General features: G+C 42.5%; 120 protein-coding genes, 1 other RNA gene and 2 pseudogenes. 71 read left to right on the forward strand and 52 right to left on the reverse strand.

The features are described from left to right. Positions 1-142: 142 nt before the first annotated feature. Together J2X69_RS15940 and J2X69_RS15945 are read left to right on the forward strand one after the other, a co-directional pair. Entirely contained in the window at positions 143-781 is a 639-nt protein-coding gene (locus J2X69_RS15940) for a CPBP family intramembrane glutamic endopeptidase (protein WP_310105360.1), read from the forward strand. Positions 782-1,130: 349 nt separating this feature from the next. Further along, positions 1,131-1,772: a CPBP family intramembrane glutamic endopeptidase gene (locus J2X69_RS15945; protein ID WP_310105362.1), complete on the forward strand. Its 642-nt coding sequence runs from the start codon at positions 1,131-1,133 to the stop codon at positions 1,770-1,772. Between the two features lie 612 nt (positions 1,773-2,384). Here J2X69_RS15945 and J2X69_RS15950 read toward each other — a convergent pair. From J2X69_RS15950 to J2X69_RS15975, 6 genes are all read right to left on the reverse strand, one after another. Then, positions 2,385-2,753 (reverse strand): hypothetical protein, encoded by a 369-nt coding sequence (locus tag J2X69_RS15950; RefSeq protein ID WP_310105363.1) that lies wholly within the window; start codon positions 2,751-2,753, stop codon positions 2,385-2,387. Beyond that, complete coding sequence (locus J2X69_RS15955) at positions 2,731-3,723, reverse strand: Fic family protein (RefSeq protein ID WP_310105365.1); 993 nt, start codon at positions 3,721-3,723, stop codon at positions 2,731-2,733. The genes J2X69_RS15950 and J2X69_RS15955 overlap by 23 nt, the downstream gene beginning before the upstream one ends. A 53-nt stretch (positions 3,724-3,776) precedes the next feature. Continuing rightward, positions 3,777-4,229: a hypothetical protein gene (locus J2X69_RS15960; RefSeq protein ID WP_310105368.1), complete on the reverse strand. Its 453-nt coding sequence runs from the start codon at positions 4,227-4,229 to the stop codon at positions 3,777-3,779. A 1-nt stretch (position 4,230) separates the two neighbouring features. Next, a complete protein-coding gene (locus tag J2X69_RS15965) occupies positions 4,231-4,746 on the reverse strand; it encodes a helix-turn-helix transcriptional regulator (RefSeq protein ID WP_310105369.1) in 516 nt (171 codons plus the stop codon). 145 nt (positions 4,747-4,891) lie between these two features. Further along, positions 4,892-5,488: a hypothetical protein gene (locus J2X69_RS15970; RefSeq protein ID WP_310105372.1), complete on the reverse strand. Its 597-nt coding sequence runs from the start codon at positions 5,486-5,488 to the stop codon at positions 4,892-4,894. 152 nt (positions 5,489-5,640) lie between these two features. Next, the gene (locus J2X69_RS15975) at positions 5,641-5,793 is read right to left on the reverse strand and encodes a hypothetical protein (protein ID WP_310105375.1); all 153 of its coding nucleotides are present in this window, start codon (positions 5,791-5,793) and stop codon (positions 5,641-5,643) included. Between the two features lie 236 nt (positions 5,794-6,029). Between J2X69_RS15975 and J2X69_RS15980 the strand changes: the two genes are divergently transcribed. Both J2X69_RS15980 and J2X69_RS15985 read left to right on the forward strand, forming a co-directional pair. Next, positions 6,030-6,290: a hypothetical protein gene (locus tag J2X69_RS15980; protein ID WP_310105377.1), complete on the forward strand. Its 261-nt coding sequence runs from the start codon at positions 6,030-6,032 to the stop codon at positions 6,288-6,290. A 189-nt stretch (positions 6,291-6,479) separates the two neighbouring features. Further along, positions 6,480-6,794: pseudogene (locus J2X69_RS15985) on the forward strand (DUF2335 domain-containing protein); the annotation flags it as partial. Positions 6,795-6,912: 118 nt separating this feature from the next. Here J2X69_RS15985 and J2X69_RS15990 read toward each other — a convergent pair. After that, a complete protein-coding gene (locus J2X69_RS15990) occupies positions 6,913-7,203 on the reverse strand; it encodes a helix-turn-helix domain-containing protein (RefSeq protein WP_310105383.1) in 291 nt (96 codons plus the stop codon). Between the two features lie 968 nt (positions 7,204-8,171). Here J2X69_RS15990 and J2X69_RS15995 point away from each other — a divergent pair. The 3 genes from J2X69_RS15995 (at position 8,172) to J2X69_RS16005 (ending at position 14,719) form a co-directional block, all read left to right on the forward strand. After that, the gene (locus J2X69_RS15995; RefSeq protein ID WP_310105386.1) at positions 8,172-9,947 is read left to right on the forward strand and encodes a hypothetical protein; all 1,776 of its coding nucleotides are present in this window, start codon (positions 8,172-8,174) and stop codon (positions 9,945-9,947) included. Continuing rightward, positions 9,944-13,129 (forward strand): SusC/RagA family TonB-linked outer membrane protein, encoded by a 3,186-nt coding sequence (locus J2X69_RS16000; RefSeq protein WP_310105388.1) that lies wholly within the window; start codon positions 9,944-9,946, stop codon positions 13,127-13,129. The genes J2X69_RS15995 and J2X69_RS16000 overlap by 4 nt, the downstream gene beginning before the upstream one ends. Positions 13,130-13,336: 207 nt before the next feature. Beyond that, the gene (locus tag J2X69_RS16005) at positions 13,337-14,719 is read left to right on the forward strand and encodes a RagB/SusD family nutrient uptake outer membrane protein (RefSeq protein ID WP_310105391.1); all 1,383 of its coding nucleotides are present in this window, start codon (positions 13,337-13,339) and stop codon (positions 14,717-14,719) included. A 59-nt stretch (positions 14,720-14,778) separates the two neighbouring features. On the opposite strand, the gene J2X69_RS16010 is transcribed toward J2X69_RS16005, so the two are convergent. The 3 genes from J2X69_RS16010 to J2X69_RS16020 form a co-directional block, all read right to left on the reverse strand. Beyond that, entirely contained in the window at positions 14,779-15,063 is a 285-nt protein-coding gene (locus tag J2X69_RS16010) for a DUF6520 family protein (RefSeq protein ID WP_310105394.1), read from the reverse strand. A 1,226-nt stretch (positions 15,064-16,289) separates the two neighbouring features. Next, positions 16,290-16,700, reverse strand: a complete 411-nt coding sequence (locus tag J2X69_RS16015; RefSeq protein ID WP_310105396.1) for a MauE/DoxX family redox-associated membrane protein — start codon at positions 16,698-16,700, stop codon at positions 16,290-16,292. A gap of 755 nt (positions 16,701-17,455) precedes the next feature. Further along, entirely contained in the window at positions 17,456-17,602 is a 147-nt protein-coding gene (locus J2X69_RS16020; RefSeq protein WP_310105399.1) for a hypothetical protein, read from the reverse strand. 20 nt (positions 17,603-17,622) lie between these two features. Between J2X69_RS16020 and J2X69_RS16025 the strand changes: the two genes are divergently transcribed. Together J2X69_RS16025 and J2X69_RS16030 are read left to right on the forward strand one after the other, a co-directional pair. Beyond that, entirely contained in the window at positions 17,623-18,732 is a 1,110-nt protein-coding gene (locus tag J2X69_RS16025) for a histidine kinase (RefSeq protein WP_310105402.1), read from the forward strand. Next, a complete protein-coding gene (locus tag J2X69_RS16030; protein ID WP_310105406.1) occupies positions 18,701-19,429 on the forward strand; it encodes a LytTR family DNA-binding domain-containing protein in 729 nt (242 codons plus the stop codon). Before J2X69_RS16025 ends, J2X69_RS16030 begins: the two co-directional genes overlap by 32 nt. Positions 19,430-19,438: 9 nt before the next feature. On the opposite strand, the gene J2X69_RS16035 is transcribed toward J2X69_RS16030, so the two are convergent. Then, a complete protein-coding gene (locus J2X69_RS16035) occupies positions 19,439-22,072 on the reverse strand; it encodes a lantibiotic dehydratase (protein ID WP_310105409.1) in 2,634 nt (877 codons plus the stop codon). 1,090 nt (positions 22,073-23,162) lie between these two features. Between J2X69_RS16035 and J2X69_RS16040 the strand changes: the two genes are divergently transcribed. The 17 genes from J2X69_RS16040 to J2X69_RS16120 all read left to right on the forward strand — a co-directional run bounded on the left by J2X69_RS16040 (position 23,163) and on the right by J2X69_RS16120 (position 49,232). Next, positions 23,163-23,450 carry a hypothetical protein gene (locus J2X69_RS16040; RefSeq protein ID WP_310105412.1) on the forward strand — a complete coding sequence of 96 codons (288 nt, stop codon included), beginning with the start codon at positions 23,163-23,165 and terminating at the stop codon, positions 23,448-23,450. Continuing rightward, positions 23,437-25,617: a hypothetical protein gene (locus J2X69_RS16045; RefSeq protein WP_310105415.1), complete on the forward strand. Its 2,181-nt coding sequence runs from the start codon at positions 23,437-23,439 to the stop codon at positions 25,615-25,617. The genes J2X69_RS16040 and J2X69_RS16045 overlap by 14 nt, the downstream gene beginning before the upstream one ends. Positions 25,618-25,813: 196 nt before the next feature. After that, positions 25,814-29,329 carry an RHS repeat domain-containing protein gene (locus J2X69_RS16050; RefSeq protein ID WP_310105417.1) on the forward strand — a complete coding sequence of 1,172 codons (3,516 nt, stop codon included), beginning with the start codon at positions 25,814-25,816 and terminating at the stop codon, positions 29,327-29,329. Between the two features lie 11 nt (positions 29,330-29,340). Next, positions 29,341-33,294, forward strand: a complete 3,954-nt coding sequence (locus tag J2X69_RS16055) for a DUF6443 domain-containing protein (RefSeq protein WP_310105419.1) — start codon at positions 29,341-29,343, stop codon at positions 33,292-33,294. Beyond that, complete coding sequence (locus tag J2X69_RS16060; protein ID WP_310105421.1) at positions 33,291-33,776, forward strand: hypothetical protein; 486 nt, start codon at positions 33,291-33,293, stop codon at positions 33,774-33,776. Before J2X69_RS16055 ends, J2X69_RS16060 begins: the two co-directional genes overlap by 4 nt. Positions 33,777-33,970: 194 nt before the next feature. Next, complete coding sequence (locus tag J2X69_RS16065) at positions 33,971-35,347, forward strand: hypothetical protein (RefSeq protein ID WP_310105423.1); 1,377 nt, start codon at positions 33,971-33,973, stop codon at positions 35,345-35,347. A 339-nt stretch (positions 35,348-35,686) separates the two neighbouring features. Further along, positions 35,687-35,959 (forward strand): hypothetical protein, encoded by a 273-nt coding sequence (locus tag J2X69_RS16070; RefSeq protein WP_310105425.1) that lies wholly within the window; start codon positions 35,687-35,689, stop codon positions 35,957-35,959. After that, positions 35,956-36,921 carry an RHS repeat-associated core domain-containing protein gene (locus J2X69_RS16075; RefSeq protein WP_310105427.1) on the forward strand — a complete coding sequence of 322 codons (966 nt, stop codon included), beginning with the start codon at positions 35,956-35,958 and terminating at the stop codon, positions 36,919-36,921. The genes J2X69_RS16070 and J2X69_RS16075 overlap by 4 nt, the downstream gene beginning before the upstream one ends. 1 nt (position 36,922) lies before the next feature. After that, complete coding sequence (locus J2X69_RS16080; protein WP_310105428.1) at positions 36,923-37,372, forward strand: hypothetical protein; 450 nt, start codon at positions 36,923-36,925, stop codon at positions 37,370-37,372. A gap of 67 nt (positions 37,373-37,439) precedes the next feature. Then, the gene (locus tag J2X69_RS16085) at positions 37,440-38,264 is read left to right on the forward strand and encodes an RHS repeat-associated core domain-containing protein (RefSeq protein WP_310105430.1); all 825 of its coding nucleotides are present in this window, start codon (positions 37,440-37,442) and stop codon (positions 38,262-38,264) included. Continuing rightward, entirely contained in the window at positions 38,261-38,620 is a 360-nt protein-coding gene (locus J2X69_RS16090; protein WP_310105432.1) for a hypothetical protein, read from the forward strand. Before J2X69_RS16085 ends, J2X69_RS16090 begins: the two co-directional genes overlap by 4 nt. 248 nt (positions 38,621-38,868) lie before the next feature. Next, a complete protein-coding gene (locus J2X69_RS16095; protein WP_310105434.1) occupies positions 38,869-40,260 on the forward strand; it encodes a hypothetical protein in 1,392 nt (463 codons plus the stop codon). Between the two features lie 969 nt (positions 40,261-41,229). Beyond that, positions 41,230-41,817: a sigma-70 family RNA polymerase sigma factor gene (locus tag J2X69_RS16100; RefSeq protein WP_310105437.1), complete on the forward strand. Its 588-nt coding sequence runs from the start codon at positions 41,230-41,232 to the stop codon at positions 41,815-41,817. Positions 41,818-41,926: 109 nt separating this feature from the next. Then, the gene (locus J2X69_RS16105) at positions 41,927-42,895 is read left to right on the forward strand and encodes a FecR domain-containing protein (RefSeq protein ID WP_310105439.1); all 969 of its coding nucleotides are present in this window, start codon (positions 41,927-41,929) and stop codon (positions 42,893-42,895) included. Positions 42,896-43,011: 116 nt separating this feature from the next. Further along, the gene (locus J2X69_RS16110) at positions 43,012-46,539 is read left to right on the forward strand and encodes a TonB-dependent receptor (RefSeq protein ID WP_310105441.1); all 3,528 of its coding nucleotides are present in this window, start codon (positions 43,012-43,014) and stop codon (positions 46,537-46,539) included. An 11-nt stretch (positions 46,540-46,550) separates the two neighbouring features. Beyond that, positions 46,551-48,314: a RagB/SusD family nutrient uptake outer membrane protein gene (locus J2X69_RS16115; RefSeq protein WP_310105444.1), complete on the forward strand. Its 1,764-nt coding sequence runs from the start codon at positions 46,551-46,553 to the stop codon at positions 48,312-48,314. A 78-nt stretch (positions 48,315-48,392) separates the two neighbouring features. Further along, positions 48,393-49,232, forward strand: coding sequence for an endonuclease/exonuclease/phosphatase family protein (locus tag J2X69_RS16120; protein WP_310105447.1), 840 nt, complete (start codon positions 48,393-48,395; stop codon positions 49,230-49,232). Positions 49,233-49,660: 428 nt separating this feature from the next. On the opposite strand, the gene ssrA is transcribed toward J2X69_RS16120, so the two are convergent. Then, positions 49,661-50,062, reverse strand: a transfer-messenger RNA (tmRNA) gene (gene ssrA, locus J2X69_RS16125). 183 nt (positions 50,063-50,245) lie between these two features. Between ssrA and J2X69_RS16130 the strand changes: the two genes are divergently transcribed. After that, positions 50,246-51,391: a DNA polymerase III subunit gamma/tau gene (locus tag J2X69_RS16130; protein WP_310105450.1), complete on the forward strand. Its 1,146-nt coding sequence runs from the start codon at positions 50,246-50,248 to the stop codon at positions 51,389-51,391. Positions 51,392-51,510: 119 nt separating this feature from the next. Continuing rightward, entirely contained in the window at positions 51,511-51,963 is a 453-nt protein-coding gene (locus J2X69_RS16135) for a hypothetical protein (protein ID WP_310105453.1), read from the forward strand. On the opposite strand, the gene J2X69_RS16140 is transcribed toward J2X69_RS16135, so the two are convergent. From J2X69_RS16140 to J2X69_RS16155, 4 genes are all read right to left on the reverse strand, one after another. Beyond that, positions 51,960-52,955: a DUF3078 domain-containing protein gene (locus J2X69_RS16140; RefSeq protein WP_310105456.1), complete on the reverse strand. Its 996-nt coding sequence runs from the start codon at positions 52,953-52,955 to the stop codon at positions 51,960-51,962. The genes J2X69_RS16135 and J2X69_RS16140 overlap by 4 nt on opposite strands. 23 nt (positions 52,956-52,978) lie before the next feature. Continuing rightward, a complete protein-coding gene (locus J2X69_RS16145; RefSeq protein WP_310105459.1) occupies positions 52,979-54,583 on the reverse strand; it encodes a LysM peptidoglycan-binding domain-containing protein in 1,605 nt (534 codons plus the stop codon). Positions 54,584-54,649: 66 nt separating this feature from the next. After that, positions 54,650-55,294, reverse strand: coding sequence for an O-methyltransferase (locus J2X69_RS16150; protein ID WP_310105461.1), 645 nt, complete (start codon positions 55,292-55,294; stop codon positions 54,650-54,652). A 2-nt stretch (positions 55,295-55,296) separates the two neighbouring features. Continuing rightward, positions 55,297-56,526, reverse strand: a complete 1,230-nt coding sequence (locus tag J2X69_RS16155; RefSeq protein ID WP_310105465.1) for a pitrilysin family protein — start codon at positions 56,524-56,526, stop codon at positions 55,297-55,299. A 265-nt stretch (positions 56,527-56,791) separates the two neighbouring features. Here J2X69_RS16155 and J2X69_RS16160 point away from each other — a divergent pair, with 265 nt between their 5' ends. Beyond that, positions 56,792-58,084, forward strand: a complete 1,293-nt coding sequence (locus J2X69_RS16160) for an aminopeptidase P family protein (RefSeq protein WP_310105470.1) — start codon at positions 56,792-56,794, stop codon at positions 58,082-58,084. Between the two features lie 229 nt (positions 58,085-58,313). Here J2X69_RS16160 and J2X69_RS16165 read toward each other — a convergent pair whose 3' ends face one another. Both J2X69_RS16165 and rlmD read right to left on the reverse strand, forming a co-directional pair. Beyond that, a complete protein-coding gene (locus tag J2X69_RS16165; RefSeq protein ID WP_310105474.1) occupies positions 58,314-58,691 on the reverse strand; it encodes a hypothetical protein in 378 nt (125 codons plus the stop codon). Further along, a complete protein-coding gene (gene rlmD / locus J2X69_RS16170) occupies positions 58,688-60,094 on the reverse strand; it encodes a 23S rRNA (uracil(1939)-C(5))-methyltransferase RlmD (protein ID WP_310105477.1) in 1,407 nt (468 codons plus the stop codon). The genes J2X69_RS16165 and rlmD overlap by 4 nt, the downstream gene beginning before the upstream one ends. 578 nt (positions 60,095-60,672) lie before the next feature. On the opposite strand from rlmD, the gene J2X69_RS16175 reads away from it, so the two are divergent. The 4 genes from J2X69_RS16175 to J2X69_RS16190 all read left to right on the forward strand — a co-directional run bounded on the left by J2X69_RS16175 (position 60,673) and on the right by J2X69_RS16190 (position 65,987). Further along, positions 60,673-61,494, forward strand: a complete 822-nt coding sequence (locus J2X69_RS16175; protein ID WP_192085314.1) for an SDR family oxidoreductase — start codon at positions 60,673-60,675, stop codon at positions 61,492-61,494. Beyond that, positions 61,495-65,376, forward strand: a complete 3,882-nt coding sequence (locus J2X69_RS16180) for an AAA domain-containing protein (RefSeq protein ID WP_310105483.1) — start codon at positions 61,495-61,497, stop codon at positions 65,374-65,376. It abuts the gene before it with no gap. 142 nt (positions 65,377-65,518) lie between these two features. Continuing rightward, entirely contained in the window at positions 65,519-65,854 is a 336-nt protein-coding gene (locus J2X69_RS16185; RefSeq protein ID WP_310105486.1) for a transcriptional regulator, read from the forward strand. A gap of 1 nt (position 65,855) precedes the next feature. Then, positions 65,856-65,987 (forward strand): hypothetical protein, encoded by a 132-nt coding sequence (locus tag J2X69_RS16190; protein ID WP_310105489.1) that lies wholly within the window; start codon positions 65,856-65,858, stop codon positions 65,985-65,987. Between the two features lie 8 nt (positions 65,988-65,995). Here the strand turns inward: J2X69_RS16190 and J2X69_RS16195 are convergent, their stop codons facing one another. The 4 genes from J2X69_RS16195 to J2X69_RS16210 form a co-directional block, all read right to left on the reverse strand. Beyond that, positions 65,996-67,117, reverse strand: a complete 1,122-nt coding sequence (locus J2X69_RS16195) for an ATP-binding protein (RefSeq protein WP_310105492.1) — start codon at positions 67,115-67,117, stop codon at positions 65,996-65,998. A 105-nt stretch (positions 67,118-67,222) separates the two neighbouring features. Next, a complete protein-coding gene (locus J2X69_RS16200; protein WP_310105495.1) occupies positions 67,223-68,107 on the reverse strand; it encodes a DUF72 domain-containing protein in 885 nt (294 codons plus the stop codon). Positions 68,108-68,132: 25 nt separating this feature from the next. Then, positions 68,133-68,471, reverse strand: coding sequence for a YdcF family protein (locus J2X69_RS16205; protein ID WP_310105499.1), 339 nt, complete (start codon positions 68,469-68,471; stop codon positions 68,133-68,135). Between the two features lie 9 nt (positions 68,472-68,480). After that, complete coding sequence (locus tag J2X69_RS16210) at positions 68,481-68,903, reverse strand: hypothetical protein (RefSeq protein WP_310105502.1); 423 nt, start codon at positions 68,901-68,903, stop codon at positions 68,481-68,483. A 186-nt stretch (positions 68,904-69,089) separates the two neighbouring features. Between J2X69_RS16210 and J2X69_RS16215 the strand changes: the two genes are divergently transcribed. After that, entirely contained in the window at positions 69,090-72,035 is a 2,946-nt protein-coding gene (locus tag J2X69_RS16215; RefSeq protein ID WP_310105504.1) for an FAD-linked oxidase C-terminal domain-containing protein, read from the forward strand. Positions 72,036-72,172: 137 nt separating this feature from the next. Here J2X69_RS16215 and hutG read toward each other — a convergent pair whose 3' ends face one another. Continuing rightward, positions 72,173-73,129 (reverse strand): formimidoylglutamase, encoded by a 957-nt coding sequence (gene hutG, locus J2X69_RS16220; protein ID WP_310105507.1) that lies wholly within the window; start codon positions 73,127-73,129, stop codon positions 72,173-72,175. A 340-nt stretch (positions 73,130-73,469) separates the two neighbouring features. On the opposite strand from hutG, the gene J2X69_RS16225 reads away from it, so the two are divergent. After that, positions 73,470-74,084 carry a Uma2 family endonuclease gene (locus J2X69_RS16225; RefSeq protein ID WP_310105511.1) on the forward strand — a complete coding sequence of 205 codons (615 nt, stop codon included), beginning with the start codon at positions 73,470-73,472 and terminating at the stop codon, positions 74,082-74,084. A gap of 215 nt (positions 74,085-74,299) precedes the next feature. Here the strand turns inward: J2X69_RS16225 and J2X69_RS16230 are convergent, their stop codons facing one another. From J2X69_RS16230 to hutH, 3 genes are all read right to left on the reverse strand, one after another. Then, complete coding sequence (locus J2X69_RS16230; protein ID WP_310105513.1) at positions 74,300-76,303, reverse strand: urocanate hydratase; 2,004 nt, start codon at positions 76,301-76,303, stop codon at positions 74,300-74,302. Positions 76,304-76,399: 96 nt separating this feature from the next. After that, complete coding sequence (gene hutI / locus J2X69_RS16235; RefSeq protein ID WP_310105515.1) at positions 76,400-77,638, reverse strand: imidazolonepropionase; 1,239 nt, start codon at positions 77,636-77,638, stop codon at positions 76,400-76,402. 327 nt (positions 77,639-77,965) lie between these two features. After that, positions 77,966-79,531: a histidine ammonia-lyase gene (hutH, locus tag J2X69_RS16240; RefSeq protein WP_310105517.1), complete on the reverse strand. Its 1,566-nt coding sequence runs from the start codon at positions 79,529-79,531 to the stop codon at positions 77,966-77,968. Positions 79,532-79,629: 98 nt separating this feature from the next. Between hutH and J2X69_RS16245 the strand changes: the two genes are divergently transcribed. Beyond that, complete coding sequence (locus J2X69_RS16245) at positions 79,630-80,496, forward strand: LysR family transcriptional regulator (protein WP_310105520.1); 867 nt, start codon at positions 79,630-79,632, stop codon at positions 80,494-80,496. 102 nt (positions 80,497-80,598) lie between these two features. After that, complete coding sequence (locus J2X69_RS16250) at positions 80,599-81,441, forward strand: helix-turn-helix transcriptional regulator (protein ID WP_310105524.1); 843 nt, start codon at positions 80,599-80,601, stop codon at positions 81,439-81,441. Here the strand turns inward: J2X69_RS16250 and menD are convergent. Genes menD through J2X69_RS16265 form a run of 3 tightly spaced genes read right to left on the reverse strand, consistent with a single transcriptional unit; the run spans position 81,419 to position 84,740 of the window. After that, on the reverse strand, positions 81,419-83,104 hold the full coding sequence (gene menD, locus J2X69_RS16255; protein ID WP_310105526.1) for a 2-succinyl-5-enolpyruvyl-6-hydroxy-3-cyclohexene-1-carboxylic-acid synthase: 1,686 nt from the start codon (positions 83,102-83,104) through the stop codon (positions 81,419-81,421). The two genes, J2X69_RS16250 and menD, sit on opposite strands and share 23 nt — an antisense overlap. Next, complete coding sequence (locus tag J2X69_RS16260; RefSeq protein WP_310105529.1) at positions 83,101-84,318, reverse strand: chorismate-binding protein; 1,218 nt, start codon at positions 84,316-84,318, stop codon at positions 83,101-83,103. Before J2X69_RS16260 ends, menD begins: the two co-directional genes overlap by 4 nt. Next, the gene (locus J2X69_RS16265; protein ID WP_310105531.1) at positions 84,318-84,740 is read right to left on the reverse strand and encodes a hotdog fold thioesterase; all 423 of its coding nucleotides are present in this window, start codon (positions 84,738-84,740) and stop codon (positions 84,318-84,320) included. Before J2X69_RS16265 ends, J2X69_RS16260 begins: the two co-directional genes overlap by 1 nt. A 52-nt stretch (positions 84,741-84,792) precedes the next feature. Between J2X69_RS16265 and J2X69_RS16270 the strand changes: the two genes are divergently transcribed. Next, positions 84,793-85,416 (forward strand): histidine phosphatase family protein, encoded by a 624-nt coding sequence (locus J2X69_RS16270; RefSeq protein WP_310105533.1) that lies wholly within the window; start codon positions 84,793-84,795, stop codon positions 85,414-85,416. Here the strand turns inward: J2X69_RS16270 and J2X69_RS16275 are convergent. The 3 genes from J2X69_RS16275 to J2X69_RS16285 all read right to left on the reverse strand — a co-directional run bounded on the left by J2X69_RS16275 (position 85,400) and on the right by J2X69_RS16285 (position 87,811). Further along, complete coding sequence (locus tag J2X69_RS16275; RefSeq protein WP_310105537.1) at positions 85,400-85,816, reverse strand: hypothetical protein; 417 nt, start codon at positions 85,814-85,816, stop codon at positions 85,400-85,402. The genes J2X69_RS16270 and J2X69_RS16275 overlap by 17 nt on opposite strands. A 111-nt stretch (positions 85,817-85,927) precedes the next feature. Then, positions 85,928-86,707 carry a C4-type zinc ribbon domain-containing protein gene (locus J2X69_RS16280; protein WP_310105540.1) on the reverse strand — a complete coding sequence of 260 codons (780 nt, stop codon included), beginning with the start codon at positions 86,705-86,707 and terminating at the stop codon, positions 85,928-85,930. A 3-nt stretch (positions 86,708-86,710) separates the two neighbouring features. Beyond that, positions 86,711-87,811 carry a Nif3-like dinuclear metal center hexameric protein gene (locus J2X69_RS16285; RefSeq protein ID WP_310105543.1) on the reverse strand — a complete coding sequence of 367 codons (1,101 nt, stop codon included), beginning with the start codon at positions 87,809-87,811 and terminating at the stop codon, positions 86,711-86,713. Between the two features lie 39 nt (positions 87,812-87,850). Between J2X69_RS16285 and lpxK the strand changes: the two genes are divergently transcribed. The 4 genes from lpxK (at position 87,851) to J2X69_RS16305 (ending at position 92,810) form a co-directional block, all read left to right on the forward strand. Next, a complete protein-coding gene (gene lpxK, locus J2X69_RS16290; protein ID WP_310105548.1) occupies positions 87,851-88,906 on the forward strand; it encodes a tetraacyldisaccharide 4'-kinase in 1,056 nt (351 codons plus the stop codon). Next, positions 88,907-90,847 carry a putative porin gene (locus J2X69_RS16295; RefSeq protein ID WP_310105551.1) on the forward strand — a complete coding sequence of 647 codons (1,941 nt, stop codon included), beginning with the start codon at positions 88,907-88,909 and terminating at the stop codon, positions 90,845-90,847. Between the two features lie 2 nt (positions 90,848-90,849). Further along, entirely contained in the window at positions 90,850-91,461 is a 612-nt protein-coding gene (locus tag J2X69_RS16300; protein ID WP_310105554.1) for a tRNA-(ms[2]io[6]A)-hydroxylase, read from the forward strand. A 104-nt stretch (positions 91,462-91,565) separates the two neighbouring features. Then, positions 91,566-92,810, forward strand: a complete 1,245-nt coding sequence (locus J2X69_RS16305) for an ABC transporter permease (protein ID WP_310105557.1) — start codon at positions 91,566-91,568, stop codon at positions 92,808-92,810. Positions 92,811-92,813: 3 nt separating this feature from the next. Here J2X69_RS16305 and mscL read toward each other — a convergent pair whose 3' ends face one another. Next, complete coding sequence (mscL, locus tag J2X69_RS16310) at positions 92,814-93,284, reverse strand: large conductance mechanosensitive channel protein MscL (protein ID WP_310105561.1); 471 nt, start codon at positions 93,282-93,284, stop codon at positions 92,814-92,816. 491 nt (positions 93,285-93,775) lie between these two features. Here mscL and J2X69_RS16315 point away from each other — a divergent pair, with 491 nt between their 5' ends. From J2X69_RS16315 to J2X69_RS16330, 4 genes and pseudogenes are all read left to right on the forward strand, one after another. Continuing rightward, positions 93,776-94,024, forward strand: coding sequence for a Rho termination factor N-terminal domain-containing protein (locus J2X69_RS16315; protein WP_310105565.1), 249 nt, complete (start codon positions 93,776-93,778; stop codon positions 94,022-94,024). A 28-nt stretch (positions 94,025-94,052) separates the two neighbouring features. After that, a pseudogene (locus J2X69_RS16320) lies at positions 94,053-94,907 on the forward strand (SDR family oxidoreductase); the annotation flags it as partial. A gap of 252 nt (positions 94,908-95,159) precedes the next feature. Continuing rightward, on the forward strand, positions 95,160-98,222 hold the full coding sequence (locus J2X69_RS16325; RefSeq protein ID WP_310105567.1) for a TonB-dependent receptor: 3,063 nt from the start codon (positions 95,160-95,162) through the stop codon (positions 98,220-98,222). A gap of 21 nt (positions 98,223-98,243) precedes the next feature. After that, positions 98,244-99,707, forward strand: coding sequence for a RagB/SusD family nutrient uptake outer membrane protein (locus tag J2X69_RS16330; RefSeq protein ID WP_310105571.1), 1,464 nt, complete (start codon positions 98,244-98,246; stop codon positions 99,705-99,707). 103 nt (positions 99,708-99,810) lie between these two features. On the opposite strand, the gene J2X69_RS16335 is transcribed toward J2X69_RS16330, so the two are convergent. The 5 genes from J2X69_RS16335 to surE form a co-directional block, all read right to left on the reverse strand. Continuing rightward, positions 99,811-100,575 (reverse strand): DUF3891 family protein, encoded by a 765-nt coding sequence (locus tag J2X69_RS16335; RefSeq protein ID WP_310105574.1) that lies wholly within the window; start codon positions 100,573-100,575, stop codon positions 99,811-99,813. 11 nt (positions 100,576-100,586) lie between these two features. Continuing rightward, positions 100,587-102,023, reverse strand: a complete 1,437-nt coding sequence (locus J2X69_RS16340) for a Y4yA family PLP-dependent enzyme (protein ID WP_310105577.1) — start codon at positions 102,021-102,023, stop codon at positions 100,587-100,589. A gap of 18 nt (positions 102,024-102,041) precedes the next feature. Continuing rightward, positions 102,042-103,835: an FAD/NAD(P)-binding protein gene (locus J2X69_RS16345; protein WP_310105580.1), complete on the reverse strand. Its 1,794-nt coding sequence runs from the start codon at positions 103,833-103,835 to the stop codon at positions 102,042-102,044. Positions 103,836-103,867: 32 nt separating this feature from the next. Then, a complete protein-coding gene (sbnA, locus tag J2X69_RS16350) occupies positions 103,868-104,851 on the reverse strand; it encodes a 2,3-diaminopropionate biosynthesis protein SbnA (RefSeq protein ID WP_310105585.1) in 984 nt (327 codons plus the stop codon). Between the two features lie 339 nt (positions 104,852-105,190). Continuing rightward, positions 105,191-105,928, reverse strand: coding sequence for a 5'/3'-nucleotidase SurE (surE, locus tag J2X69_RS16355; protein WP_310105588.1), 738 nt, complete (start codon positions 105,926-105,928; stop codon positions 105,191-105,193). A gap of 65 nt (positions 105,929-105,993) precedes the next feature. On the opposite strand from surE, the gene J2X69_RS16360 reads away from it, so the two are divergent. The 11 genes from J2X69_RS16360 (at position 105,994) to J2X69_RS16410 (ending at position 118,459) form a co-directional block, all read left to right on the forward strand. Then, the gene (locus J2X69_RS16360; RefSeq protein WP_310105591.1) at positions 105,994-106,881 is read left to right on the forward strand and encodes a diacylglycerol kinase family protein; all 888 of its coding nucleotides are present in this window, start codon (positions 105,994-105,996) and stop codon (positions 106,879-106,881) included. A gap of 107 nt (positions 106,882-106,988) precedes the next feature. Beyond that, entirely contained in the window at positions 106,989-107,117 is a 129-nt protein-coding gene (locus J2X69_RS16365; RefSeq protein WP_310105594.1) for a hypothetical protein, read from the forward strand. A gap of 110 nt (positions 107,118-107,227) precedes the next feature. Further along, positions 107,228-108,520: a sorbosone dehydrogenase family protein gene (locus tag J2X69_RS16370; RefSeq protein ID WP_310105597.1), complete on the forward strand. Its 1,293-nt coding sequence runs from the start codon at positions 107,228-107,230 to the stop codon at positions 108,518-108,520. A gap of 221 nt (positions 108,521-108,741) precedes the next feature. Beyond that, positions 108,742-109,941 carry an AI-2E family transporter gene (locus tag J2X69_RS16375; RefSeq protein ID WP_310105600.1) on the forward strand — a complete coding sequence of 400 codons (1,200 nt, stop codon included), beginning with the start codon at positions 108,742-108,744 and terminating at the stop codon, positions 109,939-109,941. Between the two features lie 192 nt (positions 109,942-110,133). Next, on the forward strand, positions 110,134-110,535 hold the full coding sequence (locus J2X69_RS16380) for a hypothetical protein (protein WP_310105603.1): 402 nt from the start codon (positions 110,134-110,136) through the stop codon (positions 110,533-110,535). A gap of 554 nt (positions 110,536-111,089) precedes the next feature. Continuing rightward, positions 111,090-113,231 carry a catalase gene (locus J2X69_RS16385; protein WP_310105604.1) on the forward strand — a complete coding sequence of 714 codons (2,142 nt, stop codon included), beginning with the start codon at positions 111,090-111,092 and terminating at the stop codon, positions 113,229-113,231. A gap of 54 nt (positions 113,232-113,285) precedes the next feature. Beyond that, positions 113,286-113,771, forward strand: a complete 486-nt coding sequence (locus tag J2X69_RS16390; protein ID WP_310105607.1) for a hypothetical protein — start codon at positions 113,286-113,288, stop codon at positions 113,769-113,771. 71 nt (positions 113,772-113,842) lie between these two features. Continuing rightward, the gene (locus J2X69_RS16395; protein WP_310105610.1) at positions 113,843-115,072 is read left to right on the forward strand and encodes a peptidoglycan DD-metalloendopeptidase family protein; all 1,230 of its coding nucleotides are present in this window, start codon (positions 113,843-113,845) and stop codon (positions 115,070-115,072) included. A gap of 202 nt (positions 115,073-115,274) precedes the next feature. Further along, positions 115,275-115,562 carry a hypothetical protein gene (locus J2X69_RS16400; RefSeq protein WP_310105612.1) on the forward strand — a complete coding sequence of 96 codons (288 nt, stop codon included), beginning with the start codon at positions 115,275-115,277 and terminating at the stop codon, positions 115,560-115,562. Continuing rightward, positions 115,562-117,397, forward strand: coding sequence for a tyrosine/phenylalanine carboxypeptidase domain-containing protein (locus tag J2X69_RS16405; RefSeq protein ID WP_310105616.1), 1,836 nt, complete (start codon positions 115,562-115,564; stop codon positions 117,395-117,397). The genes J2X69_RS16400 and J2X69_RS16405 overlap by 1 nt, the downstream gene beginning before the upstream one ends. Before the next feature lie 18 nt (positions 117,398-117,415). Then, a complete protein-coding gene (locus J2X69_RS16410) occupies positions 117,416-118,459 on the forward strand; it encodes an ATP-grasp domain-containing protein (RefSeq protein WP_310105618.1) in 1,044 nt (347 codons plus the stop codon). A 129-nt stretch (positions 118,460-118,588) separates the two neighbouring features. Here J2X69_RS16410 and J2X69_RS16415 read toward each other — a convergent pair whose 3' ends face one another. Both J2X69_RS16415 and J2X69_RS16420 read right to left on the reverse strand, forming a co-directional pair. Beyond that, the gene (locus tag J2X69_RS16415) at positions 118,589-119,533 is read right to left on the reverse strand and encodes a succinylglutamate desuccinylase/aspartoacylase family protein (RefSeq protein ID WP_310105620.1); all 945 of its coding nucleotides are present in this window, start codon (positions 119,531-119,533) and stop codon (positions 118,589-118,591) included. Positions 119,534-120,031: 498 nt separating this feature from the next. Beyond that, positions 120,032-120,274 carry a hypothetical protein gene (locus J2X69_RS16420; protein ID WP_310105622.1) on the reverse strand — a complete coding sequence of 81 codons (243 nt, stop codon included), beginning with the start codon at positions 120,272-120,274 and terminating at the stop codon, positions 120,032-120,034. Between the two features lie 182 nt (positions 120,275-120,456). Between J2X69_RS16420 and J2X69_RS16425 the strand changes: the two genes are divergently transcribed. Continuing rightward, positions 120,457-122,148 carry a GMC family oxidoreductase gene (locus J2X69_RS16425; RefSeq protein ID WP_310105625.1) on the forward strand — a complete coding sequence of 564 codons (1,692 nt, stop codon included), beginning with the start codon at positions 120,457-120,459 and terminating at the stop codon, positions 122,146-122,148. 83 nt (positions 122,149-122,231) lie between these two features. Here the strand turns inward: J2X69_RS16425 and J2X69_RS16430 are convergent, their stop codons facing one another. Next, a complete protein-coding gene (locus tag J2X69_RS16430) occupies positions 122,232-124,244 on the reverse strand; it encodes an alpha-amylase family glycosyl hydrolase (RefSeq protein WP_310105628.1) in 2,013 nt (670 codons plus the stop codon). A gap of 149 nt (positions 124,245-124,393) precedes the next feature. After that, positions 124,394-124,747: a DUF805 domain-containing protein gene (locus J2X69_RS16435; protein ID WP_310105629.1), complete on the reverse strand. Its 354-nt coding sequence runs from the start codon at positions 124,745-124,747 to the stop codon at positions 124,394-124,396. Positions 124,748-124,927: 180 nt separating this feature from the next. Between J2X69_RS16435 and J2X69_RS16440 the strand changes: the two genes are divergently transcribed. Then, the gene (locus J2X69_RS16440) at positions 124,928-128,092 is read left to right on the forward strand and encodes an AsmA-like C-terminal region-containing protein (RefSeq protein ID WP_310105632.1); all 3,165 of its coding nucleotides are present in this window, start codon (positions 124,928-124,930) and stop codon (positions 128,090-128,092) included. Positions 128,093-128,584: 492 nt separating this feature from the next. On the opposite strand, the gene mtaB is transcribed toward J2X69_RS16440, so the two are convergent. Further along, the gene (gene mtaB / locus J2X69_RS16445) at positions 128,585-129,904 is read right to left on the reverse strand and encodes a tRNA (N(6)-L-threonylcarbamoyladenosine(37)-C(2))-methylthiotransferase MtaB (protein WP_310105636.1); all 1,320 of its coding nucleotides are present in this window, start codon (positions 129,902-129,904) and stop codon (positions 128,585-128,587) included. Between the two features lie 232 nt (positions 129,905-130,136). Here mtaB and J2X69_RS16450 point away from each other — a divergent pair, with 232 nt between their 5' ends. The 9 genes from J2X69_RS16450 (at position 130,137) to J2X69_RS16490 (ending at position 151,799) form a co-directional block, all read left to right on the forward strand. Then, a complete protein-coding gene (locus J2X69_RS16450) occupies positions 130,137-132,299 on the forward strand; it encodes a glutamine synthetase III (RefSeq protein WP_310105639.1) in 2,163 nt (720 codons plus the stop codon). A gap of 570 nt (positions 132,300-132,869) precedes the next feature. Next, the gene (locus J2X69_RS16455) at positions 132,870-136,187 is read left to right on the forward strand and encodes a SusC/RagA family TonB-linked outer membrane protein (RefSeq protein ID WP_310105642.1); all 3,318 of its coding nucleotides are present in this window, start codon (positions 132,870-132,872) and stop codon (positions 136,185-136,187) included. A 30-nt stretch (positions 136,188-136,217) separates the two neighbouring features. Beyond that, the gene (locus tag J2X69_RS16460) at positions 136,218-137,804 is read left to right on the forward strand and encodes a SusD/RagB family nutrient-binding outer membrane lipoprotein (protein ID WP_310105645.1); all 1,587 of its coding nucleotides are present in this window, start codon (positions 136,218-136,220) and stop codon (positions 137,802-137,804) included. Between the two features lie 408 nt (positions 137,805-138,212). After that, the gene (locus tag J2X69_RS16465) at positions 138,213-141,278 is read left to right on the forward strand and encodes a SusC/RagA family TonB-linked outer membrane protein (protein WP_310105648.1); all 3,066 of its coding nucleotides are present in this window, start codon (positions 138,213-138,215) and stop codon (positions 141,276-141,278) included. A 1-nt stretch (position 141,279) separates the two neighbouring features. Continuing rightward, entirely contained in the window at positions 141,280-142,896 is a 1,617-nt protein-coding gene (locus J2X69_RS16470) for a SusD/RagB family nutrient-binding outer membrane lipoprotein (protein ID WP_310105653.1), read from the forward strand. 553 nt (positions 142,897-143,449) lie between these two features. Next, positions 143,450-146,575 (forward strand): SusC/RagA family TonB-linked outer membrane protein, encoded by a 3,126-nt coding sequence (locus J2X69_RS16475; RefSeq protein WP_310105656.1) that lies wholly within the window; start codon positions 143,450-143,452, stop codon positions 146,573-146,575. A gap of 28 nt (positions 146,576-146,603) precedes the next feature. After that, on the forward strand, positions 146,604-148,175 hold the full coding sequence (locus J2X69_RS16480) for a SusD/RagB family nutrient-binding outer membrane lipoprotein (protein ID WP_310105659.1): 1,572 nt from the start codon (positions 146,604-146,606) through the stop codon (positions 148,173-148,175). A 457-nt stretch (positions 148,176-148,632) separates the two neighbouring features. After that, positions 148,633-150,933, forward strand: coding sequence for a GH92 family glycosyl hydrolase (locus J2X69_RS16485; protein WP_310105663.1), 2,301 nt, complete (start codon positions 148,633-148,635; stop codon positions 150,931-150,933). Positions 150,934-150,935: 2 nt separating this feature from the next. Continuing rightward, positions 150,936-151,799: an ROK family protein gene (locus J2X69_RS16490; protein ID WP_310105664.1), complete on the forward strand. Its 864-nt coding sequence runs from the start codon at positions 150,936-150,938 to the stop codon at positions 151,797-151,799. A 147-nt stretch (positions 151,800-151,946) separates the two neighbouring features. On the opposite strand, the gene J2X69_RS16495 is transcribed toward J2X69_RS16490, so the two are convergent. The 4 genes from J2X69_RS16495 to J2X69_RS16510 are packed head-to-tail and all read right to left on the reverse strand — an operon-like array spanning position 151,947 to position 158,020. After that, positions 151,947-152,129 carry a hypothetical protein gene (locus tag J2X69_RS16495; RefSeq protein WP_310105666.1) on the reverse strand — a complete coding sequence of 61 codons (183 nt, stop codon included), beginning with the start codon at positions 152,127-152,129 and terminating at the stop codon, positions 151,947-151,949. Between the two features lie 9 nt (positions 152,130-152,138). After that, positions 152,139-153,464, reverse strand: a complete 1,326-nt coding sequence (locus J2X69_RS16500; RefSeq protein ID WP_310105669.1) for a vanadium-dependent haloperoxidase — start codon at positions 153,462-153,464, stop codon at positions 152,139-152,141. Then, entirely contained in the window at positions 153,461-156,751 is a 3,291-nt protein-coding gene (locus tag J2X69_RS16505) for a VCBS repeat-containing protein (RefSeq protein ID WP_310105672.1), read from the reverse strand. Before J2X69_RS16505 ends, J2X69_RS16500 begins: the two co-directional genes overlap by 4 nt. 21 nt (positions 156,752-156,772) lie before the next feature. Continuing rightward, positions 156,773-158,020, reverse strand: a complete 1,248-nt coding sequence (locus tag J2X69_RS16510) for an ROK family transcriptional regulator (protein ID WP_310105675.1) — start codon at positions 158,018-158,020, stop codon at positions 156,773-156,775. A gap of 215 nt (positions 158,021-158,235) precedes the next feature. Here J2X69_RS16510 and J2X69_RS16515 point away from each other — a divergent pair, with 215 nt between their 5' ends. After that, on the forward strand, positions 158,236-158,757 hold the full coding sequence (locus tag J2X69_RS16515; protein ID WP_310105678.1) for a phosphoheptose isomerase: 522 nt from the start codon (positions 158,236-158,238) through the stop codon (positions 158,755-158,757). Positions 158,758-158,966: 209 nt separating this feature from the next. Here the strand turns inward: J2X69_RS16515 and J2X69_RS16520 are convergent, their stop codons facing one another. The 5 genes from J2X69_RS16520 to J2X69_RS16540 form a co-directional block, all read right to left on the reverse strand. Continuing rightward, positions 158,967-160,646, reverse strand: a complete 1,680-nt coding sequence (locus tag J2X69_RS16520) for a hypothetical protein (RefSeq protein WP_310105681.1) — start codon at positions 160,644-160,646, stop codon at positions 158,967-158,969. Between the two features lie 123 nt (positions 160,647-160,769). Then, a complete protein-coding gene (locus J2X69_RS16525) occupies positions 160,770-161,324 on the reverse strand; it encodes a hypothetical protein (RefSeq protein ID WP_310105683.1) in 555 nt (184 codons plus the stop codon). Next, complete coding sequence (locus J2X69_RS16530; protein WP_310105687.1) at positions 161,325-162,323, reverse strand: beta-ketoacyl-ACP synthase III; 999 nt, start codon at positions 162,321-162,323, stop codon at positions 161,325-161,327. 245 nt (positions 162,324-162,568) lie between these two features. Further along, positions 162,569-163,267, reverse strand: coding sequence for an SOS response-associated peptidase (locus J2X69_RS16535; protein ID WP_310105690.1), 699 nt, complete (start codon positions 163,265-163,267; stop codon positions 162,569-162,571). Positions 163,268-163,294: 27 nt separating this feature from the next. Beyond that, positions 163,295-164,254, reverse strand: a complete 960-nt coding sequence (locus J2X69_RS16540) for an alpha/beta fold hydrolase (protein WP_310105692.1) — start codon at positions 164,252-164,254, stop codon at positions 163,295-163,297. Between the two features lie 122 nt (positions 164,255-164,376). Here J2X69_RS16540 and J2X69_RS16545 point away from each other — a divergent pair, with 122 nt between their 5' ends. Both J2X69_RS16545 and hslV read left to right on the forward strand, forming a co-directional pair. Further along, on the forward strand, positions 164,377-166,017 hold the full coding sequence (locus J2X69_RS16545; RefSeq protein WP_310105694.1) for a pyruvate dehydrogenase complex dihydrolipoamide acetyltransferase: 1,641 nt from the start codon (positions 164,377-164,379) through the stop codon (positions 166,015-166,017). Between the two features lie 93 nt (positions 166,018-166,110). Next, a complete protein-coding gene (hslV, locus tag J2X69_RS16550; RefSeq protein ID WP_310105695.1) occupies positions 166,111-166,653 on the forward strand; it encodes an ATP-dependent protease subunit HslV in 543 nt (180 codons plus the stop codon). The last annotated feature ends 687 nt before the right edge of the window (positions 166,654-167,340 follow it).

Raw genomic sequence — 167,340 nt, forward strand, 5'->3', positions numbered from 1 at the left:
TTGACCAAATAACTCCACTTCTTCCTGACAACCAACCTATTGTCACCAGCTGTCAGTATATAATTTCGCTACTGGCAGAATCCCGTATATTCATATTGTTTTATTCTTAACCTGGATATTTATAAAGTCGGAAAATAAAATATTGGCAAACTACAATCTGGTGTGGAGAAAAAACACACTGCTGAAATTTTTTAAAGGATTAGCTATTGGCGCAGCTGCTTGCGCAACAATCATTCTGATTTTAGCCTTATTTGGAGGACTTAAAATCCAGAAAAATCCCGAAGCACTAAGTCTTTGGACACCATTTCTATATTTAGCTATGGTACCTGCTGCATTTATGGAGGAAATCGCATTCCGATCATATCCGTTCATCAAGCTAATTAAAGCATTCGGAATAAGAATTACTCAGTTAATTGTTGTGATTGCTTTTGCTTTATACCATATACCGCTTGGATGGAGTATCCTGTCAGCTTTTTTGGGACCGGGAATATGGGCATTAGTGTTTGGAATAGCAGCAGTTCGATCTAAGGGAATTGCACTTCCAACTGGAATCCATGTAGGCCTAAACCTAATTCAATCAATATTTGGAATGAGTAAAGGTATTGAGTCTTTCTGGTTGACTTCACAGGATGAAAATACTTCTAGTTTCATAGATAATTTGGTTACCAGAATTCTTGTTTTACTAGCAGGAATACTTTTGACAGAGTATTACATTCGTCGGTCGTCCGACTATCAACAAGCATGGAATTTTAGAACGAAGAAATCAAGAATCAAAAGTTAGAAATGTAAAAACCACTGCTGGCAACAACTAGGTTTTAGTTACGTGCGTGGCACGAAAGATGAACCCTCTGCTGCAAGAAGCAGGGGAGATGCCTGTAGTGATTCGTCTCACCCAGCTTGTTTGAGCATTGGAAATTGGTTCAGCCTTAAGTACTTTTAGTACAAAGCGATTTATAAACATGAAGAGCTCCCGCCACTGCGGGAGTTCTGTGGGAAGGTGAGGGTGAAATTCCTTTGCCTGATCCGATTAGCAGTCAGGCTAAACCAAAACTCAGAAGGACAAGATGACACTGAATTTGACAATAATTATAGCGGGATTTGTCGGGATAATTTTTCCAACATTTATTCTAATGACTTATCAAAAAGTAAATTCGAAGATAAATCAAGACGAAAAATATCGCTTGACCGATTACAAACAAACCCTACTCATATTTTGGAGTTTGACATTATTGATTTTAATTAATTATTTCGTTTACAAACAACCGACACTTAATTTTTACCCAAAATTTTCCTTAGTAAGCATTGGGCTGACAATTTTAGTGATGGCTTTTGCCTTTTTTCAATATACGACAACAAAAGTTTCGGCAAACAGCGCAAACATGGTTAAAGAAAAGCTGAAAGACGTTTATCATTATTTGCCGAAAACCAACAAAGAACTAAACTGGTTTTTGTTTCTTTCTATTAGTGCAGGAATTTGTGAAGAAATGATGTTTCGTCTATTTCTTTTTGAGTTTCTAAAAGAAAACACAAACCTGATAACCGCTTTCGTGCTGACAAATATAATTTTTGCGATAACACATATTGGAAGTGGAAAAAATAACCTAATCAGTTCATTTATCTTAGGTTTGTTGTTTTCCGCTATTTACTATATCACTGATAACATTTGGATAGCAATTATTTTGCATAGTTCAATTGACATAAATACTGGAATTTTAGGTTATAGAATAAACAGGACGACAACCAATGAGAACTCATCAAGCCCGAACCACTAATACGGGTAACCGTTGCACAACCTCCTTTTAACTTCTTGATTTTTCGGATTCCGATTTAGGGAGTGTGCGATATTTGCTTAATGGGCTGTGGCTGTGGAAAAAATTTCACTCGGGTTTTTCTCCTGAAATCCAATAGAAGGAACCGATAAGCCGGATAAAGCCAGCGGTATTACTTCATAGCTAAGGAAAAAGGAACCAAACCCGTCGTCACCCGCATTACAGATCCGGAACAGGACCATGAACCGCACTATCTATTTTTATCTGAAAAAGGATGCAATGGGATGCTGATTATTCTGTGTACAGACCATAAAACACCGCATTTCCTTCACATTTTCCGTCATTTCCCCGAAAAATGTGGTTGTCTCATAAGTAGATTTTCTTGTCAGGCTGAGCGAAGTCGAAATGGGCTTAATTAGCGCATAAAAGGCTTCGACTTCCCGACAAGGCGAGGCAAGCTGCTCAATGTGACAATTATGAGTTATGAGAGAGCCTCATGTTTTCCTATCATTTTTTCCCCTTTCTTGCCACTGCTCTTTACCATCAGAAAGCGCACCCAACTTTTAGCACCCAACCGGGCATAAATCCGGAGAACCTTTTAATCTAGTGGAAGCACTAGCTTGAAAAATACAATCTCACAATCGCCTTCTCTTCAAGGGAGAGCCTGTCCCGAGAAGTGAAGCGATTCGGGAAGGATGGGAGGAGATCAAAAAGCATGGAGCCGTACGTTTTTTGCAAAACCGTCTTATGGCTCTTGTCCAGTTTGAAATTAATGGAATTATTTAGCTCTAGTTTGATATAATATCGGGATGTGAAATTAGACTCTTCATTACCTTCTTTTTTTAATCCGAATAACTGATAGGTAAGGATAAATTCTGAGGCGTCTTCATAAATGATTTTTCGAATAGTTTCAATTCGGTTTTTGTGATTATCTGCATCATCTGAAGATCCAAGCCATTTTTCATGTCTGAAGTAAAAAATCATCGAAAGCACTACAGGTAGTAATAAATTCCTTCCAGAGGGGCACGACTGAATTGTCATAGAACTCTAAAACCATTGATTTAGATCTTACGAATGGCTTTTTGCTCGTAGAATCACTGACCAACTTCGCCTTTAATAATGTAATCTCCTTATCTAGATCATCCTCCTCTTCGATTGGTTCTCCCTTGGCTCCTGAGATCATTATTTCCAGAGAGCGGATCAGGTTGGAAGAAATGTATTCAAAAAACGGTTCGATTATTCCTGCATGGGTTTGTCGCAATGCGGCAAAATAATTCGACTTATCTTCGGTTTTGATGATCAGCGGAGGATAGCCAAAATGAATTAAGATGAAATTCATTAGAATACGTGCAAGCCTGCCATTCCCATCATCAAAAGGATGGATCCGGATAAATTTATAATGGAATTCCGCAGCAAGCAGTATGGGATTGACATCCGGCTGTGCGCTTTCGGTACGGTACCATTCGAGTAGGTCATGCATTTGGTAGGGTGTCTCTTCTGGCGTTGCAAACCTGAATAATTCTCCCGTTTTAGTCAATACATGATTCGGAACAGATTTATACTGGCCTACTTTAATCAAGCGCTTTGTTGGATTCCCATCAGGAGTGATGGCATCTACTTCATAGGGTTCTTTGAGTAGGAGCGTATGTAGCTCTCTTATAAAAGTTTCTGTCAAAGGGTAATCTCCCTTCACCACATCCATAACCCATTTGACGGCTTTGTCATGATCGACGATCTCAATGTGATCCTTTAAGGGCTTTCTCTGAGCAGTAATTCCAAAAAGAATCAAGGCCTTAGTTTCGCCAAAGGTCAGCGAATTTCCTTCCAGATTATTGGAATGGTAATTCCAATCCAGTCTGAATTTCTGCATGATAAGCTCTTCCCACTCCTTGGGGATAGGAGGTAGCTGATTTAATTCATCTTTTAACACTGCGGCTTTGGTAAAGGTGTCCATGCAGATTCTTCTAAAGATAATCTTTGGTGGTTGCCAAAAGAATCATTCTAAAATTAATCTTCTTTTTCAGACTCAGAGAAGGAATGGATCACCTCTCCGTCTATTAGATCATTCAAATTGATGGTAGGAAGGATTAGACGGTTGAATGCCGTGTTTTTTGTTTCTGAATGAAGAATACCTCTGGCAGTTCCTATCAAAAGGGTCATCATATGAAGAGCTGTAGGTTTGGGTAGCTTTATCTGTTTTGTTTTAGCATCCAGCAATGAATTCCATGAATTTTCCTCAACCTCAAAGTAAACAGCTACTTCTAAGACAAGAAAAGGGGATACTTCACCTTTGTATTTAATTAGAGAAGAACAGCAAACAATTCTTTTTTTAAAGTCTGGGAATGTAAAATTGGCCCCAAATGAATATTGGAATTTTTCTGCCTTCGAGTCATAAGCTTCAGGAAGGAGTGCAAATTGCAATGTGTCGATTTCCTGAAGCCTGAATTTTATATTGTCCATATTAAATTTCTTCTGATATAAAACCTTCAGATTCTACCCATACTTTTTTAAGTTGACGGGATTTATTCCGTGCTGTGACAATTGGCATTAAGCACTCTTCACTTTCAAAATTAAATTCTCTTGGACTGCTAAGCATTTTATATCTTTCATGAGCTGTTTTAATGGCTTTTTGCTTCATTTCCTCATAGGAATCATTTACAAAAGCAGGGGTGAGTGGGTTACTCATTGAACCTCCATAAAATCTTGTTTTTTCTATAGTAACCCCGATCGAGCCGGTCCCCAAATGTAAGATCCTAGAAGAACTTTTTTGAGGTTGAAATGCAGTATCAGTATTGGAGTGGTTTTGCGCTGCTTCTAGATCTACTGCTTTAATTAATTCAATTTTAAGGGCAGATTCAATCTTCTCAATAGTCCCTAAAGTAAGATTTTCTCTTCCTTTCAGAATTTTACTGATATGCTGAGGGCTAACTCCTACCAGTTTCCCCAAGTCAGTCTGTGAAATCCCATTGGTCTTCATAAAATAAGCCAATTGAGTTGCTATCATCCCGGACTTCCGTGATTCTTGGCGAACTGATTTCCTTTCCTCCGCTTCCTTTTTCCACTCCGTATCTTTTTTGGAGTTGTTAAGAATGTTCTGAATATGTGGGTTAAGTTTCATAGAACTATATTTCACCTTCTAACTTATCTAAGAGATCCGAATCGATCTCAGGGTCGTTAAATAAATAATTGTAAACTTTTTGTAGCTTGACCAATTCAAGGTCAAGCCCTTCTGACTCTTGCATTTTCTTTGATAACTTTATTCCGCCGCCAGATATGAAATAAAGATTCTCACTATATCTTATGGCATAAAATCTAAGCCAACTATTATCGTAAATTCCATAGGCTTTGAATTCGGCATTGTCCGATTCTTTGCGGATTTCTTTATGGAGTGGTTTAAAAATATCATCTAAGGTTTTTCCCTTTTCGGTCCCGCTTGCCAATTTCAATATTTCCTCTTCGAATTCGCTAGCTTCTTCAATTGTCCAATTAATAGCCTTGGTAATTTCTACGTCAGCGCCTGGATCTCCGTTGATTAATTCGTTCCAAAAGCGGCTTTGAAGCTTTTCTCGGTTTCTGAAGAAGTAATCAGCCAGGTAATCTCTATCCGTCCATTGGTTCAGAAGTCTTCGAAATTCATTGACGCCCCCATAGCTAGTCTCATCATAGACTACAGAGTAAAGAACTCCTTCTAGAATTTCAAATGTATCTATTAACTTCACTATTACAACTTATAGGTTTAAAAAAATGTTCACAAAAGTAACTTTTTTTTAGACAATCTTCATATTTGAAGAAATATTGACATTAGAGAGACTAAAGTCTCGAAAATTCTATCTCTTCCATTATTTTGAAAATAAGGATATGGATTGGTAATTCATAATGCTTCTTTCCCACCGGGTTGCTCTTCCGTCAGTCCTTCCCACTTTACCTCAGGAGTATCCACTCCAATCAAACGGATCTTCTCAGACTTTCCAGCATCCATTTTACCCAGAACGTGTCTCCGTCCACAAACCTGTGTATTTTGCAAGGATCATGACGTTCTTGGTCGGGGAGTAAAGAGTTGAAAAATAGAGGATTAATACTGTGAATAGTTGATGACGTGTAGACCATAGCATGAAGTCTACTGATTCGGAGTTTTTTGGAATTTAAAGAATATTTCTTTTCTTTAATAGAGTTTGGTATAAACAAATCAATTAAGGTTTGTAAGCGTTATTTTGTAAGCGTTATATTTCCAAACCCATTTGAAAAGAACTCTAATCGGCTATGAAAACTTTTGATTTAAATCAATTCTCGTACAAGCAGAAAAGGTTTAAAACAGATTACCTGTTTGCTACCCCTACATTCCTTAAAGGAGTTGGATCAGTCATCAATATTTTTGGTGGGAGGATCGCTCACGTTTCATTCAAAAGTGATAAAGAAGCCGATCTAGAAGCTATCCGAAATGACTTTGGTATGATCGGTCAGGATGTTGCCGATTCATTTGATAAGTTAAAGGAAGAATCCGAGTTTTCTTTTGAAAAGTAAAATGTCCGAGAATCATCCACAAAAAAAGCAGAGCAATGAAATTCCTTCGAAAGCTGAAGAGGAAATCTTAGATAGGATTGATCCGGAGATTTTAAAAGGTGTGCCTAAGAATAAAGGAGCAGAGATTGCAAGCCTAATTTATAGTGTGCAGCGAACGCACTCTGGTCCTTTGCCTTCCCTGATTATCTAAAAGAATATTCAAGGCTAATTCCAAATGGTGCAGAAAGGATTATGCAAATGGCAGAAAAGCAATCAGCCCATAGGATGGCAATGGGAAGAAAAGCTCTTTCAAGTCATGTAAACCAAGGTTATATAGGCCAGGTTTTTGGATTGATTATCGGTCTCTCAACAATCGCAGCTGGGGTCTATCTCGGGCTTAATGATCAGCCGACATTAGGTGCTGTTATTGCGGGAGTTGGTATTACCGGTTTAGTAACGGCATTTATAAAAGGGAGGGATATTGAAAGAGAGGAAATGGATGCAAAACCTAAAAAATCAAAATAGATAATAAGCTCAGAGAGTGTTTTTGGGGTTATATTGACTGTTTTGTAAATGATTTTTTAATCAAACCACCCTCTTCCCCTCCTCAGTAATCACATACCTCTGCTTCGGACTGTTTCACCTACTCAGATTTAGTGATGCTTTTAATGAATTCATCAGGAATCTTTACTCCTTCAAAGAATTTTTCAATCGTCATTTCATTGTAGCTATGAATAATTCGAATTAGGGTAGAAATCCGAATGTCAGATTTTCCATTCTCATATTTGCCATATTGGGTTCTATTGATTCCTTTGTCATAAGAAAAGACATCGTGATTTGTATATCCTTCTAGTTTTCGCAGAAACTCCATTCTATCTCCTATGGATTTAAGTAATTCTGCTTTTGGCGTAAGTTTTTCATTTGGATTTTTCATGCTGGCAATCACATAATTGCCTTAAATAATTGTTACTCCTTATTAGGAGTATTCAATGAAATCCTCTATATTAGCAGTAGATATTTTAGAAAAATCTCGGATATTTTATTCAAAAGGATAACTTTGATCGATATTCGAAATAATTTCTAAGCGTTCGCACTTAGTGTCTCAGAACTGAAAACGGCCAATTTTCTTTATGGAACGAGACAAAAGTGGGAATGCTCACGCCATTGGCGTGGGCTACTCGCTTGCTTGTTCCAAGGTGCTTGGCCGTACCTCAGTTCCTGCAAGAAGGAGAGTCCACTCCATTGGCTTTTTTTCTTGGGGACTATCGTTATAACCCAAGTATCATGGAACAGATGGTGATTTTTTCTGGATTATGTAGCTTCCCGGGATCAGTATTCCGGAAGAAGGATTTGTCTGCGCTTTTTTGCATTGGGTCACATTGCTCATTACCTATTCCGATATCCATCGGAACCTATTACATCCTTCCAGAGGAGCAGGGCATCGCCGCGGTAGATCGCCTGTATCCCCTGAAGCCCAAGAATCCTATCTAAGGGTTCCGGCCATCGCCGATTAAGGAGGCTGCGCGCGCCTCTGAGCAGATCGGTTACTACACATTTATTATTGGTTAAAACTATTGCTGGTTCGACGGGCTCACCACAAGTGGTTGGTCGGTTGGGACGAGGTGGGATTACTATGTCTTGTGGGAAGTAGCAAGTATCTGGTATCAAGTAGCAAGAGGGTAGAGGTAGGAGCCTAGATGCTAGATTCAAGAAGCTAGAGACTGGAGTCGAGTGCTAGTGGGGGACTTCATCATTCTTCATTCATTATTAAAATGATGGAAGATTCCGATTGAGACTGCCCCGTCGCCCTCTGGGCTTCTCGTAATGACGGTACTCACATCGGACATCGGACATATGTCACCCTACTTCCGTCTCCCGTCTTCCAGCTTAAACACTAAAAGCATGAAAAAACACATACTCACATGCTTCCTGGCATCGCTGTGCCTATACGGAAGCACCTCCACAGCACAAGTTGCTGATTCACCCGGGGCGGATTTTCTTCATAGGTCGCAGCCCCAGGTCTCCCCTGATCCGGGAGACTCCCATCGGGGCGGAGCAATCCGTCCCGATACTTTGCCGGAGAAAAATGGTTTGGTTGATCACTCCGGCCAAGGGCAGGAGAGCGCAGGCTCTTCTGCTACGGTGGGGGAAAATAATCAAGTACTAATCTATGTGGAGCTAGCCAAAAAAGGAGAGTTGGATACGCTGACCTTTGAGACAATTCCTTTTCAGGTGTCAAAGCTCCATCCCAATTACAGACAGAAGGAAGAACATGTAGTTGGTAGAAGGGGAAATTTCTTTGAGGGCATAGATCCGCTGCTGGATCAGCTTTTCCTTTTTAGAACTGTGGATTACACTGCGCCGGGCTATTTCAGTATTAAAAGGGGAGAGCATGCCTTTCTGGATAATTATTTGGTGTTTCCAGGTGACTCCATCAAGATCCGTATCAATTCAACAGCCAGCCGGATCAGCTTTGCAGGGCCCGATGCGGCGTTGTTTTCCTGTCAGTATCAGATGGCACTGGCGGCAGAGGAGGCCAGATTTAATAGGCCTGCACGAATGACAACTGATAATCCCGAAGAATTATTGGCGAGAGGCAATTATAGATCACTCTATGAGACAGCCAGGAATAGTTTCGGTGGTCATATGGAGTTGGTTCAATATGGGTACGAAGAAAAGGAGCTCATACTACGTGAGTGGAGAACTGAACTGGAGGGTTTGGCGGAATGGGAGGTATTGGAATCTTACCGCTCTAGGATTTCTCCTGAGGCTTATGCAATTCTCAAGGCAGATCTGATAGGGAATTACCGTGCGGAAATTTTAAAAAGGTTCAGGGAAGAAATGTATGGGATGGCAGTCAGAAATCAGGATCAGCAGTTTGTGTCTGAGCTGAATGGCCTGTTTCTGGATGAATTTATCCTGCCCGATCCTGTGGGACTTTCTGACAGTGCAAAAAGTCAGTCCAGCGGATGGCTGTCCTATCACTATGAGCTGGCATACCTGAAATCACTGACCACCTCCACAGCATTCACCAAGCTGGTCAGGGAAGACTATGAGGGAGATCTCCGGGCTAAAATCAGTTTAAAGTTTTTGGTGGATAAGTTTCAACAGATTCCCAAAAAGACAGCTCTGATTAACCGTATCGCCCCACTGATGAGTACAGCGGACCAGCTGGGTCAATTGGAGGAATACAGTTCCAAATACATTTCCGGGGTGCCTATCCAGGACTTTAAGTTTGTGGATGAGTCTGGGGATAGCTATTCCAAGGAGGAATTTAGAGGGAAACTGGTGGTCTTTTACTTTTGGACCACCGGCTGTGGTGCCAGTGAGAATTTTTATAGGCAGAGCATTCAGCAATTGGCCGGGGAATACCAGGATTCTGATGCGGTGGAACTTGTTTCGGTGAACGGCTCATCCGATGCCGGGACTTGGCAAAAAGGGCTTTCCATGGGGCACTATACCTCAGATAACATGCTAAACCTATTTATCGGGGAGGAAGCGGAAGAGTGGAAGCGCAATTACAACATCCACCTCTTTCCCCAATTGATGATGATGGATGCGGAAGGCAGAAATCTGGAAATCCTATACCTGGGCCAAAGCGCCGGGGGTATCCAAAGCCAGATTGAACAGGCTGTGCATCGTTCCGATTTGTCCACTTTAAATCCAGGCACTCCATGAAGAATTTACTAACACTCTTATTGGGTATGTTAATCACCCTTGCCTGTTTTGCCCAAAATAATCATGCGGTGAAGGGAACGGTCATAGACCGGGAAACAGGGGAAACGCTGCTGGGAGTACTTATCAGAGTGACTCCGGTCGGGATAAGCCAGGTTTCAGGTGATCTGGGAGAATTCTCATTGCTACTGCCTTCAGGAAAGCACGTCATCACCTTTTCCCACTTCGGATACATACCCCAGACGCTGGAGCTGAGTGTGGAGGCCTCTCTGGAAGATGATCTGGAAATAAGCCTGGTAATGTCAGATCAGGAACTGGCGGGGGTAGAGGTAGTATCTACCGGCTACCAGCAACTCCCCAAGGAGCGCGTTACCGGTTCATTCGTGCAGGTTGACCAGGAGCTGGTCAACAGGAGCGTAACCCCAGATATCCTTCAGCGACTTGAAAGTGTCACACCCGGTCTGATCTTTAACAGGGATAGGACAGGTGACCAAAACAATATAAGTATCCGGGGTACAAGCACGATATTCTCTGAAAATCAGCCACTGATCGTAGTGGATAATTTTCCGTATGACGGGCCTATCGACCAGATCAATCCCAACGATGTGGAGTCTATGACCGTGCTGAAAGATGCGGCGGCAGCCTCCATCTGGGGTGCCAGGGCAGGGAACGGTGTAATAGTAATTACGACCAAATCTGCCAAATACGGACAGAGTTTGAAAGTATCCCTGAATGCGAATGTCACCCTGACTGAGCAGCCTGATTTGTTCCATGCTCCCCAGATGGATGTTTCGGATTTTGTGGATGTGGAGGAGATGCTATACAATCAGGGATTTTACAACAGCTTGTACAATTCCACCCGCAACAGACTGGTATCCCCTGTGGTGGAAACACTGTTTGCGTTACAAAACGGAGATATTACCGGACAGGAAGCCGAACGCCTGATGGCCGGTTTCCGTAGTACGGATTTTCGTGATGAAAAGGCCAGGCACCTGATGCGTTCTGCGGTCAACCAACAATATGCGCTGGATATAACTGGGGGAGGAACTAAGTCTAAGCATGTTTTCAGCCTTGGTTACGATAACAATCTGCCCGCAGAAAAGGGGAACAGCAGAAATAGGCTTACACTTAACAGCCGGAACAACTGGAAATTTATGGAGGATAGGCTGGGTGTCATGGCTGGGATTTATCTGAGCAGGCAGCAGGCGCAAAGCGGTGCTCCGGGGACAGGTGGGCTAGATCCGTATGCAAAACTTGCTGATAATGAAGGTAACCCCCTTCCTGTGTATTATGGTCTAAGCAACCGTTTTGTGCAGGCGGCACCTGAAAACGGATTCCTTGATTGGAGTTATGTACCGTTGAATGAAGTGGGATTGGATCCTTTGCGTTCAGCATCCCAGGATTTGCGACTGAATACCCAATTGTCCTACCGTATCCTGGATGGATTAAGTGCTGAACTGTCCTACCAGTTTTGGCAGAATCAGAACAGACAATCCCAACTATATCCCATGCAGAGCTACTTTGCCCGAAATCTCATCAATACCTATACCCAGACCGATCCCCTTGGTGTCAAGACTTTTCCCATTCCCCGCGCAGATATATTGGACAGAACCTTCAGTTTTGGGCGAAGTCATACCTACAGGGGAATGGTGTCTTTTGACAGGGTATATGAAGGCCGCCATGCTGTCAATGCAATTGCAGGATTTGAAGTGAGGGATTTCCAGAGTGAAACGGATCAAGCAAGGACCTATGGATACTCAGATGCTACGGGAATAATAGAACCGGTGGATTACCTGACAAGATGGACTAAGGCGTCAGACCGTTTTACAGCCACCATACCTTTTGCGAATGGTTTTACGGCCAATACAGACCGGTATCTGTCTGCTTATATCAACGCAGGCTACACCTTGGACAATAAGTTTTCGGTTACGGGAAGCATAAGAAGAGATGCATCCAATCTTTTCGGGGTGAATACAAACCAGAAATTTGTTCCTTTATGGTCAGCAGGCTTAGGCTATACCCTCAGTGAGGAGAATTTCCTTCAGAGTACGTTTGTTGATTTTATAAGATTAAGGGCGTCTTATGGATTTAATGGCAATACTGACAAGCGGGTCACTGCATATCCAAGCGGCAGATTGTTTCCGGGGTCTATAAACCATTTTACGTATCTGCCATTCACACGGATAGACCTTCCCGGCAATCCTGAACTGCGTTGGGAGAGAATTAAAATTATCAATCTAGGAACTGATTTTAATCTTTTTGGCGACAGGTTCTCAGGTACCCTTGAATGGTTTTTTAAAAACGGCCTGGATATTATCGGCGATTACTCACTTGCCAGTTCTACAGGATTCAGCAGTTTACGGGGGAATTACGCGAATACTTTAACAAAGGGATTTGACTTTTCTTCGAGGGTGGGTATCCTGAAGAGTGAGTTGCGATGGGATGCCAATTTCTTCCTGAGCCATCTCAATGAAAAGGTTTCTAAATACGAGGGGAAGAGTCTGGCATCAAACTATCTACAATATGGATCGGGAATAGGGGGTATTTTCCCCTATGAAGGAAGACCGTTGGCGGGAATTTACAGCTATGAATGGGCAATGTTGGATCCAGTTACAGGCGCGCCGAGAGGGGTTCTGGAAGGACAGCCCAGTACGGATTACAGTGCGATTATCGGGCAGACCACACCGGAGGAACTTGTCTTTCACGGTTCGGGGAGACCAACCTGGTTTGGTGCCTTAAGAAATGACCTGTATTACAAAGGCTTAAATCTATCTGTCAATATAAGTTATAGGTTGGGATACTATATAAGAAGGCCGAGTATTGACTACTATACGCTACTGGGTGGAGAAATCAGCCATAGTGATTATGCCAGACGCTGGTTGTCTCCGGGAGATGAACAGATTACCCAAATCCCTTCCATGCCCGAGGTGCGGGATTCCCAACAGTCAGCCTTCTATCTCAACTCAGCGGCATTGGTAGAGAAAGGTGACCACATCCGGCTGCAGGATATTCGTCTGTCCTACACAATTCCGGAAGGCAAGAGCATACTAAGTAATGCTGAAATATACTCCTATATCAATAATGTGGGGCTTCTGTGGAAATCAAGCGATGAGGTTGCTGATCCGGATTTCCAGTTTTCCAAACCTATGAGATCTTATGCCTTAGGTATCAGAATGTCCTTTTAATCCAAAACCATGGAAAGGGAAGAATAGGTGTTTGGAGCTTGCGGAAAAAATAAATGACATGCTTGACTCCCCCGCTTCTTCTTTTTTTATGGGATACCCAATAAATGACTACACTTATGAAATCGAGCATGACTAAAAAGTCACACACTGGCATGATTATAATCGCTGCGAGATTCCATGTGACCATTAAAATCAAATTGTAAACACATGAAACATACAACATTATCCAAAATTCCCGGTCTCTTGTTGCTGGTTTTGGCCGCAGTTTTTGGCGCTACGGCTTGCGAAGATTATCTGGATGAAAAGCCTTCAAAATCGCAGGTAATACCTACCACACTCAGTGAACTGGAAGGATTGTTAAACGATAACGCCTTAGGCATGAACAAGGATTTGAATCCCGGACATATGGCTGTGGATGATTTTGAGCTCACTCCAGGAGCATTCATGCAGCTGAGCCAGCTGGAGCGCAACAGTTATCTTTGGGAGCCAGATCCGTTTTTGGAGGATGTATCCTCTGTATGGGCATCTTATTACAGGCAGATTTATAATGCAAATCTGGCGCTGGAAGGGCTTGAAAAACTGAAAGATGGGCAATCGGGGAATGCTACTATCGGCCACCTGAGAGGGAAGTGCTTGTTTACAAAAGCACAGGCTTATTTCTTTCTGTTGCAAGCCTATTCAGATCCTTATGACCCGTTGTCTTCCGATGAGAAGTTGGGAGTTCCGATCCGGAATACCACAGATATTAACATAGGGTCAGTAAGACCTAGTCTGGAAGAGTCTTATAGGGAAGCGGAGCAGTTGCTGATACAGTCCCTGGAATATCTGCCGGAACGGGATGAATCCAGAAAAACCCCTTCAAGATGGGCAGCGTATGCGTTAATGTCCAGATTATATCTAATCATGGGGAGTTATGAAAATGCGCTTGAAAGTGCGGATAAGGCCTTGTCTATAGGAGATGAACTATTCAATTATAACGACCTGAACCCGGATGATATTTATCCTTTTCCCGAATTTGGTATGGAAAACATCTACAATGTAACACTGGGAGTTAGGGCTTTTTGGACTTCTACCGGAACCGCCGTAGCAGCTGATTTATATGCTAGCTATGACAGTACTGATCTTCGCAAGTACCTGTTTTTTGAAGAAAGCCCGGAAGAGGTTATGATCTTTAAAGGATCATATACAGGGAACTATGAAAAATTTTCCGGATACTCTGTAAATGAACTTTACCTTACTAAGGCAGAATGTTTGGCAAGATTGGGCAGGTTTCAGGCAGCCAGCGAGACAATAGACAGTTTACTTCGGGTGCGGTATGCTGAAGGGGAATATGAGAATGTCGGAGAGGTTTTGGATACTGATCTGTTGGGATTTATTCTGGCTGAGCGGCGAAAGGAGTTGGTTTTTAGAAATATCCGGTGGTTGGATTTAAGAAGACTGAACAATGACGAAAAATTTCAAAAAACACTGACCAGAACAATAGCTGGTCAATCGTATTCCTTGGAGCCTGAATCTTACAAATATGTATTTCCTATCCCTATGGACGAGATAAGGCTGAATGGATTGATTCAGAATCCTGGGTATAATTAAAAAACAGGAGTGACTGAAAAGTCACTCCTGTAGCTTTTGCAAATTCTATGGAGGATTTATTAATCTTCAAGAATTGGCAAATCGCCATTTTTCTGGAACACACCTGATTCTACCATTGGGCTGTTTATGTCCGGCTCGGAATAAGTACAGGCAATTGAAGAATCATTACACTGATAGGTGCTTGGGCCGGGTGTGACATTGGTTAAATCATACCAGTCTGTGGAAGATCCTCCAACAGGCCGGTATTGTTCAACGAATGTAGGTTCCGCAAAATTCATGGCCATGGCCAGGGTTGCTCCGAACACTAATCCCAGTGCAGGAAGCAGGTTTTTAAGTGATTTCATAATTGAGTGGTTTGTGGGAGTTGCCTCCCGGTTTAACTTAATAGGTACTCAGTTCCACTGATCCGGAGTCCCTTCCGTGGACTTCTTCCTTCATGAGGAATCCGCCCAAGGACTCCATATCAGCGGGTGAACCGTCCGGGTAGCCCCGGTTCGGGAGCCGGTTCCGCTCCCTGCACCGCCGAGTGTTGACAGCTTCCTCACTCGCTGTCATTGAGGAAGACGGTGCGGTAATTAGATTAAATGTCCAGAGACCGTTGTCTTTGGAATTTGTTAGTTGTGCTATTTTTTGCAGCCCGTGCTTTAAAACCTTGGGCTGTGGGCGGCGGCTCCACCTCCGCCGCCCTTTATTGTTTTGATTTGCTTGTGTTTAATGATAAATAATTAGAATTATAGTTTAAATTTGTGATATAGAAATGTTATGTTTCTATATCAATGAAAGCTTAACAACCTGTTAAAAGCCTGGGGCATCCGCCTTGGGCTTTTTTGGTGGGGTTTGATAAAGACCATAAATATCCGGCACTGCTGATCTCTTCCCCTAGGATTTCCAATCGGATAGTTTATATCATCAAAGAATCAGATACTCACAGACCATTATTCAACCAATTCACTTTTTCATCCTCCTGCATTAACTCCCGTTTCCCACCGGATCTGTAGGCAGGAGGCAATGGCCTTTGATCTTTTTTTACCATGGGTTACGCCTCCGGCTCACCCATGGCTATTCAAAGTTTTACCCCTTCAGGGTAATTCCTAAATTTTTAAATTCTCACCAATCTCTCCGGGCATCTCTGTGGTCATCCAATCTTCCAATTTTTCAATCACTTATCTAAATAACTCAGCTCGTGCAAGTCTCCTGACTGCCTCCTGTGACTCTCCCGATCCCTTCTTATTTATCAGCTCTGTGTCTGAAAACTTCAATTTTCCACTACTTCCGTCTCCGTCTTGCTGGCACAAAGCTCCCTTCTCCGAATAATGTCCCAAGGCCAGCGCTGACTGAATCCTGTATCTTTTGCCCAGGGTTGCTCCCTTCGTTTCTCAGGTCTCCACCCTAGGCTACCTACCAGACCTACCTACGGCCGGCTTCTTTTCTACAGGACTTGCGTATGAAATAAATCAATCCAAGTTCTCACCACGCTGTACAGGTTAACCTTTAACCCCTTAACCTTTTAACCCTTAACCTTTAATCTCCAGCTTTCAACCGCTTAACCTGTAAGGTCTCCGTGTATCTCTCATTTCCTCTGTGAATCTCTGTGTCTCAATCCCCACACCGCCAATCCAATAAAACCCAGATTCATCCAAAAGTGGGCCGCCCAGCCCAGGCTGTTCAGTATTCCCGCACAGTTGCACGGTACCCTGGGAAAAGCTCCCACCCAGATCAGTCCCACATAGGTGATAAATACCGTCAGCAATAAAATACTTCCCAAATATCCCCACCATCGGGTCACCGAAAAGAGTAGGAGCACGGCGAGCAGCAACTCTGCGATCGGTACCGCATAAGCCAGCACTTCGGCAAGTTCTCCGGGAAAGGTCTGGTTGTGAAATGAATCCCGGCTTGCCCCAAACCGTAGGAGTTTGTCCATCCCTGTATAAATCCAGAGCAGGATAAGGAGGGTTGTGGGTAGTTTTGAAAGTGCGTTCATATTTGTAGCGGTAATCCATACTTATTGTGATTCGGTTTCTGTCACTTTTTTGGCTTTAGTTTAGTTGGTTTACTGGTCCAACTGCCAGATTATCAGCAGTAGGGAGTTTTTCCTGAGCTTGGATAAATGTCACAAGAAAAGGAAATCTAAAGCAAGGAAATGGTGAACATTGCAGGGTTATCGGTGAAACTCGCAGTCAGATCTGTGTTTTTGCCTGAATCAGCTTATGATTTTTTGATATATCGGAATAGACGAAGCAAGGCTGCCCTCGAGATTTTTGTTCGATTGGTGTGGATAGTCGGAAGAGGGGCATATCAAGCTATAAAAGAAAAAATAGGTAAAGTTCTATTGTACAATAGGTTGTAGTGATTATATTAGTTTGTTTTATAGCATTAATACTTTTTTGGGCTAGTCTGAAAATAGAAGGTGGAACTCCAATTTTAGACTAAGTATACTGAATGGGCGTTTGGCTTAGCTGTCGGAATCCAGCTGTATAGGCAGATTCGGGTCGGATGAATGAAAATCTTCGAAATATTTATTTTTAGATTTTCCCATCAGGTTCCTTAAAAGTGTGCGGCGATATTATTCCTCTATAGTTAGGAATTAGAATTTTGCAAAAAAGAAGAACCTACACGTTGGCAGGTTCTTGAGAACCGGAAGAATTTATAAGGTAGTGGTTTACCTTAAAAATATCCGGTACAGTTGGCGGACTTCGGCAGAAGTCTTACTAAATCAGATCAGCCCGGTTTCACCGGTTAAGCACGTGTAATGGTGGTACGGCACTCCCTGAAGAAGCTTCCTGTTACCTTGCCATTTTTGCTGTTGCTTTTTTTCTGATAGCTGATTTTCCGGATGGATAAGAGTGCTTTTTGACATTCCTCCAAAGTTTGTTTGTTGGTCATAACGTATAATTTTTTGTACCATGGAAACTAGTGATTCCAAGGATGGCTTTGGCCATTCAGGTGTAAAAGGCAGGGTTTCGGGTGTAATTGACATGCTTTGCAAGCCTACCCAATACCCCCTCTACCTGCTCTTCCTGATTTTTCTTTTCTATGCAGTCGTTGATCTGGTCTCCACCTTCGTTGAATTCGGTAAAATCGACGGATGGTTAATGGCACAGTACCATTTTGTAGCGGGATATCTTATTTGTGCAGTATATTTTAAACTTGTACTCCCAGAGTATTTTAACCATAAAAGACGGATCAGGGCGGTATTATACTTCCTATTACTGCTTTTCTCATTGGTGGTGATCAAGCTTCTAATCCATAATTTCCTATCCGGTAGACTCCCTTTATCCAAGGGTTTTCTTATAGATGAATTTAACAGGGTATTCCATTTTTTGATTTTAACCTCGGCGGTCTGGGCTTATTATAACAACCTTGAACTGGGGAAAAGTAAGTATGAAGTGGAAATCAAGCATGAAAAGCTGAAGGTGATGCATCGGTCCATGCAGCTGAGTTCCCATTTTGTATTGAATTCTTTAAGTGTCTATATGGCCAGGATAATCAAGCTTTCACCGGACCTGGCAACAGAATTTTCCAACCTGATCTCTTTGCTCAGGTATAGTTTCAAGGAATTTGGTGAACCCAATTTTCTGAATGAAGAAGTAAAGGCAGTGGACAAATACCTCCAAATCCAGAGCATGCGGTTTCCAAAGCTTTCATTAATTGCAGCCATTGAGGTAGCCCCAATTGCAAAAATGCTTCCCATGCCCAAGTTATGTCTCCTTACGTTGGTGGAAAATGTATTTTTTCACGGGGATTATTCCGATGTGGACCATCCCTGTATTATTAAGTTTCTGCTCGCTCATGAAGAACCTACTATGGAGTGGGTGTTCAAGGTCAACATAGCCAACAGTGTACAGAACAGAGGGATAAAACTTCGTTCAGGCTTTGGAGCCTCGGCTGTTTTCCGTGTACTGGAACATGAGTTCGGCGATGGATTTCAATACAGGGTTGAATCAGACGAGTCAAATTATTCCTTACAGCTTACAATACATTATGGGAAAACGATACAAAATAGGTCTGATTGACGATGAGGAGCATATTCTGGATATCCTGATTCAAGAAATCTCCATGCTTCCGGATTATGAAATTGGGTTTGCTACTTCCGATCCCTTCTTGGGTTTGGAACATGCCCGGGATGGAATGGCTGATATCCTGATTACCGATATTTTGATGCCTGAACTGGGCGGACTCGAAATATCAAGGAAACTGATTGATTCAGGCATTCCGGTGATTATCTGTTCAGGTCACTCAAGGTATGCTATCCAGGGGTATAAAGTGGATGCCCTTCATTTTTTGGAGAAACCACCTGAATCCGTTGATCTGGCTGAGGCACTGGAAAAGGCAAAGAAGAAACTGGACACCCTGTACTGGGTCAGAAAGGAAATAGAGGGAGAAATTCGGGTGATAAGCGATAAACTCGGGTATAGGCAGCAGGTGTTTAATCCCTCCCAAATCTTATACATGGAACAGCAGAACAAAAAGTCCATCGTAAAACTGGATGATGGAAGTGAATTTTCTATGCCTTCTTCCTTCTTGGAAAGTCTGAAGAAGCTCCGGTCCAGATATATGGTCAGGGTGCATCAATCGTATGCAGTTAATATTCTAAAGGTGAGCAGACTTCATCCTGAGGAATGTGAGCTAGTCTCAGGGGATATGATAACTATGAGTAGAACCTACAAGGAAGAGGTGAGACGTATTTTTGAAAACAGAAGAATTAATTGAGTGGGTCACCTATGCACCTTGGACATGTTGGGATTTTGGCCAGGATGTGGTAGTTACACTTGGATTGGTATATAGCTGTTTTCCCAGTTCTCTATAGAGCCTGTATTTGATCCTGCGTTCATGGTGTAAGGTTTCTTGGGGGACAAAACGGTTGACCATCATGTGCAGGTGGTTGAGTAGGAGAGGAACCGCGGATTTTCTACCGGCATAGAAATACTCATGGGAGCGGATGGTGCTAAGGTATTTGTCAATGGCGAACTCCTGGTTGTCATTTTTTGAAAGATACTTAAACCCTGACTTGTAAGTTTTGATCAGATCGGATTGAATGCATTTAACATCTTCCTTTAGCTCCTCAAACAACTCATAGTAATATGGTGACTGGGTTAGGATGAGGAGCCAGATTCTGGCAATAAGGTCTTCTTTATATTTTGGGGAACAATTCAGAGGTAAAATTTCACCGGTTTTTGTGGCTAGGAATTTCGATTCCAGATGGAACAGGCGGTGGGATGTGTCCAGCCCTTTGATTCCATATTTGATGGTTTCCGGGAAATAGGGAGCTGTTTTCCAGTCCCAGTTTTCCTGTGAGAACTTATAGCCGAGCTGGCTTAACAATTCCTGTTGCGGTTCAGGGGCTATATCCAACAAACGAAGCCGGATTTCTGTTGCCCCGTTTTTGTCATAGATCAGAAAAAACCAACAAGGGACTTTGGTGTGAATCCCCTCTATCTCCATATAGTGGAATATCCGCTCCAATACTTCGGGAACTTCAGAATCGCATACGACAATGGTGAAACATAGGCAATTTTTCTGCATTTTGGTGATCGGATTGAAATACAAATCTGGCTTTGGGATATGCTGTGGTCTGGAATAGTGAAATACAAACTGGGGATAGGCTGATGTTCCTTCTGCTGATCGGAAAACCCCAGACGGAAACCATACCGGATTAGTAAGGTTAAGGGTTGTATTGCGTTTGAGCTCGTGCCACAGAATCTGCATATCATCTGGGTTATCCCTATCTAACAATAGCTCCCTATCCATATTTCCTGCAAGGATTTTCTTGGGGAGCCCCATCTCATTCAGTTTTTTGGTCAGTTCCTTTTGGTCTGAAAGACTTTCCCTGTCCAGCTTCCACCTGCTGCTCTGTATGCATAGTTTTCCCCAATTGAGTTGTGGACAGTAGAGGAGATTGGAAAGGGTATTGCTGTGGTAGGGCAAAAATCTATACCTGTCCTGATGGGCAGTTTCCCAGAGCAGCCGAATAATGGGGTGGGTGATCTGCGCTCCGTTTAGGGGATGCATGATTACAGGTATTACCTTTTTGCCGGTAGGTTTATGAATCAGTTGGATTTGGTTTTGGTAGATTCCAATGTACAGTTCATCGAATCCCAGCTGGTTTTTCCTTTGTGGAGCGAAGGGTGTGATTTCATAGTCAAAGATATTGGTGACGTTACAGATATGTTGTATTGCGGCTGATTCCTGAAGCCGGATATGGGCATAGATATGCTCCTTATTTTGGTAAATGTTGTTTTTTATTTTTCTGGAATAGGCTTGTATCCCAGAATCCCTGTTGAATCTTCCGGTATAGACAAAGGGACGGTTGCAGACCATATTTTCTATGACCGGATTACCGATGGCGTCAAGTCTGAACAGTATCTGGATATCGTGGATTCCATCATCCGGTTCTTTGTTAGGAAAGAGTTTCTTTAAGTCTATGAACTTTTGGTCCTGATTTCCCACTACTGAGGTAGCAAAATCTTTTTGGATTGTAGGTTTGCTTCGATGCCGGAACTGGCCGGAAAGAAATTCACTGTGGGTCAATAGCCCATTTAGATTAACATAGCGGTCATCAAAGGAATTCGTAAACCATTTTGTGAATTCCTGTAAATAGGTGCTTTCTTCTTTTGAAAAAAGACATCCTGCGGCATCAATAAACTGCAGCAGTTGCTTTTTGGTGCTTTCAGGGATTTCAGGGTTGTTTTCCAAAACCATGTCAGTCCCGCCCGTAGGCTGATCTTCATTTCCATGCTCAGGGACAAAGAAACCTGTATCCAGAATCTGTTTCCAAAGGTTTTCTACCTGTCCTGTTTCCATACCCGGCTCTTGGGGATGGAGCAGCTGTTGGAATCGCTTGAAATTTAAGGGTTGCTTGGTTGCGCTTTGGATCAGCGTTTCAAATAGGCTGTTTTGAAGGAGCTTGCACCCTGTCCAGTGTTGGCCAATGGTATCGTAGACCATGGCATGGTAATATCCGTGTTTTTTGTGGATGCCGGGAACCAGATGGTAATCGGATTCAAAGTGGTTGAGGTTTGATACTTTAGGGGTAAGAGATCTATCAGGCTTATTTTCTGTTATATGCGCTGCCTGAAGCGGGAATTTAAGATTCATTTCTTTTCCCCAATTTCCCAAGCCTACCCCGGCAAACCTCCCGAATGGAGTGGGGCGGAAGCGGCCCCGAAGCAGATATTTCCTGAGTTTGATTCTGAGTTTATTATCCAGCTCCTCAAACCGTTTTTTTTCCAGTTCCCTGTAAAAAACGGGGGAAGAGAGTTTGATGGCTTCGAGGATTGTCTTTCGGTTTTGCTCAAGTACTGCCGGGTCTTCTATGTCAAAATGGAACAGTGGAATGCGGTAAAGGAAATTCATGGCGGATTGTTTTTTCTTCAATCCTACCCAAATGAGCAATTGGGTTGATATTTATGGTGAAAGTAGGAGGGATATAGGTGTAACTTACAGGCGGCAGGTGCTTTTTGGGAAGTATTGGGTCTGTAAATCAGTTAAAAAGTACATTACATTCCTTTCTCCGGTGGTTTTTAGGCTGAGGGGCTTTGGTTTGGTTGGTTACTGGGGAATTAAATCCATTTTTTGAAGTGGTTTATAAGCGTTTTTTGGGTGGATTTTTTGGAAGTAATAATATTCAGGAAAGCAAGTTTCCGGTATAAACAGTAGGGATTTTGGTATAACTCGCATCCCGTTCAGTTTATTCTTTGAATAGGGATGCATTCAAGACTTTACTCAAAGATGATAATTAGCAAGAAACGGGTTTTTAACATACTATAAGCGGATGACCTTTGGATTAACAAACTTCTAACAGGTGCATCTATTAAGTGAGCCTTCTATCCTGTATTTTGGGATTTTCTGATGCATGGATAAAGACCTATTGTGGTCAATAAGCTTGAACTTGCTAAAAAACCGTTCGCATCAAAAATGGGTTAATCATTCAAAATGATAGCTTTTGATCTATTGCCGGCGTTTTTCAGCATGCCCTATTTATAGAAAATAGGGTGGGGATGGTACTGGCACTCTGTTGGTATCTGCCGTCAATAACTGGGGAATATCTCATCAATTGCGTCTGTTTTTTCTCCCGGCAGATGGACTCCGAGCTTGAGAAAAGGCGGGTGTAAAAGGTAAGGGAATAGGAAAATTTTAAGGATTTATCTTATATCAACAGGCCGTTGGGAGCTTGATTTTTTTCTCAAAATCGGATTCTGTGTTGAAATTTATTTTTTTTATCAAAAATTATGAAAAATTTTATCAGTGATAATCAGCGGTTTACAAATTTGATGGGATTTAGTTGAAATTTTAAGCACATCACTTTTTCTGCCGAATACATACTTAAATAATCCGTTTGAATACCGATGAAAAATTTTGGCAGATCTGAAATACCCTATATAGGGTAATTTTTATATGAAAATAAAAAGCGTAGCATTGCGGCCAATTCTTTAACTAACGCTGCATGGCAATTGGGTATTGTATTTTTGTTTTGATTTTTCCCCTGTTCTTCGAAAGCATAGCTCAGATCATACCGGAAAAGACAACAATCGGGCCAATGAAAACTGTCCCCGGATTGTCGGATGCCATTCAGCCCACACCTGAAAAAGCCGGCTCAACACAGTCTTTTCTCCGGGAAGGGCAGTCAACCGCTCCTGCCACACTGCAGTTTAATTTTATCCACTACCGACCGGGCCAAAAAACCTGTTATAGAAAAGTAATCCCTTATCCATCCACGTATGTTGTTATCTAAGCGAAGGAAAAGCATCCCGCTTTTTTTAGTGTTGACTTTTTTGATCCCGATGGGGTCAAGCCGGGTTTTTGCCCTGCCGGCAGAGGCTTCAACACCTGATTTTCACACTACTGTCCCAGCCTTCAGCACTGCCGAATCTTTTATTGCAGAGACGGTTGTCATGGAAGAAGAAGAGGTTGACCAACAGCACAATCCCCTGTCTGCGGCATCCAAGGAAACGCAGAATGTCGGTGGAGACGGAGATCAGGAGGAATTGGAGGAGCTGACGGGCAGACTGATCAAAGAACTGGAAGAGAGACTGGGAGTGGATGCAAAAATACGCCCTTCGGAACACAGCAAGAAGCAGAGTCCCGCAGCCAAGAGCACTACCGAATTTTCAACCAATTCCACTGCTTTACCCAGTCAGGCGGAATACAACGCATTGATCGCTATCTATCAGGCTACAGGCGGGGCAAACTGGACCAACAAGGCAGGCTGGAGCACCGCGAATCCCAATGTGGTCCAGTCGGTACATGGATGGACCGGGGTGACTGTGGATTTTGACGGCCATGTGACCGGTATAAATCTGAACGGGAATAACCTGAGCGGAACACTTCCCGCCAGTATCCGGGATCTGGATTATCTGAGAACATTGCTGCTGCCCCTAAACAACCTTACCGGACCGCTGCCGAACGTCTTTCACGAAATGGCAAGCCTGAAAGAAATGCACCTGGACAAAAACCAGCTTACAGGCAGTATTCCCCAGTCCATCGGCTATTCCACCACGCTTGAGGTAATCCAGCTGTCAGGCAATGCACTGACGGGAAATATCCCTTCCTATCTGAACAACCTTACCTCACTGAGACACCTGATTCTGAACGGCAATCAGCTGACAGGCCTGATACCCAATTCCATAGGCCTGCTTGGAGAGCTCAGGAATTTATATCTGTACGACAACGATTTATCGGGTTCCATCCCGACCTCCATCGGAAACCTCTCCAAACTTGAGTTTTTGCACCTTCAGCACAACAGAATAGGGGGAGAGATTCCTTTGACAGTCGGAAATCTTCTGCAGCTCAAATCATTCAGTGTACACGACAACAATATAGGAGGGCCTGTTCCCACGGGAATAGGCAATCTGGCCAACCTGGAACTGTTTTTTGCCTATAACAACAAATTGACGGGACAGCTTCCCACCACGCTGGGAAATCTGAAGAAGGTCACCAATTTTTTGCTGCTGTCCAATCAGCTGACAGGCCCCATTCCCACCCAGGTGGGGAGCATGACAAACCTCCAATACCTAAACCTGACAGAGAATAAAATCAGCGGGACCATCCCTTCCCAGCTGGGGAATCTGACCAAGATGCATACCCTGAGGCTGGATTACAATGAGTTGACGGGTCAGATACCCGCCACGCTCTGTTCAATTCCCACACTGGTCTTGTTCTATGCCCAGATGAACAAATTGACGGGAGACGTGCCCGTGTGTTTGTTGACCAAACTTCCCAACCTGTTCAGGATATCGCACAACTATTACAGTTTTACCGATCTGGGCAGCAAAACCCAGTACTGGCCCCAGCCGAATTACTATTCCCCCCAGCGTTCGGATCCCGCACTGACCACTTACAGTGTCTCCGGCACGGGAAGCATAACCCTGGCCACCACGGTAGGCAAGAACATGGGCAGTCCTTCCAACTACCAATGGTATAAGAACGGAAATGCATTGACAGGCGCCTCACCAGCCAATGAATCTATTACTGTCAACTGTCCCGCATCGGGCGGAGGTGGCTTTAACTGCTCCGGGAATTACATCGGTGATGTTACCAATCCGGGTTACCCGACGATTGTGATTCTGGCAGTAGGAGGAGAAATAGAGGGGATAGACGAGGACGATGAAGACGATCTGGATATCACGATCTGTACTTTAAATGAACTTGATTCGGAAGTCAGTCCTCTGATTGCTTCGGTGGGGTATAGGTTTGATTGGGAAGAAGCTGTAGAGTGCTGTTTGGAGGAGAGTTTCGGAATCAGTACCGCAATACTTGAAACAGTAGCTGAACAGCCTGAAAATAGAAGGGAAGAGTTGTATTGGGTATCGGTGAGTACCGCATGCTTGGAAGATGCTTCAGAGCCACTGACTAAGCTGGTTACCGATAAAGGCTTTCATTATACGCATTTGGTATTATGATCAGATCGAGAATTGCTAAAAACAATGGAGTTGCCTCCTATCTTAGGGTTTGTGTTATTGGAATAACTAGTGGTTTGGACCGCTCTTTATTTTGTAATGTTTTAATCGAAATTAGAAACATGTTTAAAAAGGTTAGTAAAAAGGGATTGTTTTATTCAGAAAAGTAAGATTGATGTTATCTAAAATATATCTATTTATGAAATTATTAGTATTTTTTATTTCCCTTATTGTTGGGCTTGATCTCTATGCTCAGGATATTATGCAGACGCATTTAGAGAACTATATGCCTCCATCTCCAACAGCGCAGGAGTTTATAAAGTATGGGGAATATCCTGTCAGTCATTATACAGGGGTGCCGGATATTTCAATTCCTTTGTATCAAATAAAATATAAGGATCTTAGTGTCCCACTTTCTATAAGTTATCATAGTTCTGGAATTCTGGTAGATCAACAGGCTACATGGATTGGGTTGGGATGGTCCTTGAATGCAGGAGGGACTATTTCCAGAGTCCCCAGAGGTAACCCTGATGGCAGTTCTGGAGGTTTCTTGGTGGCTAATGTTTCAGAACTCGATGATTTAGAGTATGATAGTAATTATTTTGAGCAGGCTGCAACTGGCCAGATAGACACAGAATCAGATATTTATTATTACAATTTTTCGGGGTATACAGGTCAATTCTTCTTTGGAAGAGATAAGAAAGTAAGACTTATTAATGAAGCTCCGATTGAAATTGAATATTCTAGCGGAGCTTTCATGATTACAGTTGAAAACGGTTCTGTCTATGAATTTAATACTAACAGTACTGAGAGTACCCGAAGCTCTACTTATAGTTTTGGTTCAGAGATTTCCAGTAATTATGTGTCAACTTGGCATCTTTCTAAAATCACATCTAAACATCATACAGGAAATATTTCTTTTTTGTATGAAAATGAAAATCCCATAACAAGCAATGAGTATGATTATACAGAGAGTACCGGTAATTACTTTCTGCCTACTTTTCCACCCACAGTTATCCCTGGTGTACATCATCCTGCTTCAATAGCATCACATACAAGGACTCAAAGTAATCCGAAAAGGTTAAAAGAAATAAATTTCCCTAACGGCAAAGTCATTTTTAACAGGGCGAATGATCGTTTAGATGGGATTCATGATCGTCTTGATGAAATTATAATATATCAGAACAATGGAAGTTCTGTTTACTCCAAATTAAAAAGTTATACATTTATTCCAGATCATTATTATTCCAGTCAAACAAATGCCGTATCTCAAGTTCCATTAGGCGGGTCAACAGATTATAGGAGATACAGGCTTAAGTTAAAGGAATTGGTTGAGTACGACCTTAATGGAAGTGATCCTAAAAAACACGTTTTTGACTATAATACGACAATGCTTCCTCCCTTGGAAACTAATGCAAAGGATTATTGGGGTTACTATAATGGTAAAAGCAATAATTCTTTAATCCCCAAGCAACCCTTCCATTATATGGAGCAACAAGTTGGAAGCGCAGACAGAAACCCTGATGCTCTTTATATGAAGGCGGGAGTACTTGAAAAGGTGACTTATCCGACTGGTGGTTATACGGAATTTTATTATGAACCAAATGAATACATTACATCTGAACCCGGGTTAACTACAAAGACAATAAATGTTTCAGCAAGAGGAGACAATGCTCCTTTCAATGGAGTTGTAACTTTTACTCCCACATACTCTGGCTATGCTACAGTGATTGTAGAATCGTCAGATATGATTGATGCACAAGGAGGAACATTTCCGCGGATTACATTGCAAAGGGAAGGCTATTCAAGTTATCTGATAGACCATCGAATAGATCCATATACTTATACTTTTCCGCTTAACCCACCTACAGTTGATAAAACATTTTCCCCTGTTTATCTGATTGAAGGACAAACTTATGTTTTAAAAGTAGAGGTGAAAGGTAGCTCCTCATCTACCAGATATGCCGGGGCTGCATTTATAAACGCACATATAAATTATCAGGAAGTTTCGTCAGAGCCAAATACCTCTACTAAGCTTGCTGGTGGCTTAAGGGTTACTGAAATAAAATCATTCACTAAAGAGAATATATTAGGCTATGCAAAAAAATATAAATATAAGAACCCTAGTTTAATTACTCCTGAGAAATTTATTAATGAACATTTTTTAGACAGTAATATTCAAGGATGGAAACGTCAGGGTGGTGTAACAAGTGTACACTGTACGGCTAATTCTACTACTCGGAGATTCTATTATGGAGGAACCGTTAGGTCTTTAACATTATATGGAGGTAGCGCTGTCGTATACGCAACTGTAGATGAAATCCAAATTGGTAAAACAGGCCAAGAACTTGGTAAAACTATCTACCATTTTTCAACCCATAAAGATGCTGTTTATCAGACTTTTTCATCGTATAAGGGAGGGTTGATGCTTCTCAAAAAGGATTGGACAGGTGGGCAGTTGACTTTGAAAGAAATATATAAAAATAAATTAGGTAGTCAGGACTCTTTAATTTATTCTGAGATGAATGATTACATAATAAAAAAAGATAAATTAACTGTTTATAATGATGCTTACAAAATGTATAAAATTGTTCATAAAGCTAGGATTTTCGGAGATTGCAGAATAGTAACAGCTGATCAATTTGAAATAATTGAATATCCTATATTCTCAGGAGTTAAATTGCTAAAGAAAACCGAAAGTATTTTAAGGGACGATTTAGGCCTTGAATTTCATAAAACAAGGGAATTGTTTTATGATAATGAATTGCATTTACAGCCAACTAGGGATGAGTTGAACTCCAGTGAAGGCGATACTTTTATAACAAAGACATATTTTCCGGATGATATTGTTTCTTCCACTTTTTTAGGAGAACCTGCATTAACACCAGCAGAATATAATGCTATAGTGAAACTTAAGAAATTAAATGAACATCGTGTAGGAGAGCCTATCCAAATAGAAAGATGGAAGGATAATAAAAAATTGTTTACACAACGTACTTCCTACAAGGAATGGGGGAATGGAATGGTATTGCCTGAACTAATCAAAAGTTCAAATGAAGATTCTCCTTTAATAACAAGGATGCGATATCATGAGTATGATAACTCAGGTAATCCATTATTGGTGTCCAATGATGAAGGGACAAAGATTAGTTATGTTTGGGATTACAATAGTAGTTTGCTTGTTGCAGAAGCCGTCAATGCCACTAATAGCCAAATAGCTTTCACCTCTTTTGAGACTTCAGACAAAGGCGGTTGGACTTACTCAGGCACCCCTGTCACCACCCACAAAACAGGCACAAAGGGCTATAGCTTAGGTTCCGGTCAGGTTACCAAGACTGGGATTGCAGCCTCTGTCTCCAATCCCTACCGGGTTGGGTTCTGGGCAAAAAGGACTTCGGGGACAGGCAATGTAAGTGTAAGCGGGCAGACCGAATCCCTTACCACCGCCTGGAAATGGGTGGAAAAGACAATTACCACCTCCAGCCTGACCATTACGGGAAGCAGTGTGGTTATAGATGAACTCAGGCTTCATCCTGCTGATGCGATGATGACCAGTTATACCTATGATCCTTTGGTGGGCATGACCAGCAAGACCGATCCCCGTGGCTTTACGGTCACCTACGAATACGATGCTTCAGGCCGCCTGAAGACCATAAAGAACGAGGATGGCCATATCCTAGAGCACTACGAATACAATTACGCCAGCGGTAACTAACCATTTTTGAGATGAGACACTATTTGATCCCGACCCTTTTTCTGTTTTTGGTTACTTCCTCGGCATCGTTATGCCAGACGACCGAGAATTTTGTCAAAACCTACCGGGCGCGGACGGGGACCACTTCCGTGGCCACGGTCACTACCGGTACAGCAAGCCAGTCCTATAAGACGTTTACCTATTTTGACGGACTGGGCAGGCCAAAACAAACAGTGGGCAGGCAGGCCACCATTAGTGGGAAGGACCTGATAACCCCGATAGTCTACGATGATTTTGGACGGCAGGAGAAGGAGTACCTGCCGTATTTTGAAACCACGGGTACGCAGAACGGGAGTTTTCGGTCCAACGGAGTTTCGATGCACACCATCCGTACTTTTCCTATTTACAAGGACAGCGTTGGCTATTCCCAAACACTGTTCGAACCCTCCCCCCTAAACCGTGTGGATAAGCAGGCGGCTCCGGGCAGACCCTGGCGTATGGGTTCGGGCAAGGAAGTGAAGTTTCAGAGAAGACCCAATACGCTTGCCGATGATGTCAGGATTTGGACGGTGAATGCCAGCGGACTTCCGGTGACAACTTCTGCCTATGCGGCAAATACCCTATGGGTGGAAATCACCCGGGACGAGGACAATATCCAAGCGCTTCAGTTCACGGACAAGTTGGGAAGGCTTATCCTAAGGAAAACAGAAAGCTGTGACACACCTCCGGGTAATGGGCACGCGGGATGGCTTAATACCTACTATGTATACGATGACCTGGGACAGTTGCGGGCAGTGATTCCTCCCCTTGCCATTGATATGTTTGAGTTAAACAACGCCTGGTCCAAATCAACCGATGCCGACCTTGCTGATGAGCAGTATTTTGTTTACAGGTATGACGGCAGGGGAAGGATGACGGAGAAAAAGCAACCCGGGCGGGAAGTAGAGTTTCTCCTGTACGACCTTCAGGACAGGATGATCGGCATGCAGGACGGTGTGCTTAGAAACAGCAAAAAATGGCTGTATACCCGATATGATGCCCTGGGCAGGGTGCTTGCCACCGGTATGACTTCCAAGGATCTGCTCTTTGCCGACCTTCAAGCCCAGATAAATACTGTGGGTGGTTCTAACAATGCAAAGCTAGTCAACGGGAATGCCGTGGAAGGCTGGCCTTCAGACCAGGGAGATGTGTTTACGGTGAATTATTACGATTCTTACCAGCACCTGTCAGGCTACATCTATCAGGCCAATCCGGATTTTGATCCGGAGGCAAGCAGCCGTGTGCACGGCCTTCAGACGGGCAAGAAGGTTAAAAACCTGGAAACTGGTGACTATTACCTATCGGCCATGTTTTATGACAAGAAAGGCAGGGTGATCCAAACCCTGTCCGACCATCAACGGGGAGGGAAAATCCGCACCTCTGTCAAGTACAACTTTGAAGATCTGCCCCTGCTTTCCCTGACTTCAAGTACAGAAACAGGAGTGGATGCTATTCTCAGGACGTACACTTACAATGCAATCGGTGAGTTGGCAACCGTTAAACACAAGGTCGGGTCTGATTCCAGCCGGACAATTGCACAATACACGTATAACGATCTGGGTCAGCTGACGGTAAAATCCTTTCCCGAAATAAGCACGGGCAACCAGACCTATAGTTACAATATCAGGGGCTGGTTAAAAAATCTGGGGAGTGCATTGAACGGAGGTTACACCCAGACCAATTATTACCAGGAAAGTACCGCCGTCACTCCCCAGTATAACGGGAATATCTCAAGAGTCGATTGGGGCGGTGTGTCAGATCCTGAAGAACCCTATAAAACCAGAACCTACAATTATACCTATGACAATGCCAACAGGCTTAAAGCCGCAAATTTCACGGCTAGCAGCGAGGTAAACCGATATACCGTTTCAGACATCACCTACGATGCCAACGGCAATATCCACGGCATGAAAAGGAGCAACCAGAAGACTGCATCAACTTATGGCCCCGTGGATGATCTGGAATATGAATACTACAAATACAGCAACAGGCTGTCGCAGGTAAAGGACAACATCACGGCACTGACTTATACGGCCAAGGATTTTAAAGATAGGGGAACCGCGGAGTACGGCTATGACGAAAACGGCAACATGACCGAAAACGCGGATAAGCAGATCAGTCTGATAGCCTATAATCACCTGAATCTTCCGCAGGAAATCAGCTTTTCAACGGGGGCAAGCATAAGGTTTTCCTATGATGCGGAGGGAAACAAACTGACCCAAAAGGTATATGATACTTCGGGAAACCCGACCAAAACCCAAGACTACATCGGGGAGATCGTACTTCTGGACGGGTCACCGGATTATCTGCTGCATGAGGAAGGAAGATTTGTCATTGAAGGCGATGTGCTGCACAGTGAATTCTATGTGAAGGACCATTTGGGGAATGTGCGTCAGGTACTCCGCAGTCCGAATGTCCAGACCTTTATAGCCACGATGGAGAATGGCCGTGCTGCTGCTGAGGAGATGGAGTTTTCCATGGTGTCGGAATCCAGACAGACAGAGCCTGAGCACAACGTGACGCAAGGCGGAAATAAGGTGGCCTGGCTGAACGCAAACCGTGGAAGAATGGTAGGTCCGGGAAGAACCCAGGAGATCTATGCGGGAGACAGCCTGAAACTTCAGGTTCACGGTAAATACCAAGAAGACAAAAAACAAAAAGCCAATGCTGCAAGCTTTATGGCAGCGGGGGGTAAGGAAAGACTGGTGGCAGACCTAAACGAACTGGCGCTAAGCACACAGCGTGCAGGCGGTGCAAATCCCATAGCCCTGCTGAATCTGGCGGATATCCTGGCCAAGGACCTTCAGAAGAAAGAAGCTCCGGAAGCTTATCTGATGTATGCCCTTTATGATCAGGACAGCAATAGATACGAAGTCGGCAAGAAAGTCCTCACTAAAAATGCTGCAAACCAACATGAAGTGTTGGAGGAGAATATGTATATTTCCAGGGACGGATATATGGAAACCTTTGTGGTAAACGAAACTTCGGAGGATGTCTGGTTTGACAATATGATGGTTATGAGTATCAGTTCGGTCATTGTGCAGGAGACCCACTACGATCCCTGGGGATTGGAACTGACAGGGCTGGGCTTCCAGCGTGGAGGGATGAAGGCAAACAAGTACCTCTACAACGGAAAGGAACTGATAGAGGACGAAGGTCTTCAGTATTATGACTATGGTCAACGAATGTATGATCCTGCAATAGGCCGTTTTAACCGAATCGACAGGTTTTCAGAGAAATATGGTTCTCTATCACCTTACCAATACGGAGCAAATAACCCTGTTCTTTATATTGACGTTAATGGTGATAGTATATTAATAAATACTCAAATTACATTACCAATTGGAATAGGTACAAACATTAACATTTCTTTACATTATAATGAAGGATCGTTCAACTTTCAGAATGGAGTTAGTTATACAGGGAATGATAGTTTTGTTAACACTGTTAGTTCTGCTTTAAATAATATTGAAGAAAGTAAAAGTGGATCTGAAATGGTGAGCTTTCTTTCTTCAAATCCAAGGAACGTGGAAATTGTAAGAGTAGATGGTGATAATGGATATAATCCATATAATAGGCAAGTTATGTGGAATCCCGAGAGCAAAAGCCTGATACCAACAGAAGCAGGTCTTATGAATCCTAAAGGTTTTATAAGCTTGTCACATGAGCTAGGTCATGGAGAAGATCACCTTAGAGGCACTTTGAATACAGATAGAACTTGGACATCTGTTGGTTATTCTCAGGCTGAGAAATATGCAACGCATCGAGAAAATCAAATAAGGGGAGAGCTAGGTATGCCTTTAAGAACGCATTATGGATTATACAGAAACAATCAAACAGGTGAGCTTTTTCCAAATAATGACTCAAGAATCATAAGAGGGGATTTTAGTATGTTTTATCAGGTGAAAGTAGGCAATATATACATACCTTATTTGTACAGAAAATGAATAAATTTATATTAATTATTATAGTATTTGTTTTTAGTGTTATATTAAGTTGTAATTCTTCAAAGATGTTTTCGGAAGGAGATATACTTGATAGGCTGTTTATTGAGCAAAAAAAAATAAGCCCTGTCATGGCAGATAATTTTGATTACTGTAGGCGAATTGCAATTTCAAAGAAGGAGTATAGATCTTTAACCCAGTCAAAATTTGACACCTTATGGCTAATTGAAAGAGCAAACGAGGTTGATTTAAGTTCCTCAATTGCTGCCTGGAATTCAAACAGAGATTTTGTTGTCATATTCGAATTAGATATTGATGGTTTTAATATCAAGGAAATTGATTATAACTCTTTTAAGGATCCATTGAAAACTATAACGGAAAGTTTTGACACTAAAGTGGTTGATTCAAATCATGATGTTTTAGGGTCTAAGAAAGTGTTTATTAGTTTTGTTTCTAAACAAAGTCTTGTGACTTTAGGTTTTTGATGTTTTATACATTATAGATACTTTACATAAAATATATTTATAGTGCTGGTCTCATTTCTATAAAAAAAATCTAGTTTGAATAACTTAGCTTATCATTATTTATGGTATAGGATAGTGTGAGTTTAGTGGATTATCAGGAAATAGATTTCATTTTTGAAACTAGGTTCCCTTATATTTGATTTTAGCTGATCGTTATGCACAAAGGAATCATTTTTATTATTTGCTTGCTGCTCTCTCCGACTTTTTTGAATGCGCAAAATTTGCCAAAAGCCACACCCGGTAAGCTTCCTGCTATGGCTAGTCTTGGTAATTTACCATCACTACCTACCAAACCCGAAATTCCTTACCTGGAAGAACTCAAGCAGATCCAGTCACTGAAAAAATCGTACGATTCCCTGCGGAAAGAACTCAAAGATCTGAAGGAAATTACCACTGACAGCACCCGGCGTGACAGTCTCTTTATGCAGGCCAAGGAAAGGAGTAAAGAAGTGCTGGACCGGGAAAGCAAAACACTGGAAAGCCTGATCCAAAGTGAGGACATCCCGGGAGAAGAAATAAAGAATGCCACAAAAAACACCCTGGATCGGGTGAATGAATCCAAGGCAAGAATAGAAGGCATCCAAGAAGTTGACGGGCTAGAATCTCTGGTGGATAGGAACAATGAAAACCTCAAGGCACTGACCAATGAATGGCTTATGCCCAAAGTGGAAGAACAGCTTACAGGTGTGGTGAGAGAAGGGGGTGATCCCGGAAATGCCAAACTCCCTGACTTCTACGGAAAAGATGCCCTCGCAGAACTCACTAAGAAAGGTCTGCCTTCGGAAATTCCCTTTGAGCAGGCCAAGGAACTTGCAAAAGGGAAGGCAGGACATATTTCCGAAGAATATGTCCAAAAAGCAGGAAAGGATTTTTCCAAACTGAAAGTCGATTCTCTCGGTAATATCAAGACCATTCCATCTGAGTTGAAAAACAAAAAGAAAGAAATTTTTGAGCCGAACCGGCTAAAAGAAGAACCCATGATCCACCGTATAGGGATGATGCTGTGGTATGATCCCCTGACATCCTTCGGAGATGGACTGCTGCTGGATTACGGACTGTCGTATTCCTTTTCGCAGCAGTTTGCCTTGATGGGAGGGATGAGCTGGAAAAAGCAGTTTGACGATAAGGAACAATTGAGAAGAGAAGGGCTGGGAGTGTTTACGGGATTACGTTTCAGTAAGGGTAATTGGTTCGCCCAGGGAACGGTAAACCGCAATCAGGTTACCGTCACCAATCCGGCTGGCTATGAGTCAAGGAATTTTGATGGGAGAGCCTGGGCATCCAACCTTGGAATCGGCAGAACCATCCCGATGGGCAATACAATCAGATCGGTGGTAATAGGCTCCATAGATCCCTTTTATGACAAGAAATCCGGCTTGTACAAAAGCAGGGCACAGCTGAAGATCGGCTTTGAGATCGGCTCTTTCAAAAAGATCAGGAAAGAAGTGAAGGAGCTGGTTCCGTTGGACGGGTTGGAAGAAAAGGGGAATGGGCAGATAGAATATTATCTGAAAGAGATCGAAAATTATTGACTATCCTTGAGGTCTGAGAAACCTCGAAGGTTTTTTGATCTGTACCGCATAGATGACACAATAGCCACTTACTTTTTACCCACAGAGATTTTTACCGGTTCAAGTCCCATAACTGCCATCCCGAATTAATATTCCGCTACTGTTCGTGGCGACACGAACGGTTGGAGTCCCCGAGGCATACCCGATGCCTATGCGCCCGAGGCGTTTAGGCACTCTACAGCCTGTCCTGATGAGCGCAGCGATTTCGGGAATCAGGACAGCAACAGATATGAAGTTGAGGGCCGAGCGTTAAGGATTAGTCCGGTGGAGTAATCTAGCGAAGGAGCCAGTTTGCAGGGGATGGTCCTCTCTAAAAATGCTGCAAACCGGCATGAAGTGTTGGAAGAGAATATGTATACTTGTCCGCCGGAGGAGGATTTCCAGAGACGGATATGCGCCACGGCGCACAGGTATGGAAACCTTTGTGCCCCGACAATTCGGGGGAGACTTCGGAGGATGTCTGGCCAGTCCCGCCGAGGCGGATTTGACAATATGATGGTGATGAGTATCAGTTCGGTCATTGTGCAGGAAACCCACGGAGCCTGTCCCGATGAAAGAAGCGAAGCGGAATGATATCGGGACAGGCTCCGTGGGGCTTGGAACTGACAGGGCTGGGCTTCCAGTACGGGGGTATAAAGGCAAACAAGTACCTTTACAACGGAAAGGAACTGATAGAGGACGAAGGTCTTCAGTACTATGACTATGGAGCCAGGATGTATGATCCGGCTATTGGTAGATGGGCTGTGGCGGATCCGCTGGCAGAACTAGCTCCAGATTGGTCGCCTTATCGATATGGCTTTAATAATCCCTTAAAGTACACTGATCCTACCGGGATGTTTGAGTATGTGAAAGGAGGGTATGGAGAAGATATAGAGATCAGTCAAACATATAGCCATACTCAAGATGGGGGATATCGTTCTGATGCAACAAGTGGTGAAAATGAACATGGCGCAGCAGTATGGATGGGAATGAACTATTCGGTCAATAGTGAAGGAAAGAGAAATAGTCGCATTCATCGGTATATTGAATATGAAGATGGGACGACAAGAAATCTTTCATCTGGAGGAGGATTTAGAAGCAGGCCTGCCAGAGGAGATTATGACTGGGGACGTGTTGGAAATGCATTAACTGCAGCCGGTGTATCATATTACGGTTTAGAAAAAAGTATAAGCAACAGCAAATACTGGGTTGATGCAAAAGGGGCCACTAGGTCTACAGAATTCTTAGAACGTGGAGCAAACGGTAAATATGTCAGAGGAGTTCAAGGGCTAAGAAACAGTCAATCGGCGGCGGTAAATGCTGCATCTAAGTTTGCCGTTGCAGGAAAAGTTGTGGGGGGATTAGGAATGGGAATAACAGTTATGCAATGGCGAACTGGCCAAATCTCAGACACAGAAGCGTCCGTTGATTTGATAATGGGAGCAATAGGGTTTACCGGTTGGGGAACTCCAGTCAGTTTATTGTATTTTGGGGGTAAGTTTGTGTATGAATATTCAACAGGGAATACCCTCTTTGAGAAACCAAAAGGAAATTAACATGAAGAGAGCATATTACTACTTTTTGTTCAGGATATATTGGTATTATAAAGATAAGGTGAAGGAAAACGATGCCACGGCATTGTTTAGCGTAACCGCTGTTAGTACCACGCTAATTAGTATTAATTTATTGTTTTTATATGGTGTAATGGACAATTTCAATTTTACACCAATGCTTACGAACAAATATTACACGGTGTTTATTATGGTTTCTATTGGTTTTGTGAACCATTATTTATTTGTTAGGAACAAGAAGTTCTTGAATTATGGCTTTGAAAAAGACAGAAAAGGTGGGATATATATTGTCATTTATATTATTTTATCTTTTGTATTTTCATTTGTAGAAGGAAAATACAACCGCGAGAAAATATTTGAAGGACGGGCAGATGAAATATCCAATGAGCCACAAAAAGAATCGCTTGAGGGAAAAATAAGAAAGTGGTTTGATTAATCTGCACCCATTGGGGTGGAACTTTCCGGACTCGGCTATCAGTATGGTGAGGACCGAGCGTTAAGAAATGATCCCTTTGGATCATTTAGCGAAGAGCCAGCGTACAGGGAAGGAGGCAAACGGCCATCTGGGAGTTAATCTGTATGACTACGGGGCCAGATTATATGATCCCGCTATCGGGAGGTGGTTTGTTGTGGATCCGCTGGCAGATCAGATGAGAAGACATTCTCCTTACAACTATGCTTTTAATAATCCGCTGAGGTTTATCGATCCCGATGGGATGAGTCCTTTTGACTTAATAGTTATTGGAAAAGCAGTTGAAGATTTTAAAAATCAAGTTAATAAAGGCTCTGGCGGCCATTATAACGCAAATGTTGATAGCAATGGAAAAGTTACATTAGTAAATACAGGCTTAGACCAACTTGAAGGCCCTTGGCCAACAATTATTTCTGATGAAGCTCAAGCTTTTGTGAATAATTTAAATGAGGCAATAAATAGTGAAGCTATAATTACAATTGAAACTGTTTCTGCTGATCCAAATGTAACTGTAGGAAATATTATAACTAACCAAGTTGATATGGCAGATATTGCAGAGTTTGACAAGGCTGGAGAGGGTGGTTCTTCAAGTGCAGGTGCACTATCTCATGAAATAAAGGAGCAACAATTAAAAGCCGAAGCGGGTGGGACAAAAGGGGGTTATCCAAAAGGTGCAGGAATAATGCATAGAGAAGTGACAAGAGCTGAAAATAGAACCAATGGGAATAAGCGAGTTGAAAATCAGCCCATTTCGGGAACCGATACTTTTTATGAAAAGGATGGCACAAAAACGGCACAAACAGTAACTAACCAGCCTAATGGAGTTGCAACTGTAACAAAAACAAAAATTCAATGAAAATAATAATCTTAATCCCTTTCTCGTTGTTTTTCTCATGTGTCATTTCTAAAAAAAATAATTGCACAGAAAACAAAAAATTTGAAATAGAATATTTTAAGAAAATTAATTATGTTGAAACACATATGTTTTCACATCAAGATTCTGCTTTTAAAAATTCCTTAATTTTCATTTCCAATTACGCTCCAGTATCATTCTACGAGACGATGAACTATGCTAGAATTTATCCGCCTCAAGCACTGGAGAAAGATAAAAAAGAATGGCTTAAATGGTATGAAGAAAATAAATGCAAAAATATTCAATTAAAAAACTCGTACCCAGTGCCAGAGAAGTATAAAGAGTTTTTTGAATATTAATTACGATGAAATATCATAATAGGTTTTTGAGAGTGGATCCTCTAGAAGATGAACCTTAACAAATAGATAAATCTACCTATGCCTACTCTGGGTGTAGAAGAAAGTTTATTAGGATTAGGTGCAGATTGAATCTATACCTTCATATACATACAGATTTGTAATTTGAAAATTAACTAAATAAAGTAAAAACTAGAATTCGAAATATATAAATCTTTCTATTCTTCCCTAAATCTTATTTTAATTCCCAAATGCTGCTAAAGTATTTTTTCCTTTTCTGTGTTTTAGCCGGTCTTTGGGTTCCTGCTTTTACCCAGATCTTGCCTGCTGTGCCTAAAGTTCCAGGGATCGGAGTAGGCATGCCTAAGGGGATTCCTACTAATGGTTTGGAGGGGTTGGCTACCAAGCCGGAGATTCCATATTTGGATGAGTTGCGACAGATCCAGTCCCTGAAGAAATCTTATGATTCCCTGCGGAAAGAACTCAAAGATCTGAAGGAAATTACCACTGACAGCACCCGGCGTGACAGTCTCTTTATGCAGGCTAAGGAAAGGAGCAAAGAAGTGCTGGACAGGGAAAGCAAAACACTGGAAAGTCTGATCCAAAGTGAGGACATTCCCGGAGAAGAAATAAAGAATGCCGTTAAAAACACACTGGAGCGGGTGAATGAATCCAAGGCAAGATTAGAAGACATCCATGAAGTTACAGAACTGGAATCTCTGGTGGACAGGAACAATGAAAACCTCAAAGCACTGACCAACGAATGGCTTATGCCCAAGGTGGAAGAACAACTCACAGGTGTGGTGAAAGAAGGGGTTGAACCCGGAAATGCCAAACTCCCCGACTTTTACGGAAAAGACGCTCTGGCAGAACTCACCAAAAAAGGTCTGCCTTCGGAAATCCCCTTTGAGCAGGCCAAGGAACTTGCAAAAGGGAAGGCAGCACATATTTCCGAAGAATATGTCCAAAAAGCGGGAAAGGATTTTTCCAAACTGAAAGTCGATTCTCTCGGTAATATCAAGACCATTCCTTCTGAGTTGAAAAACAAAAAGAAAGAATTTTTTGAGTCGAACCAGTTAAAAGAAGAACCCCTAATCCATCGTATTGGGATGATGCTATGGTATGATCCCCTGACCTCTTTTGGGGACGGGCTGCTGCTGGATTACGGGCTATCGTATTCCTTTTCGCAGCAGTTGGCACTGATGGGAGGGATGACCTGGAAAAAGCAGTTTGACGACAAGGAGAAATTGAGAAGAGAAGGTTTGGGGGTGTTTACCGGATTACGTTTCAGTAAGGGTAACTGGTTTGCCCAGGGAACGGTAAACCGTAATCAGGTTACCATCACCAATCCTGCGGGCTATGAGTCAAGGGATTTTGATGGGAAAGCCTGGGCATCAAACCTTGGAATCGGAAGAACCATCCCGATGGGCAACACAATCAGATCAGTGGTGATAGGTTCCATAGATCCTTTTTTTGACAAGAAATCCGGCTTGTACAAAAGCAGGGCACAGCTGAAGATCGGCTTTGAGATCGGCTCTTTCAAAAAGATCAGGAAAGAAGTGAAGGAGCTGGTTCCGCTGGACGGGATGGAAGAAAAGGGGAATGGGCAGATTGAATATTATTTGAAGGAGATCGAAAATTGATAACTAACCTTGAGGTCTGAGAAACCTCGAAGGTTTTTTGATTTGTACCACATAGATGACACAATAGTCACATAGTTTTTCCACACAGAGATTTTTACCGGTTCAAGTCCCATGACTGCCATCCCGAATTAATATTCCGCCACCGTTCGTGTCGCCACGAACGGGTTGAAGCAGTCCCTGATGACAAATTGAGGATAGATAAGAAATAACCAACACATCTTTCCACCTCCTGCACTGACTCTCATTTCCAGACGATGCTTCGGGGCAGGAGGAAAACGGTCATTGAACTTTTTCAACACCGGGTTGAAACCCGGTGCTCCGCCACGGCGGACAAGTTACAAATCTGCCATGCCTACGGCATTGCTTCGTATTTACAGAGTCTGGAGATACATCCCGAACGGTAGAATTTCCGGTTGTAGCCATCCGTGATGACACGGACGGTGGCATAGTGCCGACCTGACCTTCTGCCTTACTACCTACACTAGAGAGATCGTATATAGCACCTTGGCTTAGTGTGAAGGCGCGTAGGTGGTCGCAGCAGCGGGGCAGGCGGCTGGTCTGCGGGGAGAAGCTTTGCTGCGACTTGACCTTTTGGTCCTTTTGGGCCAAGCCAAAAGGACAGAAGAGAAAAGACTTAACTATATCGATTCGGTTCAACAGGGAAATTGAGGATGGATTTTCCATTGACCTATATGAATTTACTGCTACTCCTCGGAATGCACTTTCTTTTCAGGACGAGTCAACATGTAAAAATCCCCCATGCCCCCTTTGACAAGGACAATTTTCCAAGTAAATATTATGTGCTGAAGGGGGAGTTGTGTTCGTCTCCGCACAAAAGAAAGTACTACCACTAGTAAGAGATACTTCTGATATAGAATCAGTAGCTCTATCCAATCATAATCTATTCTTAACACCAAACAGTGCTTGGCGCGCTGCTTCCTCATGTAACTTTACTGCAAATTAATCTGCATGAAAGCGATACCAAACGAACAGTTGCTCCTTCGCAAAGTCCAAGAGGAGGATGATAATGCTTCCTTCAAGCTGCTCTTCGACTGGTACTGGGAAATGCTGTTTCATTATGCCTTAAAAAAAGCCAAATCCCAGGACTTGGCTATGGATCTGGCTCAGGAGACGTTTATCAATTTCTGGAAATACAGAAAGCGAATCGGAGAGATCAAAAATCTTCAAAGCTATTTGGTCACCATGCTGAAGTACCAGTTTTTTAAATGGATAGATCAGGAGAAAATCATATTTGATGAGTTGGATTCTATTCACCCCAGTGGTTCCTATATCGATTCAACTGATGGTTTCAAGATCATGGAGTTTAATGAGCTATATACTTTTTTAATGGATAAAATAGAGGAATTACCGGTTAGAAGTAAACAGATTTTCATCCAAAACAGGTTTGAAAATAAGACTGTAAGAGAACTGGCCGAAACTTACTGTATTGCGGAGTCGACCGTGAGGAATCACCTAAGTCAGGCCGATTCCAAACTTCAGGCACAGCTGGAAAACAACCTGATGGCTGTAGCATTCCTTTCATTGATGATGGCTTGATCCGATTACTGTTTTGTTACCAAACGGAATTTTTTATTCATAATTCAATAATAGATTCCGACTAGATGAAAGCAGTCGATTATGTCTCTTAAGTAGGAAGAGACAGGTTATGAATTCACAAGAAATAAAAGTCCGGATAAGGAAGCTGTTTAGTAAAGAAAAGCACAGAAGCTCTCAGGTCGAAGAACTGAATCAATGGTACAATTCCTTAAATGAGGAAGTAACCAGACCTATGGATAGCGACCGGCTTAAGTCACAAGCTTGGGAAAACATCCATAATGAGATTCATACAGTCAAAGTACATAAACGACATGAAAAGAATGTGCTTTTCGGTAGTTGGATCTGGAAAGCGGCAATCCTTCTCTTGTTTTGTGGAGTGGGCTATGGGCTTTTTAGTAACCTATCTGAGTCTACAGAAAACACTAAACTGTCAGCAGGATCATATAGTAATGAAATCGGGAAGGTATCTGCGTTTCTACTTCCGGATGGGAGCAAAGTCTGGCTAAGTACAGGCTCAAAACTTGAGTATGCAGCAGACTTTCCTTCTAATCGTCAAGTCAGTTTATCCGGCGAAGCTTTTTTTGAGGTGGTGAGCAACCCCAACTCCCCTTTCAGGATTACGACAGGTGATATGGCTACTGAAGTTCTAGGCACATCTTTTAATCTAAAATCATATAATCAAACAGGAGTGGAACTCTCTGTCTATTCGGGAAGGGTCAAATTTTCTGATCAGCATTCCAATACGGATTCTGCCATTCTGCTGATGGGAGAAAAAATCAGCTGGTCAGCTCAGGCAGGTCTCAGTGAGACTGAGCTGTTTGACGTGGCCAAGCTTCCTGATTGGAGACTTGGCAAAATCAGCTTTGATAATGCAGCTATTGAAGTGATCCTTTCCACCTTGAAAATATGGTATGATGTAACTGTCGAAGTAGATGGAAAAGGGACAAACTGTCATTACAGTGGAGAATTTAAGCAGGCAAGCCTGGAACAAATTCTGGAAACCCTCAGCTTCGCCCTAAACCTAACATATAAAATAAATGATGCCCATGTGACAATCCGTGTAAATCCCTGTGAATGAAAAATCCGGTGATTTCAGAAACCACCGGATTAAAGATCGAATGAATTAACTGACTTGATGGTGTACAATTTTGGCGATGCGGCACCTCCAAGTCTCAACCTTTATTTACCAAAAATATGAAAAAAAAAATACTACAACTCATGTGGGATACATCTAAGTGCCTCATGGTAGTCTTTACGATGACTTACTGTCTGAGTGGTCTGGCTCTGGCCAATAGCTCACATGCGCAACATCTTAATCTGACAAAGATTACAATCCGGTCAAACAATACTTCAGTTTTGGACTTTTTTCATTTGGTAGAAAAACAATCTGAATTTAGGTTCCACTTCAATCCAGAAGTGATAAACGACAAACAAATTGCCCTTTCCGGAAATGCAGATCTGGAAACCTTGCTTTATGAAGTTGCAGCCCAGACTAGCCTTAGTTTTAAGCAGGTCAATGAATCAATAGCTGTAAAGCCAACGGATAGGAAATCCCAAGAAGCAATAGAAGTGAAAATTAAAATCTCAGGGAGGATTTTGGATGCAGAGACTCAAGAACCCATTATGGGAGGAAGTGTTTTTATCTCCGAAACCGGCCAAGGTGCCATTGCTGATCTGGATGGCAAATGGTCGTTGGAAATCGATGAATCCCTGTTAGGCAAGGAAATCAAAGCTTCTGCCTTGGGGTATAACCCCGAAGTAATAATTATCCGTGAAGATGAAATGACTTTTTTACTGATTCCACAGGAGTTGGCAGAAGTAGTAGTGGTAGGTTATGGCCAGCAACGCAAGGCGAACCTGACCGGAGCTGTGGATCAAGTGGAGTCTGAAGTCTTTGAAAACAGACCCATTTCAAATATTGCCCAAGGGTTGGTAGGAGCTATACCTAACCTGAACATCAGGATGCTGGATGGGAAACCTACCCAATCGCCCTCCTTTAATGTGCGTGGGACTACTTCCATTGGCCAGCAGGGGAGTGCTTTGATATTGATAGATGGGGTAGAGGGCGATCCCAGAATGCTCAATCCCAATGATATTGCCAGTGTGACAGTATTGAAAGATGCCGCTTCTGCTTCCATTTACGGTGCCAGAGCAGCATTTGGGGTGGTCTTAATTACGACCAAATCCGCAACTGCAGGGAAAACTACCGTTACCTATTCTGCTAATTTTTCATCTAGATCCCCAACTGTAATCCCTGATAATATTACTGAATCTTATCCTTGGGCAAAGGGATTCAGCGATGCGTGGTCAAATTGGAATGACAATGGAAATACACCTACAGCAATCAATAAAACCTTGCCGTTTTCGCCTGCTTATCTGGCGGAGATCAAAAGAAGATGGGAAGACCCCTCTCTTCCGAGGGTTGAAGTCAATCCATCTACGGGCGAATACGAATACTACTACAGTACAGACTGGTATAGAGAATTGTATAAAGACAACTTTTTCGCCCAAGACCATAACCTGACCTTGACCGGAGGGGACAAAAAGACAACCTATTATGTAAGCGGCCGCTACAATGGTCAGGACGGACTATTCCGATACAATACAGATACTTATGCCATGTATAATTTCCGGGCGAAGGGGACTATACAGCTTGCGCCATGGCTTCAAGTGGAAAACAATACAGATTACTCCCGCATGTCTTATCATCAGCCTCTAAATGTGGGTGAGGGAAGTGGTATATGGCGAAATATGGCAGATGAAGGCCACCCACTTGCACCTTTATTGAATCCTGACGGTTCTTTGTCATTTCCTGCTGCCTATACGGTAGGGGACTATTATATCGGAAGAAATGCTATTGACAATGTGCAACGATTCCTGAAAAACCGGTTGGCGGCGAAGGCGGAGTTATTTGACAAGAAGTTGACCCTTAATGGAAACTTTACCTTCCAGACTAATGATAACAGTAGCTTTCAGAAGAGGGTGCAGGTGCCATACAGCAGATATAAAGGAGTGACGGGATATACGGGCACCAATACCAATGATCTCCAAGACCGTAGAAATACCACCCAGTACTATGCCACTAATCTCTACGCCAATTACCTGAATACATTTAAAAACGCCCATAATCTTGGGGTATTACTAGGGTTTAATTATGAGACATCGATTTATGAAAACCTGACCACCAGAAGAAACGGTATCGTATTCCCGGACGCTGATGATCTCAATCTGGCCTTGGGGCAAAGTATCGTTACCAATGGAGGTCACCGGAAATGGGCGATTGCAGGTGCCTTTTTCCGAGTGAATTATGACTACCTGGGACGTTATCTATTGGAAGTTAACGGGCGTTATGATGGCTCGTCCAAATTTCCGACTGATCAGCAATGGGCATTTTTCCCTTCTGCTTCTGTAGGGTGGGCAGTATCTGAAGAGCAGTTCTGGAGAGTAAGCCCCGGCTTTTTGACCAGTTTGAAAATCCGCGCTTCCTATGGTTCTTTGGGCAATGGTAACATCGACCCTTATTCCTTCACGGAGAATTTTTCGATTACCCAAATGGATAGAATTATCAACGGGCAGCGACCACAAGCTACCAGAATGCCTGGCGTAGTTCCTCAGGGGCTTACCTGGGAAACCTCTACTACTGCAGACATCGGGTTGGATTTTGCCAGTGCAAACAATAAGCTGCAATTTACTGCAGACTGGTACCGCCGTTGGACTACGGATATGTTTACAGTAGGTCCTACCCTGCCTGCGATTTACGGAACTACCGTGCCAAAAGGGAACTATGCAGATCTGGAGACCACAGGTTGGGAAGCTACGGTGACCTGGAATGATGGCTTCATACTGGCAGAGAAGCCATTCAATTATACGATCAGACTAGCCATGTCAGATTACAAAGCTTACATCACAAAATATAATAATCCTGACAAAAATCTGACGGATTACTATGAAGGGCAAAGAATAGGAGAGATCTGGGGGTATCAGGTAGAGGGATTGTTCCGCTCGGAAGAGGAAATTCTCAATTCTCCATCCCAGGCGAATATTCCCAATACAAATACCCGAAAAAACTATGTGGGCGATTTGAAATTCAAAAATTTGGATGGGGATGACATAATCCATCATGGCTCGAATAGGGTAGGAGATTCAGGTGATAAATCAATTATTGGAAACTCAGAGCCTCGCTATACCTACGGCATTAATTTGAATGCCGAATGGAACGGGATCTTTATAGGTGCATTCTTCCAGGGGGTATTGAAGCAGGATTGGTATCCATCGGCTGAATCAAGATTCTGGGGACAATACAACCGTCCATACAATCAGTATCCTAGCTGGCATGAGGACAATATGTTCAGAGAGGAACTTGGGAATTTCGATGCATACCTGCCAAGGCTTGTAGGTTATACTACGTTGGGAGACGACAGGGCACTCAGATTGCCTAATGATCGCTTTATGCAAAATGTAGCTTATATCCGTCTTCGTAATGTGCAGATAGGATACACTTTGCCTCAGCACCTGATCTCCAAGATCCGTGCAAATGATGTAAAGATTTACCTTTCTGCCGAAAATCTCTGGACCTGGTCATCCCTGTATAAATGGACTAAGGACACCGATGTGACCAGTATCTATGGATCTGACCGGGATCTGAGTGGGGGATCAAGTGGTGATGGATATAACTATCCTATGCTTAAGGCTATCTCGGCAGGACTTACAGTAAACTTCTAATTCGAACAGTCATGAAAATACTTCATTATATACTACCATTCCTTCTAGTAGCGTCAGTTTCTTCCTGCAATCTGGATGAATATCCAGTGGATACTGCAACCAATCAGGCGATATTCGGCTCTGCCAGTGGACTAGAACTTTATAGCAATTCCTTTTATGATATTCTACCCGGGACAGATGTTGGGGTCTTTCAGGGAGATGATGTATCAGACCTTGTAGCCAGAAACGGGGTAGATAATTATCTGGCAGTAAATGCACTAAGTCCGGTTACCAGCTCTGGTTGGGCTTGGTCTAACTTGCGAAATATTAACTATTTTATCGAAAATGCGGAGAATAGCCCAGTGGTAGAAAGGAATCATTATATCGGAATGGCCAGATTCTTTAGAGCCCTGTTTTATTTCGATAAGGTGAAGCGTTTTGGGGATGTTCCATGGATTGATCAAACTATAGAGATCACGGATAGTGTGACCCTCTACGGCTCCAGAGACGATAGATTTATGGTTATGGATAAAGTGTTGGAAGACTTAAACTATGCGATCGAAAATATTACCTTGACTTCTGATGCCTCCTCCACCAGAATCACTAAAAACGTAGCTAGAGCGTATAAGACCCGGATCGCACTATTTGAAGCATCCTTTAGAAGATATCATACTGAATATGGTATGCAGGGCACTGCCGATGCATGGTATGGGGAGGTGGTAAATACAGCCAATGAGATTACCGGTTTTTCTTTGCATAGTGGGGCTTCGGATGATCGTTCCTATAGGGAGATTTTCATCACTAAAACTCCATTTGCCGATGAGACGATTTTGGCAGTGGCTTTGGATGCGAGTCTTCAGGTATTTAGTTCGGCCAATCGGCGTTTCATCAGCCCGACTTATGGCAACAGACCTAGTCTGACCCGTAATTTTGTCAACACATATCTGAAATTGGACGGGACATCCTTTACAGACAATCCCGAATACAAGACGACGCCATTCGTAGAAGAAGTGAAAAATAGAGATCTGCGCCTGAAGCAAACGGTTCGTCTGGGAGATTATCACCGGACTGAGAATGGTGTCTCGGTAGTAGCTCCACCTAACTTCAACCAGACATTTACCGGTTATCAGCCCATCAAGTGGTGCTATGATGAGCGTTTTCCCTATGATGATGAAAGCCGAAATGATAATGCCCATATAATTATGAGATATGCTGAAGTCTTATTGAACAAGGCAGAAGCACTGGCGGAATTAGGGGCGATGACTCCAGGGTACTGGGCTGAGACCATTGGAGCACTTCGTGCCCGCGCCGGGATCACAGGTTCTACATTGACCACTCTTCCCACGGAAGCTGATCCTTATTTAGTCGAATACTACAAGGGTAAATTTGCCGATCCTGTACTTTTGGAAGTATTGAGAGAAAGAGCAGTGGAATTGGTGTTTGAAGGGTTGCGTCCGGATGACTTACGAAGATGGCATATCGGGGAACTATTTGCAGATTCTCCAATGAATGGGATGTATGTCCCCGCTTTGGGAGAATATGATCTTAATGGAGATGGGATCATGGATGTGTTGTTCTACCAAGGTGACAAGCCCGGTTCTTCTAATCCTGCCATAGCCTTTGTAGATGTAAGTCTTTCTTCAGCAGCAGGAAGGATTCAGCTTTCAAATGGCACGTCAGGCGAAGTGATCTTCAATCCGGGTGTCAGGGAATGGATGGACAAAAAATACCTGTATCCTATTCCGGAGACCGATATCATCCGGAACCCTGCGCTAGGGCAGAATCCCGGATGGTAATAGAAACTAATATAAATTCAAATGATCTCCGTAATTCTTCCTCAAAAAAGAATTGCGGAGAAATAAAACCCTTACCTAATGAAAATCTATATAATAGCCTTTTTGGCTTTGATGGCTGTTTCGGCCTTTGGTCAGAAAAATCCCGAAATTAAAGTAGCGAGTTACAATCTCAGGATGGACACTCCCGGAGATAGCATGAATGCCTGGCCTCACAGGAAGGAAAATGTAAAGGCTTTGATCCGATACCATGATTTTGACATCATAGGCACACAGGAAGGATTTATACATCAGCTTAATGGTCTGCTCGGGATGCCGGGTTTCGCTTTTGTAGGAGCAGGGCGTGATGATGGCAAGACTGCAGGGGAACATTCTGCAATATTTTATAAAACAGATAGGTTTGAGTTGCTTGATTCAGGGAATTTCTGGTTAAGTGAGACTCCGGATAAACCGGGTTTGGGCTGGGATGCTACCTGCTGTAATAGAATTGCCTCCTGGGCTCTTTTGAAGGACAGAAAATCCAAAAAGGAGTTTTATGTATTCAATGCGCATTTTGATCATCAAGGCGTGATAGCAAGAAAGGAATCAGGGAAACTTATGATTCAGAAAATCAAGGAAATTGCCAAAGACAAGCCTGTAATCTGTACCGGGGATTTCAATTCCACTCCTGAGACGGAGCAGATGATAGCATTGTCTGCTTTCTTAAATGATGCTTACACCATAACTGAAATGCCGCCTTACGGACCAGTGGGTACGACTAATGCTTTTCGGTTTACTGCACCGATGAAAAACCGTATAGATTATGTGTTTGTAAGTGAGTATTTTAAAGTATTAAAATATGCGGTCTTAACAGATGCAAGAGAACAACGCTATCCTTCTGACCATCTTCCGGTTGTAGCTGCTGTGCAATTCGCTAAGTAGTTGATTCAAGTTAAAGAAATGAGAGCCATCGGGGATACCTTGATGGCTTTTTCTGTCATAGGGTGCAATCTTGTCAACAGAAGTCCGAAAGTGTTTTTTTGCTAATACAATGATCAGTGTTATCCTCCTGCAAACCTAAAGGCCGAAGGAGGAGATACTTTTGCCTGCCGACCGAAGGTGGGCTCTCAAAAGTATCTAGGCAAAACGACCTCAGCACTATCGATATTGGTCAATAGGGAATTGAGGGTTTACACTGATCCGGATTTAAAACCCTTGTCTCTCCTACAGGTTGAAAAAAATAACTTTTAAGGCTGAAAAAGTTCGAACTCCGGAGGTTAATAAGTTTATTGAACTTATCTATCTGATAAACAGTAGGTTGTATACTAAAAATAAAGGCACAAATCCGTCAAAATTGGATTTGTGCCGTCAGGTGGAGCTGGCGAGATTCGAACTCGCGTCCAGATAAGGAAACAACGTACCGTCTACATGCTTAGTCACCTGTTGGATTTTCGACCGACTTATGCTGGGTGACACACCTTGCTTCGGCTTAGCTATTTGTCTTAGACCTGCTTAATAGCATCACAAGCCGCAGTCCGATCAAGTCGACACCTCAGATCCACCCGGATCAGACAACGGGCGGTGAGATGTGGCCGGGGAATTACTCTCGCAACTCAACCCTTTAAGCTTTCTTTCCTGTTAAGGTAAGATTAGGCAGCCATAGCGTAAGATTCTTCGCCATTTATAGTGCATATGAATTTTTTAAGGCCGTACATACTCCAGCCTGCATGCGAGCCCGATCTTTACACTTACTGTCAAAACCGGTCAGCCCCATTTGAATAAGGATGACAAAAGTAATACAATTTTGGTTCCTTGGATTAAGAGATTTTTGAATTTTGACAATCAATTAAAAAATTGGATTTTCATAGCTTTGTAAATCAAAGAATTAGCGAGAATTGTCTTAAAATGCCATTTTTTGGGCTTCACGAGTATGGAGTTTTTTATATCTTGCGGTGATGGAAAATTTCGTCGTTTCGGCAAGAAAATACAGACCGGCAGATTTTAAAAGCGTAGTTGGGCAGCAGCATATCACCACCACGCTTCAGAATGCCATTAAAAACAACCATTTAGCTCAGGCTTTTTTGTTTTGTGGTCCACGTGGGGTGGGGAAGACTACCTGTGCCCGGATTCTGGCCAAGACGATCAACTGTGAAGATATTCAGGCTGACTTCGAGGCTTGTGGTAAATGTGAATCCTGCGTTTCTTTTCAGAATAACAGCTCATTTAATATCTACGAGCTCGATGCTGCTTCGAACAACTCGGTAGATGATATCCGTAACCTGGTAGATCAAGTGCGCTACGCTCCTCAGAAAGGGCAGTACAAAGTCTATATCATTGATGAGGTTCACATGCTTTCAAATCAGGCCTTCAATGCTTTTTTGAAGACCTTGGAGGAACCGCCTAAGTATGCCATCTTTATTTTGGCCACTACCGAAAAGCATAAAATTATACCTACCATTCTTTCCCGATGCCAGATTTTTGATTTCAATAGAATTCAGATCAAAGACATCGCTGTGCATCTTAAGTACATCGCCGAGAAGGAAACTGTAGATTATGAAGAGGAGGCACTCAGGTTGATAGCTACCAAAGCTGATGGAGCCTTGCGGGATGCTTTGTCCATGTTTGATTTGATTGTGACTTATTCCGCAGGAAAAAAAGTTACCTATCATGAAACCATCGGCAATCTCCATATCCTCGATTACGATTATTATTTCAAAGTAGTGGACGCGTTGGTTTCTGAGAATCTTTCCCAGGTCTTATTGATTTTTGATGAGATCTTAAAGAAAGGATTTGACGGACACAATTTCGTAGTGGGGCTCTGCGAACATTTCAGAGATCTCTTGGTAGCCAAGGATCCTGCCACTGTGGAATTGATAGAAGTTTCCGAATCTGCTAAAGAACGCTATTTGCAACAGACAGAAGCCACTTCTGCTTCTTTCTTACTTTCTGCGCTGAACATCGCCAATTATTGCGATATCAACTATAAAACCTCCAAGAATCAACGCTTGCATGTGGAATTGGCGTTGATGAAAATGGCGAAGCTTCCCCAGGCATTCCGTCTGTCCATGATCGCGGCTGAAGACACAAAAAAAAAAGTCTGACAGAAGTAGCGCCTGAGCCACTCAAAGAACCTATTCCCCTTCCTACTTCTTCAGGCTCTGCCAAGTCTAGTCTACTGAAGACCATTTCTATCCCAAAAAACCTTGGACACACCAAGCAGTTGGCCGATCAAAAGGCCAAGGTCGAGCTTGAAAGTGCCAAAGCCAAGGTTAGCGAAGAGGTAGTCGAGGTAATACAGACAGGAAGAGATCTCAGCCGGGAAATATTGGATGAGGTATTTCCCAAAGTAAGAGAACACTTTCAGAAGCTCGGAAAAAGTATGGAATTGGCGATACTCGGGCAATCCATGAAAATGAACGGGGATATTGTTATCCTTGAAGTAATGGGGCATGTGCAAGAAGAGCTTGCATTGAAGATGAAACCGGAGCTTGTTCGGATTGTCAGAGAACTGGGTGGGGTCAATCAGTTTAAAGTGGAATTGGAGCTGAAGGAAGAACTGGAGTCTGAGCGTAATAAACTCTATACAAGCACTGATAAATTCAATTTTTTGAAGGACAAGCATGCGGCGCTGGGGGAATTTCAGCGCAGATTTGGACTGGAGACAGATTTTTAAAAATCCAGCGAAATTCCAAAATTTATCAGATTCTGCAGTTGTATGGCTTGTTTGGATGTGCCATCGCTTTGGTTGATAAACACCTCCTCATCGTAGATCAGAATAGTTTCTATCCGCGTGGAAATAAACTTGTTTACCTTCATTCTGATCACAGAATTGAAGTTGACTACCATGTTTCCAAATACTTCGTAATTGGAAAATAGATTGATATCAGACTTCCACGTGACGTTTTGCATAAGTTGAACGTCCACGACAGAGGCGGCAAGGGAAACTCCCGCTTCAGCCCGTACATTTTCTCCCGGGGTTATACCAAATGCGCCCGCTCTGCTAAGAGAATCGTCCAGTACTATAGTAAACCTGCCCGTGAAAGGAGATATGATGATGGATATTTTACTGTTGTCTTTATAGGTTTTTCGGTAGTTAAGACCCGTGGAAGACTGTACATAGCCCGGAGAAAGCAAGTCTGAGATTTTCGTGCGTACCTCTACATCACTTCCCGTTGGCCTGGCATATTTATAACCTGCAAGGAGCTGAGTCCGTGCGTCTAGCTGGGTGGATAAGTAGAAAAACTCCGAGAGTTCTCTACCATAATTACTTATAAAATGAAAATTATCGTTGGTCTTTCGGGTTTTGAACGATCTGTCATCCTGTCGGTTAAAACCCATACTTAACGTAAGCTGCGTATCCCAAACTTTATTGTCTTTCTTGTAATTTGCAAAAAGTGTCATGCCTGAATTTAGCGCAAATGTACTGGAACCACCTGCAGCCCAATTTGACAAAGTAACCTGTTGTATATTCAGATTGTAGTTTCCTCCAGTCTTCCAGAACACCTCTTTTTTAGGCGCTTCTATCAGTAGGGAATCTCCAAGCATCAGTAAGGTATCGCCATTGATCAGTACAGTGTCAGGAATAAACTGCCTATCCTGAGCCTGTACAGCATGACTGAGGCACAGCAGGAATAATCCAAAAGCAGAGAGGAGATACTTTGACATTTAAAAAGCGTCGGGATTGCAGATCAGGGACGAAAGATAACCAATTTCTGCCCAATGGATATGATGTTTTGACTTCCTATATTGTTCCATTCTTTTAATTGATTGACGGTTACACCATATTTTTTACTGATGGAAAACAGCGTTTCCCCACCTACCACAGTATGTGCAATCTGCGAGGGGGATGGTGTCGGAGTAGTACTGCTGACTGCCGGAGTGGGAGAAGTCTGGGTGACCGCCGGAGTGGTAGTGGTAGTGGTAGTGGTGGCGGAAGTCGCCACTGCCTGTCTGGCAGGTGCTGGGGGGCTAGTCAAGTTTACCTTGGGTATTTCCTCGCCACGCTTTCGATGGTCTTGAAGATTGAGTACCATTCCTGCTTTCAAATCTGTATCTTTTCTAATTCTGTTTTTAGACTTCAGAGCAGCTAATTTAATCCCGTATTTCTGTGAAATGCTCCAGAGGGTTTCTCCTGGCCTTACGATATGGGTAGACACTTCTGCACTGGCTTTCTTTTTCTCGGTATAGTAATATTCGCCGGCTTCGATCCGCTCTCCTTTCTCCAAGTCATTCAGTTTTCTCAACTTGTTTTCTTTGATCCCAATGCGACCGGAAAACGTGCTTTGAGTAGTAGATTGAGGCGCTTGCACACCGTCTAGATTATTTACTTTGATCTGATCAGGCAGCGAAGCTTTGGTGGTATTCCCTGCTATTCTAGGGTAGGAATCGGCTTGCTTATAAGCAGGAGAGGAGCTAGTAACCGTCTGGTTCCCGGTTTTCGTCTGTGCTGTGCTGATCGCCGGTTGTATAGGAGCAGATCCGTCCCTCACATACAATACTGTGTAGACCTTGTCTCCCGGGATCTTTCCACTTTTCGTCCAGAGGTTGTATTCCTGTAGATGTTGCTCTGTTACCCCATATTTTTTTGCCAGTATCGCCAGTGTCGTAGGACCTTGAACCCGCTCTTCTACCAGGTATTGACCGCTACTTGCAAGCATTATGGTTGGGCTTCCAAATGCGATTTTATGGGCTAAGAATTTCTTGAAATACCAATGGCTATTACGATCCACATCGACTACACGTTTTCCATTGTATTGCGTTCCAAAATAAGCTTTGGCTCCACCCAATCCCATCTGATAGGATACCAGGGCACACATCCAGTTGTCGAAGGAATTATTGTGTTTTTGCAGATACAAGGCTGCACCCTTGGTGGAAGCGACAATGTTTTTTCGATCATCGATCTGATTGTCTACTCTGAGAAAAACCTCTTCGGCGGTTCCTTGCTTAAACTGCCAAAAACCAACTGCGTTAGAGGTGGAAACGGCATCTCCGATCAGCCCACTTTCTTGAATTACCAGGTACTTCAGGTCTACAGGTACGCCGGCATTCCTCAGTTCCCGTTCGATGATCGGCATGTATAGATTGACCCGTTCCTGCTTGGTTTTAAAATAGGAGGGGTTGCGATATTGAGCATCCACATCCAATTGGATTTCGCGACGGGCTTGGGGATTGATTCTTACGATAAGGTCTGCAAATTCCAGTTCAGCGGGAACTTGTGGGATTTGAGCCATGGACTCCCCGCCAAAAAGTACTAGCAGGATGAAAATTAAATAGGTGATTTGTATTTTTTTCATTCGAAAAAGGCTTTCATCGTCGTTTCGGGCTCATTTTAGCAAAAATGATTCCCCTTTTAACTTCATTTAGATTTTTCTTGCCATCATCACTCCATCGCGGATGGGAAGCAATACGTTTTCTACGCGTGAATCGTTCTGAATCAGGGTGTTAAAGTCTAAAATGGCCTGGGTGTTTTTGTCGATAGGGAGGTTTTCATCCGCTAGGATTTTCCCGGACCAGAGTACATTGTCAGCTAAAATAATTCCGCCCGGATTAATCTTATCGATTATCAGGTCGTAGTAGTTGATGTAGTTGATTTTGTCAGCATCTATGAATGCCATGTCGAAAGGACCCGGAAGTGTAGGGATGATTTCCATCGCATTTCCCAACCTGTAATCAATTTTGTCACTCAGACCGCTTTCTTCAAAAAATCCGCGAACCATCGTTTCCAACTCATCATTGATGTCTAGGGTGATCAGCGTTCCGTCTTTGCCCAACCCGCGAGCCATACAGATTCCCGAATAACCGGTATATGTACCTATTTCCAAAATTGTTTTTGGGTTTTGCATTTTGGTAAAAAGTTCCAGCATTTTTCCCTGCAAGTGCCCTGAGATCATGCGTGGCATCATCACTTTAGCCTGAGTTTCCCGGGTGATTTTTTTTAGCAAATAATCTTCTTCACTGCTGTGATTTTCGCAATACGTTAAAAGAGCGGGGTCTATGAATTCCATGATTATTGGGGTTTGTAAGTAAGAAAGGTCAACATGTCGGGATTGAAGATTTCCAGTGCGATTTCCCGGATTTCTTCTGCTGTAGTATTTCTTATCTGATTGAAGATTTTTTCCAAAGGATCTACTTTTCCGTGATCGAGTAAGCTTTTGCCATACACCAGCATCAAAGCTGAATAATTCTCCTCCGCTATCGCCATTTGGCCTATTGCTTGCTCTTTGGCCATGTGAAGCTGAAGTGATCCCAGCGTTGTGTTGGCCAACTTACCCATTTCTTTGAGAACCAGTGATTGGGCTTTTTTCAGCGTTTTGACCTCTGTTCCAAAGTAAATTCCAAAGAAACCTATGTCCGAAAATGGCTGATAGTTGGATTCAATACTATAGACATAGCCATGCTTTTCGCGAAGCATCAGATTAAGGCGGCTATTCATACTGGGGCCCCCGAGAATATTATTAAGGAGATAGAGTTTGAATCGATTGGGGTTGTAAAGGGAGAATGCCGGTCGACCAATGGCACAAAGCGACTGGGTGACATCCTTTTCCCGGATTTTTACTTTTGGAGTATAATTCTGGAAACTACTTCGGACATGTAGACTTCTTTTCGTCTGGATCTGGGCTAAAGAACCTTCTATCCCTCGCAACACTTTCTGAAAAGAAATATTCCCAACCACTGAAAACACCAGTCTGGAGGTATCCAAGCGGGTGGAGATAAAATCGAAGAAATCCTGCTGCGTAAAGCTCCCGACCGTTTGTTCCGTCCCCAGAATGTTTCTTCCCAAGGAGTGATTTTCAAAAACCAACTCATCCAACTCATCCTGTATCGCATCATCCGGAGAATCCCGGTACATGGCCATTTCTTCTAAGATGACTTGGCGCTCTTTTTCGATCTGTTTTTCGGGGAAAGTACTGTTGAAAGTAATGTCAAACAGCAGCTCGGAGGCTTTGCTGTAATGCTCCTTCAGGGTGGAGGCGTAGAAGCATACCTTTTCCTTGGTGGTGTAGGCATTGAGCTCACCACCAAGTGATTCGAGTCGGTTGAGTATGTGGAAAGTTTTGCGTTTTTTAGTGCCCTTGAAGGCCATATGCTCCCAAAAGTGAGCCAATCCTTCCTGTTCTTTGGTCTCGTCTCTACTTCCTATATCTAAAATAAATCCACAGTGAACTAGTCTGGTATGGGTAACTTCCTGATGGACAATACGAATGCCGTTATTGAGTTCTTTGATGTTTAATTCCATGCTATAATTTACCCTTTCGGTAATATACAAAGTAACGCAGGAAATTGGTTCCTGATGAATTTCTAATCTAATTTTCGCCACAGAATTAGTAACTTCCCAGCTGAGATTCAGAAAAAAAACTTATGAAATTGAGCCTGTCTGAGGCAGGCATGATCCTATGCCTACGGGAAGCTACGGAGGTATAATTATAAGTAATGCGGGACAGGCAATCCCGTTTCCTTCGTCGCGGGACAGGTTATGGCTTTAAAAAAACAATTATAAACAGATGAAATATCAACCTCTTTCCAGTTCACTTTACATCAAGAATCGAGAGAAATTTTGCTACAAGCTCGCTGAAGGAAGTGTAGCTGTTTTCCATTCTAATGACATCATGCCTACCAATGCTGACGGAACGATGCGTTTTCGCCAGAACAATGATCTATTCTACCTGACAGGAATAGATCAGGAAGAAACTATCCTATTAGTAGCACCCGATTGTCCTAATCCACACATGCGGGAAATACTTTTCCTCAGGGAAACCAACGAGCACATTGCAATCTGGGAAGGGCATAAATACACCAAGGAAGAAGCTGAAGCTACTTCCGGAATCAAAAACATCCAGTGGCTGGCAAATTTTGACCAGATCTTCAATACAGTAATGGCGCTTTGCTGCAATATCTACCTGAATACCAATGAGCATTTGCGTGCGGGTGTGGTAGTGGAAACCAAGGACGCAAGATTTATTAAGGAGTGTAAAGAACGGTTTCCTTTGCATAACTATCATCGTTCTGCTCCTATTATGCATAAGTTGAGAGGTGTGAAGGAAAAAGAGGAAATCGACCAACTTCAGATTGCATGTGATATTACCGAGAAAGGATTCAGAAGAGTTCTCTCTTTTGTAAAACCCGGAGTCACTGAATATGAAATCGAAGCGGAATACCTGCATGAGTTTGTAAGAAACCGCAGCAAGGGATTTGCCTATGAGCCAATTATAGCTTCAGGGGCATCGGCCTGTGTCCTTCATTATGTAGAGAATCATAAGGAATGTCTGGCCGGTGAAATGCTGCTTATGGATGTGGCTGCTGAATATGGCAATTACAATGCGGATATGACCCGTACTATTCCGGTCAGCGGTCGATTTACGGAGAGACAGCGAGCCGTTTATGACGCCGTCCTACGGGTGCAAAAGGAGGCTTCTCACATATTGAGGATCGGAACCAATATTCAGGATTACCATAAGGAGGTAGGATTGATCATGCAAAGTGAATTGGTAGGTCTGGGATTGCTAGACCAGACGGATATCAAAAACCAGAATCCTGACTGGCCTGCTTACAAAAAATACTTTATGCATGGCACTTCCCATCATCTGGGACTGGACGTGCACGATGTAGGGACAATGCATGGACCGATCAAGCCGGGTATGGTATTTACCGTGGAGCCGGGGATCTATATTCAGGAAGAAGGATTGGGGATCAGACTGGAAAATAATATTGTAATTCAGGAAGGCAAGGGTTATTTTGACCTGATGCGCAATATTCCGGTTGAGGCTGAGGAGATCGAGGAATTGATGAATAGTTGATTGTTCCTGCTACTTTCCGAAAGCAGATTACTCACTAGAAAAGGGTTGTTGCGATCCGTTTGTGATGACAAGAACGGCGGCTTGGCAATAATTGCTAATGCTTAACAGGCGCTCGTCTGTGGATGAAGTCACTTAATGGAGGCTTTCAGCTTCATAAAGTGTACTGTTCTAATCAAAAAAAGCTTTACCCAATCAAAGGGTAAAGCTTTTTTTGATGCCTGTACATGAATTAATCATTGGGATAAGGAATATACACGAAGCTGGTGAATGCCCCATCCATCACAAAAAGGCAACAAAATTCATCAGGATCTTTGTAGGCTTTTTCGAAGTCAGGCAGTGCTTCTTCAGAGATCAATTTTCGCTGTACAAACTCGTCCACATAAGTCATGAAGTAATTCCAGTCCAGTCCTTTTTCCTCTTTCCCCACAAAAATTTTCCCTATGGGCTGCATCTCTTTGGAGATGGGGAAAATCGGATAATCTGAGAATTTCCGGGTTCTGATCTGATAGGAAGCTTCTTTAAGCGCGTCTGAGATCTTTATAAAATCACTGGTAATTGTACCCAGATATTTTCCACTCAGTTCGGGATCGTTGAAATCTGAAATCATGATTTTAAAGTTAAGAGTACGACATTTTCTACATGGTAAGTTTGTGGAAACATATCCACGGGCTGCACTTTTTCCACGGTATACTTTTCGCTTAGAAGCGCCACATCCCTAGCCTGGGTGGCAGGATTGCAGGATACATAGACGATTTTCGGAGCACTCAGTCTGAGAAGCATCTGCACTACTTTTTCATCCATTCCGGCACGCGGCGGGTCGGTAATAATCAAATCCGGAGCGGCATGGTTTGCGATAAACTCATCGTTTAGCATATCCTTCATATCACCTGCGTAGAAGAGTGTATTGTCCAATCCGTTGATTTGGGAATTAAGTTTCGCGTCTTCTATGGCTGCCGCTACGTACTCAATTCCGATTACTTGTTTGGCCTGCTTAGCTACGAAGTTGGCGATTGTGCCTGTACCGGTGTAGAGATCGTACACCACCTCATTGCCTTGCAGATCGGCAAAGTCACGGGCAACTTTATATAGTTCGTAAGCTTGCTCCGAATTGGTCTGGTAGAAGGATTTCGGGCCGATCCGGAATTTCAAACCTTCCATCTCCTCCTCTATATATGCCTTACCTGCAAAAGTGATGAGTTCCAAATCATGGAATGTTTCATTTCCTTTGGTATTGATGACATAGAGAAGAGAGGTGATTTCAGGGAATTTTGCATTCAAATGAGCCATTACCTGTTGAATCCCCTCAGGATCATTTTCTCCAAACTGCACAATCACCATAGCTTGATCTGTGCTGGTGGTCCGGATAATCAGATTTCGAAGCAGTCCAATCTGATTTCTAATGTCATAGAAACTCAGTTGATTTGCCAAAGCAAATGCTCTAAGCTCATTTCTGACCTCATTGGAGATGCTTCCCTGCAGATAGCAATGATCCACATCGATGATTTTGTCAAACATCTTTGGAATATGAAATCCCAGGGCATTTCTGTCAAAATCCTCACCTGATCGGATTTGATCAAGGGTCAACCACTTCTTATTGGAGAAAGTGAAGTCAAGTTTGTTTCTGTAATAGCGGGTTTTTTCTGAGCCCAGTGTCGGCCAGACTTCGGGAATGTCCACTTTCGCAATCCGCTGAAACTGGTCTACAACCTGTTGGCGCTTGTATGTTTTCTGCAGGTCGTAATTGATATGCTGCCACTTACAGCCGCCGCAGGTGCCGAAATGTGAGCAAAAAGGATCTATTCTTTCTTTGGAATACTCGTGGAAATTGACCGGTTCTCCTTCCATGAAAGAGCTTTTCCCTTTAGTAATCCGTACATCTACCACATCTCCCGGAGCAACTCCGGTTACAAAAACCACTTTTTCCTCATGATGTCCCAGACATTTACCCTCCGAGGCAATCCGCTCGATGAGTAGGTTGGTGATCACTTTGTTCTTCATTTTTCGCGACATGGGCGCAAAATTAGGAAAAAAAGATGAGGAGGATTACCGGAAGGAGAATAAGAAGAAAAATGAGGCGGGTATTCCGTTCTTTTGGTCGAATAGCTATCCTTTCCATTACGACAGCTAATTTCATGTGTTTATATTGTTTGCTATTGTCACATAGCCTGTCCCGAACTTGATTCGGGAGAATCTCGCATGCATTATAATCATCCCTCCGTGTTCCCGTAGGTATGGGATCATGCTCGATTTCATGTGTTTATATTTTGTCTTTCAAAGGCTACATGCCCGCCTGACGGTAGGCAGGCTCGATTTTGTTTGGAAGGATTTTTAGCGATATGGACACAAAACCGAAGAAAAATTTTTTATACGGAAATCCTTGTCCAACTTGGTCTTTATATCCCTCGTACAATGAGCTATACCTTTAAAAAGTTCTGAATAAGAAAACTTAAAAATTGAAATTTTGGTTAAAAGTTGGTTCAGTAGGAATGTTACTAATTGATTGGGATATTGGATGAATCAATTTAGATAGTCTTCGAAATCCGAACTTGAAATTTAAAAATCACAAATTCAGTATCTTTGAATCATCAATGAAACAAGATAGTCTTAAAGATAAAGTAGTTATTGTCACAGGAGCCACCTCGGGAATAGGAGAATCCTGTGCCAGAGTTTTTGGAAAAACAGGCGCTAGAATCGTTATTACGGGTAGAAATCAAGAGAAATTGGATGCCAGCAAGGCAAAATTGGAAGCAGAAGGGATAGCTGTTTTTGCGGTTTTGGCCGATGCAAGTGTGGTGGATGACAATAAGCGAATGGCTGAAACTGTTATTGCGGAATTCGGCAAAATAGATATCTTAATAAACAATGCGGGGATTTCGATGCGTGCACTGTTTGAAAATCTTGATTTCGAAGTCTTTCATAAGGTGATGGATACGAACTTCTGGGGGACAGTCTATGCCACCAAGTTTTGTCTGCCCTCAATTGTTGAAAATAAAGGTACAGTAATAGGGATTTCTTCCATCAACGGTTTTCGCGGGACACCCGCCAGAACTGCCTACACGGCCAGTAAATATGCCATGAACGGATTTTTTGAATCATTACGGACTGAGGTGATGAAAAAAGGAGTACATGTCTTAGTGGCTTGTCCCGGGTTTACCGCCTCAAATATTCGAAAGAATGCGCTTACCGCACATGGATCTTCTCAGGGAGAATCTCCCCGGGATGAATCAAAAATGATGAGCTCAGATGAAGTTGCCGAAGAGATTTTGATGGCAACTTTAAAAAGAAAACGTGATTTGGTGCTGACCACCCAGGGTAAATTATTGGTGTTTTTGAATAAATGGATGCCGGGTAGGTTGGACCATATTGTCTATAATCAGATGGCTAAGGAAAAAGACTCACCTTTCCATTAAATGCCTGAATCAATTTTTCAGACTTACCGGAATCGATTGGTAGACCTGTCTTCCAAAAACAGGTCACTTTATTTGCCAAAGACTGAGGGGTTTGGGGTTGTGGATCTGAAAGAGTTGGATTTTTTGAATGGAGAAAATAGCTTTGAGATCATAAGAAAGGCTATTTCCTCAAAAAAAGCATTTCCTTTAATTCCCGAATCTGATCCTAGGCTTGCCGGTGTTAATACGTATTCAAAGATATTTTCAAGACTTTCTTTTCGGGATCAGCTGACCAAAGAAGAAACCGGAGAGCGGTCCCTATTCCTGGGATGGCCATTTGTGGAAGGGAAATTAATCAACGGGCAAGTTCTTAGAGCCCCATTGTTACTTTTGAGTGTTGATCTTCAGCTCGATAATGGACAATGGATTCTTTCAAAGCAGGATGAATGGCAATGGAATCCGGCTTTTCTCTTGGCTTATGGCCAAGGCTATGGAAAGACTTTGGATGTAGATTTTTTGAATGAGTCAGTGCAAGAGCTGTCGACTGATGCCACAGCATTTAGAACTGGGTTTTCCAAGATTCTCCATGACAATTTCTCCATTCAGCTAAGCTCTTCGCTGTTTGAAGATCAGTTGATAACCTTTCCTGTTTCGCAAGTGAGTGTGGATTCAGGCAAATTTCAAGATGGAAAGCTGGCGTTGAAAAACTATGCCCTGTTGGGCCAATTTGCCCAAAAGGGCAATTATCTCTTTGCGGACTATGAAAAACTGGAAAGCGGGTTTGGGGAAATAGGCTTGGAGGAGTTGTTCACCAAGCACTTTGTGGCTGGTGAAAACCAGCCCTTACTTAGAGAAGAACAGCTTTTTCCTGTATTTCCTTTGGATGCTTCCCAGGAAAATGTCTTGATGAAAGTCCGGCAGGGAAGAAGCTTGGTAGTGGAAGGGCCTCCGGGAACGGGTAAGTCTCAGTTGATCGCAAATTTAGTTTCTGACTATTGCTCAAGAGGCAAAAAAGTACTGGTAGTTTCTCAAAAGAGAGCAGCTTTGGACGTGGTAGTTGAGCGGTTGGCATTGGCCGGTTTTGGTGATTTCCTAGGTCTGGTGCATGATTTCCGGGCAGATCAAAAAGTTCTTTTTCGCAAGGTAAAAGCTCAAATCGAAGCTATTGAGTCTTATCAGGAGCAGAATAGAGGCATTGATTCTATTCAGTTGGAGCGGGAGATTTCTCAGTACTCCAAGGTGATTTCCAGACTTTCGGAGAAATTCGAGGTTTTTCGCACGGCTTTGTTCGATGCGAAAGAGGCTGGGATGCCCATTAAAGCTATGTATTTGAAGGCAGATTTGAAAAAGCCGTTTTTTGAGTATCCAGATCTAATAAAGTTGGATTATCAAAAAGCACAGGATTTTGATAAGGCCTATAAAATTCACCACTCCTATCGGTTGCAGTTTAAAGATTCTTTTTGGGAAAAGAGAGTCTCATTTGCCCATTTCGAGCCGATGGTTTTTCCGAGAATAGCCCAGAGTTTGAACGAAATTGAGTCTTTTAGAGTAAAATGGACAGCTGAAGATTCTGATATTCACTTCGAAAAGCTGGCTAGTCAGATTTTGGCAACTGCTGATTTTGCATCAGCTGTAAATTTGCTCAATGACAAGCTAAAGCGATTGGAGAAACCTGAATTAGCCATTTCGGCGATTTTTGATTCGAAGGTTCGATTAGCACTGGTCAAGGTTTACAATTGGATGTTGTCCTCAATCGAAAAGCTTCAGCAGCTTTCATTTGGAATATCGTCCAACCCCGAAAATCTTTCCGCTCTTGAAACTGAACTTGATATATTGGAAGCAAAATCAAGTTCATGGTTTGGGAGAATCCAGGTTCAATTAAATAAGAGCAAATTCCCTTTGACTTTTGAAATTCTGGACAAATCGAATCTGAAACTTGATTCAAAAACCATATCGGATATTCGTACTGAACTTGAGACTCTCAAAGGATTAAGTACTGAATTTGTGGAGTTTTCAAAAATGGAAGAGGTAGAGTCTGCTGAACTTTCTGCTGAAGGGTTAAATAATCAGCTGGGATTATTGTCTCCGATTCTTGATTGGGTTGATTTATGGGAGAGTAGGCAGAAGTTGTATTCATTGGCTTGCCGGACAGCAGGTGGTTTTAAAGCCCGGCTCGACAAGGTTTGCGAGTTTTCGGAATCATTTCAGAACTCATCGATCAACTGGAAAGCTTACCTAAGTGATGATCAGATTTTGCATGTTTTCCACAATGGGACTGTTGCGATTGGTCCTGAATCGAACTTAAACCGGATTTTTTCGGAGCTTGTGGCTTTTGATAGATTTCTGGAAAATTCCTGTCCGATTACGATTTCACTTGCTGAAAAACTGGGAATTGAATATCCTGAATCGAGTAGTAAGGATCAGCTGGGGGTATTTTGGAATTCATGGTATTTGGCGTGGATAGCTTATTTGGAAGCCAAAAGTCCTGTTTTGGCAGAAGCGGGAAGTCTCGCGATGCATCATGAGTTGATAGAATTGAAAGAAGCTATTCTTGAAAAAAGGAAGATTGCCAAGCATATTGCTTTGCTTAGACTTCGGGAGCAGATCACAAGTGGACTGGAATTTAACCGTCTGGGAAATCGACTGACTTATCGGAATTTGCTTCATCAGGTTAGTAAAAAGAGGCAGCGTTGGCCGATTAGGAAGTTGCTGGAAGAAATGGGGGAAGAGGTCTTTCGCTTATTGCCCTGTTGGTTTGCCAGTCCTGAGACAGTTTCTGCGTTGTTTTCATTGGAGCAGAACTTTGATTTGGTGATTTTTGATGAAGCATCACAGTGCCGGGTAGAGCGTGGGCTGCCCTCCATGCTACGGGGCAAGCAGGTGGTAATTGCGGGTGATTCCAAGCAACTTAGACCTTCGGATTTCTATCAGGTAAAATGGGAATCTGATGAGGAGGGGTTGGAGTATGAGGCGGAATCCCTGCTGGAGTTGGCTGGGGATATTTTCGAAAAACACCAACTAAAAGGCCATTACCGCTCAGCTGATCCGGCGTTGATTCATTTTTCCAATACACATTTCTATGAAAATAAGCTGGATACTTTGCCTGATTATGCGACTTTTATTACTGCCGGTCCGGCATTTACATGGGAGAAGATCGAGGGGATTTGGATTAATCAGGTAAATAAAATGGAAGCAGATGCGGTTGTTTTGAAAGTCGAAGCTATTCATCATTCATCACCTTTGGATAGCATCGGGATCGTGACGGGAAATTATTTTCAGATGGAATTGATCCGTGAAAGGCTTTGGAAAACGGGTTTCATAGATGTGGAAATCAAAGTGCGAAATATAGAAAATGTGCAGGGAGATGAGTTTGATCAGGTGATTTTGTCTTTGGGTTATGCTCCAAATCCAGAGGGGAAATTGGTCACTAATTTTGGATTGCTAGGTAAGTCAGGTGCGGAAAACAGGCTGAATGTGGCCATCACCCGGGCCAGAAAGAGAATGCATGTAATTTCCAGTATTCAACCTGTTGATTTTCGCCCCGGTCAACTTAATAATCCCGGATTGGTCTTACTGCGGGAGTTTCTTTCTTTTGTGCAAGCACAGAGTAAAAATCCTTCCAGTGCTTTTACCGCATCTAAAAACGGGGGCTATGAGATTGATTGGAGCTTAAAAAACAAGCTACTGAAATCTGAAATTTTTTATTCTGAAGAGATTCCCTCTACTTTAATGGACTTGATAATGAAAGATGCTGACGGCGGAAAGAGGGCTGTACTCACAGATGATCAGCGATTTTTTAATTCGTCTACAGCAAAAGCAGCTTTAGCATATCATCCTATCTTGCTTGAGCAAAAAGGCTGGAACTATGAGTGGAAATGGAGTCGATCTAATCTCTATTCTTAAATCAATTTTTGAATGATTAATCAGTCGTTAAGTCTTATATTGTCTATAATGACTGATTAATCATTCATTAATAATATTGAATTATGTATGATAATTCAGTCATTAATTCGTGTATTTGTAGATAATGAATGATAGTTAAGTCATGGATTACAATCAGCTAAGTGATACTGCAATTCTCTATCAGCTTGGACGCTTTGTGAAGCATCATCGGATGGACCAAAATAAATCCCAAGAGCAGCTGGCTACTGCTGCGGGGATCAGTCGGTCTACTTTGAGTCTTCTGGAGCGCGGTGAAAAAGTCAATCTAATAACCTTGATTCAGGTGCTTCGGGTGTTGGATAAGCTACAGTGGCTTGAATCCTTTGAGGTGAAGAAGACGATCAGCCCCATAGATTACATCAAGCTTCAAAAGAAGCACGAAAGACAGCGGATTCGTAATTCGGGTATGGCAGCAGAAAATCCTCCTTCAGAATGGTAAAATGAACATTAAAAAACCTGAAGAAAAGATCGCTGCTGTCGTGACTGCCATCAAAAAATGGAAAGAGTTTGCTGAGGAGGCAAGAGTGGATTCGGAATTGCGGGATGGTATCGCTTCTACGCTTTTGGTATGATATGCATCTTATAGTCGGGCCATCCATCTGGCAAGCTGGACTTCATGGACAAGGTAGTAGTCTTCGTCTTTGATGACTAATTCTAGTTTTTCCAATGCTTTCAGTGCGGTTCTGACTGTGCTTGCAGCGCCTAAGTTGTGCTTTTGGAGAAAGTCCTTGCCCATTGGATTTTGTAGCGGCTCTTCTTTGGCGATAGCGCGAAACACATTCCATTGGGCCTTGGTGAGCATTTTTTGGAAATTGGCAAATATGGATTGCTGTTGGGTCAGAATCTGGTCAAATACGATGTCAACAGTAGACTCGGTTATTTTTTTATAATTGGAAAAAAGCTGGTTACAAACTAGCTGAACTGTGTAAGTCTGGCCGCGACTCCAAAGGTAAATCTTCTCAATCGATTCTGGGCTGATTGTCTTTTTAGCGGCTTGGAAATGATGTAGGATAAATTCTGTGTATGCAGTCAAGGGGATCGGCTGCAGTGATTCCAATTGTGAACTTTGATAAAACGGCCGCTTTTTCTCCGTAAACATCGCTTCCATCAGTGTCCTGTGACTGCCACTGAAAATGAATCTTACTCCAGGAATCTGCTGCACCCAAGCTCGAAATACAGCTTCAGCCTTTATATTTTCATAATCGACAATCTGCTGGAACTCATCAATGGCGATTACTATCCTCTTTTTTCGTGAAAGCAGAAATTCTCCCAAGGCTTTGAGGGATTGGTATTGCTGCCCCTGCTTGATGATCCCAAGGGTGATTTCCGGCAAGCCGGAAAGCGCATTGAAACTGATAGTTGCACCGATGGAGCCGAATAGCTTTTGTATTCCCGCGCTTAGCCCTGATGTGGTTTTGCCGTATTTTTCATAAATAGCTGAAGCGATAGATTGGATAGCTTCATCCATATTCTGGGAGGCAAGCAGGTCTATGTAAATCGTTTCGTACTCTTTTGAAGTTTCCAATTCTTCAAAAAGGCGATGAATAAGGGCTGATTTACCTAGTCTTCTCCAAGCATAAAGCACTACATTTCTGTCATTTTTAATATGTGAAACAAGTGTTTTTAAATCATTTTCCCGATCACAGAAATAGTCTTTTCCTTGATAGGTGTTGATTATGAATGGATTAAAAGGGGCTTTCATGATTTCCGATGTTGAAATGACGTACTTTACGTAACGTGTTTTACGTGACGTAAAGTACGTCATAAATATTCAGATCATCAAATAAGCCTTAATTAAAATCACCTTTTAAAACCCGAGTGGATTGCCGGGAGAATTGGGGGTTTTCAGTGAAAGTCCAAGTTCCTTGTTCAGTAAGTTGATGAAATGCTCTGCAAGTAAAGGTGATTCCTTTTCCACATTCTGATGGATGAAGAAATAGAGCTTTTGTAGGCCTTGGGATCTCCAAACTTTGATTTTTTCCACCCAATCTTCAAGTCGCGTATAATCACTCGCATGATTGGCTCCTACGTATCGGATGAAAGCGGCATCATTGGAAAGCCGCATATGCAGCATGTCTCTACGTGCAGCCGCATCCACGATGATATTGGTGATGTTATTTTTCTTTAAGATTTCGTAGTACGCATCGAATACTTCTCCTTTAAACCAGTCTTCATTCCGTACCTCGATTGCCAGTGGAACTCCTTTGGGAAAGTCTTGTACGAAGCTTTCCACCCGATCTATAAACTTCGGTTTGAAATTGTCAATCATCTGTAGAAATACCATCCCCAGTTTCTCCTCAAACATGCTCACAGAATCGGCAAATTCATCGGTCAGGTTTTTTACGTCATTAAGCCTGCGGTAATGGCTGACGGATTGCGGGATTTTCGGGAAAAACTTGAAGTCTTCCGGAGTCTTTTCTTTCCATTGCACGACCTGGTTTTTATCAGGTGAATTGTAAAAAGTAGCATTTAATTCTATCGAATTAAACTGTCTGGAATAATAGGTCAGCTCATCTTTGGTTCCTCTGGGGTAGAAGCCTTTGAGGTCTGATTTGTTCCATTTGGCGCAGCCCACGTACACTTCAAAAGGATCGTCACTTTTGAAGTGTTTTAGCGTTTTCGCCGTATCAGGATGATCCGCCGGAAGGGTGAAGTCAATTTTCTCGGGTTGGTCTGTGCTGCCAAATTTCATAGTGGATGTTTTTGATAATCAGAACTCAAATATACCCAACTAGCTTGTACACCAAAATTCCGATCCATTCCTTTGACAATTTGTGCCAGATAAAGATGGAATATGGATCTGGAAAGAGTAAGGTAGGGATGTCGTATTTGGTATCATGGCTGTAGTAGTCGGTGGGAAAGGATTCTGTTGCCAAACCTACTTTGTCGAAGCAGGCTTGCGCCCTTTTCATATGAAAAGCTGAAGTAATCAGAATAAATTCCTGATCTATATCGATTCCTTTTTCTTTTAAAAAAGTCTTGGTAAATAGGGAGTTCTCGTATGTGTTTTTTGATTGATCTTCGATCATGATATCTTCAGCCGGAACTCCTGTCATCAAAAGAAATCACCGGAGGACTTCAGCTTCGGACTGAGGATTTACAGGGTTTAATCCTTGTCCGCCCGTAATAAGAATTTTCTTGATTTTTCCTTCTCGGTACAGCTGCAATGCATGCGTGATCCGATCAGCACCTTTATTGAAGAAAGTACGGTCATCTGCTGTTTTGCTCAGGTTTGTTATACCGGTAAGCACAATACCGATTTCTTGATTTTTCACTTTACCGAAGCCCTTAAATTTGGGTTCCCAAGCCAGCATTGCTTGATTTGCAATAAATTGATTGGAGAAAAACAGAAGCAAAGTTATTCCGGCCCAAAGACTTTTCTTTCCCCATTTTCTTTTAATGAAAAAAGCACCTATGATAATCAATAGGACCGTAATGGTAAGGGGAAGAGCAAGGAAACTTAAAAACTGGGAGAGGTAGAAGAACATGAAGTTGTTTTGAGATTTGTCGTAAAGAAAGGAGGGAAATGATCAATTATCAATTATCAAATTCAATGTACAATTATCAAGTGGGGTATGCTTTGAAAATTGAGAATTGAATTTTGTCTATTGATCATTTCCAAATTCTTTTGCCTTACTTTTCCTTAAATCCATCACATCGGCTTATTTTTGGGCATGAGTTCAAGCCTACCTAACCTTTTGCCTTTGCTTCAAGAACTTTCGGCCCAGCTGGAAGGAACCTTGCAATTTGACGCGCTTACCAAAACCCTGTATGCCACCGATGCATCAGTATATCGGGAAATGCCTTTGGCTGTAGCTTTCCCGAAATCCGAGTCGGATATTCGGAAACTGATACGCTTTGCCTCTGAAAATGGAACTTCACTAATTCCCCGTACTGCAGGTACTTCACTGTCAGGACAGTGCGTGGGGAATGGGATAGTGGTGGATGTATCCAAGCATTTTACGGAAATTCTGGAATTGAATGTGGCTGAGCGATGGGTACGCGTACAGCCGGGCGTGGTACGTGATGAACTCAACCGGTACCTGAAGCCTCATGGGCTTTTCTTCAGTCCTATTACTTCCACTGCCAACCGGGCAATGATTGGCGGTATGGTGGGAAATAACTCTTCCGGCACTACCTCCATCGTCTATGGGGTGACGAGAGATAAGGTGATTTCATTGGATACTATTTTGAGTGATGGAAATTCAGCGAAATTCGAAGAGCTTACAAAGGATGAGTTTCAGCAAAAAACCAAGCTTCAATCACTTGAGGGCGATATCTATAGAAAAGTAGTTGAAGAATTAAGTGATCCGGAAGCTCGGCAAGAGATTCATGCACAATTTCCGAAGAAGACAATTCACCGGAGAAACACAGGCTACGCGGTGGATGAGCTGCTGAAAGCAGAGGTTTTTGAAGGGCAGGAAAAATTCAATTTTTGCAAGTTGTTAACCGGTTCTGAAGGGACTTTGGCCTTTACTACTGAGATCAAAATCAGTCTTGACCCACTTCCCGAACCGATTGAAATTGTAGTGGCGGCGCATTTTGAGACGATTCATCAAAGCATGGTCTCTGCTCAGACGGCGATGAAGCATCCGGCTACGGCTGTGGAGCTGATGGACAAAATTATTTTGGACTGTACCAAGGAAAGCATAGAATACGGCAAGAATCGCTATTTCGTGGAGGGCGATCCGGAAGCGATTTTGATGGTGGAATTCAGGGGACATACACTGGAAGAGGCTATGGCCAAAGGTGAAGCGTTGGTGTCCGATCTGAAAAGTTCTGGATTGGGATATGCCTATCCTATCATAGAACCTGCGATGGTTTCGGCCGCTTGGGCTCTTCGCTCTGCGGGATTGGGATTACTTGCCAATATCCCCGGCGATCCCAAAGCCGTGGCATGTATTGAAGATACAGCAGTGGATATCGAGGACTTGGCAGATTACATCGATGAGGTAGACGAGATGATGAAAGGCTTTAATCAGAAGCCCGTACATTATGCCCACGCAGGTGCCGGAGAGATACATTTGAGACCTATTTTGGATTTGAAAAAATCACAGGATGTGGAGGCATTTTATCAGATTTCCAAAGCTTCTGCTGAACTGGTGAAAAAATATCAAGGCTCACTGAGCGGTGAGCATGGAGATGGCAGAGTCCGTGCAGCGTTCATTCCTTTGATGGTAGGGGAGAAGAATTACAAGCTTTTTCGCAGAGTCAAATTCTCATGGGATCCCAAGAATATCTTCAATCCAGGAAAGATCGTGGATGCTGCTCCGATGAATGAATTTCTGCGCTACGAGCCGGATATGGAGACTCCCACCCATGATACGATAATGGATTTCTCACATGTTGGGGGGATTCTCCGTTTGGCAGAAAAATGTAACGGATCGGGTGACTGTCGTAAGCTACCGGGCTCAGGTGGTACGATGTGTCCGAGTTACATGGCTACCCGAAATGAAAAGGATACAACCCGGGGTCGTGCCAATACACTAAGGGAGTTTCTCACGATGGATAAAAAGGAAAATGCCTTCAACCATCCTGAGATCAAAGAAGCCATGGATTTGTGCCTTTCCTGCAAAGGCTGTACGGCTGAGTGTCCGTCCAATGTAGACATGGCAAGCATGAAGGCTGAATTCCTTTATCAATACCAAAAGACAAACGGTATCCCACTACGGTCAAGGATATTTGCCTATATCAATGAGCTGAATGAGTTGGGTTCTAAAACAGGTGGCTTGGCGAATTTTATGCTAAAAAATAGCGTGACAGGGGGAATGATGAAGTCTGTTTTGGGGGTTGCTCCTCAGCGGAATTTGCCAGCCATCAGCAAGATAAGTCTTCGTAAGTGGTACAAAAAGAACTATGCTTTCCTTCCTAGTGCGTCAAAGCAGCTTAAATCAATTTACTTCTTCGTCGATGAGTTTACCAATCACAACGATACTGAAATTGGAATCAAGGCGATTTCTTTGCTTAAGAAATTAGGCTATGACGTGAAAGTCGTGGATCATGAGGAGAGCGGTCGGTCTGCACTTTCTAAGGGCTTGTTGGAAAAAGCCAGGAAACATGCTGAAGCGAATGTGCAAATTTTTGATAAGCTTATCAGTGGAAATTCCCCGCTGATAGGCTTAGAACCTTCGGCTATTTTGAGTTTCCGTGATGAATATCCAAGAATAGTCAAGAAGGAATTGGCAGAGACTGCCAAGAAATTGAAATTTCATGTGAAGCTGATTGATGAATTTTTGGCGCAGGAGATCGCTGCCGGAAACATCAAAGCTGATTCGTTTACTTCCAAAACCCAGAAGATCAAACTTCATGGACATTGCCATCAGAAGGCGCTTTCTTCTATGACTTGGACCCAAAAATTATTGTCTTTGCCTGCAAATTATAGTGTGGAAACTATCCCAAGCGGATGCTGTGGGATGGCAGGAAGCTTTGGGTATGAAGCAGAGCATTATGAAGTTTCCCAGCAAGTAGGGGAGTTGGTGCTATTTCCGACGGTAAGAAAAGCAGATGCGGAAACTGTCATAGCAGCTCCCGGAACATCCTGTAGGCATCAGATTGCGGATGGCACAGGAAGAAAAGCCAAGCATCCGGTGGAGATCATGTGGGAGGCACTCAATCGCTGAGTTGATCTAATTCTTGCGACAGTGTGTTTTTTTGATCTCCCGCAAAGCAATAACCTATTCGCGGCTGTCTAAGTAGTTAAAGGGAGTATGACATATGGCTTTCAAGTTTTAAAACCTGAAAGCCATATCACTTATTCTTATGCCAATACCTTTCTTGCCACGTACTCAGCACATCTTGCAGCCAACCTTGCTGTCGCCTGATCTTGGTCGTAAGTAGGATTGAGTTCTACTACATCTATGGAAATAAGCTTTTTGCTGGATGCAAGTAGCTCAAAAACTTTAAATGCGAATTCTGGTCTGAAACCCATCGGAGAGGGAGCAGAGACTCCCGGGGCAAAAGCGGAAGAAAAACCATCCATATCTACGCTCAGGTAGATTTTGTCCACAGAATCCAGAAACCACAGGATTTTTTCCTGGATCACTTCCCAGTTGTTTAGCCTGAAGTCTTCCATGACCATCCATTTTGCACCAACTTTATCCGCAGTCTCAAAAAGTGATTTAGGAGTCACAGATCGTTGAATCCCCAAGCACAGGTATTGAAAAGTGTCCGGATTTTCTTCGGCAAGTTGAAGGAATGGAGATCCTGAATGACCCTTTCCGTCGATAGTCGGACGCAAATCAAAATGCGCGTCCATATTGATGATGCCCAATTTCTGGTTTTTAGCCGCCAAATGCTTGTAAATTCCTCTTCCGTGCGCCAACGCAAGATCATGACCTCCTCCTAATAATATAGGGAGATGATTTGTTTCCAGGAGGTTGAAAACAGTTTCGGTAAGTAATTCATGGCTTGATTCCAAATCGGAGCTTTCAGTGGAAATATCTCCGTAATCAAAGATTCTGCTTTTCTCAGGAAGGTGAAAAGCTAAAGCTCCTAAGTTCTTTCTTATGGCATTCGGACCTTCGGCAGTACCTAATCTTCCTTGGTTTCTTTTTACGCCCTCTTCACCTGCATATCCTAGGATACCTACTTTCGGAGAATCTCGATTCTCGTCCAGCTTGAGATCTTTTACCGGGATAGCGGCTTGATGCCAGTATTCTAGTGTTTCAGATTTTCTTCCAGTCCAAAGTGAAGAGTCGGGATTTTGATGAGGCATATAGAGTTTGTGATTTAATTTTATGCTAAATTATAAACTGCTGTCTGATATTTTAAATAACAGAAACAATGTATGTGGTTTTTAGGTAAAATTCAAAATGCGGTTTAGCTATGAAATCGAGCCTACCTGAGGCAGGCATGGTCACGTACCTACGCAACACACACTAGGATGATTATCCCATATGCGAGATTCTCCCGATGAAAAATCGGGACAGGCTATATGACCATTGAAAATCAAATTATAAACAGATGAAATCGAGCATGTCTAAGGCGACACACAGAGGGATGATTATTCAACGTGCGAGATTCCATATGACCATTAAAAATCAAAGTATAAACAGATGAAAGAATATAGAATTCCTCAGAAAGATAAAATTGATTTGGATGCTTTTCAAGAGCCAAATGAGTCCTTTGGTGGGTATAGCTATGCGGATTACCTCAAGTGGGACTTCGAAGAAATCGTCGAATTGATCAAAGGGAAGATATTTGCCAAAGCCGCTGCTCCCAACCGCAGACACCAGGAGGTTTCAGGTAATTTATTTGTTACACTTGCCAATTTCCTTAAAGATCAACCCTGCAAAGTTTATTCAGCCCCTTTTGATGTCAGATTCTCTAGAAATCCTAAAAATGAAAAGGTGAAGTCCGTGGTTCAGCCCGACATCTCTGTAATATGTGATCCCTCCAAGCTTGATGATAAGGGATGCTTGGGAGCTCCGGATCTGATTGTTGAAATTCTATCACCGGGAAATAGCAGGGTGGAACTTCAGAATAAGTATGAGCTGTATGAGGAATTTGGTGTGAGGGAATACTGGGTGGTTCATCCTATCGAATGTACGGTGTTGATTTACACGTTGGTAGACGGGGAATTCCAACCCTCCCGGCTTTTTACCTCAGGAGATCAAATTCAGTCCAGTGTTCTTCCGGGATTTATACTTGATTTGGGGGAGGTTTTATGATTCTTTTTTTCTTATAGTACTAAAAGTTCCCGCAGATTAACGCGGAAAAAGACGCGGATTTTCACAGATTTTTAGAAATCAAGTTGGTCACTGTTGTCCTAGTTTGTGTAATTCCACTGCTGGTTATCCTGCTTCTCCAGAAGCAGGATTTACTATAGTAGTGAGTCCAGATTACACTTTCCTCCCGTTTTTTAAAGTCCCAATTTCGGAATGTTTTACCCTAAAACAGATTTCAAAATATCATCATCCACCAAATTCGGCAACGTGACTTTCAATCCGGGACTTCTATCCATCTCACGCTGAATGGCTTCCAAGGAGCCTGAATTTCGGGCCCAGGCACGTCTTGCAATTCCATTGTTTACGTCATAGAATAGCATGGATTTCAGTTTTCTTTCGGCTTCCCCGCTACCGTCAAGCAGCATCCCGAAACCTCCATTCATCACCTCTCCCCAGCCTACACCTCCTCCATTGTGAATAGAAACCCAAGTGGCTCCGCGAAAGCTGTCGCCGATTACGTTGTGAATGGCCATATCTGCTGTGAATTTACTGCCATCGTAGATATTGCTTGTTTCACGGAAAGGAGAATCTGTTCCGCTGACATCATGATGATCGCGGCCTAATACAATTGGTTCGGAAATTTCCCCTGCTTCAATGGCATCGTTAAACGCTTGGGCAATCTTCGCCCTACCTTCCGCATCGGCATAAAGGATACGGGCTTGGGAGCCGACTACCAATTGATTCTTTTCTGCCTCCTCGATCCAGGTAATATTATCCTGCATCTGTTGCTGAATAGATGTGGGGGAATGCTGCATGATTTCTTTCAAGACTTGGGCAGCTAGCTGATCGGATTTCCTCAAGTCCCCGGCTTTTCCGGAAGTACATACCCAGCGGAAAGGTCCAAATCCATAGTCAAAACACATCGGACCTAGAATGTCCTGCACATAGGATGGATATCGGAAGTCAATGCCGTTTTTTGCCATTACCTCAGCTCCTGCTCTGGATGCTTCTAATAAAAAAGCATTTCCATAATCGAAAAAGTAAGTTCCTTTCTCGACATGTTTATTAATAGAGGTGGCATGTCTCCGTAGTGTTTCCTGGACTTTTTCTTTGAATAATTCAGGATTGTCGGACATCAGTCGATTTGACTCTTCGAAAGAAAGCCCAACCGGATAATATCCTCCAGCCCAAGGATTGTGAAGAGAGGTCTGATCAGAGCCAAGCTCGATGAATATATTTTCTTCATCGAATCTCTCCCAGACATCGACTACATTGCCGATGAAGGCCAGAGAAACCACTTCCTTATTGCGTTTGGCAAGTTGGGTTCGTAGAACCAACTCATCTAGGTTTTCAATCAATTCGTCCACCCAGCCCTGTTTATGTCTTTTTCTGGCTGCGGCAGGATTTACTTCTGCACAGATAGTGATACAGCCTGCGATATTTCCTGCTTTTGGCTGCGCTCCACTCATTCCGCCCAAGCCTGCGGTCAAAAATATTTTTCCTGCGGGAGTTTCTCCTGCTGCCAGTTTTTTTCTAAAAGCGTTCATCACCGTAATCGTAGTCCCATGCACGATTCCTTGCGGGCCGATGTACATAAATGAGCCTGCCGTCATTTGACCATATTGCGTCACTCCAAGTGCATTGAATTTCTTCCAGTCATCAGGCTTGGAGTAATTTGGGATCATCATTCCGTTGGTCACCACCACTCGGGGAGCTTCTGGAGAAGAAGGGAAAAGCCCCATAGGATGACCGGAATAGAGGTGGAGTGTCTGCTCATCTGTCATTTCAGACAGGTATTTCATCACCAAAAGATACTGCGCCCAGTTTTGAAAAACAGCTCCATTGCCACCGTAAGTAATCAGCTCCTCGGGATGCTGGGCTACAGCAGGATCCAGGTTGTTTTGGATCATCAGCATGATAGCCGCAGCCTGTCGGCATTTCGCCGGATATTCCTGAATCGGTCTGGCGTACATCTCATAGTCTGGCATAAATCTATACATGTAGATTCTCCCAAATTCCTTCAGCTCCGCTAAAAATTCATTGGCCAATTCTGCATGCCAATCCTGTGGGAAATAGCGTAAGGCATTACTCAAGGCAAGTTTTTTCTCTTCCTGCGAAAGAATGTCCTTACGCTTTGGAGCATGGCTAAGTGACTTGCTTCGCTCTTTTTTTAGAGGAAGGATGCTTGGAATGCCTTGTTGGATTTGCTCTTGAAAAACCATGAGAGTTACGATTTATTGATTTACGATTTACGAGATGGGTTTGAACTTCCAGCTTCATTCTCGAAGTTTTGTATCTGATTTCTAATGTCTAACGTCTTACGTTTTCCGGCCTTTTTTCCAGACCTGAGCCGGTTTGAGTTTTCCTTGTTGGTAAAGGATTTCTCTATAGTCAGAAGCAGGAAAAAGGTTGAAATCAGCCAGAAGCCCTGCTTTTAATTTTCCTCGATCTTCCAATCCCAAGGCAGCCGCTGCGCGAAAAGTAAGAGCGGAAAGCACTTCAGCTGTACTTAGCTTTTCGAAAGTCGCCAAAATAGAGGCTTGTGTCAGCAAGTCGCCCATAGGAGCAGATCCGGGATTCCAATCACTGGCAATTGCAAGCGATCCACCCTGATCAAGAATTTTTCTTGCAGGGGTAAATGCACAGCCTAATCCAATTGATGCGCCTGGAAGTGCAACAGCTAGTGTGTCCGATTTTGCCAAAAGTTCTATCTCGTTCTCTGTGGAAGCTTCCAAATGATCGGCTGATTTGGCACCGAATTTTACTGCTACTTCAGATCCGCCCGTAGTGAATTGGTCGGCATGAACCGTTAGATCAAAGCCAAATTCTTTTGCTTCTTGGTAATAGGAATTGATTTCTTCAGGTGAAAAAGCGCTTTGCTCAACAAATGAATCGATTCGATTGGTAAGCTTCTCCGATTTGAGGATTGGAAAAAGTTGCCCGGAGATTTCCTGAAGATATTCTTCTTTTGAACCCTCAAAATCTCTTGGCTTCATATGGGCGGCAAGGCAAGTCGAAATCAGATCAACTTTGGTCTGGATGTTTGCCTCTTTTATCGCCCGAAGCATTTTAAGTTCTTCGGCGACAGTTAATCCGTAGCCGCTTTTTACCTCAATGGTAGTTACTCCTTCACTTAAGTGTCGATTGGAATTTGAGACTGTTCTCGCGGTAAGTTCTTCTTGACTGAGATTTCTGGTTTGGGTAACGGTGTCCCAAATTCCGCCGCCCGCTTCTGCTATTTCCAAATAGGATTTTCCTGCATTTCGCATGGCAAAGTCTTTTGCCCTGCTTCCTCCAAAACAAATATGGGTATGGCAATCAATCCATCCCGGCAGCGCTACGAAATCTCCTTCCAGCTGAATTACTTCTACATTCAACTTATCAGCCTTTGCCAGTAGATCAGCGTAATCGCCAATCTCCAGAATCTTTCCGTCCTGGATTACAATTCCGGCATTCGTCAGGATTTCGAGTTGCTCATCTTTTAAAGCTCCTTTCAAAGGGAGTTTGTCCAGCGTGAGTAGTTGGGTAATTGGGCCGATTAGTTTTATTTTCTTCATAAGTGTTTTTCCCGCAGATCAACGCAGATTTTTTTCGCTGATTTTCGCAAATGACCTGCGCCTATCTGCGTCTTTTTCTGCGTTCATCCGTAGGCAATTTTAATAGTCAAGCATCTTACTCCATTCAGTTTGGTAAGGTAATCCTGCGTGAGTAGTTGGGACGATTAGTTTTAGGTGTTGTATTGTCTTGTTTCCTGCAGATGATTATTAGTTTTCCGGCAGATTTTCGCTGATTCATTTCGCAGATTATCATTATCACAGATTTTTTTGTGAATGATCTGCGCCTATCTGCGACTTTTTCTGCGGGAATCCGCGGGCAATTTTAATTTAACAGTCAAACATTTCACTCCACTCAGTTTCATAAGGCAATCCTTCCTCTATTGCCACTTGATTCGCTATCCTGATCAATTCACCACTTTGGATCATCTCAATTGCAGCTTCCATGTCTTCTGTCATTACCCGGTCATTTATTACAGGCGTGATGCTTTTACGCACATGTTCGTGGATGGCTGTCATCACTTTGCCAGACTTAAGCGGTGCATGGAAATCCATCGCTTGGGCAGCATAAAATAGCTCAATTCCCAGGATTTTCTCTACATTTCCAATTACCTGCAACGCTTTTCTCGCACCAATCGACCCCATGCTTACATGATCTTCTTGTCCCAAGGAAGTGGGAATACTGTCGGCTGAGGCAGGAAAGCAGAGTCCTTTATTTTCAGAAGCCAAAGCAGCGGTGGTGTATTGGGGGATCATCAAGCCTGAGTTCAATCCTGTCTCTTTCAATAGTAATTTGGGAACTCCGGGAGTGTCTCCTTCCAGAGAAAGATAGATTCTTCGATCTGAAATATTTCCCAATTCTGAAGCGGCAAGACAGGCATAATCCAATGGCAACGCAATAGGTTGTCCATGGAAACTTCCTCCTGAAATCGTATGGTCCTCGCCGAAAACGACGGGATTGTCGGTCACAGAATTGATCTCTGTTTCGATGGCCTCTTTCAGGTGAAGCCAGGCATTTCGTGAAGCCCCGTGAACCTGTGGCATGCATCGTAAAGAATAAGGATCCTGCACACGGGCACAATTCAAATGGGAATTCACGATTTCGGATCCGTTCAATAAATTTAGAATAGTCTGCGCTACATGTTTATTTCCGGGAAACGGCCTTAATTGATGCAATTCAGCAGAAAAAGGCTTGATCGAACCCATCAATCCCTCGATCATCATAGCTCCGGTAATGTCGGCATGGACGAGCAGATTATGCAATCGATCCACGACTTTTACTCCATAAGCAGCCATAAACTGGGTGCCGTTGATTAGTGCCAAACCTTCCTTTGGACCAAGGGAAAGCGCTGTCATTTCCAACTTTTCATATACGGAAGATGTAGCTTGAATAGCTCCTTCAAAATGCACTTTTCCCAACCCCAGAAGCGGTAAAAATAAATGTGAAAGTGGAGCCAAGTCCCCGGATGCACCCACTGAACCTTGAATAGGAACCACGGGAATTACATCATTATCCAGCATCCAAAGCATTCTTTCCAGCGTCTCTAATCGTATGCCTGAAAATCCCTGGGCCAAAGCCTGAAGTTTCAACACAAGCATCAGCTTTGAGATCTCCAAGGGAACTGGTTCCCCCAATCCAACTGCATGGCTTTTCAGTAGGTTTTCCTGTAAAGTCTGCGTGTCGGCTGCCGAGATTTTGCTGGTACAAAGAGGTCCAAAACCTGTATTGATACCATAGACAGCCTTTTCTCCCTTGGCTATGTTGGCAACGGCAGAAGCAGAAGCCTGAACTTTATCGCGGGTTTCCGGAGTTAAAACTCCTTTCCTCTGTTTTCTAGCGAGTTGCAAAGCTATGCTTACTGTTAAATGGTCTTGGCCGTATTGAAAAGCATTCATTATATGTGGGTTTAGATTCAGGGTCTAGACAAAGATACAAACCATGTATGATAAGTTTTGATATCATTTTTGTCATTATATGATACCTTTAAGGTATCATGGAGTTAAGACATTTGAGTTATTTCAAAGCCGTTGCTGAGGAGTTGAACTTCCGAAAAGCAGCAGAGCGCCTGTTTATTTCCCAACCTGGACTGAGCAGGCAGATCAAGCAATTGGAGGAAATATTGAAAGTGAAGCTTTTCGAGCGGGATCAAAAGCATGTGGAATTAACTACAGCGGGGATATTTCTGAAAGGCGAGGTTGATTTTGTCCTGAATCACCTTGAACTTACCGGAAGTCAATTGAAACTGATCTCTGAAGGGAAAATCGGGGAGTTGAGGATAGGATTTCTAGGGTCGGCATCCAATCAGGTATTGCCTGATTTACTGGCCAAACTCAATGCGAATCAGCCTTTGGTAAGTACTAGCTTGGAGGAGCTGAGCAATGCAGTCCAGGTGGAAATGATTGAAAAGGATAAATTGGATTTGGGCTTTGTCAGGCTGGCTTCGGTACCGGGTGATTTGGAAATGAAGGTTGTGCTGAAGGACAGTTTTTCGTTGGTGGTCCCAAAAGACCATCCAATTCATCAAGATGATTTTGTCTCAGTGTCTCAGTTTAAGGATGAGTCCTTTGTTCTTTTTTCCTCCGATTATAGCAATCTCTATTATGAGCAAATTATCGGAATTTGTAGGGATGCGGGTTTCTCGCCCAAGATCAGACATAAGTCTGTACACGCGTTGACGATCTTCAAATTGGTAGAAAATGAGATGGGGGTGGCGATAGTGCCTACGTCACTGAAGGAAGGTTATGAACTGAATGTACGCTTTATGGAAATTCCGAATATTCGCCAATTCACGGAACTTTCAGCCATCTGGAAAGCGGGGAATCGCAATCCTGCATTGAAGCAAGTATTGCCTTTGATATAGTCTAATCATTAAATTTGAGCATAAAACCAAAATGTCGGGCAAATGTCGGGTCAAAACCGAGCCTAGTTCGTCCTAAGTCACAATCCAATTCCGGAAATTGCCATGGTTAATCAAAAACTATTTACAATGAAGCAACCAGAACTTGGCAAGAAAATCTCTGAAATGAGAAAGGCAAAAGGATTGACTCAGGAGGAGTTGGTCGAACTATGTAACCTGAATGTGCGGACGATACAGCGCATCGAAGCGGGAGAGGTGACTCCGAGGAGTTATACGATCAAAGCGCTGTTTGAGGCGCTGGGAGTTGGGGAGGATGGTATTATGCCTTCTAAGGATTTTCCCAGAATTGCTAGAAGAGAAATGAAATGGATGATTTTGTCTTTTGTAGCGGGTATTATCTATTTTGTTTTGGGTTTTTTGGAGCTCCCGTTAGATATCAAGATGCTAACTGGCACAGGTGACCCAAACAATTGGAAATTGGTTTATTCAATTGTGAAAATATTATCATTTGTTTCATGTGTGGTGTTTATAAGTGGGTTTTTGACGATTTCGAAATATGAGGATAATTCTATATTAGGTATTGCTACGTGGGTTTTTATTATCGGTAGTGGAATATTGTCAATTTTTGATATCTCACTTTCATATTCAGAATCTTTTTCACACCAACTTTATTCTGTTGCCAAGCTTGGCACTGGAGGATTGTTATATTTGCTTTTAGGTTTCAGCTTTTTAAAATTCGAATCTCCATGGAAATCTTATTTAGGTTTTTTGGGGATTATTGGAATGATTACTGGGGTGTTATTATTGACTATTGTCGGTGCAGTTGGAGCTATATTTCTAATGGCTCTTTTTGAAATAGGATTACTCTATTGCTTGTTAACTTATATAAAGAAACCCGGGAGAACTTCTTCTCCCGATTCTACTTTTACTGCTGAATTGCAGTCTTGATTTTTTCTTTTACCGATTTTAAGATTTCCGCATTTTTCGGGCTGGAAGTCTCGATTTCCAAGATCTTGGGATGGAGGGAATCTGAGTAGAAGTCTACCAGGGAAGCTTCCAATTCTTCCTGATTCACCACTTTTGAATAGAAAAACCCAAATTCGGTTGCCAGATGGTTTGCGGACAAGGTCTGTTTGGTTTCGAAATACTCCTCCAGTTCCGGCTGATTTGAGGGCCCTTCGATCAACCGGAAGATCCCCCCCGCATGATTATTCAGTAGAATCACCCGAAGATTAGGCATGGTGTAGTTATGCCAAAAAGCATTGCGATCGTAGAAGAAAGCCATATCGCCCGTAATCAGTGTCACGATTTCCTTTGTGGTAAAAGTACATCCCACAGCCGTGGAATTCGACCCATCGATTCCACTGGTTCCTCTGTTGCAAATCACCTCCTGATTTCTCTTTCCAAGAAAATTTAAATAGCGTACAGCCATGCTGTTGGCAACGTGGATTTTGGAAAGGGAAGGTGTTTTACTCAGACAATTAGCCAATGCACCATATTCTCCGAAGACTTCACTCTGTAAGATTTGAGTCAGATTTGAGTCCACTGCTTTCTCGAGCGAATGCCATGCATGATAATATTCAGTGTCTTGGGGGCCGAGATTTTGGATCAGCCAGCTGAGGAAGTAGGCAGGTGTGGAGGTAATATTCCTTGTCAGTCGCTGATAGGTGTCTTTGGCGTTTACGTCGGTCTGGATATGCCAATGCGAAGCCTTAGTGCTTCGAAGGAAGAGCTTAAGTGATTTGGATATAATCGATTTGCCAAAGCTAACAATCAGGTCAGGTTTTAGATTTTCTGAGATTTCTTGATTTCCCAACCAGTGATCATGCAATGTGATGGTTTGGTCAGACTGAAGGTTGCTGATGGTATCTGTGACAATTACCGCTTTTTGGGTTTTTGCCAGCTGATCCAGTAAGTTCTGAAGATGTGGATCGGGACGTTGCTGACCGGGGATGATTACTATCCGTTGGACTGTTTCCAGTCTGTTTTTGAGTTTGATAAGCGATTCATCCGTAGGCTGGGTTTTGCTTTTCAGTAAATTAAATACACGAGGCTTTTCCGGAAAAACCAATTCTTCTCCTTTCTCCGGATAGAAAGGTTCCCGAAGCGGAATATTGATATGAACCGGTCCGCATGGAAATTGTTGAGCCAGATTGATCGCTTCATTTACAATTCGGGAGGAATGCCAGAGTTGATCCGGATTGGAAGAGAAGTCAGGTAACTGAAAACTCCCTTTTATATGCCTGCCATAGGCATCAGGCTGAAAAATCGTCTGTCCGTCATATTGATCAATCCATTCTGCAGGTCTATCTGCAGTCAAGATGAGCAGGGGGATTTGCTGGAAAAAAGCTTCCGCTACGGCCGGATAATAATTCAGGGCAGCAGATCCACTGGTGCAGACAAGTATTACCGGTTGCTCCAGCTGCTGTGCCATTCCCAGCGCTATGAAAGCAGCAGATCGCTCGTCAGAGATCGTTCTGGTGTGTATATGCGGATGACGGGCAAAAGCAAGTGTCAAAGGAGCACAGCGGGAACCGGGAGAAAGTATCGCGTTTTGGAGACCTTTTTTGGCGCAGATGGCGACTAGATCGGTAATTTGAGGAAGAATCAAGCGCTTGGGTTTTGAATGAATTTACCGATAATTTGACATTTGAGCTCCGTTTCTTCCCATTCCTTTTCAGGATCAGAATCTTCTGTCACACCTGCTCCGGCATAGAGCGTAGCTTCATTGTCATGAAGGCTGGCAGTTCTCAAATTGACATAAATGGAGGTACTTCCCTGAATATTCACCGGTCCCAGAAAACCTGAGAAAAAAGATCGGTCAAAGCCCTCAAATTCCTGTAGAAAATCATGCGCTTCACACCTAGGCATTCCGCATACGGCAGAAGTCGGGTGGAGGAGACTAAGCATGATAGAACCCAGTTCAGGGAAACCGGTTTCTTGCATATTGATTTTGAAATCGGATCGAAGGTGAAGGAGATTGCCCGCCAGCACCGTTTTTGGGCCATGTTCCTCATATTCCCGAAGTCGTATTTTCTTAAAACAAGAAACAATGTATCTGCTGACTAATGCTTGTTCCTCGATCTCTTTTTGAGTCCAGGCAACTGACTTGAGGGGATTGTCGCCCGTTGCTTTCTGCGTGCCTGCCAGAGACATGGTTGTGAATATATCCCCATTGGTTTCTATCAGCGTTTCGGGTGAAGCGCCTATCCAAGTGCCCACATGGGGAAGATGGAAGAAATTGATAAAAGTATTGGGATAGGAATCCATCAAACTCAAGAGAGTACAGCTCAGGTCAAAATTTGATGGGATTGAAACGGTCTTAGTACGTGCAGGGACGACTTTTTCCAGTTGTTTTCTCTGAATAGCTTCAATGCCCCTTTTGACCAACTGGATGAAATGGGTTTTGTCCTCACTTAGTTTGGAGGTTTGTACTTTACTTATCAGAGTCTGGTTAATCAGCAACTCTCTGATTTGCTCTGATGAAAGCCTTTCCTTATTATTCAATTGGATTTTGACCCATTCAGGAAGCTCGTCTATTCCGGGGGGATTATTGAGGTCAAAGGATAGGTGCTTGTTGGCTTTGATGAAATAGGCTTTTTTATCCTCTTGGTCCGCAAAAGGATGAACGATAAATCCAGGATCGAGCTCTTCGATTGACAGCTCAACTTTTGCCGGATTTGCAGTTTCATCAAGGACAATTTCAACGATATTGGATTTTGGCTTTCGCCAGATGGCAAAAGAGCCGCCGGAAGTCAGGCCCAATTGAAGCAGAAGTTGGAGAATTTCTGTTTTAGTATGTTTCGTAGTTACGTTGGTGTACATTACTTTTTGTCTAAAATCGCTAAGGTGATGCGGCTGATACAGCATAGCTGACCTTCCTCGTTTTTGATTTTGATTTCCCAGACCTGTGTGCTTTTCCCCAGATGAATGGGGGTTGTAGTTCCCGTCACCAATCCCGACTTCACACCTTTTAGGTGATTGGCGTTGATCTCCAGGCCCACACAGGCTTGTCTGGTCATGTCGATGGTGAGAGAAGCTGCCACACTTCCCAGCGTCTCCGCAAGTACTACATTGGCACCTCCGTGTAACAACCCCATGGGCTGTTTTGTTCTCTCATCTACCGGCATAGTGGCAGTAAGATGATCATCGCCGATTTCTGTAAATACAATGCCCAAGAATCCGGGCATGTTGTTTTTACCCATTTGATTGATCTGATCCAGTGAAGGCTTTTGAGGGAATACCATGAAAATTAAAGTAAATGGGTTTTCTTTGGGGTGCAGACAAAAATAGAGAATCTTGAATCGAAAAAAAATTTACTTAGTTAGACACGGACAGACAGATTTCAATCTTAAAGGCGTGGTACAGGGGAGTGGAATCGATGCTCCGATTAATGAAACAGGAAGAAAGCAGGCGGCTGCATTTTTTGAAGCTTACAAAAGCATTCCGTTTGATCAGGCATATTACACTGGATTGCAGCGTACCAAGCAGTCGATCCAATCATTCTTGGACTTAGGTATCCCTGCGGTTTCTACGACGGATCTCAATGAGATTTCTTGGGGAGATTATGAAGGGCTACCGATGTCTCCTGAAGAGAGTCAGTACTACCAGCATATGCTAGATCAGTGGCAGCAGGGAAATCTCGACTATTGTATTGCCGGTGGAGAAAGCCCCAACATTGTTGCCAAGCGTATGCAGCGCGGAATTGATACAATCATTGAAGGGCCCGGAGAAACCATTTTGGTGTGTATGCACGGGCGTGCGATGCGTATCTTTTTGAGCTTGATGATGAAGCAGGATTTATGTCACATGGATATGTTCGAACACAAAAATCTTTGCCTGTATCTACTCGAAGAAAAGGAAGATGGGGATTTTGAATTACTGAAAAGAAACGATACCGAACACCTTAAGGAGCTGGTGTAGGATTGCGCTTGTCGTTTTTCTTCTTTTGCTGACTTTCTTCGAATGCCGTGATGTAAGTGTCCAGAGATCTTTTGTTGGCAGTCATATCAACTACTCGAAATGCAATCTCCTGAAGTCTAATATCTTCCCCTTCATCTAAGGATATTAGAAATTGTCCGAGGAAGCAGGCGTCGAATTCGCATTTTGGAATATCAATGATCAGAGCCAATTCGGAATTTCCCGAGTAACTCCTTGTTTTAAAAGCAGAAGAAAATTGGGATTGTATCTCCTTTAAAGAGGTATTCAGCGATTTTAATTCCTTTGACTTAAATAATACCAAAAAAGTTTTGGGTTCAGTCTCATTGGCAAAAACTGAAACAGATAGAAACAGGGCAATAACTAGAATTCCAAGACTTTTCATAGCTCTCAATATAGAAAATTTAACTTGTAGATAGCAAAAAAGTGGAAAAAAAAAGAAACCCCGAACTGAAAGCCCGGGGTTTCTTTTTGTCATGTAGATGACTGCTTCTTATTAAGCTTTAGTCGCTTTGGTTGCTCTTTTCTTTTTTGGAGCTACTTCTTCTATAACCTCATCTTCTACGCCTGCAAGGATTCTTCCGCAATGTTCACAAACGATTAGTTTTTTCTTCTCACGGATATCGGCCTGTCTTTGTGGCGGAACTGTATTAAAGCATCCACCGCAAGCACCTCTTTTTACCATCACCACCGCCAGACCATTTTTGGCATTGGCTCTGATTTTAGTATATGCTTTCAGAAGTCTGTCGTCGACTTTCTTTAAGGATTTTTCACGGTCATTGTTGAGTTTGGACTCTTCTGATTCGCTTTCAGATACAATCGAAGTCAATTCGCTGTTTTTCTGATCCAAATCCTTCTGACGATCCTTTTTCACTGCACCTAATTCCTCCAAGTCCACTTTCTTCTGATCGATTCTATAACCGGCTTCAGTGATCTTTTTCTTCGCAACCTGAATCTCTAGATCCTGAAGTTCAAGCTCCTTGGTGATTGCATCGTATTCGCGGTTGTTGCGAACATTCATCTGCTGCTCCTGATACTTTTTGATCAGTTTTTCAGAGTCCTTGATGCTTTCTTTAAGCGCCTTTATTTCGTTGTCAAAAGAATCTATTTCACTTTGAAATTTCTCCAAGCGAGTTTCATAACCGGCAATCTCATCTTCTAAGTCCTGAACCTCTTCTGGAAGAGCTCCGCGAACTTTAATGATGGCGTCTAGTTTTGAATCTAAAAGTTGAAGGTTGTGAATAGCCTCGAGTTTCTGTGCTACTGTACTTTCCATGTACTATCGGTAGGATGTGGGATTTGTAACTACTTTTGTCAAATAGAGTGCAATATTAGGAAAATTTTGTGACAATAACTCCTGAAGCAATTCTTTTGTGAAAATTTCGCTCTCGTAATGCCCGATATCACAGAGAATTAATGCTCCCTCAGCATCGAAAAATTCGTGATATTTCACGTCTGCAGTCACAAAGACATCTGCACCGGCTCTTTTGGCATCCCCTAATAGAAAAATTCCCGCCCCACCGCAGACTGCTACTTTTTTGATTTTCCGTGGGATAACCTGCGTATGCTTGATCACTTCCAGATCCATCTTGGCTTTGAGGTAATCCAAGAATTCTTCACTTTCCATTTCTTGGGCAAGGTTTCCGATCATACCCGCACCCACTTCTTGGTTTTCATTTTCAAGTGCTTGCACATAGTATGCTACTTCCTCGTAGGAATGTGCTCTACGCATTTGCTTCAAAACATTAGGAAGAAGGTGATTTGAAACCAAAACTTCCACTCGGACTTCCTGTTCTTCTTGGGCTTTTTCGTGCTCACCTATCGTCGGATTCGCTTTTGCAGAGGGAGTGAAAGTCCCTGTCCCTTCCACCTGAAATGAGCAATTCGAGTATTCGCCGATTTTCCCAGCTCCGGCAGCATACACAGCATGAAGAACACTCTCTTTCTCTGATACAGGGACGAAAAACACAAGTTTGCTGAGCAATTGTCTTTTCGGCTGTAAAATTTTGGTATCGACAAGTTCCAATCGGTCAGAAATCCGCTTATTTACTCCATGTGCTACATGGTCAAGATTGGTGTGAATCGCATAGATAGCTATGTCGTTTTTGATTGCCTTGATGATGGTCCGCTCCACGTAATTTCTCCCCGTGAGACTTTTCAAACCTTTGAACACAATCGGGTGATGTGCCACTATCATATTGGCTCCCAGTTCTATAGCTTCCTCCACGGTGGCTTCAATGCAATCCAGTGAGCAGAGGATTCCCGTCACTTCTGAACTTCTATCTCCTGTGATCAGCGTGGCGTTATCGTATGACTCCTGATAGGATGGGGGGGCGATCTGCTCCAGATAGGAAATCACGTCGCTAATCTTGTATCCCATAATTTTTACGTTTATTTGATCAAAAATAGTAATTCTGCAATGCGCCGGTACGCTTTTTTGCTTTATCCTTTTGCTTTAGTATACGATTTGGTCACGCGCCTTCGCAACTTGTTTTTCGATGTGGGCTGGTTGAAAAGTGTCTCATCTCCGATTCCAAGCATTGTAGTGGGGAATCTGAGTGTTGGCGGTACGGGCAAAACGCCTATGGTGGAATATCTTATTCGGATGCTTTACAATGAGAAAAGATTGGCGACACTTAGCAGGGGCTATGGGCGAAAAACCAAGGGATTTCTTAAAGCTAATCCGCAAGTCTCTCCAGTGGAAATCGGTGATGAACCATTCCAGATCTATGAGAAATTCGGAAAGAATATTTCAGTATATGTAGGTGAGGATAGGATTAGTGCATTAAGAGAGATCGCTTCCAGTCCCACTGTTTCTGAAGTGGTTATTTTGGACGATGCATTCCAGCATCGCTATGTGAAGGGAGGTTTACAGATTCTTTTGACTACTTATCAAAAACCTTTTTTCTCGGATTTTCTTTTGCCCATGGGTAGGCTAAGAGAGAGTAGAGCGGGTGCAAAAAGAGCTGATGTAATCGTCATTACCAAATGCCCCGAAGACCTGAGTAGTTCTGATAAAGCTATCTTTAAAAAGAAATCAACTTCTTATGGCAGGGGAGCCACACCTGTGCTGTTTTCATCCATATCTTACGGTGAACCAATACCATTGAGTAATTCAGGTATATTTTCATCGCGGGTCATCGTACTGACAGGCTTGGCAAATGACCGGCCTCTGGTAGATTATGTGGGTGGAAAGTATGATCTGCTGGAAGTACTCAGTTATCCGGATCATTACGATTATGCCGTAACGGATTTCGACAAAATTCGGGCTGTCTATAAGCAACATGAGGCTCAAAATCCCGTTGTGCTAACGACCGAAAAAGATGCCGTGAAAGTAAAATCCAATGCTCCGAAAGGTTTTCTGGAAGAAATTCCGATTTTTGTGCTACCTATCGAGGTGAATTTCTCACCTGCTGATGAGTTAGCTTTGGCTCAACTAATCCAACAAAAGGTCTTCAAAAAGGACAATAACTAAGTGAATAGACGGTTTCTTTGTTTTGTATTTTTCTTCAGCATCGCAAGTGTACAGCTCGCTCTTGCTCAGGGCACTGTTCCCACACGTCCAAACACAAATCAGCAGGGTGCGCAGGAAGATCCGGATGAGGAGGAGGAAGGCGGATCGATTAGAAAATCCCTGCTCGATGACAGTACCCGAATGGTATATGGGCCAAAAACGAGTTTGTTCTTTTTTGAGAAAGACATCAAGAGAAACAACCTTATTCTTTATCCGCAGGATACGGCTCTCAACAATTTCCACAATTATGATCCGGTGGCCAAAAGCAATTGGAAGTATCAGGATTTGGGAAACATAGGGAGTGCCACGAAGCCGATTTTTTATGAGATTCCGGATGTGATCGGAACCCGATCAGGATTTTCAGCTTATGACCTGTACTACCAAGCTCCCGAAAACAACAAGTATTTTGACACCAAATCTCCATTCACGGAGATGTCTGCTTTTTTCGGTGGGGGTCAGCGCAATATGTTGGATATAGGGTTTGCCCGAAATATCAACCCCAGATGGAATGTGGGTTTTAATTTTCATACCATTCGTGCACGCAAGACACTGAATCCCAATGCACGGGATGATAATATGACAGTGCAGAATTCTTATTCCCTACATACCAATTACCGATCAGAAAATGGCAAGTATTGGTTTTTGGGAAATTTTTCCAGGATGCTTCACAAAGTCAATGAAATAGGCGGAATTATTCCCCCGGAAGTAGACAGCACTTCTGTGTATTTCACTTATGAAGATGCCAAAGTATGGCTTAGCAATACGCAAGCGAGTGATTTGCGTCAGGAATATAGATTCTATCATGAATATAGTGTTCGTGATGAACTTCAGATCTATCATATTTTTGACCAAAAGAACAATCATTTCACCTTGTCTGCAGGTCTGAATAGCAGTGATTCTCTTTTCTATCCACGTGAACGCCTCAATGGGCAGGTGGATACCACCAGAAATTACAGTGATTTCAAGGAGTGGGGAAATGAGGTAGGATTCAAAGGGAGTTTTAGGGGATTTTATTACAATGCCCACGCAAAGTTTCGTGCGGGGAGGATGAATAGCACTTTTTATCAGGACAAAAAAAACAACTTCAACGAGGTCTATCTAGGGGGAGAACTGATAGGAAAGATATCGGAAAAATGGTCAATCAGTGCTGATGGAGAGTATTTGGTTCCGGGGGCATTCAAGCTTCATGGCTTGTTTGTCTCGCCATGGCTGGAAGTGGATTATACCAAAGCAGTGTATAAACCTACCGCTATGCAGCAGATGTATTATGGGAATCACTACCAATGGGACAATAATTTTGACAACATAGGAGTGGATCAGATTAGGGGAGTACTTAAGGTAGATTTCGATAGGATCCAACTCAGGCCCTCACTGACTATCAACCGGATAAATAATTACGTGTATTTTAATGAGGAACGGAAGGCAGCCCAGTCTAGCGGTGAGGCGTTTATGCTGATCCCCGGATTGAAGTCCAGCATGAGAATTGGGCAAAAATTCCAATGGGATACTGAGGTGATATTCACACAAATTTCGGGGGAGTCAAGTGATAATTTTAGAATACCTAAATTATACGGTAACACCAAGTTTTACTATGACAGCCCGATGTTTGACGAAAATGTGTATGTACAGATGGGGGTGGATATTCGCTACCACTCGGGCTATTATGCTGAAGCGTATTCCCCTTCTACGCAGCAATTTTACATTCAAAACGATTTCAATGTCTACGCTTATCCGGTAGCGGATATTTTTCTGGATTTCAGGCTTAGCCGTACTCGGGTTTTACTGAAATACAACCACTTGAATAGTGGCTTGATGAATAGGGAAGGGTACTTTGTTACGCCGGATTATACCGGCTACAAGTCATTCATTGATCTGGGAATTACCTGGTTTTTATTCGATTAGTCATGAGTTGGGAAGAAAGCACCAGACAGAAGATGTTGCATTTGAAGCTGCCGACAGACCCCAGATGGGTGGGGATCGCCGAGATGCAACTGGAGGATGTGCTGACCGACCACGCTTACTGTGAGCAAAAGGCTGCTTCTTCCTGTATTAGCCTGATCTTGAGATTCAATGATTTGGATGAAGTGGTGGACACACTCACGCCAATTGTCGCAGAGGAATGGGGACATTTTGAACGGGTGCTTGAGCAGATCCGAAAGAGGGGGTTGAAATTCGGTTTTCCCAGAAAAGATAATTACGTCATTCAGTTAGCCAATTTTGTAAAAAAAGGAGGTAGTAGAATGCAACAGCTCACGGAACAATTGCTGATGAACGCATTGATAGAAGCGAGAAGTTGTGAGCGGTTCAAGCTGCTTTCTACCCATCTGGAAGATCAGGAACTACAGAAGTTCTACTATGAACTGATGATATCCGAAGCGGGGCATTATGTCACGTTTATAGATCTCGCCCGAAGATACCAGGATCCGACACTGGTGAATGAGCGATGGCAGGAGTGGCTACATTTTGAAACTGAGGTTATGAAAAACCTTGAGGTTCGGGGTGACCGAATACATTAAGTATCTTAAATTTTCCAGTCGAATAGTCATTTCCCCGGTAATTATTTATAATTGAGATATCTAGGTGCAATTGTACTTTAAATCCGTTCTATTACGAACACACTATGAATCTGATCGAAAACGTACGTGAAGCTGTACGCTCCATAAAAGTTAATTTACTGCGGACTATTCTTACAGGCGCCATCATTGCTATAGGCATTTCCTCTTTGGTAGGGATGCTAACTGCTATTGATGGGATCAAAGCGCAGATTGCAGATAGTTTTTCAGGCTTGGGAGCGAATTCGTTCGATATTAGGAATAAGGGGTTCAGTGGGGGCCGGGCCATCCAGGATGGTAAAACAGAGAAGACATATCCTAAACTTTCTTTTAGAGAAGTGATGGATTTCAAAGAAAAATATAATAGCGTAGGTATTTCCACAGTATATGCATCAGTCACAGGAGCTGCAGAGATCAAGAGGGGTTCCAAGACCACCAATCCTAATGTCCGGGTCCGGGGCGGGGATGAAAATTACTTGAGTATCAAGGCTATGAAGCTTGGATTTGGCAGGAATTTCACCTCGATGGAGATTCAGAATGGCTATAACGTGTGTATAATTGGAAAGGAATTGGCAACCACCCTCTTTGATGCCAACGAAGACCCGCTTAATCAAAAAATAATTATTTTGGGTAGACCCTATATTGTAATCGGTGTGTTGGAAGAGCAAGGTGGGGTAGGCCAGGATTCAGGTGCGGACAGACAGATTTTGGTACCTATACTAAATGCCAGCCGCCTTGACCAGCAAGGTACATTCAACTATAACATCACGGGAGTGGCTTCAGGGCCTGAGCGGATTGAATATGAAATGGGACAGGCTATCGGAATGATGAGGGAAATTCGTCAAGACCGGGTCACCCAAGAGGATTCTTTTGACTTGACAAAAAGTGAGTCTGTGGCCGAAAGCTTGGAAGAAGTAGCCGGTTATTTGAGGATGGGTGGGTTCGGCATAGGTTTCATCACCTTGCTGGGAGCTTCCATAGGTTTGATGAACATCATGCTTGTGTCTGTGACCGAGCGTACAAGAGAGATAGGGATTAGAAAAGCACTTGGAGCTACACCGCTTAGAATCAGACAGCAGTTTCTTTTGGAAGCCATCATGATCTGTATTCTTGGAGGAGCTATGGGAGTGATATTGGGTATTTCTATCGGGAATGTTATTGCCTTGGTGATTGGGGTAGGAGGATTCCTGGTTCCTTGGATTTGGATGATATTAGCTTTTGGGATTTGTATTTTTGTGGGGTTGGCATCAGGATACTTTCCTGCATTCAAAGCTTCCAAACTGGATCCTATCGAGTCCTTGAGATATGAGTAGAACTTATTTGTGATTCCCTTTTTTTTCTGCTTGTTTTCCTTCTAAAAGCTGAACTTGCTTTTCCATCAACTCAGTCATCTTGCTGAGTAACTCGATGTTTTTAGGCGTTGTAACAGTTTCGTTTTTTGGGTCTTCAGCTTTCTTACGAATAGAATTTATCAGCTTCACCACAAGGAAGACCGTGAAGCCGATTATCAGAAAGTCCACACTTACTTCCAGTAGTTTGCCATAGCCGATGGCTATTTGCTCCGGATGGGTGACGCCGTCTGTAGTAACAGCCTCCCGTAGGATGATTTTCTTGTTCTCCAGATTGATCCCATCGGTAAGGAGAGATAGTGGAGGCAGGAAAATCTCCTTTACCAATACATCCACCACTTTATTGAACGATGCTCCTATGATTACACCAATGGCGATATCGATCATATTTCCTTTTACGGCAAACTCCTTGAATTCCTGAATTAACTTGATTTTCATCTGTTTATAATTGTTTTTCAATGGTCATATAGCCTGTCCCGATTTTTCATCGGGAGAATCTCGCGCGACGTATAATCATGCCTCTCCCGAAGCAAGTTCGGGACAAGTTGTGTGTCGTTTTCGACATGCTCGATTTCATCTATGTGATTTTTTAGACTAGAGTTAATCTCTAATCAATCAAGTTGCCGGAACAGGTTTGGAACATATTTCTCTGGGATTTTAAGAGGTCATAGCCTGTCGTGTGACGATGGAAACGGAATAGCATGCCTCACATGGCTTATAATCATCCTGATGTATGCCCCGTAGGTACGGGATCATGCCTGCCTAAAGGATAGTAGGCGGGCCTGCTTGCCTCCGGCAGTCCCGATTTCGGCATTTTTTATGAGTTAAAACTAGCGTGAAAACTTGATGACAAGGTTTGATACACTGCGGATAACCGGTTTTCAAATTTTGCAAAAAACCGTATTAACTAACCTTAAACCCCTAAAATTATGACAAAGGACCATGGCCCAAGCATCAAAAATGATGAAAAATACGAGGCATTACGCAAAGATGGAATGAGCAAAACCAAGGCTGCCCGTATCGCAAATACACCCAATTCGGGCAAAAAAGGTGGCAAAGCCAAAGTATATGAGGAAAGATCAAAACAGGAATTATACGACAAGGCAAAACAAGTAGGAATTGAAGGAAGGAGCAAAATGACTAAGCAGGAGTTGATTTCTGCATTGAGGAACTCTTGAATATAAGTAGCAACAAAACCAAACCAACACAACTATGAAAAAGCCAACTGAATTTAAAGACCAAAAGCAATCCTTGCCCGGACAGCAGAGCAAAATGAAGCCGATACCCGAAGTGATCCGAAAGGGATATAAAGGTAGTGGAAAACTGAAAAATAAAATTGCGTTGATCACTGGAGGGGACAGTGGGATTGGTAAAAGTGTCGCTGTGTACTTTGCCCGTGAGGGAGCGGATGTGGCGATAGTCTATCTAAGTGAAGACAAGGATGCCCAAGACACCAAGCAGCTGGTAGAAAAAGAAGGCAGAAAATGCGTGCTGATCGAAGGTGATCTGAAGTCGGAGAGTTTTTGTAAAAAAGCCATGAATCAATGCGTGAAGGAGCTGGGGGGAATAAATATTTTGGTAAACAATGCAGCAGTGCAGTTTCCCAAAAATAAACTCACTTCCATCACTGCAAAGCAACTACAGGAAACCTTTGAGACTAATATTTTCTCATTTTTCCACCTGGCTAAGTTGGCTATTCCACATTTCAAGGAAGGAGATACCATCATCAATACAAGCTCAGTGACCACCTATCGTGGTAGCGAACATTTGGTGGATTATGCCAGTACCAAAGGTGCAATAGTAGGATTTACACGCTCATTGGCACTTATGCTGGCTAAGGATAAAATCCGCGTAAATGGGGTCGCTCCGGGACCGATTTGGACCCCGTTGATTCCCGCCACATTTGATGATGTTACTAAGTTTGGTCAGGATACTGCACTCGGAAGAGCAGGCCAGCCAAGCGAAGTTGCTCCCGCATATGTTTTTCTGGCGAGTGAGGACAGCTCTTATATCACAGGACAATTCATCCATGTAAATGGAGGGGAAATAATAGGAGGATAGGGGGAATATATTGGATGAACTGGTTAGGGGATAAGGTTTTCTTGGACATTGTGAGGTTAATAATCCACATACTGCTGAAATGTAAATACATATAATGCCTTATCATTCAAAAAAATCATACTTGGGCAGATATAAAAGCTGCTAATCGAGCATGCCAGGGGCATTAGCAGGATTTTGGAGATCTACTGGAATACTAGTTGACTGTAAGAATGGTACAATAGCCCCTAATTGTTTCATTATGACCAACCAACTATGAAAAAGATTTCAGCCTTAATTTTTCTGGCTAGCATTTCCTTCGGTATATCTACCGATACGCTAGCAGAAAGCCACTCGCCAAGCTATCTCCAGGACACGGTACCGCAGAGAGATTCTATTCCACCCCCTGCGATAGATCAGACTGATGGGGCCATTTCAGGAACTATTAAGGATACAGATGATAATCCATTGCCGGGAGCCACTGTGCAGATCAAAGGATCCGAGACAGGAGCTATTAGTGATGATTCGGGAAACTATACCATAGCTATACCAGCAGACCAAAAAGGTGTCGTGCTGGTATTTTCTTTTTTGGGCTTTCAGCCAAAGGAAGTGAGAGTGGGTAATCAGGCTTCTATAGATGTGACGTTGATAAGCGACGACCAAGAGCTGGATGAGGTAGTGGTGATAGGATACGGTTCTACCAGAAGGGCAGACCTTACCGGGGCTGTGGCACAGGTTAGAACTGAGGAAATTAATGCTTTTCCCACGTCCAACGTGATCCAGTCACTTAATGGACGGGCTGCGGGTGTGCAGGTAATCCAGAATAACGGGGCTCCGGGAGGAGGTGTTTCGGTAAGAATCCGTGGTGCAAATTCTATTCAAGGCGATAATAATCCTCTCTATGTGATTGATGGCTTTCCTTTTTCGGGAAATCCTACCAACCTGAACAATGCGGATATAGCAAGTATTGAAATCCTTAAAGATGCTTCGGCTACTGCGATTTACGGTTCCAGAGGTGCAAATGGAGTCGTTCTGATCACCACGAAAAGCGGAAGTGGGTCGGGAACAGTCGTGGAGTTTGATGCAGCATACAGCGTCCAGACATTACGGGAAAAGCTCAAGCTGATGAATGGAAGCCAATATGCCCAATTGATGAATATACAAGCCCAAAATGATGGCTTGGCACCGTACTTTACAGAGGCAGAAGTAGCCGGATTCGGTGAAGGTACGGACTGGCAAAATGAGATTTTCAAACAAGCACCTATTAAAAATACTTCCCTAAACATATCAGGAGGTGGAGAAAACACGCAGTTTCTAATCGGCGGAAGTATTTTTCAGCAAGATGGAATAATTAAAGGATCAGACTACGAGAGGTACTCCATCAGATCTGCCATAAATCACAAGATCAGTGACAAATTCAAGGTTGACTTCAATAGTACAATGACTAAGTTGGTTACCGCGAGGAGAGATAGCGAAGGCGGGTCCAGAGGCAATAGTATGATAGGAGCCGCATTGGGTGCTTCGCCACTCTCAAGGCCCTATTTAGATAACGGGACTATCAATCATCTGGCTGATGATTTTCCTTTTGTTTCTCCGGATATGATTAATCCACTCTATTTTATCAACGAGCAATCCACCGTCATTTCAGCCAATGTGGTTTTGGCCAATGCTGCCGTCAGCTATAATCCAATTCCGGATATTACGATTAGAGTATCCGGTGGTGTAGAAAACCGGGATGATAGAACTGATAATTATAGAAGTAGGCAATTTATCAACAGCAATGGAAATGCCAGTATCACTACCAGCCAGTATATAAGCCGTCTGAATGAAAATACGATAACTTATGCAAATGTTTTTAATGAAAAGCATGATTTAAATGTGTTGGCAGGCTTTACTTATCAGGATTTCACAACCAAATTTTTGGCAGGAAGTGGAGCGGGATTCTTGAGCGATCTCTACGAGACTGATAATATAGGAGCGGCAGAGACTCCGGGCATTCCTACTTCCGGCTATTCCAGCTCAACCTTACTATCCTACCTTGGAAGAGTAAATTATGGTTTTGCCAATAAGTATCTTTTTACAGCATCTTTCCGGGCAGATGGCTCCTCTAGATATAGTGAGGGAAATAAATGGGGTTATTTTCCCTCCGGAGCCATCGCTTGGAAAGTATCTGAAGAGGATTTTATGAAATCGCAGGAAGCTATTTCCACGTTGAAGATTCGTTCGAGTTGGGGTCAGACGGGGTCACAGGCAATCGATCCTTATGCTACATTGAACCAACTCTTTCCGGGATACACAGTTTTCGGAGAGGAATTGTATAACTTTTTGGCACCGGGGTCTATTTTGCCGGGAGATTTGAAATGGGAGACTACTAAGCAGTTTGATCTGGGATTTGACCTGGGACTTTTGCAGGACCGTATTGTACTTGGTGCTGATTATTACATTAAGACCACCGATGATTTGTTAAGCTTAGTTAGTTTACCAAGTTCTTTTGGCTACACTACTACGATTGACAATGTGGGATCTATAGAAAATAGAGGTGTGGAATTAAGTCTCTTTGCTCAGATATTGTCTTCTGAATTCCGCTGGAGTGTAGATGGTAATATTTCCTTCAACCGAAACAAAGTCCTCAGCCTGAATGATGGACAACCTATCCTCACCAATTTCATCAATGTAATCGCAGTGGCAGATAACTTCTCCATTATGGAAGAAGGAAAGCCGTTGGGACAGTTTTGGGGATATCAAGAAGATGGCTATACCGAAACCGGAAATATCAGGTTCAAAGACCTAAACAATGATGGGGAAATCACGGAAGCTGACAAGACCTATATCGGGGATCCAAATCCTGATTTTTTCTATGGTTTCAATTCCAATATGACCTACAAAGGCTTTCAGTTGGATCTTTTCTTCCAAGGGAGTTATGGAAATGATATTATGAATGTCAGTGCGATTTCCAGCACTATGGATTATGGGCAGGGATTGAATATGCCCGAGGAAGTATTGTTGGATCACTGGACTCCTCAGAATACCGATGCGAAATATCCAAGAATCAGCAGAAGTTCCACTGCCCGTGTGTCTGATAGATTTGTGGAAGATGGCTCTTATCTACGGTTGAAAAACATCTTGTTGGCTTATAATTTCCCTCTGAAGAATGCTCAGGGCAAATTCCTCAAAAGCCTTAGAGTCTATGCAAGTGGGCAAAACCTCCTGACTTTCACCAAATATTCATGGTGGGATCCGGAGGTGAACAGCAAAGGCGGTGACGATAGATTGGGAATTGACCACTTCAGTTATCCTATTCCCAAATCCTACACCATTGGTTTAAATGCCACTTTTTAATCCTTATAAAAAAATCAAGCCATGAAAACGTTAACTAACTATAGATTATTGAATCCTAAGCTACTGATAGCCGGTTTTTTAGCTATCGGAGGAATTGTGAGTTCCTGTGACAGTCTACTGGAGGAAAAGCCCAAAACCATCGTCACTGAAAATTTCTACCAAAGCAAATCTGATTTTGATGCAGCTACCAATGCGATCTATTTCCCATTGCGGATGGTACGTTCCGAACAGGTCGCCATCCTCAGTGCCCATACGGATTGGGGGTATGGGCGGGGCAGCCGTGCACAATACAATGATTTTCAGGGATTCAATCCTACTAATATTAATGCAGCGGCTGAACGATGGAGCGGCTTCTATGAGGGAATCCGAAATGCAAATATTGTGATCGAGAAAGCACCTCTAAGTGAAGAATTGACTGAAGATGAAATGAATAGTTATTCCGCGGAAGCTAAATTTCTGAGAGCATTAACCTACTTTGACTTGGTGAGAAACTGGGGCGGCGTGCCTCTTCGAACGGATCAGAATATAGCGCAAAAAGATGTGCCGAAAAGTACGCCGGAGGAAGTATATGCTTTTATTCTGGCGGATCTGGCAGATGCAGAGCTGTACCTTCCCACTGGTGCTTCAGCCCCTGGAAGACCGACACAATGGGCTGCAAAAACGCTGCTGGCGGATGTTTACCTCCAACTGGAAGAGTATGGGATGGCTAAGATGAAAGCACAGGAAGTACTGGACGCAGGAGAATTTCGCTTGGTGCCTATTGCTTCTGTGGATGATATCCGGAATAAGATTTTTGGAGCTGCCTTGGTCACTTCGAGTGAGGAAATCTTCTCGTTCAAATTTACCAGACAAACAGGCCAAGGAAATGGGTTGCCTTGGATATTAAATCATCCTAGCACAGGGCTTTATAATTTTGGGGGAGCATATGCTCATTATGGAGATGCTACCAATCCTTTTCATAAAGAATGGGAAGAGGGTGATCTGCGTAAAGGACTTTGGCAACTAGTTGACTTTGGATTGGGGGATTCTACCATAGTAAATGGTAAGTACGCCGAGCCACAGGCTGTGGACAATACGGGTGCGGGAAACGATATTCCGGTATATCGCTATCCCGAGTTGCTTCTCATCTTTGCGGAAGCCTCTGCAAGAGTGGATGGACTGACTGAAGAGAATCTGGAAGCCCTAAATCAAGTCCGTCGTAGAGCCTTTGGACTCGATCCGGGGACAGTTTCTGATAAAGATTATGTGCTGGAAGAGCTGACTTCTGAGAATTTCTTGGATCTGATCTTACAAGAGAAAGCCTACGAAACACAGTTTGAAGGCAAGCGGTGGTTGGATTTGAAAAGAACAGGCAGAGCCGAAGAGTTTCTTATGAAGAACAAAGGAATCACCATTGCAGAAAAACATTACTTATGGCCAATACCACTGGAAGAACTTAATTTCAACGAAGCAATGAGCCCAAGTGACCAAAATCCCGGCTATTGAAAATTATAATTCATGTAAAAAGAGGCTGTCTCATAACTCATAATTGTCACATTGAGCGAAGTCGAAATGGGCTTAATTAGCACATAAAAGGCTTCGACTTCGCTCAGCCTGACAAGAAAACATGATTATGAGACAGCCTCTTTTTTTTGAGTATGAATTCCTTTCGCATAGGGTGAAGAAGATCAAGGTCGTTTTTCAATACTTCATCTTCACTATAAAAATCGGTAGTAGTGGTATAATATTCAGTGTAGAACATCACCTTATCTTTCTCGAAAACCCAAGGGGCTAACTCAAAATTCCCATCGGGAAGTTGGGATATTGAGATCGGATCCGATCCACTGATGGGATCAATCTGTATAGGGTCTCGTTGGTTTTCGAAGTCATTTTGGCATAGTGCGAGTGATAGATCATCGCAAAACCGGAGCACCTGATAGCATTGAGTCACTTGTTCCTTTTTCAGGCCAAGGTTGGACATGATCTCTCCACAGGATGTATCTATGGAATCCAAAAATTGCTGAACTTCCAGTTCTTTCGAATCACCATACAGCTTTTGGAAGTGAGCCGATACCATCAAGACAATAAAACTCGATTTGTATTTGGCATTTTGAAATACAGATTTTACTTGCTCCAAATCTACGTCCTTACGTTGCCGGTAATCAAGAGGAGCACCCGAGCTGGTTAGATTGTCTCTTTTGTGCCACTTGGGTTGATTATTGTCATGTTGTGCTATACTTTCGATTCCTGCTCCCCAATACATAGGAAGTGGCCAAAACTCACGCTTTAAATTCAAACCAATATCCATGGCCAGCAATGCATGTGCTTTGTGAAAAAATATCTTCCAGCCTTTGTCGAGAGGATTCACTATCATTTTGTCACTAGTTAGAGGTTTTCGTCATTTTGAAAATGAGCGGAATTTATTTTACCGTTTTCAGTAGTTCTGTTCCATATCAAATTGGTGGCTAATGGAAATAGATGTGCACTTGACTCGAAAAAATGCATCATATACCCGGCCGTATTGACAAAAACCACCAGATCATCTACTTGGGGAAGTTTTGGCAAAGCTATTTTCCGCTTCAGTAATATGTCCCGCTCCAAGCAATAGGCACCGGTGAAATACACCTCCACTGCATCCTCTTCCGCTTCCTCCTTTTGATATAGTACAAATGGATCTACGAGAAAATCGGCACTTCCACTAAGCATCTGAGTCATGTTCATTTCTAATCCGACCAAGCGATTTCCTTTAGAATCCACTTTTCTGAAAGCGACTCTTGCAACGGTCAATCCTACTTGATCAAGCATGGAACGACCGGGTTCCATCCTGATTTCTAGTTGGAGTTTTTTGGCAATTTCCCCTAAGCTATCGCTAGAATGAGGCTTATGAGAAAGAATTTCACGTAGAAAATCACCTTTTGTAACAGGACTCCAAAAAGGATAAGTTTTTAATTCTCCATGCATGATTCCACCCATGGTCTCCAGCCCCAATCCCTGATTTTCATAAGTTATTTCGCTTGTTTTTTTACCGACTGATTTACGCAGCTGCTGGTTGAAATAATCCCAATCGGATTCATTTTTCAGGTAATTCATAAGAATTCCTCCTCCTATATCTATGAATTCTGTTTTCAATCCCTTTTTGGATAAGAGCTGCGAAAATGCCAGACACTGGGCTAAAGCAAATCTTCGTTCTTCTATGGAATAACCATTGATATGGAAGTGCAAGCCTTTATAGTCCAAAAGGGTGTATCGGCTAGATTCAATAAAATTTTTGGTGATAAAATCATCAATTTCCAGTAAGTCAAACCCAAATCTGCTGTACAGTTTTTTTTCATTTAGGAAAAACCCGCTTATACGAAAACCGATAGCCGCTTTCTTGTTTTGTTCCTCTGCTACTGTCTGGACAAGGTCGCACTCGTCTTCATTATCCAAAATAAGAAGACTTCCGTGATGGACCGCCTTCTCTATCAACTTTCTGTTTTTCACAGCTGCCGTGACGATCAAGTCCGAAGCTTCAATTCCCATTTCCAGACACTGGGTATATTCCCTCAGACTGGCGGTATCTATTCCCATACCGAGTGAATGGGCTTTTTGAACCGCTCCTTTAGTTTTATTGGCTTTTCGGGCAAAGAAAATTTTATGCTTTAATTCAAACTCCTCAAAAACGTTACGATAAGAGGTGAAATTAATTTCCATGGGATCTACTTGGTGGATATTTATCGGCGATCCATATTTTTCAAGAAGTTCATTCAACACAGTTTTTTCTTCCATGAGCTCATGCATCCATAGAGAAGTAATCGGAGTCATTGATGGTAAGTTCGTCATCACTAGTGGGTTGTTGAATTAAAATACGGGCTGTAAGGAACAGCAGTATTCTGCCAAGTCTTTCGCCCAGCCGCTGACGAAATCATTTCTTTTTCGGGATAAGGTGTCATTGTCGTAGGTAAGGCCTTCCGTGGGAGTACCTACGAATGTGAGTGATTCATTGGCGAAGCCGGTTTCATCCAGGGGATGCCCCTTTTCATTGATTGAGAGGCATCCCGGCCTAAAATCAAGCCGACCTTCCAGTCTGTTGACATATGGAAAGATGAGTTGTTTTTCCAGCATATTCCCATACAATTCTCCTGCACAGCGGTGCAATTGGATTTTGGGAATGCGTGCGTCCACCAGGTAATCAACAGAAATCGCTCCCTGCCCATTTATAGCGAGTGAAATGTTGTCATTAGTGGAAACATTCGGATTTTTGGAAAAAGAGAAATCTATTAATCCTGCTTGGGCCACTGCCAGAATTTTTTTCATGTTTACAACAGGAGGCCCGTAAGAAATCCTATTTAAATGTCCTGCATATTTTTCGAGGAATATTTTTTGGGACTGGGGTTTTAGCCCTCCGAATTTGTAAAGCTCATTGAAAAAATCGCTCAGATGTCTCCAAAGATCAGCCGCTGCGGCAAAGGCACTTTTTTCCACACCGATTTCTGCTTCATAAATGCTTGTTTGAATAAAATCCAGTGTATTGTCAGGTGAAATTTCTCCTGATATTTTTGATTCTAGAAAATTCTGAAAATCAAATTGTCCTGCATCCGGATACTGCTCGTGGAAAGCCTCTATCTGGAATTCTACTTTATGGGTGTCCTTTGAAAGTAAAAGCTCTTTTCCCTTTTCCTTAAATTTCATGCTATAGTAAACCGCCTTAAATTCCTGCTCAATAAGCGGTAAAAGCTGTCTTTCAAAATCATACTTACCATCCAAGGACTCAATAAATTCTAAAGATTCTTTTCGGAAATAGAATGGCTTGACAGGAGGTTTGCCAAAGGTGTTTCCTCGCGGAATCATCATTAAACCTGATTTTGAAAAAGGATAAATCATTTCAGGTTCCAGACCTGATCTGATGTAGGTAAGTCCTCTGTTGCCGCTTGCTTCAAATTTCCCCTTTCTTCCTTCTGTCAATGCCAGTACCGCATCAATGAAAGTGAGTCCCATGCCTTTGACTGCTACTTTTGCTCCGGAGGGGATATTTTTAAGGTGGTGGGTTACCGGGTAAATGAAATCTATGTAGGTGTTTTGACCAAGTGATTCGGGGTTATTTACACAGGGATGCCCGGTAGCTACCAGAATATGCTTGAAGTCGGTGAGTTTTATCTCCGGGCTATTTATTGATTCACTGAAATGGATACTGTAGTGATCTCCATGTTTCTGAATATCCCGTACATGGCCTATGTGTTTTATAATTGACACCTCGTCCGGACAAGACCGAAGGAGGTCTTCGAAACCTTCGCTCAGGTATCTGCCTACGGTGGATCGGGATGAAAAAGTGTAGGCACTGGCATATGGAAATTCGTCCGAATGGTCACCTAACCACTCCACAAAGGATTTGGGCTTTGGAACTATCGGCTTAGGCTTCTCTTCAGGCCACATGTTGATGTAGCCGTTGACGTAGTTCATCAATAAATAAGAAGGCTGCTCCGGGTTGTAAATATCTCCGGCACCGAAAGAATCTGATTTATTAAAAAGGTGAATCTCAACGGGAGATGATACTCCCGAGTGAGCCAGATTAGCTAGTAGTCGCTCTAGCCCGTAGAGTCCTTTTGGACCCAATCCGACTAGGGCAATTCGTATTGAAAAAGGCTTTTCGATCATAAGAAATTTCTTTAGAAACCGCGGGGGATTGGTTAAGCCAGAACTTTCTCAAGTTCCATAATATTCTCTTTTACCCAATCCTCATTGTATATCGTGTCAAGGTATCTTTCTCCTCTGTCACATAAAATCATGGCAATTGTTGCTCCTGCGGGTAGGGAGGGAACTAGCTTTTGCACAGCCCATGCGACCGCTCCTGAGCTGCCCCCGCAGAGGATCGCTTCAGAATTTAGAAGATTATGACATCCATTCACGCATTGTTTATCGCTGACATGGACCACGTCATACACTGCCTCCCGCTGTAGAAATTGGGATTTTCTTCCTGCCCCATGCCCGGGGATTTTTCTGTCTCCCGGAGGGGTGCCGAAAATCACGCTGCCTACAGCATCTACCGCAATTACTTTGGTTCTCAGCTTATTCTTTTGAATGTATTCTGCGCAGCCCATTAGGGTTCCGCAGGTACTGGTAGCAGCGAAAAGGAAATCAGGCTCCTTCCCCAAATCCTTGATTATTTCATGCATGGTCTGCTTGTGAGCAGTCGGGTTTTGCGGATTTCCGTATTGGTTAGTCCAGAAGCTTCTCGGATTGGAATCCAATATTTCCTGCACTTTATCCAAGCGAGCCTGCAAGTAGCCGCCTTCCTTTGCAGGGAAATTGACAAAATTGACTTTGCCTCCGAAGGCTTTGATAATCTTAATATTTTGTTGGTTGACCATTGGGTCTACTACCACTTCCAGTTTCAGCCCGAAGTATTTGCAAGTCTGGGCAAGTCCTATAGCCATATTTCCGGAGCTGGATTCTACCACGGTGTCACCCTTTTTTAATTTTCCGTTTTCCATCGCATGGGTGATCAGTTGAAGGGCGGTGCGGTCTTTTATACTTCCTCCTGGATTAAAGGACTCCATCTTCGCAAAAATCCGTTGAGGACTGTCGGGGAATAATCTGTTTAATCTAATCAGTGGTGTTCGTCCGACGGTATCCAAAATTCTGGAAAAGTATGGCTGATTTGGGTAATTCATATAAGAGTTGGTTTGTATAGCCTTCGTCTTACTAAAATCGAACCTGTAGGTTTTCTTCAAGTAGGAGGAGGGTATTTTACTTCTGTCTGATGTTTTATATATGCCTACTGAAGTTTTATTCCATGCATGGGATTTCCCCCAATTAGAAGGGGACAAATAGACTGGGATAGCTTTTTGGAAGAAGAAGAAAGTATAAATCCCGCCTGCAAGGCTATAAAATAATGCTTTTGGAATTTATGAATTAAGCATATGAAATGGGAGGGGGCTCATATGGATTTCGTTTAGAGTGTAGAAATCTCTACGATATCTAGGAAAAATTCACCCCACCCATTTAAGTCATTATCCTCTGTGGAAACTATTCATTCCCGTTAGTTTTGCCAGTTCAGACTCATCCGTCAAATCCAATCTTAAAGGTGTAAGAGAAACTAGGTTATTATTTATGGCATAGCGGTCAGTCCCTTCCTCAGTGGCTTCCAATGGGACTACGGTAAACCAAAAATGCTTTCTGCCCATGGGGTCTTCGGAGGGCTTTACCAATCCATCGTATTGGCGCACAGATTGGCGGGTCCAAGTGATCCCTTGAGGCGAGAATGGAAAGTTTACATTTACCAGTTTCGGCCCTTCTTGACCCAGTAAATAAGAGATTACCTCTCTCGCATACGGCCTTATATGGGAGAAGTCATACTCGTTTCTTTGGGTGGGGGTACTGAGCGCAATACCTTTTATGCCGAGCAATGCGGCTTGTTTTGCCCCGGCTAGCGTGCCGGAATGCCACATGGAGTTTCCGAGATTTGGACCTAGGTTGATACCGGAAAGAACGGCATCTATTTTCTCCCAATGAAAGCTGCCCAGGGACACACAATCTGCAGGAGTTCCATTGACTCGGTATGCGTCGAAATCTCCGATTTTTGTTTTGCGATAGGAAAGGGGTCTAGTGGCAGTGATGGCATGTCCCATAGAGGATTGCTCCACATCAGGAGCTACGATTCGCACGTGGCCAAATTCAGCTGCGACTTCTGCCAATTCCAAAATTCCGGGGCTATAGACTCCGTCGTCATTTGTGATTAAAATATTCATGGTTAGTCAGTTTGGTTTCCTTTTAGCATGCAAATAGCAAGCAGGACTTTCATACCACTCCACTCATGAAAATTATATTGGTCTATAACCCGGTCGCAGGAAACGAAGATTTTCCACTTTCCAAGATTACAAAATCGCTTGAAAAGCAAGGGGCAAGTGTGCTTGCGCAAAATTCCAAGGAGGACAACTACGAAATGGTGCTGGATCTAGACTACGATCTAATCCTGATCGCGGGAGGTGATGGTACTGTAGAAAAAAACCTGCTCCAGCTTCGTGACACCAAATACCCAATAGCAATTCTTCCTTTTGGCAATGCAAATAATATTGCAGGCAGTCTGGATTTGACAGATTACTACAAGAAGATTGTGGATCAATTTGAGAAAAAGGACTTTCGGTACCTCAGCCTAGGGAAATATAAGACCAAAGAATCCAAGGGATGGTTTGTAGAAGGGATAGGCTGGGGAATATTTACGGCATTGCTCCTTGAAAAGAGCAGGAATAAAAAAATGAAAAGTGATGAGGAAGATAAAGTGGATTTCGGGATCAAAAACCTGATCAGGTTAGCATCGGAACTTCCTGTGCATGACTATAAAATCAAACTGGATGACGAGGACTACTCAGGTGATTATATCTGGATCGAAATCATGAATACAAAGAGGTTGGGACCGCAGCTTGAATTGGCACCCAATGCTGATCATAGCGATGTTTACCTCGAAGTGATGTTGATCAAAAACCACCAAAAGAAAGAATTGAAAGCCTTTCTAAAGGATCAGAAAAAGGGGATGAAACCAAGTCCTTTTCAAACGATCAAAGCAAAAAAAATCAACATCAGTACACATCTTCCTTTCCATGTGGATGATGAATTGGTTGAACATCAGACACTCTACGAAGGAATTCCCGAAGTGAAAGTATCCTTGACAAAACATCGGTTGAAAATTCTAAAAAACGATTAACCACAACGCTTGGAAAATATGAAATGCCCATGAGAATGGCTTCTCACACTGGGGAATGATTATTTCGAGTCATTCCATGTGACCGTTAAAAAACAAATTATAAACACATGAAATCAATCTGGAATGGCACATTGGGTTTTGGTCTGGTAAATATTCCCATCAAAATGGATTCGACGGATAATCTGCTTCCCTATTTGGGAATTTTTGTTCACACCTTTAAAAGCCTGCGGAGTTAGTTTTATAGGCAATCGCCCTTGAGCATGCTAGAATGCACGAAATTACCTACTTCTATTTTTGGCTGTATGATTGATCTTTTTGTGGCTCGAAAACCAAAGCTATATCAACTATGCAATTAAAAACTACACTGTCGCTCTCACTTTTGGTATCGGCTATGCTGAGCTTTTCTGCCTGCAAAGAAAAAGAAAAAGTTTCCAAAGAGGAAAAAGAGGAAATTTCCCAAGCCAGTCCTGATACAGTACAAACAGCAGTCGGCGAGTTGGTTTTGCCCCCGCCGTATTCCACAGAATCAGTAAGAAACCACAGTAAAGTAGTGGGATGGTCAGGTGGCAAAATGCCTACGGCACCCGCGGGGTTTACGGTCAGCAAATTTGCCGATAATTTGGATAATCCCAGAAACACCCATATAGGACCAAATGGGGACGTTTTCGTGGTGGAAAGTAATACAAAAAGCAGTGCTGACCGCATCACAGTTTTCAGAGATAAGGATAAAGACGGTAAATATGAAACGCGGGAAATTTTCAAAGAGAAATTAAATAGCCCTTATGGAATGCTCATCCTGAACAATTATTTCTATATCGCAAATACAGATGGCTTGTATAGATTTCCATACAAGCCGGGGCAACTAAAATTGGAGGGAGAAGGAGAGAAAATTGTTGATCTACCGGCAGGTGGATATAATAATCATTGGACCAGAAATTTGATTGCAAGTGAAGACGGCAGTAAAATCTACATTTCTGTCGGGTCGGCAAGTAATAACGCAGAATACGGCATGGAAGAGGAACACAGACGGGCGGGTATATTGGAAATAAATCCCGACGGTACAGAAGAAATCATCTATGCCACAGGACTGAGAAATCCCGTGGGAATGTCATGGAATCCTACTACAAAAGAACTGTGGACTGCTGTAAATGAACGGGACGAATTGGGTGACGACTTGGTGCCTGATTACATCACCAGTGTGAAGAAAGGGGGATTCTATGGATGGCCTTATTCCTATTTCGGCCAGATCGAAGATCCGAGAATGAAAGGGCAGGCGCCGGATTTGGTTGAAAAAGCAATTATTCCGGACGTATCGGTGGGAAATCATACCGTATCCTTGGGTTTGACTTTTTATGAGGGCTCCACTTTTCCTGAAAAGTATAAAAATGGGGCGTTTGTAGGACAGCATGGATCTTGGAATAGGAAAAATCTTGCCGGTTATAAGGTGGTATTTGTACCATTCAGCAATGGTAAGCCATCCGGAGAGCCTCAGGACTTTCTCACAGGATTCGTGTCTGATGCAGACAATTCAGAAGTTTTTGGACGTCCGGTGGACGTGACCGTCTTGCCTGATGGTTCTCTTCTAGTGAATGATGACAGTGGGAATACGTTATGGAAAGTAGCGTATAATGGAAATTAGAATAAGCAGATCATCCGCATGAATGCGAGTTCCTGTGATTTCTGTGTTTATCAGTAGTCTGTCTCAGCCGGGAGTGGAGGCAATTAGCATAATTGATAAAAATCGTCAAATCCTTTGCTGCTTTATCTCTTTAGTGGTAAAAAAAACAGATGTGTCTACTAAGGAATTCTATCTATCAGGGAAAATGAGTATGAAATGTAAACTAAGCCTAAGACAGGGAAATGAAATCAAAAGATATTCTTTTAACGGCAGTACTTCTGGTGCTGGGATCCTACTTTTTTATAGTAGGGGCTATAGAAGCAGCCGGCTTTCTCAAGCCTGTAGCGATAGCAATTCTTTTGACTTTGGTCTGTATTCCCCTCTGTAGGAAACTAGAAAGCTGGAGGCTCTCGCGGGGGATTTCGGCATTTCTTTGTGTGATGCTAAGTCTGATGGTTTTTATCTCGTTTTTTGTCATCATATCAGTTCAGGTGTCAAATATTTCGGAACGATGGCCGGAAGTGAAAAGTAAGCTACAGCCCAAATTAGAAGAAGTTCAGCAAGCTATTGCAGATAAAACAGGGCTTGACTTTCGACAACAGTTCGAAATGTTCTATCCTTTGGAAAATGCCGGAGAGAATACGGAATCCGAGCTCAAAACTCCGGCAACAGCCGAAAATGCAGGGCAGTCTTCATCTCCATTATCCTCTCCTGAAGAATTAGTGTCTAATGCCTCAGTAGAGATTGGGGCGATAGTCAGAAGCTTTTTTAACTTTCTGGGAAGTGCCGCAATTACGTTGGTTTACCTGTTTTTTATGCTTTTATACAGGAATAAAGTAAAACGTTCGATATTGAAATTTTTCAGTATTGACAATAGGAAAGAAGCTGAGGGAGTTATGAGTCATTCCATAGGACTGGCTCTGAATTTCGTAGTAGGAAGATTTACGCTGATTGCTTTTTTGGCAATTATTTACAGTATAGGTTTGTCCATCTCCGGAATCGAAAATGCCGTCCTAATCAGTATGATAGCAGCTTTATTATCATTGATACCATATATCGGAAATATCATTGGCTATGGGCTGTCTCTTATTATGGCGGTCTTTTCAGGAGCTGAGATATGGGGTTTGATTGGAGTGACTGTTACATTTGGTATTGCGCAGTTTATAGAAAGTTACATACTTGAACCCTATATAGTCGGTAGTAAAGTTAAAATCAATCCTTTGGTTACTATAGTGATAGTTGTTTTAGGCGGGGCAATTTGGGGAGTAGCGGGAATGATATTGAGTATTCCTATTGCAGGAATCGCTAAAATTGTTTTTGATGCGACCCCGGCACTTAGATCGCTTGGCTATGCCTTGGGTGAAGAGGATAGTGAAGGTGCGGATGAGCAAAACTTTCTTAGCCGATGGGGAGAGAAACTGTGGGATAAAATCCGCAAATAGAGCTGGGCTGTACCTCAGGAATCGAGCGTATAATTCCCCAAATCGTGGAAAATCAGACTTTTTTTCAGTTATGATCTTTAATGTGAATAACCTGAAAACACCATATCAGGCCGTAATAGCAGAAAATAAATACTTGGGGTGAATTTTGTTCTTGCATGGATTATCAACCTATTCAATTAAACTAACCATTTTATGAAAAATCAACTAGCAGTATTGGCAATAGCATTATCATCTGTAATGATATCCTGCAACGACAGGAAAGAATACGGCAGCGTGACCGAAGATGATATTATAGAAGTAGATGAATCAACAGACGTAAATGCGAAGAAAAAGGCAGGTGCCGACACAAGTATGAGGCAGACAGACGGTAGAAATATTCCTGTAATTATCAGTACTACAGACTCCATTGAATTGCCTCAGGAATTGCGTACAGTTATTGAGAATATCGATGAAATTCATCCGGACAGTATTCTCGTCAAAAGAAGATTTGTAGAAAACAACATCACTTATTACGAGTTGGAATTCAGAATGAATGAGGGGCCTAATGAGACGTTCACATTTGATGAAGAAGGCAAACGGAAATCTTTGGATTAATTAATATGTATATCCGCTTTTCTACCGGTAAGGAAGCAAAAGCGACATAAGATTTGGTAATCCCGATAGTCATCGGGACAATGAGGCTACTTCGGCCTGCCTACCGGCAAAGGCAGGTCATCCGTCATCGCCTGTCCGACGTGGCGGAGTCTTCCAGCCAATAAAGCAAGGAAAATATGGCTACTGGCATCATTGCGGATAATCGTATTAATCAATATGTCAATTGAATTTTATCCTCATGATGAGGAATTTTTGAATCATTTTTCCCAAAGCACAAGTACATCGGGAGATGAATATTGAAAATCCTATTTTTTCATACAGTAAGCTTGTCATAAGTCATATCGGGCTTATCCATGTAGGCGAAAGGTAGATGATAATAGGCTTGTAGGAGTTAATAAGCCATTCTTGCTTTATTGTGGCTAGGCACTTTAGGGAATCTGAACACAATCTCCTTGATGCCGAAGTTTTAATTTGATTAAGGTTTGTGGACGTTGATCCCGTGCTTGGAATGTTTTTGGAGGATTGGTCTTGAAAACCACTTAACACAAACTAATATGGCTGAAAAAGATAAGACCCCAAAAAAGCCCGATAATCCCAAAATCGATGACCTCTACATGAATACAGAGGATGGAAGTACGGAGGCGATGACTACCAATCAAGGATTAAAAATAAATGATGATCAGAATTCTCTTCTGGCAGGAGAGCGGGGTCCGACGTTGATGGAAGATTTTCATTTTCGGGAGAAAATGACCCACTTCGATCATGAGCGGATTCCTGAGCGTATTGTCCATGCTAGAGGAGCGGGAGCTCATGGGTATTTTGAATCCTATGGAGATCTGTCACAATATACCAAAGCAGGCTTTCTTAGCGAAAAAGGTAAGAGAACGCCTGTTTTTACAAGATTCAGTACTGTTGCCGGATTTAAAGGCTCCTCTGACTTGGCAAGGGATGTGAGAGGGTTTGCTGTGAAATTTTATACCGAGGAAGGGAATTATGACTTGGTAGGAAATAATATGCCGGTCTTTTTTATTCAGGACGCCATGAAATTTCCTGATTTAATCCATGCAGTGAAACCGGAACAACATAATGAAATCCCGCAGGCGGCTTCGGCTCACGATACATTTTGGGATTTTATATCATTGATGCCGGAGAGCATGCATATGATCATGTGGGCAATGAGCGATCGTGCACTGCCTAGAAGCTACAGTATGATGGAAGGATTTGGTGTGCATACTTTCCGCTTTGTGAATGAAAGAAATGAATCATTTTTCGTGAAGTTCCACTGGAAGCCATTGGCAGGAACCCATTCCGTTACTTGGGATGAGGCTCAAAAAATATCAGGACAGGATCCTGATTTCCACCGAAGGGATCTTTGGAATGCTATCGAAAACGGGAATTATCCTGAATGGGAATTAGGAGTGCAGATAGTGCCGGAGGAGGACGAGCATAAATTTGATTTTGACCTGTTGGATGCAACCAAAATCATCCCCGAAGAACTTGTTCCTGTAAAGCTGATCGGAAAAATGGTGCTGGATACAAACCCAACAAACTTTTTTGCAGAGACAGAGCAGATTGCTTTTCATCCCGGACATCTGGTACCGGGAATTGATTTTACCAATGATCCTCTACTACAAGGAAGACTATTCTCTTATACAGATACACAACTTTCGCGATTGGGAGGACCCAATTTCAACGAGATTCCAATCAATCGGCCGATTTCACCTATGCACAATAACCAAAGAGGTGGACTCATGCGACAGACCATCAATAAGGGGCAAACTAGCTATCACCCGAATAATTTAGGAGGAGGATGTCCTTTTCAGGCAAAAATGTCAGATGGAGGTTTTGTGTCACATCACGAGAAAATCGATGGACATAAAATACGTAAAAGAAGCTCCAGTTTCATGGATCATTTCAGTCAAGCCAAACTCTTCTTCGAAAGCCAGACAAAAATAGAGCAAGAGCATATTATCTCCGCACTTCGATTTGAGCTCGGAAAGGTGGAGAGTGAAGATATCAGAGAGCGCATGGTAGGTATGCTAACCTATATTGATGGAGACTTGGCAAAGGAGGTCGCTGAAGGACTGGGAATCAATCCGATCACCAAACCAAAGGAACCTCTAAATCACAGTTTCCCCGCAGATGCCGATCTAAAAGATTATCAGCCTACTAAAGTCAGTCGATCTGTGGAAAAATCTCCTGCATTAAGTCTTATGGCTAGGCCGGGCAAAGGAATCAAAGGCAGGATGATCGCAGTCCTGGCGACTGACGGTGTGGACGCAGACTCGTTGGGACATTACAAAAGTGCACTCAAAAAAGAGGGGGCAGAAGCCAAAATAATCAGTTCACATGCTGGGTCGATCGCAGATTCTAATGGAGATGCCATCAAGGTGGATCATAGCCTGCTGACAACTTCTTCTGTGCTGTTTGATGCTGTTTTTGTCCCAGGAGGATCCAAGAGCATAAAAACACTGCATAAAAACCCGGATGCAATCCGATTTGTGGATGAAGCATATAAGCATTTCAAGGTTATCACTATCAACGGTGATGCAGAGAAATTGTGGGATATGACCTACGCTTCAAAAAATGCCAACCCAAAAGGAGTCTTGTTTGACCAAGATGCATCAGCATTTATCGAAGCTGTCTCCAAACATAGGGTTTGGGAACGGGATGATGCTACGAGAATTCCAGTTTAATTATCAGCGGGCAATTTTATGAGATGATTTTGCCCGCATAATTTCTAATCTATCATGGACATAAAACATTTTCTTATTACGATTTTTTCCGGAGTGGTAGGTGCCATTGCCATGACGATAATCATGTACCTGTATTCATCTCTTAGCCCGTCTTTTACCAAGGTGATCCATATATTGGGTAATATGCTTGTGGGAGAGCGAAATTACTACACTCCTGGCAGAAATGCCCTGATTGCCGGTACTATTACCCATGTTGGCGTAGGTGTGTTTTTTTCATTTTCGTATTTTCTACTGTGGAATTGGGGTGTTTTCGAAATTTCTCTACAGGACTCTATTCTTATAGGAGCCATAAGTGGAGCGGTGGCAATCCTCGTCTGGAAGGGCTATCTCAGCGTTCATTCAAATCCTCCAAAGTTCTCCCAGCTTCATTACTTTCTGGCCCTGTTTTTAGCTCATATAGTCTTCGCAGTAGTCAGTGTGAATGTATTGCAGATGATCTCAGATAATCCTGAGCTATGGTATGAGCAACTTTCGCAATGAGAAATTCGAAATCAAAATTCGCCCTTTGTGCCATACTGAGCATTCTTATTTGTTCTTGCCACAATCAGTCTGTGCGATTATTTAAATCCAGCTCAGCCAGAACTCAATATGTAAATAAACTTGAGAGCTCAGGAATCAGCTCCAACAAAATTGGCGAACAGTGGATAAACTCAGCCAATGAAGCGATACTGAATGCTCCCCAGCTAGAAGTTCCCATTGCCATTCAGGGGAGTTTTATTTCTAAAACTATAGCAGCCGAAGCTTGGAAAATCCAGTTAGAACAGGGCGCTTCTATCGATATTATAGTTCATTGGCAGGCTAGTGACAGTAGTGAATTAATAGTGGACCTATTGGAAGGTCCGGACTGGAAGGAATTGAAGTCCTATTCTGCTCAGAATGATTCACTGAAATTCGAAGCCGGGAAGACTGGTTATTATGTGATTCGGATTCAGCCGGAGCTGCTTGGGCAGGGAAACTTTCAGTTAAGGATTAACGGTACCGCCACCTATTCGGTTTTTCCTGTGGAGGGAAAGGACAGCAGGGCGATTCAAAGCGTTTGGGGTGATGTGCGTGATGGTGGCCAAAGAGCCCATGAGGGAGTTGATATTTTTGCAGCGCGGGGCACGCCCGTTCTCGCTCCTGTGGGAGGGGTGGTAACTGCTGTACGTGACCGTGGATTGGGAGGAAAGCAAGTCTGGCTGAGGGATAGTAAGCGTAACTGGAACCTGTATTTTGCCCATTTGGACAGTCAGCTGGTCAGGAATCTGCAACGGGTAAATCTGGGAGATACACTGGGACTGGTGGGAAATACGGGCAATGCAATCACTACGGCTCCACATTTACACTTTGGCATCTATCAGAGTGGTGCCATCAATCCCTTTCCGGCAATTAAGAATGATTTTATAGCTGCTCCAAAACTTTCAGATCAGCAGTTACCTCCTGTCATGAAGGTGAATGTATCTCAAGCAAATTTGAGAAACGGTCCAAGCACTAAGTCAGTTGTGATATCTAAATTGAAGGTGGATATGCCTGTTTTCATCAAGGCAGCGACAGCGGACTGGTTTCAGATTGAAACTATAGATGGAACGATCGGTTTTTTGTACAAAAACCTACTTTCTCCTATAGATTCTACAGCCATGGAAGAAAAATCAACCTATGTTTTAAGCAATTACTCAACCTTTTCGACTTCGGATAGCTTATGGGTGAAACTGGAGCAGTTTAGCAAGATCGGGACGACTGAAGGTGGGATGGCCATAATTGTAGATAAGGATGGCAATGTGCTTTACCTTCCCTCATTGTAAAAATATAGCAGGAGGGCTGCCCATTTTGGGAACATTTCTGCTCATCTATCCAGCATGTGGTAAAGTAAGAGTTCCTTAGATATTTTTTTGAATAGGGAGAAAACGGGGCTATCATCTTTCTCACGGTAATTTGATTTTTTTTAAGAGTTTTTTCTGTGGAAGGGCATCCATGTTGCCTTAATCTAGAGAAAAAGCTATGCAAATGAATAAGCAGGAAAATTCGAAAAACTTAAAGGAGAAGTCAACCGAAGAACTCGTCAAGGAAGCTAAAGTAACCAAGGAAGATCTGGAAGCTTTAGGATCAAAGGAGGAAAATCTACGGGATGATGACGGGGATGATGAACAGCTTATTGAGAGAAATCAAAAAGTTGATTTTACGGGAGATGATCTGGATGTTCCCGGAAGCGAATTGGATGATGAGCAGGAAGAGATTGGTTCCGAGGACGAGGAAAATAATTTTTACAGTAACGCAGACGAAGAGGAAAAGTAATGATCGATAAAAAGACAAAAGAAGCACTTACAGAAGCTCTGAAAACAGGGGAAGTACTCAGTCTTTCGCTCGGAGGTAAAAGCCTGATAAGGATAGAGCGGAGACTGCCTTTTCTTTTGGTCTATCGTGAAGAAAAACAGGATCACTTTAAAATTTCCCGCCTGATAAAAGCCGAGTCATCTTATCTCGTCACGGATGCTACTACAGATTTCAATTCTGATATTGCGATTCTAGTCAAGGAATTGACCAAGGAACTGTCCGAGGAATATGGCTCTGTGATGGTACTGGAGGTATGGATCGGAAAGGAGGGCAGTAAATCTTTTGTCCTCAAAACTGCCAAAGACAAAGCACCAAATACAGTCAAGGCATTTCAAGACGGATTGGAGACCTTTTGCAAGTCGCATCAAGAGTTGACAGTTCGGGTGGAAAAGGATACAATACGCCATCCTGCCCATTTAGAAGATTTTCTGACCTTAAAGCAATGCCAGGAAGCCGGGATTTATTTGATGGGACTCGAGATTCCACCATTCTTTCAGGATCAGGATAAAAAGGAGTTTTTTTACATGATTTTTAAGGACTTTAAGCATGCTTTTTCTAAGATCCTACGAAAGGCAGTTTATGAGTTTCTTCGGGTTCAGACTTCGTTTGATATTCCCAATTATCAGCGCCTAGGGACAATGCAGGTGGACGAAAAAGTTTGGGAAATAGATAGGCAGCTCTCTGATATTGAAGCCAAATACCAGTTTTTGCTGCTGATTTCTCCTATAAATACAATGCAGGCCAAGGAAGAGTTTGTGGCAAATAATCATCGGAAAAACCCCAAGTTCCTGTACCGCAACCTTCCCATAGACCCAGACCGTCTGAAGGAGGATTTATTCAGAATAGATATTAGGAGTATAGAAGATCCTACGCTTTCATTTCTCTATACAGAGAAACGCGAGGAACTAGAAAAACAAATCACCATGCTTAAAGAGCGGGGTACCAAGAATTTCATGTATAGTAGTATCCGATTGTACAGTTCACCGGGAGTTGCGCTCTATGAGACGGCCAGAAATTTACTTGAGAGTCTTTCTCCCGACAATTTTGAGGAGATAGAATGGGTAGATTCATATGATATGGCTAAGTTTTGTGTGGAAGAAATAGACCGGTACAGGTTGATCTATCCTGAACTCAATTCCAAAGTGGAAGTCAAAAATGACATCGTAGGGATGCTTGTATCCAAGGGCCAGTTGTATATAGGTTCCAGTTTTAAAGTTTCGAAGCAGCGAATCAAAGCATTGGTTCATCATGAAATCGGTACCCATGTTCTCACATTTTACAATGGTAAAATGCAGCCCTTTGGACAGATGAGCAGCGGATTTGCCGATTACGATGAGCTGCAGGAAGGGCTGGCAGTATTGGCAGAATATCTAGTTGGGGGACTTACCAAAAATAGGCTTAGGACGCTGGCTGCACGGGTAATTGCAGGCAGGTCAGTTACTGAAGGGATGATGTTCGAAGAAACTTACCATCTGCTTATTGATGGTTACAATGAATTTCCTGAACAGGCTTTTCAGATTACAGCTAGAGCGTACCAAGGTGGTGGCTGCACCAAAGATATAATTTATCTCAGGGGGTTGATCAAATTGGTAGATTACCTGCAAAACGGAGGGGATTTAGAGCCATTGTATGTTGGTAAAATCGGTTTCAAACATATTCCCTTAATTCAGGAATTACGCATTCGGGACATCATCAAACCTTCTCCTCTCACCCCAAGTTTTTTGCAAACTGATACCGCCAAATCACGCCTGAAAAAGTTAAAGGAAGGACTATCCTTACCCGAACTGGTCAACTAACCACTAACTGCTACTAAAATGAAAATTGGATTTGTAGTAAATCAACTAGAAACAGAGACCGGAGAATACAGTACTACACTCCTGTCATCTGCTGCAATTCGCAGAGAGCATGATGTTTACATTATCAGTGTGGGTCAGCTCTGCTATCTCGAAAACGGTAAAATGGGCGCTATTGCCGTCAAAGCTCCGACCACGAAATTCAGAAGTTTGGAAAAGTATATTGAGGCAATCCGCAGTCCCAAATCTGAGAGAATCCATATCTCCACGGATGATTTGGATGTACTTTTTCTGAGAAATGATCCTTGTGAAGAATTTGGCGAGCGTGCTTGGGCTCAGACAGCGGGAATGGTTTTTGGTCAGATAGCCGTGGCAAATGGTGTGCTTGTAGTGAACGATCCGTATTCACTGATGTCTTCTTTTAACAAAATGTATTTTCAGCATTTCCCGGAAAGTGTGCGCCCCCGCACCATCATCAGTCGTGATGTGGGTGAGATCAGGGAATTTTACATAAAAGAAAAAAAGAAAATAATACTCAAACCACTGCAGGGCTCGGGAGGGAAAGATGTTTTCTTGGTCGATAATGACAAAAACCTCAATCAGATGGTGGAGACGATCAATCGATATGGATTTGTGATCGCTCAGGAATACCTGCCTGCTGCCAAAAACGGCGATATTCGTGTGATCATGATGAATGGTAGAATCCTTGAGGTAAAAGGGAAATACGCGGCGGTCAACCGGGTAAACGGCAATGATATTCGGAGTAATCTACATACAGGTGGTACTGCGGTTCATGCAGAAATTACTGAAGATGTACGAAAGCTTTGCGGGATTATCGGACCAAAATTGATTCAAGATGGAATGTTTCTGGCAGGGATAGATATAGTAGGCGATAAAATAATGGAATTGAATCTGGATAGTCCCGGGGCAATTAATGCGATGCATGACCTCCAGGGCGTAGATTTTGGCTCTGCAATAATTGACGCGCTGGAGCGGAAAGTAACTTATCAAAAATACTATGACGGAGCTCTGCCGAATACCTTTCTGGCCACTTTGAATTTGTAATCAAAAGCCCTATGAATTCTTAAAAGGAAAAGCTAATCGAGTCTTTTCCTTTTTTAATCTTGATTCTGGAAGGGTACTCACATGGTTTGAGGAAGAAATTTGGATCGGATTTAAGCGGTGCAGGTTCCTTTATGCCTGCTTCACTATAAAAAAACCGTCAGAGCCTTGAGTTTGGTATAAAGGCAGAAATACTCTCCCTTGGGCACGGGATACAATCGTCTCTCCATCCAATGTGGCCAAACGCTGGCCTTGATTAATCTTCGTGAAATTAGCGTATCCCGGATCCATTCTGAAATAATGGTCTTCACTGATTTCCTGTCTGTAAATCACCTCAAAATTCTCATTGGTCGGAGAGGCATTGTCCAGTAGTTGATAGTAATCTTCATAAGGAATGGCTGATTTTTCCAGCATTCCCGCATTCACTAAAACCATCCAGATTGCAGCTTCGTGATAGTCTGCCGACTTGGGGTCATCATGCTGTCCAGCCTCCATGGTGAACCCGATGTGACCCTTGAGGGTTTGATAGTGATCGAAGTGTCCCGGGATGTATTTTTCTATCCCTTTCACCACAGGCAGGGGCATCTGTTTTGCAAAATCGAAGCTGCTTTCGCTGCAATTTACACTGATATACGGTGCCGTATTAGAAGAAGTAGTGTGTAAATCCATAAAGTGAAAAGCTCTATTATGGGCTTCATTTTCGAGTTTCTCTATGATCAACATCAATTCTCTAAACTCTGAAGCTTCATGGAAATCCGGTAATTCCCCTGATTTCAACTGCTGTTCATTCGCCAATGTACAGACTCTGTTAAGATCCTGGTCGATCAGGCGAACGCCCTTTTTCAGCGCAACAATATTTCCCGCCACGCCTACGATTTTGCCTTTCAAAGAAGGTTTGACCTTTCGGAGTTTTCTGAACACCCGCTGTATGGCAAGTACACCACTTGGCTCATTTCCGTGTATTCCTCCGCTTAGCAGCAAATAGGGGCCGGGACTTTGGTTGCCGGGTTCTGTGGGGTATTCTCCGATCACTCGTGTAAGATTTTCCTTGTCTAGTAGTTCGCTGTTCGTTTCCATGTGTCTATAATTTGCTTTTTTATTGGCCAGCGCGATTAGTCAGGGTAGGCTGTGGAATCCCTCCCTAAAGGCGGCAGGCAGGTTGCATTTCTGATAATTATCCCGCTGCATGATTAACTAATCCGGGTGTTATTAAAAATTATTCAAATTTGATACCATGGGAAATGAATGTGATCAACTGGCAAAAAAGTCCTTTTGACGTGATTAGAGGCAGATTAATTGAGGTAATTCCATTTCTATTTGCCAGAAGAAAAAATCAAGCAAACTAATTGGGAGCAATTTTCCTCAATATGAGGCCGTGAAAAATTTGATTGTAAAAATCTTTTTCATCTGTTTATATTTTGATTTTTAATGGTCAGATAGCCTGTCCCGAACTTGATTCGGGAGAATCTCGCCAGGCGAATAATCATCCCTCCGTGTGTCGTCTTCGATATGCTCGATTTCTCTGTTCTTTTGCCTTGACGCAAAAGAACCCCGCTGCTTCGGGCAGGCAAAAAGTCAAGACGCCAGCAAAGCTTCGCCCCTCAGTCCAGACGCATGACTCGATGCTGCGTCACCCCTCCCCGCCCTAAAAACGAGCGATCCTGCTGATGCGGTGCCTGCATTTCCCTGCCTTATAGAGATATGGGTTTTGGACTGTTTGGGAGCGGGAAAATAAAGGATGTACCCTCTTTTGTCTTCCATTATGCAATAGCTATTATAAGCCTCGGTCGCAGAAGTATTGTGGTTTAATTGCTTCAAAATCAGCCTGATTTTCTTATGATTATAGCTTTTCAGATTTTGACCCGGAAAGACTATTACGGAACTTAATACATAACCCAGGCTTTATTGTCGCCCATCACTTTGGAGGAGTGAAAAGAATTTATCAGACACTTCATGGAAATTTTGGCAAAAGTATTAGAGGAAATCAATAGATTCCGCTTATGAAATCAAATCGATTTGATGCTATAGTAATAGGTTCCGGAATCAGCGGAGGATGGGCTGCCAAAGAGCTTTGTGAGAAAGGGATGAAAACTTTGGTGTTGGAAAGAGGACGAGATGTCCAGCATTTGAAAGATTACCCTACCATGACTTCTGCACCTTGGGAGATGGAGCATAGAAATCAAATTCCAAGAGCTGATAAACTTGAGAATCCTGTAGTCAATAAATGTTATGCTTATAAGGAAGATACCCAACATTTCTTTGTCAAAGATTCGGAGCACCCTTATGTTCAGGAGAAGCCATTTGACTGGGTTAGGGGGTATCAGGTAGGCGGTAAGTCTTTGATTTGGGCTAGACAGACTCAGCGCTGGAGTAAGTATGATTTCGAAGGACCTGACAGGGATGGTTTTGCTGTTGATTGGCCTATTAGATACGAAGACATAGCTCCATGGTATAGCCATGTTGAGCGTTTTGTTGGAGTAAGCGGTAGCTATGAAGGTTTGGAAACGCTACCTGATGGAGAGTTTTTGAAAGCCTGGGAGATGAATTGTGTGGAGGAGGCTATCCAAAAGCGGATTAAAGCTGCTTATACGGATCGTGATGTAATTATAGGGCGCTGTGCACACTTGACTTCTCCGAAAAAAGTGCATTTGGATCAGGGACGGGGACAATGTATGGCACGCCACCAATGCTATCGTGGGTGTCCATTTGGTGCATATTTCAGTTCGAATTCTTCTACTTTACCTGCTGCGGCAAAGACAGGAAATCTAACTTTAAGACCGGATTCGGTGGTACACTCCTTAATTTATGATGAGACTAAGGAGAAGGTGACCGGTGTGCAAATAGTAGATAGGATATCAAAAGAGACGAGCGAGTATTTTGCACCTGTAATCTTTATCAACGCTGCAGCCTTAAACTCTAATTTGATTTTACTGAACAGCACTTCAAATCGATTTCCTCAAGGACTTGGAAATGATTCAGGTGTGTTGGGAAAGTATATAGCATTTCATAATTACCGTGGGGTGGTCAATGCAAATTATGAGGGCTTTGAAGACAAATACTATTATGGTAGAAGGCCTACCGCTGTGATGATGCCCAATTTCCGAAATGTAAAAAAGCAGGAAATGGACTTTATGCGTGGATATATGACTTTTTATTCTGCGGGGAGGTCAGGTTTTGGACATTCACCGGATATGCCTTTCGGAGCCGGATTCAAGGAGAAAAATTCAAAACCGGGGCCGTGGTCTGTCTATATGATGATGCAGGGGGAGACTATCCCAAAAGAAACCAACTGGGTGACATTGAGCCCTGACCGTAAAGATGAATGGGGAATTCCTTTGCTTCAAATCGACGTGAGCTATGATGAGAATGATGAGAAAATTCTAAGGGATTTTCACGGACAGGGGGAAGAAATGCTGTCTAAAGCCGGTTGTGTAAATATCCGAAGCGGGGATTCCAAACAAGCTCCCGGCCTCGATATTCATGAGATGGGAGGTGTGAGAATGGGCAGAGATCCCAAGACTTCCTTGCTTAATGGATTCAATCAGTTACATGCCGCCCCCAATGTCTTTGTGACTGACGGAGCTTGTATGACTTCTACCGGCACTCAAAATCCTTCTATTACTTACATGGCTTTGACGGCTAGAGCGGTAAATTATGCTGTAAGTGAAATGAAAAAGGGAAACCTGAAATAGTAGATTTTCTAATGCCTAATTCAGGTTGAACTTCTTTTGTTTGATGACAGCCTGTTTTTTTCTAAGTGTACAGGAAATGAGGGTTAGATTCTATCCAGTACTAAGACAGTACGGTTGGGTACATATAATTTGATGCACCGGTGCTCATCCGTAGGATAATTTATTGCTTGATCCAGACGCTCGAAACCGCTGAATTCTTTCTGATCGGAGTCCAACAGGATCTTGTATTCTCCTGATTCTTTCACATGAATAGGCAATCCAAAAAACGATTCCGTGGGATGAAAAGAGAATACAAAAACCAATCCCGCTCTTTCATACGCCAAGATTTTTTTGTCAGGATCAAGATGAAGTTGTGCAGCCGGTGCAGAAGCTAGTAGCCGGTACTCATTTGCCAGCTTGATAATAGCTTTGTCCCAAGCACCCAACTGACCATATCGTAACAAAGGATCATCTACCAGAGACCACTGCCTACGTGCGTGCTGATAGCTCCAGTCATTCCCTTCTCTGGGAAAATCCACCCAATCAGGGTGGCCAAATTCATTTCCGATAAAATTCAAATAGCCTTCACCTCCCAATGTGAGCGTGATCAATCGGATCAGTTTATGAAGGGCAATTCCGCGATCTACAATGAGGTTTTGCTGAAGCAATGACATGGAGAAATACATCTCCTTGTCCATCAGCCGAAATGCAAGTGTCTGATCACCGACTAAAGCCTGGTCGTGACTCTCGGCATAGCCTATGGATCGCTCTGCTGCCGGTCTATTGGTCAGCTGATGCCAGAGATCAAACATATCCCATTCCTCATCCTGTTTATGCTTGAGCGTTTTGATCCAAAAATCCGGAACTCCCATTGCCATCCGGAAGTCAAATCCTATTCCTCCATCTTCTATCGGTCTGGCTAGTCCGGGCATGCCGCTCATATCTTCGGCAATAGATATGCTTTGGGGTTTGAAGGTATGAATGAGGGTATTCGCAAGTTGTAGATATAAAATCGCGTCTTCATCCACATTTGCATCAAAATACAAATCCACTGAGTCAAAATCCATGAATAGCCCGTGATGTGTATACATAATAGAAGTCACTCCATCGAAGCGAAATCCATCAAAATGGAATTCTTCCAACCAATAACGGATATTGGAAAGCAAAAACTGTTGCACTTCCCGCTTGGCATAATCGAAAACCTTGGAATCCCAAGCTTCATGATAGCCCTTGTCTCCGGGATGGAAATACTGGTGATCGCTCCCGTCAAACTCATTCAGTCCTTCATTGATGTTTTTGATCGCATGGGAGTGTACAATATCCATGACTACTGCGATTCCCATTTCGTGTGCTTTATTGATCAAAGACTTCAGCTCTTCGGGTGTGCCAAATCTCGATGTGGGAGCAAAGAAATTAGAAACATGATAACCGAATGATCCATAGTAAGGATGTTCCATCACAGCCATCAGTTGGATGGTGTTATATCCGGCAGCTTGGATTCTGGGAAGGGTGAGTTCTTCAAATTCTTTGTAGGTGCCAACGCCAAATTTTTCCTGAGCCATTCCGATATGGCACTCATAGATTAGCGGCTGGTTGAGACTTTGCCGGGTGGTAAAGGAATTGTCTGTCCATTTGAAATCCTCCTCCTCAAACCACAGTTGACCCGCTACATCGTGAGTGTTTTCGTCCTGAATGACTCTTCTTATGTAGGCTGGAATTCTGTCCAATGCGCCATTTTCGGCGATGACATGGACTTTTACTTTGCTGCCATGTACAAACCTGTCCTTGTATTGCTCAAAAGGGAAAAATATCTCCCAATCTCCACGGGATGTCCTTTTCATAGGATGCGAGTTTCGGTCCCAATCATTGAACTCACCACAGAAATAGAGTTGTTTGGCGGCAGGTGCCCATTCTCTGTATACCCAGCCATTTCTCCACGGTTCAAAATGAATTCCGTAATAGTTATGGATTGAGGCATATTCGAGAATGTTTCCACAGAAATCATCGATTTCTCGAATAGCTTCCTGAAAACGATCAAATCTTCTACGGATTTGCGGTTCGTATTGAGCAAGCCAAGGTTCTTGCCGAACCAAAGCGATTTTTTGTGAATCTTCCACCTGTTTTTTTTAGCTGATTTGAATTTAGAAAAATGATGGGGATTATTCCCGAAACTTTTGAGTTTCCCATCTATACTTACCCGTAATAACAGAAAAGCGTTGAGAAAAATATGTTTTCTCAACGCTTTAGTCCATAAGTTCAAGACATTCTAAAAGAGATCTGTTTTTCTGGGACTTGGTCCGTATTGGTTTTCTCCATCTTGCCCTTTTTGTGCGGCCAGCCAGATAAATCCTATGAAATTGATCGGTGGAGGGATCAATAAATAAAGTGCATATTTCCAATCCAGACCTATGTCGTGAAGTCTTTTGATCGCTTGGACCAGCAAAATACAGATGGATGCGATAAGTGCTACTCCCGCACCATAGAAAATCGCCCACGATTGCGTTTGGAAACTATCCCAAATCAACATCAGGCATAAAATATTGATGAAATAAAATATGATAAACATTACCAGATACATTCTTCTGGTAATTCGTCCTTCCGGTTTGAATAAAGAGTACATACTATATCAACGGTCTGAATAAAAAGTTGTTTAATTACTTGGTGGAAAATTTTATTCCGTTTGATGTTTTTTCTGTGTATCTGCAGTTTTGGCACTTCTACATTTCCTTTGTTGTGAAGCAGTATTAATTGTTTACTCATTTACATTAATTTTGAAGTTAAAAGCGTTTACTAAATGCAAATGAAGAGAAAAAGAGGGCTGTATATTTTCTTATTTTTACTAATTCCCACACTGGTGTTTTTCACGTCGGTTTGGGTCGTTTATAGCAATCAGAAGGAGTTGATAAATAATGTTTTAACTGCTATAAATAAAGAATTTGTAGGCGAGATTACTATAGAAGATTCGTACATATCTCCTTTTGAAAATTTCCCATACATCTCCATTGATATAAAGGGGATAAATTTTTTTGATTCCAAAGCCAAAGAAAATAAACCGATCTATGAAGCAGCGGATTTCTACATAGGTTTCAATGTTTGGGATATCATAAAAGGAAACTATCAAGTTAAAAAACTGAAAATCTCTGGCGGTCATTTGGATATCATCAAATTCGAAAACGGAGATATCAATTTGTTATTGGCCAAAGGAATTAAGGCTGATGATGAAGAAGTGGATGAAGAGGAGGCTGAATTTGCTTTTGATTTGTCAGGTATAGAAATAGAGGGATTTGACATCACTTACTCAGATGTTTCAAACAACCAGGATTTGGTATTCCGAATTGATCAGTTGTTGTCGGATTTCAGCTTGAAAGATGGGCATGTTTTTATTGATATAGTTTCTGATTTGATTTTTGATTTGGATCAAGATGGTGAAAACACATTTTTCGCTGATAAAAAAGTGCATTTGGATCTTGAACTGGATTATTTCGAAGAGTTGCAAAAGTTGCTGATCTCACCTTCCAGGGTGAGAGTGGAAGATGCAGTTCTTGGTTTGGCGGGTCAGGTTACGGTAGTGGACGAGGGATTGGATCTAGAATTGAATCTAAATGGTGAAAAACCTGATTTTAATATTTTTGCGGCATTCTTGCCTAATGATGCGGCTCAAATGCTGAAGAGGTACAAAAATGAAGGGGAAGTGTATTTTTCCGGATCTGTAAGAGGAATAGCGGGTAATGGACAAAGTCCGGCAATCTCTGTGGAATTCGGGGCTGACAATGCTTATTTCCTCAATTCAGGAATTCAAAAGAAAGTAGATGAATTGAGGTTTATAGGCTTTTATACCAATGGAAAAGAGAGAAATCTCCGTACCTCGGAAATACAGCTTCAAAACTTCTATGCCCGGCCAGATGAAGGTGTTTTTCAGGGGAGATTGATCATTAGAAACTTTGAAGACCCCAATGTGAAAATCAACGTGAATGCTGATTTGGATTTAGGATTTTTGAGTGATTTTTTCGAGATAGAAGGACTTCAGGGAATAGAAGGCCAAGTTCTATTGGCTATGGATTTTGATGAGTTGGTAGATATGGAACTTACAACTTCCTCTATATCAGCTGTGGAAGGAAGCCTTCAAAGTGAGCTGACATTGAAAAACCTCAGTATTCAGATTCCTGATTATGATCTTCCTATAAGAAATGCCAATGGGTATGCATATATGAAGAAAGGAAAGGTAGTATTGGATTCATTGAGTTTTCAGATAGGTGAATCGGATTTTGCCTTTTCAGGTGAATTGAGCGATTTCCCAGCCTTGCTACATGGCTATAATCTACCGGTAGCGGCGAAAATAAATGCAAAATCCACTTTTTTAAATTTAAAGGAATTGATTCCTTCTGATTCGGACACTACCGGTATCGATGAAGAAATTTCGGATTTTCAGATCAGATTGGCTTTTGAGACGAATGGGAAAGAATTATATGAATATAACTACTTGCCAAAAGGCGAATTTTTTATTGAGGATTTCGATGCAAAGTTGAAAAACTACCCCCATCTGCTTCATGATTTTCATGCGGATGTTTACATTCGGGATGAGTTTTTGGAAGTGAAGGACTTTAAAGGGGAGATTGATGAAAGCGACTTCCTCTTCACCGGCAAAGTCTTTAATTATAAGAAATGGTTTCAGGACAAAAAAGTTGGTGACAGTAGTTTTGATTTCAAACTTATGTCAAATCAAATCAAACTCAATGACCTGTTGAGTTACAATGGTGTCAATTACCTTCCTGAAGATTACAGCAATGAGGTGATCTCTAATCTGAATCTAAAAGGCAAAGTTGATTTACATTATCAAGGGAACTTTCAGTCAGCTGATCTTTACTTGGAGGATTTGGATGGGAAAATGAAAATCCATCCATTGAAGTTGGAAGATTTTGCGGGTAGGATACATTATGAAGAAGAGTACCTTACGATGTATGATTTTCGGGGAAGGATGGGCGCATCTGACTTTACAATTCAACTTGGATATTTTTTGGGTAACGGAGATTCTGTCGCAAATTCAACTGAAAAGACGAATTATTTTCATTTACAATCCCGGGAAATGGATTTGGATGAGTTGCTGGGTTTTGAAAGTATGGAAGTGGATACAAATCACCAGGAAGCATTCAATGTTTTCCAACTGCCATTTTCTAAAATGGAGTTTACCGCTGATATCAGGAAGCTGAACTACCATACCTTCTGGTTGGAGGATATAGTCGCAAAGGCAAGGACTAACGAAGCTCATTATTTGTATCTGGATACCCTTGGTTTTGGGATTGCGGATGGGTCACTTGGAGTGAAGGGATACTTCAATGGTTCGAATCCGGAGGAAATCTACTTTAGCAGTGAGATGAATGCGAGTAAATTAGATTTGGACAAGCTTTTGATCAAATTCGAAAACTTTGGACAGGATTACCTGATCAATGAGAATCTACATGGTAAAGTGAGTGGGAAGATTACAAGTAAATTCTTGGTCTACCCGGATTTGACTCCGATTATAGATAAGTCTGAAGCAACAATGGATATGACTGTTTACCAAGGGAGTTTGGTGAATTTTGCCCCATTGGATGCCATGGCCGGTTATTTTTCGGATAGGAATTTAAAAAATGTGCGGTTTGATACCTTGAGCAATACTTTTGAGCTTAAAGGAGGGGTACTCACTATTCCAAAAATGAATATCAACTCAAGTTTGGGCTATATAGAACTTTCAGGCAGACAGAGCCTCGATCTGAAAATGGACTATTTCATCAGAGTTCCTTTAGCTATGGTGACACAAGTAGGCTTTAGGGCCCTTTTTGGAGGGAAAAATAAGAATGAAGTCGATCCTGATCAAGAGGATGCAATCGTCTATAGAGATGGGGATAAAAGAGTGCGATTTGTCAATATAAATATGAAGGGCACACCGGACGATTATAAGATCAGTCTCAAGAAAGACGGGAAGTAGGAGAGGTAGAGTCAAGAATCAAGACATAAGTATCAAGATAGTGAAGTCTAGAAGATAGAGGCAAGAACCAAGCCTGCTTACTGGAGATAGGGATCTAGAAAGAAGAGTCTAGAGACAAGAATGCGGGAATTTAAGGAGTACATGTTTGAGGGCTTCGGCCGGCAGGCCGTTTCTATGTTGTTAGACAAATATTCCTCTCGGTCCTCAGGTGGACAGTTCGGACTGAATGGGGCAATTGCCATCAACTAATTAAATGGTTGGAAAAATGCCATAGGCATGTCCGATATGGGCTAATATCAATCCATTTATAGATTTATTATTTTGCAATGAACATTTATGGTGCTGAATAGGTATCGCCAATGCCCGATGGGACTGAAAAGGAATGATTCTGATGATAATTCCGTAGACCTACCGGCAGGGATCTACGGCCATCCTACTGGGTTAGCAAAGAGAATTCAGCTACTGGCATCATTGCGAATAATCGTAATAGTCTTAATGCTTCTCGTACACCATCTCAGGTTCCCGCACTTCTACGTTCCCTTTGTCATTGATCTGATCAAGGGTGACAGTTTTCAGTTCATTGATCAGCATAGGATCGTACTTGGCGGCCACGCGTATGTAATTCTCAGTGAATCCATGGATTTTACCATCTTCTACATCTTCTTCAAATAGTACAGTGAAGGTTTTTCCAAGGTTCTCTGTGTAGAATTTTCTTCTTTTTTTCTCCGAGAGAATTCGGAGCATTTTGGAGCGCTCATTCCTCTTTTTCATAGGAACGACCTCATCCATCTCAGCAGCCCGGGTATTTGCCCGTTCCGAATAGGTAAATACATGTAGGTATGAAATATCCAGTTCATTCAGGAAATTGTAAGTTTCCAGGAAGAGCTCATCTGTCTCACCGGGAAAGCCTACGATCACATCGACACCGATGCAGGCGTGCGGCATCAGCGTTTTGATCTTTGTCACTCTGTCCACATACAGCTCACGAAGATATCTTCTGCCCATTTTCCTCAATATGGTATTTGAGCCGGATTGTAGAGGAACATGAAAGTGCGGCACAAATCTCTTTGATTGGGCAGCAAAGCTGATGATCTCATTGGTGAGCAAATTGGGCTCGATAGATGAAATTCTCAGCCGATTGATTCCTTCTACTTCGTCCAGTGCGTAAACCAAGTCAGCAAATCGCTCATTTCTTTTACCATCCACTATACCGAAGTCACCGATATTCACTCCTGTCAATACAATTTCTTTGACATCTGTTGCAGCGATTTCTCGGGCAGACTGAAGTACACTTTCTATGGTATTGCTTCGGCTTTTACCTCTTGCAAGGGGAATGGTACAAAAGGCGCATCCGTAATTGCAGCCATCCTGAACTTTCAGGAAAGTTCGTGTTCGGTCATTAATAGAGTATGCATTACTAAAGACAGTTGCTTCTTGAATCTCGGAAGCCAGAACTTTTGTTTCTTGGGCTTTGGCAAAATCATCCAAGAGTTCTATCAATCGAAATTTCTCTGCTGCACCCAGAACGGCGTCAACACCTTCTATTTCTGATATTTCGGTTGGTTTTAATTGAGCGTAGCATCCTATTATGGTGACATAGGAATTTGGGGATATTTTTTTCGCCTCTTTTACGATCTTCTTACACTTTTTGTCAGCATTTTCGGTGACTGAACAAGTGTTGATTATGAAAATATCGGGATTCTCCTGAAAATCGACTTTTAAGTAACCCTTTTCTTCAAATTGGCGACTGATAGTGGAGGTTTCAGAGAAATTTAGCTTACATCCTAAGGTATAAAAGGCTACTTTTTTCACAATTACGCTTCTGACAATGAGTTTGCAAAGGTAATTAATCTTCTCTTGTTTTCAATTCTCCAATTTTCTATCTGAATTCAATGGAATTTCCCGAAAACGGTGCCTTTTTACCATGATTTATTGAAAAAAGTGTAATTTTTTTGAAAAATTAGGTCAAAAAGGAGTCAAAAGCATTTTCGAATACATATTTTTCTATTTTTGTGAGTATAATTTTAAACCACATATTGTAGAAATGGCAACACTCAGACAACAGGCCCTAGCAATGGTGCAAACAAGACAGCGCGTAACTGTAAAAGCACCATCCAACAAAATCTCGGACTTCTTTGGTACCAACACTTTTGGCACAGCCCAAATGAAAGTGTCTTTGGCTCCTTCAGCTTTCAAGAGAGTTATGGAAGCTATCGACAAAGGAACCAAGATTGATAGTTCCACTGCCGAAGAAGTAGCTTCTGCAGTAAAAACTTGGGCTTTGTCCAAAGGCGTTACACATTATACACATTGGTTCCAGCCTCTTACAGGCTCTACTGCCGAGAAGCATGATTCGTTTTTCGATGCTTTGGGCGGTTTGGAGAAATTTAAGGGAAGCGCACTTGTTCAGCAGGAACCGGATGCATCTTCTTTCCCGAATGGCGGCATACGCTCTACTTTTGAAGCGAGAGGTTACACGGCATGGGATCCTACTTCCCCAATCTTCATCTTCGAAAATACACTTTGTATTCCTACCATATTTGTGTCGTACACCGGCGAGGCGTTGGATTACAAGACTCCATTGTTGAAATCAATTGAAGCTATCAACGAAGCTGCAGTAGCGATTTGTCAATTGTTTGATAGAAATGTAAGAAAAGTACAGCCTTCTCTAGGTGTAGAGCAGGAATATTTTGTGATCGACAAGGCGCTTTTTGCTGCAAGACCTGATTTGGTAATGGGAGGCAGAACTGTCTTCGGACATAGCCCTGCCAGAGGCCAGCAATTGGATGACCACTATTTTGGATCTATTCCTACCAGGATAAAAGACTTCATGGTTGACTTCGAAAATGAAGCATTGAAGTTGGGTATCCCTGTTATGACGAGACATAATGAAGTTGCTCCGGGACAATTTGAAGTTGCTCCTTTGTTTGAAGAAATCAATAAGGCTACTGATCACAACCAATTATTGATGGATGTGATGGAGAAAGTCGCTGAAAGACATGACCTAAAAGTACTTCTTCATGAGAAACCATTTGCCAATGTAAACGGTAGCGGAAAGCATAACAACTGGTCATTGATTACTGATACAGGAGTCAACCTTTTCCAGCCAAGCAATTCTGCAAGAGAAAATCTTCAGTTCCTTACTTTCTTGGTGGCAACTGTAAAAGCTGTGTATGATCATTCAGATCTACTGAGAGCAAGTATTGCTTCTGCCGGCAATGATCACCGTCTTGGCGCAAACGAAGCTCCTCCGGCAATTATTTCCGTATTCTTGGGTGCTACCCTTACGGAGGTTCTGAATGAACTGGAGAAAAACGGCAACATCAAAATCGAGAAGGGTGACAACATGTATATGAAATTGGGTATCTCCAAGATTCCTGAAATCATCCTTGACAATACGGATAGAAACAGAACTTCTCCTTTTGCTTTCACAGGCAACAAATTCGAATTCCGTGCAGTAGGTTCTCAGGCTAATGTGGCTGGTCCGATGACTGTATTGAACGTGATCGTTGCGGATGTATTGGCAGAAATGGCCAAAGACATCGAGAAAGAAATGACTGCGGGTAAAGAGAAGAAAATTGCAATCGTGAATGTATTGAGAAAATACATCAAGGATAGTAAGAAAGTAAGATTCGAAGGTGATGGCTACTCTGAAGAGTGGGCTAAAGAAGCTGAGAAAAGAGGCTTGTCCAACTTGAAGTCTACGCCAGGGGCATTGGACGTGTATGCGGCCAAAGCTACCAAAGAGCTTTTCGAAAGACATAATGTAATGAACGGTGTGGAAGTTCACGCCCGACATGAAATCATGCTTGAGAACTTCATGAAGAAAATTCAGATCGAAGGCCGTGTAATGGGAGATTTGGCATTGAATCATATAATTCCAACAGCTATTCTTTACCAGAACAAGATCATTCAGAATGCCAATGGATTGAAAGGACTTGGATTGGATCATACAGCTGCTGTAGAGACGATCAAAGAAGTTTCCAAACATATCGAATCGCTGAAGGCTAATATCACTGCAATGGTAGAAGCACGTAAGAAGCTCAACAAAGAAACGGATATCGTAAAAATGGCCAAAGGATATCAGACTGATGTCAAAGAAGCCTATTTTGATAAAATCCGTTATGCTGTAGATAAATTAGAGCTTTTGGTTGACGATGAGTCATGGCCACTAGTGAAATACAGAGAAATGCTTTTTCTTAGATAAGTTTTTCTATATGTGATAATGCAAGCCGTCCCGAAAGGGACGGCTTTTTTTTGTGTCTTATTTTAATACATGGTTAATAAAACCAAAACATTCATTCAAGATAACTATGTCTTAGTTATATGTTATAGAGCAGTCCTTAGTTCTTTACCCTCAATATATTCTTTAAAAAAAAAATATTGAATCGATTGGTTCAGGTAAATTTATCCATAAAAACCTTTACATCTTCAAAAGATATTGGATAATATATGGAAAAACAGTAAAATGAGTTTCTTTTTGAGGTACTTATCAAAAAAAATATGAGAAGATTGTAAGTTTTTTTAAAAAAATATTTCAATAAGTTTTGATAGAAATATGTTTTTTCTAGCTTTATGGGAATGTTAAATACTTTGTGCATTGATGCTTGAATGTTACTAAAGTGTTTGCATTAAAATTTCCAATATAAAACCTAAATCAAAACAGTATGGAACAAGCTCTACCGGTAATCCATCACGAAAATCGGACGATGGATCATGGCCTAAAGATGGATCATGGCCTAAAGATTTTATTATCATTAACCTCAAATTACCAGCTATGAAAAAAGTTTTATCAATTGCTTTTGCTCTGGTCATGGTCTTGGGCCTTTCGGTTTCAGCACAGGCTCAGAAGAGAATCTTGCAGGGAGTAGTGATTTCTACGGGGGATGGACTTCCTATTCCCGGAGTCACGGTCTTGGACAAGACTACCAAGACAGGTACCACCACGGATATAGATGGTAGGTATTCCATTTCTGTGGAATCAAGTTCGGTAGTGGTGTTTTCGTTTATTGGTTTTGCCACACAGGAGGTTCAGGTAGGTAACCAATCCGAAATCAACATCAGTATGGGGGAAGATACCAGTGAATTATCTGAATTTGTTGTTACTGCCTTTGGTATGGAGAAGACTCAGAAATCTCTGGGGTACGCCACTAGTGTAATCAAGGCGGACGAACTTATAAAAGTAGGAAATCCAAATGTGGCATCTGCACTATATGGAAAGGCTCCCGGAGTAAAAATCCAGACCGGCGCAGGCGGGGCTACTTCGGCGGTAAATATTCAGATCCGGGGTATTAACTCCATTAGAGGTAAAAGCCAGCCTCTGATTGTTCTGGATGGTGTGCCGATCCGAAATGAAGAAGTAACGAATAATAATTATTGGGAGGATCAGCGATTGAGAGGCAATGGATTGTTGGATATCAATCCGGCAGATATTGATAATATTTCCATCTTAAAAGGAGCTTCTGCTGCTGCACTATATGGCTCCGAGGCCGTAAATGGAGTGGTATTGATTACCACCAAAAAAGGGGTTGCAGGAAAAAAGGGGATGCAGGTAGATTTCAACAGCAATTTTTCTGTTGATAAAATTGCCTATTTGCCAAGATACCAAAATGTAAGAGGACCGGGCATACATTCTCATATTGCTGATTTAGGGCAGGCTGAGGATGGTTTTAACTATACCCCGGATGGTATTCGTACAGTTCCTAATGCTACTATTAACTTCGGTCCTAAGTTTGACGGTCAGCCTATGCTGGCTTGGGACGGTGTGTCTAGACCTTACGTAGCTCAGAAAGATAATTATGCAGCATTGTTCAACAATCCGGTAAGCTCCCAGATTAATGTGGCCATATCCAATGCAACTGATAAGTCTAACTTCCGTCTTTCACTGACCCGTCAGGACAATGAGGCCTTGAGCTTGAATTCCAAAAACAGCAAAAATATTGTTAACCTAAACTCCAGCTATCAGGTTAACAAAAGGCTTAAGACTGATTTGATGATTAATTACATCAATCAGAATACCGAAAACCGTCCATATTCAGTTGATCGTATGATTAACAATTTCTCAGGCATGATGACCCGATTTGACAATGGTGCATGGTATTTGGATAAATACCAGACAAGCAGAGGATACCGATTTGTGACCGGTACGGGTCAGAGTTTGACACCGGATGAGAATATTTCCGGAAATGGTTTCAGGGCAGATATTGCCGATTACGCATGGAGAGTAAACAGAAATCAATCTTCAGAGCTTAGTAATCGGGTAATCGGAAGTTTGACCAATACATTTCAGATTACTGATGATTTGAATTTGAGAGCACGTGTGTCCACGGATTTCACTAACCGGTATTCGGAAGATAAGAACGCCACTGAGAGACCGTTGGCATTTGGCCCATCAGGCTCTTTCAGTATGAGCACAGAATTGTTCAATATTCTATATGGTGATGTGATGCTTAATTATAGGAAGGCGATCACAGAGGACATTACTATTGGTGCTATGGTTGGCTATACTGCCAGAAAGGAAAGCATCCGAACAATCGGAGCGCATACTAATGGGAATTTAAACATTGAAAACCGTTTTGATCTAGTTGCTTCTGCCGACATTCCAACGGCTTCTAATAGCCGTGAGTACAGGACTATTGATGCACTTATGGGTACAGTGAATTTTGATTATAAAAACATTTGGTTTGTAGAAGGTACTTTTCGCAGAGACAGAATTTCCACGATGAATCCTAATAACAATGCTTTTGTTTACCCATCCGTCAATACAGCTTTAGCGCTTTCGGAAGCGTTTCAGCTACCTGAATTTATCACTTTTTCCAAGTTGAGAGGTTCTTGGGGTATAGTTGGTAACTACCCCGATATTTATGAGGCAAATATTGCCTATACACAAAGACCTCTTGGTGAGCAGCAGCCGGGTGGATCGAATGTGCTTTATACGTTTATGCCTTCGGAATTTGGAAATGATGGAATCAAACCCGAGCAAAAGCATGAATTTGAGTTTGGTTTGGATACTAGATTCTTCAATAACAGATTTGGCTTGGATATTTCTTATTACAATGCACAGATTAGGGATCAGATTCTTTCGCTGACTTTACCTTCCTCTGCAGGAGCAAAATCTGTACTTACGAATATTGGTACGCTGAGAAATAGTGGAGTTGAACTTAGTTTGAACGGTACCCTAGTGGCAACACCGGCTTTCAATTGGAGTGCTACGATTAATGTGGCCAGGAACATGAATAAGGTGGAGAAGTTGGCAAATAACGCAACTGAATTACTGCATGCTGATTACGATGGAAATGCAGCACAGCTTAGGTCTGTAGTGGGAAGACCTATGGGGGATTTCTATGCGCGTCCTATAGCTACCGATGACAATGGAAACAAAATCGTTCAGCCAAACGGCTTGTATAAGATCGATGACCAGAACTGGAAACAAGTAGGAAATGCAATGCCTGATGCAGTAGGAGGTATCATAAATGATTTCAGCTACAAAAACTTCACTTTGTCAGCAGTGATGGATTTCCAGATCGGAGGTAGTGTAATGCCTACGGGAATCAACTGGATGATCAGCCGCGGTCTGACAGAAGAAAGTCTGAACTACATGGATGAAGCGAGTGGAGGTTTGGCATATTACCGAAATGAGAATGGGCAAGGAATAGGAGTGCCTCATAGCACTGCCCAAGGCCCCAACGGAGAGACTGTATATCATGACGGGATGTTGATGGACGGTGTCACGGCTGACGGCTCTTCTAATAGCAATGTGGTTTCCCAAGCTTTCTACTACTGGAATACTTACAACTGGGGTGGTCCTCAGTATAGTCAGGCTAGGTATGAATTGTATATCAAGGACAATCATTACATCAAAATGAGAGAGCTGTCTCTGGGCTATACATTACCGGATCACATCACATCAAAAATAGGAGCTTCTAATGTGAATATCTCTGTGTATGGGCGAAACTTATTTTTCCTCTATAGGAATATTAAGGACCTAGATCCGGAAGTACTGACCGGAGGATCTAGATGGGAACAGTCATTGACTAGTGCGGGTACCAATCCTGCTACAAGAACAATGGGTGTCATGTTAAGAGCTAGATTCTAATTTTTGGTTTAAGAATAAATTATAATGAATATGAAAATCAAGAAATTATTGATATATGCATTACTGGCCAGTGGATTAGCAAGCTGTGCAGTACAGGATTTTGAGGATGATTACACAGATCCTTCCAAGCTAGCCGAAACTACAATAGGGAAGCAGTTTTCCGGAATGATCCACTCAAATCGCCTCTATGTATTACCCGGTTATAGAGACTACTTCGTGGTAAGAAGAATCACTGCTAACCCATACACTCAGGCAGTAGGATGGGTCAATAGAGAGAACCAATATGTGCCGGGATCGGCGGCCGTTGAGGAACGTTGGGATGTGTTCTATGATTTCCTGGCGCAGTATAGAGAGATCCAGAAAGTTCATAATCAGCTTTCCGATCAGGATAAGTCAGATAAGAGAGTGTTTATGATTGCTGCAGCTACTTATTTCTACGACCATACCCAGCAGCTAGTGGATTTGTATGGAGATATACCTTGGAGCGAGGCAGGTATGTTGAGTATCAATGGGGGGGATTATCAAAATAGCTATCCAAGTTATGATAAAGCTGAAACGATCTATACAAAGATGCTGGATGATTTGAAGGGCTTTGCGGATGAGATGGGATCCCTAAATATTCCCCCTGCGACTGGGACGGAATTTAAAACTCAAGACTTGGTGAACCGTGGGGATATTGATATGTGGTTAAAGTATATCAACTCGTTACGGTTGAGAATGCTGACTAGAGTCAGCGGAACTTCCGAATTCAGTGCAAGGGCAAAATCTGAAATTGCTTCTATTTTGTCCAATCCCGGAAGCTATCCGATTGTGATTGACAATAACAGTAATGTTCTTTTCAATATTCACACGTTGGGTACATTAATGCCTGCTAATAATTTCCAAAGTGGACTTGAAGATTGGGATGGAAATATTGCAGGGAAGCGTATTCTGGATCATATGGTGAGCAATCAGGATCCAAGACTTACCTATGTATTTGAGCCTGGCATAGGATCTGCAGGTGGGAATTACCTTGGTTTGGATCCAATGTTGAATCCTACTCAACAAAACCAACTCGTATTGTCCCAGACCTTAAGTATTTACAATCGCTCTACTATCAGTAGAAATCAGTATTTCCCCGGAGTGATTATGACCGCGGCTGAAGTTCACTTGATGGCTGCGGAATACTACTTGAAGGAAGGTCAAGATGCCTTGGCTAAATCTCATTATGAGGAGTCTATAAAGCAATCTATTGGTTTCTACCAGTATTTGAGAGGTCTTTCTAACAATGCTGAATCTCCTGCAGTCGAAGAGCCTACTAATGAGTCTGTTAGTGCTTACTTAGCTATGGAGGATGTTTCGTGGGATTCAGCTTCGGGATTGGATGCGAAACTTAAGCTGATTGCAGAGCAAAAGTGGTTACACTTTAATGTAATTCAGTCTAACGAGAGTTGGAGCGAGATCAGAAGACTTGGCAAGTTAGATTTGAATTTCTGGGTAGATAATTCCAACCAGCAGAGCCTTCCGCCTTCCAGATGGATGTATCCGGGATCTGAACAGACTTATAATATGGAGAATTACTTAGTGGTACAGCCACAGGATAAGTTGACAAATTCTATTTTCTGGGATGTGAAGTAATAGTTTGTTAACACATAGATTAGGTAAAAGCCTCTCATTGATTTGAGAGGCTTTTTTTATCTTGGTTTTTTTGTGGCTAATAATCAGGTAAGTAGTTGTAAAAAACTACCTGTTTGGGAAAATAATATTTTGTCTATCGTGCTTTTTTGAAAAAATTAGAAAATGTATTTGGATTTACAGTAAAATATTAATGAATTCTTTTTGAATATTTTGTGAAATAATTAGCTTTACCGGACCCAAAAATAAAAATGGAGCTACTAGTAAAGCAAAACTAATAAGCTTGGAGATTACCCAAGCTCCTGATTATTAGTTTTCGCAAATCTGCATTTCCGCAGGATTTACTAAAGGAGGCTAAAAAGCCTATGCCCAAATAACCATTTATCTATTTCTAACAATCAATCACCTACTATGAAAAAAGTTTTAGCAATTGCTTTTGCTCTGGGTTGTATGCTATGTGCTGTGCACTTGGCAAATGGTCAGAGTCGGATATTAAAGGGGGTGGTGACTGCTGCACCGGATGGCTTGCCGATGCCGGGGGTCACTATTCTGGATAAGAGCACAAAGACAGGTACCACCACCAATATAGATGGTGAGTACTCGATCTCTGTTGGTACCAATTCTGTATTGGTTTTTTCGTTTATAGGCTACGCTTCCAAGGAGATTCCTGTAGGCAACCAGTCTGAACTGAACGTGTTGTTGGATGAAGATGCCAGCGAATTATCAGAGGTGGTAGTTACTGCCTTAGGTATCAGTAAAGATAAAGCGACTTTGGGTTATGCATTGACTGAAGTGGGGAGTGAGTCTCTTACTACTGCCCGTGAGACTAATGTCGCGAACTCGTTGGCAGGACGTGTTGCCGGTCTGGTAGTAAAAGGAACCAACAGTGGCCCGGGAGGAACTTCCAAGATTACCTTGAGAGGTCTTCCAAGTATCAGCGGTACAGGATCTCCCTTATATGTGATCAACGGTATTCCTATGGACAATACCCAGAGAGGTTCTGCCGGAGAGTGGGGTGGAGGTGATAGCGGTGACGGTATCGGGAACTTAAGCCCGGATGATATTGAATCTATGACCGTGTTGAAAGGCCAGGCAGCATCAGCGCTTTACGGTACCAGAGCTTCCAATGGGGTGATCTTGATTACCACTAAAAAAGGGGCTAAAGGTGGAGATTGGTCTTTGAACTATACAATGAACTATATGGCTGATGTTGCGGCGGATTTTACTGATTTTCAAAATGTGTATGGTCAGGGAATTGGCGGTGTGAGACCAACTACTGCTACGGATGCCCAATCTACCGGTAGATTAGCTTGGGGTGGCCGAATGGACGGAACTCCGGTTATTGGATTTGATGGAAACCAATATCCTTACTCCCCTTCAAACGATAGGTACATTGATTTTTACAGAATGGGATCTAATTTCACCAACACCGTTTCTGTATCTAAAGGACTGGGTGAAGATGGCTCATTCAGAATGTCTGTTTCCAATCTAGATGCGAAATCCATCGTGCCGAACAGTGGAGTAGATCGATTGACGATCAACTTAAACGTGGAGCAGAATATTACAGATAAACTGAGTGTGACTGCAATGATCAATTACATTGATCAAAAATCCAAAAACATTCCCCGCCTAAGCGATGGGCCTCAAAATCCAAATAACTTCTTGCTTCTGGCTCCAAACATTAGCCAAAGTATCTTTGCTCCCGGCTATAATGCTGAGACTGGGGCTGAAACGGTTTTTAGCGACGATACTTATGTGACTAATCCTTATTTTGTTGTTAACCAAGGGGTTAATGATGTGGGTAGAAAACGTATTATTTCCGCAATATCTACCAAATACGACTTCACAAAGAATATTTACGCTATGATAAGAGTTGGAAATGATGCTTCCAATGATGATTTCTTTAGTGTGGAGCCATATGGTTTGGCTTATACGGATAGACTGAGAGGCAATCTAAGTGGGCGTGGTCAATCCCAAAGATCCGAAACAAATATTGACGGTATTTTGGGAGGTAAATTTGACTTAACAGATAAATTAAATTTGGATCTTCTTGTTGGTGGAAATATGAGAAATAATAAGTACGAATCCGTTGGAGTAGGCGGTAGCCGCTTTGTTCTTCCTTACTTATATTCTCCATTCAATCTGGAAACATTCTCCAGAACATATGAATACAATGAGCGTGAGGTTCATTCCGGATTTTATTCTGTTGGTATTGGATACGACAATATATTGACGTTGACTACTACGGGCAGATATGATGTATATAGCACATTGCCTCTTACTGATAATAATATCTTCTCGCCTTCAGTAGCAGCAGCATTTGTTTTTAGTGAATTGCTGAATAGCTCTGCATTAGATTTTGGTAAGTTTAGAGCATCTTATGCCGTCACCAGTGGGGAGCCTTTTGATGCTTACATAGATAGGTTCTATTACAATTCTGCCAATGCTTATAATGGAGTTCCTGCAGGTTCAGCACCTACAGCTCTTCCGAATTTGAACTTGAAACCATTTACCACCAGTGAAATAGAATTGGGAGTAGACCTAAGTTTCTTCAATAATAGATTGGGATTTGATATTGCCTACTATGAAAAAGAAACGCATAATGAAATTATGAATGCCAGTTACAGTATTGCGTCGGGTTTCAACAGCGCAGTTGTTGCGACGGGATCTACCAGCAATAAGGGATTGGAAGTTTTGGTGACAGGTACGCCGGTTCAAACTGCCAACTTTACTTGGAAATCGTCATTTAACTTGTCAAAAGTTAAAAATGAAGTGTTAAGCACTGATAACAACAATAATCCGGTACCCTTAGGACAAAACAGAGCCACATTAGGAAATGCTGTGACTGCTTATGTGGTGGGTGAAGCTGGTCCTCAGATCAGAGCATTTGATTATGCCTACAACGCTGATGGCTCTATTCAAGTAGACGAGGGAGGCCTGCCTGTTCAGGGTGAATTGATTAATATGGGAACGGTACTGCCTACATTATATGGCGGTTGGAATAACGAGTTCAATTACAAAGGAATTATGTTCTCATTCTTAATTGATTACAACTATGGTAACAAAGTGCTTTCGGCTACCGAATACTATTCGATTTTCAGGGGGCTAAACCAAATAACCCTTGAAGGTAGGGAAGAGGGGGTGACCAATGGAGGAGTAACTGCACCGGCTAGAGAATACTATGAGGCTTTAGCTCAAAATATTACAAGGACTAGTGTTGTTGATGGCGATTTTATCAAGTTGAGACAGTTGACTCTGGGCTATTCCTTTCCTGACAAATGGTTTGGAAACACTCCCGTATTGAAAGGGCTTAGTGTTTCTCTAGTAGGTAGAAATTTAGGGTTTTTGATGCGTAAGGCCAAGAATATTGATCCTGAAGCAAACTTTGGCTCCAATATCAACTATACCGGAATTGAAGGTGGCAATCTTCCAAGCGCTAGATCTTTTGGGTTTAACCTTAATTTCAAATTGAACTAATATGAAAAAATATATAAGCTTATTTCTTACAGGGGTTTTATTGGCTGTGTCCAGTTGTGATGGGGATTTTGCAGATATCAATACTGATCCTAACCGAGCCAATGAGGACGGATTTGACCCCAACCTGATACTCCCTACTGTTTCTTATAACTACGGAAACATGATGACAGGATATACCGGTGCAATTTTGTTTCAAAGCATGTGGGTGCAGGTGATGGCTTCCACCTCTACCGGAGGAGCCAACTACTATTCCAACGCAGATAAATATGTAATCTCAGGCAGTACGAACAGTTATATTCAAAGTGTGTGGAATGATGGCTATTCTGCAGCCTCAAGAGTATATCAAATGCAGGGGTTGGCAGAGAGAAAAGGGTATGGCAACTTGGTTGCTGTAGGTGAAATTTGGAAGGTTCTTACGCTTTCATTCGTATCTGATATCTATGGGGATATTCCGTATTCTGAAGCACTACAGGCGGAAGCAGGGATCACTCAGCCTAGATATGATTCTCAGTCAGAAGCGTATTTGGCAATGCTTTCGGATCTTGAGGGCGCACTCAGTTCAATAAATGATTCCGGTGATGAAATAAAGAATGATGTACTCTATGGGGGAGATTTGACAAAATGGAGAAAACTGGGATATTCCATCATGTTGCGTATGGCAATGAGATTGGTAGAAGTGGATCCGTCTACAGCTCAATCTTATGTTCAGAAAGCAATCTCAGGTGGTGTTTTTGCTTCAATAGATGATGAAGCTATATTGGTGTCTGACGACACAAATGGATATCCCAATTCCAGTGCAAATGCGTTAAACGTCGTTGATGATGTATATGAAGTACGTTGGTCAAAAAAGCTGATAGATTTTCTTAAAGCAAACAATGATCCTCGGCTACGTATAATCGCAGAAGTACCAGCTGCAGGTTTGGCTGCCAATAGAGGTACAGCTGCCGGTAATAATGATCCAAGTGTTCAAATAGGTTTACCTAATGGGTACGACCTTAGGGGTGGTAATACAGACGTGACAAAAGAACCTAACTATCCAGGAGCTAGTCCTGCAAATCCTAGCGTGGAAGATGACGTGCCTGCTCCGATAGGAAAGTACTCCAGACCCACTGCAATCTACAGAGATCGTGATGCCCCTGTATTTATTTTGACTTATGCCGAGATTCAGTTCCTCCTGGCTGATGCAGCCGCTAGAGGATTTACAGTACCGGGTTCTGCATCTGCATATTATTCTGCAGGTTTAGAAGGTGCATTGGCTACCATAGGGAAATTCCGTGGAGCAACTGTCTCTGCTTCTGCAGCTACTGCTTTTATTGCAGACAATCCTTTGGATATCAGTAGTCCTGCCGCTTCGTTGAAAATGATCAATGAGCAGATTTGGGCCACCACCGGTATCTTTGCAAACTTTGTGGAATCTTGGAACAACTGGAAGAGATCAGGTTATCCTGAGTTGACTCCAGTGAATTATTCAGGCAATTTCTCATCGGGACAAATTCCAAGAAGACAGCTTTATCCTGCTTCGGAAAGCACTACCAATCCTCAAGGATTGGCTAATGCAATTTCCAATATGGGTGGAGATACCTGGATCAACAGAGTATGGTGGGACGCAGGTAATTAATTCCTATAAATAGTTACAAGTAGAATTCCGATAGAGGTTTTGATTCAATTCAAAGCCTCTATCTTTTTTATGCCCATTGTTTAATGCATATAAAAGTGAAGGGATAAGTTGACAAATTCTATTTTCTGGGATGTGAATTAATAGTTTGTTAACACACATAGATTAGGTGAAAGCCTCTCATTGATTTGAGAGGCATTTTTTTATCCTGGTTCTTTTGTGGCTAATAATCAGGTTAGTAGTTGTAAAAAATTCCCTATTTATGAAAAATAATATTTTGTCTAGTGCGCTTTTTTGAAAAAAATAGAAAATGTATTTGGATTTATATTAAAATATTGATGAATTCTTTTTGAATATTTTATGAAATATTTAGCTTTACTGGACCCAAAAATAAAAATGGAACTACTAGTAAAGTAAAGCTGATAAGCTGGGAGATTGCCCGAGGTCCTGATTATTAGTTTTGATAAATCTGCGTTTTGCAGAATTTTACTAAAGGAGGCTAAAAAGCCTATGCCAGAATAACCATTTATCTATTTCTAACAATCAATCACCTACTATGAAAAAAGTTTTATCTATTGCTTTTGCTCTGGTTATGGTGTTGGGACTTTCAGTCTCGACGCAGGCTCAGCAGCGAATATTGAAAGGAGTGGTGACCGCTGCATCAGATGGTCTCCCCTTACCTGGTGTAACCATTGTGGACAAAAGCACAAAGTCTGGAACCACAACAAATGCGGATGGGGAATATTCTATCTCTGTTAATGAAAACACGGTGTTGGTGTTCTCGTTTATAGGTTTTTCTGATCAAGAATTCACTGTTGGAAACCAAACAGAATTACTTGTATCACTGGAAGAAGAAGCATCGGACCTTAGTGAAGTGGTCGTTACAGCATTTGGTATGGAGAGAGATAAGAAGGCATTGGGTTATTCCGTAACGCAATTAGCAGGTGATCGATTTACAGAAGCTCGTACTGCAAATGTTGGTAATGCACTTTCAGGAAAAGTAGCGGGAGTAAATGTAACACCCCCTTCAACCGGAGCGGCAGGATCTAGCCGAGTAGTAATACGAGGAGGTTCTTCTCTAACTGGAAATGACCAGCCTCTCTATGTTGTTAACGGAATACCAATCGAATCAGGCAACCTCGGCAATGCGGGGATGTGGGGTGGAAATGATTCTGGGGACGGTCTGTCATCCATCAGTCCAGACGATATTGAAAGCATGTCTGTATTGAAAGGTAATGCGGCTGCCGCCCTGTATGGAGCAAGAGCCGCAAATGGTGTAATCTTAATTACTACCAAAAGCGGAACAGCCCGAAAGGGGATTGGTGTATCATATAGTTCTAATGTCATGTTTGACAATGTTTGGGATCAGACTGATTTTCAAAGACAATATGGTGCAGGAAGAGATGGACGTGTTTCGAACACTACAGAAGAGGCATTAGAAGATGCTACAAATGGTTGGGGGGCTAGATATGATGGTTCTTCGGTTATTCAATTTGACGGAGTGTCCCGCCCCTATTCCTTTACGGGCGAAGGCTTGTCTGATTTCTACAAAACTGCTTATACTTTTAATAATTCTATTGCTTTTGATGGAGGCAATGAGATGGGGAATTATCGTTTCTCATTTTCGGATTTGGATAATAAGGATATTATGCCAAATGCAGGTTTCAAGCGTAGGGTGGCTAACGCCAATATCAATGGAAAACTTGGTAAATTCACTCTTGCCGTTACAGGGCAGTTTTCAAATCAAAAAGCGAAAAACAGACCAAGACTATCGGATGCCCCGGGCAATGCAAATTACGCAATGCTGACCAAGCCAGGACATATTCCATTGGAACTGATGAGAGGCACTACAGATAAATTTGGGGCTAAAGAAGACGGAACGGAATTAAGATACCAACAAAGCACTTTTCTCACCAATCCTTATTGGGCTGCTTATCAATTTTATAGGGAAGATGAGACAAACAGGATCTTGGGAAATGTATCCCTGAAATATGACATCACGGATTGGTTGTATGTACAAGGTAGATTAGGGCTTGATTTTCAGTCTCGGGTAGATCACTCTTCCGAGCCTTATGGAACGGCCTATAAGCCTTTGGGAGATTATTATGTGACAGAGCGGACAATCAGAGAGGATAATGCTGATTTGTTTATTGGATTCAATAAAACGTTTGGTGATTTCGATTTTGATGTTTTTGTAGGGGGCAATCGAATGAGAAGAACGTCTGAAAGCTTACGTGGAGGAGGAAATGATTTAGTTATCCCTTTCTTTAGCAGTGTAAGAAATGTAAGAGCTCCATCTATTACCTATGACTTTTCTGAGTATGGGATCAATTCGTATTTTGGAGCTGCAAATATTGGTTACAAAAACGTACTCTTCTTCAATGCTACTGCCCGCCAAGATCAATTCTCAACCTTGTCTGGGGCAAATAGTACGTTATTCTACCCTTCATTTAGCTTGAGTGGAGTTCTAAGTGATATGTTTACCTTTCCTGAAGTGATCACTTTCGCTAAAGTCAGAGGTTCTTGGGGACAAGCAGGGGGCGGTGCTCCAAATCCATATGCTTTAAATCTTACATACGGTTTAGTGGGAGCAGGTCACTTGGGAGGTAATTTAGGGCAGATTCAAAACGAATCTATACCAAACTCAAATCTTGGGCCATATACTTCTACAGAATATGAGATTGGAGCAGACCTAAGGTTTTTTGAGAACCGAGTAGGACTTGATGTTGCCTATTATAATAGAACAACTAAGGATGATATCCTAGCAACGGGAATTTCTGGCACATCTGGATTTAATACAACTACAATCAACATTGGTGAGCTTAGAAATAAAGGCTTTGAGTTTTTGTTAAATATAACTCCAATCGCAAGAGATTTTAAATGGGATATTTCATTCAATTTTGCGAATAACGTATCTGAGGTTTTAAGTTTAGGGACTAATTCAGAAGGAGAGGCTATAGAGTTTATCAACTTGGGCAACAGCCGACTTCAGCGTGAAAGTATAAGACATATTGTAGGAGAGCCTTTAGGTATGATTGCGGGCTTTAAGCAGCTTGAGATCAATGGCCAAAAAGTGTATGATGATAATGGATATCCTGTGGCTACTGACGGTTATGAAACTATTGCTCAAGGAAGACATCCGATTTCTGCCGGATTTAGCAATACATTTAGCTATAAAGGATTTCGTATGTATTTCTTAATTGATGTACGAAGCGGAGGATATATGATGTCCGGTACGAATAGTTCAGCTTATTCAAGGGGCTTACATGAAAATACATTGGTAGGAAGAGACGGGGGATTAACGATAAGTGGTGTAAATCTGGCTGGAGAACCAATGGAATGGATTATACCGGCGAACCCAACTAATCCGGAAGAATACCTCTTGGATCAATACTATCAGAGATATGCACAAATAACTGAAAATGTAGTATATGATGCTTCATTTGCCAAGTTAAGAGAGTTTACTTTCGGATATACTTTCCCGGCTAAAGTGATCAGTAAAACTCCCCTGCAGTCTTTAACCCTTTCCTTTGTTGGTAGAAATTTAGCGTTGTTATGGTCAAATGTACCGAACGTAGATCCTGAATCTGCTTATGCAAACGATGGGAATTCTCAAGGGTTGGAATACTTTGGTCTTCCTACTAACAGGAGCTTCGGATTTAATCTTTCAGCAAACTTCTAATCCATTCACGGACTAAAATTATTGAATAATGAAAATTAAAAATACACTAGGAACAGTCCTACTGGCAAGTGCTATGCTATTTTCTACAGCCTGTAGTGAGGATGCATTGTTGGATTTGAACATAGATCAAAATTCAGCTACAGATATTGACATGGCTTACCTATTTTCTCTGGGAACATTGAGGATCGGGGCTGAATTTGAAAACACACGTGTTTCCATGCTTTATGCTGCTACTATGATCCAACAGATTGGATCAACTTCATCGTATTTCAGTGGTGACAAGTACTTCTATAATGCTGCGTATAGTGGATCATATATGGAAAGTCATTATACCGGAATCATGCGACTGTTTCAGCAGGTTATTGCTGAGACAGCCGATGACCCTACTATGGCTAACTTGAATGCGGCTACCACGGTATTGAAAGTTTTTGATCTACATAGAATGACGGATATCTATGGAGATGTCCCTTATTTTCAGGCTGGTAAAGGGTTACAGGGGGAGGAAAACTGGTTCCCCGCTTATGACAATCAGAGGGACATCTACAGTGCAATGGTAGAAGAGCTTCGTGCTGCTAGGGATAAGTTCACAGAATCTGCCCTTCCGCTTGGTGCACAGGATTTTGTTTACTTTGGTGATCTGAACAAATGGCGGAAATTTTCCAATTCATTATTAATGCGTATCGCAATGCGTATGAGCAATGTGGATCCCACCTTGGCTGAAGAAGTATTTCTGGAAGCAAATTCAAGTGGTGCTTTTACCTCTAATGACGATATAGCATTTATTCATTACGAAACAGGGCCTCAAGGTATAAATAGAAATGGATTGAATGATGGCTATTGGAATAGCAATAAGTATGGAAGGGATTGTAAAGTATCAGCTACATTTTTGGATTGGATGGTCGAAAATAATGATCCCCGTTTAATGATAATAAGCGGTGGTACCGGTGATCCTGATGATCCCACTACATGGAACACAGATCCGGCTGTTCAAAAAGGGTTGCCAAATGGCTATAATTCTACCACTATCAGAACTGTACTCTCTCCTGCAGATACCGCAGATTTTCGTGCAAGAGGGAATAGGATTTTTTCCATGCAAAATCTCAGGTATTTTGATTGGGAAGATCCTTACTACTTACAATCATACGCTGAAGTAGAATTAATGAAAGCAGAGGCTGCGCTAAAAGGCTGGATATCCAGCAGTGCAAATGAGCACTTCTCGAATGGAGTAGCGGCAGCTATCAATGCTTGGGTGGAATTTGATCCGTCTTTTTCCAGAACTCCGGAGATAATTTCAGAATACATTGCAGGCCGTGGGTTTGCTTCTGCTTCAGATGAAAATAAGTTAAAATTGATCGGTGAAGAATACTGGGCAGCTACTTATTTGAATCACATAGAGTCCTGGTCTAACTGGAGAAGAACAGGCTATCCTGAGCTGTCTCCAACTCAAGATCCGAATGCCTTTGAGGGTAATTTTATCCCAAGAAGGTTGAGGTATTGGGAAAATGAAATTGGATCCAATTATGAAAACTACACCGCTGCCAGAGAAAGGATGGGAGGGGATCTATTTGCAACCAGAGTATGGTGGGATGGTGGAAATTAATACCTGAGTTAGTAAATAGGTAATTTTCCGATAGAGGCTTTGATTCAATTCAAAGCCTCTATTTTTTTATGCCCATTTTTCAAATGTTTAACCCGCATTAGCATTTCTATTGCGACCAATAATTGCTTCAAAATCAGTCACTGCGTTGCAGTTTTCGACTTCACCATAGCGTTGCTATGCCTCAGTCTCCAAACAGCATGATTTTATTGCAATTAATGGTCTCTTAACAAAACCTAATACAAAATCCGGGTTTAACTCCTTGATGCGAATTGTTAAGCATTCGGTAAATCCAGACTTTCAACAATTTTTGCTATCGATTAGGAGTGAATCTGGGGTAGAGGAAGTTTCCAATAGTCACCGAGATAAAAGCTACGTATAATTGATTACCGCTAATTGAATTCTACCCCAGACTCTAAAAATTGCTTTGTAAATTTGACCCGAATTAATACCCTCTTTGATGAAACCTATTATTGCCACTGTTGCACTTTTATTGTGCACCCAATTCGGGCTTTTTGCCCAAAAAATCACAGCTACAGAATCACGGGAATTAGTGGACTATGCCCTACCACTGGTGGGAACAGACTCCAGACCCGAATTTTCCAACGGAAATACGTATCCTGCCATAGCTTTGCCTTGGGGGATGAATTTTTGGTCCCCACAGACCGGAAAGATGGGAGATGGCTGGATGTACAGTTTTGGAGCTGAAAAAATCCGCGGATTCAAACAAACACATCAGCCTTCACCATGGATGAATGATTACGGTCAGTTTTCTATCATGCCGATGACCGGTACACCGGTTTTTGATCAGGATGAAAGAGCATCTTGGTTTTCCCACAAAGCAGAAACTGCTGAACCCAATTACTATCAGGTTTATCTGGCAGATCATAACATCAACCTGGAACTCACACCGACGGAGAGAGCTGCGCTTTTTAGAATAACTTATCCGGCGGGAGAAGAGGCTTCATTGATTTTGGATGCTTTCGATAATGGATCCGAAGTCACTATTGATCCTGAAAACAAAAGAATAACAGGTTACTCTACCAAGAATTCCGGTGGTGTTCCGGACAATTTCAAGAATTACTTTGTCTTGGAGTTTGATGAGAATTTTACCTTAGCCCAAACTGTAGCAGACTCACTGGTAAGCGGAAAGTTGACGGTAAATGCAAATCACGTAGGGGCATTGATTGGTTTTGGAAAGAAATCAGCTGCTTTTCAAGTAAAGGTGAAAGTAGCTTCTTCTTTTGTAAGCCCTGAGCAGGCGCTTCTGAATTTGGAGGAATTAGGGTCCGGCGATTTTGAAACTCTCCGCAGCAAAGGTAGAGATGCCTGGAATGAGCAGTTGGGTAAGATAGAAGTTGGCGGAGGTTCGATCGCCCAGCTCGAAATGTTCTACACCAGTTTGTACCGTTCCCTACTATTCCCAAGGAAATTCTATGAGATCAATGCAGACGGGGAAGTGGTTCATTACAGTCCATATAATGGGAAAGTGGAAAGCGGATACATGTACACTGATACAGGGTTTTGGGATACATTTAGAGCCTTATTTCCTTTGTTAAATCTGGTTTACCCGGATATAAATGCAGAAATCCAAGCAGGCTTGGCAAATGCCTATAAGGAAGGGGGCTGGCTTCCGGAGTGGGGAAGTCCAGGATTAAGAAACGTGATGGTGGGAAACAATTCAGCTTCAGTCGTCGCTGATGCCTACTTAAAAATTGGAGAAGAATACGATTACGATATAGAGACACTTTATGAAGCACTGATTCATGGGGCAAACAATGAGGGACCTTTGACAGCCGTGGGAAGAGCAGGAGTAGAATATTACAATAAGTTGGGCTATGTGCCTTATGATGTGAAGATCAATGAGAATGCTGCCCGCACGTTGGAGTATTCTTACGATGATTTTACCATTTATCAATTGGCCAAAAAACTGAATAAGCCACAGTCAGAAATTGATTTGTATAAGTCAAGAGCCATGAATTACAAGAAGTTGTTTGACAAAGAGTCTGGCTGGATGCGTGGCAAAAATGAGGATGGTTCGTTCCAGTCACCTTTTAATCCACTCAAATGGGGGGACGCTTTCACCGAGGGGAATTCCATGCATTATACTTGGTCGGTATTTCAGGATATACAGGGCTTGGTTGATCTGATGGGAGGAGAAAAGGCTTTTGTAGATAAACTGGATGGGATCTTTACAAGTGCGCCTACCTTTGAGGAAAGCTACTATGGCTTTGTGATCCACGAAATCAGAGAAATGCAAGTGGCTCAAATGGGCCAATATGCTCATGGAAATCAACCTATCCAACATATGATTTACTTGTACAATCATGCACTTCAGCCTTGGAAAGCGCAACACTGGGTGAGGGAGACGATGGATAGGATGTACCGTCCTACACCTGATGGATATTGCGGAGATGAAGACAATGGACAAACTTCTGCTTGGTATGTTTTTTCCGCTTTGGGTTTTTATCCGGTCACTCCGGGTGCCGATGAGTATGTTCTGGGAGCTCCTTTGTTCAAGGAAGCTAAAATCCATCTCGCAAACGACAATGCAATTGAAATCTCGGCTCCCAATAATTCTCCGGATCACAGATATATTAAGTCTATGACTTGGGATGGGAAATCATACGATAAAACCTACCTAAACTATTTTGAGCTTAAAAAAGGAGCGAAGCTGAATTTTGAAATGGATACTGAACCAAACAAGTCTAGAGGAATATCAGCAAGTGACAAGCCTTTTTCATTAAGCTTAAGAGACTAACTATGGAACTCATTGGAGTAGATATTGGAGGTTCACATATCTCTGCGGCAAAAGTGAAACTTGAGGGTCGAATAGCTTCTTTTGATAGCTTTCAGGAAGCCGATGTAGATACTTTCGGAGACAAGGAAAGTATTATTTCAGCTTGGGCGGAGGTTATAAAAAAAGCGGCAGGTGAATCTACCGCCTATAAAGTGGGAATAGCCATGCCTGGTCCCTATGACTATGAGAATGGAATTTCTCTGATTAAGGATCAGGGGAAAATGGCTTCCCTTTTTCAGCTTTCTGTTAAGGATTTATTGGCAGAAAGTTTAGGCTTACCGTCCTCACATTTGGCATTCACCAACGACGCAGAGGCTTTTCTGGTTGGGGAAAGCTATGCCGGAGCGGGAAAGGATTTTCAAAACTCGGTAGGGATCACCTTAGGTACAGGTTTGGGATCAGCTATCAAAGTTCATGAGGTAGTGAAGGATGCAAAGCTCTGGACAGCACCGTTCAGGGACGGAATTGCCGAGGATTACCTGGGAACAGCCTGGTTTAAAAAATATGCACTGGAACAATTTGGAGTAGAGATTTCGGGAGCAAAGGACCTACTTTCTTCTGATGTTGATTCGGGAGTTTCGATCAAAATATTTGAGACATTCGGCAGAGCTCTTGGAGAATTTTTGTTTCCTTATTTGATCCGGTTGCATGCTGAAGGAGTAGTCCTTGGCGGCAAAATCAGTTTGGCAGGAGCGCATTATTTGCCTACGACCGGAGCCTACTTGGAAACTATGGGCTATCCAGTTCCCATTAATATTTCTGTCTTGGGAGAGCGTGCTGCATTGATTGGAGCTTGTTTGCCTTTTGTGGAAAGTGATGTATGTTAGTTATAGTTGAATAGTTGTTTTTAGCCACCACAAAAACCACAAAGGTCCAGTGTCATTATCAATACACAACTTAGAATCTTTAACCCTTAACTTCTTTTTTTATTTTAACCGCATAGACACATAGACAAACATAGCGATGATATAGATTTATATGATTATCCGCTTTTCTACCAGTAAGGAAGCAAAAGCGACATAAGCTTTGGTAATCCCGATAGTCATCGGGACATTGAGGTCACTTCGGCCAGCCCGCTGTGGCGGGTCATCCGTCTTCGGTTTTCCGTCCAGTAAAACAAGGGAAATATGGCCAGTGACAGGATTGCGGACAATCATATAGATTTATCATTTTCCTGTCCTTCCTACCTTCCCCCACACCATATCCCCGATTTTCTCTCCTTGTATAATACCTTCTTCTATTGCATCCCTAAAGTGAATTCCTCCATAAAGACGGGAGATAGCAGCTTCCTCGGAGGCAAGCAAAAAGGAGTTGAAAGGTCTTTCCGGTAGCCCAAAGTAGACTTCTGAATTATCTATAAAATCGAAATTATCCCCAAAATAGCCAGTCAAAACAACTGCTGAAGCCCTACTGATCACGGAGTGCCCTGAGGTGTACTCAGGAAATGGAGGAGTTTGCAAAAGCGGTTTCCAGCGTTGGTCTATCTTCTGATTGATGGCAGTTTCAGGTCTGATTCTATCGGTTTCGTATTTTGTTTTCCAGCAAGAGATAAAAGCATCGTGAAGTGTCAGGGCCACAAGTGTGTGCACGTACGCTGTTTCAGCAAATGAAAGTTCTGCTTTTTGAGCTGCAATTCCTGTAATGCCCATCCAGTGTCCGCCAGGGGATATTTTTTTTACCCCAATTGCCATATGCCCGGAGAATTCTACTTTGAAGGGGTTGCAATCCCAGAAATTGGCAATCAATTTTCTTTCCTCATCCAACTCTTTCGTAGTGGTGTATACCTCCATCAATTGCTTATGAAATGAGCTGCCTTCGCTCATATCAAAAGGAGCCATAGGAGCAGGTTTGTATTCTTCCAGATTTTGGATAAAAAATGGTTTGATGGTTTTCCATTCAGGCTCTACCGCGGAGATGTAGGCAGGGGGGGTAGGATACCAAAATCCCTCTCCCTTTTGAGGAGTATATCTTATGAGTGTAGAAAGCTGTAGATAGCCATCCTTTTTGGCAATATCCATCACCTGAGAAGCTATTTTACTTGCGTAGATTATATGGTCTTCGAGCTCTTTTTTGGAAATGATCTTGCTTTTCAAGGCTTTCTCAATCCATGTTTGTTGCTTTTCTTTTAATAAATATCCGGAAGGCATAATCGCTTCTCCTACCTTCAGCATAGCATAGATTGCTGCAAATTCAGGAGAGGAGAGTAACTTTGACTGCTCAAAATTTTGATTGGCAAGATAGGTTGATAGCAACAGATTTTGATGCAGAAACTTTCCGCCAGATTCTTTTAGAACGAGGTATGAGGCTAATGAAGAATAGGCGTAAATCCGGGCAGCCACAGGAGGAGGTGCCACATCGGTTACCATTACTTCCGTAATATGAAATAACTCCTCAGTATATAGTTTGGGCCAATTGACTTCTTTGGTAGCAGCTTTTGGCTGCGTGCCAATCAGAATAGTAGAAAATAGTATACTTAGAAGAAATCTGTTCATGGGATATTGTATCGCTGAATTGGCTGATTATGAATACCGAAAAGAAGGCTTGATTCACCTGAAGACTGAAGGTGCAAAATCGACTTAATGTCTCCTTTGATCCCTATTCCCGATTCTGAAGGAGAAAGTGGGTGAAAATTTCCCTTGCCATCACCCAGCATTACCAATCCAAGTCCGGCATCTATTACCCCGATTCTGATTCTTGTGAAGGTCTGATTTCCACCAAGGATTAGGTCCATATTCCCATCCTGATTCACATCCAACGATTGGATTGCATAGATGGGAAAAGCCTGGGCTTCACGTGGGAGTGGACTCGCTTTAAAGCCTGATCCTGTGTTTTCCAGATACATGCTTTCCAGAGAATTTGCTACCAAAACTTGGGCTTCTTCCAGCTGCTGCGCTGTGAATAAATCCTCTATTTTTGCTCTGGAGTAAGAGGCGTAATCCGTGAATTTGCTTCGCATACTCGCCATCTGATCCAAAAGTTCATCCCTACTTGCATAAGGAAACGCCTGGTCTCCCACATAGCATTCGTAGATGGGGTCAATCGATCCGTTTTTGTCAAAGTCAGCGGCGTAGAGTTTGATGAGTTTATTTTCATTTGCTTCGAACTGTGTGTTCAGCCCGTAGTTTCCTATGATCAAATCGAGATCCCCATCTCCATCCATGTCAGCCGAATGTATACTTCCCCACCATCCTGAGAGTGTTTTGTCAAGATAGGCTGAAGTTTGATCCTCAAATGATTTTCCGCTTTGGTTTAACAAGAAGGTTATTGGCATGAATTCACCCACAATAACCAGATCATCGAGTCCGTCTCCATTCAGATCCATTTTTTCTACTCCGGTGACAAGACCTAGATTCCCTGATTTGGGAAGATAGGCAGCGGACTGGTCAGAGAAATTACCTGCACCGTCATTGATCAGTAGTTTGCTTTGAGGAATAAGCGGGTACTTGCCTGGGATAAGTCGGGCACCTATGAAGAGATCCAATACTCCGTCTCCATTTGCATCTACAGCAACTGCGCCACCTGTGCTGAAGGTGTAGTCCGGGAAATTGGCTGCGCGGGTAAGTTGGCCGGCTCCATCATTTAGGTACAATCTATCCTGAATACTTTCATCCGAACTCAAATAGTCATGATAGCCGCCGCTTCCCACAAACAAATCCTGAGCACCATCTCCATTGAAATCTTCAAAAATAGCCACCGCATCAGTAAATTCTCCGGACGGGCGAAAGCCTGGATAGGGAATCCATTCCTCGTTCTTTAGTGTAAAAATCTTTGCCGGCTGTCCCTTGGTACCGCCGATAAAAATCTCGGGATTCCCATCTCCGTTGAGATCGCCCTGAGCCAGAATTGGGCTGATGTAGCTAGGCATGTTAATCATTAAGGGCTGACGTTTTAGATCATTGAACCCTGCCGGTTGGGATATGAAGTTTGGTGAGTTTGCAGATAGTGAGAAGATAGGGGAGGGATTGGGAGATTTTTCTTTCTGATGTGTGTTTTCCTTTGTGATTTTCAGGAGCTGGTTTGTTTTTACATTTTCCAAAAACTGAAAACTTCCATCCGGCCAGACGATTTCTACCGATACAGTCTCACGGTGGTCACCTAACCCAAAATGTAATCTCGTACTCACTGAAGATTGAAAGCCACGTACGGGTTGAATTTCTGCAAATTGCCGTGTCTGTCCATCATAGATTTCCACTTTAGCTCCTATCGCAAATTTGTTCTGATCCTCTTGATAGAGTTGAATTTGAAGGTAATTGGTTGGATTTAGTTTGTTTTCATAAATTCCCGCTACATCGTTCAGGTTATTTATGACCAAATCCAGATCGCCGTCATTGTCCAGATCAGCATAAGCGACTCCACTTGAAAAGTTCTTTTCAGTAAATCCCCATTCCTTGGAGCGATTCGAGAATTTCAGATTCCCGTTGTTTTCAAAAATATAATTATGAATTGGTGTTGAACTCATGCCGGTGACCAGATGCAATGTGTCGGCTTTTTCCGCTGCTATCGCCTGTTTGAAATAGTAATCACCCTTGTACTTCAAAAAATCCCGATTGGTGTAATCCCGAAAATAGCCATTGGTGACAAACAAGTCTTTTTGCCCATCATTATTTGCATCAAAAAACAGAGCGGACCAACTCCAGTCTGTGTTCGAAATACCGGCCATCTGTCCCACTTCAGTGAAGAATCCATCTCCCAGATTCACCTGAAGCATATTTCTCATGTTTTGATGGTAAAATCCCTCTTGGATCATTAGAGCATATTGCTCGTAGTTCTCAGGTCCATAGAGCAACTTTTGCCTTGCATTGTCTTCAGGCAGCATATCGAGGGTGTAGATGTCCGGCTTGCCGTCATTGTTGATATCAGCGATATCCGCGCCCATGGAAAAGTGGGATATATGCTGAAAATGTTCGGTCAGCTGGTCGGTGAATGTGCCATCTCCATTGTTGATATACAGGTAATCAGGCTCAATGTAGTCATTGGTGACTAGCAAGTCCGGCCAGCCGTCTTGGTTTACGTCTGAGGAAATTACAGAAAGACCAAAGCCGAGGGCAGAACCTTTGATCCCGGCTTCTTCCGATATGTCTATGAATTTCCCTCCGTCATTTCTGAATAGTTTGTCTCCTGCCGTGGGGTGTCGGATTGATTTCACCTCAGAAAATTCCATTTCATGGATTGACTGAATATGGTGATTAAGCAGATACATATCGAGATCGCCATCTCTGTCAAAATCAAAAAATAATGCTTGGGTGCTATTTCCTGCATCATCCAGACCGTATGCTTCTGCCTCATTTTGAAATCTGAATGACCCCTTATTAATCCAAAGTTCATTTCGGCGGCTGTCAGCATCTCCTTTTCCTGAGTAGCTCACATAGATGTCAAGGAGTCCATCCCCATTCACATCTGCCATAGTCACTCCCGTAGTCCAGGAGGTTTTTCCGGAAAGTCCTGAAGATTTGGTTTTGTCTTCGAATTTGAAGTTTCCAAGGTTTTTATACACCTTGTTGGCCACCATATTGCCGGTGAAAAAAATATCTTCCAGTCCGTCATTGTCTAAGTCTCCGACGGCTACTCCACCACCATTATAAAAATACTCATAGCGTAAAATATTATTGTTTGTGTCCTCTTTAAGTTGGTTTTTGAAAGTAACTCCGGATTTTTTACCGGATATTCTTTCAAAAACCATATTGGAAGATTGGGCTAGAAGAGTGTTTCCAAGTTGAAGGATTAGAATATATCCTAAAATCAGTGTGAGTACTGTTTTTGGTAAGTTGAGGAAACGCATGAGTCTAGTTGCTGCTGAAGTTTAATTCAGTCGATTGATTACATCTTCGAAGAGTTGTTCGTTTACCACGGCAACACCACCCAATAATCCTACCTCCTCACCAAGTTGATAAAGTGCAAGTTGAGACTTCTCCCGTGATTTTGCCATACTGTAAATATTCAGCGCCTGTTGGATTGGAGTGATTAGATACTGATTTGCTTCAGCCACTGAACCTCCGATAATTATCAGTTCTGGATTCAGTACCTGGATTAACATTGAGATGCCTCTTCCCAAGTCCAAACCGGCTTCGGAAAGTATGGTAATTGCCCGCTGATCACCGGACAATGCCGCTTCTACAACTAGATTTGGAATAATTCCGCCTTCCTGATTTCGGGCCATTCGGGCCAATATGCTGTCTTTATCCAATTTAATGGCTGCCTCAGCCATCTTGACGATTGCAGTGCCGGAAGCAACTGCCTCCAAACAACCCTTTTTGCCGCATGTGCATGTCACATCCCTGGACTCAAAGATAGGCGAGTGGCTAAATTCTCCCGCAAAACCGGATGCTCCCTGGTACAATTTGCCATCTATAATGATCCCTAACCCTATTCCCCAGCCTATAAATAGGCCAAGTACATTCTTGTAGTTATGATTAGTGCCAAATTTAAATTCTGCTAAAGTCATTGCCCGAGCATCATTTTCAAGGAATATTTTCTTAGCAAATCTAGTTTCCAGATTTTCCAGAAGGGTTTTGTCCCCAAATCTTAAATAGGTGTAGTTCACCCCTCCAATGGAGTCCGTAAGTCCTGGCATGGAGAACCCGATCGCAATTACTTTATGGGCGGGTATCTCTGTCTTGATTAGATACGATTCTATCAGCTGGCAGATATTCTCGAAGGTTTCTTTTTCGTTGTCTAAGCTGATTCTATGACTTTCCTTCTCTTTGACAATCGTATGATTGCATGAATACAGCGCAAGGTTCATGTTGTACTTTGAAAGATCGACGGACAGCACATAGAAAGCGTCCGGAGCCAATCTATACAGATCGGGCTTTCTCCCTCCCTGAGATTCTGCACGTCCTTGCTTGATTACTTCTCCGCTTGAGATCAGGTCGCTGAGTAGTGAATTGACTGTCGGAAGGGAGATGCCTACTTCGGCACATATCTCACTTGCGGTATTGGCTCCTTTTATATAAAGGTTCTTAATAATCTTAATTTTGTTGAGGTAGCTTTTTATTTCTACCACTCCATCCATTTTATCGATTACTTCCTGTGGATTAATTAGGTTCATAGGTCTAAGTTATTCCTGAATAACGGCAATTTTTAATTTTGATAAAAATACTTTATTAAAAAAATAAGTTAACAAGAGTATATATGCTGTAATATCGTTGATTTCTTGGGGACTATCCTTTTGTTTTCGCTAAAAGATTCCAAATGTGTAAATCTTTTGGAGAAATTCGTTTTTCGAATGATTTAAGTAATTTTGGGAAATACACTTTTATTACTATGAATTTGATAAATATGGATGCCGGCCTCGGCAAAGATGAGGTATTTCAGAAAGTTGGAGACTTTTTGACTGATAAGGGATTTAGGATTTCTCAAGTGGATCAGACAAGACCATGGGGTGGTTTTTTTGTCCTTGATGAAAGCCAGATTCGTGAATTCAGAGCAATGTTTTTCGAGGATGTTGACCTTTCAGAAGAGCAATTGGAACAAAAGTTAAGCCCTAAGTTTTTGCTGGTAGCGCCCGGAGCCCGTCTTTCTTGGCAATATCACTTTCGAAGAGCTGAGCTTTGGAAGCTTATCAATGGAGAATCCGGAATAGTACGGAGTGAAACAGATGAGTTGGGAACCTTGGAAAAAATGGAACTGGGGAAAACGGTTTCCTTGAAGCAGGGAGAACGACATAGGCTGGTAGGCTTGGATACTTGGGGGATTGTAGCTGAAATATGGATGCACGTAGATCCCGAACATCCTTCGAATGAAGAAGATATTGTGCGGGTGGAAGACGATTATTCAAGAAAATAAAAAAAGGCTCGGGTTTTATCCCGAGCCAAAAAACTTAAAATTTGTCGTCCGTAGCTCAATCACCCTTAAATTAACTAATTAGTCAAAAAATACCTACAGGACTAGCTGAAAGAGTGATTGAATTTAGTTGTAATTATTTGGTATTCAAAATTATGTGTATGTAATCTGTCCGGATTGGTTTGAAAGAATCATTACAGATATTCTATTTTTTAATTGAAGTTGAGAAGATTGGTTAGGGGCTCTTCCTGGATCTCGTCGTTTTTATAGTTGATCAAATCCTCTAATCTTCCAGCTTGATTATAATACCTCCAAGGTCCTTCTTTTCTTCCTTCCTTCATTTGCCCCTCAGATGCTTTGCGTCCGTTTTCGTGGAAGAAAAGCCAGATTCCCTCAGCTTTTCCTGAAATGTAATTCCCTTCAGATTCCTTTTTTCCATTCACGTAGTAGGTGATTCTTGTTCCGTTTCCATCCTTTAGTGTACCTTTATCCAGATTTGCACTGCCGTCATAGGATTTATAATCACTAGTATTCATCAGGCGTCCGTTGTCCCAAAATTCTTCCTGAGTAAGTTGCTTGTTGTCATAGAAAAGCCCCCAAATGCCATTCTCAAAACCTATGGAGTAGCTGCCCACTGATTTGAGTTGCCCACCGTCGTAATAATAGACCCATTGCCCATTTTCCAGTCCAAGAATATATTCTCCTTCAGCAACTAAAACTCCAATTTTGTTGAAATATTTCCAAAGACCCGTCTTGAGATCGTTTCGGTATTCTCCGATGGAGTATATCTCGCCATCGGGAAAAAAGCTCTTCCAAACGCCTGTCTTCATGCCATTGCTATATTTGCCTGATACTGACACTTGTCCGGAATTGTGGTATTCTACATATTCCCCAACAGGAACACCCAAATCATAAGTTTTGCGCTTTGCTATTGACTTGTTTGGAAAATATTCCTCCCAAGTTCCCACAGCTATTCCGTTTTCATATTTTTCTACTCTTGCCAGCCGCTGATTCTCGTAGTAATATTTCCAAGTTCCAACCCTGTTGCCATTTTCATCATAAAACTCTTCGGATTCTTTGGCTTTGCTTCCAGTGAAATATCGCGTCCATTCACCTACCTTTTTGCCTTTTTTATAATTTCCTTCCTCTACTACAAGGTTTGGATACGTTAATCTTTTGAAAGCTCCATCCAAGTCACCTCCCTTGTATAGCCCTTCAGTGATCAAGGTTCCCTCCGGATCATACTCCAGAAATGGGCCCTCTTTGAGACCATTGACATAAAATTCCCGTACAGCAACCTGCCCAAATTCATAATATTGCACCCACTGACCGGTCTTTTTACTGTTTTCGTATTGGCCTTCTACAGAGACCTGACGGGAATCAACATAGTCCGGAACCCCCGTTCTTCCGAAATATTCTATATATTTTCCCACAATCACAGAATCCTGAAAAATCATTTCTTTCTTCAATGCTCCGTCCGCATCATATAGTTTAGATGGTCCAAAAAGGATCCCATTCTTATATTCTGCCACTAATTTTCTTTTACCGTCAGGATAAAAATTGCTCCAAGTGCCTTCCCTAAGTCCATTTTTGAAGGTCCCTTCAGTAAGTAAGGTGTTAGTCTTGGGATTATAATATTTCCAGAGCCCTTCACGGGTGGAATTGGTAAGAACACCGGTAGCCATCAGGGTCGAGTCTGAATTGTATTGCCGAACCATAGAGCTTTCTTGAGCAAACACTGAAGTGCTGAGAAGAAGTAGTGCGATAAGGATATATTTCATGTGTGTATAATTGTCTATCAAAGGCCACATGGAATCCCTGCCTGCGGCAGGCAGGTCGCATGGAGGGTAATCATTTCGGTGTTTGACGTTCTGCGTCATGCTTGATTTCATAAAGTTGTTGTTTTGAGCGGATTCAGAAAGTTTTCCGAATCTTTCAAAAGGATAATCTGAATAGTGTACGAATGAACTCGATTCCTGTTTAAAAATAAGTTAATTCCAGCTTTATCCCATTTTTTAGGAAAGTAAGAATATCAATTTTTTTAGTTCATCCAAAATCTCTTTCTTAATTGTCGCGGTATTTCCTGAGATAGGGATAGATTTATGCCATTGGCAGAAAGTTGATTTTTCTGACCAATTGGAGGGAGGTGATTTCGTGGAAGAGCCTTTCAGGAGGATTTCAGGATATTCCCAAGGAGTAAGAGTCCGGTCAAAAGCCCAATCGTATTCGCTTAATTTCTGAAAGGGTGCTATGGGATGATTTTTGCCCAATAATACAAATAGGAAAAGTCCATGCCCAAACCAGTTTAATAAGCGGATGTTTAATCCATCTGAGAGATCAAAGTCTCTGATTATATCCAACACTTGGTAGGGATATCCCAAAAGGTCATTTCCTTTCGACAGTTTCACTCCACGGCTGGAGGGATGGATTTTTATAAGTTTATCAGAATCTATGGAATTTCCCACCTCCGCCAGAATATCCCAAAATTTAGCTTTGAGCATATTTTGACGGGGGATTGTTTCCCTGTCAAGCCAAAGTTCTAGATCCAACTCACCGGGTTTTTCTGTCATCTACCACTGAAGTAAAGCGGAAGCCCACGTGAATCCGGAGCCAAATGCAGCCAGACAAATCAAATCGCCATCCTTTATCCTTCCCTGTTCCCAAGCTTCACTCAGGGCTATAGGAATAGTGGCAGCTGTAGTATTACCCTTGGTCATGATATTATTAAATACTTTTTCGTCAGACAATCCCAGCTGCTTCTGGATGTACTGGCTGATGCGAAGATTTGCTTGGTGTGGAACGAGTAAATCTATCGCTGATTGATCCAGCTTATTTGCGTCAAGGGCTTCTTTGATCACTTCCATAAATCGTACTACAGCATGCTTAAAGACCGCATTTCCATTCATTTTTAGGAAAAAACTTCCTGATTCTATCAATTCTGGGGAAACGCGTACTTCCCGACTACTTCCCGGATCTTTGCAAAATAATTCTTCGGCATGCTCACCTTGGGAGTGAAGGTGGGTAGATAGAATCCCAGGCTGATCTGCTTCCACTGCCCCAAGGATTATGGCACCGGCCCCATCTGCGAAAATCACAGAACTAGAGCGGCCTTCATCGCTTTTGTCCAAAGCTGATGACTGGATCTCCGCTCCGACTACGAGTATTCTTTTGTACATACCGGTCTTGATAAACTGGTCTGCGACAGAGAGTGCGTAGATGAATCCGGAGCAGGCATTTCTGATATCCAGGGCACCAATGGTCCCCATGTCTAATTCCCGCTGAAGCAAAACCCCATTCCCGGGTAAGAAATAGTCAGGGGTGATGGTGGCAAAAACGATGAAATCTATTTCAGAAGCTTTCATCCCAGCTCGATCCAGAGCCATTTCAGCCGCTTTTTTGGACATGCTCGTTACCGTGTCTACTCCCGGAGTAAACCAGTGTCTGGATTCTATCCCGGTTCTTTCCACGATCCACTCATTATTGGTGTTCATCATCCGGGAGAGCTCATGGTTGGATACGGTACGCTCCGGTACATAATGACCCACTCCCAGAATTCTGGATTTTTTCATGTGTTTATAATTGTTTTCTATTGGCCACAACTTGTCCCGTGACGAAGGAAACGGGATGGAATCTCGCTCGGTGAATAATCATCACTCTCCCGAAACAAGCCTTCCTGCGGTAGGCAGGTTCGGGACAACTTGTGTGACGAATACGCCATGCTCGATTTCATGTAAATTTAGATTATCATAAAATTGATTGACAATATCGCCAGATCAATTTAGTCTAGCAAAAAGTAGCATGATTAGTCAAAAAACTATCCGAAGAGCGTGTAATTCCCATGTTGGTCCATTGGCGAGGTTTTTCGGATGATGGAGGGACTGTCATTTTGCAGTGAATTCACTAATGGTGAGACAGTAAAGCCTAACATAGAATCAGCGGGATAGGGCTTGAGCAAATTCAAAAGATCGCCTTCTTCTGTGTATTTATCCAGCCATTTTTTCTCAGCAGCCTGATCCAGAATTACCGGCATTGCGTCGTGGATTTCAGAGACTACGGCATTCGGAGTGGTAGTAATTATCAAAAAAGTATGCTGAATCTCTCCGTTCACTCCTTCATATTCTTCCCAGAGGCCTGCAAAGGAAAACAGTTCGTCCTCACGAAGAGTAAACCTGTAAGGCACGGAAGTTTTTTTTCCAAGACGCTTCCATTCATAGAAGCCATCTGCCGGAATGATACAACGTCTTTGCCTAAAAGCTGTTTTTAAGGATATTTTCTCATTTACCGTCTCCGCTTTGGCATTGATGAGTTTTTGGGCTACAGGTCGGTTTTTTCCGAATTCGGGAGTGATCCCCCAATAGAAATATGAAAATCCCTTGGGGCTTTGTGAAGTGATCACAGGCACGAGTTGGGTTGGGGCGATATTGTATCTGGGCTTCAGGTCTGACAGCATCTCTGCCTGAAATCTCTTTTCAAGTTCTTCTTTACTTTTGCTAAGGGAGTATCGTCCACACATATTTTTATCACTGTAATTGGCAGGAAGTTAGATAACAGCGCTTATAAATTCAACTGCTCTTTGCTCGGAGTAATAGTTTTTTTGGGAAGTAGCAGGACTGAATCCTACATGTCCTCCGTGATTTGGAAACTCAAAATGGACCATATCCAACGAATTGGCCAAGTGTCTGGGAAAGCACTTTTCACTCAGGAATGGGTCATTTAGGGCATTTAAGACTAAAGTAGGTACTTTTACCTGATCCAGAAAATACAGGGAGGAATTCACTTCATAGTATTCTTCAGCATCTGAGAAGCCATGAAGAGGGCCGGTGAAAAAATCATCAAAATCGGTCAAAGTTTTAATATTTCTTAGTGTTTCCAGCGGAATTTGACCGGGATGAGCAGCCGATTTATCTATGACTTTCTTTTTCAGACTTCTCAAAAAACGTTTGGAATACAGTGTATTTGATGTAGCCGAGATCTTTTTGGAGGAACTGGCCAAGTGCAGAGGAACTGATATCACAACGCCCCTATGAATTTTTGGAAGGCTGTTTCCTTTTTCTCCCAAATATTTTAGTGTTAGATTTCCTCCTAAGCTAAAACCCACCAAGTTTATTTCTTCATAGGCATCATAAGAATGCTTTACTACTAAATCCAGGTCATACGTAGCACCTGAATGATAGAAAATCAACTTCTTGTTCATCTCGTCACTACAGCTTCTGAAATTCCATGTGAGAACATCATACCCTTCTTTCAGAAAACTGTTTACCATACCAAGCATATACGCCCGGCTACTGTTGCCCTCCAGTCCATGGCTGACAATGACTAATTTTGGCTTGTTTTGCCGATACCAGTCTAGATCAAGGAAGTCTCCGTCGCTTGTTATAATTCTCTCTTTTACGGGATTTGGTGCTATAACTTTTCTGAAAACGGAGGGGTAAATTGTCTCTAAGTGTCCGTTAAACAGCCACTTGGGTCTGGTATAGGTGATGTTTTTTACTAAGGGCATACCAGAGAGATGTGGGTTGGAGGCTGAAATGCTTCGGGAAATTACTAGTTTTAAATTTGATTAAAGCCATTATAAAAACTATTTTTGGACACTTTAAAAAACGAAATAGCGCGGAATAACCTATGGCCGAAATAATAAGAATGCCTAAAATGAGCGACACCATGGAAGAAGGTGTGATCGCTGCATGGTTGAAGAAAGTTGGAGATTCAGTAAAACCGGGAGATATCCTTGCTGAAGTCGAGACTGATAAAGCAACTATGGAGCTTGAATCCTACGACGAAGGTGTGCTTTTATATATTGGAGTTAAAGAAAAAGATGCTGTGCCTGTGAATGGCGTGATAGCTGTGATCGGTGAGAAAGGTGAGGATTATCAGCACCTACTTGACGGTGGTGATGCTCCTGCAGAAGAGAAGAAGGAAGAAGCACCTAAGGCTGAAGAGAAAGAGGTTGATTCAGCCAAATCAGAAGCTCCTGAAGAGAAGATTGATGTGTCAAATATCAATGCTACTGTGATCACCATGCCTAAGATGTCTGACACCATGCAGGAGGGAACGATTGCATCATGGCTTAAGAAAGTAGGGGATGATGTGAAATCCGGAGAAATCATTGCCGAGGTGGAAACTGACAAAGCCACTATGGAACTTGAGTCTTATGACGACGGTACCTTGCTTTACATCGGAGTAGAAGCCGGTGACAGTGTTGCTGTAGATGGTGTGATCGCAGTGATTGGTGAAAAAGGTGCAGATTTCGAGACTCTTTTGAAAGCTCAAAAATCAGAATCTTCAGAAGCACCTGCCGAAGAAAAATCAGAGCCTGCCAAAGAAGCTAAAAAAGAAGAAGCTCCAAAGACCGAAGCTAAATCTACCGGAAGTAGCGCGCCATCGGCCACTGCTGAGGGTGATCGATTGAAAGCATCTCCTTTGGCTAAGAAGATGGCTGAAGACAAAGGAATAGATATACGCACGCTGAACGGTTCAGGTGAAGGAGGTAGAGTGGTGAAGAGAGACGTGGAAAATTTTGTTCCTGCGGCCGCCCCGCAAGGAGGCGCTGCCGTAGGTACTGCGGCTCCTGCTATAGGAGTAGAAAGCTTCAGGGAAGAGAAGGTTTCCCAGATGAGGAAAGTGATCGCAAAAAGACTTGCAGAAAGTAAGTTCGGCGCACCACACTTCTATCTGACCATGGAAATCAACATGGATAAGGCTATAGAAGCAAGAAAAAGCATGAATGAAATCGCTTCAGTGAAGATTTCCTTCAATGATATGGTGATCAAGGCAGCGGCAGCAGCTTTGCGCCAGCATCCAAAAGTGAACTCAAGCTGGCTAGGCGACAAAATCAGATACAATGACCATATCCATATCGGTATGGCAGTAGCAGTGGATGAGGGCTTATTGGTTCCTGTCATCAGATTTGCCGATAGCCTGTCACTTTCTCAGATTTCTACTCAGGCGAAAAGTTTGGGAGGGAAAGCCAAAAACAAAGAATTGCAGCCTAAGGATTGGGAAGGAAACACCTTCACGATCTCTAACTTGGGAATGTTTGGAATCGACGAATTCACCGCGATCATCAATCCTCCGGATGCATGTATTCTCGCTGTAGGTGGGATCAAAGAAACGGTAATCGTGAAAGACGGCGAAATGAAAATCGGCAACTTGATGAAGGTGACTTTGTCTTGCGACCACAGAGTAGTCGATGGATCAGTAGGATCCGCATTCTTGATTACGCTGAAAAGCTTACTTGAAGATCCGGTCAGAATCCTGGTGTAAAGAATATAATAAACTGCCAAAAAGTCCTGATTTCAGGACTTTTTGCTTTTTGTACGTTTATTGGTAAGTATGCATCTCACAATAACCAATCACATGACAAAAATTAAATCAACAACCGTAGTAGCGGTACGCCATAAGGGAGAAGTAGTGATAGGAGCAGATGGGCAGGCGACTTTGGGGAATACTGTAGCCAAAAGCAGTGTAAAGAAATTAAGGGTATTGCAGGGAGGTAAGATCGTCACAGGATTTGCAGGGTCTACTGCAGATGCATTTACGCTTTTGGAAAAATTCGAAGAGAAGCTGGGAGCTTTTGGTAATAATATGAAGCGTTCCGCAGTGGAGCTTGCAAAGGAGTGGAGAACAGACCGCATGCTTTCTAAATTGGAAGCTATGATGATCGTTGCTGATAAGGATGATATTTTGATTATTTCCGGAAATGGAGATGTGATCGAACCTGACATGGAGATAGCCACTATCGGATCCGGAAGCATGTATGCCCAGTCAGCTGCCAGAGCCATGAAGCAGTTTGCTCCTCATATGAGCGCTGAAGAAATGGTAAGAGAAAGCCTCAACATCGCTGCCGATATCTGCATCTACACCAACCACAATCTGGTGATTGAGAAAGTGAAAGACTAACAAAGGATTCTGAGTCTCTAGAGAGGCTGTCTCATAATTATGTTTTCTTGTCAGGCTGAGTAAGGAAAATTTAGAATTTACAAAAGAATAGTGACAGCAAGGTAATTAGGGACAAATTAAGGTCATCCTGAGCACTTGAGAGACGAGAGTCTCGAAATCGAAGGGTTCTCGACTTCGCTCGAACTGACACAATACCAATACCTGCTCACTCAGATTAAATCCGTCATTGGTAGTAGCTTGCCTCGCCTTGGCGGGAATTCGAAGCCTTTTTATGTGCCAATTAAGCCCATTTCGACTTCGCTCAATGTGACATTATGAATTATGAGACAGCCTCTTTTTTTAACCACAGAGTCCACAGAGCATTACATATAGGCCGTATCCATACTTGTGGATTTATTTCAAGCTGGTTACGGATCTGCCGCAATAACTATGTCCGGTTAGGCAACTTCATTCTTCCAGAACAAAACAGGTAGTGTTATTGAATCATTTCAGATAATCATGAAGTTTTTTATGTTTATCCGCTTCTCTGCCAGTAAAGAGACAAAAGCAATATAGGATTTGGTAATCCCGATAGCCATCGGGACATTGAAGGTGATACTCCCTGAATAAAGTTGACACATTTTGTTGGGACAAAAAACCAATTAAGATGAAAAAAGGATTTCAACTAAAGCCCCAACGTATTTTCAG

Source organism: Algoriphagus sp. 4150, from assembly GCF_031457395.1.
Taxonomy (GTDB): Bacteria; Bacteroidota; Bacteroidia; order Cytophagales; family Cyclobacteriaceae; genus Algoriphagus.

Coding starts and splice junctions, on each gene's coding strand:
- hutI (WP_310105515.1), bottom strand. CDS start 77,638: ATGAAGAAAATAAAACTAATCGGCCCAATTACCCAACTACTCACGCTG.
- J2X69_RS16280 (WP_310105540.1), bottom strand. CDS start 86,707: ATGGAAAGTACAGTAGCACAGAAACTCGAGGCTATTCACAACCTTCAA.
- J2X69_RS16020 (WP_310105399.1), bottom strand. CDS start 17,602: ATGACCAACAAACAAACTTTGGAGGAATGTCAAAAAGCACTCTTATCC.
- J2X69_RS16140 (WP_310105456.1), bottom strand. CDS start 52,955: ATGTCAAAGTATCTCCTCTCTGCTTTTGGATTATTCCTGCTGTGCCTC.
- J2X69_RS16005 (WP_310105391.1), top strand. CDS start 13,337: ATGAAACATACAACATTATCCAAAATTCCCGGTCTCTTGTTGCTGGTT.
- J2X69_RS16030 (WP_310105406.1), top strand. CDS start 18,701: ATGGGAAAACGATACAAAATAGGTCTGATTGACGATGAGGAGCATATT.
- J2X69_RS16390 (WP_310105607.1), top strand. CDS start 113,286: ATGGACATAAAACATTTTCTTATTACGATTTTTTCCGGAGTGGTAGGT.
- J2X69_RS16330 (WP_310105571.1), top strand. CDS start 98,244: ATGAAAACGTTAACTAACTATAGATTATTGAATCCTAAGCTACTGATA.
- rlmD (WP_310105477.1), bottom strand. CDS start 60,094: ATGTCGCGAAAAATGAAGAACAAAGTGATCACCAACCTACTCATCGAG.
- J2X69_RS16285 (WP_310105543.1), bottom strand. CDS start 87,811: ATGGGATACAAGATTAGCGACGTGATTTCCTATCTGGAGCAGATCGCC.
- hslV (WP_310105695.1), top strand. CDS start 166,111: ATGACAAAAATTAAATCAACAACCGTAGTAGCGGTACGCCATAAGGGA.
- J2X69_RS16505 (WP_310105672.1), bottom strand. CDS start 156,751: ATGCGTTTCCTCAACTTACCAAAAACAGTACTCACACTGATTTTAGGA.
- J2X69_RS16195 (WP_310105492.1), bottom strand. CDS start 67,117: ATGAAAGCCCCTTTTAATCCATTCATAATCAACACCTATCAAGGAAAA.
- J2X69_RS16175 (WP_192085314.1), top strand. CDS start 60,673: ATGAAACAAGATAGTCTTAAAGATAAAGTAGTTATTGTCACAGGAGCC.
- J2X69_RS16230 (WP_310105513.1), bottom strand. CDS start 76,303: ATGGTTTTTCAAGAGCAAATCCAACAAGGCATTCCAAGCATCCTTCCT.
- J2X69_RS16405 (WP_310105616.1), top strand. CDS start 115,562: ATGATCGATAAAAAGACAAAAGAAGCACTTACAGAAGCTCTGAAAACA.
- J2X69_RS16470 (WP_310105653.1), top strand. CDS start 141,280: ATGAAAAAATATATAAGCTTATTTCTTACAGGGGTTTTATTGGCTGTG.
- J2X69_RS16180 (WP_310105483.1), top strand. CDS start 61,495: ATGCCTGAATCAATTTTTCAGACTTACCGGAATCGATTGGTAGACCTG.
- J2X69_RS16490 (WP_310105664.1), top strand. CDS start 150,936: ATGGAACTCATTGGAGTAGATATTGGAGGTTCACATATCTCTGCGGCA.
- J2X69_RS16070 (WP_310105425.1), top strand. CDS start 35,687: ATGGTCCTCTCTAAAAATGCTGCAAACCGGCATGAAGTGTTGGAAGAG.
- J2X69_RS15980 (WP_310105377.1), top strand. CDS start 6,030: ATGAAAACTTTTGATTTAAATCAATTCTCGTACAAGCAGAAAAGGTTT.
- hutH (WP_310105517.1), bottom strand. CDS start 79,531: ATGAATGCTTTTCAATACGGCCAAGACCATTTAACAGTAAGCATAGCT.
- J2X69_RS15990 (WP_310105383.1), bottom strand. CDS start 7,203: ATGAAAAATCCAAATGAAAAACTTACGCCAAAAGCAGAATTACTTAAA.
- J2X69_RS16335 (WP_310105574.1), bottom strand. CDS start 100,575: ATGATAGTGAATCCTCTCGACAAAGGCTGGAAGATATTTTTTCACAAA.
- J2X69_RS16200 (WP_310105495.1), bottom strand. CDS start 68,107: ATGAAATTTGGCAGCACAGACCAACCCGAGAAAATTGACTTCACCCTT.
- J2X69_RS16190 (WP_310105489.1), top strand. CDS start 65,856: ATGAACATTAAAAAACCTGAAGAAAAGATCGCTGCTGTCGTGACTGCC.
- J2X69_RS16205 (WP_310105499.1), bottom strand. CDS start 68,471: ATGACAGGAGTTCCGGCTGAAGATATCATGATCGAAGATCAATCAAAA.
- J2X69_RS16035 (WP_310105409.1), bottom strand. CDS start 22,072: ATGAATTTCCTTTACCGCATTCCACTGTTCCATTTTGACATAGAAGAC.
- J2X69_RS16530 (WP_310105687.1), bottom strand. CDS start 162,323: ATGAAAAAATCCAGAATTCTGGGAGTGGGTCATTATGTACCGGAGCGT.
- J2X69_RS16460 (WP_310105645.1), top strand. CDS start 136,218: ATGAAAATCAAGAAATTATTGATATATGCATTACTGGCCAGTGGATTA.
- J2X69_RS16110 (WP_310105441.1), top strand. CDS start 43,012: ATGAAAAAAAAAATACTACAACTCATGTGGGATACATCTAAGTGCCTC.
- J2X69_RS16400 (WP_310105612.1), top strand. CDS start 115,275: ATGAATAAGCAGGAAAATTCGAAAAACTTAAAGGAGAAGTCAACCGAA.
- lpxK (WP_310105548.1), top strand. CDS start 87,851: ATGCGCCGGTACGCTTTTTTGCTTTATCCTTTTGCTTTAGTATACGAT.
- J2X69_RS16250 (WP_310105524.1), top strand. CDS start 80,599: ATGGTTAATCAAAAACTATTTACAATGAAGCAACCAGAACTTGGCAAG.
- J2X69_RS16480 (WP_310105659.1), top strand. CDS start 146,604: ATGAAAATTAAAAATACACTAGGAACAGTCCTACTGGCAAGTGCTATG.
- J2X69_RS16120 (WP_310105447.1), top strand. CDS start 48,393: ATGAAAATCTATATAATAGCCTTTTTGGCTTTGATGGCTGTTTCGGCC.
- J2X69_RS16540 (WP_310105692.1), bottom strand. CDS start 164,254: ATGCCCTTAGTAAAAAACATCACCTATACCAGACCCAAGTGGCTGTTT.
- J2X69_RS16440 (WP_310105632.1), top strand. CDS start 124,928: ATGAAGAGAAAAAGAGGGCTGTATATTTTCTTATTTTTACTAATTCCC.
- J2X69_RS16225 (WP_310105511.1), top strand. CDS start 73,470: ATGAAAGAATATAGAATTCCTCAGAAAGATAAAATTGATTTGGATGCT.
- J2X69_RS16080 (WP_310105428.1), top strand. CDS start 36,923: ATGAAGAGAGCATATTACTACTTTTTGTTCAGGATATATTGGTATTAT.
- J2X69_RS16085 (WP_310105430.1), top strand. CDS start 37,440: ATGATCCCTTTGGATCATTTAGCGAAGAGCCAGCGTACAGGGAAGGAG.
- J2X69_RS16025 (WP_310105402.1), top strand. CDS start 17,623: ATGGAAACTAGTGATTCCAAGGATGGCTTTGGCCATTCAGGTGTAAAA.
- J2X69_RS16095 (WP_310105434.1), top strand. CDS start 38,869: ATGCTGCTAAAGTATTTTTTCCTTTTCTGTGTTTTAGCCGGTCTTTGG.
- surE (WP_310105588.1), bottom strand. CDS start 105,928: ATGAATATTTTAATCACAAATGACGACGGAGTCTATAGCCCCGGAATT.
- J2X69_RS16040 (WP_310105412.1), top strand. CDS start 23,163: ATGGCAATTGGGTATTGTATTTTTGTTTTGATTTTTCCCCTGTTCTTC.
- J2X69_RS16495 (WP_310105666.1), bottom strand. CDS start 152,129: ATGATTGTCCGCAATCCTGTCACTGGCCATATTTCCCTTGTTTTACTG.
- J2X69_RS16000 (WP_310105388.1), top strand. CDS start 9,944: ATGAAGAATTTACTAACACTCTTATTGGGTATGTTAATCACCCTTGCC.
- J2X69_RS16090 (WP_310105432.1), top strand. CDS start 38,261: ATGAAAATAATAATCTTAATCCCTTTCTCGTTGTTTTTCTCATGTGTC.
- mscL (WP_310105561.1), bottom strand. CDS start 93,284: ATGAAAATCAAGTTAATTCAGGAATTCAAGGAGTTTGCCGTAAAAGGA.
- J2X69_RS16055 (WP_310105419.1), top strand. CDS start 29,341: ATGAGACACTATTTGATCCCGACCCTTTTTCTGTTTTTGGTTACTTCC.
- J2X69_RS16340 (WP_310105577.1), bottom strand. CDS start 102,023: ATGACGAACTTACCATCAATGACTCCGATTACTTCTCTATGGATGCAT.
- J2X69_RS16545 (WP_310105694.1), top strand. CDS start 164,377: ATGGCCGAAATAATAAGAATGCCTAAAATGAGCGACACCATGGAAGAA.
- J2X69_RS16435 (WP_310105629.1), bottom strand. CDS start 124,747: ATGTACTCTTTATTCAAACCGGAAGGACGAATTACCAGAAGAATGTAT.
- J2X69_RS16450 (WP_310105639.1), top strand. CDS start 130,137: ATGGCAACACTCAGACAACAGGCCCTAGCAATGGTGCAAACAAGACAG.
- J2X69_RS16075 (WP_310105427.1), top strand. CDS start 35,956: ATGATATCGGGACAGGCTCCGTGGGGCTTGGAACTGACAGGGCTGGGC.
- J2X69_RS16065 (WP_310105423.1), top strand. CDS start 33,971: ATGCACAAAGGAATCATTTTTATTATTTGCTTGCTGCTCTCTCCGACT.
- J2X69_RS15965 (WP_310105369.1), bottom strand. CDS start 4,746: ATGAAGACCAATGGGATTTCACAGACTGACTTGGGGAAACTGGTAGGA.
- J2X69_RS16165 (WP_310105474.1), bottom strand. CDS start 58,691: ATGATTTCAGATTTCAACGATCCCGAACTGAGTGGAAAATATCTGGGT.
- J2X69_RS16465 (WP_310105648.1), top strand. CDS start 138,213: ATGAAAAAAGTTTTAGCAATTGCTTTTGCTCTGGGTTGTATGCTATGT.
- J2X69_RS16360 (WP_310105591.1), top strand. CDS start 105,994: ATGAAAATTATATTGGTCTATAACCCGGTCGCAGGAAACGAAGATTTT.
- J2X69_RS16015 (WP_310105396.1), bottom strand. CDS start 16,700: ATGAACGCACTTTCAAAACTACCCACAACCCTCCTTATCCTGCTCTGG.
- J2X69_RS15995 (WP_310105386.1), top strand. CDS start 8,172: ATGAAAAAACACATACTCACATGCTTCCTGGCATCGCTGTGCCTATAC.
- J2X69_RS16150 (WP_310105461.1), bottom strand. CDS start 55,294: ATGGAATTCATAGACCCCGCTCTTTTAACGTATTGCGAAAATCACAGC.
- J2X69_RS16375 (WP_310105600.1), top strand. CDS start 108,742: ATGAAATCAAAAGATATTCTTTTAACGGCAGTACTTCTGGTGCTGGGA.
- J2X69_RS16325 (WP_310105567.1), top strand. CDS start 95,160: ATGAAAAAGATTTCAGCCTTAATTTTTCTGGCTAGCATTTCCTTCGGT.
- J2X69_RS16365 (WP_310105594.1), top strand. CDS start 106,989: ATGAAATCAATCTGGAATGGCACATTGGGTTTTGGTCTGGTAAATATT.
- J2X69_RS16115 (WP_310105444.1), top strand. CDS start 46,551: ATGAAAATACTTCATTATATACTACCATTCCTTCTAGTAGCGTCAGTT.
- J2X69_RS16045 (WP_310105415.1), top strand. CDS start 23,437: ATGTTGTTATCTAAGCGAAGGAAAAGCATCCCGCTTTTTTTAGTGTTG.
- J2X69_RS16215 (WP_310105504.1), top strand. CDS start 69,090: ATGAGTTCAAGCCTACCTAACCTTTTGCCTTTGCTTCAAGAACTTTCG.
- J2X69_RS16315 (WP_310105565.1), top strand. CDS start 93,776: ATGACAAAGGACCATGGCCCAAGCATCAAAAATGATGAAAAATACGAG.
- J2X69_RS16500 (WP_310105669.1), bottom strand. CDS start 153,464: ATGAACAGATTTCTTCTAAGTATACTATTTTCTACTATTCTGATTGGC.
- J2X69_RS15955 (WP_310105365.1), bottom strand. CDS start 3,723: ATGGACACCTTTACCAAAGCCGCAGTGTTAAAAGATGAATTAAATCAG.
- J2X69_RS16010 (WP_310105394.1), bottom strand. CDS start 15,063: ATGAAATCACTTAAAAACCTGCTTCCTGCACTGGGATTAGTGTTCGGA.
- J2X69_RS16210 (WP_310105502.1), bottom strand. CDS start 68,903: ATGTTCTTCTACCTCTCCCAGTTTTTAAGTTTCCTTGCTCTTCCCCTT.
- J2X69_RS16100 (WP_310105437.1), top strand. CDS start 41,230: ATGAAAGCGATACCAAACGAACAGTTGCTCCTTCGCAAAGTCCAAGAG.
- J2X69_RS16515 (WP_310105678.1), top strand. CDS start 158,236: ATGAATTTGATAAATATGGATGCCGGCCTCGGCAAAGATGAGGTATTT.
- J2X69_RS16520 (WP_310105681.1), bottom strand. CDS start 160,646: ATGAAATCAAGCATGACGCAGAACGTCAAACACCGAAATGATTACCCT.
- sbnA (WP_310105585.1), bottom strand. CDS start 104,851: ATGAATTACCCAAATCAGCCATACTTTTCCAGAATTTTGGATACCGTC.
- J2X69_RS16475 (WP_310105656.1), top strand. CDS start 143,450: ATGAAAAAAGTTTTATCTATTGCTTTTGCTCTGGTTATGGTGTTGGGA.
- J2X69_RS16155 (WP_310105465.1), bottom strand. CDS start 56,526: ATGGAATTAAACATCAAAGAACTCAATAACGGCATTCGTATTGTCCAT.
- J2X69_RS16535 (WP_310105690.1), bottom strand. CDS start 163,267: ATGTGTGGACGATACTCCCTTAGCAAAAGTAAAGAAGAACTTGAAAAG.
- J2X69_RS16260 (WP_310105529.1), bottom strand. CDS start 84,318: ATGTACACCAACGTAACTACGAAACATACTAAAACAGAAATTCTCCAA.
- J2X69_RS16185 (WP_310105486.1), top strand. CDS start 65,519: ATGGATTACAATCAGCTAAGTGATACTGCAATTCTCTATCAGCTTGGA.
- hutG (WP_310105507.1), bottom strand. CDS start 73,129: ATGCCTCATCAAAATCCCGACTCTTCACTTTGGACTGGAAGAAAATCT.
- J2X69_RS16485 (WP_310105663.1), top strand. CDS start 148,633: ATGAAACCTATTATTGCCACTGTTGCACTTTTATTGTGCACCCAATTC.
- J2X69_RS16415 (WP_310105620.1), bottom strand. CDS start 119,533: ATGGAAACGAACAGCGAACTACTAGACAAGGAAAATCTTACACGAGTG.
- J2X69_RS16305 (WP_310105557.1), top strand. CDS start 91,566: ATGAATCTGATCGAAAACGTACGTGAAGCTGTACGCTCCATAAAAGTT.
- J2X69_RS16370 (WP_310105597.1), top strand. CDS start 107,228: ATGCAATTAAAAACTACACTGTCGCTCTCACTTTTGGTATCGGCTATG.
- J2X69_RS16345 (WP_310105580.1), bottom strand. CDS start 103,835: ATGATCGAAAAGCCTTTTTCAATACGAATTGCCCTAGTCGGATTGGGT.
- J2X69_RS15945 (WP_310105362.1), top strand. CDS start 1,131: ATGACTTATCAAAAAGTAAATTCGAAGATAAATCAAGACGAAAAATAT.
- J2X69_RS16105 (WP_310105439.1), top strand. CDS start 41,927: ATGAATTCACAAGAAATAAAAGTCCGGATAAGGAAGCTGTTTAGTAAA.
- J2X69_RS16425 (WP_310105625.1), top strand. CDS start 120,457: ATGAAATCAAATCGATTTGATGCTATAGTAATAGGTTCCGGAATCAGC.
- J2X69_RS16385 (WP_310105604.1), top strand. CDS start 111,090: ATGGCTGAAAAAGATAAGACCCCAAAAAAGCCCGATAATCCCAAAATC.
- J2X69_RS16130 (WP_310105450.1), top strand. CDS start 50,246: ATGGAAAATTTCGTCGTTTCGGCAAGAAAATACAGACCGGCAGATTTT.
- J2X69_RS15950 (WP_310105363.1), bottom strand. CDS start 2,753: ATGATTTTTTACTTCAGACATGAAAAATGGCTTGGATCTTCAGATGAT.
- J2X69_RS16265 (WP_310105531.1), bottom strand. CDS start 84,740: ATGGTATTCCCTCAAAAGCCTTCACTGGATCAGATCAATCAAATGGGT.
- J2X69_RS16300 (WP_310105554.1), top strand. CDS start 90,850: ATGAGTTGGGAAGAAAGCACCAGACAGAAGATGTTGCATTTGAAGCTG.
- J2X69_RS16050 (WP_310105417.1), top strand. CDS start 25,814: ATGAAATTATTAGTATTTTTTATTTCCCTTATTGTTGGGCTTGATCTC.
- J2X69_RS16455 (WP_310105642.1), top strand. CDS start 132,870: ATGAAAAAAGTTTTATCAATTGCTTTTGCTCTGGTCATGGTCTTGGGC.
- J2X69_RS16410 (WP_310105618.1), top strand. CDS start 117,416: ATGAAAATTGGATTTGTAGTAAATCAACTAGAAACAGAGACCGGAGAA.
- J2X69_RS16160 (WP_310105470.1), top strand. CDS start 56,792: ATGAAATATCAACCTCTTTCCAGTTCACTTTACATCAAGAATCGAGAG.
- J2X69_RS16145 (WP_310105459.1), bottom strand. CDS start 54,583: ATGAAAAAAATACAAATCACCTATTTAATTTTCATCCTGCTAGTACTT.
- J2X69_RS16060 (WP_310105421.1), top strand. CDS start 33,291: ATGAATAAATTTATATTAATTATTATAGTATTTGTTTTTAGTGTTATA.
- J2X69_RS16380 (WP_310105603.1), top strand. CDS start 110,134: ATGAAAAATCAACTAGCAGTATTGGCAATAGCATTATCATCTGTAATG.
- J2X69_RS15960 (WP_310105368.1), bottom strand. CDS start 4,229: ATGGACAATATAAAATTCAGGCTTCAGGAAATCGACACATTGCAATTT.
- J2X69_RS16525 (WP_310105683.1), bottom strand. CDS start 161,324: ATGACAGAAAAACCCGGTGAGTTGGATCTAGAACTTTGGCTTGACAGG.
- J2X69_RS16510 (WP_310105675.1), bottom strand. CDS start 158,020: ATGAACCTAATTAATCCACAGGAAGTAATCGATAAAATGGATGGAGTG.
- J2X69_RS16275 (WP_310105537.1), bottom strand. CDS start 85,816: ATGAAAAGTCTTGGAATTCTAGTTATTGCCCTGTTTCTATCTGTTTCA.
- J2X69_RS16245 (WP_310105520.1), top strand. CDS start 79,630: ATGGAGTTAAGACATTTGAGTTATTTCAAAGCCGTTGCTGAGGAGTTG.